General features: G+C 60.1%; 177 protein-coding genes, 8 tRNA genes and 8 pseudogenes. 92 read left to right on the top strand and 101 right to left on the bottom strand.

Annotated features, from left to right (window positions below; all coding sequences use genetic code 11):
- Positions 1–282 precede the first annotated feature (282 nt).
- The 4 genes and pseudogenes from rhtA to AACY30_RS27580 all read left to right on the top strand — a co-directional run.
- Positions 283–1170, top strand: coding sequence for a threonine/homoserine exporter RhtA (rhtA, locus tag AACY30_RS19220; protein WP_339470257.1), 888 nt, complete (start codon positions 283–285; stop codon positions 1168–1170).
- Positions 1171–1334: 164 nt separating this feature from the next.
- Complete coding sequence (locus tag AACY30_RS19225) at positions 1335–1616, top strand: hypothetical protein (RefSeq protein WP_339470259.1); 282 nt, start codon at positions 1335–1337, stop codon at positions 1614–1616.
- A 110-nt stretch (positions 1617–1726) separates the two neighbouring features.
- Positions 1727–1876 (top strand): annotated as a pseudogene (locus tag AACY30_RS27575) (glucose 1-dehydrogenase); the annotation flags it as partial.
- A pseudogene (locus AACY30_RS27580) lies at positions 1828–2043 on the top strand (DsbA family protein); the annotation flags it as partial. The pseudogenes AACY30_RS27575 and AACY30_RS27580, both read left to right, overlap by 49 nt.
- A gap of 51 nt (positions 2044–2094) precedes the next feature.
- On the opposite strand, the gene AACY30_RS19235 reads toward AACY30_RS27580, so the two are convergent.
- From AACY30_RS19235 to AACY30_RS19245, 3 genes are all read right to left on the bottom strand, one after another.
- Positions 2095–3903: an aminopeptidase P family protein gene (locus AACY30_RS19235; protein ID WP_339470261.1), complete on the bottom strand. Its 1809-nt coding sequence runs from the start codon at positions 3901–3903 to the stop codon at positions 2095–2097.
- Positions 3904–3952: 49 nt separating this feature from the next.
- Positions 3953–5113 (bottom strand): cysteine desulfurase family protein, encoded by a 1161-nt coding sequence (locus AACY30_RS19240; protein WP_339540959.1) that lies wholly within the window; start codon positions 5111–5113, stop codon positions 3953–3955.
- Between the two features lie 233 nt (positions 5114–5346).
- Positions 5347–5616: a hypothetical protein gene (locus AACY30_RS19245; RefSeq protein ID WP_339540960.1), complete on the bottom strand. Its 270-nt coding sequence runs from the start codon at positions 5614–5616 to the stop codon at positions 5347–5349.
- A 398-nt stretch (positions 5617–6014) separates the two neighbouring features.
- Here AACY30_RS19245 and AACY30_RS19250 point away from each other — a divergent pair.
- From AACY30_RS19250 to AACY30_RS19260, 3 genes and pseudogenes are all read left to right on the top strand, one after another.
- Positions 6015–6356, top strand: a pseudogene (locus tag AACY30_RS19250) (NAD(P)H-dependent oxidoreductase); the annotation flags it as partial.
- A gap of 162 nt (positions 6357–6518) precedes the next feature.
- A pseudogene (locus AACY30_RS19255) lies at positions 6519–6733 on the top strand (acyl-CoA dehydrogenase family protein); the annotation flags it as partial.
- An 11-nt stretch (positions 6734–6744) separates the two neighbouring features.
- Positions 6745–7848 (top strand): sigma-54 interaction domain-containing protein, encoded by a 1104-nt coding sequence (locus tag AACY30_RS19260; protein WP_339540961.1) that lies wholly within the window; start codon positions 6745–6747, stop codon positions 7846–7848.
- Here AACY30_RS19260 and AACY30_RS19265 read toward each other — a convergent pair.
- Positions 7837–8202, bottom strand: a complete 366-nt coding sequence (locus tag AACY30_RS19265; RefSeq protein WP_339470265.1) for an antibiotic biosynthesis monooxygenase — start codon at positions 8200–8202, stop codon at positions 7837–7839. The two genes, AACY30_RS19260 and AACY30_RS19265, sit on opposite strands and share 12 nt — an antisense overlap.
- Positions 8203–8303: 101 nt before the next feature.
- Here AACY30_RS19265 and soxR point away from each other — a divergent pair, with 101 nt between their 5' ends.
- The 9 genes from soxR (at position 8304) to AACY30_RS19310 (ending at position 15153) form a co-directional block, all read left to right on the top strand.
- Positions 8304–8756 (top strand): redox-sensitive transcriptional activator SoxR, encoded by a 453-nt coding sequence (soxR, locus tag AACY30_RS19270; RefSeq protein ID WP_339470267.1) that lies wholly within the window; start codon positions 8304–8306, stop codon positions 8754–8756.
- Between the two features lie 228 nt (positions 8757–8984).
- Entirely contained in the window at positions 8985–10187 is a 1203-nt protein-coding gene (locus AACY30_RS19275; RefSeq protein ID WP_339470269.1) for a PepSY-associated TM helix domain-containing protein, read from the top strand.
- Positions 10184–10720 carry a thiamine pyrophosphate-binding protein gene (locus AACY30_RS19280; RefSeq protein WP_339414609.1) on the top strand — a complete coding sequence of 179 codons (537 nt, stop codon included), beginning with the start codon at positions 10184–10186 and terminating at the stop codon, positions 10718–10720. The genes AACY30_RS19275 and AACY30_RS19280 overlap by 4 nt, the downstream gene beginning before the upstream one ends.
- On the top strand, positions 10717–11046 hold the full coding sequence (locus tag AACY30_RS19285; protein ID WP_370467889.1) for a hypothetical protein: 330 nt from the start codon (positions 10717–10719) through the stop codon (positions 11044–11046). The genes AACY30_RS19280 and AACY30_RS19285 overlap by 4 nt, the downstream gene beginning before the upstream one ends.
- On the top strand, positions 11043–11603 hold the full coding sequence (locus AACY30_RS19290; RefSeq protein ID WP_339470272.1) for a DUF6162 family protein: 561 nt from the start codon (positions 11043–11045) through the stop codon (positions 11601–11603). The genes AACY30_RS19285 and AACY30_RS19290 overlap by 4 nt, the downstream gene beginning before the upstream one ends.
- Before the next feature lie 19 nt (positions 11604–11622).
- A complete protein-coding gene (locus AACY30_RS19295; RefSeq protein WP_339414612.1) occupies positions 11623–12555 on the top strand; it encodes a metal ABC transporter substrate-binding protein in 933 nt (310 codons plus the stop codon).
- Positions 12552–13298 (top strand): metal ABC transporter ATP-binding protein, encoded by a 747-nt coding sequence (locus tag AACY30_RS19300; protein ID WP_339540962.1) that lies wholly within the window; start codon positions 12552–12554, stop codon positions 13296–13298. The genes AACY30_RS19295 and AACY30_RS19300 overlap by 4 nt, the downstream gene beginning before the upstream one ends.
- Positions 13295–14194: a metal ABC transporter permease gene (locus AACY30_RS19305; protein ID WP_339414614.1), complete on the top strand. Its 900-nt coding sequence runs from the start codon at positions 13295–13297 to the stop codon at positions 14192–14194. The genes AACY30_RS19300 and AACY30_RS19305 overlap by 4 nt, the downstream gene beginning before the upstream one ends.
- The gene (locus AACY30_RS19310; RefSeq protein WP_339540963.1) at positions 14194–15153 is read left to right on the top strand and encodes a metal ABC transporter solute-binding protein, Zn/Mn family; all 960 of its coding nucleotides are present in this window, start codon (positions 14194–14196) and stop codon (positions 15151–15153) included. Before AACY30_RS19305 ends, AACY30_RS19310 begins: the two co-directional genes overlap by 1 nt.
- Before the next feature lie 65 nt (positions 15154–15218).
- Here the strand turns inward: AACY30_RS19310 and AACY30_RS19315 are convergent, their stop codons facing one another.
- Complete coding sequence (locus tag AACY30_RS19315) at positions 15219–15932, bottom strand: UTRA domain-containing protein (protein ID WP_339470280.1); 714 nt, start codon at positions 15930–15932, stop codon at positions 15219–15221.
- A 347-nt stretch (positions 15933–16279) separates the two neighbouring features.
- Here AACY30_RS19315 and AACY30_RS19320 point away from each other — a divergent pair, with 347 nt between their 5' ends.
- The 6 genes from AACY30_RS19320 (at position 16280) to AACY30_RS19345 (ending at position 21631) form a co-directional block, all read left to right on the top strand.
- A complete protein-coding gene (locus AACY30_RS19320) occupies positions 16280–17356 on the top strand; it encodes an ABC transporter substrate-binding protein (protein WP_339540964.1) in 1077 nt (358 codons plus the stop codon).
- Positions 17357–17535: 179 nt separating this feature from the next.
- Positions 17536–18342: an alkaline phosphatase family protein gene (locus AACY30_RS19325; protein ID WP_339457006.1), complete on the top strand. Its 807-nt coding sequence runs from the start codon at positions 17536–17538 to the stop codon at positions 18340–18342.
- Positions 18339–19175, top strand: a complete 837-nt coding sequence (locus AACY30_RS19330) for an ABC transporter permease (RefSeq protein WP_192301215.1) — start codon at positions 18339–18341, stop codon at positions 19173–19175. The genes AACY30_RS19325 and AACY30_RS19330 overlap by 4 nt, the downstream gene beginning before the upstream one ends.
- Complete coding sequence (locus tag AACY30_RS19335) at positions 19162–19962, top strand: ABC transporter permease (protein ID WP_339414619.1); 801 nt, start codon at positions 19162–19164, stop codon at positions 19960–19962. The genes AACY30_RS19330 and AACY30_RS19335 overlap by 14 nt, the downstream gene beginning before the upstream one ends.
- Positions 19959–20948, top strand: coding sequence for an ABC transporter ATP-binding protein (locus tag AACY30_RS19340; RefSeq protein WP_339540966.1), 990 nt, complete (start codon positions 19959–19961; stop codon positions 20946–20948). The genes AACY30_RS19335 and AACY30_RS19340 overlap by 4 nt, the downstream gene beginning before the upstream one ends.
- Positions 20949–20977: 29 nt before the next feature.
- Positions 20978–21631, top strand: a complete 654-nt coding sequence (locus tag AACY30_RS19345; RefSeq protein WP_339438571.1) for an HAD family hydrolase — start codon at positions 20978–20980, stop codon at positions 21629–21631.
- A gap of 130 nt (positions 21632–21761) precedes the next feature.
- On the opposite strand, the gene AACY30_RS19350 is transcribed toward AACY30_RS19345, so the two are convergent.
- Complete coding sequence (locus tag AACY30_RS19350) at positions 21762–22724, bottom strand: zinc-binding dehydrogenase (protein ID WP_339414622.1); 963 nt, start codon at positions 22722–22724, stop codon at positions 21762–21764.
- A 138-nt stretch (positions 22725–22862) separates the two neighbouring features.
- Between AACY30_RS19350 and AACY30_RS19355 the strand changes: the two genes are divergently transcribed.
- A complete protein-coding gene (locus AACY30_RS19355; protein ID WP_339540967.1) occupies positions 22863–24944 on the top strand; it encodes a carboxy terminal-processing peptidase in 2082 nt (693 codons plus the stop codon).
- Positions 24945–25062: 118 nt separating this feature from the next.
- The gene (locus AACY30_RS19360) at positions 25063–26832 is read left to right on the top strand and encodes a bifunctional diguanylate cyclase/phosphodiesterase (protein ID WP_339470288.1); all 1770 of its coding nucleotides are present in this window, start codon (positions 25063–25065) and stop codon (positions 26830–26832) included.
- Here the strand turns inward: AACY30_RS19360 and AACY30_RS19365 are convergent.
- From AACY30_RS19365 to AACY30_RS19380, 4 genes are all read right to left on the bottom strand, one after another.
- On the bottom strand, positions 26829–27200 hold the full coding sequence (locus AACY30_RS19365) for a hypothetical protein (protein ID WP_005786715.1): 372 nt from the start codon (positions 27198–27200) through the stop codon (positions 26829–26831). The two genes, AACY30_RS19360 and AACY30_RS19365, sit on opposite strands and share 4 nt — an antisense overlap.
- On the bottom strand, positions 27197–27535 hold the full coding sequence (locus AACY30_RS19370) for a helix-turn-helix domain-containing protein (protein WP_339470290.1): 339 nt from the start codon (positions 27533–27535) through the stop codon (positions 27197–27199). The genes AACY30_RS19365 and AACY30_RS19370 overlap by 4 nt, the downstream gene beginning before the upstream one ends.
- A 94-nt stretch (positions 27536–27629) precedes the next feature.
- Positions 27630–28088 carry a YkvA family protein gene (locus AACY30_RS19375; RefSeq protein WP_339414625.1) on the bottom strand — a complete coding sequence of 153 codons (459 nt, stop codon included), beginning with the start codon at positions 28086–28088 and terminating at the stop codon, positions 27630–27632.
- A 351-nt stretch (positions 28089–28439) separates the two neighbouring features.
- Positions 28440–29180, bottom strand: a complete 741-nt coding sequence (locus AACY30_RS19380) for an FKBP-type peptidyl-prolyl cis-trans isomerase (RefSeq protein ID WP_339470292.1) — start codon at positions 29178–29180, stop codon at positions 28440–28442.
- 258 nt (positions 29181–29438) lie between these two features.
- Here AACY30_RS19380 and AACY30_RS19385 point away from each other — a divergent pair, with 258 nt between their 5' ends.
- Both AACY30_RS19385 and AACY30_RS19390 read left to right on the top strand, forming a co-directional pair.
- A complete protein-coding gene (locus AACY30_RS19385) occupies positions 29439–31247 on the top strand; it encodes a di-heme-cytochrome C peroxidase (protein ID WP_339540968.1) in 1809 nt (602 codons plus the stop codon).
- Positions 31244–32410 carry a catalase family protein gene (locus AACY30_RS19390; RefSeq protein ID WP_339414628.1) on the top strand — a complete coding sequence of 389 codons (1167 nt, stop codon included), beginning with the start codon at positions 31244–31246 and terminating at the stop codon, positions 32408–32410. Before AACY30_RS19385 ends, AACY30_RS19390 begins: the two co-directional genes overlap by 4 nt.
- A gap of 235 nt (positions 32411–32645) precedes the next feature.
- On the opposite strand, the gene AACY30_RS19395 is transcribed toward AACY30_RS19390, so the two are convergent.
- The 5 genes from AACY30_RS19395 to AACY30_RS19415 all read right to left on the bottom strand — a co-directional run bounded on the left by AACY30_RS19395 (position 32646) and on the right by AACY30_RS19415 (position 37760).
- Positions 32646–33581, bottom strand: a complete 936-nt coding sequence (locus AACY30_RS19395; RefSeq protein ID WP_339470297.1) for a LysR substrate-binding domain-containing protein — start codon at positions 33579–33581, stop codon at positions 32646–32648.
- Between the two features lie 83 nt (positions 33582–33664).
- A complete protein-coding gene (locus tag AACY30_RS19400) occupies positions 33665–35674 on the bottom strand; it encodes a CocE/NonD family hydrolase (protein WP_339540969.1) in 2010 nt (669 codons plus the stop codon).
- A 27-nt stretch (positions 35675–35701) separates the two neighbouring features.
- A complete protein-coding gene (locus tag AACY30_RS19405) occupies positions 35702–37285 on the bottom strand; it encodes a BCCT family transporter (protein ID WP_339540970.1) in 1584 nt (527 codons plus the stop codon).
- A 303-nt stretch (positions 37286–37588) separates the two neighbouring features.
- A tRNA-Asp gene (locus AACY30_RS19410) sits at positions 37589–37665 on the bottom strand.
- Between the two features lie 19 nt (positions 37666–37684).
- A tRNA-Val gene (locus tag AACY30_RS19415) sits at positions 37685–37760 on the bottom strand.
- Positions 37761–37961: 201 nt separating this feature from the next.
- Between AACY30_RS19415 and AACY30_RS27585 the strand changes: the two are divergent.
- Both AACY30_RS27585 and AACY30_RS27590 read left to right on the top strand, forming a co-directional pair.
- Positions 37962–38171, top strand: a pseudogene (locus AACY30_RS27585) (sigma factor); the annotation flags it as partial.
- Positions 38172–38249: 78 nt separating this feature from the next.
- Positions 38250–38639, top strand: a pseudogene (locus AACY30_RS27590) (TonB-dependent receptor domain-containing protein); the annotation flags it as partial.
- Positions 38640–38780: 141 nt separating this feature from the next.
- On the opposite strand, the gene AACY30_RS19425 reads toward AACY30_RS27590, so the two are convergent.
- Positions 38781–38857 (bottom strand) — tRNA-Asp (locus AACY30_RS19425).
- 19 nt (positions 38858–38876) lie between these two features.
- Positions 38877–38952: transfer RNA gene (locus AACY30_RS19430), tRNA-Val, on the bottom strand.
- Between the two features lie 159 nt (positions 38953–39111).
- Here AACY30_RS19430 and rdgC point away from each other — a divergent pair.
- The 3 genes from rdgC (at position 39112) to sugE (ending at position 41585) form a co-directional block, all read left to right on the top strand.
- Positions 39112–40032, top strand: a complete 921-nt coding sequence (gene rdgC, locus AACY30_RS19435) for a recombination-associated protein RdgC (RefSeq protein ID WP_034103031.1) — start codon at positions 39112–39114, stop codon at positions 40030–40032.
- A 166-nt stretch (positions 40033–40198) separates the two neighbouring features.
- Positions 40199–41164: a bile acid:sodium symporter family protein gene (locus AACY30_RS19440; RefSeq protein WP_339470301.1), complete on the top strand. Its 966-nt coding sequence runs from the start codon at positions 40199–40201 to the stop codon at positions 41162–41164.
- A gap of 106 nt (positions 41165–41270) precedes the next feature.
- Positions 41271–41585 carry a quaternary ammonium compound efflux SMR transporter SugE gene (gene sugE, locus AACY30_RS19445; protein ID WP_010211634.1) on the top strand — a complete coding sequence of 105 codons (315 nt, stop codon included), beginning with the start codon at positions 41271–41273 and terminating at the stop codon, positions 41583–41585.
- A gap of 123 nt (positions 41586–41708) precedes the next feature.
- On the opposite strand, the gene AACY30_RS19450 is transcribed toward sugE, so the two are convergent.
- The 4 genes from AACY30_RS19450 to AACY30_RS19465 form a co-directional block, all read right to left on the bottom strand.
- Entirely contained in the window at positions 41709–43583 is a 1875-nt protein-coding gene (locus AACY30_RS19450) for an MFS transporter (RefSeq protein WP_339540972.1), read from the bottom strand.
- 58 nt (positions 43584–43641) lie between these two features.
- Entirely contained in the window at positions 43642–44790 is a 1149-nt protein-coding gene (locus tag AACY30_RS19455) for a TDT family transporter (RefSeq protein WP_339436688.1), read from the bottom strand.
- Between the two features lie 106 nt (positions 44791–44896).
- The gene (locus tag AACY30_RS19460) at positions 44897–45208 is read right to left on the bottom strand and encodes a cupin domain-containing protein (RefSeq protein WP_339470304.1); all 312 of its coding nucleotides are present in this window, start codon (positions 45206–45208) and stop codon (positions 44897–44899) included.
- Between the two features lie 43 nt (positions 45209–45251).
- Positions 45252–46445, bottom strand: coding sequence for an MFS transporter (locus AACY30_RS19465; RefSeq protein ID WP_339470305.1), 1194 nt, complete (start codon positions 46443–46445; stop codon positions 45252–45254).
- A 91-nt stretch (positions 46446–46536) separates the two neighbouring features.
- On the opposite strand from AACY30_RS19465, the gene AACY30_RS19470 reads away from it, so the two are divergent.
- Complete coding sequence (locus AACY30_RS19470; RefSeq protein ID WP_339470306.1) at positions 46537–47076, top strand: TetR/AcrR family transcriptional regulator; 540 nt, start codon at positions 46537–46539, stop codon at positions 47074–47076.
- Between the two features lie 69 nt (positions 47077–47145).
- Here the strand turns inward: AACY30_RS19470 and AACY30_RS19475 are convergent, their stop codons facing one another.
- The 4 genes from AACY30_RS19475 to AACY30_RS19490 form a co-directional block, all read right to left on the bottom strand.
- On the bottom strand, positions 47146–47925 hold the full coding sequence (locus AACY30_RS19475) for an ABC transporter permease (protein ID WP_339470308.1): 780 nt from the start codon (positions 47923–47925) through the stop codon (positions 47146–47148).
- Entirely contained in the window at positions 47922–48854 is a 933-nt protein-coding gene (locus AACY30_RS19480; protein WP_339540973.1) for an ABC transporter ATP-binding protein, read from the bottom strand. The genes AACY30_RS19475 and AACY30_RS19480 overlap by 4 nt, the downstream gene beginning before the upstream one ends.
- 136 nt (positions 48855–48990) lie before the next feature.
- On the bottom strand, positions 48991–49608 hold the full coding sequence (locus AACY30_RS19485) for a glutathione S-transferase family protein (protein ID WP_339470311.1): 618 nt from the start codon (positions 49606–49608) through the stop codon (positions 48991–48993).
- Between the two features lie 57 nt (positions 49609–49665).
- Positions 49666–50325, bottom strand: coding sequence for a transglutaminase-like domain-containing protein (locus tag AACY30_RS19490; protein ID WP_339470313.1), 660 nt, complete (start codon positions 50323–50325; stop codon positions 49666–49668).
- A 158-nt stretch (positions 50326–50483) separates the two neighbouring features.
- Between AACY30_RS19490 and AACY30_RS19495 the strand changes: the two genes are divergently transcribed.
- Together AACY30_RS19495 and AACY30_RS19500 are read left to right on the top strand one after the other, a co-directional pair.
- The gene (locus AACY30_RS19495; protein WP_339540974.1) at positions 50484–52931 is read left to right on the top strand and encodes an acyl-CoA dehydrogenase; all 2448 of its coding nucleotides are present in this window, start codon (positions 50484–50486) and stop codon (positions 52929–52931) included.
- 75 nt (positions 52932–53006) lie between these two features.
- A complete protein-coding gene (locus AACY30_RS19500) occupies positions 53007–53414 on the top strand; it encodes a PA2817 family protein (protein ID WP_339470314.1) in 408 nt (135 codons plus the stop codon).
- 91 nt (positions 53415–53505) lie between these two features.
- Here the strand turns inward: AACY30_RS19500 and AACY30_RS19505 are convergent, their stop codons facing one another.
- A complete protein-coding gene (locus AACY30_RS19505; protein WP_339470316.1) occupies positions 53506–54438 on the bottom strand; it encodes a LysR family transcriptional regulator in 933 nt (310 codons plus the stop codon).
- An 89-nt stretch (positions 54439–54527) separates the two neighbouring features.
- Here AACY30_RS19505 and AACY30_RS19510 point away from each other — a divergent pair, with 89 nt between their 5' ends.
- Together AACY30_RS19510 and AACY30_RS19515 are read left to right on the top strand one after the other, a co-directional pair.
- A complete protein-coding gene (locus AACY30_RS19510) occupies positions 54528–55154 on the top strand; it encodes an alanyl-tRNA editing protein (protein ID WP_339470317.1) in 627 nt (208 codons plus the stop codon).
- A 227-nt stretch (positions 55155–55381) separates the two neighbouring features.
- A complete protein-coding gene (locus tag AACY30_RS19515) occupies positions 55382–57121 on the top strand; it encodes a dipeptidase (RefSeq protein WP_339470318.1) in 1740 nt (579 codons plus the stop codon).
- A 306-nt stretch (positions 57122–57427) separates the two neighbouring features.
- Here the strand turns inward: AACY30_RS19515 and AACY30_RS19520 are convergent.
- The 4 genes from AACY30_RS19520 to AACY30_RS19535 all read right to left on the bottom strand — a co-directional run bounded on the left by AACY30_RS19520 (position 57428) and on the right by AACY30_RS19535 (position 57842).
- Positions 57428–57503, bottom strand: a tRNA-Gly gene (locus AACY30_RS19520).
- A 3-nt stretch (positions 57504–57506) separates the two neighbouring features.
- Positions 57507–57582, bottom strand: a tRNA-Glu gene (locus AACY30_RS19525).
- Positions 57583–57686: 104 nt separating this feature from the next.
- A tRNA-Gly gene (locus AACY30_RS19530) sits at positions 57687–57762 on the bottom strand.
- Positions 57763–57766: 4 nt separating this feature from the next.
- Positions 57767–57842, bottom strand: a tRNA-Glu gene (locus tag AACY30_RS19535).
- Between the two features lie 359 nt (positions 57843–58201).
- On the opposite strand from AACY30_RS19535, the gene AACY30_RS19540 reads away from it, so the two are divergent.
- Positions 58202–58972, top strand: a complete 771-nt coding sequence (locus AACY30_RS19540) for a hypothetical protein (protein WP_339470319.1) — start codon at positions 58202–58204, stop codon at positions 58970–58972.
- A 117-nt stretch (positions 58973–59089) separates the two neighbouring features.
- Positions 59090–59902, top strand: coding sequence for an alpha/beta fold hydrolase (locus AACY30_RS19545; RefSeq protein ID WP_339470320.1), 813 nt, complete (start codon positions 59090–59092; stop codon positions 59900–59902).
- A 36-nt stretch (positions 59903–59938) separates the two neighbouring features.
- On the opposite strand, the gene AACY30_RS27595 is transcribed toward AACY30_RS19545, so the two are convergent.
- The 4 genes and pseudogenes from AACY30_RS27595 to AACY30_RS19560 all read right to left on the bottom strand — a co-directional run bounded on the left by AACY30_RS27595 (position 59939) and on the right by AACY30_RS19560 (position 64399).
- On the bottom strand, positions 59939–60820 hold the full coding sequence (locus tag AACY30_RS27595) for a methyl-accepting chemotaxis protein (RefSeq protein WP_445261446.1): 882 nt from the start codon (positions 60818–60820) through the stop codon (positions 59939–59941).
- Positions 60800–61906, bottom strand: a pseudogene (locus AACY30_RS27600) (HAMP domain-containing protein); the annotation flags it as partial. The pseudogene AACY30_RS27600 and the gene AACY30_RS27595, both read right to left, overlap by 21 nt.
- Positions 61907–62020: 114 nt before the next feature.
- The gene (locus AACY30_RS19555) at positions 62021–63433 is read right to left on the bottom strand and encodes an aminotransferase-like domain-containing protein (protein ID WP_339470323.1); all 1413 of its coding nucleotides are present in this window, start codon (positions 63431–63433) and stop codon (positions 62021–62023) included.
- 204 nt (positions 63434–63637) lie between these two features.
- On the bottom strand, positions 63638–64399 hold the full coding sequence (locus AACY30_RS19560) for an SDR family oxidoreductase (protein ID WP_339470324.1): 762 nt from the start codon (positions 64397–64399) through the stop codon (positions 63638–63640).
- 240 nt (positions 64400–64639) lie between these two features.
- Here AACY30_RS19560 and AACY30_RS19565 point away from each other — a divergent pair, with 240 nt between their 5' ends.
- Positions 64640–65647: an NADP-dependent oxidoreductase gene (locus tag AACY30_RS19565; RefSeq protein ID WP_339540976.1), complete on the top strand. Its 1008-nt coding sequence runs from the start codon at positions 64640–64642 to the stop codon at positions 65645–65647.
- Between the two features lie 86 nt (positions 65648–65733).
- On the opposite strand, the gene pyrF is transcribed toward AACY30_RS19565, so the two are convergent.
- Complete coding sequence (pyrF, locus tag AACY30_RS19570) at positions 65734–66432, bottom strand: orotidine-5'-phosphate decarboxylase (protein ID WP_339414653.1); 699 nt, start codon at positions 66430–66432, stop codon at positions 65734–65736.
- A gap of 259 nt (positions 66433–66691) precedes the next feature.
- On the opposite strand from pyrF, the gene AACY30_RS19575 reads away from it, so the two are divergent.
- Positions 66692–67456, top strand: coding sequence for a response regulator (locus tag AACY30_RS19575; RefSeq protein ID WP_339470326.1), 765 nt, complete (start codon positions 66692–66694; stop codon positions 67454–67456).
- On the top strand, positions 67456–68493 hold the full coding sequence (locus tag AACY30_RS19580; RefSeq protein ID WP_339540977.1) for a sensor histidine kinase: 1038 nt from the start codon (positions 67456–67458) through the stop codon (positions 68491–68493). Before AACY30_RS19575 ends, AACY30_RS19580 begins: the two co-directional genes overlap by 1 nt.
- A 38-nt stretch (positions 68494–68531) precedes the next feature.
- Here the strand turns inward: AACY30_RS19580 and AACY30_RS19585 are convergent, their stop codons facing one another.
- From AACY30_RS19585 to AACY30_RS19625, 9 genes are all read right to left on the bottom strand, one after another.
- A complete protein-coding gene (locus tag AACY30_RS19585) occupies positions 68532–69593 on the bottom strand; it encodes an AI-2E family transporter (protein ID WP_339470328.1) in 1062 nt (353 codons plus the stop codon).
- A 71-nt stretch (positions 69594–69664) separates the two neighbouring features.
- Positions 69665–70483 (bottom strand): DUF4892 domain-containing protein, encoded by an 819-nt coding sequence (locus AACY30_RS19590; protein WP_339470329.1) that lies wholly within the window; start codon positions 70481–70483, stop codon positions 69665–69667.
- Positions 70484–70585: 102 nt separating this feature from the next.
- The gene (locus AACY30_RS19595; protein WP_339414658.1) at positions 70586–71440 is read right to left on the bottom strand and encodes an alpha/beta hydrolase; all 855 of its coding nucleotides are present in this window, start codon (positions 71438–71440) and stop codon (positions 70586–70588) included.
- Positions 71437–72240, bottom strand: a complete 804-nt coding sequence (locus AACY30_RS19600) for an alpha/beta fold hydrolase (RefSeq protein ID WP_339540978.1) — start codon at positions 72238–72240, stop codon at positions 71437–71439. Before AACY30_RS19600 ends, AACY30_RS19595 begins: the two co-directional genes overlap by 4 nt.
- Positions 72241–72337: 97 nt before the next feature.
- On the bottom strand, positions 72338–72781 hold the full coding sequence (locus tag AACY30_RS19605) for a hotdog fold thioesterase (protein WP_339470331.1): 444 nt from the start codon (positions 72779–72781) through the stop codon (positions 72338–72340).
- Between the two features lie 30 nt (positions 72782–72811).
- Positions 72812–74461, bottom strand: coding sequence for an AMP-binding protein (locus AACY30_RS19610; RefSeq protein WP_339540979.1), 1650 nt, complete (start codon positions 74459–74461; stop codon positions 72812–72814).
- An 85-nt stretch (positions 74462–74546) separates the two neighbouring features.
- Positions 74547–74996: a phosphohistidine phosphatase SixA gene (gene sixA / locus AACY30_RS19615; RefSeq protein ID WP_339540980.1), complete on the bottom strand. Its 450-nt coding sequence runs from the start codon at positions 74994–74996 to the stop codon at positions 74547–74549.
- On the bottom strand, positions 74993–75340 hold the full coding sequence (locus AACY30_RS19620; RefSeq protein ID WP_339414664.1) for a DUF4389 domain-containing protein: 348 nt from the start codon (positions 75338–75340) through the stop codon (positions 74993–74995). Before AACY30_RS19620 ends, sixA begins: the two co-directional genes overlap by 4 nt.
- Before the next feature lie 10 nt (positions 75341–75350).
- Entirely contained in the window at positions 75351–76376 is a 1026-nt protein-coding gene (locus AACY30_RS19625) for an NAD(P)H-dependent glycerol-3-phosphate dehydrogenase (RefSeq protein ID WP_049709214.1), read from the bottom strand.
- Positions 76377–76570: 194 nt separating this feature from the next.
- Here AACY30_RS19625 and AACY30_RS19630 point away from each other — a divergent pair, with 194 nt between their 5' ends.
- The 5 genes from AACY30_RS19630 (at position 76571) to fabB (ending at position 83517) form a co-directional block, all read left to right on the top strand.
- The gene (locus AACY30_RS19630; RefSeq protein ID WP_339470335.1) at positions 76571–78691 is read left to right on the top strand and encodes a TonB-dependent receptor plug domain-containing protein; all 2121 of its coding nucleotides are present in this window, start codon (positions 76571–76573) and stop codon (positions 78689–78691) included.
- A gap of 1 nt (position 78692) precedes the next feature.
- Positions 78693–79622 (top strand): ABC transporter substrate-binding protein, encoded by a 930-nt coding sequence (locus tag AACY30_RS19635; protein ID WP_339540981.1) that lies wholly within the window; start codon positions 78693–78695, stop codon positions 79620–79622.
- A complete protein-coding gene (locus tag AACY30_RS19640) occupies positions 79619–81520 on the top strand; it encodes an ATP-binding protein (RefSeq protein WP_339470337.1) in 1902 nt (633 codons plus the stop codon). The genes AACY30_RS19635 and AACY30_RS19640 overlap by 4 nt, the downstream gene beginning before the upstream one ends.
- 249 nt (positions 81521–81769) lie before the next feature.
- Entirely contained in the window at positions 81770–82285 is a 516-nt protein-coding gene (gene fabA / locus AACY30_RS19645) for a 3-hydroxyacyl-[acyl-carrier-protein] dehydratase FabA (RefSeq protein WP_003210552.1), read from the top strand.
- 11 nt (positions 82286–82296) lie between these two features.
- Positions 82297–83517 carry a beta-ketoacyl-ACP synthase I gene (gene fabB / locus AACY30_RS19650; RefSeq protein WP_012723103.1) on the top strand — a complete coding sequence of 407 codons (1221 nt, stop codon included), beginning with the start codon at positions 82297–82299 and terminating at the stop codon, positions 83515–83517.
- Between the two features lie 78 nt (positions 83518–83595).
- Here fabB and AACY30_RS19655 read toward each other — a convergent pair.
- A pseudogene (locus AACY30_RS19655) lies at positions 83596–84074 on the bottom strand (HAMP domain-containing protein); the annotation flags it as partial.
- Positions 84075–84248: 174 nt separating this feature from the next.
- On the bottom strand, positions 84249–85271 hold the full coding sequence (locus AACY30_RS19660) for an amidohydrolase family protein (RefSeq protein WP_339540982.1): 1023 nt from the start codon (positions 85269–85271) through the stop codon (positions 84249–84251).
- 139 nt (positions 85272–85410) lie between these two features.
- On the opposite strand from AACY30_RS19660, the gene AACY30_RS19665 reads away from it, so the two are divergent.
- Entirely contained in the window at positions 85411–85827 is a 417-nt protein-coding gene (locus tag AACY30_RS19665) for an OsmC family protein (protein WP_314567716.1), read from the top strand.
- Between the two features lie 64 nt (positions 85828–85891).
- Positions 85892–86758, top strand: coding sequence for a pirin family protein (locus AACY30_RS19670; protein ID WP_339470340.1), 867 nt, complete (start codon positions 85892–85894; stop codon positions 86756–86758).
- A 107-nt stretch (positions 86759–86865) separates the two neighbouring features.
- On the opposite strand, the gene AACY30_RS19675 is transcribed toward AACY30_RS19670, so the two are convergent.
- The 4 genes from AACY30_RS19675 to AACY30_RS19690 all read right to left on the bottom strand — a co-directional run bounded on the left by AACY30_RS19675 (position 86866) and on the right by AACY30_RS19690 (position 90581).
- Positions 86866–87594 carry a dienelactone hydrolase family protein gene (locus tag AACY30_RS19675; RefSeq protein ID WP_339470341.1) on the bottom strand — a complete coding sequence of 243 codons (729 nt, stop codon included), beginning with the start codon at positions 87592–87594 and terminating at the stop codon, positions 86866–86868.
- A 67-nt stretch (positions 87595–87661) separates the two neighbouring features.
- Positions 87662–89566: a molecular chaperone HtpG gene (gene htpG, locus AACY30_RS19680; RefSeq protein ID WP_339470343.1), complete on the bottom strand. Its 1905-nt coding sequence runs from the start codon at positions 89564–89566 to the stop codon at positions 87662–87664.
- A 104-nt stretch (positions 89567–89670) separates the two neighbouring features.
- The gene (locus tag AACY30_RS19685; RefSeq protein ID WP_339470345.1) at positions 89671–90108 is read right to left on the bottom strand and encodes a PaaI family thioesterase; all 438 of its coding nucleotides are present in this window, start codon (positions 90106–90108) and stop codon (positions 89671–89673) included.
- Entirely contained in the window at positions 90105–90581 is a 477-nt protein-coding gene (locus AACY30_RS19690; RefSeq protein ID WP_339470347.1) for a PaaI family thioesterase, read from the bottom strand. The genes AACY30_RS19685 and AACY30_RS19690 overlap by 4 nt, the downstream gene beginning before the upstream one ends.
- A gap of 157 nt (positions 90582–90738) precedes the next feature.
- Here AACY30_RS19690 and AACY30_RS19695 point away from each other — a divergent pair, with 157 nt between their 5' ends.
- Positions 90739–90990, top strand: a complete 252-nt coding sequence (locus tag AACY30_RS19695) for a hypothetical protein (protein ID WP_090407089.1) — start codon at positions 90739–90741, stop codon at positions 90988–90990.
- Between the two features lie 134 nt (positions 90991–91124).
- Positions 91125–92462 carry an IS4 family transposase gene (locus AACY30_RS19700; protein WP_339540983.1) on the top strand — a complete coding sequence of 446 codons (1338 nt, stop codon included), beginning with the start codon at positions 91125–91127 and terminating at the stop codon, positions 92460–92462.
- A gap of 60 nt (positions 92463–92522) precedes the next feature.
- On the opposite strand, the gene AACY30_RS19705 is transcribed toward AACY30_RS19700, so the two are convergent.
- The 11 genes from AACY30_RS19705 to sdhC form a co-directional block, all read right to left on the bottom strand.
- Positions 92523–93260 carry a DUF599 domain-containing protein gene (locus AACY30_RS19705; protein ID WP_339414676.1) on the bottom strand — a complete coding sequence of 246 codons (738 nt, stop codon included), beginning with the start codon at positions 93258–93260 and terminating at the stop codon, positions 92523–92525.
- A 171-nt stretch (positions 93261–93431) separates the two neighbouring features.
- Positions 93432–94745 carry a branched-chain amino acid transport system II carrier protein gene (gene brnQ, locus AACY30_RS19710; RefSeq protein WP_339540984.1) on the bottom strand — a complete coding sequence of 438 codons (1314 nt, stop codon included), beginning with the start codon at positions 94743–94745 and terminating at the stop codon, positions 93432–93434.
- Between the two features lie 373 nt (positions 94746–95118).
- The gene (sucD, locus tag AACY30_RS19715) at positions 95119–96000 is read right to left on the bottom strand and encodes a succinate--CoA ligase subunit alpha (RefSeq protein WP_065872666.1); all 882 of its coding nucleotides are present in this window, start codon (positions 95998–96000) and stop codon (positions 95119–95121) included.
- On the bottom strand, positions 96000–97166 hold the full coding sequence (gene sucC, locus AACY30_RS19720; RefSeq protein WP_060754516.1) for an ADP-forming succinate--CoA ligase subunit beta: 1167 nt from the start codon (positions 97164–97166) through the stop codon (positions 96000–96002). Before sucC ends, sucD begins: the two co-directional genes overlap by 1 nt.
- Positions 97167–97370: 204 nt before the next feature.
- Positions 97371–98807 carry a dihydrolipoyl dehydrogenase gene (lpdA, locus tag AACY30_RS19725; RefSeq protein WP_339414678.1) on the bottom strand — a complete coding sequence of 479 codons (1437 nt, stop codon included), beginning with the start codon at positions 98805–98807 and terminating at the stop codon, positions 97371–97373.
- Between the two features lie 108 nt (positions 98808–98915).
- The gene (odhB, locus tag AACY30_RS19730; protein ID WP_339540985.1) at positions 98916–100154 is read right to left on the bottom strand and encodes a 2-oxoglutarate dehydrogenase complex dihydrolipoyllysine-residue succinyltransferase; all 1239 of its coding nucleotides are present in this window, start codon (positions 100152–100154) and stop codon (positions 98916–98918) included.
- 44 nt (positions 100155–100198) lie between these two features.
- Positions 100199–103030, bottom strand: a complete 2832-nt coding sequence (locus AACY30_RS19735; protein WP_339470349.1) for a 2-oxoglutarate dehydrogenase E1 component — start codon at positions 103028–103030, stop codon at positions 100199–100201.
- Between the two features lie 263 nt (positions 103031–103293).
- On the bottom strand, positions 103294–103998 hold the full coding sequence (locus AACY30_RS19740) for a succinate dehydrogenase iron-sulfur subunit (protein ID WP_003172807.1): 705 nt from the start codon (positions 103996–103998) through the stop codon (positions 103294–103296).
- A gap of 11 nt (positions 103999–104009) precedes the next feature.
- Entirely contained in the window at positions 104010–105782 is a 1773-nt protein-coding gene (gene sdhA / locus AACY30_RS19745; RefSeq protein WP_065872671.1) for a succinate dehydrogenase flavoprotein subunit, read from the bottom strand.
- A gap of 3 nt (positions 105783–105785) precedes the next feature.
- Positions 105786–106154, bottom strand: coding sequence for a succinate dehydrogenase, hydrophobic membrane anchor protein (gene sdhD, locus AACY30_RS19750; RefSeq protein WP_003172805.1), 369 nt, complete (start codon positions 106152–106154; stop codon positions 105786–105788).
- Positions 106148–106522, bottom strand: a complete 375-nt coding sequence (gene sdhC / locus AACY30_RS19755) for a succinate dehydrogenase, cytochrome b556 subunit (protein ID WP_339470350.1) — start codon at positions 106520–106522, stop codon at positions 106148–106150. The genes sdhD and sdhC overlap by 7 nt, the downstream gene beginning before the upstream one ends.
- A gap of 364 nt (positions 106523–106886) precedes the next feature.
- Here sdhC and gltA point away from each other — a divergent pair, with 364 nt between their 5' ends.
- Positions 106887–108176 carry a citrate synthase gene (gene gltA, locus AACY30_RS19760; protein ID WP_339470351.1) on the top strand — a complete coding sequence of 430 codons (1290 nt, stop codon included), beginning with the start codon at positions 106887–106889 and terminating at the stop codon, positions 108174–108176.
- Positions 108177–108348: 172 nt separating this feature from the next.
- On the opposite strand, the gene AACY30_RS19765 is transcribed toward gltA, so the two are convergent.
- From AACY30_RS19765 to AACY30_RS19775, 3 genes are all read right to left on the bottom strand, one after another.
- Entirely contained in the window at positions 108349–110007 is a 1659-nt protein-coding gene (locus AACY30_RS19765) for a cation acetate symporter (RefSeq protein WP_339540986.1), read from the bottom strand.
- Positions 110004–110315: a DUF485 domain-containing protein gene (locus tag AACY30_RS19770; protein ID WP_339414684.1), complete on the bottom strand. Its 312-nt coding sequence runs from the start codon at positions 110313–110315 to the stop codon at positions 110004–110006. The genes AACY30_RS19765 and AACY30_RS19770 overlap by 4 nt, the downstream gene beginning before the upstream one ends.
- Before the next feature lie 217 nt (positions 110316–110532).
- The gene (locus AACY30_RS19775) at positions 110533–111384 is read right to left on the bottom strand and encodes a glycine betaine ABC transporter substrate-binding protein (protein WP_339470354.1); all 852 of its coding nucleotides are present in this window, start codon (positions 111382–111384) and stop codon (positions 110533–110535) included.
- Between the two features lie 331 nt (positions 111385–111715).
- Between AACY30_RS19775 and AACY30_RS19780 the strand changes: the two genes are divergently transcribed.
- Positions 111716–113269, top strand: coding sequence for a glycoside hydrolase family 17 protein (locus tag AACY30_RS19780; RefSeq protein WP_339470356.1), 1554 nt, complete (start codon positions 111716–111718; stop codon positions 113267–113269).
- Between the two features lie 112 nt (positions 113270–113381).
- Here the strand turns inward: AACY30_RS19780 and AACY30_RS19785 are convergent, their stop codons facing one another.
- Positions 113382–113750 (bottom strand): hypothetical protein, encoded by a 369-nt coding sequence (locus AACY30_RS19785; RefSeq protein ID WP_339470357.1) that lies wholly within the window; start codon positions 113748–113750, stop codon positions 113382–113384.
- Positions 113751–113985: 235 nt separating this feature from the next.
- On the opposite strand from AACY30_RS19785, the gene AACY30_RS19790 reads away from it, so the two are divergent.
- Both AACY30_RS19790 and AACY30_RS19795 read left to right on the top strand, forming a co-directional pair.
- Entirely contained in the window at positions 113986–115284 is a 1299-nt protein-coding gene (locus tag AACY30_RS19790; protein ID WP_339470358.1) for a serine/threonine protein kinase, read from the top strand.
- The gene (locus tag AACY30_RS19795; protein ID WP_339470359.1) at positions 115277–116065 is read left to right on the top strand and encodes an MlaA family lipoprotein; all 789 of its coding nucleotides are present in this window, start codon (positions 115277–115279) and stop codon (positions 116063–116065) included. Before AACY30_RS19790 ends, AACY30_RS19795 begins: the two co-directional genes overlap by 8 nt.
- Positions 116066–116120: 55 nt before the next feature.
- Here the strand turns inward: AACY30_RS19795 and AACY30_RS19800 are convergent, their stop codons facing one another.
- The gene (locus AACY30_RS19800) at positions 116121–117035 is read right to left on the bottom strand and encodes a DUF808 domain-containing protein (RefSeq protein WP_339540987.1); all 915 of its coding nucleotides are present in this window, start codon (positions 117033–117035) and stop codon (positions 116121–116123) included.
- 134 nt (positions 117036–117169) lie between these two features.
- Here AACY30_RS19800 and AACY30_RS19805 point away from each other — a divergent pair, with 134 nt between their 5' ends.
- Both AACY30_RS19805 and AACY30_RS19810 read left to right on the top strand, forming a co-directional pair.
- On the top strand, positions 117170–117775 hold the full coding sequence (locus AACY30_RS19805) for a TetR/AcrR family transcriptional regulator (protein WP_339414691.1): 606 nt from the start codon (positions 117170–117172) through the stop codon (positions 117773–117775).
- Between the two features lie 221 nt (positions 117776–117996).
- A complete protein-coding gene (locus AACY30_RS19810) occupies positions 117997–118455 on the top strand; it encodes an REP-associated tyrosine transposase (RefSeq protein ID WP_339470361.1) in 459 nt (152 codons plus the stop codon).
- A gap of 132 nt (positions 118456–118587) precedes the next feature.
- On the opposite strand, the gene AACY30_RS19815 is transcribed toward AACY30_RS19810, so the two are convergent.
- The gene (locus tag AACY30_RS19815; protein ID WP_339427792.1) at positions 118588–119028 is read right to left on the bottom strand and encodes a GlcG/HbpS family heme-binding protein; all 441 of its coding nucleotides are present in this window, start codon (positions 119026–119028) and stop codon (positions 118588–118590) included.
- A gap of 267 nt (positions 119029–119295) precedes the next feature.
- Here AACY30_RS19815 and gcl point away from each other — a divergent pair, with 267 nt between their 5' ends.
- From gcl to AACY30_RS19855, 8 genes are all read left to right on the top strand, one after another.
- Complete coding sequence (gene gcl, locus AACY30_RS19820) at positions 119296–121071, top strand: glyoxylate carboligase (RefSeq protein ID WP_339470363.1); 1776 nt, start codon at positions 119296–119298, stop codon at positions 121069–121071.
- A gap of 10 nt (positions 121072–121081) precedes the next feature.
- The gene (hyi, locus tag AACY30_RS19825; protein ID WP_339470364.1) at positions 121082–121864 is read left to right on the top strand and encodes a hydroxypyruvate isomerase; all 783 of its coding nucleotides are present in this window, start codon (positions 121082–121084) and stop codon (positions 121862–121864) included.
- Between the two features lie 172 nt (positions 121865–122036).
- Positions 122037–122927, top strand: a complete 891-nt coding sequence (locus AACY30_RS19830) for a 2-hydroxy-3-oxopropionate reductase (RefSeq protein WP_339470366.1) — start codon at positions 122037–122039, stop codon at positions 122925–122927.
- Between the two features lie 84 nt (positions 122928–123011).
- Positions 123012–124292: a glycerate kinase type-2 family protein gene (locus AACY30_RS19835; protein WP_339470367.1), complete on the top strand. Its 1281-nt coding sequence runs from the start codon at positions 123012–123014 to the stop codon at positions 124290–124292.
- Positions 124282–125697, top strand: a complete 1416-nt coding sequence (gene pyk / locus AACY30_RS19840; RefSeq protein WP_339470368.1) for a pyruvate kinase — start codon at positions 124282–124284, stop codon at positions 125695–125697. The genes AACY30_RS19835 and pyk overlap by 11 nt, the downstream gene beginning before the upstream one ends.
- Positions 125698–125737: 40 nt before the next feature.
- Positions 125738–126613, top strand: coding sequence for an urea transporter (locus tag AACY30_RS19845; protein WP_339540988.1), 876 nt, complete (start codon positions 125738–125740; stop codon positions 126611–126613).
- Positions 126614–126644: 31 nt separating this feature from the next.
- Positions 126645–127469 (top strand): ion transporter, encoded by an 825-nt coding sequence (locus AACY30_RS19850; protein ID WP_339470370.1) that lies wholly within the window; start codon positions 126645–126647, stop codon positions 127467–127469.
- Between the two features lie 105 nt (positions 127470–127574).
- The gene (locus tag AACY30_RS19855; RefSeq protein WP_339414700.1) at positions 127575–128579 is read left to right on the top strand and encodes a sulfate ABC transporter substrate-binding protein; all 1005 of its coding nucleotides are present in this window, start codon (positions 127575–127577) and stop codon (positions 128577–128579) included.
- 39 nt (positions 128580–128618) lie between these two features.
- Here the strand turns inward: AACY30_RS19855 and AACY30_RS19860 are convergent, their stop codons facing one another.
- Positions 128619–129986: a hypothetical protein gene (locus AACY30_RS19860; protein ID WP_339540989.1), complete on the bottom strand. Its 1368-nt coding sequence runs from the start codon at positions 129984–129986 to the stop codon at positions 128619–128621.
- Between the two features lie 125 nt (positions 129987–130111).
- Positions 130112–130726 (bottom strand): DUF5666 domain-containing protein, encoded by a 615-nt coding sequence (locus tag AACY30_RS19865; protein ID WP_339436670.1) that lies wholly within the window; start codon positions 130724–130726, stop codon positions 130112–130114.
- A 175-nt stretch (positions 130727–130901) separates the two neighbouring features.
- Between AACY30_RS19865 and AACY30_RS19870 the strand changes: the two genes are divergently transcribed.
- Positions 130902–132098, top strand: a complete 1197-nt coding sequence (locus tag AACY30_RS19870; protein WP_339540990.1) for an MFS transporter — start codon at positions 130902–130904, stop codon at positions 132096–132098.
- 9 nt (positions 132099–132107) lie between these two features.
- Here AACY30_RS19870 and AACY30_RS19875 read toward each other — a convergent pair whose 3' ends face one another.
- The 4 genes from AACY30_RS19875 to AACY30_RS19890 form a co-directional block, all read right to left on the bottom strand.
- On the bottom strand, positions 132108–133610 hold the full coding sequence (locus tag AACY30_RS19875) for a M10 family metallopeptidase C-terminal domain-containing protein (RefSeq protein WP_339470373.1): 1503 nt from the start codon (positions 133608–133610) through the stop codon (positions 132108–132110).
- Positions 133611–133915: 305 nt separating this feature from the next.
- Entirely contained in the window at positions 133916–134320 is a 405-nt protein-coding gene (locus AACY30_RS19880) for a type II toxin-antitoxin system HicB family antitoxin (RefSeq protein ID WP_339540991.1), read from the bottom strand.
- An 11-nt stretch (positions 134321–134331) separates the two neighbouring features.
- Complete coding sequence (locus tag AACY30_RS19885; RefSeq protein WP_339541009.1) at positions 134332–134520, bottom strand: type II toxin-antitoxin system HicA family toxin; 189 nt, start codon at positions 134518–134520, stop codon at positions 134332–134334.
- A gap of 110 nt (positions 134521–134630) precedes the next feature.
- The gene (locus tag AACY30_RS19890) at positions 134631–135752 is read right to left on the bottom strand and encodes a cytochrome P450 (RefSeq protein WP_339540992.1); all 1122 of its coding nucleotides are present in this window, start codon (positions 135750–135752) and stop codon (positions 134631–134633) included.
- A 74-nt stretch (positions 135753–135826) separates the two neighbouring features.
- Here AACY30_RS19890 and AACY30_RS19895 point away from each other — a divergent pair, with 74 nt between their 5' ends.
- Positions 135827–136513: an ArsR/SmtB family transcription factor gene (locus AACY30_RS19895; protein ID WP_339470376.1), complete on the top strand. Its 687-nt coding sequence runs from the start codon at positions 135827–135829 to the stop codon at positions 136511–136513.
- A 71-nt stretch (positions 136514–136584) separates the two neighbouring features.
- On the opposite strand, the gene phnN is transcribed toward AACY30_RS19895, so the two are convergent.
- Positions 136585–137157, bottom strand: a complete 573-nt coding sequence (phnN, locus tag AACY30_RS19900) for a phosphonate metabolism protein/1,5-bisphosphokinase (PRPP-forming) PhnN (protein WP_339470378.1) — start codon at positions 137155–137157, stop codon at positions 136585–136587.
- Between the two features lie 396 nt (positions 137158–137553).
- Between phnN and AACY30_RS19905 the strand changes: the two genes are divergently transcribed.
- Entirely contained in the window at positions 137554–137703 is a 150-nt protein-coding gene (locus tag AACY30_RS19905) for a DUF6124 family protein (protein ID WP_339470381.1), read from the top strand.
- Between the two features lie 175 nt (positions 137704–137878).
- Here the strand turns inward: AACY30_RS19905 and AACY30_RS19910 are convergent, their stop codons facing one another.
- From AACY30_RS19910 to ccmA, 10 genes are all read right to left on the bottom strand, one after another.
- Positions 137879–138274 (bottom strand): hypothetical protein, encoded by a 396-nt coding sequence (locus tag AACY30_RS19910; protein ID WP_339470383.1) that lies wholly within the window; start codon positions 138272–138274, stop codon positions 137879–137881.
- A gap of 16 nt (positions 138275–138290) precedes the next feature.
- The gene (ccmI, locus tag AACY30_RS19915; protein WP_339540993.1) at positions 138291–139478 is read right to left on the bottom strand and encodes a c-type cytochrome biogenesis protein CcmI; all 1188 of its coding nucleotides are present in this window, start codon (positions 139476–139478) and stop codon (positions 138291–138293) included.
- Complete coding sequence (locus AACY30_RS19920; protein WP_043050428.1) at positions 139471–139944, bottom strand: cytochrome c-type biogenesis protein; 474 nt, start codon at positions 139942–139944, stop codon at positions 139471–139473. The genes ccmI and AACY30_RS19920 overlap by 8 nt, the downstream gene beginning before the upstream one ends.
- The gene (locus tag AACY30_RS19925) at positions 139941–140477 is read right to left on the bottom strand and encodes a DsbE family thiol:disulfide interchange protein (protein ID WP_339414715.1); all 537 of its coding nucleotides are present in this window, start codon (positions 140475–140477) and stop codon (positions 139941–139943) included. Before AACY30_RS19925 ends, AACY30_RS19920 begins: the two co-directional genes overlap by 4 nt.
- Positions 140474–142462: a heme lyase CcmF/NrfE family subunit gene (locus tag AACY30_RS19930; protein ID WP_339540994.1), complete on the bottom strand. Its 1989-nt coding sequence runs from the start codon at positions 142460–142462 to the stop codon at positions 140474–140476. Before AACY30_RS19930 ends, AACY30_RS19925 begins: the two co-directional genes overlap by 4 nt.
- 3 nt (positions 142463–142465) lie before the next feature.
- Entirely contained in the window at positions 142466–142921 is a 456-nt protein-coding gene (gene ccmE, locus AACY30_RS19935) for a cytochrome c maturation protein CcmE (RefSeq protein ID WP_065872700.1), read from the bottom strand.
- A complete protein-coding gene (gene ccmD, locus AACY30_RS19940) occupies positions 142918–143094 on the bottom strand; it encodes a heme exporter protein CcmD (RefSeq protein ID WP_049709263.1) in 177 nt (58 codons plus the stop codon). Before ccmD ends, ccmE begins: the two co-directional genes overlap by 4 nt.
- Positions 143091–143846, bottom strand: a complete 756-nt coding sequence (locus tag AACY30_RS19945; RefSeq protein ID WP_339540995.1) for a heme ABC transporter permease — start codon at positions 143844–143846, stop codon at positions 143091–143093. Before AACY30_RS19945 ends, ccmD begins: the two co-directional genes overlap by 4 nt.
- An 86-nt stretch (positions 143847–143932) precedes the next feature.
- The gene (ccmB, locus tag AACY30_RS19950) at positions 143933–144601 is read right to left on the bottom strand and encodes a heme exporter protein CcmB (protein WP_339414719.1); all 669 of its coding nucleotides are present in this window, start codon (positions 144599–144601) and stop codon (positions 143933–143935) included.
- Positions 144598–145233: a cytochrome c biogenesis heme-transporting ATPase CcmA gene (gene ccmA / locus AACY30_RS19955; protein WP_339540996.1), complete on the bottom strand. Its 636-nt coding sequence runs from the start codon at positions 145231–145233 to the stop codon at positions 144598–144600. Before ccmA ends, ccmB begins: the two co-directional genes overlap by 4 nt.
- Positions 145234–145433: 200 nt before the next feature.
- Between ccmA and fliK the strand changes: the two genes are divergently transcribed.
- On the top strand, positions 145434–147011 hold the full coding sequence (gene fliK, locus AACY30_RS19960) for a flagellar hook-length control protein FliK (RefSeq protein ID WP_339540997.1): 1578 nt from the start codon (positions 145434–145436) through the stop codon (positions 147009–147011).
- The gene (locus AACY30_RS19965) at positions 147008–147337 is read left to right on the top strand and encodes an EscU/YscU/HrcU family type III secretion system export apparatus switch protein (protein WP_033901402.1); all 330 of its coding nucleotides are present in this window, start codon (positions 147008–147010) and stop codon (positions 147335–147337) included. The genes fliK and AACY30_RS19965 overlap by 4 nt, the downstream gene beginning before the upstream one ends.
- Before the next feature lie 42 nt (positions 147338–147379).
- On the opposite strand, the gene AACY30_RS19970 is transcribed toward AACY30_RS19965, so the two are convergent.
- Together AACY30_RS19970 and moaB are read right to left on the bottom strand one after the other, a co-directional pair.
- Positions 147380–148606: a molybdopterin molybdotransferase MoeA gene (locus AACY30_RS19970; protein ID WP_339540998.1), complete on the bottom strand. Its 1227-nt coding sequence runs from the start codon at positions 148604–148606 to the stop codon at positions 147380–147382.
- Complete coding sequence (gene moaB / locus AACY30_RS19975; protein ID WP_049709269.1) at positions 148590–149129, bottom strand: molybdenum cofactor biosynthesis protein B; 540 nt, start codon at positions 149127–149129, stop codon at positions 148590–148592. Before moaB ends, AACY30_RS19970 begins: the two co-directional genes overlap by 17 nt.
- 76 nt (positions 149130–149205) lie before the next feature.
- Here moaB and mobA point away from each other — a divergent pair, with 76 nt between their 5' ends.
- Positions 149206–149808 (top strand): molybdenum cofactor guanylyltransferase MobA, encoded by a 603-nt coding sequence (gene mobA, locus AACY30_RS19980; protein WP_339470394.1) that lies wholly within the window; start codon positions 149206–149208, stop codon positions 149806–149808.
- A 79-nt stretch (positions 149809–149887) separates the two neighbouring features.
- Positions 149888–150109, top strand: a complete 222-nt coding sequence (locus AACY30_RS19985) for a YgdI/YgdR family lipoprotein (RefSeq protein ID WP_010211805.1) — start codon at positions 149888–149890, stop codon at positions 150107–150109.
- A 55-nt stretch (positions 150110–150164) separates the two neighbouring features.
- Here AACY30_RS19985 and AACY30_RS19990 read toward each other — a convergent pair whose 3' ends face one another.
- From AACY30_RS19990 to AACY30_RS20000, 3 genes are all read right to left on the bottom strand, one after another.
- Positions 150165–151055 (bottom strand): pseudouridine synthase, encoded by an 891-nt coding sequence (locus AACY30_RS19990; protein ID WP_339540999.1) that lies wholly within the window; start codon positions 151053–151055, stop codon positions 150165–150167.
- A 72-nt stretch (positions 151056–151127) separates the two neighbouring features.
- The gene (locus tag AACY30_RS19995) at positions 151128–151463 is read right to left on the bottom strand and encodes a transcriptional regulator (RefSeq protein WP_339541000.1); all 336 of its coding nucleotides are present in this window, start codon (positions 151461–151463) and stop codon (positions 151128–151130) included.
- Between the two features lie 74 nt (positions 151464–151537).
- Positions 151538–151774: a glutaredoxin family protein gene (locus tag AACY30_RS20000; RefSeq protein ID WP_339470399.1), complete on the bottom strand. Its 237-nt coding sequence runs from the start codon at positions 151772–151774 to the stop codon at positions 151538–151540.
- 149 nt (positions 151775–151923) lie between these two features.
- Between AACY30_RS20000 and AACY30_RS20005 the strand changes: the two genes are divergently transcribed.
- Positions 151924–153660, top strand: a complete 1737-nt coding sequence (locus AACY30_RS20005; RefSeq protein ID WP_339541001.1) for a cation:proton antiporter — start codon at positions 151924–151926, stop codon at positions 153658–153660.
- Here AACY30_RS20005 and AACY30_RS20010 read toward each other — a convergent pair.
- Positions 153647–154855, bottom strand: a complete 1209-nt coding sequence (locus AACY30_RS20010) for an ammonium transporter (RefSeq protein ID WP_339470401.1) — start codon at positions 154853–154855, stop codon at positions 153647–153649. The two genes, AACY30_RS20005 and AACY30_RS20010, sit on opposite strands and share 14 nt — an antisense overlap.
- A 360-nt stretch (positions 154856–155215) precedes the next feature.
- Here AACY30_RS20010 and AACY30_RS20015 point away from each other — a divergent pair, with 360 nt between their 5' ends.
- From AACY30_RS20015 to AACY30_RS20050, 8 genes are all read left to right on the top strand, one after another.
- Complete coding sequence (locus tag AACY30_RS20015) at positions 155216–155530, top strand: DUF883 family protein (RefSeq protein ID WP_012723021.1); 315 nt, start codon at positions 155216–155218, stop codon at positions 155528–155530.
- A gap of 2 nt (positions 155531–155532) precedes the next feature.
- Positions 155533–155916, top strand: a complete 384-nt coding sequence (locus AACY30_RS20020; RefSeq protein ID WP_339470403.1) for a phage holin family protein — start codon at positions 155533–155535, stop codon at positions 155914–155916.
- Positions 155913–156248: a hypothetical protein gene (locus AACY30_RS20025; protein ID WP_339436660.1), complete on the top strand. Its 336-nt coding sequence runs from the start codon at positions 155913–155915 to the stop codon at positions 156246–156248. The genes AACY30_RS20020 and AACY30_RS20025 overlap by 4 nt, the downstream gene beginning before the upstream one ends.
- 93 nt (positions 156249–156341) lie before the next feature.
- Positions 156342–157505, top strand: coding sequence for an EAL domain-containing protein (locus AACY30_RS20030; RefSeq protein WP_339541002.1), 1164 nt, complete (start codon positions 156342–156344; stop codon positions 157503–157505).
- 71 nt (positions 157506–157576) lie between these two features.
- Positions 157577–158908, top strand: coding sequence for a deoxyguanosinetriphosphate triphosphohydrolase (locus tag AACY30_RS20035; protein ID WP_339541003.1), 1332 nt, complete (start codon positions 157577–157579; stop codon positions 158906–158908).
- A gap of 171 nt (positions 158909–159079) precedes the next feature.
- The gene (locus tag AACY30_RS20040; RefSeq protein ID WP_339470408.1) at positions 159080–159481 is read left to right on the top strand and encodes a response regulator; all 402 of its coding nucleotides are present in this window, start codon (positions 159080–159082) and stop codon (positions 159479–159481) included.
- Positions 159482–159730: 249 nt separating this feature from the next.
- Positions 159731–160357, top strand: a complete 627-nt coding sequence (locus tag AACY30_RS20045) for a response regulator transcription factor (protein ID WP_339470409.1) — start codon at positions 159731–159733, stop codon at positions 160355–160357.
- 8 nt (positions 160358–160365) lie between these two features.
- Positions 160366–164022, top strand: a complete 3657-nt coding sequence (locus tag AACY30_RS20050; RefSeq protein ID WP_339470410.1) for a transporter substrate-binding domain-containing protein — start codon at positions 160366–160368, stop codon at positions 164020–164022.
- On the opposite strand, the gene AACY30_RS20055 is transcribed toward AACY30_RS20050, so the two are convergent.
- Complete coding sequence (locus AACY30_RS20055) at positions 164023–164505, bottom strand: GAF domain-containing protein (protein ID WP_339470411.1); 483 nt, start codon at positions 164503–164505, stop codon at positions 164023–164025. It abuts the gene before it with no gap.
- On the bottom strand, positions 164502–165392 hold the full coding sequence (locus tag AACY30_RS20060) for an ATP-binding protein (RefSeq protein ID WP_049709281.1): 891 nt from the start codon (positions 165390–165392) through the stop codon (positions 164502–164504). The genes AACY30_RS20055 and AACY30_RS20060 overlap by 4 nt, the downstream gene beginning before the upstream one ends.
- A 162-nt stretch (positions 165393–165554) precedes the next feature.
- Between AACY30_RS20060 and AACY30_RS20065 the strand changes: the two genes are divergently transcribed.
- The gene (locus AACY30_RS20065; protein ID WP_339541004.1) at positions 165555–167864 is read left to right on the top strand and encodes a hybrid sensor histidine kinase/response regulator; all 2310 of its coding nucleotides are present in this window, start codon (positions 165555–165557) and stop codon (positions 167862–167864) included.
- Here AACY30_RS20065 and AACY30_RS20070 read toward each other — a convergent pair.
- The 3 genes from AACY30_RS20070 to msrB form a co-directional block, all read right to left on the bottom strand.
- Positions 167818–168297: a MarR family winged helix-turn-helix transcriptional regulator gene (locus AACY30_RS20070; protein ID WP_339470414.1), complete on the bottom strand. Its 480-nt coding sequence runs from the start codon at positions 168295–168297 to the stop codon at positions 167818–167820. The genes AACY30_RS20065 and AACY30_RS20070 overlap by 47 nt on opposite strands.
- Complete coding sequence (locus tag AACY30_RS20075) at positions 168294–168779, bottom strand: glutathione peroxidase (RefSeq protein WP_339541005.1); 486 nt, start codon at positions 168777–168779, stop codon at positions 168294–168296. Before AACY30_RS20075 ends, AACY30_RS20070 begins: the two co-directional genes overlap by 4 nt.
- A gap of 139 nt (positions 168780–168918) precedes the next feature.
- A complete protein-coding gene (msrB, locus tag AACY30_RS20080; protein ID WP_017849410.1) occupies positions 168919–169311 on the bottom strand; it encodes a peptide-methionine (R)-S-oxide reductase MsrB in 393 nt (130 codons plus the stop codon).
- Between the two features lie 201 nt (positions 169312–169512).
- On the opposite strand from msrB, the gene AACY30_RS20085 reads away from it, so the two are divergent.
- Positions 169513–170724, top strand: coding sequence for a pyridoxal phosphate-dependent aminotransferase (locus AACY30_RS20085; protein WP_339470418.1), 1212 nt, complete (start codon positions 169513–169515; stop codon positions 170722–170724).
- Between the two features lie 304 nt (positions 170725–171028).
- Entirely contained in the window at positions 171029–171916 is an 888-nt protein-coding gene (htpX, locus tag AACY30_RS20090) for a protease HtpX (RefSeq protein WP_339470419.1), read from the top strand.
- A 159-nt stretch (positions 171917–172075) separates the two neighbouring features.
- Here htpX and AACY30_RS20095 read toward each other — a convergent pair whose 3' ends face one another.
- On the bottom strand, positions 172076–172732 hold the full coding sequence (locus AACY30_RS20095) for a thiopurine S-methyltransferase (RefSeq protein ID WP_339470421.1): 657 nt from the start codon (positions 172730–172732) through the stop codon (positions 172076–172078).
- A gap of 105 nt (positions 172733–172837) precedes the next feature.
- Between AACY30_RS20095 and AACY30_RS20100 the strand changes: the two genes are divergently transcribed.
- Positions 172838–173605, top strand: coding sequence for a DODA-type extradiol aromatic ring-opening family dioxygenase (locus AACY30_RS20100; protein ID WP_339470422.1), 768 nt, complete (start codon positions 172838–172840; stop codon positions 173603–173605).
- Positions 173606–173744: 139 nt separating this feature from the next.
- On the opposite strand, the gene AACY30_RS20105 is transcribed toward AACY30_RS20100, so the two are convergent.
- The gene (locus tag AACY30_RS20105) at positions 173745–175418 is read right to left on the bottom strand and encodes a DEAD/DEAH box helicase (protein WP_053255160.1); all 1674 of its coding nucleotides are present in this window, start codon (positions 175416–175418) and stop codon (positions 173745–173747) included.
- Positions 175419–175841: 423 nt separating this feature from the next.
- Between AACY30_RS20105 and AACY30_RS20110 the strand changes: the two genes are divergently transcribed.
- The gene (locus AACY30_RS20110) at positions 175842–176633 is read left to right on the top strand and encodes a crotonase/enoyl-CoA hydratase family protein (RefSeq protein ID WP_339541006.1); all 792 of its coding nucleotides are present in this window, start codon (positions 175842–175844) and stop codon (positions 176631–176633) included.
- Between the two features lie 150 nt (positions 176634–176783).
- On the opposite strand, the gene AACY30_RS20115 is transcribed toward AACY30_RS20110, so the two are convergent.
- Complete coding sequence (locus tag AACY30_RS20115) at positions 176784–177539, bottom strand: spermidine synthase (protein ID WP_339470424.1); 756 nt, start codon at positions 177537–177539, stop codon at positions 176784–176786.
- Positions 177540–177662: 123 nt separating this feature from the next.
- Here AACY30_RS20115 and AACY30_RS20120 point away from each other — a divergent pair, with 123 nt between their 5' ends.
- On the top strand, positions 177663–179009 hold the full coding sequence (locus AACY30_RS20120) for a class II 3-deoxy-7-phosphoheptulonate synthase (protein ID WP_339414762.1): 1347 nt from the start codon (positions 177663–177665) through the stop codon (positions 179007–179009).
- A gap of 49 nt (positions 179010–179058) precedes the next feature.
- Here the strand turns inward: AACY30_RS20120 and AACY30_RS20125 are convergent, their stop codons facing one another.
- Positions 179059–180288 carry a winged helix-turn-helix domain-containing protein gene (locus AACY30_RS20125; protein WP_339470427.1) on the bottom strand — a complete coding sequence of 410 codons (1230 nt, stop codon included), beginning with the start codon at positions 180286–180288 and terminating at the stop codon, positions 179059–179061.
- A 45-nt stretch (positions 180289–180333) separates the two neighbouring features.
- Complete coding sequence (locus tag AACY30_RS20130; RefSeq protein ID WP_339427785.1) at positions 180334–180540, bottom strand: DUF1127 domain-containing protein; 207 nt, start codon at positions 180538–180540, stop codon at positions 180334–180336.
- A gap of 70 nt (positions 180541–180610) precedes the next feature.
- Here AACY30_RS20130 and AACY30_RS20135 point away from each other — a divergent pair, with 70 nt between their 5' ends.
- Positions 180611–181492 (top strand): LysR substrate-binding domain-containing protein, encoded by an 882-nt coding sequence (locus AACY30_RS20135; protein WP_339470428.1) that lies wholly within the window; start codon positions 180611–180613, stop codon positions 181490–181492.
- On the opposite strand, the gene AACY30_RS20140 is transcribed toward AACY30_RS20135, so the two are convergent.
- On the bottom strand, positions 181482–182231 hold the full coding sequence (locus tag AACY30_RS20140; protein WP_339470430.1) for a sulfite exporter TauE/SafE family protein: 750 nt from the start codon (positions 182229–182231) through the stop codon (positions 181482–181484). The two genes, AACY30_RS20135 and AACY30_RS20140, sit on opposite strands and share 11 nt — an antisense overlap.
- A 109-nt stretch (positions 182232–182340) precedes the next feature.
- On the opposite strand from AACY30_RS20140, the gene AACY30_RS20145 reads away from it, so the two are divergent.
- The 5 genes from AACY30_RS20145 to AACY30_RS20165 all read left to right on the top strand — a co-directional run.
- The gene (locus AACY30_RS20145) at positions 182341–183291 is read left to right on the top strand and encodes a LysR family transcriptional regulator (protein ID WP_049709297.1); all 951 of its coding nucleotides are present in this window, start codon (positions 182341–182343) and stop codon (positions 183289–183291) included.
- An 80-nt stretch (positions 183292–183371) separates the two neighbouring features.
- Complete coding sequence (locus tag AACY30_RS20150; protein ID WP_339470432.1) at positions 183372–183824, top strand: MarR family winged helix-turn-helix transcriptional regulator; 453 nt, start codon at positions 183372–183374, stop codon at positions 183822–183824.
- A 262-nt stretch (positions 183825–184086) separates the two neighbouring features.
- A complete protein-coding gene (locus tag AACY30_RS20155) occupies positions 184087–184506 on the top strand; it encodes an organic hydroperoxide resistance protein (RefSeq protein WP_339541007.1) in 420 nt (139 codons plus the stop codon).
- A gap of 27 nt (positions 184507–184533) precedes the next feature.
- Positions 184534–185550, top strand: a complete 1017-nt coding sequence (locus AACY30_RS20160; protein WP_339541008.1) for an alpha/beta hydrolase — start codon at positions 184534–184536, stop codon at positions 185548–185550.
- Positions 185551–185669: 119 nt separating this feature from the next.
- Positions 185670–185827: transposase domain-containing protein (locus AACY30_RS20165; protein ID WP_339541010.1), on the top strand; the 158-nt coding region annotated here is incomplete at its 3' end.

The following is a 185827-nucleotide window of genomic DNA, read 5'->3' on the forward strand; positions in this document are numbered from 1 at the left end:
GGGCTTCGATGAACTGAAGCAACTCGCTGTCGAATCCCGCATAACTCTTTGTTTACCAAGGAGTTTTCCGTTTCGACTGCGCCGGAAGTGGGGCGAATTATAGACTTCCAGAATCTGCCGTCAACCCTTAATTTGGTTTTTCTATCAAAGAGGCTGAAAACCTCAAAACCCGCGCTCTGTAAGTGGCCTACCAGGATAATTGAGCAATATATTGCTCAACCTCCAACAGTTAAGCATCATAGCGCCGACGCCTCTCTTAATATGACCTCGGACGTACACCCAATGAATACCTCCCCCCGCAGCCTGGCCTCGACATTGTTCCCTGTCGGCCTGTTGCTGATCGCCATGGCTTCCATACAGTCCGGCGCCTCGCTGGCCAAGAGCATGTTCCCTATCGTCGGCGCACAAGGCACTACGACTCTGCGTCTGATTTTCGCCAGTGTGATCATGCTACTTCTATTGCGTCCTTGGCGCGCCAAACTGACGGCCAAATCCCTGCGCACGGTGATCGTCTACGGAATGGCACTCGGCGGCATGAACTTCCTCTTCTATATGTCCTTGCGCAGCGTGCCCCTGGGTATTGCGGTGGCCCTGGAATTCACCGGGCCGCTTGCCGTGGCGATCTACGCCTCGCGTCGAGCGGTGGACTTTCTGTGGATAGCCCTCGCGATCACCGGCCTGCTTCTATTAATCCCAATGGGTGACGCCAGCAGCGGCATCGACTTGTTAGGCGCAGGCTACGCCTTGGGAGCTGGGGTCTGCTGGGCGCTCTACATTCTGTATGGCCAGAAAGCCGGTAATGACAACGGCGTACAAACCGCCGCCCTCGGCGTGATGATTGCCGCATTGTTTGTCGCACCGATCGGCATCGTCCATGCAGGCAGCGCGTTACTGACTCCCGCACTGATCCCGGTCGCCATCGGTGTCGCTATCCTGTCCACCGCCCTGCCCTACACCCTGGAAATGGTCGCACTGACGCGCCTCCCCGCCCGCACCTTCGGCACCCTCATGAGCATCGAACCGGCGTTTGGCGCGCTCTCTGGCCTGTTCTTCCTGCACGAGCACCTGTCCTTGGCGCAGTGGCTGGCAATTACTTGCATCATTCTGGCCTCCGTAGGTGCCACGGTAACGATGCGCAGCGAGTCAAAGCCATTGGTTCCGGCGGATTGAAACCTGTTTGAATGTAGCTCTGGCATTTAGCGCGCATTTAGGCCATGTTTAAGCCGTAAACGAATGTCTTTCATGGAGAATTTCGACAAGGACAGCGCGAACGCGACACCCGAGAGCAAGTAGAGCAAGCTTCACTCTTTGCGAGGCGGCTATTAAGGATAGGAATGAAGCGAATTTTGATACTGTTAATGGTCATGGCCATTGCTGGCTGCGCCGCGACCACCAAGACAGAAGTAAAACGTGGCAAAAAAGGGCTGCATATCAACTGTTCCGGCCTGTCTTCTTCCTGGGACCAGTGCTACACCAGTGCTACCAACGCCTGCGGCGCCAAGGGCTACCGGGTAATCGCAAAGTCCGGTGACAATTCCGAGGAGCCAGGGGACTACCCCTTCGGCCTCAACCCTGCCGGCTACGCCAGCCGCAGCATGATCGTCATCTGTAAGTAATCGCTTGAGCAGTCACCTCCTGGCTGCTCACATCTAATTCCCGGCACAAACCGACCCTTTACACAGCTGCGTCTAAACGCCTGCTCGACATTCGAGCCAAGGAAGTTCCCATGACGCACAACAAGAAAATCGTCTTGGTAGTAGGCGCCGGAGATGCAACCGGCGGCGCCATTGCCAAACGCTTCGCCCGCGAAGGCTACGCTGCCAGTATGACCCCGAGGTCTTGGATGCCGTGCTTGCCGAGCACGGTTTCGATCCAGAAAACGTCCTGGCCCTGGCAAACGACGAAGCTGTAAAGGCGGCCCTCAAGGACAACACCGAACAGGCCGTTAACCGCGGCGCGTTCGGTGCACCCTGCATGTTTGAAGACAGCCAGCTGTTCTTCGGTCAGGACCGTTTGGAGTGTGTGCGCGAAGCCCTGAGTTAGATGTCGACAATATAGCCGGCGCCCTGATCAAGGCGCCGGAACGGCAAGTGATCAGATAGCCGCCGTACGCACCCGCAGCCATTCAAGCGCGGCGCCACTGAGCAATGGGCTTAAGCGCTCACGCACTTCGGCGTGGTAAGCGTTGAACCACTCACGCTCGTCCGCCGTCAGCAGCGACGGTTCCAGACAGCGCGTGTCGATCGGGCACAAGGTCAGGGTTTCAAACTTGAGGAATTCGCCGAACTCGGTCTTGCCCGCTTCGCGGTTCAACACCAGGTTCTCGATACGCACGCCCCAACGCCCCGGACGGTAAGTGCCTGGCTCAATTGAGGTGATCATCCCCGGCTGCATCGCCGTTTGCGGAGCAGTCGCAGCCTGGTAGGCAATCACTTGCGGACCTTCATGCACGTTGAGGAAATAGCCTACACCGTGCCCGGTACCGTGGCCGTAGTCCACGCCTTCGGCCCAGATCGGCGCGCGAGCAATGGCGTCCAGCAGCGGTGACAAGATGCCTTTTGGGAAATGCGCACGGGACAACGCAATCACACCTTTGAGCACACGGGTGCAGTCACGTTTCTGCTCTTCACTCGGCGTACCGATAGGCACCATCCGGGTGATATCCGTGGTTCCACCCAGGTACTGGCCACCCGAATCAATCAGCAACAGGCCATCGCCTTCGATCAGCGCGTGCTCCTCTTCAGTGGCGTGGTAGTGCGGCATCGCACCGTTGGCATTGTACGCGGCGATGGTGTTGAAACTCAGCGACACATAACCCGGGCGACGGGCGCGCGCAGCGGTCAGGTGTTCGTCGATGGTCAGTTCGGTTATGCGCTCACGGCCCAGCGCACTGTCCAGCCAGGCGAAGAATTCGCACAAGGCCGCGCCGTCCTGCTCCATGGCTTGGCGAATGTGCTCCGCGTCGGCCAGGCTTTTGCGGGATTTGGCCAATGTGGTCGGGTTGAGTCCTTCGACCAGCTTGACACCGGTATCAAGGTTTTCCAGCAAGCCGGCGGTGACGCGCGCTGGGTCGACCTTTAAACTGGCGCCCGCCGGCACCGCGCGCAACGCCTCTGCCACTTCGCTGTAATCGCGCAGTGTCACGCCATCCTGCTCCAACACTGCCCGCAACTCGGCATCGACTTTGCTCAATGCCACAAACAGCGTGGCCTGCTGTTGATTGATCAACGCAAAGGACACAAACACCGGATTGAACGAAACATCACCACCGCGCAAATTGAACAGCCAAGCAATGTCATCCAGGGTGGCGATGAAATGCCAGTCGGCGCCCTTCTCTTTTAAGCTGGCGCGCAGTGCCGCGAGTTTTTCGCCACGGCTGACGGTGGCTTGCGGTGGCAGGTGTTGATAGATCGGTTGGTTCGGCAGCGCCGGGCGGTCTTTCCAGACCTCACTCAGCAGGTCGATATCAGTACGCAGCTGTGCACCGCGCTCCGCCAATTTTCCGCCCAGGGTACGTGCCGAGGCCACGGCCATCACCGCACCATCCACCGCCACCACACCATCTTCCGGCGTTTGCTCGGCCAACCACTCCAGCGGGCCAGGTTGGCCCGGTTGCAGCTTCACCAATTCGATGCCGCTGCCCTTGAGTTCCTTGGTGGCCTGCTCCCAGTAACGGCTGTCGGCCCACACACCGGCGAAATCCGCAGTGACAATCAGCGTTCCCACCGAGCCATGAAACCCCGATAACCATTGCCGCCCCTGCCAGTAACCCGGCAAGTACTCGGACAAGTGTGGGTCGGCCGACGGCACCAGCAAGGCATGAATGCCCTCGCGGCTCATCAGTTCACGTGTATGCGCCAGGCGCTGGGTAACCGTTCCATGGGTCAAAGGCTGCGTACTCATTGTGTCTCCTGCTAACCACGAATAATTATTATGTGTTGCGATAGGTGAATCAGACCGCCCAGAACGCCGGCTCGCAGGCCAGGGCAGCCTTGATCAATTGCACCGCCTGGTCGATATCCTGCTCGGTGGTAAACCGGCCCAGGCTCAAGCGAATGGTACGGCCAGCACTGCGAGCATCATGGCCCAGCGCCAACAACACATGGGACGGTGCATTGCTCGCCGAATTGCAGGCCGAGGTCGCAGAAAATGCGATCCCCGCACTCAGCGCAGCGGAGTTGAATTCGCCTTCACTGAACGTGAGGCTCAGGGTGTGGGGAATACGTTGTGTAGCGCTGCCATTCAGGCGCACGCCCGCCACCGATGCCAACTGATCCAGCAAGCGCTGGCGCAAGGCGACGATCACTGCTTTTTCCTCTGCAAAAGACGCCGCCGCCAGGGCGAACGCAGTGCCCATGCCGGCGATCTGGTGAGTTGCCAGGGTGCCGGAGCGCAGGCCGCCTTCGTGCCCACCGCCGTGAATCTGCGCCAAGACTTTCTGCTGCGCCCGCGGCCCGACATATAAAGCGCCGATACCTTTGGGGCCATACAGCTTGTGGGCGGAAAACGACATCAGGTCCACCGGCCACTGCGACAGGTCGATCGCCACCTTACCCGCGCCTTGCGCCGCATCCACATGCAACAGCGCGCCATGCTCATGCACGCGAGCGCCGATGGCCGGGATATCGTTGAGGGTGCCCAGTTCGTTATTGACCAGCATCAGCGACACGAGGAAGGTGTCTTCGCGCAACGCTTCGCTGACCGCTTCGGCACTGATCAACCCATCCGCGTCCGGCACCAGGTAGGTCACGGCCACGCCGGCTTCCTGCAACTGCCGTGCGGTATCCAGCGTGGCCTTGTGTTCGATCTGGCTGGTGATGATATGCCCGCCCGCCACACCCCGCGCCTGGGCCACGCCCTTGATCGCCAAGTTGTTGGACTCAGTGGCGCCAGACGTCCAGACGATTTGCTCGGAATGGGCACCGACCAGTTCGGCCACTTGGCGACGCGCCTGTTCAACCGCTTGCCGGGCCGCTTGGCCGAACGCATGGGAACTGGACGCAGGGTTACCGAAGTTGGCATTGAAGCCCAGACACTCGACCATCACCTGGATGACTCGCTCATCTACCGGGGTAGTGGCGGCGTAGTCGAAATACAACGGACGTTTATTCATGACGTTAAAAACTCGCAGAGCAGGTTCCCGAGAGCAGCGTCTCAGGGGCAACGACCGGAACAGAGGTCGTCAGGTTTAACCGATCGGATGCCATTAAAGAAGGACCACTTTATGAAAATGTGCGTAGGAAGGCTCCTGAAATTCAGCTTAACAGGCTGAAGTGGAGCCATGGCAAACAAAAAGCCCGAGGTTCCTTAAAGGAAGCCTCGGGCTTTTTGCCGCTGAGCGCAGGCTCAACTGGGACGACCATGCAGGGTCACGCTGCGTTCGGCGTTCATTTCACCCTGGCGATCAAAGCCGAAAGGTTTCTTTGGTTGACCGATCAATGCGGCGCGCTGCTGTTGATACTCATCAAACGAAAAACCACGACGGCTCAACGCTTCCAGGGACAACTCTTTGGTTTCTTCCGCTGTGTAAGGACGCAATTCCGGCGAAGGATGGGTCGCACATCCGGCGAGGACAGAGCTGACAATCAATAAGCAAACAGCGAGGAATCGGTTCATGGCGGTGGCCCTGCAGAGGAGGTTTCGAGTCAATGAACACAGGCTACTCCCGCCCTCGCACGGTGAAAAATCACCTCCCGTGATAGTTGCTATCAACCGCCAAGGCACCTCTGATAGCGATGCCTTAATATTTCTTTATGATCTATAAATATAGAAATACATTCATTTACGGAATAAATACAACCCCCTATAAATGTCGCTACGCCTCATCGGCACTGTTGCTTATGCAACTGCTGCCCAGGCAACAGCCGATCAACAAATCACCCGTCAGACAACAGCAGCATTTTCAGCAGTGAGCCTGCAACCCACGCCAATCAGGGCCTGAACCCGTTGGTACAGCTCCTGCTCAACCGGTGTACTCCACCTGCGACAAACCACTGTTGAAAAAGGAACTGTTCATGACCCGTCCCCTGAATGTCGTTGCCCTCTACGGCGGAACCTGGCGCCCGTCTCGTACCCTCGTGCTGACTCAAGCCGTACTGGCTGAACTGGCCACCTTGCTGCCGATCCAGACCACCCTGATCGAACTAGGTGACATTGCGCGGCCGTTGGGCGGTGCTCTGTCGCGTGATGAACTGCCCGCTGAAGTCGAATCCCAACTGTTGGCCATCGAACAAGCCGAGCGGCTGATCGTCGCCCCGCCGGTCTATCGCGGTTCGTACCCAGGCTTGCTCAAGCACCTGTTTGATCTGGTCGGCCTCAACGCCTTGATCAACACAACGGTATTGCTGGCTGCCACGGCATGTGATCGTGCACGAGAGCGAAGAGGACGCCTGGAACGCCGCCGACAAGTTGATCGAGCCCATCAGCGACGAAGGCCTGAGTGCAATGAAGGCTAAATAGACATTGAGGAACACCGTTTGATAGCCAAACCCCACAGCGTCCTGCCTTCCCCTTTGCACACCGCCAAAGTAGCCGCCACCCGCCAGGGCCTGGAACTCTGCAGCCGCCTGTTCAAAGTCACCGGCGCGCGCTCCACCCACGCTTCGCTGCGCCTGGACCGTCACTGGCGCACCCTGCGCGCGCAAACCCTGCACGACCCGATGGACTACGAGCTCCATGAACTGGGGATTGGGCATTGAACCAGTCCCTGCCGATTCCAACGTTCTATTCCTAAGAGAGGTGCCCATGCAGCTTTTGACCTTACCGCCCTCGCCCGCCCTTGCGACGTCGATCCGCGCCACGGCACAGGTCTTCGAAGACCCGAAATCCCAGGCGCTGCTCGACCACATCCAGCAAGTGGCGCCCAGCGAAGCCAGCGTGCTGATCATCGGCGAGACCGGCACCGGTAAAGAGTTGGTGGCGCGTCACATCCATAACCTCAGCGCGCGGCGTAACCGGCCGTTCGTGGCGGTGAACTGTGGGGCGTTCTCCGAATCTTTGGTGGAAGCCGAACTGTTTGGTCATGAAAAAGGCGCCTTTACCGGCGCCCTCAGTGCCAAGGCAGGCTGGTTTGAGGAGGCCGACGGCGGCACCTTGTTCCTCGATGAGATCGGCGATTTGCCGATGGCGATCCAAGTCAAGCTGCTGCGCGTCCTACAAGAGCGCGAAGTGGTTCGCCTGGGTTCGCGCAAGAGCATTGCGATTGATGTGCGGGTGCTTGCCGCGACCAACGTGCAACTGGAAAAAGCCATCAACGCCGGGCATTTCCGCGAAGACCTCTACTACCGTCTCGACGTGGTCAGCCTGGAACTCAGCCCGCTGCGTGACCGTCCAGGCGATATCCTGCCGCTCACCCGGCACTTCATCGAAGCCTACAGCCAGCGCCTTGGCTATGGCCCGATCACCATCAGCCGCGAAGCCGAGCACAAACTCAAAAGCTACAGCTGGCCGGGCAATATCCGCGAACTGGAGAACGTGATTCACCACACCCTGTTGATCTGCCGCAACGGCCTGATCGAACGCGACGATTTGCGCCTGTCGAACCTGCGCATCGAGCGCCAGGACGACAGCCAGCACGGCACCGACAACAGCGCCGAAGCATTGCTGGCGCGTGCGTTCCAAAAACTGTTCGAAGTACAGGCCGGGGCCCTGCATGAAAAGGTTGAAGACGCCCTGCTCCGCGCCGCCTACCGTTTCAGCCATTACAACCAGGTGCACACCGCCCATCTGTTGGGCCTGAGCCGCAACGTCACGCGCAGCCGCTTGATCAAGATCGGCGAGTTGGCGGTCAACAAACGCCGCCCCGGCGAGAACGTGCAAGGCGAGCGCATGCTGCACTTATCCATTTAGGCGGCAGTGCAGCGCGTTGTCATGGCTGCGCTCAAAACTGCGCAGCACCTGGAACGAACCAAAGGTCACGGCGGTCGCCTGGTGGGCGCGAATCAGCGTCCAGAAATCTTCCTCACCGTGCTCAAAGCACTTGAATGCCGCCTCGCCGTCTTCACGCGTACGCCATTGCAGATAATTCAACACCCGCCGCCCATCATCGCTGACCTGCACGCTTGCGTTGATGAAACCACCATGGCCTTGGGCCAGACGCTCACTCTGGGTGCTCAAGGCTGCCACCAGGGCGAATTGTTTCTGGGGCTCGATCTGAAACTCGATCAACTGAGTGAAACTGCGATTTTTCTCTGATACCTGCATGAACACTCCCCTTTCTCTGTAGGCAGAATCTTGTGATTCGATGCCACGCAGGGTAAAACCTCTAGTTAAGTCAAGGTCAAGCGGAGTTTGGGGATTTTTGCATGATGACTAAAGAACTCACCGTCGGCCAGTTGGCTGCGCGCAGCGGTGTGGCCGTCACGGCCCTGCACTTCTACGAGGCCAAGGGGCTGATCAAGAGCAATCGCACCGCGGGCAACCAACGCCGTTATCCACGGGATGTGTTGCGGCGCGTGGTGGTGATCAAGATCGCCCAGCGCCTGGGGATTCCGCTGGCAACCATTGGTGACGCGTTGCAAACCTTGCCGGATGGACGCACGCCCAACGCTCAGGATTGGGAGCGGTTGTCGGCGCTGTGGCGGGAGGACCTGGATGAGCGCATCAATAAGCTGATGCTGCTGCGGGACAAGCTCAGTGGTTGTATTGGCTGTGGGTGCCTGTCGATGGAAGCGTGCCCGTTGCGTAATCGGGATGATCAGCTCGGTGAGCGCGGGCCGGGGGCGCAGTTGCTGGAGCCCACCACACAACAACGCTGAAGTGATAACACAGCGCCCACATTTGGATAGAGGTGTGTCAGGGGTTGGCTTGCAGGTGCAGGCGTTCGAACGGCTGAATGTGAACCTGAAACATTTTCTTTCATATCTGGGTTAGGGATTTCTCATTCTCATCCGTCTTAACTTAGATACAGCCTGTCGCGTCAGCAAAAGCTACGACTGGCCTTTTCTGGGCCTTTACTGCCCCCTCCAACCAAGACCCTCATTCACATGTCGAAGAAGTCACGCTCCAAACTCTGGTTTCTCGTGCATAGCTGGCTGGCATTGCCCATCTGGTTTTTTGTACTGATCGTCTGCGTCACCGGCACCCTGGCGGTGGTCAGCCAGGAGATCGTCTGGCTGGCCAACCCGGATATCCGTGCGAGCAAGCCGACGGACGACGCCGAGCCACTGAGCTACGACCAAGTGATCGCCGCGATCAAGCGCGAAGAGCCCCAGGTGTTCGTCCAGTCGATCAGCCGGCCCGACGAATCCCATTTCGCCCTCAGCGTCGACCTCAGCTACCCCGACGGGCGTTCCGTGGAGGTTTACGTCAACCCTTACACCGGAGCGATCCAGGGCATCGGCCCGTCCTTCAACTTTCAGCAATTCACACGCGCCCTGCACGGCTGGTGGCTGGTGCCGTTTACCAATGGCTACAGCTGGGGCTGGTATTTGGTGTCGGCGCTCGGCATCCCGCTGCTGGCGTCGCTGGTCACCGGATTGGTGGTGTACAAGAAGTTCTGGAAGGGTTTCCTGCGCCCGACCCTGCGCGTGCGCCATGGCGCGCGGATATTCTGGGGGGATTTCCACCGCTTGAGCGGTATCTGGTCAATCTGGTTTATCGCAGTGATTTCTGTCACCGGGATCTGGTTCTTGATCCGGGCGATCCTGGGCGACAACCAGATTTCGATTTCCACCGAACCCGTCATCCCAGTAATCGCCCGGGAGAAAGTGCCGATGTCGGCGCCAGGCGTGCCAGCGCCGATGATCCCGGTAGACGAGGCGATCAAGATCGCCACCCAGCGTATTCCTGGCCTGGAGCCGAGCTTCATCAGCCTGCCGCTCAATGCCTACAGCCACCTGCAGATTGGCGGGCGGGGCTGGTACCCACTGATGTTCCAGACCGCGCAAATCAACCCGTATGACGGCGAAGTCGCTGCGGCGCATTTGCTGTCCGACCGTTCAAAGCTGGAGTTCGTCACCGAATCCATGCGCCCGCTGCACACCGGCGACTTTGGCGGGCTGTGGATCAAACTGATCTGGGCGTTCTTCGGCCTGGTCATGAGCATGATGGTGTTGAGCGGCCTGCTGATCTGGACCAAGCGCACCGCCCTGGCCACCCTCAATGCGCTCAAGCGTGAAGCCAAGACCCCGCGCAAGCCTGTTTCCATCCCGGCCAGGCAGGCTGAAACCTCGCAGGCCCAAACATGAGCAAGGTCGCTACCGCAAAGCCATCGCCGCTGCGAGCCTTCTGGCTGAAATGGCGTTTCCACATCAATGTGCTGTTGTTGCTCGTGCCCCTGGGCTTCATGCCCAAGTACTTCGCCGACGCGGCGCTGTTTCGCGGCGACACCGGCATCGGCGAGCGCGTGGCCGGTGAAGTGCAGGTCGGGCCCTGGAGCCTGACCCTCGCCGAATTTCGTAATGAAGGCCCGCGCCCAGACCCGGCCGGCCCGATGAAGTTTTTCAACGCTGCCCTGTGCGCCACCTGCGCCGACCAAGTCAAGGCCACCTACCTGCGTATCGGTAAGCCGCGCAGCCTGAGGGCCGCCGGGGTGATCTTCTTCGGTACGCCGTACCGCATGGGCGCTGCCCTGCCGATCCCGGAACGCACACCAGCCGACGCCGAACTGTGGGTCACCATGGAAGGCTGGGACGGCGCTATGCACCAGGGTTCCATCCCGTTGAACCAGGCCTCGCCTGCCACCATTGCCTGGCTGAACAAGCAAGGAGTTAAACCATGACTTTGATGCGCCTGACCCGCGCCTGTGCCGTCCTATTGGCGTGCGCCGGTTTCAGTACGGTCACCCTGGCCCACAACCCGATGTGCGAGTGCAAGGAAATTCCCGGCGAGCAGGTCCAGTGCAAAGGCGGTTTCTCTGACGGTAGCGGCGCGCCTGGCGTGACCCTGGACGTGATCGGCTATGACGAAACCATCCTGGTGCCCGGCAAGCTTGGCGAAGACTCGACCCTGACCTTCAAGAAGCCGTCCGCCGAGTTCTATGTGCTGTTTGATGCAGGCCCGGGCCACGTGGTGGAAATCGACCAAGCGGATATCCAGCCGCAATGAGTACCACACAGGTTGTACGCCCCGCCGGTGCCGGTCACGAAACCCTCTACGTGCTGCTGTTGTGCCTGATCATCCTTGCGGTGGCCGGCACGGTGGTGGCCCTGCACGGTGAAACCCAGGAAGTCGCGGCCGTGCCCAGCCACCAGTTGGACGCACGTCGCGACCTGAGCGCCGCCGAGCAAGGCATCTACGCCGACCTGCGAGTGACCCTGGATGAGATCCAGCTGTTGCAGCAGGAGCAAAGCGCGCTTCCCACACCGGCGTATCTGGCCGAAGAAGGCTTCGCGCCGTTTGCCCAGGACGCCAGCTCGGTCAGCCGTGGCGATCATCGCTGGCAGTTGCTGGAACCCTCGGCCTACCTGGGGTTGAGCCAAGTGCCCGGCACCAGCGGCTCGCTGCTCATGCGCGTGCACGGTGCCGAACCGGATATCTGGCTCAACCGGCAAGCCAACCTCGCCGCCCCTTCCGACCTCACTGACCAGGCGCTGATCGCGGCCGGCTGGCAGCAGGTGGTCGCGCAATTCGATGCCGGCGTCACACGCCAGCACCGTCACTGAACGAGAAGACCGATTGCCCATGTCTATTTCATCTCCCCTGTTGCGCCTGTTGCTGGTTGGCCTGTTCAGCCTGATGCTCGCCCCCCTGGCCAATGCACTCTCTAACCCAGAGCCGGCTAAACGCCTGCGTATCGGCATCACGCTTCACCCTTACTACAGCTACGTGGCCAATATCGTCGGCGACAAGGCCCAGGTGGTGCCGCTGATTCCGGCCGGTTTCAACCCGCATGCCTACGAGCCGCGCGCCGAGGACATCAAGCGCATCGGCACCCTGGACGTGATCGTGCTCAACGGCGTCGGCCATGATGATTTCGCCGACCGCATGATCGCCACCAGCGAGCGCCCGGATATTCCAGTGATCGAAGCCAACGCCAATGTGCCGCTGCTGGCCGCCACCGGGAATGCTGCGCGCGGTGCGGGCAAGGTGGTCAACCCGCACACCTTCCTGTCGATCAGCGCATCGATTGCCCAGGTCAACAACATCGCCCGCGAGCTGGGCAAGCTCGACCCGGACAACGCCAAGACCTACACCCAGAACGCCCGCGCCTACGGCAAGCGCCTGCGCCAGATGCGCGCCGATGCCCTGGCCAAGTTGACCAGCGCGCCCAACCCGGACCTGCGCGTGGCCACCGTGCACGCGGCCTACGACTACCTGCTGCGCGAATTCGGCCTGGAAGTCACCGCCGTGGTCGAACCGGCCCACGGCATTGAGCCAAGCCCCAGCCAGTTGAAGAAAACCATTGATGAACTACGCGCCCTGGACGTGAAGGTAATCTTCTCGGAGATGGACTTCCCGTCCACCTACGTCGACACCATCCAGCGTGAGTCCGGGGTCAAGCTGTACCCGCTGTCGCATATTTCCTACGGCGAATACAGCGCTGAAAAGTACGAAGTGGAAATGACCGGCAACCTCAACACCGTGGTCCGCGCAATCCAGGAGTCCGGGTCATGACCGCGGCGCAGCAACTCAATGCGGTCAGCGTCGGTCCGACGCTGGCGTTCGACAAGGTGTCACTGACCTTGGGTCGCACTGTGATCCTTGATGACGTGAGTTTTCAGGTACAGCCGGGCAGCATCCATGCGCTGGTCGGCCCCAACGGCGGTGGCAAAAGCTCGCTGATCAAGACCCTGCTGGGGCAAACGCCGCATCAGGGACGGCTGAGTCTGCATTGGCCGACCACGCCCGGCACCACCGGCTATGTGCCTCAGGCCCTGGAGTTCGACCGTGGTTTGCCGATGACCGTTGATGATTTCATGGCGGCCATGTGTCAACGGCGCCCTGCATTTCTTGGCCTGTCAAAACATTACACCGGCGCGATGGGTGATGCGCTCGAGCGCGTTGGCATGCAGGACAAACGCAAGCGGCGCATGGGTGCCCTGTCCGGCGGTGAACGCCAGCGCGTGTTGTTGGCCCAGGGATTGATCCCGGCGCCGCAACTGCTGGTACTGGATGAACCGATGTCGGCGCTCGACGAAGCCGGAATCCAAGTGTTCGAACGCCTGCTGAGTGACTGGCGTCTGGCAGGGATCACCGTACTGTGGATCGAGCATGACCTGGAAGCCGTGGGCCGCCTGGCCGACCGCGTCACAGGCCTGAACCGCCGCGTGCTGTTCGACGCCACGCCCAAAGAGGCGCTGACCCCGGATCGCCTGCTGACCCTGTTCTCCACCCACCCTCGGAGCCCGGCGCAATGAGTTATGAAGCCTTTCGCTTGATGGTCCAGGGCTGGGCCTCTTCCGGTTATCTGCCGGAGGCGCTGGCCTACGGGTTTGTGGTCAACGCACTGCTCGCCGGTCTGCTGATCGGCCCAGTGCTGGGTGGTTTGGGCACGCTGGTGGTGGTCAAGCGCTTCGCGTTTTTCTCCGAAGCGGTCGGCCATGCCGCGCTGACCGGCGTGGCCGTGGGCATTCTGCTGGGCGAACCCTACACCGGGCCCTATGGCAGCCTGTTCGGCTACTGCCTGCTGTTCGGCATTCTGCTCAACTACCTGCGCAACCGAACCGGCCTGGCGCCGGACACCTTGATCGGTGTGTTCCTGTCGGTGTCACTGGCATTGGGTGCGAGCCTGTTGCTGATCCTGGCCGGCAAGATCAACGTGCATATTCTGGAGAACGTGCTGTTCGGCTCGGTGCTGACGGTCAATGGCAATGACTTGCTGGTGCTGGCGATTGTCGGCTCGTTGGTGATGGCCCTGGCCTTGCCGCTGTACAACCGCATCATGCTGGCCAGCTTTAACCCGCAACTGGCGGCAGTGCGCGGGGTGGCGGTGAAGACCCTGGATTACTTGTTCGTGATTCTGGTGACACTGATCACCGTCGCGGCGGTGAAGGTCATCGGCGCGATCCTGGTAGGCGCGCTGTTGGTGATTCCGGCCGCAGCGGCGCGCCTGCTGAGCCAGTCGCTCAAGGGGTTCTTCTGGGTCTCGGTGGTGATTGCCACCGTCAGCACACTGTGCGGGATCCTGCTGCCGATCATCTTCGACCTGCCGATCCCATCCGGCGCCGCGATCATTCTGGTTGCCGGTATCGCCTTCGCCCTGGCCGCCATCGCGCGCGGCACGGTGCCCAGCCTCAAAGGGAATTTTGGATAATGCGTCCTGTCGTTCGTCCATTGGCCCTGGCCATCGCTTATTTGATCAGCACTTCGGCACTGGCTGTCGACGGTGCAGAACCCAAGACCCTCAAAATCCATCCCGGACTGGGTCATGCCGCACTGAGCAAGGCCAAGTCTGTACAACCGGTGAAGGTCCTTGCCTCGCTGCCGATCACCTACGGCCTGGCCGAGGTGCTGCTCAAAGGCACCAATGTGCAGTTGGAGCGCGCCGCCCCGGCCAACCTGCCCGGTTCGCGGCAGGTGTCCTACTTCACCGGTCGTGGCGCGCCGGCATTGAGCGCGTTGGCGCTGGACGCCGACGCCACTATTGGCCTGCGCTCGCTGTGGGCCGATGACCCGCTGTACCCAGTGGCGCGCCGCAGCAATATCCGCATCGTCGAAGTCGACGCCGCCCGCCCGGTGGACGGCGGCTTGCCGGGCATCGCCGTGCAGCCTGGCGTCACCGATGGCTTGAACAGCCAGCCATGGCAGTCGAGTAACAATATGGGGCGCATGGCCGATGTATTGGCCGCGGACCTGAGCCGCCTGGCCCCCGACGCCAAGCCGACGATCGACGCCAACCTTGCCGCCCTCAAGCAGCGCCTGCTCAAACTCAGCGCCGACAGCGAAGCGCGGCTGGCCAAGGCGGATAACCTCAGCGTGGTCAGCCTTAGCGACCACTTTGCGTATCTGGTCAGCAGTTTGAACCTGGAAGTGCTCAGCACCGATGCCCGCCCAGACGCCGACTGGACGCCTGAGGCGTTGCAGAAACTCAGCGCCGAGTTGAAGGACAACGATGTCGCGGTGGTGCTGCATCATCGTCAGCCGAGTGAAGCGGTGAGGGCCGCTGTTGCGGCGGGGGGAGCGGGATTGTTGGTCCTGAATGTCGACGGTGCAGAGCCGGTGACGGAGTTGGAGACCAATGTGGATCAGGTGATCACGGCACTCACCCCCTGACGACGCACCGATCGGTCATGCCTGGCACGGTTCAACTGTGGTGTGTCATTCAGCACGGTGCGCGGCTACACAACATCCACGCCGACGTGGATGGCATCATGCCGCCAGAACTCCAGGTCGCAGTCGATCAGCCTGTGGTGCTGGTCATAATTGACCCGGGCTATCCGCAAGCCCGGGCTGCCGACCGACACGCGCAACGCAGCGGCAGCCTCTACCGGCAGTGACGTCGGCACGATCTCGAAACGCACCCGACCATAGTGCAAGTCGTACTTGCGCGCATACAGTTCGGTCATCGACTGGTTCAGGTCGCAGTCCAGAATGCCCGGAAAATACTGCGGGTTCAGGTAGTGCTCCACATACAACACCAAACGTCCATCAATCCGCCGGCCCCGGCAGATCTGGATCACGCGGGACAACGCCGGCAACTGCAACCACGCACACACCGCCGCCGACGCCGGTTGCAGCCGTGCAGAGATCACTTCAGTGGAGGCCACTCGCCCCTGGTCGCTGACCATGGCGTGAAAGTGGCTGCGCTGCATCAGGTTGTAGGCCAGCCGTGGCGGCGAGACAAACCAGCCGCGACGTTCCTCACGATAGATCTGCCCTTGGGCCTCCAGTTGTAACAAGGCTTCCCGCACGGTAATCCGGGTGGTACCAAACAACTCGCTGAGCTTGCGTTCGGCGGGCAGTTTGCTTGCAGGCGGCAGCAGGCCATGGTCGATCTGCTCTTGCAGCGCCAGGCCGATGGATGTCACCGCCTTGATTGCCTCATCACGCATCAACGTTACCTATCTGGACTAGACCAGCACCGATCAGGTGCACAAACCGCTTCTTAATTGGGCTTGCGCTGCTGCGTGCCAGCCTAGGCATTACAGATGACCGACAGATGACAGGCCGCGTCGATCCCGCGCAGCACACCCTGCAATACATCGGCCAAGTCCAACCGTAGCGGGCACTTGGACGTGGTCTACGCTAAGCCTGCGCGCTGCGACATCCGCGCTTTGAAAACGACATCGACATGAAACTGTCATCCATCGCGTCTAGATTGGCTCAGGTATTGCTCTGACCTAGACCAACAACACCGTAGAAAAAACCGCCGCGTTGAAAACGCCCAAAGGAGCTTCGGATGAAACAGCTTTTCCTGGCATCACTGTTAGGCTCGACCATTGCCATGTGCACCGCCGCCATGGCCGCTGATACCGATCTAAAAACTCTGGAAGCCGCCGCGAAAGCGGAAGGCGCCGTCAACAGCGTCGGCATGCCCGATGACTGGGCCAACTGGAAAGGCACCTGGGAAGACCTGGCCAAGACCTACGGCCTCAAGCACATCGACACCGACATGAGCTCGGCCCAGGAAATCGCCAAGTTCAAGGCCGAAAAAGACAACGCCAGTGCCGATATCGGCGACGTGGGCGCGGCCTTCGGCCCGATTGCGGTGAAGCAGGAAGTCACCCAGCCGTATAAACCGTCCACCTGGGCCCAGATTCCAGATTGGGCGAAAGACAAAGACGGTCACTGGGCCCTGGCCTACACCGGCACCATCGCGTTTATCGTCAACAAAAAGCTGCTGCACGGTTCCGAGGTGCCTACCAGTTGGGCCGACCTACAGACCGGCAAATACAAAGTGTCCGTCGGTGACGTAAGCACCGCGGCCCAGGCCTCCAACGCGGTACTCGCCGCCGCCATCGCCAACAAAGGCGACGAGAAGAACATCGGCCCAGGCCTGCAATTTTTCACCAAAATAGCCCAGCAAGGCCGTCTCGGCCTCTCCAACCCGACCATCGCCACCATGGAAAAAGGCGAAGTCGAAGTGGGTATCGTCTGGGACTTCAACGGCCTCAGCTACAAGGCCAAGATGGCCAACCCGGATGACTACGTGGTGCTGATCCCATCGGACGGTTCGGTTAAATCCGGCTACACCACCATCATCAACAAATACGCCAAGCACCCGAACGCCGCCAAGCTGACTCGCGAATACATCTTCAGCGATGCCGGCCAGCTCAACCTGGCGAAAGGCAACGCACGTCCGATCCGCGCGGAAACCGACCTGAAACTGCCAGCCGATATCGCCAAGAACCTGATCCCGGGCGAGCAGTACACCAAGGCCAACCCACAGCCGATCAAGGACGCGGATGCTTGGGAAGCGACTTCCAAGAAGCTGCCTCAGCTGTGGAACGAGCAGGTCATCGTAGAGATGAAGTAATCAGGCTCCCGGCTTGAAATGCAGTCAGTGTGGGAGCTGGCTTGCCTGCGATAGCGGTCTGACATTCAACATCTGTGTCGATTGATGCACCGCCATCGCAGGCAAGCCAGCTCCCACATTTTGACCCGGTTGCGCCAGAGAAATTGAGTCAAGCCTACTGTTGCGGAGCGCCAGCCCCCATGAAGCACAATGTCATCCTTGTGGTGCTCGACGGCCTGAACTTCGAGGTTGCCCGGCACGCCATGGGGCACTTGCAGGCCTATGTCGGCGCAGGACGCGCAGCCCTCTACAAACTGGAATGTGAACTGCCCGCCCTGTCCCGCCCGTTATATGAATGCATCCTCAGCGGCGTGCCTCCGATCCAGAGCGGCATCGTGCACAACAATGTCTCGCGCCTGTCCACCCAGCGCAGCATTTTCCATTACGCCACCGACGCAGGCCTTACCACTGCGGCGGCGGCCTACCACTGGGTCAGCGAGTTGTATAACCGCACGCCCTTTATTGCCGCCCGCGACCGTCATACCGACGACAAGGCGCTGGCGATCCAGCACGGGCATTTCTACTGGAATGACCACTACCCGGATTCCCACTTGTTCGCCGACGCCGAAAGCCTGCGCCTCAAACACACGCCGAATTTTTTGGTGGTTCACCCGATGAACATCGACGACGCCGGCCACAAGCACGGCCTCGACACCGCGCAATACCGCAACAGCGCACGCTCGGCCGACATCATCCTGGCTGATTACCTGCAAGCCTGGCTCGACGCCGGCTACCAGGTCCTGGTGACCGCCGACCACGGCATGAACAACGACCGCTCCCATAACGGCCTGTTGCCCGAAGAACGCGAAGTACCACTGTTTGTGCTCGGCGATGCGTTCAGCCTGGACACCACTGCCACGCCGAAACAAACCGACCTCTGCGGCACCGTCTGCGAACTGCTCGGCGTGCCCCACGACAAACCTGTATGCCGGGAGCTGTTGAAATGACCCGTGGCAAATGGCTGGCACTGCTGTGCCTGGTGCCTTTCGCACTGTTCTTTATCGTGTTCGAGATTGCCCCGCTCGTCTGGGTACTGATCAACAGCCTGCAGACCGAAGAAGCCGGCTGGGGCATGGAAAACTTCGTACGCATCTTCAGCTCGAAGTTCTACCTGCAAGCCATTCAGTTCAGCCTGGAGATCAGCTTCTACTCCAGCATTTTCGGGATCATCATCGCCACGCTGGGCAGCTACTCGTTGCGCCGGGTGGATTCGCCGCTGCGCAATTTCGTCACCGCCTTCGCCAACATGACCAGCAACTTCGCCGGCGTGCCACTGGCGTTCGCGTTCATCATCCTGCTGGGCTTCAACGGCAGCATCACCATCATGCTCAAGCAGGCGGGGATCATTCAGGACTTCAACCTGTATTCCAAAACCGGGTTGATCATCCTCTATACCTACTTCCAGATTCCGCTCGGCGTGTTGCTGCTGTACCCGGCCTTCGACGCGCTGCGCGAAGACTGGCGTGAGTCGGCCGCCTTGCTCGGCGCGAATGGCTGGCAGTTCTGGCGGCATATCGGCCTGCCGGTGCTCACCCCTGCCCTGCTCGGTACGTTCGTGATTCTGCTGGCGAATGCCTTGGGCGCCTACGCCACTGTCTACGCATTGACTACCGGCAACTTCAACGTGCTGCCGATCCGCATCGCGGGCCTGGTGTCCGGCGATGTGTCCCTCGACCCGAACATGGCCAGCGCCCTGGCCGTGGTGCTGGTGGCACTGATGACCGTGGTCACCGTGGTCCATCAACTGCTGCTCAAGAGGAGCTACCATGTCTCGCGCTGAAGCCGGCCCGGCCTCCCTCTACCATCGGGTAGTGGTGTGGTTGTTATTTGCGATCCTGGTGTTGCCGCTGGTGGGCACTTTTGTCTACTCCATTGCCAGCAGTTGGTCGGCGACCATTCTGCCCGCCGGTTTTACCCTGAAATGGTACGTGCAGCTGTGGAGCGACCCGCGCTTCTTGATAGCCTTTGGGCAATCGCTGCTCGTGTGCGTGGGGGCGCTGATCCTGTCGGTGGTGCTGATTCTGCCGCTGCTGTTCGTGGTGCATTACCACTTCCCCAAGCTTGATGCGCTGATGAACATCCTCATCCTGCTGCCCTTTGCGGTGCCGCCGGTGGTGTCGTCGGTGGGCTTGCTACAACTTTATGGCTCCGGGCCGCTGGCAATGGTCGGTACTCCGTGGATCCTGATCGGCTGCTACTTCACCGTAGCCTTGCCGTTCATGTACCGGGCGATCACCAACAACTTGCAAGCCATCAACCTGCGCGACCTGATGGACGCTTCACAATTACTCGGCGCCAGCACCTGGCAGGCCGCGATCTTTGTGGTGCTGCCGAATTTGCGCAAAGGCCTGATGGTCGCGCTGTTGCTGTCGTTTTCGTTCCTGTTCGGTGAGTTTGTGTTTGCCAACATCCTGGTGGGCACCCGCTACGAAACCCTGCAGGTGTACCTGAACAACATGCGCAACACCAGCGGCCACTTCACCAGTGCCGTCGTGATTTCCTATTTCTTCTTTGTGCTGGTGCTGACCTGGGCCGCCAACATCTTGAACAAGGACAAAAGCCAATGAGCTTCGTCAGCGTCCAACACCTGCAAAAAGGCTACGCCGGCACCCCGGTGTTCAGTGATATCAACTGCGAGATCGCCAAGGGTGAGTTCGTCACCCTGCTCGGCCCGTCCGGTTGCGGCAAGTCCACGCTGCTGCGCTGCATCGCCGGCCTGACCTCGGTGGACAGAGGGAAAATTCTGCTGGATGGGCAGAACATCGTCCCGCTGAGCCCGCAGAAACGAAACATCGGCATGGTGTTCCAGAGCTATGCGTTGTTCCCCAACATGACCGTGGAACAAAACGTCGCCTTCGGCCTGCGCATGCAAAAGGTCAACGCCGACGACAGCCATAAGCGCGTGCAGGAAGTGCTGCAGCTGGTGGAGCTCAAGGACCTCGCCGGCCGCTACCCGCACCAGATGTCCGGCGGCCAGTGCCAGCGCGTAGCGCTCGCACGTTCCCTGGTTACCCGCCCGCGCCTGCTGCTGCTGGATGAGCCACTGTCGGCGTTGGATGCACGCATTCGCAAGCACCTGCGCGAACAAATCCGCCAGATCCAGCGCGAGCTGGGGTTGACCACGATCTTCGTGACCCATGACCAGGAAGAAGCCCTGACCATGTCCGACCGCATCTTCCTGATGAACCAGGGCAAGATCGTGCAAAGCGGGGATGCCGAAACCCTCTACACAGCACCCGTCGACGTGTTCGCCGCAGGTTTCATCGGCAACTACAACCTGCTGGACGCCGACAAGGCCACGCAACTGCTGCAACGTCCTTTCAACAGCCGCATCGCGATTCGCCCGGAGGCCATCGAGCTCAGCCGCACGGGCGAGCTGGATGCCCTGGTGCGCAGCCACAGCCTGCTGGGCAACGTGATTCGCTACCGCATCGAAGCGCGCGGCGTGGAATTGGTGGTGGACGTGCTCAACCGCTCGGCCGACGATCTGCACGCTGACGGGCAACGCCTGGCACTTACCATCGACCCAAGCGCCCTGTGTGAAGTAGCCTGATGCAACGTTTTATTGAGAGAGCATGACCGATGGCATTGGTAATTTTTGATCTGGACGACACGTTGATCCATGGCGACTGCGCCACCCTGTGGAGCGAGCAGATGGGCCGCCTGGGCTGGGTCGACCCTGAGTCGTTCATGCGCAAGAACAATGAACTGATGGACGCCTACAGCCAGGGCAAGTTGTTGATGGAAGACTTCATGGACTTCAGCCTGGAGCCGATGATCGGCCGCACGCCGGAGGAAATCGAGCATCTGGTGGAGCCGTGGGTCGAGGACGTGATCGAACCGTTGATCTACAGCGACGCCACCAAGACCATCGCGCGCCACCGTGCGAATGGCGACCGGATTCTAGTGATCTCCGCATCGGGCACGCATCTGGTTACGCCGATTGCGGCGCGGATCGGCATTGATGACGTGTTGGGGATCAACCTTGACGTCAGCCATGGCGTGTACAGCGGACGGACGGTGGGTGTGCTGACGTATCGCGAGGGCAAGATCACCCGACTGATGGAGTGGCTTGAGCAGGAAGGCGAATCGCTGGAAGGCGCGTACTTCTATTCGGACTCGCGCAATGATTTGCCATTGCTGCTGAAGGTGGATCATCCGCAGGTGGTGAACCCGGATCCGGTGTTGCGTTCCCACGCGGAACAAGCTGGCTGGCCGATCCACCACTGGACCTGATTCAACAGAGATCAAAATGTGGGAGCGGGCTTGCTCGCGAAGGCGGTGTGTCAGATGAAACATTCTTCACAGATACCCCGCCTTCGCGAGCAAGCCCGCTCCCACGTTTGGACTGCACTCCAAATTGAGATCAGTTCAACGTTTCATCAATCACCACCACCAACTTCCCGGAAATCTGATTCGTCGCCAACTCGGCAAACGCCGCCTCGGCATCCCCGATCGGGAAGGTCTTGGCCAGTTGCGGGCTCAACCGCCCTTCAACAAACAACGGCCAAACATGCTGGCTCAAATCACTGAACAGGTCCGCCTTGAACTGATCACTGCGGCTTCGCAGGGTCGAGCCCAACAGTTGAATACGCTTGCCGAGCACCTGCGCCAAGTCCAACTGCGCGTCGCGCCCGCCCATCAATCCGATCAACACCCAGCGCCCATCCAGCGCCAGCAGCTTGAGGTCCAGGGCTGCATAGCTGCCACCGACCGGGTCGAGGATCACATCGAACGGCCCGAAATCCCGCAGGCCTTCGATCCCGTCAGTACGCACCACGCCGCCTTGGGCGCCCAATGCCTCACAGTAGGCCAAGCGTTCCGCCGAGCCGACGCTGACCCAGCACGGGCTGCCAAACGCCTTGCACAGCTGGATCGCCGCCGAGCCCACGCCACTGGCGCCGGCATGCAACAACACTTTCTCGCCCGGCTTGAGGCTGGCCAGTTGGAACAGATTGAGCCACGCCGTGCTGTACACCTCAGGCAACGCCGCCGCTTCGATCAGCGACAAGCCCTCCGGGACAGGCAGCACATGCCGCGCGTCCACCACCACCTCTTCGGCCATGCCACCCCCGGCCAGCAGCGCGCAAACGCGGTCGCCGACTTGCCAGGATGAACCCGCCCCCACTTCGCTGATCACCCCGGAACACTCCAGGCCCAGCACGTGGCTGGCGCCCGGCGGGGGCGGATAAAGCCCTGCGCGCTGCAATAAATCCGCGCGATTGAGGCCCGCTGCCGCCACGCGAATGCGAACTTGGCCTACATCGCAGGTAGGACTGGCTTCTTCCAACCACTCCACATGACCGTCAACGCCTTGCAATGCTTTCACAGTGCCTCCATAGTGAGCCTGGACTGAGCCCGTAGCTGTATCGCCGGGCTTTTTGCATTATGCGACCGGACCATATGGAACCGGCTCCCTCAAAGACGGCCTAATATGCGTTATCAATTGCCCCCGCGTCGAATCAGCATGAAGCATTTGTTCCCCAGCACCGCCCTCGCTCTTTTCATTGGTCTCGGCTTCGCGTCGATGTCGACCAATACGTTCGCAGCCAACAGCTGGGACAAACTTCAGCCGGATCGCGATGAGGTGATTGCAAGCCTTAACGTCGTCGAGTTGCTCAAGCGTCATCACTACAGCAAGCCGCCTCTGGACGACGCTCGTTCGGTGATCATCTATGAGAGCTACCTCAAGCTGCTGGATCCGTCGCGCAGCTACTTCCTGGCCAGCGATATCGCCGAGTTCGACAAGTGGAAGACGCAGTTCGACGACTTCCTCAAGAGCGGCGACCTGCAGCCCAGTTTCACCATCTACAAGCGTTACCTGGACCGCGTCAAAGCGCGTCTGGACTTCGCCCTGGGTGAGTTGAACAAAGGCGTCGACAAGCTCGACTTCACCCAGAAGGAAACCCTTCTGGTAGACCGCAAGGACGCCCCTTGGCTGACCAGCACCGCCGCGCTCGACGACCTGTGGCGCAAACGCGTCAAGGACGAAGTGCTGCGTTTGAAGATCGCAGGCAAAGAACCAAAGGCGATTCAAGAGCTGTTGACCAAGCGCTACAAGAATCAATTGGCGCGTCTGGACCAGACCCGTGCCGAAGATATCTTCCAGGCCTACATCAACACGTTCGCGATGTCCTACGACCCGCACACCAATTATCTGTCGCCAGATAACGCCGAAAATTTCGATATCAACATGAGTCTGTCGCTGGAGGGCATCGGTGCCGTCCTGCAAAGCGACAATGACCAGGTCAAGATCGTGCGTCTGGTGCCGGCAGGTCCGGCAGACAAGACCAAGCAGGTCGCCCCGGCTGACAAGATCATCGGTGTGGCCCAGGGCGACAAAGAGATGGTCGATGTGGTCGGCTGGCGCCTCGACGAAGTGGTCAAGCTGATCCGTGGGCCGAAAGGCAGCGTGGTGCGCCTGGAAGTGATTCCGCACACCAATGCACCAAACGACCAGACCAGCAAGATCGTGTCGATCACCCGTGAAGCGGTGAAGCTCGAAGACCAGGCCGTGCAGAAGAAAGTCCTCAACCTCAAGCAGGATGGCAAGGACTACAAGCTGGGCGTGATTGAAATCCCGGCCTTCTACCTGGACTTCAAGGCCTTCCGTGCTGGCGATCCGGACTACAAGTCCACCACCCGCGACGTTAAGAAAATCCTGACCGAGCTGCAGAAGGAAAAAGTCGACGGCGTGGTCATCGACCTGCGCAACAACGGCGGCGGCTCCCTGCAAGAAGCCACCGAGCTGACCAGCCTGTTTATCGACAAGGGCCCGACTGTGTTGGTACGCAACGCTGACGGCCGTGTCGACGTGCTCGAAGACGAGAACCCAGGCGCGTTCTACAAAGGCCCGATGGCGCTGCTGGTCAACCGCCTCTCGGCGTCGGCCTCGGAGATTTTCGCCGGCGCCATGCAGGACTACCACCGCGCCTTGATCATCGGCGGCCAGACCTTCGGCAAAGGCACCGTGCAGACCATCCAGCCGCTGAACCATGGCGAACTGAAGCTGACGCTGGCCAAGTTCTACCGGGTTTCCGGGCAGAGCACCCAGCATCAGGGCGTACTGCCGGACATCGATTTCCCGTCGATCATCGACACCAAGGAAATCGGCGAAAGCGCCTTGCCGGAAGCCATGCCGTGGGACACTATCCGTCCAGCGATCAAGCCGGCGTTGGATCCGTTCAAGCCGTTCCTGGCGCAGTTGAAGGCTGACCACGACACCCGCTCCGCCAAGGATGCCGAGTTCGTGTTCATCCGCGACAAGCTGGGCCTGGCCAAGAAGCTGATGGAAGAAAAAACCGTCAGCCTCAACGAAGTGGACCGTCGCGCGCAGCACTCCGACATCGAGAACAAGCAGCTTGTACTGGAAAACATCCGCCGCAAGGCCAAGGGTGAAGATCCACTCAAGGAGCTGAAGAAAGAAGACGAAGATGCGCTGCCAGCCGAGGCTGACAAAACCAAGCCGGAAGATGACGCCTACCTGGCCGAGACTGGCAGGATCCTGCTGGACTACCTGAAGATCACCAAGCAGGTGGCCAAACAGTAAACGATGGCGATTTAATGTGATCGCTCCTCGGAGTGTCATCATATAGACATCATTCTGTCGTGAAATGAAGGACCGCAGGTTTTCAGCCTGCGGTCTTTTTTTTTCGATCGAGATCGCCATGACCATGACAGAACAGCTGAATGCACTGGGCTCTATCCTGGCTCAAGGCAGTGTGCACAGCCTGTTCCAACCGATCATCAGCCTGTCCGAACGGCGCATCCTCGGCTACGAAGCCCTCAGTCGCGGCCCGTCCAACAGCCCGCTGCACTCCCCCGTCGCCCTGTTCTCGATTGCCAGCCAGGCCGGGCGCCTCAGCGAACTGGAGATCGCGTGCCGCGAAAGTGCCTGCCGGCGCTTCAGCGAGCAGAAGTTACCGGGCAAGCTGTTCCTCAACGTATCGCCACAATCGCTGATGGAAACCGCGCACCAACCGGGACGCACCTTGCAACTGCTGCATGACTTCGGCATCCCACCGAGCCAGGTGGTGATCGAACTCACTGAGCAAACCCCCACCAACGATATCGACCTGCTGCAGACTGCCTTGCACCACTACCGCAACATGGGTTTCTCGATTGCCCTGGATGACTTGGGCGCTGGGTATTCCAGCCTGCGGCTGTGGTCGGAGTTGCGCCCGGATTACGTGAAGATCGACCGGCACTTCATCGACGGCATTCATCAGGATGCGCTCAAGCGCGAGTTTGTCGGTTCCATCCTGCAAATCGCCAGGGCTTCGCGCGCCCAAGTGATCGCCGAAGGCATCGAGCTGCCCGAGGAGCTGGCGGTGCTGACGGAGATGGGCGTCGACCTGGTCCAAGGCTACCTGCTCTGCCGCCCGCAGGAACAACCGCCGCAGGAAGCACGGCTGATGTTACCCAAGCCCGACAGTGCCAACGTGGCACTGAACGATGAAGCCAGTGACCTCAGCGCCTTGCTCAGTGAACAACCGGCGGTAGACCAGGACACCGCCACCGCCCAAGTGCTCGAAGCGTTTCGCCGCCAGGCCAACCTCAATTCACTGGCCGTACTGGATGGGCGCGGGCACCCGATCGGCATCGTCCATCGGCATTCGCTGTCAGATGCGCTGCTCAAGCCGTTCGCCACCGACCTGTTTGCGCGCAAGCCCATCAGCCGCTTGATGAGTACCGACTTTCTGGCGGTGGAGCTGAGTCAGTCCCTGCAACAGGTCAGTCGCTTGCTCACCAGCCGCGCACGGCAACGCATCGAAGAAGACTTCATTATTACGCTCAATGGCGACTACTTGGGCCTGGGCCGAGTGATCGACGTACTCAAGCTGATCACCGAGCTGAAAATCCAGCAAGCGCGCTACGCCAACCCACTCACCCTATTACCGGGCAACGTGCCGATCCAGCAATGCCTCACGCGCTTGCTGCAACAACAGCGCGAATCGGTGATCTGCTACGTGGATATCGACAGTTTCAAGCCGTTCAACGATATCTACGGCTACGGGCGCGGGGATGAGGTGTTGTTGTGCCTGGCGCAGTGCTTGAACGACCGCGTAGACCCTAGCCGCGACTTTGTCGGGCACATCGGTGGCGATGACTTTTTATTGGTACTGGGCCCACAGGACTGGCGCAAGCGACTCAATCAACTGCTGGATGACTTCCACACCCAATGCCGGCGCTTCTACCGCGCTGAACACCTTGATGCCGGCTGTTTCGTGGCACTGAACCGCCAGGGCGTGCGTCAGGAATTTGCGCTGCTGTCGCTGTCCATCGGTGTCGTGCATTTGTATCCACAGGCCTGTGGACAACTCGATGCCAGTCAGTTGGCGGAGCTGGCGTCGCAAGCCAAACATCACGCCAAGAATATCGCCGGCTACAGCATCCATGTGATCGACAGCATGGACACCTTGTCCCCGGCGCTCTAGGCCTCGGCAGACTCCGGGTACTCGTATTCGAATACCCGCACCACTTCCGAGGCGTGCCAGGAGGCCGCGGCCACGCCGTCGGATGGCCCGCTGAATCGCCCCAGGCGCTCCACACATTCAAAGAAACCGGTACGCGGCAGGCGGCTGGCGCCCTGGCTGATCACCAGCGAGCTGCGCAACGGCTGCTCGGCCTTGGCGTCCAGCGCGGCCAAGTGTTCCAGGGCGGCGGCCAGGGTTTGCATGGCCGGCGTGGGGAACTGCAAGCGCTCCAGCAACGCGCGGTAAGTCAGCAGATGGCGCTGGCGGCGCGCCTGGTCCAGTTCATTGAGTAACCCATCCCAGTGTTGACGACTGATACGTAGGCTCAAGATTCATCCCTCCAACCTGCAACGCCCAATTCCCAGGCCAGGCTGCGACGGATCGCGGCATCCGGCTGGCGCTCACCACTTTCAATCAATCCGAGATACGAGGGGCTGATACCCACGGTGCGGGCCAGGGTCTCGACCGCCAGGCCCTTGGCTTCGCGCAGGTCGCGCAAGTCTGCGAGCGGGCGCAGATCCTGCTCGGGAGCGGCTTGGGCAGTAGAAGAAGGAGGTGGCGAAGGTTGTTGCTGACCGGCAGCTTTTAGCAGCGCCTGATACTGATCCCATGGCAACACCGCGTATTCGGGTTCGCCATTCCGTGAAATTATCTGAATATCCATGACTGCCCCGTAGGATAACAACACTTACTGAGTAAGCTCTTTCCTTAGGAGTGTAATCCTAACAGCCACAAAGGTCGCAGGGGGATATGCCGTGTCATCCGTTTTTTTGCGGGTTTTCCTTGGCCAACAGGGCTGGCGTCGCTGGCAGACGCTCAACCACGGCGAGCTTTTCCGGACGCTGGGCGTCACGCCAGGCGCGAAAAGCGCTCAGTTCGCCGTCCAGTGTCTTCATGACCCATGCCAGCACGGCGATATCGTCGAGCATGCCGAACATGGGGATAAAGTCCGGGATCGCGTCAATCGGGCTCAGGAAATACATCAGCCCTGCGACCACTGAAATCAGCGCCTTGGGACTGATTGCGCGGTACTCGCCACGCCAGTAGGCCAGGCACAGGGCCTGGAGCAACTTGAAGTCATCCTTGAGCTTGCCCAGGCGATTGCCCTGGCTGGAGCCTTTGGCGGCGACAGCGAACAACAGCGTCGGTAAACGCCCACGACCCAGCAGGCGTGCGGCAATGGGCAGGAAACGGGTGAAATTGAAAGGTGGTTTCATCTGTCACTCCAGTTCCAGGCAACATAAAAGGTTATCCACACAAATTGTGGATAACCTTGTGAACAGAGCCTGTTTTATCGGCTGAAAGCCACGACTTACAAGGCTTTCAGTCAGATCGGGCGTTTTTTGCGCACATTAAAAAAACCCAACATTTCATTGACTTAGTGTTGCTGTGCGGCTAGCCATGCTCGGGTTTTATATCAGACTGTTGCCAGGTGTGGACGTTCGTTTGGATTTGCACAGCCTGTGGACATGGGCCCGCTCGCTACAAGATCGTGTAGATACCCGAAATGCAGCCCCCGGAAACAACAACGCCCCGTCGAGACGGGGCGTTGTGTGTTCAGGCGCCTATTACTTCTTGGCGGCTGGTGCTGCAGGGGCTGCAGGGGCTTCAGCCTTGGCTGGGTCCTTGATGCCCAGCAGTTCCAGATCGAATACCAGCACGGAGTTGGCTGGAATCGCCGGGCTCGGGCTCTGGGCGCCGTAGGCCAGGTCGGACGGGATGTACAGCTCGACCTTCTCGCCAACGTGCATCAGTTGCAGGCCTTCGACCCAACCTGGGATCACGCCGCTGACTGGCAGGTCAATCGGGCTACCGCGATCCACGGAGCTGTCAAAGGTAGTGCCGTTGGTGAGCTTGCCGGTGTAGTGCACAGTCACCACGTCAGTCGGCTTAGGCTGTGCACCATCGGCTTTCTTGATGATCTTGTACTGCAGACCGGAAGCGGTGGTGACGACGCCGTCTTTCTTGGCGTTGTCTTCAAGGAATTTCTTGCCGGCGGTTGCCGACTCTTCACTCATCTTGGTCATGCGTTCTTCAGCACGCTTTTGCAGTGCGGCAAACGCTTCAACCAGCTCGTCGTCTTTGAGCTTCTGCTCTTTTTTGCCGACGGCATCTTCGATGCCTTGGGCTACTGCTTTGGAATCCAGGTCATCCATGCCTTCCTGGGCAAGGCTCTTGCCCATGTTCAGGCCGATGCCATAGGAAGCTTTCTGCGCCGGGGTTTTCAGCTCTACGCTGGTCTGCGAATCACAACCCGCAAGTACCAGGCTAACCAGGGCCACCGCCGCCGCCAACCGATGCTGTTTCATGCTATTTCCTTGTTCATGCGCCAAAAGGGCATTCGAATAAAGTCGCGAGCTTATCAGGCGGCCACGACCAATGGCTACCGGCATGTGAGCAGGAAACTTCTGATAAGTTCACGTGTTTAAAAGCATTTTCATTCATGATGGGGCCCCGCGAAGGATCGTGGGACCGCCTACTACCACGCTCATGGCCACTTGCCGCACTTGTGGCGTAGTGGCATAACAACACGACTCCTCGACAAGACCGAGACAAGGATAGCCATCTTGCGCATTTTTTCCCGTGTATTACTGCTGATATTCACCCTTCTGGTCCTAGTACTTGCCGTGGTGCTCTATTACATCGTCAACCCCAAGCTGCCGGAATACGTGCCCGTGGAGCAGGTGCACTATCAGGACCAATGGAGTGCCGCCGACCGCCAGACCTATTACTTCACGCCCCAGGGCACTCAAGTAAAAGGCCTGCACTACGACTGGTTCACCGCCCTGGAACTGCCGTTTTCCGAGCGCCGTTTTGCCACGCCGGGTTACCTCGCGCGCTTCGGTTTCCTGGTCGATCCCAAACAGCTGCCGACCGCGCAAAACCCCGGCAATTTGCCGGTAGGTTTCGCCCGACACAAGAACGCCGGCAGCAACGTCGAGTACCTGGATATCACCTGTGCCGCCTGCCACACCGGCGAGCTGCACTTCAAAAACCAGGCGCTACGCGTCGACGGCGGTTCCGCCCAGCACGTGCTGCCATCCAGTGTGCCAACCTTGCGCGGCGGCAGTTTCGGCCAAGCCCTGGTCGCCAGCCTTGCGGCTACCTACTACAACCCATGGAAGTTCGAGCGCTTCGCCCGCCAGGTGCTGGGAGATCGCTATGACGCTGAGCACAAACAACTGCGCGAGGACTTCAAGCAGTCCCTGAACAAGTTTCTCAAAGTGGCCTGGAACGACACTCACCGTGGTCTCTACCCCACCGAAGAAGGCCCCGGCCGCACGGACGCCTTTGGCCGTATCGCCAACGCCAGCTTTGGCGACGCGATTTCCCCGGACAATTATCGCGTTGCCAATGCACCAGTGGACTACCCACAACTCTGGGATATCTGGACATTCGACTGGGTGCAATGGAACGGCTCGGCCCAGCAACCCATGGCGCGCAATATCGGTGAAGCCCTGGGCGTAGGCGCGACCCTGACCTTTTTCGACGCCGCCGGCCAGCCGCTCCAGGGCGATGCGCGCTACCCGTCCAGCGTCCGCGTGCGCGACCTCAACCTGATCGAAGAAACCCTGCAACGCCTCAAGCCACCGACCTGGCCAGAGGACCTGTTCGGCGCCGTCGACAAACCCCTCGCCGCCCAAGGCCGCACACTGTTCGCCGAGCACTGCGCCGGCTGCCACGTGCCCAACGTCACCCAGGAAAACGGGCGCCCGGTGCAGCAGCTTAAAATGCTGCCCGTGGACTACATCGGTACCGACCCCGGCGCCGCCAGCAACATTGCCGACCAACGCTACGACCTCAGCGCCCTGCAATGGGACCCCGCGGAACTGGCCACGCTGAACGTCGAACTGCACCCCGCGCCGACCGAGCCACTGGACCTGAAAAAAATGTCCGTGGCCAAGGGTCTGGCTTATGTCACCGCCTTCGTCGAAGAGCATGCCTACCGTGCGGCCGGCGTGACCCCGGCCGAGCGCCCGCGCCTGGACGGTTACGGCCTGCCCATCGGCGTACGCGAGTTGCGCGCCTACAAGGCGCGGCCACTGGCTGGTGTCTGGGCGACGCCGCCGTTCCTGCATAACGGTTCGGTGCCGACGATCTACCAGTTGCTCTCGCCCCAGGACGAGCGCAGCACCACCTTCTATAAGGGCACTTTCGACTACGACCCGCGCCATCTCGGTTTTAAAACCGGCGCGTTCAAGAATGCCTTCCTGTTCGATACCAAAATCACCGGCAACCACAACAGCGGCCACGAATTCCGTGCCGGCAGTCGTGGCAATGGCGTGATCGGCCGTGGCCTGCTACCGCAGGAACGCTGGGCGCTGCTGGAATACCTCAAAGTGCTGGGCGGCCCGCTGGAGCAACAACTGCCATGATGATTCGATCCCCCTACGACCGACCTTCCCTGCTCGGCCGCCTCTGGCTGCGCATCGGCGCATTTCTCGGCAAAACCTTGCTGTGGCTGGTGGGCCTCGGCCTACTCGGTTGGCTGGCGGCGACCGCCTGGTACGCCTGGCAACACAGCGGCCCGGTGTCACCAAATGAGCAAATCCCAGCGGGCGAAGCGGCGATGACCCAAGGCATCATCCAGACGGCGGTGCGCATCGTCGACCAACACCGTGAAGGCACGCGCTACCTGCGTGATGCCCACGCCAAGGCCCACGGTTGCGTGAAAGCCGAAGTCAGCGTGCTCGCCGATCTCGACCCGGCACTGCGCCAGGGCGTGTTCGCCGAACCGGGCAAGACCTGGCAGGCGATGATGCGGTTGTCCAACGGCAACGCTTACCCGCAGTTCGACAGCATCCGTGATGCCCGGGGCATGGCGCTCAAGTTACTGGATGTGCCGGGCAAGCAGCTGCTGGCCGACCAGCAGACGCGCACGGAACAAGACTTCGTGATGTTCAGTCACCCGAACTTCTTTGTCAGCGATGTGGCGGAGTACGCGCAGAACATCGGCGCGCAGGCGGACGGCAAGAAGGTGCTGGCGTTCTTCCCCAAGGCCGACCCGCGTAGCTGGCAAGTGCGTCACTTATTCATCGCCCTGGCGACACTCGCACCCGCACCGGCCAGCCCGACGCAGACTACGTACTTTTCAGTTTCGCCCTACAAGTTCGGCACGGCCAACGCCAAATTCCGCGTCGCGCCCGACCCGCAAAACTGCCCGGAGTATCAACTGCCGAAACAAAACCAGGACCTGCCAAATTTCCTACGCAGCGCCTTGAGCCAGCAGCTGTCCACCGACCGCGTGCCGGCGTGTTTCGTGCTGCAGATCCAGCGCCAGAACCCGCAGAAATTCATGCCGATCGAAGACACCAGCATCGAATGGAAAGAAAGCGATGCGCCTTATGAAACCGTGGCGAAGGTGCATATCCCGGCGCAGGATTTCGACACGCCCGAGCAGAACCTGGCGTGCGACAACCAGTCCTTCAACCCCTGGTTCGGCGTAGCGGAGCACCGCCCCATCGGCGGTATCAACCGTTTGCGCAAAGCCGTGTATGAAGCGGTCAGCGATTACCGCCACAGCCGCAACGCGCCATAAAGAATGCGTAACAATGGACCCTACGGTGTAAGGATTGCGTCGGGTCTATTGAGCCATTTTCACCCCGCCTCTACCGTGAGCACCTACCCCATCACCCGCAGGAAATCACCGTGGAAGGCTCAACCCTCGGCATGATCGTACTCACCCTGATCGCCGTGTTCGGCACCGCGTCTTTTTGCTTCGAACGCCTGGCGACGCGCCAGATCAAAAACAAAAAACCAGTCAGCACTGACCTTCAGTCAGGGAGCCCAGCCTCTGCGGTACGGGCCCGCAACCACTGACGAAAACTGCGCACCGCCGCGGGTGGATTGCGGTGATGCGGCTGCATCAGGTGCAAGCGACCGCGACTGTGCATGCTGTGGGGCAAGGCCATTTGCAGGCGCCCGGAGTCGAGGTCGCTTTCCAGCAAGCGCTTCCACCCCAGGGCGACGCCGTGGCCCATCACCGCCGATTGCATCAACAGTTGATAGCTGTTGGTGCGCAAGGCATGGCGCGGCGAGTAGTAATCGGCGCCCGCATCAGCAAACCAGTCGGCCCAAGTCAGCCAGTCGTGGTGATGGTCTTCCACGATCAGCAAGGTGTGAGCGTGCAACAGGTGATGCAGGTCGCGAATCGGGCCGTGACGCTCAAGGTAACCGGGGCTGCACACGGCGATGACCTGCTCGCTGTCGAACACCGGCGACAGCTCAAGGCCGTGGGGCGCGGCCAGTTCATCCAAGTGATAGAACAAGCCCAGGTCATATTCGCTGACATCCAGATGGCTGGGGCTTTCGCTGCACAGGATGCGGATATCCAGGTCCGGGTGGTCGCGCTGGAACTGCGGCAACAGACCGGCCAGCCAGATAGAGCTGATGGTGGGCGTACTGGCCAGGGTCAACTGGCGATCGGCACCGCGCCTGCGCAACTCGGCGGACTCGCGGTCAAGCTCGCGCAACAGGCGTTGGACAGTTCGAAAATAACGCACCCCGGCGGGTGTCAGGCTCAAGCCCTGGGCCAGCCGATAAAACAGCGGGCGGGCCAGGTCTTCTTCGAGGCGTTTGACCTGGCGGCTGACCGCGCTCTGGGTCAGGTTCAATTCATGGGCGGCCTGGGTAAAGCTCAAATGGCGGGCCGCCGCTTCAAAGGTCTGCAAGCAATTGAGGGGAGGAAGATCGACGTTACGGCGCGACATGAGCAAGTCCATTGGCAATGACGGGCCCAGGTTACCCCAGGCCCGCAGAGATCACGTTGGCGAGCATCCTGCCAGTTGCCTGCTCAGAGTGCGACCCTGGCCACGCGCTTACTCCATTGCCGACGGTGTTCCAACTGGCCGTTTTCCCAGGCGGTCTGCTCCGCTTCGATGTAGAACCACTCGGCGTCGGCGTGCACGCTCAATTGGCTTTCCACCTCCACGGCCCACTGGTCGCGGCCGACTCGGTAGCGCCATTCGATATCGGCCCTCGTCGACAGCGGATCCCAGGGCAAAGTGCGGTATTGCTCAGTGCAACGCTGGTCCACCGACAAGCCGTGGTCGGTAAACCGCACTGAACCCAAGTCATCTTCGATTTTCACGGAGACTTCGCCACTGCCCACGTCTTCGATCAAGGTGCGTTTCGGCGCAGCGGCGCGTAGGACGTCCATCGCCACCGGCGTAGCCGACTGCGGCGCTTCGAACGGGCAGTCCACCGCCTCGCCTTTGAATATCGGCAGTTGCAGGCTTTGCAGACTCGGCAGCAACGTCAGAGTGGTCAGCTCACGGCTCGGCCACAGTAACGGGAAACTCGCGGTACTAAGGGCAAGACGCAAACGGTAGCCGACGGGCAGGCGCATGCCGATGTGGTCGAGGTTTAACTGCACGTCCATGGGCTCACCGGGGACTACAGGTGTTACCTGGGAAAAATCCTCACGCAGTGTGAGATTGAGTACACCGTAACTGATCTGCGTGACTTGCCCGTCCGGCGCTATCGCATTCAGCCGGGCGACCAATTGACCACAGGCGGTGTCACTTGCCAGGCGCAACTTAAGACGTGCATCGCCGAGCAACGACAGCGGCTCGGTCAGCACCTGGGAGTCGAAGCACAGCGAGTGGGCGTCATCACGACGTTGATCCGTCGGTCCATCGGGGCCAAACCAGATGGCGCAGTATTCGCCTTGGTGCAGGCCGGTGGTCAGCGGCGAGCAGATGCTGCGCGGCGCCGCCAACGGCAGTGAGCCTGCACTCAGGCCCTGTTCGCCGAGGCTGAAATCCGCCCATTGCACCTGCGGATCCGGCCAGCCGGAGGTCTGCACCCAGATCCCCGGCCGCTCGGCATAACTGCCCTTCGGCGGCAGAATATCCTGTAGGTAAAAGGTGCAAGACGCGTCATCCATTACCCCGTTATTGATGCCCTTGAGCCAATGATCCCACCAGCGCTTGGCCTCTTGCAGGAAGCCGATGGCCGGGTTGGGCACGGCGAAATGCGGGTACTTGTGGATCCAAGGTCCGATCATGGCTTTCTTCGGGCCTGGTAGGTTTTGCATCAGACGCGAAACGGTGTTGCGGTAGGCATCGCCCCAGCCACCCACCGCATACACGGCCGCCTTGATCTTCGAATAGTCCTCGCACACCGAGCCATGGCGCCAATAGTCATCGCGGGTCTGGTGTTGCAGCCAGGTTTGCGCCAGCAACGGCATGGCGTCCAGGCGTTGGTGCCAGAGGTGTTTCCAGTCGTCGCCCACCAGCAAAGGATCCGGCACCGCGGCGCTGAAGTTGAGCATGGTGGCGGCCCAGCCGAAGTTCTCCATCAACAGATTGCCGCCCTTGTAATGGATGTCGTCGGCAAAGCGATCATCGGTGGAGCACAGGGTAATGATCGCCTTCAACGCCTCGGGCTGGCGTGCCGCGACTTGCAGCCCATTGAAGCCGCCCCAGGAGATGCCCATCATGCCGACATTACCGTCGCACCAGGGTTGATGGCACAGCCAGTCGATCACTTCGAGTGCGTCTTCCTGTTCCTGCAGCAGGTATTCATCGGCCATCAAACCTTGGGATTCACCGTTGCCCCGCATATCCACCCGCACACATACATAGCCCTGCCCCGCCATCCACGGGTGGGTCAGCGCATCGCGTACGGCAGTGCCGTCGCGTTTGCGGTACGGCAGGTATTCCAGGATCGCCGGGAAGGTTTGCAGGCCGGCGACTTCCGGTAACCAGATGCGGGCGGCCAGTTGGGTGCCGTCCTTCAAGGGGATCAGGCAGTGCTCGATTTCGCGCACGGTGTAAGCAAATTCAGTGACGATTTCCATCAGTAACTCCTACAGCGGTTCAATCGATCAGCGGGCGAAATCCGGCACCGGGCTGGCGCCACGCGATTGCGTTTCGGGGGTCCGCTGAAGGCGTTTCACATCCAGCAACGCGGGATTTTTCAACCAGAAAATCAGCGAGGTACTGGCCAACAACACCAGGATCATCCCGGGCAAACCGCCGAGGTTGGAGAGCATCTTCACCCCGTCGATGCCCACAAACGCGACCATGACCCACGACACCGTGCCGATAATCAGGCCCCAGACGATCTTCAGCAGCGGGTTGCCGTCGAGATCGGAGTCCGCGGTCACGCCTTTGCTGCACAGGTTGGCGATCACATCGGTGCTGGAGTCCGCCGCCGTGACAAACGAGATGAACGCTACTAACAGCAGGAACGCGATCATCAGGCCGCTGGCCGGCAATTGCTGGAACATCTGGTACAGCACGTGCTCCACGCCCTGCTCGTTCAGCACACGGTTGAGGCTGCCGTCGCCGAGGGCATCGAAGTACAGGCTGGTGCCGGAGAAAATGCAGATCCATATCGCCGTGAACAGCGCCGGGTAGAGCATGTTGATATGGATGAATTCGCGCATGGTATAGCCACGGCCGATCTTGCCAAGGAACAGCGCGCTCACCGGCGCCCAGGCAAACCACACCGACCAGTAGAACACCGTCCAGCTCTGCGGCCAGGTGTCGCCACTCGCGGCACCAGTGAACAGGCTGCGGCTGAAGAAGGTGTCGAGGTACACGCCGATGGACTCGACGCCGAGGCTGAACATGTACAAGGTCGGCCCGCACAGCAGCACAAACAATCCCAGCCCCAGCATGATCCAGGTGTTGAACGAGGACAGCATCACAATGCCTTTCTGCAGGCCGCTGGCGGCCGAGGCGACAAAGGTGATGACGATGATCGCAACGATGATGGCCAGGCGGAACGGCGTGGTTTCACCGCCGATATATTGGGCCAGGCCACCGGCCAGGGTCAGCGCGCCAGTGCCCAGGGATGAGGCCATGCCCGCCACCAGGGCGAACATCGCCAGGGTGTCGATCAGCCCGGCGTAGCGCTTGACCCGCGCTGCGCCCAGCAGCGGCTCGAGCATGGCGCCAATGGAGAAGTTGCTGCGACGGTTATAGAACACCAGCGCAAACACCAGCGAGGGCACCAGGTAAATGGCGTAGGGGGTGATGGTCCAGTGCAGGAACATCGTCGACATGGCAAAGGTCTTCGCCGCCGAACTGCCCGCTTCGATCGGCAGGCTGGTGGGTGGGCCATACAGGTGATAGAGGGGTTCGGCGGTGGTCCAGAACAGCACGCCCACTGCGAGCGTGGTGCACAGCGCCACCATGAACCAGCGCCATTTGCTCAGCAATGGCTGGGCGTCTTCGCCGCCGATACGCACCTTGCCCAACGCGGAGAAGTAGACGATCGCCGTCAGCACCACCATGGCAAACGAGCCGGCGCTGAACAGCCATGAGAAGTTTTTCAGGATTAGGTTATTGAGCTGTTTGCTGATCGCCAGGAAGGCATTCAGGTCGACGTAGCTGGCGATCACCGCCGCCAGCAGGATCAGGAACGTTGGCCAGAACACCAACGGACGCAGTGGATACTTCATAGAGAGCCATTCCCCTTGCAGACTATTCTTATCTTAGAGAGCGGGCACTGCAGCATCCTGCTGCCGTGACTCGCCTGGAAGTCTTCGCGTGGCTATAGATAACCGTTTAAGCGGCCAGGGGCGCAATCAACCAATCTGCATAGGGGTATTCCCCCACGTCATGGCGCACCAGCACAGTTCAGGGCGAACATGCAGTGCACAACGGCGAAGCGTAAGGCGGATAAATCGCAGACGAAAAAAAGCCCGCTCAATGAGCGGGCTTCTTGTGGTGACCTGGCGTTCAGCGTTCCAGGTGACCGAATATGGCGCAGCGGACGGGACTCGAACCCGCGACCCCCGGCGTGACAGGCCGGTATTCTAACCGACTGAACTACCGCTGCGCGTAACACTTGAAGCGAATGGTGGGTGATGACGGGATCGAACCGCCGACATTCTGCTTGTAAGGCAGACGCTCTCCCAGCTGAGCTAATCACCCTTCACTTTCGGTGTGGGCGGCATCATACACCAAAAATTCGCAATGTCTTGATTTAAATGCACTTTATTTTTGATTTTTTCCAGAGCCCGGCGAAACCCCGTAAAAACGGGCTTTTGCTCGCGCAAATACGAGTCTATTGGGTTTGCCGGGCGCTTAACCGCACAATTAAAAATTGTTCTCAATAACGCCTGAGCCGCGCTTATGTCTGTGGGTGAACCACCCTTCCAAAGGGAAATCACCCAGCTCTGCAGCGAGCATCATGGCTGGCTGCTCACCTGGCTGCGGCGCACGCTCGGCTGCCGCCAAAATGCCGCTGACCTGGCGCAGGACACGTTCGCACGCATCCTGAACGCGCGCGAATCCTTAGCAGGCATTCGCGACCCCCGGGCCTACTTGAGCACGACGGCCAGCCGCGTGGTCACCTACCAGGTCACGGGCTATAACCCCAACTACCGCGAGTCCGGACGATTCGTGCCTTACATCGGCACAGTTCAGGCCGGCTACACCCACAAGGTCGTGCGCGACGACAAGGACGTGAATATCTCCACCTTCGAGCCCGAAGATCAGGTCAAGCTGTTCACCACCTACAAACTCAAGGGCAACCTCGACAAGTTGACGGTAGGCGGTGGTGTGCGCTGGCAAAGCGTGGGCTGGCAGGACATCTATAACTCTCCCCATGGCGGCGATGAAGAGTTCTCCCAGGACGCCTATTGGCTGGTCGACCTGCTGACCCAATATCAGGTCAGCAAAAACCTGTCAGCGACGCTGAACGTCAACAATATCTTCGACAAGTCTTACTACACCAACATCGGCTTCTATGACTCCGCCGCTTACGGTGAGCCACGCAATTTCATGGTGACCACACGCTGGGATTTCTGATCCCCCAATAAAAAACGCCGCCGATCATCGGAAATGATCGGCGGCGTTTTTTTGTTTTTGCAAAGCCCAGACAGCAAAAAGCCCGCTCAATGAGCGGGCTTCCTGTGGTACCTGGCGTTCAGCGTTCCAGATAACCGAATATGGCGCAGCGGACGGGACTCGAACCCGCGACCCCCGGCGTGACAGGCCGGTATTCTAACCGACTGAACTACCGCTGCGCGTAACACATGAAGCGAATGGTGGGTGATGACGGGATCGAACCGCCGACATTCTGCTTGTAAGGCAGACGCTCTCCCAGCTGAGCTAATCACCCTTCGTTTCGGTGTGGCGCGCATTCTACGGAGCGGCCCTAGGTCTGGCAAGCACTTTCTTAAATCTTTTTTTTGATAGCTTCCAATGGCTTAGGCAGGGTTGGCCTGGGACGCTATCAAGAGAATAATGCCCCCCTTTGTATAAAGGAGAGACTCGCCCCATGTGGTTCAAGAACCTGCTTATCTATCGCCTGACCCAAGATCTGCCTGTTGATGCCGAGGCGTTGGAAGCGGCCATGGCCACCAAACTGGCGCGCCCTTGTGCCAGCCAGGAGTTGACCACTTACGGTTTCGTCGCGCCTTTTGGTAAAGGTGAAGACGCTCCCCTGGTTCACGTCAGCGGTGACTTCCTGCTGATCGCCGCGCGCAAGGAAGAACGCATCCTGCCGGGCAGCGTGGTGCGTGACGCACTGAAAGAGAAAGTCGAAGAGATCGAGGCCGAGCAAATGCGCAAGGTCTATAAGAAGGAACGCGACCAGATCAAGGATGAAATCATCCAGGCCTTCCTGCCGCGTGCCTTTATTCGTCGCTCGTCGACTTTCGCCGCCATCGCGCCCAAACAGGGCCTGATCCTGGTCAACTCGGCCAGCCCCAAGCGCGCCGAAGACTTGTTGTCCACACTGCGTGAAGTGATCGGCACCCTGCCGGTTCGCCCGCTGACGGTAAAAACCGCACCAACCGCGATCATGACCGACTGGGTCACCACCCAGAAGCCGGCGGATGACTTCTTCGTGCTCGACGAATGCGAACTGCGCGACACCCATGAAGACGGCGGCATTGTGCGCTGCAAGCGCCAGGACCTGACCGGTGAAGAGATCCAGCTGCACCTGACCACCGGCAAAGTCGTGACCCAACTGTCGCTGGCCTGGCAAGACAAGCTCTCCTTCATGCTCGACGACAAGATGACGGTCAAGCGCCTGAAGTTCGAAGACCTGCTGCAAGACCAGGCGGAACAGGACGGCGGTGAAGAAGCCCTGGGCCAACTGGATGCGAGTTTTACCCTGATGATGCTGACGTTTGGTGACTTCATCCCTGCGCTGGTCGAAGCACTCGGCGGTGAAGAGACCCCACAGGGTATCTAAAAGCTAATTAGATCTTATGTGGGCACGGTCAGTGTGGGAGCCGGGCTTGCCCGCGATGCAGGCACCTCGGTCTTCAGTTGAATCGAGTTGATGCTATCGCAGGCAAGCCAGCTCCCACATTTGATCGAGTTGCCACCTCCAGCGCTCTAATAACAAGGACACCCCCATGCGCGCACTCGCCGTCTTGAGCCGCTTCGTTGGCAATACCTTCGCCTACTGGGTGTTGATTTTCGCCGTCGCCGCCTTCCTCGAACCCGGCTGGTTCATCGGCCTGAAAAGCGCCATCGTCCCGTTGCTGGGTCTGGTGATGTTCGGCATGGGGTTGACCCTCAAGATTGATGACTTCGCCGAAGTCGCCCGCCATCCGTGGCGCGTGGCATTGGGCGTGGTCGCACACTTCGTCATCATGCCGGGCGTGGCCTGGTTGCTGTGCCAGGCCTTCCACCTGCCGCCGGAAATTGCCGTTGGCGTGATCCTGGTCGGCTGCTGCCCAAGCGGCACCGCCTCCAACGTGATGACCTGGCTGGCCCGCGGCGACCTGGCGCTGTCGGTCGCCATCGCCGCCGTCACCACCCTTCTCGCCCCGCTGTTTACGCCGGCGTTGATCTGGTTGCTGGCGTCGGCCTGGCTGCCAGTGTCGTTCATGGAGTTGTTCTGGTCGATCCTGCAAGTGGTGCTGCTGCCGATCGTGCTCGGCGTACTGGCGCAGCGCGTGCTCGGTGATCGGGTACGCCACGCGGTGGATGTGTTGCCACTGGTATCGGTGGTGAGCATCGTGATCATCGTCGCGGCGGTGGTTGCCGCCAGCCAGGCGAAGATCGCCGAGTCGGGCCTGTTGATCATGGTCGTGGTGATGCTGCACAACAGCTTCGGTTACTTGCTGGGCTACTTCACTGGCCGCGTGTTCAAGTTGCCATTGGCGCAGCGCAAGTCGCTGGCGCTGGAAGTGGGCATGCAGAACTCCGGGCTGGGTGCCGCATTGGCCAGCGCGCATTTCTCGCCCTTGGCGGCGGTGCCGAGTGCGTTGTTCAGCGTCTGGCACAATATTTCCGGGGCGTTGCTCTCGACTTACTTGCGCCGCATGAGCGAGAAGGAAGACCGTCGCGCCTTGGAGAACACGCCGCAAACTTGATCAGTCGATCACTTTTGGGCACTCTTACGAGCTTCGCGGGGACGACCCCGTGACGCTTTCAAGCGCCTAATCCGGGGACGACCCCACCTAGCGTTAGGAGGTCATCATGTCCTGGATCATTCTGTTTTTTGCGGGCCTGTTTGAAGTTGGCTGGGCCGTCGGCCTGAAATACACCGACGGTTTCAGCAAGCCGCTGCCCACTGCCCTGACGATTGCCGCCATGGCCGTAAGCCTTGGCCTGCTGGGGCTGGCGATGAAGGAACTGCCCCTGGGCACCGCCTACGCGATCTGGACCGGAGTCGGTGCCGTGGGCACCGTGATCGCCGGGATTATCCTGTTTGGGGAATCCATGGCGCTGTTCCGGTTGGCCAGTGTCGCATTGATCATTTGCGGGCTTATTGGCCTGAAGATCAGTACCTAAGCCACTACCGCTATCGCAGCGATGCGGCGACCCGACAAGCCCACTCCCGCATTTGGATTTGTAGATACGCTCAGATGTGGGAGCTGGCTTGCCTGCGATGAGGGCCTTGAAGCCAGTAAAAAACTACCTGACACTGCCCCGCAACACCCCCACCCTTTCCTGCAACTGCGCAGGCGTCGCGGCCTCTACCGTCACCGGCTCACCCGCCACCAACACCACCCGCGACCAGATCCGATGAAACAACCCTTTGTTCGGATCGCGGCTGAAAAAACTCCCCCACAACCCCTGCAACGCCATCGGAATCACCGGCACCTGCGTCTCCTCCAGGATGCGCGTCACGCCACCGCGAAACTCGTTCATCTCGCCATCGGCGGTCAACTTGCCCTCCGGGAAAATGCACACCAACTCCCCGTCCTTCAGATACTGCGCAATCCGCGTGAAGGCCTTTTCATAGATTTGGATGTCTTCGTGACGCCCGGCAATCGGAATCGCCCCGGCCGTGCGGAAGATAAAGTTCAGCACCGGCAAGCGGTAGATCTTGTAGTACATGACAAAGCGAATCGGCCGACGCACCGCGCCGCCGATCAGCAGCGCATCGACAAATGAAACGTGGTTGCACACCAGCAGCGCCGCGCCTTCGTCCGGGATCGCTTCCAGGTTGCGATGCTCCACGCGGTACATGGAATGGCTGAGCAGCCAGATCATGAAACGCATGGTGAACTCGGGAACGATCTTGAAGATGTAGGTGTTAACCGCGATGTTGAGCAGCGACACCACCAGGAACAATTCGGGAATCGACAGCTTGGCCACGCTCAGCAACAGGATCGACACAATCGCCGAGACCACCATGAACAGTGCGTTAAGAATGTTGTTGGCAGCGATGACCCGCGCACGCTCGTTCTCGGCGGTGCGCGACTGGATCAACGCGTACAGCGGCACGATATAGAAGCCGCCGAACACGCCCAGGCCGAGGATATCGAACAACACCCACCAGGCTTGGCCGTAACTGAGCACCGCGAGCCAATCGTTGGCCTGCACGTTCTGCGGGAAGCCGCCGGAATGCCACCACAGCAACAGGCCGAACACGGTCAGGCCGAATGAGCCGAACGGCACCAGGCCGATTTCCACCTTACGCCCGGAGAGTTTTTCGCAAAGCATCGAGCCGAGGGCGATCCCCACAGAGAACACCGTGAGGATCAACGTGACCACGGTTTCGTCGCCGTACAGCCATTCCTTGGCGTACGCAGGGATCTGCGTCAGGTAAATCGCGCCAACAAACCAGAACCACGAGTTACCCACGATTGAGCGCGAAACGGCCGGCGTCTGCCCCAGTCCCAGGCGCAAGGTGGCCCAGGATTCACTGAAAATGTTCCAGTTCAGGCGCAACGCTGGGGTCGACGCCGCCGCCCGCGGAATACTGCGGCTGGCCAGGTAACCCAATACCGCCACACCGACGATCGCCACGGCTACCACCGGTGCGTAATGGGTGGACGACATCATTATTCCAGCGCCGATGGTACCGGCCAGGATCGCCAGGAACGTGCCCATTTCCACCAGGCCGTTGCCACCTACCAGCTCATCGTCGTGCAGGGCCTGGGGCATGATCGAGTATTTCACCGGACCGAACAGCGCCGAGTGGGTGCCCATGGCAAACAGCGCCAGCAGCATCAATTCCAGGTGGTTGGTCAGGAAGCCCGTCGCGCCCACGGCCATGATCACAATCTCGCCGATCTTGATCGCGCGGATCAATGCGTCCTTGTTGAACTTCTCGCCAAACTGCCCGGCCAGCGCCGAAAACAGGAAGAACGGCAGGATGAACAGCAAGGCACAGAGGTTGACCCAAATGGACCGGTCACCGTCGATGGTGAGCTTGTAGAGAATGGCCAGGATCAGCGATTGCTTGAAGATGTTGTCGTTGAAGGCACCCAGCAACTGGGTGATGAAAAACGGCAGGAAACGCCGTGTGCGCAGCAAGGTGAATTGCGAGGGGTGGCTCATCGTCCGTGTTCCTGCGTGGCCTGTTATCGATTCAGGCCACGACTTTACCTAATCCGGCTTACTTATTCGCTAGTCCTGCAATGCATGGCGAAACAAAAAGCTCACCTTTATAGGCGCCCTGCACCGTGCGTTTAGCGACGATCAGCCACATCAGCGTCAACGCCACCACCAACAGACAGCCGAACACACTGAAGAACCCCAGGTGCAGCAGGCTCGCCAGCTTCAGTGTGGACAAGGCGTAAACCCCCAAGGGGAAAGTGAAGCCCCACCAACCCAGGTTGAACGGGATACCGGCGCGCAGGTAACGCAGGGTAATCAGTACGGCGATCAGCATCCACCAAAGGCCAAAGCCCCACAGTGTAATGCCCGCCACCAGCCCGAGGCCGTTAGCCATTTCACCGACACCCGGCAAGCCATTGGCCGCGAAGATCGCCGGCGCATCTCCCCCCAGCAACAACATGCCCAAGGCACCGGTGCCGATGGGGCCTAGCGCCAGCCAGCTCGACGCGGCCATATTGGCGTGGGGCAATTTATGCAGGGCCATGCGCAGCATCAGGATGGTCAGGATGCTGAACGCCACCGGCAGGGAAAACGCCCACAGCACGTAGCTGGTCACCAGCATCACCAGTTGCGAATGGGCGTCCGCCAGGTGCGGGGCCAGCAGGCCGCCGCTGGCGGCGGCGACTTCGGCGGCAACCACGGGCAGCAGCCAAACGGCCGTCATCTGGTCGATGCTGTGTTCCTGGCGGGTGAACATCATGAACGGGATAAGCACGCCGCAGGCCAAGGCCATCGCGACATCCAGCCACCACAGCGCTTCAGCCAGCGGGATCACGTCGCTGCCCCAACGCGGCAGGCCGAACAGCAGCAAGCCATTGAGAATGGTCGCGAGCCCCATGGGGATAGTGCCGAAGAACATCGACACCGTGGAGTGCCCGAAAATCCGCCGCGCCTCGTGGAAAAACATCACCCAGCGGGCTGCGTACAACACGCTGAACAACACGAACAGGCCGACGGTGAACAACCACAGCGCTTCGGCGATGGCGTACAAACCTGGCAGGTTGACCGGCAACTGCGCCAGCGCCAGCGCCAGCACGCCCGTGCCCATGGTCGCGGCAAACCAGTTGGGGGTGAACTGGCGAATCACTTCCCGAGGACGGGTCAGGTGACTGAAGGGTTTGTAACTGATGGTATTCGAGCAGGTCATGATGGCAATCCTCTTCCTCGCATGAGGTTGAGACCATGATAGAACCCGATCGAATATCTATATAACGGGTAATATCTCTATCTGTTATCTACGTTGTAGATATAGCCTAAATGCTGCCTTCGCACTCAATCACCAGAATACGCGCCGGGCCTTGGGGATGGGCCACATGCTCGGTGCCGACACTGGCATAGAAGATATCCCCTACGCCCAACTCCGCCACCTGTTCGAAGCCGTTGTCGCGGTAGTGCATCTGCACCCGGCCATCCAGCACCACGAACACTTCCTCGCCGTCATTGATGTGCCAGCGATACGGCTGGTCAGTCCAGTGCAAGCGCGTGGTGATGCCGTTCATATTGGCGATATCCAACGCCTCCCAGGCGCGGCTGCCGGTGAAGTCCTTGCTGCGGATGATCTTCATGCTTGAATCTCGATCGGGCGATACGAGAGGCGATTATTACCTATCAGCCGCGTGTCGTCGCCTTGGCGCGCGCCGAATCCTGCAACAGCAGCCCGACCAGTGCGCCGAGGGACAGCAGTATGAGTACCGCGCCGTAACCATCGGTGGTGACGATCAAACCAAAGCTGCGAATCAGGTTGCCCGCCAGCAAAGACGGCAGGCAGAACGCCAGGTAACTCAGCACATAAAACGCCGACATCAAACCCGCACGCTCATGGGACAAGGCCAGCGGCACCACACTGCGCAGGGCACCGAGGAAGCCTGCGCCAAAACCACTGCCGGCGATCAGGGTGGCGATAAAAAACAACGCCAGGCTGGCGCTGTGCACGGCCGTGAGGATCAGCGCCACACCGACTGCCAGCAAGCCGGCCCCAAGGCGTAGCACTTTGTCGGCCGGTCGATTGCGCAGCGTGAAGATCATCAATGCGCCGCTCAAGGTCAACACCGCCACCAGGCCGCCGCCGATCAGGTTGGAGGTCGAACCGGTGGCGGCCCGTACGAGTGACGGCGCCAGGGACAGGTAGAATCCGCCCATCGCCCACACCGCCACATCCACCGGCAGCGACAACCACAAGGCCCGGCGCGCTTGCGGCGGTACATGTAAGGTCGGACACAGCGAAGCCAGTGCGCCGGGGATACGGCTGACGGTTTCCGGCAGGCGCCATACGTACACGGCCTGCAACAGCATCAGCACGAACAGCGTGCAGTAGATCAACTGGGTCGGCAGCGGCGCGAATTCCACCAGCAGACTGCTGCCCATTGCACCGCACGCCATGCCCAGCAGCGGCGCCACGCTGTTGACCAGTGGACCTTGCTGGCGATCCGTGTCGAGCAGTGCCGCGCCCAGCACGGCAGTGGCCATGCCCGTAGCAAAGCCCTGCAGCGTACGTGCGGCGATCAACCAGGCCACGCTGCCTTCATTGATAAACAGCAGCATCGCCAGCATGTTAAGGATCAATGCAGCGAAGATCACCGGCTTGCGTCCCAGGTGATCCGATAGTGAGCCGACGGTCAGCAGCGCCGCCAGGAGACTCAGCGCATAGACACCAAAGATCAGCGTGAGCATGCCTGCGGAAAAATGCAGGCCTTCCTGATACAGGTGGTACAACGGCGTCGGCGCACTGGAGGCGGCAAGAAACGTCAGCAAGGTGATCGCAAGGAACACCAGGCTGTAACGCTGAGAAATAGGGTTGGACATGCGCACACTCCGCTAAAGCTAATATTTTGCTTTTATGGAGTGTGCTACCAGGCTGGGCTTAAAGCAAATTCTTTGTGTTAAGGTTTTACACATGGCGATAAAAGAAGGCCTCCGCCCGGGGGGCCGCAGTGCCCGGGTACAAGAATCCGTCCATTCAGCCGTGCGTGAACTGCTCGAAGCCCATGAGCGCTCCAGCGTCACTGTGCCGATGATCGCTGCGCGCGCGGGGGTGACGCCGTCGACCATCTACCGGCGTTGGGGCGACCTTTCTGTGTTGCTGGCGGATGTGGCGTTGGCACGGATGCGCCCGGACAGCGAGCCGGCGAACACCGGCAGCCTGCGCGGCGATTTGCAGGCCTGGGCCGAGCAGTATCTGGATGAGATGAGTTCTGAGCCTGGGCGGAACATGATGCGTGATGTGCAGTGCATGATTACGCCAGGCTACTGCGTGAGCATCCTGAGCGGGCAGTTTCAGGCGATTGTCGATCGCTATCCGGACAGCAGCCCGCCGAGCGTGGATCACCTAATCAACCTGCTGGCGGCGCCAACGGTGTTTCGTATTCTATTCTCGACCGCGCCGCTGACGGTTGAACAGCTGCATAGGCTGATCGAACTGGCACTGAAGGTCTGAAGCCCTTGCACAAAACCAAATATGGGAGCGGGCCCGCCCCCACATTTTTGACCGCGTTTAGGTCAGCGCTTACGTACGCATCCCGCGCCCGCTCACTAGCAGCTTCGCGCAGCCCATATACAGCACCACGGTCGCCACCAACATGAACGTAATCGCCACGCTGATCTTGATATCCGACACACCCAAAATACCGTAGCGGAAAGCGTTGACCATGTGCAGCACCGGGTTGGCCAGCGATACGGTCTGCCAAAACGGCGGCAGCAAGGTGATCGAGTAGAACACGCCACCGAGGTAAGTCAGCGGCGTCAGCACGAAGGTCGGAATGATCGAAATATCATCGAAGTTGCGTGCAAACACGGCGTTGATGAAACCCAGCAGCGAGAAGATCGTCGCCGTCAGAACCACCACCAGAATGGTGACCCCGAGGTGATGCACTTGCAGGTGGGTGAAGAACAGCGACAACAACGTCACGATCACGCCGACCATCAGGCCACGCAGCACACCACCGGCGGTGTAGCCGATCAGGATGGTGTGTGGCGACACCGGCGACACCATCAATTCTTCAATCGAGCGCTGGAACTTGCTGCCGAAGAAACTGGAGACCACGTTGCCGTAGGAGTTGGTGATCACCGACATCATGATCAGGCCCGGCACGATGTATTCCATGTAGGTGAAACCACCCATGTCACCGATCTGCCGGCCGATCAGATTACCGAAGATCACGAAGTACAGGACCATGGTGATCGCCGGCGGCAGCAAGGTCTGCGGCCAGATCCGGGTAAAGCGCTTCACTTCGCGATAGACGATGGTTTGCAGCGCGACGAGGTTGGGTTGCAGTTCGGAACTCATACCGCCACCTTCGCCAGATTTTTCTCCACCAGGGACACGAACAACTCCTCAAGGCGATTGGTTTTATTACGCAGGCTCAGCACTTCGATGTTCTGGGTCGCCAACTGCGTAAACAGCGCGGTGATGCCCATGGCTTTGTCCACCTGCACTTCCAGGGTGTGGCTGTCCAGCAGACGACTTGGGTAGCCCATCAGTTGCGGCGCCACCGACAGGTGATTTTTCAGGTCGAGCAAAAAGGTTTCCACGTGCAACTGGCCCAGCAGGTTACGCATGCTGGTGTTCTCGACGATGGTGCCATGGTCGATGATGCCGATGTTGCGGCACAGCTGCTCAGCCTCCTCCAGGTAGTGGGTGGTGAGGATGATAGTGATGCCTTTCTCGTTAAGCTCGGTGAGGAATGTCCACATCGAACGACGCAGCTCGATATCCACGCCAGCAGTGGGCTCATCAAGGATGAGAAGACGCGGCTCATGCACCAGCGCGCGGGCGATCATCAGGCGGCGTTTCATGCCACCAGACAGCGAGCGCGAGGGCACATCGCGCTTGTCCCACAGGCCCAGTTGGGTCAGGTATTGCTCGGCGCGCTCCTTGGCGATTTTCGCCGGGATGCCGTAGTAGCCCGCCTGGGTCACGACGATATCGAAGGTCTTTTCAAACTGGTTGAAGTTGAATTCCTGGGGCACCACGCCGATGGAACGCTTGAGCGCGGCCGGGGATTTGTCCAGGTCATGGCCGAAGATATTCACCGAGCCGCTGGTCTTGTTAACCAGGGTCGAGAGGATGCCGATGGTGGTGGATTTGCCGGCGCCGTTGGGGCCGAGCAAGGCGAAGAAGTCACCTTCGGCAACGTCCAGATCGATACCACTCAGGGCCTGGAAACCGTTGCCGTAGGTTTTGGTTAGCTGCCGGATGGACAGAGCGGAACTCATATCGGGATACGCACCAAAAGAAGGGAATAGAAAGAGTAGATGAGGGCGCAGCGCAGGTAGTTCAACCCACGATGCATGGCGGGCATGGTGCTTGCCCGCGCGGCACAAGTACAGTCACCTGTATTAATAGTCAGTATTAAGTCAACGCGGTCATGACCGCTTTGCGGTAGGCCGGCCGTTTTTGCAGGCGCTGGTACCAGGCCTCTAGATGGGGCATTTCAGGCCGTTCGATGGGCATTTCAAACCAGGCGTAGATGAAACTTCCCAAGGGGATATCGCCCATGCCGATCTCATTGCCCGACAGATACGGCTGCGCGGCGAGCGCCTCGTCAACGGTCTTGAGCACATCGATACAGGTTTGGCGCCCGGCGTGGATGCTGTCCCAGTTCTGTTTTTCGGCCGGGGTGCGCAGCACGCCCCAGAACACGATCTTGAAGGGTTCGGCGAAAGTGGAAGTGGTCCAGTCCATCCACTTCTCCGCGTTGGCGCGGGCTTTCAAGTCACTCGGGTACCAGTTGGACGCCTGTTTGGCGCAGAGGTAGCGCACGATGGTGTTGGATTCCCACAGCACAAAGTCGCCGTCTTCGATCATCGGCACCCGACCGTTGGGGTTCAACGCTCGGTATTGCGGTGTGTCGACTACACCAAAAGCGCCGCCCGCATCGATTGCCTCATAGCCCAGGCCGAGCTCCTCGGCGCACCACAGCGCTTTCCTGACGTTTGATGAATTTTTACGCCCCCAGATTTTCAGCATGACCGCGCCTTCATTGTTGATGAACATGGCTGGATGAACGCAGCAGCATACGCCGGTTCAGGCGCGGCTCAAATCGCTGTGCATATCGCCAAGCAGGGGCGGCATATCCTCGGCAAACAGGTGCGGGTAACACCGCTGGATATGGGCGAAAAAAAACGCCTCGGGTACGTCAGGGAATTGCCCATGGTCGACCACGTACTCCATTGAACGCTGGCCCTGGCGGTTGAAAGCGTGGAAAACGCTGTCGTTGATCCCGTCAAAATCCAGCGGCGGCACGTCGAACACATCGCACAGTTGCCTGTTGAACGCGGGCGTGGCTTTGACCCAGCGATCATTTAGGTAAAGCTCGGTATAACCGTGCATGGCAAACACGTCACTTTTGAGCAAGGCGAGCAGGCGCGGGGTCGACAAGTGATTGCGCACGTCCGCCAGGCCGATGCGCGCCGGGATACCGCAGTGGCGGGCACAGGCCGCGAGCAACGTGGCCTTGGGCACGCAGTAGCTTTCGCCGGTGGACAGGGCGAAGCTGGCACTTAATGTGTCAGGATCGCGACTGAAGGTGTAGGGGTTGTAGCGAATCGCCTCACGCACGGCGTAGTAAAGGCTGACTGCCTGGTCACTTAAATTCGCACGAGTTCCGCGATGTTTTTCGGCGAACTCCACCACCGCAGGGTGGTCACTATCGATGAAGCGGCTGGAACTCAGGTACGTATCCATGAGTGTTATCTCCGAAGGAAGCCTGGAGTCTAACCACAGGCCTGCGGTGGAGTTAACGACGAATCGGCCAAATCTCGTTACACCCTGATCACCCCGCTTGCTCGGATGCCGACTAAGCTCCCTGGTGGTTTCGCCCCTGGTTTCACGGAGGATTGAATATGCTGTTGTTGTGGATACTGGTGCTGGTGGTCGGCATTGCCTACCTCGCACACCGCCGCGTCGCCCCCCTGCCCGCTCTGGGCGTGGTCGCCGTGTACTTGCTGGCGATGGGCGCCTGGAGCCACGCACCGGGTTGGCTGCTACTGATCTTCTGGGTGTTGATCGCGGTTGTGGCCGCGCCGCTGTTGCTACCCGATCTGCGCCGCCAATACTTCACCAAGCCGCTGTTCAGCTGGTTCCAGAAAGTCCTGCCGCCGATGTCCGAAACCGAGCGCGACGCCATCGAAGCCGGCACGGTGTGGTGGGACGGCGAGCTGTTCAGTGGTCGCCCTGACTGGGACAAGTTGCTGGCCTATCCCAAGGTCCAACTGACCGAAGAAGAACAGGCGTTTATCGACGGCCCGACCGAAGAACTCTGCGCCATGGTCAGCGATTGGGAAATCGGCCAGGCCATGGACTTGCCGCCGGCTGCCTGGGAACACATCAAGACCCACGGCTTTTTCGCGCTGATCATTCCCAAGGAATATGGCGGCAAGGGCTTCTCGGCTTATGCCCACTCCCAAGTCGCGATGAAACTCGCCACCCGCAGCGGCGACCTTGCGTCCACCGTGATGGTGCCCAACTCCCTCGGCCCGGCCGAACTGCTGCTGCACTACGGCACCGACGAACAACGTAACCATTACCTGCCGCGCCTGGCCCGTGGCGATGACATCCCTTGCTTTGCGTTGACCGGCCCGCTGGCGGGTTCCGACGCTGGCGCCATGCCCGACACCGGCGTGATCTGCAAGGGTGAATGGGAAGGCAAGGAAACCCTCGGCCTGCGCTTGAACTGGGAAAAACGCTACATCACCCTCGGCCCGGTCGCGACCCTGCTGGGCTTGGCCTTCAAGGCCCATGACCCAGAGCACCTGCTGGGTGAAGAAGAAGACCTGGGCATCAGCCTGGCGCTGATCCCGACCGACACCCCCGGCGTGGAAATCGGCCGCCGCCACCTCCCCCTCGGGGCCGCCTTCATGAACGGCCCCAACTCCGGCAAGGATGTGTTCATTCCCCTGGAGTACCTCATCGGCGGCCAGGAAATGCTCGGCAAGGGCTGGATGATGCTGATGAACTGCCTGTCGGTGGGCCGTTCGATTTCACTGCCCGCCGTCGGGACCGGCGCCGCCAAGTTCACCAGTCTGGTGACCGGCCAATATGCGCAGGTGCGCGAACAGTTCAACGTGCCATTGTCGGCCTTCGAAGGTATCCAGGAAGCCCTGGCCCGCATCGGTGGCAACGCCTGGCTGATGGACAGCGCGCGCATGCTGACCGCTAATGCCGTGGACCTGGGGGAGAAACCTTCGGTACTGTCGGCGATCCTCAAGTACCACCTCACCGAACGTGGCCGCGAGTGCATCAGCCACGCCATGGACGTGCACGGTGGCAAGGGCATCATCATGGGCCCGAACAATTACCTGGGCCGCAGCTGGCAAGGCGCGCCGATCTTCATCACCGTGGAAGGCGCGAACATCCTCTCGCGCAACCTGATGATCTTCGGCCAAGGCGCCATCCGTTGCCATCCGTTCGTGCTCAAGGAAATGGCCCTGGCCGGTCGCGAAGACCATGACCAGGCGCTGAAGGAATTCGACAGCCTGCTGATGCAACATATCGGTTTCGCCGTGAGCAACGCCGCCAGCACCCTGGTGCTGAACCTCGGCGTAGGTCATTTCGAGAAAGCGCCGGGCAACCGTTTGAGCCAGGGGTATTTCCGCGCATTGAACCGTCAGGCTGCCGCGTTCGCGCTGCTGGCCGACCTGAGCATGATGCTGCTGGGTGGCGAGTTGAAGCGCCGCGAACGCCTGTCGGCACGCCTGGGTGATGTACTGAGCCATATGTACCTGGCCTCGGCCGCACTCAAGCGTTATCACGACCTCGATTCACCGGATCATCTGCAACCGCTGTTCACCTGGGCCATGGAAGAGAGCCTCGGCGAGTCGGAGCGGGCATTGGATGAACTGCTGAGCAACTTCCCGAACAGGGTCCTGGGCTGCCTGCTGCGGGTGATCGTGTTCCCGTTCGGCCGTCGCCATACCGGTCCGTCCGATGCACTGGATGCCGAAGTGGCCGCAGTAATCGGCCGTGCCAAAGGCGACCCAACCCTGGAAGAACTGCTCGCTGGCTGCTACCGCCCGCAATCGGCGGAAGACCCAGTGGGTGCCCTGCAGCATGCCTACGACCTGCTCGGCGCGAGCCATCCACTGCAGAAAAAACTGCACACCGCGTTAAAAAGCGGCCAGGTCAAACCGGCTGCCGGGGAACATGCCATCGACGCGGCGCTGCACGCCGGGGTATTGCAACCGGCCGAGGCGCAATCTTTGCGTGATGCCGAAGCGGCACGGCGCAAGGTCATCGACGTGGATGATTTCAGCAAGGAAGAGCTGACCCAGGCCGAGGGTAAAGTCCGCTGACCCCAGCGGTCATATAAATACGGGCGTGAGAGCTATATACTCTCGCGCCCGTTTTTGCTTTAGAGGACTTATCTCGTGTCCAACATCGTTGCCGATCATCTCGTCTTGCTCGACCACTTGCGCAGCATCCTGGTTGCCGTCGGCGAAGCCGATCAGGTGCCCGAGGAAAGCCATACGCTTTTTCTGGAGCGTTTTGACGAATTGCGCGCCCAGCTGCCGATTGATCCGATCGAAAGCCAGTACCTGGGCCAGGACCTGATGAGCCAAGTCATCCTGCGCTACCCACAAATTGCCCACTTGGTGCCGCGCGACCTGCTGTGGTTCTTTGGCGGTGACTGCCTGCACTTTATGCCAGACGAAGAACTGGACCTGTACCAGGCCCTGGAAGAACGTCGCTTCGAAGCCGAACAAAACGACGAGCCGTTCGACTGGAACCGCGAAAAACAGCTGCTGGCCATGCCGCAAGACCAGAGCAAGCACTGATTCCTGTGGGAGCTGGCTTGCCTGCGATGCAGGCAACTCGGTCTGCAGTTGAGCCGAGGTGATGCCATCGCAGGCTAGCCAGCTCCCACATCTACCGACGACGCAGTGTCGGCTCCTTTGCCATACACTCCACCAGATAATCGATAAACACCCGCAACTTCGGTGGCAGATACCGCGTGGGTGAATGCAGCAACCACGCCTCGCCATGATAGGACGCAATAAAGTCCCACCCCGCCAACACCTGCACCAACCGCCCCTCTTCCAAGGCATGGCGCGCCGTGAAATACGGCAAGCTGCCAATCCCTACATGCTGCAACACCGCATCCAAGCGCACACCGGTATGGTTCGCCGCATAACGCCCGCGCACGGCAACCGTCACTGCCTTGCCGGCCTGGCGGAGTCTCCAGCGAGAATCCCCCGGCGTTTCCCCCAGATAGATGCAACTGTGCTCCAACAAATCATGAGGGTGGCCCGGCGTACCGTGCTCGTCCAGGTACTGCGGTGTCGCGCACAACAAATGCTCGATAGGCAGTAACTGCCGGCCCACCAACCCCGGCGGCGGGCTGTCGGTGATGCGAATACTCAAGTCGATATTGTCATCAATCAGGTCCACCGGCCGGTCCTCGAGGATCAACTGCACATCTACCTTGGGATAACGCCGCAGGAACTCCGGCATGTGCGGGTGCACCACAAACCGCCCCACCGCCTTGGGCACGCTGACCCGCACCAGCCCTTCGGCTTCATGGGTGAACTGGCCGCTGATCTCCATCACCGAACGCGCCGCGCTGACCATTTCCTGGCAGCGCTTGAACACCTCTTCCCCACCCTCGCTCAAGCGCAATTTGCGTGTGGTACGTTGCAGCAACCGAGTCGCCAGGGCTCTCTCCAGGCGCGAGATGCTGCGGCTCACCGAGGAGGGTGAAGCGCCCATCTGCCGAGCGGCTTCGGAGAAGCTGCCGGCCTCCACCACATTGACGAAAATCGCCATTTCGCCCAGCAGCGGCAAAGGTAGATTGATGCTCATGGTGCACAGGTCCATTGACGATTTGGCGGATTATCACCCATTTGCGCACTATTTATACTGTCGGTAGAACCCTGATACGGATGTAGATAATGACCGAGCGCCTGTTTTTCACCCACGACCACCTGACTGCCGAGCTTGAAGTACTGGGTTGCACCCCGCACGAGGACCAGTTTGCAGTCATCCTGCACTCGACCATTTTTCACCCCCAGGGCGGCGGACAACCCTTCGATACCGGCTGGCTCGGTGACAGCACTGTACTGCGCGTCACCCAGGAAGCCGATCGCGTAGTGCACTACGTCGACCGGCCACTGGAACCGGGCCCGATCACCGCGCGGGTCGATGAACAACGCCGCGCGCTGCACACCCGGCTGCATTCCGCCGGGCACTTGATCGGCAACGTGGGCGAGACCTTGGGTTGGATCCCGATCAAGGCCCATCACTGGCCAGGCGAAGGCAAGATCACCTTTATCCGTGGTGAAACTGCGCAGGTCATGGAGGCCGCGGCGATTCAACAGCAGGTCAACCAATGGATCGCTGCGGACTCCCCACGCCATATGAGCCTCAAAGACGGCACTCGCGAAGTCGGCTTCGGCGAATTACCCGCGTATGCCTGCGGCGGTACTCATGTGCAGACATTGAGCGAGTTGGGCCAGGTGACCATCCTGGCCGTGTCGGAGAAAAAGGGCGCGCTCTGCGTTCGCTACGAAATCGACTGAGAAGACGCCTATATTCCGCAAGTGCGCGTGCAACTGCAAATAGCCCAGGCACGTCGGTTAGCCGGTCAATTCGCGTCGTCGTTGACGACCATTGCCGGCAAGCCTGCTTCTACAGGTCCGTTCGACCCCCTCGCCCATGGAAAAAGGAGGTGGTAGTGTGTGGAAATATTTCTGACACTTCGATCAGAAATCTTCTACTGACTACCAGCAAAGGAATGCGTCCCTCCATGCACTTTCCACTCAAGCAACTGGCGGCTGCCACCCTGTTCGCGGCGAGCCTATCGGCCATCTCTGGCCCAGCTTTCGCCACTATCACCCCCGACCAAAGCACGGCGATTCTCAAGAGTTTCAGCGAAACCTCCGTCACTGATTTTCGTGGTTTCCTCGGTGCCCTGGGCAACGGCGACCTTGGCAAGACCAGCGATGTGGGCCCGGCGATCAATGCCTTTCTCGACAACAAAACCCTGAGCGCCGACCAGCAGAACGAAATCAATCGGCTGCTGGGCATCTATACGCGGGTGAAGTACGGCAAGGCCGCCACCGAAACCCTGCGCGAACTAGTGGAAATTCCGACCTTCAATGTGGACGGTCTACCGCAGTATAAAAATCCGGAATTCATCAAGATCGCCGGCAAGATCCAAGACCTCGCCAAGGCCTTCAACCTGAATTTCCGCAATATCGACAATCGTGTGTACGAAATTTCTCTGGAAGGCAGCGGCGATGAGGTGGTCGGCATCCATGCCCACGCCGATGTGGTACCGGTAACGCCGGAAAACTGGGTGCTGAAAGACGGCACCAAGCTAGATCCGTTCAAGGTCACGCTGATCGGCGACCGCATGTACGGCCGTGGCACCGAGGATGACAAAAACGCCATTGTGGTAGCCCTGTATGCCATGAAGGTCATCAAGGAAGAGAAGCTGGCGCTGGCGCGTAACTTCAAGCTGCTGGTGGACACCACCGAAGAAACCTCCGGCGACGCAATTCCGTATTACTTTGAAAAGAACCCGACGCCGCAATACAACCTCGCGCTGGATGGCGGCTACCCGGTGGTGATTGCCGAGAAAGGCTACGGCACGGTGATGGCAACCTTCCCGCGTCGCAAGCCTGAAGGCAAAGGCGCGGAAATCATCTCGATGACCGGCGGCATGGCGACTAACCAAATCCCGTCGGCTTCGGTTGCAACGTTTGTCAGCGACAAACCTGCCGAATTGGCCGCCAGCCTGCAAAAGGCCGGCACTGAATATGCCAAGCGTAACGGCGGTGATTTCGAGGTCGCCACCAAGGTCGACGGTAAAGACGTCAAGCTGACAGTCACTGGTGTTTCGGCTCACTCGTCCGAGCCGGAGTCCGGCATCAACCCGGTATCGCGCATGCTGGAACTGATCCACAGCATCGACGGCAAAATCGCACTCAAGCACAACCACATTACCGATGCCGCACGTTATGCGTCTGACAACTGGGGCCTGGACTACCTCGGCGGCAAGCTGGGCGTGGGCTTCTCTGACGAATTCATGGGGCCGCTGACCACCTCGCTGACCTTTGTTGGCCTGGATGACAAAGCCTTCAAACTGGCGGTGAACCTGCGTGTGCCGAAGGGCAAATCCCCGGAGAAACTCAAGGCAGAAATCGCCGAAAAGTTGAGCGCCTGGGACAGGAAAACCAAGGTTGACGTGGACTTTACCTACTCGGTGGCCGAACCGATGTTCCGCAACCCGGAAGGTGAATGGGTGAAAGCACTCTTGGCAGTGGCCAGCGAAAATCTCGGCATGGAGCACAAGTTCGGTACCTCGGCCGGCGCAACGTCCGTGCACGAACTGCCGAACGGCGTGCAATTCGGCCTGGCGCGGCCGGAAGTAAAGTACACCGGGCACACCGACAATGAGTTCAAGACCGTCGACCAGTTCTTGCTGGACTTGCAGATTGTCACAGAAATGATGGCCCGTATCGGGCAGTTGCCGAAGCTCTGACCCTCGCCGGACCCGTCAACCTGGCGGGTCCTTTTGGCGCTGACCTAGCGGTTCGGTCAGTTACCACGCTGAATCCTCTTGCGTACCCTGCCCTCTGACTCTGTCGGACGAATCGGGATGTCTCTGCTCAACGCTGTAGAACGTGCCTGTACACGCCTGGCTCCCTTTGGGTGGCGCGACCTGTTGCTGCTCCATGGCCTGGATATCGTGGTGGACGCCACCGGGCGGCCTGGCTGCACACTCAGGAATAAAAAATCGACACACACAAAAACGCCGATCATCTCTGACCGGCGTTTTCGTTGAATATGGAGCGGGAAACGAGACTCGAACTCGCGACCCCGACCTTGGCAAGGTCGTGCTCTACCAACTGAGCTATTCCCGCAAATGGCGTCCCCTAGGGGACTCGAACCCCTGTTACCGCCGTGAAAGGGCGGTGTCCTAGGCCACTAGACGAAGGGGACACGCTACTGAAATACATGGTGTGTATTTCAGTGCCCAGAGATTAAATCCGAAGATCATGCCCTGGTTTCACTCAGTGTCGCCCGAGAGCAACACTGCTTAAATTTGGAGCGGGAAACGAGACTCGAACTCGCGACCCCGACCTTGGCAAGGTCGTGCTCTACCAACTGAGCTATTCCCGCATATTGGCGTCCCCTAGGGGACTCGAACCCCTGTTACCGCCGTGAAAGGGCGGTGTCCTAGGCCACTAGACGAAGGGGACACACGTACAATATTCACTCCCTACCGCGTTTCGCTGTGTGCTTTACGCTGTAAGTGGCGCGCATTCTATGGATGGATTGAAAGGTCGTCAACCCCCAAGGATAAATTTATTTAAATCAATGACTTCGCCCTGCTTTCCGGACTTGTGCAGGCGTTATGCGTGTTCGGGCTTTGGCGCCTATATTCTGGCGCCCGACAAGACGCTATAGTTCACTCCGGAAAATGATGGCAATGTGCATCCATGCAGGGAACGCCTATCTATATAGAAGCAAACTACCTGGGCAACTGGTCGATCAGTTCTATCCGCCGGAACGCCCAGTCACTACACTCCACTGTAAACCCTATAAAGAGGTCACACCGGTGACACCACTCATGATCACCCTGTTGGTAATAGCCGTTATCGCCATACTGATTGCCATTGGCTATATGAACCACGTGGTGGAAAACAACAAGCTGGAAAAGAAACGTAGCGAAATCGAACTCAATGATCGGCTGCGCCGCTGCGGTGAAATCACCGAGACCTTTCCTGGCCAGTTGATGACCCCGGCGCTCAAACTGTTGCTGACCCGACTGGAGCTCAACGTTAACCAGCGGCTGTTGAACCTCAACAAGACCAGCGCACCGATCAAGGCCCGCATCGCCGAGCTGAATGCGCTGGTGGCTCAGGGTGAATCGATCCCGGTGAGCAACCCGCCCGCGCCGATCCAGACCGAAGCCAAGGCCAAGGACGTGCGTTTCCTGCTTGAAGCCCTGCACGGCCAGGTCACCCGCGCTGCTCAGGACGGCTTCCTGTCGACCAACGAGGCCAAGCACTGGATCAAGGAAATCCGCCATATCCTGGTGTTGCTGCATATCGAGTTCTTCAACAACCTCGGCCAGCACGCTTTGCAGCAAAGCCAGCCGGGCCAGGCGCGCCTGGCATTCGAACGTGGCGTGCAGTACCTGCGCAAACAACCGGAGCCGGCGATCTACAGCGCACAGCTGCAACAACTGGAAGCCCAACTGGTCCGCGCCAACTCCACGGTACTGACCAACAGCAAGCCTGCCCAAGACGAGGTCAACGAATTGACCGAAGGCCTCAAAGTGGTCGACGCCGACGCGGAATGGAAGAAAAAAGCCATCTACGACTGATTGGCCCCTCTCCATGTGGCGAACGCTGTTCGCCACATGCCATCACTTTGCATCTATCCCCCGCCCCTCGACTAGCGTAAAAAAGTGCCCCTCACTCCGTGAAGTCAGAGGCCTGCTATGCCTGTCGCCGTCATTGATGGACAACCGCTGCACTACGTCGACCAGGGCTGCGGCCCCGTCGTCCTGCTGGGCTCAAGCTACCTGTGGGACCGCGACATGTGGTCGCCGCAGGTCGAAGCCCTGTCGCAACAGTACCGCGTGATCGTGCCCGAGCTGTGGGGCCATGGCGAGTCCGGCCCGCTGCCGGCGCAAACCCATTCCCTCGACGACCTCGCACGCCAGGCCCTGGCCCTGCTGGACCAGTTGGACATTTCACACATCAACCTGGTGGGTCTCTCGGTCGGTGGCATGTGGGGTGCGCGGCTGGCGTTGCTCGCACCCGAGCGGGTCAACAGCCTGGTGCTGATGGACACCTACCTCGGCGCCGAGCCCGAGGCCACGCGCCAGTACTATTTCTCGCTGTTCAAGATGATCGAAGACGCCGGCGCCATCCCCGAACCTTTGCTGGATGTTATTACTCCGATCTTCTTCCGCCCAGGCATCGATCGCGAATCAGCGCTGTACCAGGATTTCCGCAAGCAATTGCAGGGTTACTCCAAAGAGCGCCTGCTGCGCAGCATCGTGCCCCTGGGCCGGTTGATCTTCAGTCGCGAGGATGTGCTGGCGCAGTTGCCACGCCTGGAGGCCAACACTACGTTGGTAATGTGTGGCGAACAGGACAAACCGCGCCCTCCCGCCGAGTCCGAGGAGATGGCCGGTCTGATCGGCTGCAGCCTGATCCTGATTCCGCAGGCCGGCCATATCAGTGCGAGGGAACATCCGGACTTCGTCAACGAAGCGCTGCTGACCTTCCTGGCCAACCACGCCTGACCGCCCTACCCTGTGATCGCAGCCAACACGCTGCGATCACAGGCGAAAATGCCCCACCATGCCCTTGAGCTCCGCCCCCAACTGCGCCAGTTGAATACTCGACGCAGCGTTGCCCTGCATGCTCAGCGCCGACTGATCCGCACTGGCACGGATACTGGTGACGCTGCGGTTGATCTCTTCGGCCACCGAGCTTTGTTCCTCGGCCGCAGCGGCAATCTGCTGGTTCATCTGCTGGATCAACGACACCGCCGCCGCGATGCTGCCCAGGGCGCTTTCGGTTTCCAGCGCATCGCTCACTGCCAGCTTCACCAGCTCGCCGCTTTGCTGGATCTGCTGCACGGACGACTGCGCCGCACTGCGCAAGGTACTGACCAACCGCTCGATTTCTTCCGTGGATTGCTGGGTGCGCTGGGCCAACGCGCGCACCTCATCGGCGACCACCGCAAACCCCCGCCCCTGTTCGCCCGCGCGGGCGGCTTCGATGGCGGCGTTAAGGGCCAGCAGGTTGGTCTGTTCAGCCACGCTTTTGATGACGCTCAACACGGTGCCTATATGCTGGATCTCTGCGCTCAGGCTCTCGATGCTGGTGCTGGCACTGGTGCTGGAGGTGGCCAGTAATTCGATGCGCTGCAGGCTTTGGCGCACCACCCGTTGGCCACTGTCGACTTTGTCATCCGCCGTCTGCGCGGCTTGCGCGGCCTCTTCGGCATTGCGCGCCACGTCGTGCACGGTGGCGGTCATCTGGTTCATCGCCGTGGCAACCTGTTCGGTTTCTTCTTTTTGGCTGCTGACTTCGATATTGGTCTGCTCGGTGACGCTGGACAATGAATGCGCCGAGCTGGCCAGTTGTTCGATACCGGCTTGCAGGCCGCTGACCATTTGGCTCAAGCCACTGCCCATCTGCTGCATCGCCTGCATCAACTGGCCGATTTCATCGCGACGACTGACGTCCATGCGCCCGCTCAAGTCGCCGGCGGCGATCTGCTGGGCCACGGCGATCACACTGCGCAGCGGCGCGACGATCAATCGGGTTATCACCCACGCCGCAATCAAACCTACCAGCAGTGCCAGGGCCGAAGAACCGATGATCAGCCCTGCGCTTTTCTTTAACTGCGCCTGCATCGACTGATCTTCGGCGCTGTAAGCCTGGTTGACCCGGCTGACCACTTGCTCCGCCCGATCATGCAACTGTTTGTAGACCACTTTCTCCTGCGCCAGCAGGCCGGTGTATTCGCCGAGCTTTTCAGTGAACGCGGCAATATGCCCGGAGACTTCGTTGAGCACGGTCTGGTAGCCCGAGTCCTTTACCGAGGTCTTCAGTTGCTCAACCTGCGCCAGGGCCTGGTTGGCCTGCTCGATCTTGCCCTGCTCGGTGTCTTCCTCGCTCACTTTGCGGCTCTGATCCAGACGCACATGGGCTTCGTTCATGGCTTGCAACATCAAGCGTGAGACTTGGCTGACCTGTCCCGCCTGCTCGATAAACTCAGCGCCCTCCTTGCCCTGGCTTTCCTTCAGGCCATAGGCACCGTCATCTGCCAGCCCGGCCTGCAAGACGTCTAGGTTGTTCGCCACGCTGGACACCGACCAACTGGCCATTTCCAGGGCCAAGTCCTTGGTCTGGGTCAATTCGACAAACTCATCGAATGCCTTGCGGTATTGCGCCAAGGCTTGCTCGACATCGGTCATCACCGGCACGTTGGCGGGCGATTGAGCCTTGAGGCTGGCCGCGAGCGCTGCCAGGGTATCGACACTTTCATGCAGGGCATCGACGGCCTTGGGGTCGGCATGCAATGCGTAGTCCTGCTCGATCAGGCGCACCTTGAGCAGGCCGCTATTGAGCGAAGACATGGCCTTGAGGCCTTCGAAACGCTGTCCAACGGATTGCAGGGACCACACGCCGATGGCCGCGACCAACGCGGTCAGCAGCAATACCAGCATGAAGCCCAAGCCCAGTTTCTTTGCCATACCGAGGTTGGCGAAATGTCGTTGCACGGCCGAAATCATTGCACTTGGATCCTCTTGCAATGGCAGATGCCATAAAGCCCGGTTAACTCAGGCGAGATTCGCAACCACAAGGCATTGAACACAAGGCGTTGGCGCCACAATAATGGCAAAAAGCTACACGCTCGTCGTTTTCAGGATGGTCGAGGTCGATCTGGCAGGCCCCATGGCGCGGAACAACGCCAAGGCTCGTTGATCGGCCGCATAGGCCACATTGATGCGCAGCCAGTCGCTGGGTTCGCCGGTTGGACTGAACAGCGCCCCCGGCGATAACAGGACACCGAACCGCCGGGCACACCCCTGCACTCGTGACCGATCCCCCACCCCTGGCCGTGCCCACAGGAACATACCGCCAGCGGGTTTGGCAAACACCTCCCACTCCTCGTCCTCCAGTACCTGCAACGTAGCGGCCATTTGCGCACGCAGTCGCTTGCGCAGGCGCTGCACACACTTGCGATAGGTGCCATTAGCCAGCAGCGTGGCCACCACCGCCTCGGCAAATCGCGAGGTGCCAAACCCGGTCATGGTCTTGAGGCTGGCCAGTTGCGCGATAATCACCGTGCTGGCACTGAGATACCCCACGCGCAGGGCACTGCTCAGGGTCTTGGAAAAGCTCGCGACATAGATCACACGGTCATCATGGGGAAACGCCGACAGCCGCGTGCAAGTGGCAGGTTGCAGGTCGCCTAAAACATCCTCTTCAATGATCAGGAAGTTCTCGCGGTGCGCCAGTTCCAGCAAACGTTCAGCCACTGTGCGGCTCAGGCTGGTGCCGGTGGGGTTGTGATACAGGCTGTTGATGAACAGGCACTTGGGCCGATGCCGCTGCAGCAATGCTTCCAGCGCCGAAAGGTCCGGGCCTCCTTGGGTGCGCGGCACTTGCAGCAGTTGCACGCCGTGGAAAGCCAGCTGCCGATAGAGGTTGCCGTACCCCGGCGTTTCGACCACCACGCAATCGCCAGCCTTGAGCAACGTGCGGATCAGCAAGTCCTGTGCATGGCTGGCGCCTGCCGTGGTGAGAATGCGGTCAAGGTGGGTGGCAATGTGAACCTGGGTCAGTCGCTTGAGCAGCTGTTCGCGCAGCGCCAGCAAACCCAATGGGGTGCTGTAGTTGAACAGACCGGCGGTGTCGGTACGCGTGACTTCACGAATCGCATAGCTGATGTCATCGCTTTCGCGCCAGGCATCCGGCAACCAGCCGCAGCCCAGTTTCAGCTCACCCATTGGGTTATCGACGAACGGCCCCCATTCCCGCTCTGCACCTTCGTACCATTGGCCCTCATGCAAGCCGGACGGCTGCGCGACCACAAACCCCGAGCCGTGCTTCGACACCAGTACGCCCTGGGCGACCATCCGCTCGAACGCCTCGATCACGCTGGACTGGCTGAGCAGGTTATCGAGGGCCACCTGTCGAATGGACGGCAAGCGTGTGCCGGGGCTCGCCCCACTGTTGCGAATCCACTGCGCCACTGCGCTGATGATTTGCTGCACCACCGGTACAAGGGCTTGTCGATCGATCCCTAAATCCATGCGCCACTCACTTCAACTGTCTGTTATTCAACCCAGAACAGTTAAGCACAGAAGCCCCTCACAACCCGTCGCCAAATTTTATTAAAGTATTGATTTTATTACGTTATTTACCTAATGATACACATTCTGACAGGGCCCAGTGCCAGCTATGGAAACGCCCCACAACCCTCCCAAACCTTTTCGAATGGCGGGCGACGCGAGGTCCTAGATAGCCGTAGCACCACCGTCCACCGCCAAGGCCTGGCCAGTGGTAAAGGCAGCGCCATCGCTACAGAGGTAGAGCACCGCACTCGCGATCTCCTCGACCTTGCCAATGCGCCCGACCGGATGCATGGCGGCGGCAAATTCGGCTTTGCGTGGGTCGGCTTCATAGGCACGCCGGAACATATCGGTATCGATCACCGCCGGGCAGACCGCATTGACGCGAATTTTCTTCTTCGCATACTCGATGGCAGCCGATTTGGTCAGGCCGATCACCGCATGCTTGGAAGCGGCGTAAATGCTCATCTTGGGCGCCGCGCCCAAACCCGCTACCGACGCCGTGTTGACGATTGCCCCGCCACCTTGGGCCAGCAGTAGCGGCACCTGGTACTTCATGCACAGCCACACGCCTTTGACGTTGACGCCCATGATCGCGTCGAACTCATCCAGGCTGCCGTCGGCCAACTTGCCTTTCTCGATCTCGATTCCGGCGTTATTGAAGGCATAGTCCAGGCGGCCATAGGCGGTGATGGTCTGGGCCATCAATTGCTGCACATCGGCCTCCAGCGTGACGTTGCAGCGTACAAACAGCGCTTCCCCACCCGCCTGGTGGATCAAGGCGACGGTGCCCTCGCCGCCCGCTGCATCCAGGTCGGCAACCACGACCTTCAAGCCTTCGGCGGCGAATGCGAGCGCAGTGGCGCGACCAATACCGGCGGCGGCACCGGTTACCAGGGCGACTTGACCGGAAAACGTCATGCTCATGGAGGATGTCCTGAAGAGTGTGTTGTGGGAAATCTAGCCGTGGCCCGAGTCTAGCCAACGCCACGCCGGACGCGTCAGCACTATCAAAAGGCCGGTTAAGGCTGCATGGATCGCAGTGATAACAGACATAGGCTGACTATCAGCAATGCCTATCGACAAGCATTCGCGCATTGGGTGAACCTTGCTCCATGGCCGATCAAGGTCTATCACTTCAGGTTCATTTCCAGAAGAGTCCCTGCCATGACCGCCCAGACCAACCGCCAATTCCTGCTCGCCAAGCGCCCGGTCGGCGCGGCGACCCGGGACACCTTCACCTACCAGGAAGTGCCGGTGGGCACACCCCAGGATGGGCAGGTGCTGGTGCGCAACGAATACCTGTCCCTCGACCCGGCCATGCGCGGCTGGATGAATGAAGGCAAGTCCTACATTCCGCCGGTCGGCATCGGTGAAGTGATGCGTGCGCTGGGTGTGGGAAAAGTGATTGCGTCCAACAACCCGAAATTTGCGGTCGGGGACTACGTCAACGGTGCCTTGGGTGTGCAGGATTACTTCCTGGGCGAGCCGCGTGGTTTCTACAAGGTTGATCCAAAACTCGCGCCTTTGCCGCGCTACCTGTCTGCCCTGGGCATGACCGGCATGACTGCCTACTTCGCGTTGCTGGACACCGGCGCACCCAAGGCAGGCGAAACCGTAGTGATCTCCGGCGCGGCCGGCGCCGTGGGCAGCATTGCCGGGCAGATCGCCAAGCTCAAAGGCTGCCGCGTGGTAGGCATTGCCGGCGGTGCAGACAAGTGCACGTTCCTGGTGGATGAACTGGGCTTCGACGCCGCCATCGATTACAAAAGCGAAGACGTGCCCGCCGCGCTCAAGCGCGAATGCCCCAAGGGCGTGGATGTGTATTTCGATAACGTCGGCGGCGATATTCTCGACGCCGTCCTCAGCCGCCTGGCACTGAAGGCGCGCGTGGTGATTTGCGGTGCCATCAGCCAATACAACAACAAGGAAGCCGTGAAGGGCCCGGCCAACTACCTGTCATTGCTGGTCAATCGCGCGCGTATGGAAGGTTTTGTGGTGATGGATCACGCGGCGAACTTTGCCGCGGCCGGGCAGGAAATGGCCGGCTGGATGGCGCAGGGCAAGCTCAAGAGCAAGGAAGATATCGTGGAGGGGCTGGAGACGTTCCCGGAGACGTTGATGAAGCTGTTCAACGGGGAGAACTTTGGCAAACTGGTACTCAAGGTCAACTGACACACCTTGGATCTAATTGTGGGAGCAGCGGTGCGACGATTCGACTTGCTCGCTCCCACATCTATGTTTTCAGGTTCGACCTGATATCAGGCGATCTCGGCAACTACCGCCGCCAGCGCCTTCGCCGGATCCGCCGCCTGGCTGATCGGGCGGCCAATCACCAGGTAATCCGAACCCGCATCCAGTGCCTGACGCGGGGTCAGGATACGGCGCTGGTCATCCTGGGCGCTGCCCGCCGGACGAATCCCCGGAGTCACCAGTTGCAGCGACGGGTGCGCGGTTTTCAGCGCCTGGGCTTCCAGCGCCGAACACACCAGGCCATCGAGGCCGGCTTTCTGCGCCAGGGCGGCCAGGCGCAGGACTTGCTCCTGGGGCTCGATGTCCAGGCCAATACCGGCCAGGTCTTCACGCTCCATGCTGGTGAGCACAGTGACGCCGATCAGCAGCGGTTTAGGACCGCTGCGCTGTTCCAGCACTTCACGGCAGGCGGCCATCATGCGCAGGCCGCCGGAGCAGTGCACGTTGACCATCCACACGCCCATTTCGGCGGCAGCCTTGACCGCCATGGCGGTGGTGTTCGGGATGTCGTGGAATTTCAGGTCGAGGAACACCTCGAAGCCTTTATCACGCAGGGTGCCGACGATGTCCGCGGCGCAGCTGGTGAACAGTTCCTTGCCGACTTTGACGCGGCAAAGCTTCGGATCCAACTGGTCAGCCAGCTTCAGTGCGGCGTCACGAGTGGGGTAATCCAGGGCGACGATGATAGGAGTCTGGCAGACGGGCATTGGAATGGGCTCTCAGGCAAGTCGAAATCGGCGCGGATTGTAGCGCAAGCAGCGCCTTTGCGGGATCCGATGATCGGTAAATACTGACCAAGCGCCGTCAGGCGGGCATTTCTGGAAATTATTTCAAAACTGATACATTCACGACATGCCCACAATACGCCCTACGGCTAGCCTCGCCTGCACGACCCACCGACCAGCACTTCCAGCCATGGGGCTGGGCGCCTATGCTGACCGCAACGACCAGGCAGATGATTGCATTATGCATACCCCTTCCGTCTTTATGAACGACGAGCAAAAAGCCGCGGTGATCGCCGACGACAAGCGCTGGAACACCCGTGCGCTGATCGTTGACGACGATGTGCCGATCCGCGAACTGCTGATCGACTACCTGGCCCGCTTCGGCATTCTCGCCACGGGCGTCACCGACGGCACCGCGATGCGCCAAGCCATGCAAGCCGAAACCTTTGACGTGGTGGTGCTCGACCTGATGCTGCCCGGCGAGGACGGCCTCTCGCTGTGCCGCTGGCTGCGCGCGGAATCGGACATCCCGATCCTGATGCTCACCGCCCGCTGCGAACCCACCGACCGCATTATCGGCCTGGAACTGGGCGCCGATGACTACATGTCCAAGCCGTTCGAGCCGCGCGAACTGGTAGCGCGCATCCAGACCATCCTGCGCCGCGTGCGTGACGACCGTACTGAACAGCGCACGAATATCCGCTTCGACAACTGGCGCCTGAACAGTGTGCTGCGCCAACTGGTGGCCGACGATGGTTTGGTGGTGCCGCTGTCCAACGCGGAATTCCGCTTGCTGTGGGTGTTTATCGAGCGCCCGCGACGCGTACTGAGCCGCGAGCAGTTGCTGGATGCAGCCCGTGGCCGATCAATTGAAGCCTTTGATCGCAGCATCGACTTGCTGGTATCGCGCCTGCGGCAGAAACTCGGGGATGATCCCAAGGCACCGCAGTTGATCAAGACCGTGCGTGGCGAAGGCTACCTGTTCGACGCGCGAGATATCGGCTGATGCGTGCGCCCTTCAACACGCTGTTTGGTCGGCTGTTTGGCGTGTTGCTCGTGGCGATTGTGCTGGCCCACGCGCTGGCGTTCTTCTGGTTCCACCATTACGGCCAACCGCCGCCGCCACCGCCTGAGCGGTTTATCGAGCAACCGGACCGAACAAGGGTACCGGAGCGCAAAGAGCACCACCGCCCCTGGTTTGGCGGCCCGGTGGTGCCCCTGACGTTTCAATTTGTCTCACTGATTATCGCCGCCTGGTACGGGGCCAAGCTGTTGAGCAGACCGATTCAACGCCTCAGCGAGGCGGCCGAGCGTTTAAGCCTGGACCTTGACAGCCCGCCGCTGGAAGAGTCCGGGCCGCTGGAAGCGCGGCAGGCGGCATCGACCTTCAACCTGATGCAAAAACGCATCCGCGAACAGGTCAGCCAACGCGCGCGCATGCTCGGTGCGGTCTCCCATGACCTGCGCACCCCACTGTCACGCCTCAAGCTGCGCCTGGAACAGATCGAAGATACGCGGCTGCAGGGCCAGATGCGCCAGGACTTGGACGACATGATCGGCATGCTCGACGCCACCCTGAGCTACCTGCACGAACAACGCACCAGCGAAACCCGGCATTGGCTGGACGTGCAAGCGCTGGTGGAGTCGATGAGCGAAAACGCCCAGGACCAGGGTTCGGATGTGCAATTCGCCGGCACCTGCGCGCCGTTGCAAGTACAGCCGATGGCCTTGCGTTCGTGCCTGAATAACCTGATCGACAACGCCTTGCGTTATGCCGGCTCGGCACGCATCGAGCTGACGGACAGTCGCGAGGCACTGGTCATCCGCGTCATCGATCATGGCCCCGGCATCGCCGCCGAAAAGCGTGAAGCGGTGTTCGAGCCGTTCTACCGGCTGGAAGGCTCACGCAACCGCAACTCCGGCGGCGTCGGCCTGGGCATGACGATTTCCAAGGAAGCGGCGGAACGCCTCGGCGGTCGCCTGAACCTGGAGGAAACCCCAAGTGGTGGACTGACTGCCGTGATGTGGTTGCCCAGGGCCTGAGGGCCAGCACCACTCCCACATTAGGCCTCATACAACCGTTACAGCGGCTTATCTTCCAGACGCGCCTGAGCCTGGGTCGCACTCCAATCCGTCAACAGGCTGTAGGCCACCGCCAGCAAGGTCGGGCCGATAAACAGGCCGATAAAACCAAAGGCAATCAAGCCACCGAACACGCCGAGCAGCACAATGACCAGCGGCAGGTTGCCGCCCCGACTGATCAGGTAGGGCTTGAGCACGTTGTCCACGCCGCTGATGATGAACGTGCCCCATACACCGAGGAACACCGCATAGGTGTAATCGCCTTTCCAGGCCAGCCAGGCCGTGGCAGGGATCCACACCAGCGGCGGGCCCATGGGGATCAGGCTGAGCAGGAAGGTGACGACGCCCAGCACCAGCGCGCCCGGTACGCCGGCGATCAGGAAGCCGATAAGTGCCAGCACCGCCTGGGCGGCGGCGGTGCCGATCACGCCGTTGACCACCCGTTGTACGGTGCCAGCCACCAGTTCGATGTAGTAGCCCGCGCGTTCGCCGATCAAGCGTTCCAATAAACGGTGGACGAACATCGCCAAGCGCGGCCCGTCTCGATAGAAAAAGAACACGAACACCAGGCTCAACGTCAGTTCAAGAATGCCCCCGCCGATCTGCGCACTGCGTGCCAGCAACCAATTGCCAACCTGCCCCAGGTACGGCTTGATGCTGACCATCATGGCCGCGCCTTGTTGGTCGATGCTGTCCCAGGTTGCCACCAGCCGCTCGCCAACAAAGGGAATGGAACCGAGCCAGGTGGGCGCCGCCGGCAAGCCGTCGACCTGGATATTCTTGATCAACGCCACCGCGTCGCGCACATGGTCCGCGAGGTTGAAGCCCAGCCACACCAGCGGCACCGCCACCAGCAACATCCAGCCCAGCGTCAGGATGGAGGCCGCCAAAGACTCCCGGCCGCCGAGCGAACGCGTGAGCAGGACCATCAGTGGCCAACTGGCAAACGCCAGCACCGCGCCCCAGAACAGCGCCGACCAGAACGGTGCCATCACCCATAGACTGGCACCAAACAGCACCAGCAGCAGGATTTGCACCAGTAGGCGATCGTTATTGAGCATGGGGTATCTCTAGAAGAAGGCTTAGGAAGACAGCTTAGGCGAACGAAGCGGGTCCGTTCGCCTGGTCACGCCTAGCGTATCAGATGCACGTGCAGGCCTTTGGCATCACCGGCGCCGGTTTCCAGGCGAGCAGCGCGCACGCCTTTGTCGATCAGGCCCTGGCGCCACGCTTCGGCGCTCGGCCCGGTCAAACTGACGCGCAACGTGGTGTCGAGGTTCAACCCACGGGAAATCAAGGTCAGCCAGGTGGTGTCGGGGGCGCCGGCGAGCGCGGGGAAGTCCAGCTCTCCGGTGCTCTTCAGCTCGCGCGACAGGGTCGCCGAGGTCGGCAATAGATGGCCCAATGGCGCGCTGGCGTCCAATTGCTCCACATGCAGATAGGCGCGGCGATTGCCCCGGGTGATGCCATAGAGCGCGACCAGGGAGTTGGCCTGTGGCTCGGCCAGACGCAGCAACACGTATTCCTGCTGGCTGTCGGCGCCGACCAACTTGGCGTTGCCGAAAATCTCATTGGCCCACAGGCTGCTTTCACCACAATCGCGGGCATTGCACCAGAATAACAACTGCGCGCCCTTTTCCTGTAACGCTTCACGCGTCGCGGTAAACGCGGCGCTGGAGCTGTGTTCGGCGGGCAACTCATAGGTGATGGCGGTGGCTTGGCCGCGCGCGATGGCCTGGTCTTCATAGCGCAACTGGCCGCTGATCTTGCGGATCGCGCCCATGGGGTAGATGCGTTCTTTTTCTTCAGCGGGCCGGTAATCGACAATTTGCGAATCGACCTGGCGGGCCACGGCGGGCAGGTCCTGGCTACCCGGTAGGTCGGCGGCGAATACCAACGGGCTAAGCAGGCTTAAGCCCAAGACGCGGATACATCCGTTACGCACGCTCATAAGATCAACGAGCCCTGGCCATCGTTGGTCATAGCGATGTTGAAGTTGTTCATGGTTGACTCCTTTTCAATCCGCCCAGCCTCGGCAGTTGACCGCCCCAAGTCAAGGCGCTCGGAAGAACCGATTGAAACAGTCTGCAACAAGGAGCGCCCCGGACTCATCATTCAGGTGCAAATGATGGCCACCGGGCAGCGTGGTCACGGTAAAGGGTAGCTGGGAAAGCAATTCGGGATGTTTCGCCAGCATGCCGTCGGCAGCGACCACTAACTGCGTAGGGCACCTTACGCGCCGCACGAAGGCCATGGCTTGTTCGTCGGTCAGGCGCATCGGCGAAGCCAGGGTCAGGCGGCTATCGGTACGCCAGGTGTAACCACCCGGCACCGGCATCAAACCGCGCTGGGCCAGCAGTTCTGCGGCTTCGCGACTGACCGCTACCACGCCTTTCATGCGCGCTTCGACGGCGCTATCCAGGGTGTTATAGACCGGCTTGCGCTTGTCCTGCAGGTTCAATTGCGCTTGCAACGCCATGCCCAGCCGCTCGGCGGCGTTCTCACCGTTGGCCGTCGGCGGGATCACGCCGTCGATCAATCCCAGGTGCGTTACGCGCTCCGGCAACGCACCGGCGAGCACCAGAGACACGATAGCGCCGAGAGAGTGACCAAGTAATGCAAAACGTTTCCACCCGAGTTGCTCGGCGACTTGCAGCACGTCATAGACGTAATCCCACAAGGCATAACCGGCGCCTGTAGGACGATGCGCCGAATGCCCGTGCCCGGCCATATCCAGCGCAACGACGCGCAAACCCTGAAGTTTCGGGGCCAGTCGCGCAAAGCTGTTGGCGTTGTCCAGCCAGCCATGCAGCGCGATCACCGGCACACCGTCCTCGGGGCCGAACAGGTGGGCCGCCAGTTCGATATGCGGCAGGCTCAGGCGGACGTCCTCGACGGGTGTGCTCATGCGCAACTACGCTCGCGCGTGTCCCAGCGGGAAAACAGGTTCTTGATCAAGGTCGCGGTGTCTTGGGGGCGCTCAAGGGGGAACATATGGCCGCCGGGCATGGTGAGCATTTCACCCATGGGCAGACGTCCGACGCCGCTGGCGTGGTGACGCATCACTACGCGGCTCTGTCGGCCGCGCACCACCGCCAGCGGCACCTTCAATTGGCGCACCTGGCCCGGGCTGGTGTGCGGCACGCCACGGTAGATGCTGATTTCGGTGGCTGGGTCAAAGCGCAGGCGCAGGCGATCACCCACCTGATACAAGCCATGTTGCAGGTAAGCGTCGAAGCATTCCGGGTCAAAGCCACGGAACAAGGTCTTGCCGGCGAAGTAACTGCGCGCAGCCTCTAGGTCGGTAAATTCCTCGCGACGGCCCAGGGTGCGTCCAGCCGGGGTCAGGCGGTCGATGAAACCCAAGCGCTTGGCCGCGCGAATTACCCAGCGGTCGGCGCGGGTCAGCACCGGCGAATCGAGCATCACCACACCGCGATACAACTGCGGGCAACGCATGGCCGCGTGCAGATGCAACACGCCGCCCAAGGAATGGCCCACGCCCCACACCGGTTCCGGCTGCTGCTCAAGGTGGTGGATCAACTCGTCCACCAGATTCTGCCAATTATCATCCACCGGAAACCTGGCGTCATGACCGTGCTGCGGCAGATGAGCCACCGTGTATTCCGGGGCCAGGGCGGCAAACAGCTTGCCGTAGGTGGCCGAAGGGAAGCCATTGGCGTGGGCAAAAAACACATGCTGCGACATACCGGATCCATCTACAAAAACAGAGACTGATTGTCACCATGCCTGGCCGGCACAGCAATGACTGTAACTGCCAGGAATGATGACACTCACGCCACGCCTATCGCACCGGTGGGTTCTCGCCCAGCGGTACCACCGCCATGGTCAGGCGCGAGATGCAACTGGCCTTGCCATCGTCGCTGGTCAAGCGGATGTCCCACACCTGAGTAGTGCGGCCGATGTGAATCGCGCGCGCCACGGCAGTCACCCGCCCGCTGCGCACACCACGCAGGTGGTTGGCGTTGACCTCAAGGCCGACGCAATAGAACTTGGCGGGATCAATACACAGGTAGGCGGCCGTCGAGCCGACGGTTTCTGCCAACACCACCGACGCACCACCGTGCAGCAAGCCGTAGGGTTGATGGGTGCGATGATCGACCACCATGCTGGCGGTCAGGGACTCGTCGTCCACGCTGTCGAAGCGAATATCCAGCAGCTCACCGATGGTGTTTTTCTGCATGGCATTGAGTTGTTCGATATTCGGCTGGGTACGCCACAGGCTCATACAGGTGTCCTTCTTGGTTTTATGATGGGCCTAATCCTGCCACAGAACCGATTCGGAACGCTCGCTCCACGCCTGCAATTGTGCACCGTAGGTCGATTCGATCACGTTGCGCTTGATCTTCAGGGTCGGGGTCAGAAAGCCGTTTTCCACCGCCCAGTTTTCGTTGACCACCACCAGTTGACGCAAATGCTCATGCTTGTCCAAGGCGCCGTTGACCTGTTCCAACAGGCGCTCAAGGCTGCTGCGCAGCACTTGCCGGTCCTGGCTCCCCGCCGACAGCACACACAGGCCGATTGGCGCAGCCAGGCCGTCGCCCACTACGCACACCTGCTCGATGCGCGAGTGTTCGGCCAGGCGGTTTTCGATCGGCGCCGGGGCCACGTATTTGCCTTTGCTGGTCTTGAAGATTTCCTTGAGCCGCCCGGTCAGGCGCAAACGGCCATCGGCATCCTGCTCGCCCTTGTCGCCGGTACGCAAGAACCCATCGGCGGTGAGGGTCTCGCAGGTTTTCTGTGGGTCCTTGAAGTAGCCGAGCATGGTCGCACCGCTACGCACCTGCACTTCGCCCGAGGGGTCGATGCGCACTTCAACACCGGGGCACGGCAGGCCAATCCAGCCGAGGATCTGCTGGCCGGGACGACACACATGGGAGTAGCCGCAGCTCTCGGTCATGCCATACACCTCGAGCACATCCAGGCCCAGGCGTTGGTACCAGCGCAGCAGCGCCTCGGGCACGGGCGCCGCGCCGGACAGTGCGATGCGCAACGCGTCCAGGCCCAGGCCGGCAAGTACCTTGTGGCCTACGCGTTTGCCGATAAAGGGCAGGCGCAGCAAGGTATCGAGGCGCTTTTGCGGGATCTTGGCGTAGACGCCCATCTGGAATTTGCTCCAGATCCGCGGCACGCCAAACAGTGCGGTCGGACGTGCCCTACGCAGATCGGTCAGAAAAGTCTCCAGGCTTTCTGCGAAATAAACCGTTTGCCCGGTGTAAATCGACGCCATCTCCACAAACATCCGCTCCGCCACGTGGCACAACGGCAGGTAGGACAACAGCCGGTCGCCCTCCCCCAGCCCAAATAACTCGGCGCCGCGGGTGGCGGCAAACCCCAAGGCGCCAAAGCTGTGCATCACGCCTTTGGGCAGGCCGGTGGTGCCGGAGGTATAGATGATGGTGGCCAGGTCCGAAGCGGCAGGCTGGGGGTCGTCATGAATCGACGGGCAGGCTTGCAGGTCGGCCCAACTGAAATCGAACGCGCCCGACGGGCACAGTGGCAGGCTGATGGTCGGCACACCCGCCGGCACACCGGGTGCCATGGCGGGCCAATCGTCGAGCTTGCCGATAAACACCAGTGCCGCCTCGGAATGGCTGAGCACATGGGCAACGGAGTCGGCGGTGAGGTTGGGGTACAGCGGCACAGAGACGTGCCCGGCCATCCAGATCGCCAAGTCGGCAATGATCCAGTGCGCGCAGTTTTTCGAGATCAGGGCAATGTGCGAGCCCTGGGGCAATTCGCGAGCACGCAGCCACTGCGCGGCGCAACGGGCCTGGTGGCCGACATCGCCCCAACTGAGGCGTTGCACCTCGCTGCCGCCAACGGGCTGGACCAGAAAGGTCTGACGCGGGTGGCGCGCTTCACGTTCAAAGAAGACCTGCAACGGCAAACGAAAAGCGACAGGCATGGGACGCGCTCCTTTGTGGTCCGACGATAGCCAACCAAGCACTTGCTTGGTTGAATATATAGCACACACAAAGCAGCGATATAGCCTACGGGTGTTTCACACCGACCAGGCTCATAAGCCCCGCCAGCGGGAAATCCCCCTCCAGTTCCGCCAGGCTGGCGGTGTGCATCGGCTGCGGCTGACGCTGGTGACCATGCTGCAGAAAGCTGATCAGGCTGCCCACCAACGGCTGGTGGCTGACCAGCAGCACGTTGTCATCGGTGTCGAGCTTTTCCAGCACCTGCAAAGGATTGCCCTCCGGCGTCAGCCACGCAACCGTGCGAATATCCGGCTCGAAACCCAAGGCCTCACGCACCAGGTGCGCGGTCTGCTGCGCCCGCACATAGGGGCTGGCGATGATGGCGCTGAGGGGTTGGCCAATCAGGTGCGCAGCACTGCGCAACACTTCGGCGCGCCCGTGTTCAGTGAGGTTGCGCTGAGCGTCGGAGGGGGCATGGGCTTCTGCTTCCCCGTGACGCAAAATCCACAACTTCACAGCTTTGGCTCCTCATCACGCACCGGGTGCGGCGCTGGCGGCACACTGTGGGCGGCTTCGCCCTCGGGTGCGCGCGGGGTCGGCCAGTCGGCGAACGGCCATGGTTTCTGTTCGGAGTGGAAGCTGCCGAAACGGCCGATCTGCGCCAGGAACTGGCTGAGGCTGTCGCCGAAGTTCATCAGGCCCAGGTTCGGTGCGCCATAGATCAAGCGGTAGATCAACTGCACCACCACCAGCGCGCCGAGCAGGAACTGCGCCACCTGCCACACCAGGGCAAACACCAGCATCCACAGGATTCGCAGGCCAATGGATTCGTACTTGGGCGCTGCTTTTGGATCGTTCATGACGCGTTCCTCAGTTGAAACCACTGGTGGAAATAAAGTCGACATCGGTTTTCGGCTCGGCGCGCATCAGCAGCTCGATGACCTGGTCCAAGGTGCGCCCTTCAAACAGGATAGCGTGCAGCCCGGCGACCAGCGGCATATACACGCCGGCCTCCTGGGCCTTGGCCTTGAGCACCTTGAGGGTGTTGACGCCTTCGGCCACTTCACCCAGGCGCGTGACCGCGTCATCCAGGCTCAAGCCCTGGCCGAGGGCGAAACCCACCTGGTAGTTGCGGCTTTTCGGCGAGGAGCAGGTGACGATCAAGTCGCCCACACCCGCCAGCCCCAGGAAGGTCATCGGGTTGGCGCCCTGATTCACGGCAAAACGGGTCATCTCGGCCAAGGCGCGGGTGATCAGCATGCTCTTGGTGTTTTCGCCCATGCCCAGCGCCACGGCCATGCCGGCGATGATCGCATAGACGTTTTTCAGCGCACCGCCCAGTTCGACGCCAAAGCGGTCGTTGCTGGCATAGACGCGGAAGGTCCGGCCATGGAGCACGGCCTGGACGCGCTCGCAGAGCGCTTCGTCTTCACTGGCGACCACGGTGGCGGTCAGCGCATGCTCGGCCACTTCCCGCGCCAGGTTCGGCCCGGACAGCACGCCAATGCGCGCCTGAGGAGCGATTTCTTCAAGGATTTCACTCATCAGCTTGAAGGTCTGCGCCTCGATGCCTTTAGTCAGGCTGACCAGCAGCTTGCCCGCCAGGCGTTCGGCGTGAGGCGCCAACACCGAACGCAGTGCGCTGGACGGCAGCGCGACAAAGCACAGGTCGCAGGCTGTGAGGGTTTCCAGCAGGTCGGTGACAGGCTCGACCGCCGGATGAATCTTGATGCCTTTGAGGTAACGCGGATTTTCCCGGTTAACCCGAATGGCCTCGGCCTGTTCCGGATCGCGCATCCACTGGCGCACAGCGTGACCGTTTTCGGCCAGCAAATTTGCCACGGCGGTACCAAAACTTCCGCCTCCCAGGACCGCGATAGGGCGCTGTTCAGTCATATGCAATCCGTTAATCCATACCAGTGGCGATGGCGCATTATACGGGCCGACCCGCTTGCGGCCAGCCCCCGTATCAATTCATGCGTTTGCCGGAAAATGGCAAATTTACATGAAGTAATTACAAGTCCGACGACTGGCAAAAGGCCCCACCTCAGTTAACATGGGCGGCTATCCGCAATTATCAAGGCCGTGCCGTGTATTTGGGCCCTCCTCCTCGTCTACCTCTGTGGCTGATGCTGCTGTGCAGCGCGCCGGTCATGGCCGATGACCTGTTCCTCGACAGCCAGCCCCTGCCCCAAGTGTTGACCGCCACGCGCCTCAAGCAATCGGCCGCCGCCGTGCCTGGCAGTATGACCGTGATCGACAGCCAGCTGATCAAGGCCAGTGGCGCGCGGGATATCAGTGAACTGCTGCGGCTGGTACCAGGGATGATGGTCGGCTACACCACCGGCAACCAGGCGACGGTGAACTACCATGGCACCAGTGCCAGCGATGCGCGGCGCATGCAGGTGCTGATAGACGGCCGCTCGGTGTATCGCGCGGGCCTGGCCACCGTGGACTGGAGCGACATTCCGGTCGCCATGGAAGATATTGAGCGCATCGAAGTGTTCCGCGGCCCCAACACCGTCAGCTACGGCGCCAATGCCTTGATGGCGGTCGTCAACATCCTCACGCGCTCGCCGGCCAACAGCCATGGCTCGCGGGTCAAGGTGGTGCGTGGCGCACGCGGCATCAACGACTTCTATGCCAGCCAGGGCGCAGGCTGGGAAACCGGCGACTTGCGCTTGTCCCTCTCCGGGCAACAGGACGACGGCTTCGACAGCGACGCTGCCGGCGCCGACCGCCGTGACGGCCGCCGCCTCAACCGCTTCAGCCTGGCGATCAGCCAGACGCTGAACACCCAACAGAGCATCGACGTGCAGTTGGATGCAAAGGAAGGCACCAACCAACGACCTTATACCTACACTCCAGTGTTTGCCGGGATTACCGAAGGCGGTAACAATTCCGACGTCACAGCCAAAGACTACGCGGGTTCCCTGCGCTGGAATTTTGATTTCAACCCTGACCACAGCCTGTATATCCAGGGCTCGGCCCAACAGTGGGATCGCCGGCAAATCTGGAAAGCCTGTGATGCCAAGGTCTCGTTCAGCCCGGAGCTGACCCAGTTATGGCAGTTGAACCCCAATTATGCCGAACGGCTGGCCCGGCACATGGACACCTACAGCCAAGGCAGTGCGCCACCGGGCAGCCCCGCCGAGCAAGCCCTGGCCGACCAGGTGCTGGACCAATGGCGTAACGGCGCCAACCAGAGCGTGTGCGGTGACATCGACCAAAGCACTCGCGAAAGCCGCTATGACCTGGAGATTCAGGACACTCTCAGCCTGTCCGACAGCCTGCGCCTGGTCAGCGGCATGAACTACCGCTACGACCGCGCCGACTCCGACACCTATTTCAACGGCACTCTGGACGACAGCACCTGGCGTCTGTTCGGCCAGTTGGAATGGCGCGCCAGCGAGCATTGGCTGCTGCAAGGCGGCGCGATGTACGAAGACACGCACCTGAGCGGCAACTCGCTGACGCCACGGGTGGCCGTCAACTACCTGATCAACCCGCGCCACGGCCTGCGGGCGGTGTATTCCGAAGCGATCCGCTCGCCGGACATGTTCGAGAACAATGTCAACTGGAGCTATCGCGTCACCAACCTCGGCTCCCCGGCCTATGGGCAGACCACCGGGCAATACTTCGTAAAGACCCGGGGCCCGGGCAACCTCGATAAAGAGATGATGAAATCGAGGGAACTAGGGTACAACGGCTTTTTTGCCGACATCGGGCTGAACATGGACGTGAAACTGTTCTACGACGAGATCACCAACATGATCAGCTCGCCGCTGCGCAATAACCAATACATTGCCAGCAACGCCAACAGCTCTCGGTTTACCGGTGCTGAATCCCAGTTCGACTGGCGCGTGAGCAACGCCGACCGCCTGCGGCTGACCTATGCTTACGTCGATGCCACCAGCAGTAACCCGCGTGATAAAGCACAAACCGCGCGTAACAGTGGCTCCGCCGGCTGGTTGCGTGAATGGGGTCAGGGCTGGTCGAGCGCGCTGTTCTACTATGGCGACGACGCACTCAACGGCTATCGCTTCGAACGGGCCGACCTGCGGGTGGCCAAGCGCATTGCCTTGGGCAAAGCCAATGTGGAGCTGGCCGGCATGCTGCAACAACGCCTCGACAACCAGCCCACCACCTGGGCCGATAACAATTATGACAGTCGCCACGTGCTCTACTTCAGCGCGGAGTTAGAGTTCTGACATGGGCGACTCGTCACGGATGACCCGTTCTTTTATCAATACGCTCTGTCGACGCGCTGCGCTGCTCGGTTGCCTGCTGTTTGCCGCTCCTGCCTGGAGCGCCGATATCCTGCTGACCGCCGCCGAAGACGGCGCGGGCGTGCAGGCCTTTGCCCAGGCGCTGGCCCAACAACGCCCCGAAGACCACGTCACTTTCACCGCCCTCAAGGATTTACCGGCTCCCAGCCACCTGCCGGCCAACACGCGCCTGATCCTGCTCGACCTGCCCGGCCTCGACTGGCGCCTGCAGGACACCCTGGGCCCGCCGACCCTGGTGCTGCGCATCAGTCGGGTGCAAGCCCACCAGCGCCTGGGCACAACGCAGCACCCACGCATCAGCCTGTTGTGGAGCGACCCGCCGCTGGAGCGCCAATTGAGCCTGATCACCGGCATCCTTCCCCAAGCACGGCGCATCGGCGTGCTCTATGGCACCGAAAGTGAATTTCTCCTGCCCGAATTGCGCCAGCACGCCACGCCCTTGGGCCTGGAAATCGTGCCGCAGCGCTGGGACAACATTAATGACAGTCGGCCGCTACAAACCCTGTTCAGAAAAAGTGACGTGTTGCTCGGCCTCGACGACCCGCAGTTGTACAACCCGAAAACCGCGAAGAACCTGTTGCTGAGCAGCTATGCCCAGCAATTGCCGCTGGTGGGCCCAAATGCGGGCTTTGTGCGGGCCGGCAGCCTGGCCAGCACCTACAGCGACCAGGACGACTGGCTGCGCGTGCTCGACCGCCTGCTCGACCATCCGCCAGCCCATTGGCCGAGTTCGCTGTATCCGGAACACTTCAAAGTCGTGGGCAACCCGCAAGTCGCGCGCTCACTGGGGATCGAACAGGTGGACGAAGCCAGCGTTGCCACGCGATTGGCCGAAGGAGAAAAACGCCCATGACCTTGCGTCGCCGTTGGGATATCAACACCCGTACCCAGCTCATCACCCTGGGCCCGGCACTGTTGCTGACGTTGCTGTTGATCAGCTTCTTTACCTTCGTGCGTATCCAGGACCTGCGCCAGGAACTGGACCACACCGGCCAATTGATCGCGAACCAACTGGCGCCCGCCACCGAATACGGGGTGATTTCCGGCAACAATGATGTGCTTGATAGCCTGTTGCGCGCGACGCTGGCCACGCCCCATGTGCGCTTCCTGGAGATCCAGGACAGCAGCGAGAACATTCTGGTGTACGTCGAGCAACCTTCAGAGAACCACGACCGTTCGCTGTCGGTAAAAGTGTTCCAGGCGCCGATTCGCCTGCAACACATCCAGTTGGGCAATGACTTCTTCCAGGACACCCTCAACGAACCCAAGGCACCGCGTGCGGACTACCTGGGCCGGGTGATCGTCGGCATGTCCAACGACGCGTTCAGCCAGCGCCAGCAGGAGATCCTGTTGAAGGCCGGCATCCTGGCGCTGTTCGCCCTGTTGTTCACCTTCCTGCTCGCACGGCGCCTGGCCGCCAGCCTGTCACAACCGATCAGCGCCATGGGCAATGCGGTGAAGGCCATCCAGCAAGGGGACTACAAGACGCCGCTGCCGATCGTGGATGACTCGGAGCTCGGCGACCTGTCGCGGCATATCAATAACCTCGCCGAAGGGCTCAACCAGGCCAGTCGCGAACAACAGCAGGCCATGGCCCAGTTGATCCAGACCCGCGAAGAAGCCGAGCGCGCCAACAACGCCAAGTCGGATTTCCTGGCGATGATGAGTCATGAGCTGCGCACGCCCATGAACGGTGTGCTGGGCATGTTGCAGCTGCTGGAAACCACCGAGATGACCGAGGAGCAGACCGAGTACGCGGCGCTGGCTTGCGAGTCCACCGAGCATTTGCTCAAGGTCATCAATGACATCCTCGACTTCTCGCGGATCGAACGCGCCGCGCTGGAGTTGGAGCACATTCCGTTCAACCTCGCGGACCTGATCAACAACTGCGCCCAGGCCTTCCAGCACAGCGCGCAGCAGCGTGGGTTGGCGCTGCAGCTGTCGATCCCGCAAGGAATGGACGCCTTGCGCGTGCAGGGCGACCCGACGCGGATCCGCCAAATCCTGGTGAACCTGATCGGCAACGCACTGAAGTTTACCGAGCACGGCGCGGTCAGCGTTGAACCCCAGTGGCAGACCCTCGACCATGAACTGATGTGGTTCACCTGTACCGTGCGTGACAGTGGCATCGGAATTTCCACCGAGCGCCTGGAGTTGATGTTCGATGCATTCCAGCAAGCCGACAGTTCCATTTCAAGACGTTACGGCGGCACCGGCCTGGGACTGCCCATCGCCCGTACCCTCGCTGAACGCATGGGCGGCACCCTGCGCGCCCAGAGCGAAGAAGGCCGTGGTTCGTTGTTCACCCTGGAAATTCCCCTGGCCATTGATCAGCAAAGCTTGCCGACCATCGCTACCGACGCCGACGGCAAAGGCAGCGCCGGCGATGGCCGCCATGTCCTGCTGGTGGAAGATAACCCAGTCAACCGCACCGTGGTCGAAGCCATGCTGCGCAGCCTGGGTTTCGCAGTGAGCATTGCCACCGACGGCGCCGAGGCGATCCGTAGCGCCGAAAGCCTGATTTTCACGGCGATCCTGATGGATTGCCGGCTGCCGCTGATCGATGGCTACGAAGCCACCCGGCAGATTCGCCAATTGCCGGGGTGCGCTGACCTGCCGATCATCGCCCTGACCGCCAACGCCTTGCAGGGTGACCGTGAAGCCTGTCTTGCAGCCGGAATGAACGATTACCTGGCCAAGCCGTTCAAACGCACGGATTTGCAGCAAATCCTGCAACGTTGGGTGCAATAGCGCCGCGCCATCAGCCAACTCCGACTGGCGTGAAAGGCGAAAGTGCGGCAGTCTTAGGCACCCGAACGGGCCCATAAACAGACCCGGTTTAAAATTTCAGTGAACAAGTGTACATTCAGTGCCTTGCCGCTGTGACTTTCACTACAACGCAATAGTCTATGTGTAGGCTGCCGACATGAGGCATGAACGCTTCATTCGGTTCGGGAAGATTTGCCCTACCCTGCCGCATGGGATTATTGAGGAGCTCGCATGACCAAACAAAACGCCTTTACTCGGGAAGACCTGCTGCGCTGCAGTCGCGGTGAGCTGTTCGGCCCAGGTAACGCGCAACTGCCCGCCCCGAACATGCTGATGGTGGATCGCATCACCCATATCAGCGAAGAAGGTGGCAAGTACGGCAAAGGTGAATTGGTCGCCGAGCTGGATATCACCCCGGACCTGTGGTTCTTCGCCTGCCATTTCGAAGGTGACCCGGTGATGCCAGGCTGCCTGGGCCTTGACGCCATGTGGCAACTGGTTGGCTTCTATCTGGGCTGGCAAGGCCTGCCGGGTCGCGGTCGCGCCCTGGGGTCAGGCGAAGTGAAATTCTTTGGCCAGGTCTTGCCGACCGCCAAGAAAGTCACCTACAACATTCAAATCAAGCGCGTCCTCAAGGGCAAGCTGAACCTAGCTATCGCTGACGGTTCGGTGACTGTCGACGGTCGCGAGATCTATACTGCCGAAGGCCTTCGAGTCGGCGTATTCACTTCCACTGACAACTTTTAAGGGTTATCCGCATGCGCCGCGTCGTTATCACTGGTCTGGGCATCGTTTCTTGCCTGGGCAATGACAAAGAGACCGTCACCGCTAACCTGCGTGCAAGTCGCCCTGGCATCCGCTTCAACCCGGAATATGCCGAAATGGGTCTGCGTAGCCAGGTTTCCGGCTCCATCGACCTGCCCCTCGAAGAACTGATCGATCGCAAGATCTATCGCTTCGTCGGCCACGCAGCCGCCTACGCCTACCTGGCGATGAAAGACGCGATCGCCGACTCCGGCCTGAGCGAAGACCAGGTATCCAACGTACGCACCGGCCTGATCGCTGGCTCCGGCGGCGCATCGACCCTCAACCAGATGGAAGCGCTGGACATCCTGCGCGAAAAAGGCGTGAAGCGCGTCGGCCCGTACCGTGTTACGCGGACCATGGGCAGTACCGTTTCGGCCTGCCTGGCCACGCCATTTGCAATCAAGGGCGTGAACTACTCGATCTCCTCCGCCTGCGCCACCAGTGCTCACTGCATCGGGACTGCCGTTGAGCAGATCCAGCTGGGCAAGCAGGACATCGTGTTCGCCGGCGGCGGTGAAGAAGAGCATTGGAGCCAATCGTTCCTGTTCGACGCCATGGGTGCACTGTCCACCCAGTACAACGAAACCCCGGAAAAGGCCTCCCGCGCCTACGACGCCAAGCGTGACGGTTTCGTCATTGCCGGCGGTGGTGGCATGGTGGTGGTCGAGGAGCTGGAACACGCTCTGGCCCGTGGTGCCAAGATCTACGCGGAAATCGTTGGCTACGGCGCGACGTCCGATGGCTACGACATGGTTGCACCAAGCGGTGAAGGCGCCATCCGTTGCATGCAGATGGCAATGTCTACCGTTGACACCCCAATCGACTACCTGAATACCCACGGCACGTCGACTCCGGTCGGTGACGCCAAGGAAATGGAAGGCGTGCGGGCGGTTTTCGGCGACAAGGCCCCGGCCATCAGCTCTACCAAGAGCCTGTCCGGTCACTCCCTGGGCGCCGCTGGCGTTCACGAAGCGATCTACTGCCTGCTGATGATGGAAGGCAACTTCATGGCCGGCTCGGCCAACATCGACGAGATTGATCCGGTTGTGGCTGATATGCCAATCCTGACCAAGACAGTTGAAAACGCCAAGATCGACACCGTGATGAGCAACAGCTTCGGCTTTGGTGGCACTAACGCTACCCTGGTGCTGAAACGCTGGCAGGGTAAATAAACCCCGCAGGTTGATCATATGAAAAGCCCCGACTGGTTCGGGGCTTTTTTGTGGGTCACTGAATTTGAGATCGTGCTGCTACACAGAAAACCGCGCCACCATCGAATTCAAATCCACCGCCAACCGCGACAACTCCTGGCTCGCCGCACTCGCCTGATTCGCCACCTCGATGTCTGATACGCCAGATCGCGAACGTTCATCAAATTGCGATCCACTTCCCGCGCCACTGCCGCCTGTTGCTCAGACGCACTGGCAATCACCAGGTTACGCTCATTGATGAGGGTAAACGCCGAGGCAATTTCCTCCAGCGCCGTGCCCGCCGAGGTCACACAGCTGAGTTCTTCAGAGGCCGACGCCAACTGGTTGGAAGACGCGGAGATACGCCGGATGGTCTCGCTCAAGTTCTCCTGCATGCCCTTGAGCGCCTGCTGCAAGCGCGCCGGCTCGTCGCGGCCACTCACGCCGACCTCACCGGTCAAGTCCCCGCTGGCCACGCCCTGGGCGACTTTCAACGACTACGCCAACGGCAGCACGATACTGCGTGTCAGCAAAACCGCCCAGGGCAAACACCATCAACGCCAACACACCAAAACCCAATCCTGCACGCGGGGCGATATTCAGACGTCTGATACTCATGCCTTGGCTCCTTCCAAACGCGCTGCATCCATTTGCAGCTGGCTCCTGAAAGGAATCGGCCCATTACGGCGATTGCGCAGGACCACAACGCGATATCAACGTGCTCCGCCATCGCGGCTCGCTTTAGGCAAGACGGCAAGAAAGTTGTCACGCGCGACTTTTTTGGCAACCTCCTCAGGCAACGCATCTAGAAAAGGGTCAAAGCGGCGCATTTCCTTACCCAGATTGTTGAAACGCCCGACTACATCCGAGCCCACCATAAACCGATCTGGAAAGCGCCTCACCAGCGCTACCCACTCCGAGCGTGGCTGACCTGCGTCGTCCAGTAGATACGGCGTGAGCATGCTCCAGGACAAGTCGATATACAGGTTGGGGTAGGCCTCCAGCATGCGGCTCAACGCGGGCAACAAAAAGTCCATCTGCACCTGATGCCGCTGGATTTCCTTGCTGGTGCCGGCATGGGCCCAGATAAAGCGGGTGTGCGGATGGTTGCGCAGCGGCTCCTCGACCTCGGCGAGATACAGCGGGTTACGCTCGCGTTTGGAGGTGATATTGGAGTGCAGCATCACCGGCAGGTCGTTTTCCGCGGCGAGGTGATAGATGCGTGTCATGGCTTCGTTATTCGCGCGCGGTGTGTCACCCGCCGTGATGGCTGTGAGGTCGTCATGGCGCGTGAAGACTTCGCCGATGCCCTGCCAAAGCCCTGGGTTGAGGTCGAGCATGCGCTGGATATGGGCGTCCGAATTCTTGTCATTGGGATTGAAGCCGGACAGGAACGGATGAAAGTGCTGGCGCTGCTCTGGGGTCAGTTTGTTGACGGCTGCCGCGACGATCACGTCGGTGGCGCTGTACCAATAGGCATCGGCGTCATCACCGGCGTAGTAGCGTGGGCGTTTGGGCTCGTCTTCGTGCCATTTCTTCGCGACCGGTATGCCGGAAATCATCACATGCTCAATGCGGTTGTCGGCCATCGCCTTGAGCAGCTTGTCCATGCCCGCGGTTTCCTGGAAGAAATCCACGTAATGCAGGTGCGCGTCGCTGTAGGCATAGTCGCGAGCCTGCACGGCAAGGCTACTGGCGGCGAGCCACAAGGCAAGGGTCAGGCGAGTCCAGGGCACGGTAAAACCTCGATTAGGGCTGATACGGGTAGACCTTGCGCGCCATGCCAGGTTCATCCAGCAAAAAACGCGGAACACCGAAGTGCCCGCATGCTCTATAACTGCATGACCTTCATCCTGCCACCCTGTGAGGTTTGCCATGCCTGTTACCGTGAATACCCTGAACCAGGACAACTTTCGCCATAGCGTCAATATCAACAACCATGAGTTGTTTACTGACCTGCCCAAAAGCCTGGGCGGCGACGATTCGGCGCCCTCCCCCCATGACTACTTCGACGCGGCACTGGCGTCGTGCAAGGCCTTGACCGTCAGGCTTTATGCCCAGAAAAAAGACATCCCGCTGACCGGCGTGACCGTGGAAGTCACCCACGACGCCACCGAAGAGCAAAAGGGCAAATACAAACTCAACGTCAAGCTGACGCTAAAGGGCGTACTTACCGACGAACAACGCGATGAGCTACATCGCGTGGCTGATCGCTGCCCGGTGCACAAGTTGATGACTACCGCCGAGGTCAGCATCGAGACCCAATTGTCGGAAGGCGCCTTCAGCCAATAGCGGCAACATCCTACCGAGCGGGTTATGCTCAGAAGCATCCAACCCGCTCAGACTGGGATGCACCATGACCACCCTCACCGTGATCCGCCCTCGCCCCGAAGATGTCGAAGGCCAACCGATCCTGCGCCCTTTGCCGTCGCGAGAATGCCGCAGCGTTGGGCCTTTTGTGTTTTTCGACCATATGCTGCTCACCCGCTACACGCCGGGCGATGGCATGAACATCCGCCAGCACCCGCATATCGGGCTGTCGACCCTCACTTATCTGTTCAACGGTGCACTGCAGCATAAGGACAGCCTGGGCTCGGACCAAGTGGTGCAAGCCGGCGATGTCAGCTGGATGACTGCCGGTAGTGCGATTGCCCACGTCGAGCGCACGCCAGAGGCGCTCAAGGCCAGCGGTTTCAGCCTGCATGGGCTGCAAGTCTGGCTGGCATCACCAAAGGACCACGAAACGGGGCCGGGGCATTACAGCCATCACCCGGCAGCGAGCTTGCCGGTGAGTGACAACCTCGGCGTGCAGATCCGCCTGATTGCGGGTGATGGGTTCTGCCTCAAGTCGCCGGTGCCGGTGCTATCGCCCACGCTGTATGCAGAGGTGCGCATGCAACCCGCCACGACGCTGCTGATTCCTGATGAGCATGAGGAACGCGCGGTGTATGTGCTGGAGGGTGAAGCGCAGTTGGATGGTGAGGTGTTGGAGGTGCACAGCCTGGTAGTGTTGCCGACCGGGCAGGAAATGACGTTGTGTGCCGAGAGTGACTGCCATCTGGTGGTATTTGGCGGCGCGGCGCTGGATGGGCCACGGCGGATCAATTGGAATTTTGTGGCGAGTGACCCCTCAAGAATCGAACAGGCGCGGCAGCGCTGGGCGGCTGGGGATTGGCCGACGGTGCCGGGTGAGTCTGAAAGAATTGAGTTGCCGGTGAGATAGCATTCGCGAGCAAGCCCGCACACATTCGACCGCGTTTACCCTGTAGGAATGCGCTCGAATGTGGGAGCGGGCTTGCTCGCGATGAGGCCCGAACAAGCGCTAGGGATTTAGCCCTTGAACACTTCATCCAACAAGTTATGCATCGACTGAAAGGCCCGCGCAGCGGTCTTCGCGTCGTACATCATCGTGCCCGGCACATTCGCATGCGGGTCAGTGAAGGAATGTACCGCGCCGCCGTAGCTCAGCAACTGCCAATCCACACCCGCCGCGTTCATTTCATCTTCAAACGCCGGCAGTTGCTCTTTCGGCACCAACGGGTCGCAAGCACCGTGCAGCACCAGCACTGAACCCTTGATGTTCTTCGCATCCGCCGGATTCGGCGTGTCGAGGGTGCCGTGGAACGATACCGCAGCCTTCAACGGCGCACCGGTGCGCGCCAGCTCCAGGGAGCAGCAACCGCCAAAGCAGAACCCAAAGGTTGCCAACCTGGAGGTATCAACCTTCGCTTCGGCCTGGCCTTGCAACTGCTCGAAGGCCGCCTGCATACGCTGGGTCAGCAACGGGCGGTCATTCTTCAACGGCATCATCGCTGCGCCGGCTTCATCGCCATTCGACGGACGCACGGTTTGCCCGTACAGGTCGGCGATGAGCACCACGTAGCCCTTGCTGGCCACGCTTTTGGCGATCTCTTCGGCACCCGCACTCACACCCATCCAGTTCGGCGCCATCAGCAGGCCCGGCAACGGGCCTTTGTGGCTGGCATCGAACGCCAGGCGGCTTTCATAAGACTGGCCATCAATCTGATAGACCACGGAACGCACAGTGACTTGGCTCATCATTTACTCCAGTTGAGATGCACTAGAACGAAAAAACCCGCCGAGGCGGGTTTTCTCTACAACGGTGTCAAACCGACAGTTCAACCAACAGCTTGTTCAGGCGGCGCACATAGGCGGCCGGGTCTTTCAGGCTGTCGCCAGCAGCCAGGGCCGCTTGGTCGAAGAGGATGTGCGACAGGTCGCCAAAACGCTCTTCGTTCTGCTCGGCGTCGAGCTTCCCGATCAGCGGGTGAGCCGGGTTGAATTCGAAGATCGGCTTGGAATCCGGAACCTTTTGCCCGCTGGCTTCGAGGATCTGACGCATCTGCATGCCCAGGTCCGCTTCGCCGATGGCCAGGATCGCCGGGGAATCGGTCAGACGGTGGGAAACCCGCACTTCGCTGACAGCCTCGCCCAGGGACGCCTTGATCCGCTCAACCAGGCCTTCTTTGGCCTTGGCGACTTCTTCGGCTTCTTTCTTCTCTTCTTCGGAGTCCAGGTTACCCAGGTCCAGGTCACCACGGGCCACGTCGACAAAGGACTTGCCGTCGAAGTCGCTGAGGTAGCTCATCAGCCACTCATCGATACGGTCGGTCAGCAGCAGCACTTCGATGCCTTTCTTGCGGAAGACTTCCAGGTGCGGGCTGTTCTTGACCTGAGCGTAGGTTTCGCCGGTCAGGTAGTAGATCTTGTCCTGACCATCCTTGGCACGTGCCAGGTACTCGGCCAGCGACACAACTTGCTCGCCGCCCTCTTCATGAGTCGATGCAAAACGCAGCAGGCCGGCGATTTTTTCCTTGTTGGCGAAATCTTCAGCAGGGCCTTCTTTCATGACCTGGCCGAAGTTTTTCCAGAAGCCTTTGTATTGCTCAGGCTCGTTCTTCGCCAGTTTTTCCAGCATGTCGAGCACGCGCTTGGTCAGCGCCGACTTCATGGAGTCGATGATCGGGTCTTTCTGCAGGATTTCACGCGACACGTTCAGCGACAGGTCGTTGGAGTCGACCACGCCTTTGATAAAGCGCAGGTACAGCGGCAGGAAGGATTCCGCCTGGTCCATCACGAACACGCGCTGCACGTAGAGCTTGAGGCCCTTCGGCGCTTCACGCTGGTACAGGTCGAACGGAGCACGGGCCGGCACGTAGAGCAGCGAGCTGTATTCCAGCTTGCCTTCGACCTTGTTGTGGCTCCAGCTCAGCGGGTTTTCGTAGTCGTGACCGATGTGCTTGTAGAACTCCTGGTATTCCTCGTCCTTGATCTCGGTACGCGGACGGGTCCACAGCGCGCTGGCGCGGTTGACCACTTCCCATTCCTGGGCCGGCGCTTCTTCGCCTTCGGCAGCAGCCTGTTCTTTAGGCAGTTCGATGGGCAAAGCGATGTGGTCGGAGTACTTCTTGATAATGTTGCGCAGGCGCCAGCCATCGGCAAACTCGTCTTCACCGTCTTTGAGGTGCAGCACGATACACGTGCCACGGTCGGCCTTATCGATGGTAGCGATTTCGAACTCGCCCTCACCTTTGGATGACCAGTGCACGCCTTCACCGGCGGCAAGGCCGGCACGGCGACTGAACACTTCAACTTTATCGGCAACGATAAAGGCCGAGTAGAAGCCCACACCGAACTGGCCGATCAGGTGCGAATCTTTTTTCTGGTCGCCCGACAGATTCTTCATGAAATCAGCGGTACCGGATTTGGCGATGGTACCCAAGTGGGTAATCGCGTCTTCACGGCTCATGCCGATGCCGTTGTCTTCGAGGGTGACGGTCTTGGCGTCCTTGTCGAAGCTCACACGGATTTTCAGTTCGGCGCCACCTTCAAGCAACTCCGGCTTGGACAGGGCTTCGAAACGTAATTTGTCGACAGCGTCAGAGGCGTTCGAGATCAATTCGCGAAGGAAGATTTCCTTGTTGGAATACAGCGAATGGATCATGAGGTGCAGCAGTTGCTTCACCTCGGTCTGGAAGCCCAGGGTTTCCTTTTGAGTTTCCACACTCATGGTCATCAAACTCCAATTGGATGGTAGTGGCCGCGCCCTTGAGGGTTGGCGGCGGGTTGTCATCAAAGTTGGGGGCTAAGACCAGGATTTCAAGGGCAGCTCTGTTACTCGATTTTGAAATGCGCACGAGCGGTGGCGATGGGCTCGGCCGCGATGCTTTGCCAGGCGGTGATCGCCACGTTTGCCACTCGTCGGCCTTGGCGCCACACCTGGCATTTGGCGTAAGTGTCGCGAAATTGCCCGGCGCGCAGGTAATCCAGGGAAAAATCGATGATTTTCGGGATGCCTGGCGTACCGGTAAACACCAGTAGGTGCAGCGCCGCCGACAGTTCCATAAAGCCCGCTATCACCCCACCGTGCAGCGCCGGCAATATCGGGTTACCAATATTGTCCTTGTTGGCCGGCAGCCGAAACAGCAATTCATCTCCAAGCCGGGTGCATTCGATGCCGATCAGTTTGGCGTAAGGGATCAGGTTGAGCAGCGCCTCGTAATCGCCGCGCGCATGGGCCTGCTCCAGGCGGGTCTTGAAACGGTGCGTCATGCCTGTTCTCCCTTGAGCGTACTGCCCAGCCCTTGCGTGCCTTTGAGGCGCTTGCCCATGCGCATGAACGTACCCACCACATGGGCGATGGGTTGTTGAGCGTCATCCTGATAGGCGAAGCCACGGGTGAAGATCACGTCGGTGGTCACTCGATAGCATTGGGCGAACCCATACACCGGTTTATGTGGCGCGGCGGGATGCATGTAATCGACCCGCAGGTCGAGGGTCGGGCACACCTCGAACTCCGGCAATACACACAGGGTGGCCATGCCGCAGGCCGTGTCCATCAAGGAGGTCAGCGCGCCGCCGTGGATCACGCCGGTAGTGGGGTTTCCTACCAGATGCGCGGCGTAGGGCATGACAAGTGTGACGCCCTGCGCGTCGGCATGATGGGCGGTAATGCCCAACACCTGACAATGGCGCAAGGCCGATACAAAGCGTGTCGCACGCGCTAGCAGGGGATTTTCGGTCATCGTGTCTGGACTCTTATTTGTATGGATTCGCAATATCGGTGGCGCGTATGGAAGTTCCTAGGTGACTGTTTTTATATATCTTCGTAACAAAAGGAACTAATGCTGAACCGCCATGCTCGAAAGGCCAGTAGATATCTTCAATAAGGAGAAACACCCAATGCGCAAGACTTTAGCTATTTCCATGATGCTGGCCGCTGCCCTCGGTCTCGCTGCCTGCGACAAGAAATCCGAAGACAAAGCCCAAGACGCCGCAGCACATTCCGAGCAAGCTCAGAAAGACATGGCGAAGGCTCAGGATAAAGTGAACGACGCCGCGAAAGAAAATGCCGATGCTGCCAAAGCTCAGGCTGAATCTAACGACGCCGCCGCAAAAGAAGCAGCACCTGCTACCCCTGCCACCGGTTCTTGAGACCGCGGCTTGAAATAGCTTTGCTGCAAGAAGAAAGCCCGCTTAGATAGCGCAATGCTGTTCACTTAAGGATTGTTGACTAATCCTCAAGCAGCCGGAAAATCCGGAGTCTGATAAGGACTCCGGATTTTTTTATGCCTGTTGCCCAGGATTTAAGTGCTGTTCTAGATTTTGCTGAGCGGCCGCTCTCACGCCTTGAGGTGTTCGCCGATCATATTCCTGATGAGTGGATAACAGCAGCGGCCACGCTGGCTGATAAAGCGACGATCCGACGTCGCCGTCTGCCTTCGGACATGGTGCTTTGGCTGGTAATCGGGATGGCCCTTTTCAGGGGCGAGCCGGTCATTGAAGTCGCTCGTCGATTGAATATCTGCGCCGACGGACTTGCCAACGAGGTGCTCCTGGCCAAAAGCGCGCTGTCCCAGGCTCGCCAACGTCTGGGCAAGCAACCCATCGCCTGGCTGTTTCAGCAGTGCGCCAACGCCTGGGGATATGAGCGCTACCCACAAGACGACTGGCATGGGCTCCAGGTGTTTGCAGTTGATGGCGCCTTATTTCGAACACCGGAAACATCTGCCTTGCGAGAGCATTTCGGCTCTGGCAATACCTCTTCCGAACGTCAAACCCCATACCCGGTATTGCGCCTTGTTGCACTGATGAATGCCCGCTCGCACATCATTGCCAATGCGGCCATCAGCCCTTATCGAAAGGGCGAGATCCCACTGGCGAGGGATTTCGTTGAGGCCATACCCAACGATTCGGTGACGCTGCTGGATAAAGGCTTTTTCAGTGCGGACCTGTTACTGAGCATCCAAAGTCCTGAGCAAAACCGTCATTGGATGATCCCGGAACGCAAGGGCACGGTCCGTACGGAAATTGAGTGCTACGGCGATGGGGACTACCTGGTGCAGATGAAGGTCTCGCCACAGGCGCGTAAAAAGAACCCGGTTCTGCCTGAGTACTGGCAGGTGCGAGCCGTCAGCTATGAGGTCGAAGGCAAGGAAAAAACCGTCTTCACCTCGCTGCCCGCTTCACGCTTTAGCGCTGAGCAGGTCGCTACTCTTTATCATGAACGATGGGAGATCGAGCTGGGTTTTCGGGATATCAAAAGCTCAATGCAGGACAACGCATTGACCCTTCGCAGCAAGACCGTAGAGCTGGTGTATCAGGAGCTGTGGGGACTGTTGCTGGCGTACAACGTAGTGCGACGCGAGGCCAGCCAGGCAGCTGTTGCGCACAACCGAGCCCCCAGCGAGGTGAGCTTCAAGTTTGCCTGTCAGCATATCGCTAGCCATTTGGTGGTGATGGCTGGCGCCGTATCGCCATCACATACGCCAAGACGCCTGGAAGAGCTTCGCGGCAGCATAGGTGTGCTCTTCATAACAAAACGCCCCAGGCCAGCAAGGCCCAGGGCGGTGAAGATGTCAAAAACCCGGTATCCGATTAACCGCAATGCTGCTCCGCTTAAGTGAACAGCATTGCGCTTAGATAGCGGGCTTTCTTTTGTCTGGCATTTAGAGTTGACGGTTTAACTAAATCGTCTCTTTAACCACTTCCGGCAACGGCGTATCGGTCTGCGTATACACCATCACTTGCAGTACGTCGGAATGAAACTCCCGGCGATACAACACCAGCACCACTCCACTGCTCATCAACATGAACAACCAGGGGCTGACAAACCACGCGAGCATGGTCATGCCGAAGTAATAAGCGCGCAGACCAAAGTTGAACTGGTTGGCGGCCATGGAGATCACCCGTGCCGCGCGCAGGGCAAATGCGTTGCGCTCCTGCTCCGACACGTGCCGCTCGCCGATCATCGGTGCCGAGCCCACCAGCACCGCCGCGAAGTTGTATTGGCGCATGCACCAGCTGAACGTGAAAAACGCATAGACGAATACCAGCGCCAGGCATAGCAGCTTGATCTCTGACATGCCTTGGGAGGCCTGCTGCACCATGGGGATGTCCGCCAACAGCGACACCGCGCGCTCCGAGGCGCCGAGCACGGTGAGAATACCGGCCAGGATAATCAAGGTACTGGAGGCGAAGAACGAGGCGTTGCGTTCCAGGTTGCCGATCACACTGGCATCGGCGATGCGGTTGTCGCGCAACAGCATGCGGCGCATCCAGTCTTCGCGATACAGATGCAGCACGCTGGCGAGGCACGCGGTGTCCCGGGCTTTCCAGGTGGCATAGCGGGTGTACCCTCCCCAGCAGAGGACGAACCAGAGGGCGGCAAGCAGGTGGATCTGATTGGTTTCGACGAACGACATGTGGATCCTGTTGCACGGTGGTGTGGATGTTAACGCAGTCTAAAATGTGGGGGCGGGCTTGCTCGCTCCCATATTTACTGCGCTCCAACTTTAGAAGGTTGTTGTCTCATAAGCATAAAAAATGCCCCGTATCGATTGATACGGGGCATTTCAGTACTGCGAGAACGTAGGTTATGCGATTGCTTCGCTGCGCTTACCGAGCATGCGGTCAACCACCACCGCAACCCCCAGGGTCATCACCGAAGGCACCAGCCACGCCAGGCCCTGCTCGCTCAACGGCAAATTTGCAAACTGCGACGGCAACCAACCCGCCAGACCCGCCCCCTTGAGCGCGTCGATGCAGCCAAAGATGAACGACACCAACATCACCGGTCCAACGATACGGCCCTGCTCCTGCCAGAAGTCTTTGCAGAAGCTCAGCGCAACCAGCACGATGCACGGCGGATAGATCGCGGTGAGTACCGGGATCGAGAAGGCAATCAGCTTGGTCAGGCCCAGGTTGGACACGAACAGCGAGAACAGCGCCAGGATCACCACCAGGGTCTTGTAGGAGAGCGGCAAGACGCGGCTGAAGTACTCGGCGCAGGCACAGGTGAGGCCAACAGCCGTGACCAGGCACGCCAGGGAGATCAGCACAGCCAGGAAGCCGCTGCCCAGGGAACCAAACGTGTGTTGCACATAGGCGTGTAATACGGCGGCGCCATTGGCAGCACCGGCGGCGACTTCATGGCTGCCCGAACCAAGGCGGAACAGGCTGACATACACCAGCGCCAAGCCCACACCGGCGATCAAGCCGGCGATGATTGCGTAGCGGGTGATCAGCTTTGGCGACTCCAGGCCACGGGAGCGAATGGCGTTGACGATCACGATGCCGAACACCAGGGCGCCCAGGGTATCCATGGTCAGGTAGCCATTGATGAAGCCTTGTGAGAACGGCGCAGCCACGTATTCCGGGGTAGCGACACCCACGTCACCGGCCGGCAAGGCAAACGCGGCGATGCCGAGGATGGCCAAGGCAATGATCTTCAGCGGTGCGAGGAATCGACCCACGGTGTCCAGCAGTCGGCCTGGGTACAGGGAGACAAAGAACACCACCAGGAAATACACCGAACTGTAGAGGAACAGCGCCAACGGGCTTTCGCCGGTCAGCGGTGCCAGGCCCACCTCAAAGGATACGGTCGCGGTACGCGGCGTGGCGAACAGCGGCCCTACCGCCAGATACGCCGCCGCCGCCAGCAGGCCACCGGCAATCTTGCCGATCGGGCTGCTCAACGCGTCCATACCGCCGCCAACCTTGGCCAGCGCGATCACGGTGACCACCGGCAAACCCACCGCGGTGATCAAAAAGCCCAGCGCTGCCATCCAAACGTGAGGCCCGGACTGCAAACCCACAATAGGCGGGAAGATGATGTTGCCGGCGCCCACGAACAGGGCAAAGGTCATAAAACCCAGCGCCAGGATGTCCTGGCCTTTCAACACTTTCATTTGAGGAAATACCACACTACTGAATCGGAATTTAGAGAGGGATTCCCTATGGATGAGGGAAATACTGCCGGCCCTTATGGGAGCCGACCGGTCTAGCGCGCGGCTTCCTTTTGGGATGCGGGCGCATAAAGAGGCGGCTAGGGTACAGAATTGGGCTGACAAACGCACTGTTGCGGGGCGGACTGTCCGATAAGCGACAGTTCCATGTCGCATTCTCGTAAGAGCAGCAACAAGTGGCAAGCTTCAAGCGGCAAGAAGCACCGCATGCTTCTCTCTTACCGCTTAAAGCTTGCCGCTTATAGCTGCCTTTAAACGCACAAAGGCCACCCGAAGGTGGCCTTTGTGTGGGTAAAGCGTCAGCTAAGCGCGAGGCTTATTTGACAGCCCAACCCGTCAGCTCGGACAAAGCCTTGCCGATGTCTGCCAGCGAACGCACGGTTTTAACGCCTGCGTCTTCCAGGGCTGCAAACTTCTCGTCTGCAGTGCCCTTGCCGCCAGAGATGATTGCGCCAGCATGGCCCATGCGCTTGCCAGCAGGGGCAGTCACACCAGCGATGTAGGAAACAACCGGCTTGGTCACGTGTGCCTTGATGTAGGCAGCCGCTTCTTCTTCAGCCGAACCGCCGATCTCACCGATCATGACGATCGCTTCGGTCTTCGGGTCTTCCTGGAACAGCTTCAGGATGTCGATGAAGTTGGAGCCTGGGATCGGGTCACCGCCGATGCCGACGCAAGTCGACTGACCGAAACCGGCGTCAGTGGTCTGCTTAACAGCTTCGTAGGTCAGGGTGCCGGAACGGGAAACGATACCGACTTTGCCTGGCAAGTGAATGTGACCTGGCATGATGCCGATCTTGCATTCGCCTGGGGTGATCACGCCTGGGCAGTTAGGGCCGATCAGGGTAACACCCAGCTCGTCGCACTTAACTTTAGCGTCCAGCATGTCCAGGGTAGGAATGCCTTCGGTGATGCAAACGATCAGCTTGATGCCGCCGAAGGCTGCTTCCAGGATGGAGTCCTTGCAGAAAGGAGCTGGAACGTAGATCACGCTGGCGGTAGCGCCAGTGGTTTCTACAGCTTCTTTCACGGTGTTGAACACTGGCAAACCCAGGTGCTCGGTACCGCCTTTACCAGGAGTAACGCCACCCACCATCTTGGTGCCGTATTCGATGGCTTGCTGGGTATGGAAACTACCTTGCGAACCGGTAATACCCTGGCAGATAACTTTGGTGTCTTTATTGATCAGGACGCTCATTATTTGCCCTCCGCAGCTTTGACAACTTGTTGAGCAGCGTCGGTCAGGCTGGTAGCCGCGATGATGTTCAAACCGCTTTCTGCCAGTACTTTAGCGCCCAGTTCAGCGTTGTTACCTTCAAGGCGAACAACAACCGGGATTTTAACGCCGACTTCTTTCACTGCACCGATGATGCCTTCGGCAATCATGTCGCAACGAACGATGCCGCCGAAGATATTGACCAGTACTGCAGCGACGTTGGCGTCGGACAGGATGATCTTGAAGGCTTCGGTCACGCGTTCTTTGGTGGCACCACCGCCTACGTCGAGGAAGTTGGCTGGTTTGCCGCCATGCAGGTTGACGATGTCCATGGTACCCATGGCCAGGCCAGCACCGTTGACCATGCAACCGATGTTACCTTCCAGCGCTACGTAGTTCAGTTCGAACTTGGCAGCGTGCGCTTCGCGCGGATCGTCTTGCGACGGATCGTGGAAAGTCTTCAGCTTAGGCTGACGGTACATGGCGTTGGCGTCGATGTTGATCTTGGCGTCCAGGCAGTGCAGATCGCCGTCAGCCTTGATCACCAGCGGGTTCACTTCCAGCAGGGCCAGATCGTGATCCTGGAACAGTTTGGCCAGACCCACAAAGATCTTGGCGAACTGGGCAACTTGCTTGCCTTCCAGGCCCAGCTGGAATGCCAACTCGCGACCTTGGAATGGCTGAGCGCCAACCAGTGGATCGATAGTGGCTTTCAGAATTTTTTCTGGGGTTTCGTGAGCGATTTTCTCGATGTCCACGCCACCTTCGGTGGAAGCCATGAACACGATGCGACGGCTCGAACGGTCAACGACAGCGCCCAGGTACAGCTCTTTAGCGATATCAGTGCACGATTCAACCAGGATCTTGGTGACTGGCTGGCCATTGGCATCAGTCTGGTAAGTCACCAGACGCTTGCCCAGCCACTGCTGTGCGAAGGCTTTGGCGTCTTCTTTGCTGCGAACCAGCTTAACGCCGCCCGCTTTACCGCGACCACCAGCGTGGACCTGGGCTTTGACAACCCACTCGGTGCCGCCGATTTTGTCGCACGCTTCCGCTGCTGCTTCCGGGGTGTCTACTGCGTAGCCCTTGGATACTGGCAGGCCGTATTCAGCGAACAGCTGCTTACCCTGATACTCGTGAAGATTCATGCTTTTTACCGTCTTCGTTAGGTACTGCGCATTCGGCGCTGCGCTCATTATGAGTGCCGCGCCACCTGTGACTGCTGCTTGCGCAACTTGCGGGGCTCAGGGCCCGTAAAGCTGCGCAAGACTGCGTCCAGCGGATATTCCGCGGTGAGTCTTGCGCGCAAGGCTCACGACGGGCAACTCCGCCGTGGTTTCTTATTATCTCGCTTAGCGCTTCTTGCGGTTGGCGATGTGGATGGCGCCGCCATTCACCGCCAACGCTGCTTCGTGCAACGCTTCGGACAGGGTCGGATGGGAGAAGACCATCATGCCCAGGTCCTCGGCACTGGTGCCGAATTCCATACCGATCGCGCCTTGCTGAACCAGTTCTGCAGCGCTTGGGCCAATCACGTGGACGCCCAATACGCGGTCAGTCTTGGCATCAGCGATGACTTTGACAAAACCACCGGTGTCGTTGGCTGCCATGGCACGGCCAGAAGCAGCAAACGGGAAGGTGCCGACGTTAACTTCAACGCCTTCAGCTTTCAACTGCTGTTCGTTCTTGCCGACCCATGCAATTTCCGGGTGGGTGTAGATAACCGATGGGACCAGGTCGTAGTTCATCTGGGTCTTGTGACCCTTGATGCGCTCGACAACCATAATGCCTTCTTCGGAAGCCTTGTGCGCGAGCATCATGCCGCGAACCACGTCACCGATGGCGTACACGCCAGGCACGGTGGTAGCGCAGTGATCGTCAACGTGGATGAAGCCACGTTCGTCGATGTTCACGCCGCTGTCAGCTGCCAGCAGGTCAGTGGTCACTGGACGGCGACCAACGGCTACGATCAGCTTGTCGAATGTGATGGTCTGCTCGCCTTCTTTATCGGTGTAGGTCACAACGACTTCTTCGCCGTTGACCTTGGAACCGGTAACACGGGCGCCCAGCTTGATGTCCAGACCTTGCTTGGTCAGGGTTTTCAGGGCTTCTTTGGACACCGCGGTGTCGGCAGCCAGCAGGAACGTGTCCAGAGCTTCCAGCACGGTGACGTCGGACCCCAAACGGGACCATACCGAACCCAGTTCCAGGCCGATCACGCCAGCGCCGATCACGCCAAGACGCTTAGGAATCGATTGGAACTCCAGGGCGCCGGTCGAATCAACGATCACGTTCTGGTCAACTGGAGCAGGTGGGATGTCGATTGGGCGCGAACCTGGGGCCAGGATCACGTTCTCGGCTTCGATGACTTCAACCGAGCCGTCTGGCTTGGTGATTTCAACTTTCTTGCCGGCCAGCAACTTGCCGTGACCTTGCAGGGAAGTCACGCCGTTGGCCTTGAACAAGGTGGCAACGCCGGAAGTCAGGCCTTTAACGATGTTGGCTTTACGGCCGATCATCGCTGGCACGTCCATGGTCACGCCAGCGTGGTTAATGCCGTGGATCGCGAAACCGTCTTGGGCTTCGTGGAATTTCCAGGAGCTGTCCAGCAGCGCCTTGGAAGGAATGCAACCAACGTTCAGGCAAGTACCGCCCAATGCCAGTTTGCCTTCCTTGTCGGTGTATTTTTCGATGCAAGCAGTCGAGAGGCCCAGTTGTGCGGCCTTGATGGCGGCAACATAGCCGCCAGGACCTGCACCAATCACTACAACGTCAAATTTCTGTGTCATAAAAAGGTTCCCTTTTTAGCTGCAAGCTACAAGCTGCACGCCGCAAGTTGAAAGCACCGTTCGCCGCTTTGGGCTTGGCGCTTTCAGCTTGCGACTTGCAGCTGCTTTTTAGATATCCAGAAGCAGACGAGCTGGGTCTTCCAGCAGGTTTTTGATGGTCACCAGGAAAGTCACGGCTTCTTTACCATCGATCAGGCGGTGATCGTAAGACAGTGCCAGGTACATCATCGGGCGGATCACGACTTGGCCGTTGATGGCCATCGGACGCTGGATGATGTTGTGCATGCCCAGGATTGCGGCTTGTGGCGGGTTGACGATCGGCGTCGACATCATCGAACCGAAGGTACCACCGTTAGTGATGGTGAACGTACCGCCGGTCATCTCGTCGATGGTCAGCTTGCCGTCACGGGCTTTCTTGCCGAAGCCTGCGATGCCGCCTTCGATTTCAGCCAGGCTCATCAGCTCGGCGTTACGCAGTACTGGAACTACCAGGCCACGGTCGCTGGACACGGCAACGCCGATGTCTGCATAGCCGTGGTAAACGATGTCGGTACCATCGATCGAAGCGTTGACTGCCGGGTAGCGTTTCAGCGCTTCAGTAGCCGCTTTCACGAAGAACGACATGAAGCCAAGGCGCACGCCGTTGTGGGACTTCTCGAACAGATCCTTGTACTTCGAACGCAGGGCCATGACTTCGGTCATGTCGACTTCGTTGAAGGTAGTCAGCATCGCCATGTTCGACTGTGCTTCAACCAGACGCTTGGCCACGGTGGCCCGTACGCGGGTCATCGGTACGCGCTTCTCGGTGCGGTCGCCAGCGGCGAACACAGGCGCAGCGGCAGCCGGGGCAGCTGCCTTGGCAGGTGCGGCGGCTGGAGCGTTTTTCTTGGCTTCAACTGCAGCCACCACGTCTTCCTTGGTCACACGGCCGTCTTTGCCGGTGCCTTTGATGGACGACAGGTTGATGCCGTTTTCTTCAGCCAGCTGACGGGCAGCCGGTGCAGCGATGGGATCTTCGCCACCTGCAGCCGGAGCAGCAGCGGGAGCCGAAGCAGCAGCCGGTGCAGCGGCAGCAGGAGCAGCGGCAGCAGGAGCAGCGGCAGCAGCGCTGCCCTCTTCGATCGAGCCCAGCACCTGGTTCGACAGAACGGTAGCGCCTTCTTCGGCAACGATTGCACCCAGTACGCCGTCAGCTTCGGCCAACACTTCCAGAACGACTTTGTCGGTCTCGATGTCGACGATCAGGTCGTCACGCTTTACAGCGTCGCCTGGTTTCTTGTGCCAGGTGGCAACGGTGCCATCGGCAACCGATTCCGGGAATGACGGGGCTTTGATTTCGATAGCCATTATCTGTGGGTCCTTAAAATTCGGTTTCAGTCAGCGCGAAGGCGTTAAACAGTGAAAGCATCTTGCAGCAGTTTTTCCTGCTGCTCGGCGTGCATCGACGCATAACCACACGCGGGTGCAGCAGAAGCGTCACGACCGGCATATTCCAGGCCCAGGGCCTGCTTATGGTTACCGATGCTGCGACGCAAATGATGCTGGCTGCTGTACCAAGCGCCCTGGTTCATCGGTTCTTCCTGGCACCACACAACATTAGTGAGGTTGGTGTAAGGCGCGATGGCCTCCATCAGGTCGTCTTCCGGGAACGGGTAAAGCTGCTCGATACGCACGATGGCGATGTCTTCGCGGCCTTCGGCACGGCGTTTTTCCAGCAGGTCGTAGTAGACCTTGCCGCTGCACAGGACCAGGCGAGTCACTTTCGCCGCGTCCAGCGTATCGATCTCTGGAATAACGGTCTGGAACGAACCATCCGCCAGATCTTCCAGGGTCGAGATGGCCAATTTATGACGCAGCAGCGACTTCGGTGTCAGTACCACCAGCGGCTTGCGCAGCGGGCGGATCACCTGGCGACGCAGCAAGTGGTAGATCTGGGCCGGGGTAGTCGGCACGCACACCTGGATGTTGTGCTCGGCGCACAGCTGCAGGTAACGCTCCAGACGGGCCGAGGAGTGCTCCGGACCCTGACCTTCATAACCGTGTGGCAGCAGCATGGTCAGACCGCACAGACGGCCCCACTTGTGCTCGCCGCTGGTGATGAACTGGTCGATAACCACCTGGGCACCGTTGGCGAAGTCGCCGAACTGGGCTTCCCAGATCACCAGCGCCTGCGGCATGGTGGTCGAGTAACCGTATTCGAACGCCAGTACCGCTTCTTCGGACAGGAACGAATCGTACAGGTCGAAACGTGGCTGGCCAGCGTACAGGTTCTGCAACGGGATATAGGTGCCCGCGTCTTTCTGGTTGTGCAGCACAGCATGACGGTGCGAGAACGTACCACGGCCGATGTCCTGGCCAGTCATGCGGATAGGGTGACCTTCGAACGCCAGGGTCGCGTACGCCATGGTTTCGGCGTAACCCCAGTTGATCGGCAGGCCGCCGGCTTGCATCTTCTGACGGTCTTCGTAGATCTTCGCAACCTGGCGCTGAACCACGAAACCTTCCGGGATTTCCAGCAGCTTGGCGGACAACTCCTGCAAGGTCTTCAGATCGAACGACGTATCGTGACGCGCAGTCCAGGCGTGGCCCAGGTACGGACGCCAGTCAACGAACAACTCTTTGTTCGGCTCTTTAACCAGGCTTTTTACAACATGCAGACCATTGTCCAGCGCGTTGCGGTATTCATCGACTTTCGCCTGAACACGCGCATCGTCAACCACGCCGGCCTTGGTCAGGCTTTCGGCGTACAGCTCACGGGTAGTGCGCTGCTTGGTGATCTGCTGATACATCAACGGCTGAGTACCGCTTGGCTCGTCCGCTTCGTTGTGACCGCGACGGCGGTAGCAAACCAGGTCGATCACCACATCGCGCTTGAACTGCATGCGGTAATCAATGGCCAACTGGGTCACAAACAGCACAGCTTCCGGATCATCGCCATTCACATGGAGGATCGGCGCCTGGATCATCTTGGCAACGTCGGTCGCGTACTCGGTAGAGCGCGCGTCCAGCGGGTTGCTGATGGTGAAGCCAACCTGGTTGTTGATGACGATGTGAACGGTACCGCCGGTCTTGAAGCCGCGGGTCTGCGACATCTGGAACGTTTCCAGGACCACGCCTTGACCGGCGAAAGCCGCGTCACCGTGGATGGAAATCGGCAGAACCTTTTCACCGGTGGTGTCATTACGACGATCCTGGCGAGCACGGACCGAACCCTCGACCACTGGAGAAACAATTTCCAGGTGGGATGGGTTGAAGGCCATGGCCAGGTGAACTTCACCGCCGGTGGTCATCACGTTGGACGAGAAGCCCTGGTGGTATTTAACGTCACCGGAACCCAGCTCAACCTTCTTCTTGCCTTCGAACTCGTCGAACAGCTCACGCGGGTTCTTGCCGAAGGTGTTGACCAACACGTTCAAGCGACCACGGTGAGCCATGCCGATCACGATTTCCTTGGTGCCGTAGGAACCGGAACGCTGGATCAACTCGTCGAGCATCGGGATCAGGCTTTCGCCGCCTTCCAGACCGAAACGCTTGGTGCCCGGGTATTTGGTACCCAGGTACTTTTCCAGGCCTTCGGCAGCGGTTACGCGCTCGAGCAGATGGCTGCGGACATCGTCAGACAGCACTGGACGACCACGCACACCTTCCAGACGGTGCTGGAACCAGTGGCGTTGCTCGGAATCGGTGATGTGCGTGAACTCAGCGCCAATGGTGCGGCAATATGTCTGCTGCAACGCTTCGTGAATTTCGCGTAGGCTCGCTTCCTCTTTGCCGATGAACAGGTCGCCGGCACGGAAGGTCGTATCAAGATCGGCATTGGTCAAGCCGTAATGATTGATCGACAGGTCAGCAGGTGCAGGACGCTTCCAGAGCCCCAGCGGATCAAGCTGGGCCGCCTGGTGGCCACGCATCCGGTAGGCCTGGATCAGTCGCAACACCTCAACTTGCTTCTTCTCGTGCTCACTGCTCACGCTGCCGGCGGAAACCGGTTGGGCGCGGCGCTGGTTCTTTGCCAGCAGCACAAACTGATCGCGAATCGTGGCGTGCGATACATCGGTGGCAGCGTTGCCGTCTGAAGACAACGTCTGAAATTTGGTGCGCCATTCTTCTGGCACAGCGTTAGGGTCGTGCAGGTAGAGCTCATAAAGCTCTTCCACATAGGCAGCGTTACCACCTGAAAGATAGCCGCTGTTCCACATGCGCTGCATCACGCTTTCTTGCATGCTTGGTCACCCTCGATTTGGGGACACCACCGGCGAAAACACCGAGTTTGCTTGCAAAAGGCCAAGTGCAGCGACCAAAACAAGCCACTTAGGATCACGCTGATAGTTCGGGTACCAACCCGAATGCCCCTGCTTGTCTCATTTCTTCAAAATAAGAGCCGCGGCTTTGTAAGTCGCTGCTCAAGTTAAAACTACGGCGCCGGTTGAAGCCTGCGCCGTAGCATTTACGGGCACAACGGTCCTGCTTTTACGAAAAACGTCGCTTACACGCCGCTCTGCAGCAGCATGTTACGGATGTGACCAATGGCCTTAGTCGGGTTCAGGCCTTTGGGACATACGTTGACGCAGTTCATGATCCCGCGGCAGCGGAATACGCTGAACGGGTCATCCAGCGAAGCCAGACGCTCGGACGTCTTGGTGTCACGGCTGTCTGCCAGGAAGCGGTACGCTTGCAGCAGGGCAGCTGGACCCAGGAACTTGTCCGGGTTCCACCAGAAGGACGGGCACGACGTCGAGCAGCAAGCGCACAGGATGCACTCGTACAGACCGTCGAGCTTCTCGCGCTCTTCCGGGGACTGCAGACGCTCGATGGCCGGAGCCGGCGTGTCGTTCTGCAGGAACGGCTTAACTTTCTCGTATTGCTTGTAGAAGATGCTCATATCCACGACCAGGTCACGGATAACCGGCAAACCTGGCAGCGGACGAACGATCAGCTTGTTGCCTTTAACCACGGCAGACAGCGGCGTGATGCACGCCAGGCCGTTTTTGCCGTTGATGTTCATGCCGTCGGAACCGCACACACCTTCACGGCAAGAGCGACGATACGAGAAACCTTCGTCCTGCTCTTTGATCAGCGCCAGTACATCCAGCACCATCAGGTCTTTACCACCGGTATCAACCTGGAACTCCTGCATGAACGGCGCAGCGTCCTGATCAGGGTTGTAGCGATAAACACTGACTTTCAACATGGCAGCCACCCTTAGTAAGTCCGAATCTTCGGTTCAAACGTCGGTACCGTCTTCGGCGAGAAGTTCACGGCACGCTTGGTTACGCGCTTGTCACCCGGGAAGTATAGGGTGTGGCACAACCAGTTTTCGTCATCGCGATCTTCAAAGTCTTCACGCGCATGAGCACCACGGGATTCTTTACGAACCTCGGCGGCGATCGCAGTCGCTTCAGCCACTTCCAGCAGGTTTTGCAGCTCAAGGGCTTCGATACGAGCGGTGTTGAACGCCTGGCTCTTATCGTTGATCTTGACGTTGGCGATGCGCACGCGCAGATCAGCCAGCTGGGCAATACCCTTCTGCATGTATTCGCCGGTACGGAATACACCGAAGTAGTTCTGCATGCAGCTTTGCAGCTCGCGACGCAGGGTAGCTACGTCTTCGCCATCCGTGCGCGAGTTCAGCGCATTCAGACGGGCCAGGGCTGCTTCGATGTTGGCGTCGGTCGCGTCATCGTATTCGATGCCGTCGGTCAGCGCTTTTTCGAGGTGCAGGCCGGCAGCACGACCGAATACCACCAGATCGAGCAGCGAGTTGCCGCCCAGACGGTTGGCACCGTGTACCGATACGCACGCCACTTCGCCTACGGCGAACAGACCATGAATGATCTCGTCCACGCCTTCAGCGTTCTGGGTGATCGCCTGGCCATGAATGTTGGTCGGCACGCCGCCCATCATATAGTGGCAGGTTGGAACAACCGGAACCGGTGCAACGACCGGGTCAACGTGTGCGAAGGTCTTGGACAGCTCGCAGATGCCTGGCAGACGGCTGTGCAGCACTTCTTCGCCCAGGTGATCGAGCTTGAGCAGTACGTGGTCGCCGTTCGGGCCACAGCCGTTGCCGGCGATGATCTCTTTAACCATCGAACGGGCTACAACGTCACGGCCAGCAAGGTCTTTCGCGTTCGGCGCATAACGTTCCATGAAACGCTCGCCGTGCTTGTTGATCAGGTAACCACCTTCACCACGGCAACCTTCTGTAACCAGTACACCGGCACCGGCGATGCCGGTCGGGTGGAACTGCCACATTTCGATGTCTTGCACTGGCACGCCGGCACGCAGTGCCATGCCAACGCCGTCACCGGTGTTGATCAGGGCATTGGTGGTCGAAGCGTAGATGCGGCCTGCACCGCCCGTCGCCAGAACAGTAGCCTTGGCGCGGATATAGGTGGTTTCACCGGTTTCGATGCAAATGGCGATCACGCCGACGAATGCGCCGTCGGCGTTCTTCACCAGGTCAACCGCGTAGTATTCGTTCAGGAACGTAGTGCCGGCTTTCAGGTTGCCCTGATAAAGCGTGTGCAGCAGCGCGTGACCGGTACGGTCGGACGCGGCGCAAGTACGGGCAGCCTGCCCGCCTTTACCGTAATCCTTCGACTGGCCACCGAATGGACGCTGGTAGATACGGCCTTGCTCGGTACGGGAGAACGGCAGACCCATGTGGTCCAGCTCGAACACCGCGGCCGGGCCTTCCTGACACATATATTCGATAGCGTCCTGGTCACCGATATAGTCGGAACCCTTGACGGTATCGTACATGTGCCAGCGCCAGTCATCGTTCGGGTCGGCGGAGGCGATGGCGCAGGTGATGCCACCCTGGGCCGATACGGTGTGGGAACGGGTCGGGAACACCTTGGTGATCACGGCAGTCTTGTGACCGCCCTGTGCCAGCTGCAGCGCAGCGCGCATGCCAGCACCGCCGCCACCAATAATGATGGCGTCGAATGAAATAGTTGGAATGTTAGCCATGAATCAGATACCCCAAAGAATCTGCACACCCCAGACGAAGTAAGCGAACATCGCGACGCCGCATACTGCCTGGAAGAGGAAACGTACTGCGGTCGCGGACTTACCCAGTGCCATTGGCGTCAGGTAGTCGGTCGCGATGGTCCACATGCCAACCCAGGCATGAGCACCCAGGGCAACAAGGGCCAGCAGACTGAAGATTCGCATCGCATTGTGGGAAAACAGGCCGTGCCATTGCTCATAGCCGATGCCCGGATTTGCGACGAGGTATCCGATCAGGAAAATGAAATAAGCCGCGAGAACAACCGCAGACACACGTTGTGCCATCCAGTCATAGAGGCCCGAACGCGATAGGTTCGTAACGCTGGTTACCATATCCAAACTCCTGCCAGAACGATCAGCACCACGGAAATGGCGATGATGATTTTCGAGCCCAGGCGGCCGCCTTCCAGCGTCTCACCGATGCCCATGTCCATGATCAAGTGGCGCACACCGGCTACCAGGTGATACAGCAGAGCGGACAAGAGGCCCCATGCTACGAACTTGGCCAGCGGGCTGGTCAAGCATGCCTTCACCTCGGCGTAATCTTCCTCGGAACCCAGGGATTTGCTCAATGCATAAAGCATGATGCCCAAGCCCAGGAACAGGATGATGCCGGAAACACGGTGCAGGAACGACGTAACGCCGGTGATGGGGAGTTTGATGGTCCTTAGGTCTAGGTTTACAGGTCGTTGGCTATTCACGGCTTTTTTTCACACTTAAGAGCCCCTAACAATCAGGGCAAAGTTGTCGGGGAGTGCACTGGTCAGGTAAGCACCACCCAGGGAGTGCGACCCCCAATGAAAGCAAGCCCAAAAGCCCTTGGCGGTCGGTGGCCGAGTATAGACAGTTAGGTTACTAATGACAACGCGCTCACCTCACCCTAATAGCGGATTGCGCTGGCGGGGTAAAAGGCGTAAACGGCAGTCAATTTCGAGGAAAAAGTACGGTTAAAGCCTTCTGGGGCAAGACTTTAGGCAAATTGACATCTGAATTTATCTCACTATAGTGGTGCGGGCCCTGCGTGGGGGGTCTGTCTGATGATTTGAAGCATAAATAGGAGGCCACATGGCTGACAAAAAAGCGCAGTTGATCATCGAGGGCGCAGCCCCCGTCGAGCTGCCCATTTTAACCGGCACCGTTGGTCCCGATGTTATCGACGTACGGGGCCTGACGGCCACGGGCCGTTTCACTTTCGACCCAGGCTTCATGTCGACCGCTTCTTGCGAGTCGAAGATCACCTATATCGACGGCGATAATGGCATTCTGCTTCACCGCGGCTACCCGATTGAACAACTGGCTGAGAAGTCGGACTACCTGGAAACCTGCTACCTGCTGCTAAACGGCGAATTGCCAACAGCCGAGCAAAAAGCCCAGTTCGTCAGCACCGTGAAGAACCACACCATGGTTCACGAGCAGTTGAAGACCTTCTTCAACGGCTTCCGTCGCGACGCCCACCCGATGGCCGTCATGTGCGGCGTGGTCGGCGCCCTGTCGGCCTTCTATCATGACTCCCTCGACATCAATAACCCGCAGCATCGCGAAATCTCCGCGATCCGCCTGGTTGCCAAGATGCCGACCCTGGCCGCAATGGTTTACAAGTACTCCATGGGCCAACCCATGATGTACCCGCGCAACGACCTGACGTACGCGGAAAACTTCCTGCACATGATGTTCAACACGCCGTGCGAGATCAAACCGATCAGCCCCGTGCTGGCCGCCGCGATGGACAAGATTTTTATCCTTCACGCCGACCACGAACAGAACGCCTCGACTTCTACCGTACGTCTGGCAGGTTCTTCGGGTGCCAACCCGTTCGCCTGTATCGCCGCCGGTATCGCTGCACTGTGGGGCCCAGCCCACGGCGGTGCGAACGAAGCCGTGTTGGCCATGCTCGATGAAATCGGCGACGTCTCGAACATCGACACATTCATCGCCAAGGCCAAGGACAAGAACGACCCGTTCAAGCTGATGGGCTTCGGTCACCGGGTCTACAAGAACCGCGACCCGCGCGCCACCGTCATGAAACAGACCTGCGACGAAGTGTTGAAGGAACTGGGCATCAAGAACGATCCGCAACTCGAACTGGCCATGCGCCTGGAAGAGATCGCCCTGACCGACCCCTACTTCATCGAACGCTCGCTGTACCCGAACGTCGACTTCTACTCGGGGATCATCCTCAAGGCGATCGGCATTCCAACCAGCATGTTCACCGTGATCTTCGCCCTGGCGCGGACCGTGGGCTGGATCTCCCACTGGAAAGAAATGCTCTCCAGCCCGTACAAGATTGGCCGCCCGCGCCAGCTGTACACCGGCTACGAGTCGCGTGACATCACCAAGCTGGAAGATCGGCACTAAATTCCAGCCAAATAAAACGGCCTCTTAATGAGGCCGTTTTTTTTGGCTGGAATTTAGTGAGCTGCAAGCTTCAAGCGATTAGTTACAAGCAAAAAAATACCCCTGCATCTCTACAGGGGTATTTCTCTACACAGCACTGCTTTTAACTTGCAGCTTGTAGCTTAAAGCTGCTTCAGTGCTGTACTGCCCCACTCGCCCCCAGGCCAGTTTGCGAACGCACAAACTGCGGGAAGTACAGCGCACGCTCTTTCTCTGCCGCCGCCGACTTGTCGGTGATGGAGAAGAACCAGATCCCGACGAACGCAATGATCATCGAGAACAGCGCCGGATACTCGTACGGGAAGATGGCTTTTTCATGGTGCAGGATCGAGACCCAGATGGTCGGGCCCAGCACCATCAGACCAACCGCACTGATCAAGCCCAGCCAGCCGCCAATCATCGCGCCACGGGTGGTGAGGTTTTTCCAGTACATGGAAAGCAGCAACACCGGGAAGTTACAGCTGGCCGCAATCGAGAACGCCAGGCCGACCATGAACGCAATGTTCTGGCTTTCGAACAGGATACCCAGGCCGATAGCCAAAACGCCCAAGGCGATGGTGGTGATCTTCGATACGCGAATCTCATCCTTGTCGTTGGCCTTGCCTTTCTTGATCACGCTGGCGTACAGGTCATGGGACACCGCCGAAGCACCGGCCAGGGTCAAACCGGCAACCACTGCGAGGATGGTGGCGAACGCCACGGCCGAGATGAAGCCCAGGAAGATACTGCCACCCACCGCATTGGCCAGGTGCACCGCCGCCATGTTGTTACCACCCAACAAGGCGCCTGCCGCGTCTTTGAACGCCGGGTTGGTGCTGACCAGCAGGATCGCGCCAAAGCCAATGATAAAGGTCAGGATGTAGAAGTAGCCAATGAAACCGGTGGCATACAGCACGCTCTTACGCGCTTCCTTTGCGTCGCTTACGGTGAAGAAGCGCATCAGGATGTGCGGCAGGCCAGCGGTACCGAACATCAGTGCCAGGCCCAGGGAGAATGCCGAAATCGGGTCTTTGACCAGGCCGCCGGGGCTCATGATCGCTTCACCTTTAGGGTGAACCTTGATCGCCTCGGAGAACAGGGCGTTGAAGTCGAAGTTGACGTGCTTCATCACCATCAGCGCCATGAACGAGGCACCGGACAGCAACAGCACTGCCTTGATGATCTGCACCCAAGTGGTCGCCAGCATGCCGCCGAACAGCACGTACATGCACATCAAGATACCCACCAGGATGACCGCTACGTGGTAGTCCAGGCCAAACAGCAGTTGGATCAACTTACCCGCGCCAACCATCTGCGCGATCAGGTAGAACGCCACCACTACCAGGGAGCCACACGCCGACAGGCTGCGGATCTGGGCTTGCCCGAGGCGGTAGGACGCCACGTCGGCAAAGGTGTACTTGCCAAGGTTACGCAGGCGCTCGGCGATCAGGAACAGAATAATCGGCCAGCCCACCAGGAAGCCGATCGAGTAGATGAGGCCGTCATAACCGGAGGAATAGACCAGCGCGGAAATCCCCAGGAAGGACGCCGCCGACATATAGTCACCGGCAATCGCCAGGCCGTTTTGGAAACCGGTAATCTTACCGCCAGCCGCGTAGTAGTCGGCTGCCGAATTGTTACGTTTGGACGCCCAGTAGGTGATGCACAAGGTGGCACCGACAAACGCGACAAACATCACGATGGCGGAGATGTTCAGCGGTTGCTTTTGCACTTCACCGGTCAATGCCTCCGCCGCCCAAACGGCCGGAGCAAAGAGCGAAGCGCCGAATACTGCCAGTAGACGCCGGATCATTGCGCAGCCTCCTTGAGAATCGCATTGTTCAGGTCGTCAAACTCGCCGTTGGCCCGCCGCACATAGATGCCGGTCAGGACAAAAGCCGACACAATCAGCCCGACACCCAAGGGAATGCCCCAGGTAATCGACGAGCCGGGGCTGAGTTTTGCCCCCAGCACGTGTGGCCCGTAGGCGATCAACAGGATGAAACCGGAGTAAAGCCCTAGCATGATCGCCGAGAGAATCCAGGCGAACCGTTCCCTTTTTCTCACCAGCTCCTTGAAACGCGGGCTGTTTTGAATCGAGAGGTAAATGCTGTCGTTCATTGTTTTTATCCTCGCAGCACAGCTTTTTTATTATTGGAACGTATCCACTGTATGCGGCTGCACAAAGGGTTCCAGACGACCTTAGTATTAGAACGACATGAGTGTTATCGCCAGTTTTGCACTGACTGAATTGACAGTCTTTGGCCCAGAAACGACAAAGCCCGCCTGACGACAACGCCAGACGGGCCTGCAAGGTGCTATCTAGACACTTCGGGTTTTATTTACCAACCCACTCGGCGACACGCTCAGGGTGCTTGGCGACCCAATCCTTGGCCGCCACATCAGGCTTGGCACCGTCTTGTATTGCCAGCATGACTTCGCCGATTTCGTCCTTGGAAGCCCACTGGAATTTCTTCAGGAAGGCTGCGACTTGCGGCGCTTTCTTCTCCAGGCCCTTGCTGCCGATGCTGTTGACGGTTTCAGCAGCACCATAAATCCCTTTTGGATCGTCCAGGAAACGCAGTTTCCACTTGGCGAACATCCAGTGTGGCACCCAACCGGTAACCACAATGGATTCCTGCTTGTCTTCGGCACGGGCCAGCTCGGCGATCATCGCCGCGCCCGAACTGGCTTGTAGCTTATAGTCGAGGCCATATTGCTTGATGGCTTCGTCGGTCTTGAGCATCACACCTGAACCTGCGTCAATGCCGACGATTTTGTTGTTGAAGGTGGTGTCAGTCTTGAGGTCTTCGATGGACTTGGCCTTGACGTACTCCGGCACGATCAAGCCGATCTTAGCGTCCTTGAAGTTGGGGCCGTAGTCGACCACCTTGCCCTTGTTCTTGGCCCAATACTCACCGTGGGTGACCGGTAGCCAGGCAGAAAGCATGGCGTCGAGCTTACCGGTGGCAACAGCCTGCCACATGATCCCGGTGGCGACCGCTTGCAGTTTCACGTCATAGCCGAGCTTTTGCTTGATCACCTCTGCCGCCACGTGGGTGGTGGCAACGCTGTCAGACCAGCCATCTACGTAGCCGATGCTCAGGGTTTTGCTGTCGGCGCTGGCCAGTGTGCAGCTCATCGCAACTGCCAAAGTGGCAGCTGCGCCCAAGAGTCGTCGCATCTTCATTGTGCTTCCCCGAAAGTGCTGCGCCCAGCGGATGCCGAGCGACGTCAACCTGTTGTTCTGTGGTGACCGCACCCCCTTCATGCGCATCGATCCGGCTGCTGCGCCGTCAGTGGAGTGCTGACCCCTCGATCATCGACCTGACTGGACTTGGAACCTGCTCTGTCAGCGACCTTGTACAAGCAGGAAACGACATCACATCGCCAGCAGGACAGTTTGTAGAGCTTGACGCCAAAATCCCGCCCGAACTTTGCATGTCAAAATTGTGCTGCCCCACTGGCACGCGCCAAATCCGGGTAAGATGCGCGCCTTTGCTCTTCCAGATAAGCTGACCATGCCCGCGAATGCCCGCTTCCCTGCCCTGCCCTATTTCTTCGCCTTGCTCCTCGGCCTGTTGGCCCTGATCGGTTACTGGTATGGCCTCGGCCGGCCCGTGGTGTTACCCGATGTCGCCAGTGCCACGCACAAGATACAGTGCGCGTCGTACACGCCGTTCGACAAAGACCAATCGCCGTTTGACCAGCCGTTCAAACTGCGCCCGGAACGCATGGACGCCGACCTGGCCCTGCTGGCCACCCGCTTTGAATGCATTCGCACCTACTCCATGACCGGCCTGGAAGCCTTGCCGGACATGGCGCGCAAGCATGGGCTGAAGGTGATGGCCGGCGCCTGGGTCAGCAGCGATCCGGTGGCGACCGAAAAGGAAATCGACCAGTTGATCGCCTCGGCCAACGCCAGCCCGGATGTCGTGACGTCGGTGATCGTCGGCAACGAAGCCCTGCTGCGCAAGGAAGTCACCGCCACGCAACTGGTAAAGCTGATCCATAAAGTCAAAAGCCAGGTCAAGCAGCCGGTGACTTATGCGGATGTGTGGGAGTTCTGGCTGCAACACCCGGAAATAGCTCCGGCGGTGGATTTCCTGACGATTCACCTGTTGCCGTACTGGGAAGATGACCCCTCCGGCATCGACCAGGCCCTCAAGCACGTGGGCGATGTGCGCCAGACCTTTGGCAACAAGTTTGCGCCCAAGGACATCCTGATCGGTGAAACCGGCTGGCCCAGTGAAGGCCGCCAGCGCGAAACCGCGGTGCCAAGCCGGGTCAACGAAGCCAAGTTCATGCGCGGCTTTGTGGCCATGGCTGAGGCCAATGGCTGGCGTTACAACCTGATCGAAGCGTTTGACCAGCCCTGGAAGCGCGCCAGCGAAGGCGCCGTGGGGGGTTACTGGGGCCTGTTCGATGCTGATCGCCAGGACAAGGGTATCCTCGCCGGGCCGGTGACCAATGTGCCGTACTGGTCACTGTGGCTGGGAGTGGGTGGGATTATCCTGCTGGGCACCTTGGCGCTGGGTGGGCGTGTACGCAGCACGCGCGCCGCCATTGCCCTGCCGCTGCTGGGTGCAGTCGCCGCCTGCTCCATCGGCACCTGGGCTGAGCTGAGCCGGGTGACCGCACGCTTCAGTGATGAATGGGTGTGGGCAGGTTTGCTGATGGTGTTGAACCTGTCGGTGCTGGCGCACGCCGCGCTGGCTTTGAGCGCGCGCGAAGGCTGGCGTGAGCGGGCGTTCAACTGGCTGGAGCAGCGTGCAGGCTGGCTGGTGGCGATTGCCGGGTTTGCCGGCGCAGTGATGATGTTGGCGTTGGTGTTTGACCCGCGTTATCGCAGCTTCCCGAGTGCGGCGCTGGTGCTGCCTGCTCTGGTGTACCTGGTACGTCCGGTGACGGGGCCGCGTCGGGAGATCGCGCTGCTGGCTTTTATCATCGGTGCCGGCATTGCGCCGCAGTTGTACCGTGAAGGGTTGTTGAACCAGCAGGCTTGGGGTTGGGCGGTGGCCAGCCTGCTCATGGTTGTGGCTTTGTGGCGTTGCTTGCGGGTGCGTAAGGCTTAACAGCGCTTTCGCGAGCAAGTCGAAGCGTAGAACCGCCGCTCGCATATTTGACCGAGTACATCCCTTGGAATGCGGTCGAATGTGTGTGGGGCTTGCTCGCGAAGAGGCTCTATCAAGCAGCCCGAGGCTTCCTGACCAAACGCAACCCCGCAATCACCACCGCAAACACCGCAAACGCCGTGTTGTACAACGCCAGCGCCGGCAAACCGAACACCATCCCCAGCACTGCAAACCCCCATCCCGCACGACCCGGCACGAAAAACGCCAGTACCGACGTAACCAACGCCGCCCAGCCGAGTACCTTGAAGTGAATCATCAACCCCAGGTTCGAACGCAGCTGACACTCCCAGCGGCTGGCTTCATCGGCGCAGATGCCAACCCACCGGCCATCTTCCATAAAGCCGTAACGCGCGCCATAACTGGCGGCCAGCCATAACGGCAAGGCAATAAGCAGCAAAATCAGCGGCAAACGATGAGACATGAGGTACTCCGATAGGCAAAAACGGCGCTCAGCTTAATGCTCCGACGGCCGTTAGCAAGGTATACGCGCAGATAACTGTTCACCAATGGGCGGCAAAGTGTATCTTCTCGCTACTATTACCCCGATTCCGACGTTATTTTCCGACTTTTCGTGCCGAGAGCTGGCACTTCGGTGGCAACGCGGTGGTCATAGCCTGCGAACTTTATTAAGCACGTTTCCTCCTAGGGATTAAGTCATGCTCCGTTCCTTGCGCTGTGCTGCCTTGCTGGGCAGCCTTTTTTTGAGTGCGTCAGCACTGGCCGTCGACATCGATCAGGCCACCTATGGCTACCCTTTGACGAATCCGTTCGAGGCGACCATCGCCACTACCCCGCCTGACCTTCGGCCGAAATTGCCGAGCGATGACGAGATCAACCAGTCCGACTACACCCTGAACATGCGCCCCGAGCGCGAGTTCAGCCTGCCGGACAACTTCTGGGCGGTGAAGAAACTCACCTACCGCATCGCCAAGCAGGATCGCGCCGCGCCGTTGATCTTTCTGATCGCGGGCACCGGTGCGCGTTTTGACAGCAGCATCAACGAATACCTGAAAAAACTGTATTACCAAGCCGGCTACCACGTGGTGCAACTGTCGTCGCCGACCAGCTTCGACTTCATCAGCGCCGCCTCGCGCTTCGCCACGCCGGGGATCACCCAGGAAGACGCCGAAGATATGTACCGGGTGATGCAGGCCGTACGGGCACAAAACGCTTCGCTGCCGGTCACCGACTTCTACCTCACCGGCTACAGCCTCGGCGCACTGGATGCGGCGTTTGTCAGCAAACTCGACGAGACCCGCCGCAGCTTCAACTTCAAGAAAGTCTTGCTGTTGAACCCGCCAGTCAACCTCTACACGTCGATCACCAACCTCGACAAGCTGGTACAGACCGAGGTCAAGGGCATCAACAACTCCACCACTTTCTATGAGTTGGTGTTGAACAAGCTGACCCGCTACTTCCAGCAAAAGGGCTACCTCGATCTGAATGACGCCCTGCTCTACGACTTCCAGAACTCCAAGCAGCACCTGACCAACGAACAGATGGCCATGCTGATCGGCACCTCGTTCCGCTTCTCGGCGGCCGACATTGCCTTTACCTCGGACCTGATCAACCGCCGCGGCCTGATCATCCCGCCGAAATACCCGATCACCGAAGGCACCAGCCTTACGCCGTTCCTCAAGCGTGCGCTGCAATGCGACTTCGATTGCTACCTCACAGAACAAGTCATCCCGATGTGGCGCGCGCGCTCGGACGGCGGCAGCCTGTTGCAACTGGTCGACCAGGTCAGCCTGTACGCCCTCAAGGACTACCTGCACACCAACCCGAAGATTGCCGTCATGCACAATGCCGACGACGTGATCCTCGGCCCTGGCGACCTCGGTTTCCTGCGCGAAACCTTCGGCGATCGCTTGACCGTCTACCCGCTGGGCGGCCATTGCGGCAACCTCAATTACCGCGTCAACGCCGACGCCATGCTGGAGTTCTTCCGTGGCTAAATATCTTCTGCTGCTTGCCGCCTTGATGTGCGCAGGCGTGGCCAATGCCGACAACAGCAAGGCTCACGAACCCACCGTGGTTGACTCAGACGGCTTCAAGGAGCCGCTGACCAAGCTCAAGTTCAACCCCGGCCTGGACCAGCGTGAATTCGAGCGATCAACGCTCACCGCGCTCAACGTCTACGACCCGCTGGAAGCGTGGAACCGTCGCGTGTACCACTTCAACTATCGCTTCGACCAATGGGTATTCCTGCCGGTGGTCGACGGTTACCGCTACGTCACCCCAAGTTTCCTGCGCACCGGCGTGAGCAACTTCTTCAACAACCTGGGCGACGTGCCGAACCTGTTAAACAGCCTGCTGCAGCTCAAGGGCCACCGCTCCCTGGAGACCACTGGGCGCCTGCTGGTCAACACCACCCTCGGCATCGCCGGCCTGTGGGACCCTGCTACCGCCATGGGCCTGCCGCGCCAGAGCGAAGACTTCGGCCAGACCCTGGGCTTCTACGGCGTGCCTGGCGGCGCGTACCTGGTACTGCCGGTCTTCGGCCCGTCAAACCTGCGCGACACCGGTGGTTTGCTGGTCGACTACACCGCCGAAACCCAGATCAACTTCCTCAATGTGGCTGAAGTCAGCTCCAACCATCCGGAACTCTGGGCACTGCGTGCGGTGGACAGGCGTTATCAGACCAGCTTCCGGTACGGTCAGATGAACTCCCCGTTTGAGTATGAGAAAGTGCGGTACATCTATACGGAATCGCGCAAGCTGCAGATTGCTGAGTAATTAGCGCCATAAAAAAAGGCCATTCGATTGAATGGCCTTTTTTATTGCTATTGGATCAAGCCTTCGCGGTTTTCCAGAGCTTACCCACTACGCTGACCACCGCCAGCACCACCGCCCCCGCAACAATCCCCGCCACGCCATTCAGCAGCGTCGGCACCAACCAGGCCACGCTACCTGCCCCCTGGCTGAGCGTCTCGATCCCGTGATGCACCACGGGTACACCATGGGTGAGAATCCCACCACCGACCAGGAACATTGCTGCCGTGCCGATAACCGACAGGCTCTTCATCATGTAAGGCGCTGCGCGCAGGATGACACCACCGATACTGCGCGCCACCTGGCCAGGTTTCTGGGTGAGCCACAGGCCCAGGTCATCCAGCTTGACGATGCCGGCCACCAGCCCGTAGACGCCCACCGTCATGACGATGGCAATGCCCGACATCACAACCACCTGCTGCATCAGTGGGGCGTCTGCCACGGTGCCAAGGGTGATGGCGATGATTTCGGCGGAGAGGATGAAGTCGGTGCGGATTGCGCCCTTGATCTTGTCCTTTTCAAAGGCCACCAGGTCGGTCGCCGGGTCGCCAACAGCTTCGACCAACTGGGCGTGTTCAGCTTGATCTTCATCCTTACTGTGCAGGAACTTGTGCGCGAGCTTCTCAAAGCCTTCGAAACACAGGTAGGCACCGCCAAGCATCAACAAAGGCGTCACCGCCCAAGGCGCAAATGCGCTGATCAATAGTGCGGTGGGCACCAGGATCAATTTATTGATAAACGAGCCCTTGGCCACCGCCCACACCACGGGGATTTCCCGCTCGGCCCGCACCCCGGAGACCTGCTGGGCGTTGAGTGCCAGGTCGTCACCCAGCACGCCGGCAGTCTTCTTCGCCGCCATTTTTGTCATCAGGGCAACGTCATCGAGTACGGCGGCGATATCGTCGATCAACACCAACAAGCTGCTTCCTGCCATGAATCGGACTTCCGTAAGAGTGAGATGGCGCGAGCATAACGCGGCGCAAAGCGTTGCAGGCACATTGTTGAGGCTCGCGGATGGCCGGTGCTACCATGCGCAACCGCCTGTACTGGCAAGGAAACCTCTGGTTTATGAGCACCATTCGCGAGCGCAACAAAGAAAAGATCCTGCGGGCGGCCAGCGAGGAGTTTGCCGACAAAGGCTTCGCCGCGACCAAAACCAGCGACATCGCCGCCAAGGCCGGGCTGCCCAAGCCCAACGTGTATTACTACTTCAAGTCCAAGGACAACCTCTACCGCGAGGTGCTCGAAAGCATTATCGAGCCGATCCTGGCGGCTTCCACGCCGTTCAATCCGGAAGGCGAGCCTTCGGTGGTGCTGAGCAACTACATCCGTTCGAAGATCCGCATTTCCCGCGACCTGCCATTTGCCTCGAAGGTCTTCGCCAGCGAAATCATGCACGGCGCGCCGCACTTGAGCGCTGATCAGGTCGAACAGCTCAACGCCCAGGCCAAGCACAATATCGCGTGCCTCCAGAGCTGGGTGGATCGTGGCCTGATCGCGGCGATCGACCCCCATCACTTGATGTTCAGCATCTGGGCGGCGACGCAGACGTATGCGGATTTTGACTGGCAGATCTCGGCGGTGACCGGGAAGGCCAAGTTGGATGAGGCCGATTATGAGGCGGCGGCGTTGACGATTATTCGGTTGGTGTTGAAGGGGTGTGAGTTGGACTGAGAGACCGGGGGGGGGCCGATCGCAGGCAAGCCAGCTCCCACACTACTCTGCGGCGTACACATAATGTATGAACACCGCAAAACCACTGTGGGAGCGGCGGCGCGACGATTCGACTTGCCCGCGATAGCGGCCTCCCAGACACATCCTGCCAAAAGCCTGCCATTCAGCATCAGCCACCTGGGTCTAGCCTCTCAGAACCCCCACTGAAGAGAGGCCATGGAATGCCTGATCTCCCCGCTTCAAAGCGTCTGCGCATTGGTCGTTATGACGAACCCAACCGTATCTACCTACTAACCAGTAACACCCTCGATCGCGAACCCATTTTCCGGGACTTCAAGCTTGGTCGGTTGGTGGTTCAACAATTCAGAATTGCTCAAAACCAAGGTCTGGCGACATCCCTGGCCTGGGTCGTCATGCCTGATCATTTCCACTGGCTTATCTCGCTGGAAAAGGGCTCCCTTGCCGACGTGATGCGCCAAGTAAAGTCCAAAAGCACGCGTGTCGTAAATGCGGTTGCTGGCCGCCAAGGTCGCCTCTGGCAACCCGGTTTTCACGACCATGCCCTGCGCCGTGAAGAAAGCCTTGAAGGCATAGCCCACTACATCGTGGCCAACCCTCTGCGAGCGGGTCTAGTGAAGAAGTTCGGGGACTACCCGCTGTGGGATGCCATTTGGCTTTGACTTGATACCGAGTCGCCCGCATCGCGGGAAAGCCCGCCCACAGGGTTCGATGGTGTTCAAACAATCTGTGCCAAACACCCTTCAGTGTGGGAGCGGGCTTGCCCGCGATGAGGCCGACAGATTACCCAATATTTAAGCAGACACCCCCGCATCCGCCATCAAACCCACCCCCTCAATCGCCGTAATCGCACACTGCTCATCAATATCCGATGTATCCCCGCTGATCCCGATCGCCCCCAGCACTATGCCTTCCTGACTTCGAATCAACACACCCCCCGGCGCCGGCACCACGCTGCCTTGCCCCAGGCTGTTCAATGCCGCGATAAACGCTGGCCGTTGTTGCGCATCCAGCGCCAGCAGCCGTGAGCCCTTGCCCAGGGCAATCGCGCCCCAGGCTTTGCCGATGGCGATCTGCGGGCGCAGCAGGCTGGCGCCGTCTTCGCGTTGCAAAGTGACCAGATGGCCGCCGCTGTCGAGTACTGCGATGGTCAGGGGCGCCGCCACAATCGTGCGCCCTGCGCTGAGGGCCTGGCTGGCCAGTTGGGTGGCGAGTTTCAAGGTTAAAGCGCTCATGGTGCCGTCCTTCTTTTGTTATTGGGAAAGCGGTGGAGGTCTGAGAGATCAGATGCTCGACCAAACAAATAGAACACAATGACATGAATTTCTGTATACAATATTTTCAAACAAATTCGCCATTCGTCGATAAAACTTGCTTTTAAGGCTATCCGACGCACAGACAGGCCAGAAAATAAAATGCATTGACCTGCGCAGTCGGCCGTGAATACACTTCAAGCAGAAACCACTTGTATACAATTACAAAAAGCAAGAGGCACCAAAACCATGAGCAAAATGAGAGCAATCGAAGCCGCCGTTCTGGTGATGCGCCGTGAAGGCGTGGACACCGCCTTCGGCATCCCAGGCGCCGCGATCAATCCGCTGTACTCGGCCTTGCAGAAGGTGGGTGGCATCGATCACGTCCTTGCTCGCCACGTTGAAGGCGCCTCGCACATGGCGGAGGGGTACACCCGCACCAAGGCCGGCAATATCGGCGTGTGCATCGGCACCTCGGGCCCGGCGGGCACGGACATGGTCACCGGCCTCTACAGCGCCTGGGCTGACTCGATCCCGATCCTGTGCATCACCGGCCAAGCACCCCGCGCCCGTATGCACAAGGAAGATTTCCAGGCCGTCGACATCACCAGCATCGTCAAGCCAGTGACCAAATGGGCGACCATGGTGATGGAGCCCGGCCAAGTGCCCTACGCGTTCCAGAAAGCCTTCTACGAAATGCGCTCCGGCCGCCCAGGCCCGGTGCTGATCGACCTGCCGTTCGACGTGCAGATGGCCGAGATCGAATTCGATATCGATGCCTACCAACCGTTGCCACTGGCCAAGCCACGGGCAACCCGCATCCAGGTCGAAAAAGCCCTGGCCTTGCTGGACCAGGCCGAACGCCCACTGCTGGTCAGCGGTGGCGGCGTGATCAATGCCGACGCCAGCGAGCTGCTTGTTGAATTTGCTGAGTTGACGGGTATCCCTGTGATCCCGACGCTGATGGGCTGGGGCACCCTCCCGGACGATCACCCGCAGATGGTCGGCATGGTCGGCCTGCAAACCTCCCACCGCTATGGCAACGCGACGCTGCTCAAATCGGACGTGGTGCTGGGCATCGGTAACCGTTGGGCCAACCGCCACACCGGTTCGGTGGAGGTCTACACCGAAGGCCGCACATTCATTCACGTCGACATTGAGCCGACGCAGATTGGCCGCGTGTTCACCCCAGACCTGGGCATCGTTTCCGACGCTGGCTCGGCACTGACGATGTTCATTGAAGTGGCCCGCGAGTGGAAAGCCGCCGGCAAGCTCAAGGATCGCAGCGCCTGGTTGAATGACTGCCAGCAGCGCAAAGCCACCCTGCACCGAAAGACCCACTTCGACAACGTGCCGGTCAAGCCGCAACGGGTGTACGAAGAGATGAACCAGGTGTTCGGCAAAGACACGTGCTACGTGAGCACCATCGGCCTGTCGCAGATTGCCGGCGCGCAATTCCTGCATGTGTACAAGCCACGCCACTGGATCAACTGCGGCCAGGCCGGCCCGTTGGGCTGGACCATTCCGGCGGCGCTCGGCGTGGTCAAGGCTGACCCGACGCGCAAAGTGGTGGCGCTGTCCGGCGACTACGACTTCCAGTTCATGATCGAAGAACTAGCCGTGGGCGCGCAGTTCAAGCTGCCGTACATCCACGTGGTAGTGAACAACTCCTACCTGGGCCTGATCCGCCAGGCCCAGCGCGGGTTTGAAATGGACTACTGCGTGCAGTTGTCCTTCGACAACCTCAACGCGCCACAGCTCAACGGTTATGGCGTGGACCACGTGGCCGTCGCCGAAGGCCTGGGTTGCAAGGCACTGCGTGTGTTCGAGCCAAGCCAGATCGCGCCTGCTTTGCGCCGCGCCGAGCAAATGATCGAAGAATTCAAGGTCCCGGTCATCGTTGAGATTATTCTGGAGCGCGTGACCAATATTTCCATGGGCACCGAGATCAACGCCGTTAACGAATTCGAAGATCTGGCACTGGTCGGCAATGATGCGCCGACTGCCATTTCCCTGCTCGATTAAGGAGAACCTTATGCCGCGTTTCGCCGCCAACCTGTCCATGCTGTTTACCGAACAGGACTTCCTTGCTCGCTTTAAAGCGGCCGCCGATGCTGGCTTCGAAGGTGTCGAGTACCTGTTCCCCTACGAATTCAGCTCCGCTGAAATCAAGGCGCAACTCGACGCCCATAACCTGGCCCAAGTGCTGTTCAACCTGCCGGCCGGCGACTGGGCCAAGGGCGAACGCGGCCTGGCGTGCCACCCGGACCGGGTCGAGGAGTTCCGTGCGGGCGTCAAGCTGGCCATCGCCTATGCCGAGGTGCTGGGCAATACCCAGATCAACTGCCTGGCGGGCATTCGGCCACAAGGCGTGGATGATGAAACCCTGGAAAAAACCTTTGTCGCCAACCTCAAGTACGCCGCCGACAAGCTGCAAGCGGTGGGCATCAAGCTGGTGATGGAAGCGATCAACACCCGCGACATACCGGGTTTCTACCTGAACAACACGGCGCAGGCCCTGTCGATTCGCGAGCAAGTGGGCAGCGCCAACCTGTTCCTGCAATACGACATCTACCACATGCAAATCATGGAAGGCGACCTGGCCCGCACCATGGCCGCGTACCTGGGTGAGATCAACCACATCCAGCTGGCGGACAACCCTGGGCGCAATGAGCCGGGGACTGGGGAGATCAACTACCGCTTTCTGTTCGAACATTTGGATCGGATTGGGTACCAGGGGTGGGTTGGCTGTGAGTACAAGCCGTTGACCACCACCGAGGCGGGCTTGGGCTGGCTGAAGACCCACAACGCGATCTAACAGACACAAAACTAAACAATGTGGGAGCTGGCTTGCCTGCGATAGCGGCGTATCAGGCAATCAGTCTGTAACTGAACGATCGCCATCGCAGGCAAGCCAGCTCCCACAGTAGATCTTCGGTGCTTGGCAGACCGAGCTGGGCCTGCCTATCGAATAACAAGAGGATTTTCTCATGGCTAAAATCGGATTTATCGGCACCGGCATCATGGGCCAACCCATGGCCGCCAACCTGCAAAAAGCAGGTCATCAACTGTTCCTGTCCGAGCACCACGGCAAGGCTGCGCAAGCACTCGTCGACGCCGGCGCCGTGGCCCTGGCCAACCCTCAGCAAGTGGCGCAGGAAGCCGAGTTCATCATCGTGATGGTGCCCGATACCCCGCAGGTCGACGACGTACTGTTCCGCGCCGACGGCGTGGCCGCAGGCCTGTCGCCCAACAAGGTGGTGATCGACATGAGTTCGATCTCTCCCACGGCGACCAAGGCTTTCGCGTCCAAGATCAACGCAACTGGCGCGCAGTACCTCGACGCGCCGGTGTCCGGTGGTGAAGTCGGCGCCAAGGCCGGCACCCTGAGCATCATGATCGGTGGCGAGCCACAGACCTTCGAACGCGCCTTGCCGTTGTTCCAGGCCATGGGCAAGAACATCACCCTGGTGGGTGGCAATGGCGATGGACAGACCGCCAAGGTCGCCAACCAGATCATCGTCGCGCTGAACATCCAGGCGGTGGCCGAAGCGCTGCTGTTCGCCGCCAAGAACGGCGCCGACCCGGCCAAAGTGCGTGAAGCGCTGATGGGTGGCTTTGCGTCATCGAAGATCCTTGAAGTGCATGGCGAACGCATGATCAAGGGCACCTTTGATCCGGGCTTCCGCATCAATCTGCACCAGAAGGACCTCAACCTGGCGCTGGCCGGTGCCAAGGAGTTGGGGATCAACCTGCCGAACACGGCTGGCACGCAGCAGGTGTTCAGTACCTGCGCTGCGATTGGCGGCGGTAACTGGGACCATTCGGCGCTGATCAAGGGCCTGGAGCATATGGCGAATTTTTCGATTCGCGATAAATAACCCACATCGCTCCCACATTTGATCGCGTTCCAATGCTCGAATTTGCTGAAACTCTAATAACAAGAATCCCCCGGGAGCCCGCTTATGTCGGTCGATCCGCAACACCTGCTTCGCCAGCTGTTCGCCACAGCTATCGACGCCGCCCACCCTCGGCACGTCCTTGAACCCTACCTGCCCACCGACCGCAGCGGCCGTGTGATCGTGATCGGCGCCGGCAAGGCTGCCGCCGCCATGGCCCTCGTGGTCGAGAACTGCTGGCAGGGCGAAGTCACCGGCCTTGTGGTCACCCGCTACGGTCACGGCGCGCCGTGCAAGAACATCGAAGTGGTCGAAGCCGCCCACCCTGTGCCCGATGCGGCCGGTCTGGCGGTAGCCAAGCGCGTGCTTGAATTGATCAGCAACCTGTCCGAAGACGACCACGTGATCTTCCTGCTGTCCGGCGGCGGCTCGGCGTTGCTGGCCCTGCCCGCCGAAGGCATCACCCTGGCCGACAAGCAGGCCATCAACAAAGCCCTGCTCAAATCCGGCGCGACCATTGGCGAGATGAACTGCGTGCGCAAGCACCTCTCGGCCATCAAGGGCGGCCGACTGGCGAAAGCGGCATGGCCCGCGACGGTCTACACCTACGCGATTTCCGATGTGCCGGGTGACCAGGCCACGGTGATCGCCTCCGGCCCCACGGTCGGTGACCCCAGCACGTCGCAGCAAGCCCTGACAATCCTCAAGCGCTACAACATCGACGCCCCGGCCTCGGTGCGCAGTTGGTTGCAGAACCCAGCCTCGGAAACCGTCAAGCCCGGTGACCCGGTGCTCGCCCGCAGCCATTTCCAGTTGATCGCACGCCCGCAGCAATCACTCGAAGCGGTCGCGGTGAAAGTCCGCCAAGCCGGTTTCAGCCCGTTGATCCTTGGCGACCTCGAAGGCGAAGCGCGGGACGTGGCCAAGGTGCACGCCGGTATCGCCCGGCAGATCGTGCAGCACGGCCAGCCACTGGCAGCGCCGTGCGTGATCCTGTCCGGCGGCGAAACCACCGTCACCGTGCGCGGCAATGGCCGTGGCGGGCGCAACGCGGAATTCCTGTTGAGTCTTACCGACAACCTCAAAGGCCTGCCCGGTGTGTACGCCTTGGCGGGTGACACCGATGGCATTGACGGTTCTGAAGACAACGCCGGCGCCCTGATGACCCCGTGCAGCTATGCCCGCGCCGAAGCCCTCGGCCTGTCAGCCAGCGACGAGCTGGACAACAACAATGGCTACGGCTACTTCGCCGCCCTCGACGGTTTAATCATCACTGAGCCGACGCGCACCAACGTCAACGACTTGCGCGCCATCCTGATTCTTGAGACTGCCAACCATGACGCCTGACAAGAAGGTCAAAATCCTCGCCACCCTGGGCCCGGCCACCGACGGTATCGATGACATCCGCGAGCTGGTGGAAGCCGGGGTGAATATCTTCCGGCTCAATTTCAGCCACGGCGATCACGCCGACCACGCCCAGCGCTTCCAGTGGATTCGCCAAGTCGAACGCCAGTTGAATTACCCGCTGGGCATCCTCATGGACCTGCAAGGGCCGAAGCTGCGGGTCGGGCGTTTTGCCGAGGGCAAGGTGCAACTAGTGCGCGGCCAGGCCTTGCGCCTGGACCTGGACCCGACGCCGGGTGATCAGTGCCGGGTCAACCTGCCCCACCCGGAAATCATCGCGGCGCTGGAACCGGGCATGGACCTGCTGCTGGACGACGGCAAGCTGCGTCTGCGGGTGATCACCAAACATACCGACGCCATCGACACCACAGTGCTGAATGGCGGCGAATTGTCTGATCGTAAAGGTGTCAACGTCCCACAAGCCTTGTTGGAGCTCAGCCCACTGACCGCCAAGGATCGGTGCGATTTGAGCTTCGGCCTGGAGCTGGGCGTGGACTGGGTGGCGCTGTCATTCGTGCAACGCCCGGAAGACATCCGCGAAGCCCGCGAGTTGATCGGCGACAAGGCCTTTCTGATGGCGAAGATCGAGAAGCCGTCCGCCGTGCAACGCTTGAGGGAGATCGCCGAACTCAGCGACGCGATCATGGTGGCCAGAGGCGACCTCGGCGTGGAGGTGCCGGCAGAAAGCGTGCCGCAGATCCAGAAAGACATCATCAGCACCTGCCGCCAACTGGGTAAACCGGTGGTGGTGGCCACACAGATGCTTGAATCCATGCGCTTCTCCCCGGCGCCAACCCGTGCCGAGGTAACGGACGTCGCCAATGCCGTAGCCGAAGGGGCGGACGCCGTAATGCTGTCGGCCGAAACCGCGTCCGGCGAGTACCCGCTGGACGCCGTGCAGATGATGAGTAAGATCATCCGCCAAGTGGAAAACGGCCCGGACTACCAAACCCAACTGGATGTCAGCCGGCCCAAGGCGGATGCCACGGTGTCGGACGCCATCAGTTGCGCGATCCGCCGCATCAGCAGCATCCTGCCGGTGGCGGTGCTGGTGAACTACAGCGAGTCCGGCAGCTCCAGCTTGCGCGCGGCGCGGGAACGGCCGGTGGCGCCGATCCTCAACCTCACGCCGAACCTGTCCACGGCGCGGCGGTTGAGCGTGGCGTGGGGCGTGCATTCGGTGGTGAATGATCGGCTGCGCCAAGTGGATGAGGTGTGTTCCACGGCGCTGGAGATTGCCCAGGCGCAGGGCATGGCGCAGCGCGGAGATACCTTGGTGATTACGGCGGGGGTGCCGTTTGGGCAGCCGGGGTCGACGAACTCGTTGCGTATAGAGATGTTGATTTAGCGTCTGTAAGGGGGCAACTCGGTCTAACTGACTTAACCAAATGCACAACCAAACCTGCCCAGACTGGGCCGAAGCCCTGCTCAACGGTTTCAGCCAGATCTTCCTGCAGCGCCAGCCGCTGTGTGGCCTGCTGTGCCTGCTGGCCATCCTGATCGGCGCGCCGGCCTTGTTCGGCGGGGCGTTGCTGGGTGGTGTGGCGGGATTACTCACGGCTCAGCGCCGCGGCTATCCCAAGGCTGAGCGCCAGGCCGGCCTTTATAGCTACAACGGCGTGTTGCTGGGCGTGTTGATCAGCCATGACTTCGCCTCGTCGGCCTTGTTGCCGCCGCTGATCCTGGCGTGCGGTGGCTTGAGTGCGATCCTGACCCGGCAATGGTTGAAGCGCGCCAGCCAGCCCGATGACTTGCCCGCATATACCGCGCCTTTTGTGGTACTGGGTTGGCTGCTATTGGGCACGGTCCAGGAGAGTACGTTTACCCTGAGCGAACCCGACACATTGAACATCCTCACGGCACCTTTTATCGGGCTCGCCCAAATCATGCTGCTGGACCAACCCATCGCAGGAGGCCTGATTGCGCTGGGCCTGTGGCTGGCCAACCGCCGCGCCGCCGTGTGGGCCTTGATTGGCGCCAGTGTCGGCGTGCTGATTGCGCTTTGGCTGGGCGAACACGCCAACGCCCTCCTCAGCCTGCACAGCTACAACCCTGCGTTGGCAGCGCTGGCGCTGAGCCAAGTGCGCCGCCAACCCTGGCTGCCGCTGCTCGGCATCGTGCTGGCGATCCTCCTCACGCCGGGCTTTGCTGCCCTGCACCTGCCCACATTGACCGCGCCCTTCATCCTTGCTTGCTGGCTGGTGCGCGCAGGCAGTCGCGTGCTGCGCAAACCCCGCATGGACAGTCCCTTCGAATCACCCTAGGCTTGCCCAATATCAGTTTCAGGCGGGATTTATGGACAGCAACAACGATTGGCGCCAACGGCTCTACGTCATAATTTTTCAAAGTGACACCAAGGCCGGGCGGCTTTTTGACGGCATTCTGCTGCTGGTCATCCTCGCCAGCCTGGTGATCGTGATGCTCGACAGCATCGACCAGATCCACCAGAACTACGCTGACGTGCTGGCCTATATCGAGTGGGGGTTTACCCTCATCTTCCTGATCGAGTACGGGCTGCGGCTGTATTGCTCGCCCAAACCGTTGCGCTATGCCTTCAGCTTTTATGGGCTGGTGGACCTGCTGGCCATCGTGCCCGGCATCCTCGCGCTGTATTACAGCGACGCGCAGTACCTGCTGATCATCCGCATCATCCGGATGCTGCGGATTTTCCGCGTGTTCAAGCTCAGCCCGTACCTCAAGCAGGCCAATTACTTGATGGCGGCGCTGCGCGGCAGCAAGCAGAAGATCGTGGTGTTCCTGGTGAGCGTGTGCACGCTGGTCACGGTATTCGGCACCTTGATGTATGTGATCGAAGGTCCGGAACACGGCTTTACCAGCATTCCCAAGGGTATCTACTGGGCCATCGTGACGCTGACCACCGTGGGCTTTGGCGATATCGTGCCGACGACGCCGCTGGGCCAGGTGATTTCGTCGCTGGTGATGATCACCGGTTATTCGATCATCGCCGTGCCTACCGGTATTTTCACCGCCGAACTGGCGAGTGCCATGCGCGGCGAACAGCTGCAGACCGACTGCCCGGTGTGCAAGAAAGACAGCCATGAGCCCAACGCCGCGTTCTGCTCGCGGTGTGGGAGTCATCTTTTTCGTAAAGTGGAATAAGTAAAGTGCGTTTTAATCTTTAAACGTCTATGCGACGCCAGCTATAGTCACTTGCAAAATGCCCTCACGCACACAGCAACCTTCTCGAACAACAAGGAATGAGCAGTGAAAAAACTCGTTAGCGCCTCTCTTCTGGCCGCCGGTCTTGTCCTGGCGGGCGCCGCACAGGCTGCCCCGGTCACACTGCTCAACGTCTCCTACGACGTGATGCGCGATTTCTACAAGGACTACAACGCCGCCTTTCAGAAACATTGGGAAGCCGAGCACCCAAACGACAAGCTGACCCTGCAGATGTCCTTCGGCGGTTCCAGCAAACAAGCGCGCTCGGTCATCGACGGCCTGCCGGCTGACGTAATCACCATGAACATGGCCACCGACATCAACGCCCTGGCAGACAACGGCAAATGGGTGCCGGACAACTGGGTCACCCGCCTGCCGAACAACAGCGCACCGTTCACCTCCGCCACTGTATTCATCGTGCGCAAAGGCAACCCGAAAGCCCTGAAAGACTGGCCGGATCTGCTCAAGGACGGCGTGCAAGTGATCGTGCCCAACCCGAAAACATCGGGTAACGGCCGCTACACCTATCTGTCGGCCTGGGGTTATGTGCTGAAAAACGGCGGTGATGAAGAGAAGGCCAAGGCCTTCGTCGGCAAACTGTTCAAACAGGCGCCTGTGCTGGACACCGGGGGCCGTGCTGCTACCACGACCTTCATGACCAACCAGATCGGCGACGTGCTGGTGACCTTCGAGAACGAAGCTGAAATGATCGCCCGTGAATTCGGTCGTGATCAGTTCGAAGTGATCTACCCAAGCGTCTCTGCCGAAGCTGAGCCGCCGGTGTCGGTGGTCGACAAGGTGGTCGAGAAGAAAGGCACCCGCGTGGCTGCCGAAGACTACTTGAAGTACCTGTGGTCGCCGGAGGGCCAGGAAATCGCGGCGAACAATTACCTGCGCCCACGTGATCCGAAAGTGCTGGCCAAATACACCGACCGCTTCCCGACAGTTGACTTCCTGTCGGTGGAGAAGACCTTTGGTGACTGGCGCACCGTGCAGAAGACTCACTTTAATGATGGTGGGGTGTTTGACCAGATATATTCCGGTCAATAAGCCCTGGCTCAAAAGCCCCTGATTTCAGGGGCTTTTGCTTTATGCAGGGATACACCACACACCCTCACTGCCTGTACCCTTCCTGGGAAACGGCGCATCGACTTCAAACCCAGCCCCCTTCAACCGCAGTCGCCCGGACGGACCATTTGGGAACTCACTCGCGGCGATGGGCACCACCACAAAGCCACTCTTCTCACCGCAGGCCTCGCTGACGGCCAGTGCTACCGTGGCACGATCAAACGTGACACGACCTTTTGATGGTGAGAACTGTGCCGAGAAATCCACGAGCATCTCGTCGGGCGCCTCTTCAACCTGATAGCTGCCGCTCATGCTGATAGACCCGGCCACAGCGCTCATGGGGACCATGAGGCGTACCGTGTCGGGGTGCTTCAACTGTGCAATGACAGGATCAATGACCTGCGCCAGGTGCCGATTGCGCTCGCTAATCTCCTCGGCGATCCGTCGATTCAGCGCTGCATCCGGCACATCGACGCTCTGCCTCACGTTCGCCAGCAAACGTTGGACGGGAGTTTGCCCCTCGATGATTGACTGCCACCCATTGGCGTCCAGACGGTCCAGGATATAAATGGCCAATGCGCCCAACGCGTAGCTTTCGCCATCCAGAGACAAGGCTGCAGCGCTCGGGAAGCGTGCCATCACGCCTTGCGCCCAGGCCTCAGGCTCATCTGCAGCAACACTCGCAAAAGTCCGAGCAAGCCCTTCTATGTATTCGGCGGTGCCTTCGAGAATGTCGTAGTAGCGAATTTCCTGAGCCTCCAGGGCAAACTCGGTCTGCCAACGGTCATGCCAATAGCGCGCCTTGCCCAACGCCTGGGGATCACCTTGCAGCGACGCATGTAAGGCGTTGATCACGTGTTGCCGGTACTGCCTGGGCTGGGCCTGAAGAGGATAGCGCCCGGCGCGCGAGCCCGAAATCAATTGCCAACCGGCCTGGCCAAAGAAATGAAAGGCTTCATGGGTTGCCAGTGCAAACAATGCTGGTACTGCGCCGGGGTTGTTGAGTATGTTGCGCGCTTCAACCTCCGGCAAGGTTTGACCCAGGCCCATATAGACGGTGGGTTGCCCTTCCCACAGCAGTTCCTTGAAGGATTTGTAATCCGACGAAAAACCAAGCGCGTGTACAGGTCCCGCCGCAATCGCCCGATAACCGTTTGCATCGATCAACCAGGCCGAAACGCCGTCGTACACCAGAATCTGCGCTTGGGCATAAAATCCGGTCTGGCCTTTCAGGCGCTCCATTGTCGCCAGCCTCGGCCAGGCGGATGCGGTAGCCGCGGCCATCCGCTCGACGTAAACCGTGTGAGTGATCGTTTCGAGCTGTTTTTCAGCGGCGACTGTGATGACCGGTATGAGCAGGCAAAGCATCAACATCTGGATAATCCGCATAGTGAGGTTCCTGTCTTGATTCAGCCTGCGAGCGTGCATGCGTCGAATCTACGACAGGCAGCCCCTGCGGCCTTGCCAGACAAGTCCTGTAACTGCGTCGGAACCAGCCTATATGAAAAAGCCAACTACATAGGGGGTGTTACGCCATCTTTGCCGGCCGAGATGGCCTGGGCAGTGACCGTCCCATCCGCCCCCTGCGCCGCAAACAACACCACCTTCACCCCCGCCTTGAGCAAGCTGCGATCGCCTGCTTCCAGGTTGACGATCGGCACACCCTCCGGCACCACGATCTTCTTCTCGCCGCCTTTGTACTTCACGGTCAGGGTACGGCCGTTGCTGACCACCAAGTCGCCAACGGTACCGTTGGTCATGCTGCTGCCTTCTTTCAAATCAAACGCGCGGTGCCCGTCGCCCGTACCGGCCATGGCCGGTGGGAACACATGCACTTCAAGCGCAGTCAACGTGCCATCAGCATTGGGCATGGCCGCCGAACCGATGTAACTGCCAGGCTTGATCTCGTCGATCCTGGCCAGGGTGACGGCGCGTACCTGAGTGGCCTGTGTCAAATGCACCGTGACGTCTTCGCCGCTGTTGACCTTGACGTGCATCGTATCGCCGTCTATGGCGGTGATGGCGCCGCGCACGCCCACGCGCGGGGCCTCGGCAGCCTGGGCCAGCCCTACGGCCATAGCGGCGGCCAGCGTGGAAGCCAGGAGCATCTTGTTCAACGTGATCTTCATCGCAATGGATTTCCTGTTTCGGCGGTTGTTTCTGAATGTATCATTCCCCTTCGCACAGAAAGTTAACGATTCACTCATCATTACCGAGCATGAGTGTTATCACTGCCACCAGCCTACCCAGGCTACGGTGTTGTCTTTAGGCTCGCTCCACTTCCTTCGCTGTTATGAGAACACCATGAACGCTACTTCCCACGCTACAAGCACCATGACCCGGAGCATGGTGATGCTGTTTGCGTTTTGCTGCGGCGCCATCGTCGCCAACATCTACTACGCGCAACCGATCATCGAACTGATCGCGCCGGACATCGGCCTCACGCCTGCCATGGCCAGCCTGATCGTATCGCTGACGCAAATCGGCTACGCCCTTGGCTTGTTTTTCCTGGTGCCCCTGGGCGACCTGCTGGAAAACCGCAAGCTGATGATCGCCACTACCCTGCTCGCTATCGCCAGCCTGCTGGGGGCAGCGTACACCGAACAACCCAACCTGTTTTTGCTGGTGTCGCTGCTGATCGGCTTCAGTTCGGTGTCGGTGCAGATCCTGATCCCGCTGGCCGCGCACCTGGCGCCCGCCGAGTCCCGTGGCCGTGTAGTCGGCAGCATCATGGGTGGCCTGTTGCTGGGTATCCTGCTGGCCCGACCGGTGTCCAGCGTGGTCGCGGATCACTTTGGCTGGCGCGCAATGTTCATGGCGGCGGCCGCGTTGATGGCATTTATCAGCGTGGTGCTGATGCTGACCATTCCTAAACGTCAGCCGGATCACTCCGCCAGCTATGGCCAATTGCTGGGTTCTTTGGGCACCTTGCTGCGTCAGCAACCGGTACTGCGCCAACGGGCGTTCTACCAGGGCTGCATGTTCGCCACCTTCAGCCTGTTCTGGACCGCCGCCCCACTGGAGCTGGCACGCAACCACGGCCTGAGCCAAAGTCAAATCGCGCTGTTTGCCTTGGTCGGTGCCCTGGGTGCCATCGCCGCGCCTATCGCAGGTCGCCTGGCCGACGCCGGCCATACCCACCGTGCTTCGTTGCTGGCCATGCTGTTTGCCGCGCTGAGCTTCCTGCCAGCCTTCGTACATCCGTTGTACAGCGTCATCGGCCTGGCCGTGACCGGCGTGGTCCTGGACTTCTGCGTGCAGATGAACATGGTGCTTGGCCAACGCGCCATCTACGCCCTCGACGCCAACAGCCGCACCCGACTGAACGCGCTGTACATGACCAGCATCTTCATCGGCGGCGCCTTCGGCTCGGCGATTGCCAGCAGCGTGTATGAACACGGCGGCTGGCTGGGCGTGATGCTGGTGGGCAGCGCGTTTGCGCTGCTGGCGCTGTTGCGGTTCCTCAGCGCTTCGCGTCAGGCCACGGCCGCCACCGCTTGAGTGACGGATTTAAGGCTGGTTTTTCCCCGCGGATGCCTGGCCGGACGGCGACCTTATCAGGCTTATCAACTGCGCGAAAAACGCTAACAGGGTGATGGCAAACATTTGGATCAAGCCTGAGGCGCCTTCCAGTGTCTTATCCTGCAACGAGGTGGGTGCAGGGGCAGGCGTCGGCGTAGGTAAAGGCTGGACTTTAGGTGTCTCGCCGCCCCCCTGCACGTCGCCTGACTTGATCTCCCCTTTGCTCTTGACTACCAGGTCCGCGTTGCCCGTGCCTTTCAGGTCAATAGCCAGGCTTGAGAGGCCCGTACTGGGGTCATGCTTGAGCATCGCCTCACCCGCTCGCCCGGTGAACCGGTCAGTAAAAACCAGCCCCCCCACACCCGCGTCCTTCATGGCGCCCGAAACGTCGATCTTATCGGTGCCGCTGGTGAAGTCCTCGATCATGTCTGGGTCGGATGGCGTGGAGTCGCCGGCCTTGTCGTAGACAAAGGTGTCTGCGCCGCCACCGCCTCTCAGGGTGTCGCCCTTCCCACCCCCCTTGAGCCGATTACCGGCTTCATTCCCCGATATCGTGTCCCCGCCAGAGCCGCCAATCGCGTGTTCAATCGTGCAGCCCTTGGCAATGGACACATTGCCCTTCAACCCACCTATGTCAGAAAACGATTCGGCATTCAGGTTGATGTTCTGGTCCTGGGAAAAACCGGAGAAATCCAGCGTGTCGACACCACCACCGTCCCAGACACAGAACACGGGTTTGTCCGTGGCCCTATTGAGACTCATCGCCTCCCGCTCGGTATTGGAATTGAAGCCATAGGTGGTGTCGGTGTTACGGGCTTGGTGGTTGGCCCCGTACAAGCGTTGCGCCGCCGCGATATCGTCCATCATCGGCGCAGAGGGGTTCTGCCCCTTGAAGTCGTGCCCCTTCTGATTCTTCTCCGACCAATAACTCATCACCGTGCGCGCCTTTGTGTCCTCGGCGTAGACCGCGCCGTTCTGGTAATTGGAGCCACCACCGTTGTAGTTCCCCGGATGGTGCAGGCCAATGGCGTGGCCCACCTCATGGATCGCAGTGACCGAAAAGTGACTGCCCAATGCCGGTGACCCGCTCTCTCTAAGCGTGCCGATCGTGGCAGATGTGTTGGAAGTGGAGCGACCGGGAAATGTGGCAACCCCGCGATCACCGCGAGGGTTATTGCGGATATTGAGCGTGCCGTCCGAGTTGCCTGACTGCTCACGAAAATTAATATTGGCTACGTCCTGCCAGGACTGCACCGCCTGGCGGACGCGTTGCTGCTGTGGTTTAGTGAAACTGTTGTCCACCGTGTAATTCACGTCGACCTTCGAGTCGCCATTACGGTCATGAAATCGCAGGTTGTCCCGCGTGATGTGTTTGGCTGCCTGGTCCGTGGCGTAAGACGGCTTGCTTCCAGCCCCCGCACCAAACGGGCCGGGGTCCGATACCGGCAGGTTGTGAAGAGGAATAACTCTACGCAGTTCATAATTATTCATTGTGCGGCGCCTTTGGTTTGAATAAATAGGGCCGGTCAACGGATCGTCGGCCAACCACTCCAGAGGTAAATTCGCACGTTGAAAAATCTGATACCAACGCAGTTTTGATTCTAACCGCAACACCTGTAAGCCCCGAAACACAAGGCGATACACCCAGAAATTCCTTTGCAATTTAAACACTCAACAACACAAATGCCTGGGCGATATCGAGTTGTTTTTGCAAGAGAAAAACAAAATCTAAATAACCAATGCTTGCTCAAGTACGCCGTTTTTCCAGCGCTCAGGACACATCCATTAACCCTTCCTCAGGACCGCACCAGCTTCTCAAGCGCAGCATCTGCCAGGAAGGAAGAACGACTCTTGACCTTATGCTCACGCACATACCGGTCGATGCGCTGGATGACATAACCTGGCAAAGTCACATTGACCTTTTCGGTCTTGCCCAGATAGGGCGAGATGTCCAACTCCAACATCCCCCAGCCCATTCCGACGTAGTCGTCGTGCGCGTGATAGTTGGCCACCGACGTTGGCATCGGTATCGGCCCGCCCTCTGCGGCGATCTCCTGCAACAGGATGTGCGCCACTTCCACAGCGGCGTTGTAGGCCTCTTCAAAACGGTCCCCGGCGGTGACTGCACCTGGAATATCGGGGATCTGGATACCGGTGGCGGTAAAGTCATCGCCCCATTCGATACAGATTGGGTATTGCATGAATGCTCTCCTTAAAACTGAAACAAGCCTGCGCGTTTCCTGATGCTTGTGACGGTGCCCAGCGGCAGGTCCTTTTTCGGATGAGGTACTGGAATCGTGTACGGGTTATAGCGATGGGTAAAAATAGGATGACTGCCCGTGACCCGATCCAACACCAAACCTGCCTCTTGCAGTTCCTTGATCAATAACCGGCTTTGCACTTCAGCCTCGTTGGCTTGGCCTGAATAAATAACCCTAGAGTTATCTTTACTCAAGCACAAAATACGGAAGGCTGACTGGCGGTTGTTTTGCGGGATGTTGAAAGCCAGCTTTACGAGCTAACCGGCGCGGCGTTGAACCTGGGGATACGGCCATTGAGGGACGGCCAGTAGCCTTGCTGGCAAGCGTGCTCGAGCACGGCCGGCTGACGACGCAGCAATTGCACAATGGCCTGCGCGGCAATAGTCAGCGCGAGCGTCTGGCCTGGGCACTGGTGGCGCCCCAAGCCAAAACTGAACAGCCGTCGCTGCGGGCGTTCAAGCACAAAGCTATCGGGCTGCGAATGTGCATCGCTGTCGCGGTTGGCGGACGCCAACAGGACTAAAACAGTGTCCCCCGCCTCCAGTACCCAACGGCCAATCGTGCAGCGCCGTGCCACGAATCGCCGCGTGTTCTGCACGGGCGAGTCGAAGCGCGCCACTTCTTGCACCAGTGCGATCGCCAGTGTGGGCTCACGCTTAACCCGTTCAACCAAGTCAGGTCGTCGCGAAAGTAACACCAGCGAATTACCAATCAGGCCAGCGGTTGCTTCACAGGTCTGCGACAACAACCCAATCAGGTTGGCAGACATCACCTCGGCGTCTTTCCAATCGCCCGCGCGGATAGATGACAACAACACCGTTTGCTCAAGCACCCCGCTGAACATCTGCCGCAGCTGTGATGCCCCGGCATCGGCGCTGCGCAGTTGGGCTTCGTTGCTCAACGGCGACAGGCAGGCCACGAAGTTCCGCGTCAGGCCGGCAACGATCTGCAACTGCTCATCAGGCAAGCCCAGCAGACGTGCAGCCACCGATACCGGCAAGGTGAACATCCACGCATCCAGATTGTTCACGCCGGCACTGAGCTGCTCCACGTCGAGGGCTATACGTTGCGCATCCAAAGCAGCCAATGCAGGCTCCATCACCGCTCTCGGGCAGCGATGGGCCACGCCTTCATTCATGCGCATCAGCCGAGCAAATACCTGGCCCGCCACTCGTTGTGCAATCGCGGCCGGAACCGGCTCATCCAGCGGGCGTACGCAGCAGTCAGGATGCGCCAAAACGGCCTCGACCGTCTTCGCGCAACTGGCTATCCACAGCCCGAGGTCGGCATCGAACAGCAGGCCGGCATTGCGCCGCAAGCGAGCGTAGTAATCATAAGGGTCAGCATGGGTCGCAGCTTGCAGCGGTGTCATTCGGCACGTCCTGTTCTAAAAGAATCGGTACTATCAGCCACCCCGCACGGTAACGATTCGCTCAGGAACGAAATATGAACGGCCACGACCCTGACGCCGCCCTCTCGCAAATCGCCGGCGCGATTGCAGAACCTGCGCGTACGAAAATGCTCTGCGCGTTGATGGACGGCCATGCGCGCACCAGCACCGAAATGGCGGTGATCGCTGAAGTGAGTACCTCCACCGCCAGCGCCCACTTGGCCAGGCTCAAGGACCAGGGCCTGATCATGTTGCACACCCAGGGGCGCCACCGTTACTACAGCCTGACAGGCCCGCACATCGCCCAGGCCATCGAAGGGTTGATGGTCATCAGCCGCCACAGCGCCAACGCCTTTGTGCCGAGCACACCCACCCGCTTGCAGTTCGCGCGCACCTGTTACGACCACATGGCCGGCACGCTGGCGGTGCAGCTACATGACCATTTCATCGCAGCGGGCTGGCTGATTGGCGAGGGTACTTACCAGCTCAGCCTGACAGGTGAAAAAGCCATGATCGACCTCGGGGTGGATGTCGTCGCACTGCGTTCACAGCGCCGGCATTTTGCCTGTGCCTGCCTGGACTGGAGCATGCGCCGTCCGCATTTGGCGGGAGCATTGGGTGCGGCATTGCTCCAAAGCGTGATCCGCCGGGAATGGGTGACACAGGACCTGGATACCCGGGCACTCGGCTTGACGCCCAAGGGACGAAAGGCACTGGCTAGCCGATTCGGAATAGAAACCTGAATGTAGTGAGCGGGCTGTCGGGTCACTACCAGCGATGTATCCGCAACATCTTCGCTGGCAAGCCAGCTCGGTCATGCGCATGCCGAATGGCCATGATCCAGGCAGCACAGCAAGCGCTCGACCGTATGCTCCAACGGGCCGGAGTTATCCAGCACGAACAACCCTGAGCCATTGCCGGCAATCAGTTCGGCAGTGAATTGCGCATTGCGCGCCAGGCGCGCTTCGATATCTGCCAGAGCTTCACGCCCCCGCGCGACCAACCGCTGGCGCAATATGGCTTGATCAACCGTCAGCAGCAACACCAGCAAGGTGGGATAGCGCTCACGGGTTTGCGCCAAGTGAGCACGGGAGCCGTTGACCAGTACGTCTTCGCCTGCGGCCAGCCAGTCGTCGATCTCCTTGGGAATGCCATAGCACAACCCATTCGCCTGCCAACTCAACGCAAACGCGCCCGCCGCTTCCAGCGCTGCAAATTGCGCCGGGCTAACACCTTTCGCGGCCTCGCCCACCGCTTCCGCCGAACGGGTGATGACGCGGCGCACGATGCGGCAACCGCGCTCGACCAAACGCGGTCGTGCGGCATCCAACAGGCTGTCCTTGCCCGAACCCGATGGTCCGATGAGATAGATCAACCTGCCTGCCATCAACACACCCTCTTTGCTGGTCGCCGGTCCCCGGTCAGTGGGCCGGCGGCGGCCACCTTACCCGAGTGCGACCCGTTCGCCATCTGGTATTTCGTTGTTATGACAGTAGCGCACTAGATGGAAGCGCTGAGCCATCGCTAGGACCTGCCCTACACAGATTTCGGGTTGCGTCCGATCAACCTCGCCGCTTCTCTTCGCTGGGCGCTGCAAAATCAGCGAACGGGTGTGGTAGCGAGATGGAGGGGCTCATTCATAGGAGCTTCGCCATGAAAAAAGTCACGCCTAACCCCGCGCCATCCACTTCGGGTGCCCCCCACCAAAAAAACACCCCCCAACGTAATCTTCACCGTCCGCCCCGGCCTCAGCACCGAAGCTGCTCTGAGTAATGCCAGCGAGGTGCTTGAATCGGCGACTGTCTGTGCGTACGACTGCGCCGAGCATCTGGAGGGCTCGGGCCGTAAACAGGTGTTGGCGGTGGTGCAGATGATCGAGATCGCGCAGTTATTGGTGGACGAGGCGCTGAATCGGGAGTGTCCCGTGGCCTGACGGCCTGAAATGATTGTTCCCATGCTCTGCGTGGGAATGCCGCCTGGGACGCTCTGCGTCCTTAAGTTGGCGTAGGGCTTGAGCCTTGCGCGAGGTGACGCAGAGCGTCACGGGATGCGTTACCACGCGGAGCGTGGGAGCGATCAAAAAAAGGCGACCCGAAGGTCGCCTGTTGTCATTGCGCGTAGTGCTTGCTCAACCCCGGCGGCACGCCCTGCACGTCGGTCTCTTCCCACGGCCCGTTCGGGCTGATGGAGCGGCTCCAGCCGTTGCTCCAGCGGTAATACGTGCGCTGGCGGTAGAAGGTGTCGGGTTGCTCTTCCAGCACATACACCTGCATCTTGCCGTCCCAGTGGCTGGCGGCGCCTGGAGGTGGTGCGAAGGTTGGCGATTGGGTTGGCACTGGCTTCGGCGGCGGGGTCACCGGACCGGAGGGTTTGGTGCCTGGCTGGGTAGACGGGCCCGACGGTGGGATGGTCGGGCCGGTAGGCGCAGGAGGTGGCCGGTGGACCGCACAAGCGCTCAGGCCCAATACCAGGCTGAGCAGGGTGATGCGTGCGAGTGCGGTCATAGGCGTTTCCTCAAGTTTACTTATCCGGACTGTCGATGGTCAGATGCTGCAGCGCAGTGGTGCTGCTGCCCAGGGCTTGGCTGCGGCCGATCCACTCGCCAGCGGTCGGAAGACCTGCCCGGGATATGCGCGCAACCAGTTGGACTTCAGGGAAGTTCGACAGTTTCAACTGCGGCATCATCGCGTCGGCATCGCCCAGTTCGACGGTGATCGGCAGTTCGGCGACGGTGACGCGCTTGGCTGCCAACGGTGCCGGCGGACCTTTCACGGCGCGGGCGAAGATGAATACGCTGTCGGTTGGCAGCGCCTTGGCCTTCACCTCGGCGGACACGTCCACCCGGACTTTCATCACGGATTTTTGAGGGGCGACGGTGCCGCCGCTCTCTTTCAGCTTCTCGGCCGCACGGTCGATGCCGCCTTGCAGCGCCGCACGGGAATTGTCTCCCGGCGGCAGTTGCGCCAGCAGACGGTTCCAGTAATCGATCGCTTCCTGATAACGCTGGCCTTCAAACGCCGCGATACCCAGCAGGCCAAGGCTGGTGACTTCCTTCGGGTCAAGCTTCAACGCTTCGTCAGTTAGCGCCTGGACCTTCGGCGACCACTGTTTATTGTCGGCAAAGTACTGGGCCTGCGCCCACTGCCCGAGCAGTTCCGGCTGGCGGCCAGCCAACGCCACAGTGCGTTCGAAGACTTTGGCTGCATCGGCCGAGCGGTCCTGGGCCATATAGGCGCGACCGAGGAAGTACAAGCCTTGCGCAGAGTCCGGCTGGGCGGCGGCGGCGCGTTCCAGGCGCTGGGTCATGTCTTCCATGGACACCGGCGGCTGGGAGAATTCGCGGGTCAGTTCGACCTTGTCGCTCGCGCCGTAATGCAGGTACAGCGCAACGCCCAGGACAGGCACCAAAAAGGCCGCCAGAAATGGCAGCGGTTTGCCCAAACGCGATTCACGAGGCTTTTCCACGCCTTCGGTGTCAGCCAGCAGTTCGCGAGCAGCCTCGGCACGGCCGCTGTCGAGTTGCGCGGCATTCAGCACGCCTTCGTCCTGCTGCACTTGCAGCTCGGCGACGCGTTCCTGATACAGCGCCACGTTCAGCGCGGTGCGGTCCTCTTCACGCTGGGCACGGCGGCCACGCAACACAGGGATCAACAGGAAACTCAGGGCAATCAGTAGCAGCAAGCCGGCTGCGAGCCAGAAATCAATCATCAGTCTTGGTGTCCAGCAATTGGTCGAGACGTTTACGCTCTTCAGGGGACAGCGCGTCGGAACCATCGGTAGGCGCGGCGCGGCGGCGGCGCACGATCACGGCCATCACCACCACGCCGGCCAGCAACAGCCCGGCGGGGCCGAACCAGAGCAACGCGGTCTTGCCGGTAAGGGCCGGTTTGTAGCGCACGAAATCACCGTAGCGGTCGACCATGAAGTCGATGATCTGCTGGTCATCCTTGCCCTCCCCCAGCATGCGGAAGATCTCTCTGCGCAGGTCGGTGGCGATGGGCGCGTTGGAATCGGCGATGTCCTGGTTCTGGCATTTGGGGCAGCGCAGTTCCTTGGTGAGGTCGCGGAAACGCTCACGCTCGGCGTCGTTGGCGAATTCGTAGGTGTCGATGGCGGCGTGGGCCACGCCAGCCAATCCCAGCGCCAGAACAGCGGCGGCTAACAAGCGCTTCATGGCTTGGCCTCATCGACCAGCGCCTGGTACTTGGCGGCCAATTGTTCGCGCCAGACCACCTCATCGATCACACCCACGTATTTGTCGCGGATCACGCCCTTGGCATCGATGAAGAAGGTTTCCGGGGCACCGTACACGCCAAGGTTCAGGCCGAGGTTGCCGTCTTCATCACGGATATCCAACTGGTACGGGTTGTGGAACTCGGCCAGCCACTTCAAGGCCGCTGCGTTGTCGTCCTTGTAGTTGATGCCGTAGATCACCACGCCCTTCTCGGCCAGAGTGTTCAGCACCGGGTGTTCGACGCGGCACGAGATGCACCAGGTGCCCCACACGTTGACCAATGCCGGTTTGCCCAGCAGGTCGGCCTGGGTCAGGGTCTTGTCGCCCTGCACCGTCGGCAGGCTGAACGCGGGGAACGGTTTGCCGATCATTGCCGAGGGCAACTCGGCCGGGTCCAGGTACAAGCCGCGGTAAAGGAACACCGCCACCACCAAAAACAAAGCCAGCGGCACAACCATCAACCAACGCTTCATACCGCCGCTCCTTGCAGGCCGAGCGCTTCACGCACCCGGCTCTTGACCTTGACCCGATAACGCCGGTCCAGCGCGGCAAGCAAACCACCGAAACCGGTGAGCAAACCGCCGAACCAGATCCAGCGCACGAACGGTTTCACATGCACGCGCACCGCCCAGGCCCCCTCCCCCAGCGGTTCACCCAGTGCCACATAGAGGTCGCGGGTGAAACCGGCGTCGATCCCGGCTTCGGTCATCATCGAACTCTGCACGGTGTACAGGCGTTTTTCCGGGTGCAGCACGGCGATTTCCTTGCCGTTGCGGACGACGCGCACGGTGCCTTTGTCTGACGTGAAGTTCGGGCCTTCAAAGTGCTTGGCGCCTTCGAAGATGAAGTGGTAACCGGCCAGGTCCATCGACTCACCGGGCGCCAGGCGCAGGTCGCGCTCAGCGCTGTTCTGGCTGGAAAGCACCACGCCCAGGGCGCAGACGGCGATACCGATGTGGGCGATCTGCATGCCCCAGTAGCTGCGGGTGAGCGTCGGCAAGCCTTTGAGCAGGCCCTTGTGGCGGGTCTTGTCGAAGATGTCACGCACGCCGGCCAGCAATACCCAGGCAGCGAGCAGGAAGGTCGCGAGCACTGCCCAGTTGAAGTCGCCATAAGCGAAGCCGGCGATCACCGCCAAGGCCACGCTGCCGAGCAACACTGGCATCAGCATGCCGGCCAGCCATTTCACCGGTGTGTCTTTCCAGCGCACCAGCATGCCTACCGCCATCACCACCATCAACAGGCCCATCAAAGGGATAAACAGCGCGTTGAAGTACGGCGGGCCGACCGACAGTTTGGCGCCACTGAGGGCATCCAGCACCAGCGGATACAGAGTGCCGAGCAGGATCATCGACGCGGCCACCACCAGCACCAGGTTATTACCCAGCAGCAGCGTTTCCCGCGACCACAGGTTGAAGCCTACCTGGCTCTTGACCACCGGGGCGCGCAGGGCGAACAGCGTGAGTGAGCCGCCCACCACAAACAGTAGGAAGATCAGGATGAACACGCCGCGCTCCGGGTCGGACGCAAACGCGTGCACCGACGTCAGCACGCCCGAACGCACAAGGAATGTGCCGAGCAGGCTGAGGGAAAACGCCGCGATGGCCAGCAACACGGTCCAGCTCTTGAACACGCCACGCTTTTCGGTAACGGCCAGCGAGTGAATCAATGCCGTGCCGACCAGCCATGGCATGAAGGAGGCGTTTTCCACCGGGTCCCAGAACCACCAGCCGCCCCAGCCAAGTTCGTAGTAAGCCCACCACGAACCGAGGGTGATGCCGATGCCGAGAAACGCCCAGGCGACGATGGTCCACGGCCGCGACCAGCGCGCCCAGGCTGCATCGAGACGCCCGCCCAGCAAGGCGGCAATGGCGAAGGCGAAGGACACGGAGAAACCCACGTAACCCATGTAAAGCATTGGCGGGTGCACGATCAGGCCGATGTCTTGCAGCAGCGGGTTGAGGTCATGCCCGTCCACCGGGATCTGCGGCAAGATGCGCGTGAAGGGGTTGGAGGTCATGATCAGGAACAGCAGGAAACCGATGCTGATCATGCCCATCACCGCCAGCACCCGCGCCAGCATCACTTGCGGCAGTTGGCGCGAGAACACCGACACGGCGAAGGTCCAGCCGCCGAGGATCAACGCCCACAGCAGCAACGAACCTTCGTGGGCGCCCCACACGGCGCTGAATTTGTAGTACCACGGCAGCGCGCTGTTGGAGTTATTGGCGACATAGGCGACGGAAAAGTCGTCGGTCATGAAGGCGTAGGTCAAGCAGCCAAACGCGAACAGCAGGAACGCGAACTGGCCCCAGGCGGCCGGCTGCGCCAGGCTCATCCACAGGCGGTCACCGCGCCAGGCGCCAAGCAATGGCACCACCGCCTGGACGATGGCAAAGCACAGGGCGAGGATCATCGCCAACTGACCCAGTTCCGGAATAAACAGTGCGGACGTCATGGCTCAGCCCTCCTTGGCAGGCATTGGCGCGGACTGGCCGCTGTCTTTCAACGCTTTGGTGACTTCTGGCGGCATGTATTTTTCGTCGTGTTTGGCCAGCACTTCATCGGCCACCACCACGCCGTCGGCGTTGAGCTTGCCCAGGGCGACAATGCCCTGGCCTTCGCGGAACAGGTCCGGGAGGATACCGCGGTAGGTGATGGTCACGGATTTGCTGAAGTCGGTGACCACGAAGGTCACGTCCAGGGAATCGCCGGAACGCTTCAAGGAACCCTTCTCCACCATGCCGCCAGCACGGATGCGCGTATCGACAGGCGCTTCACCGTTGGCAATCTGGGTCGGGGTGTAGAACAGGTTGATGTTCTGCTGCAGAGCGCTCAAGGCCAGGGCCACGGCAATGCCGACGCCAGCGAGGATGGCAAGGATGATCAACAGACGCTTTCTACGCAGCGGATTCACTTTTCGGTCTCCCGGCGCAAACGACGCGCCTCTTGTTGCAGGTAACGCTTGCGGGCCAGGATCGGCGCGGCGACGTTGAGGGCCAGCACTGCCAGGCAGATGCCATAGGCCGTCCAGACGTACAGGCCGTGGTGGCCCATGGCGATAAACTCGCTGAAAGAAGCAAAACTCATCCACGCGCTCCCAGGCTGCTTTGCACTTCGTCCTTGACCCAACGGGTGCGGGCTTCACGCTTGAGCACTGCTAGGCGCATGCGCATCAGCAGCACGGCGCCGAAGAAACAGTAGAACCCCAGCACCATCAGCAGCAGCGGCGCCCACATTTGCACAGGCATCGCCGGTTTTTCGGTGAGGGTGAAGGTGGCGCCCTGGTGCAGGGTGTTCCACCACTCCACCGAGTATTTGATGATCGGGATGTTGATCACACCAACAATCGCCAACACCGCGCAGGCCTTGGCGGCGCTGTCACGATTGCTGATCGCATTGCCCAAGGCAATCAGACCGAAGTACAGGAACAGCAAAATCAGCATGGACGTTAGTCGCGCATCCCACACCCACCACGAACCCCAGGTCGGCTTGCCCCAGATCGCGCCGGTGACCAGCGCCACGGCGGTCATCCACCCGCCGATGGGGGCAGCGCATTGCAGCGCGACGTCTGCGAGCTTCATCTTCCACACCAGGCCGACGATGCCGCACACCGCCAGCATCATGTAGCAGGACTGAGCCAGCATCGCGGCGGGAACGTGGATATAGATGATGCGAAAGCTGTTGCCTTGCTGATAGTCCGGCGGCGCGAAGGCCAGGCCCCAGACCAGGCCGATGCCGATCAGCAACACGGCGGCGATGCTCAACCACGGCAGCAGCTTGCCGCTGATGCCATAGAACCATTTGGGCGAGCCGAGCTTATGAAACCAGGTCCAGTTCATTGCTGTTTCCATCACGGTTGCTTCTTGTCGTGGCAAGAAGCGTAGGGTCTTTACTGACTGAACGTATAGCGTTCAGTCAGACCTCATTATTCGCCAACGCTAATCTTCAGGCCGGCCGCTATAGCAAAAGGTGTCAGGGTTACCGCCAGGGCGGTCAGGCTACCCAGCCACAAGAGGTAACCGGTCGCCGGCATGCCCATGAGCGCGGCTTGCAACGCACCGCTGCCCAGGATCAGTACCGGGATATACAAAGGCAGAATCAACAAGGCCAGCAACAGGCCGCCGCGCTTCAAACCCACGGTCAACGCCGCGCCCACCGCCCCCAGCAAACTGAGGACCGGTGTACCGAGCAGCAGGCTCAGGAGCAGGATCGGCAGGCATTCGGTGGGCAGGCCCAGCATCATCGCCAGCAGCGGCGAGAGCAAGACAAGCGCCAGGCCGGAAAAAGCCCAGTGTGCCAGTACCTTGGCCAGTACCAGAAGTGGCAAGGGGTGCGACGAAAGGACCCACTGTTCCAGGGAACCGTCTTCGAAATCACTGCGAAACAGTCCGTCCAGCGAGAGCAGGACGGATAAAAGTGCGGCGACCCACACCAGTCCAGGGGACAAGGTTTGCAACAGTTTAATCTCGGGGCCGACCGCCAACGGGAACAACGCGATGACAATGGCGAAGAATACCAGCGGGTTGGCCAACTCGGCCGGGCGACGACACAGCAGCCGCGCTTCGCGGGCAACCAGCAGGGCGAATACGCTCATGCCGACCACCGCCCCAGGTCCAGGTCACGGTAACCGGCGGGCATACGCGTGAGGGTATGGTGAGTGGTGAGGATGACCAGACCGCCCCGCTCGCAGTGCTGGGCCAGGTGTCCTTCCAACTGGGCGACGCCTTGCTTGTCGAGGGCGGTGAACGGCTCATCGAGGATCCACAACGGCGGGCCGGGCAGGTACAAACGCGCCAGGGCGACGCGGCGCTGTTGACCAGCGGACAGGGTGTGGCAGGGCACGTCTTCGAAACCCTTGAGACCCACAGCAGCCAGAGCCTGCCAAATGGCATCGCGCGAAGCAGGGTGATGCAGGGCGCTGAGCCAACTGAGGTTTTCTTCGGCGGTGAGCACGTCCTTGATGCCGGCGGCGTGGCCGATCCAGATCAGGTTGCGTGCCAGTTCGGTGCGTTGTTCGTTGAGGGGCTTGCCGTTGAGGCGTACCTCGCCGGCCGTCGGCTGCATCAGCCCGGCCAGCAGGCGCAGCAAACTGGTCTTGCCGCTGCCGTTGGGGCCACTGATCTGCACCATGTCGCCGCCCACCAGCCGCAGTTCGAGGTGCTCGAACAGCAGGCGCAGGTCGCGTTCACAGGAGAGCGCTACGGCTTCAAGAAGAGGGCTGGTCAAAAGATCGCGGGCCTTTACGGTTCAAGTCGGCGGTGCAGCGGCCGTTAAAGAGAAATGCACAATAACGGCTTCGGCGACCGATTTTAGAGAGCTGGATCAAATAGTTGTGAGGTTTTTAGCGCTCTCTTTGCAGACGGGCGGCATTATACATGTGATGCCCGACTCTAAAGAGGGCAATTTCCCCAGAGACGACGCGCGCGATGACCGGTGAGATCAACCTTCCTACGCTTCCACCTGCTACTGCGGCCGGGCCCAGCCCTGCGCCTGCGACCGGTGAATTGCTGAAACTGCTGGAGCCGCAGATCGGCCTGATCGACCCAGGGAAAACCGCAAACGCTGAAGTGATCGCCTTGAAACAAGGCGGCGACGCCTTTCAGTTGCTACTCAAATTGACCTTGGAAGGTGGCCGTCAGACCCTGGTGCAAGCCAGCAGCACCCAACCCTTGCCGCTGGGCAGCAATGTCGCGGTGAGCCAGACGCCCGCCGGCAACCTGACCCTCAGCCTGCAGCAGGCCTTGAGCGCGAATGTCGCCGCCCTCACCCGCATCGATACCCACCAGACGCCAGTGGGCACGCTGTTGCAGGCCAAGGTGCTGACCACCCAAATGCTGCCCCAAGGCACGGCGCAACCAGCGATTTACCGCTCACTGGTGACCGTGCTCAACAGCGCACTGACGGGCGCCACCCTGACCGTGGAAAGCCCGCAGCCGCTGCGTGTCGGCAGCCTGCTCAGTGCCGTGGTGCAGAACACGCAGACCTTGAGCTTTGTGCCCTTGAGCGGGCTCAAGGATCAGTTGGCCGTCACGCAGCAACTGTCGACCCAACGAAGTCGCCAAGGCTCGCTGGATGCGGTGTTCACTGCGCTGCAAAACCTGCCGCGCGGCGACAGCACCTCCGCCGACCTGCGCGCCGCCGCCGATCGTTTGCTGGCCGCCTTGCCGGATTTGGCCCAGGTCAGCAACCCCAAGGTACTCGCGCAAGTCATCCAGAACAGCGGGGCGTTTCTTGAAGCCAAGCTGCTCGCCGGGCAAAACCCGCAAATTCCCCCGTTGGACATGAAAGGTGCCTTGCTGCGCCTGGTCGCGGACTTGTTGCCCGCCCTGCCCGCCAGCACCAACCTGAATGCCATCCTCGCCGCCAATACCCTGGCCCAGGTGCTGCCCAACTTTGTACGCAGCCCGCTGAACACCCTCGGCCAGGTCAGCGCCCGACAGCTACCCGCTGGCTTCCCGCTGCCCGAACGCCTGATGGCCAAGCTGGAAGGCGAAGGCGACCTGGAAAACCTGCTGCGCCTGGCCGCCGGGGCGATTTCACGGTTGCAGAGCCATCAGCTGTCGAGCCTGGAGCAGACCGGCACCACCGCCGACGGTCGCCTGCAAACCACGTGGCAGTTGGAAATCCCTATGCGCACCCTGCAGGACATCGTGCCCTTGCAGGTCAAGTTCCAACGCGAAGAACCGGCGCCGGACAAAGACCAGCCCGAACGCAAAGACAAGAAGGACGCCAAACAGATGCTCTGGCGCGTCGAGTTGGCCTTCGATATGGAGCCACTGGGGCCGTTGCAGGTCCAGGCGCAATTGAGCCAGGGCAAACTGTCCAGCCAGCTGTGGGCGACCCGGCCATTCACCGCCAGCCTGATCGAAAGCCACTTGAGCAACCTGCGCGAACGCCTGGTGACCTCGGGCCTCAACGTCGGTGACCTCGATTGCCACCTCGGCACCCCGCCGCGCGGGCCCAAAACTGGACTGGAACAACGCTGGGTGGATGAGACCGCATGAAAAACCCTACGCCACCGCGCCAAGCGATTGCCCTGAAGTACGACGGCCAGCAAGCACCTACCCTGACGGCCAAGGGCGATGATGCCCTGGCCGAAGCGATCCTGAAGTTGGCGCGTGAAAATGAAGTGCCCATCTATGAAAACGCCGAGCTGGTGAAGCTGCTGGCGCGGATGGAGCTGGGAGACAGCATTCCGGAGGAGTTGTACCGCACAATTGCCGAGATCATTGCGTTTGCATGGACGTTGAAGGGCAAGTTTCCGGTGGGGTATGACCCGCATGCCGCGCCAGTGGAACGCGACGTGACCGAACGCGGGGATGACTACTGAGTTCTCCCGGACACACACAGCTCCCACATTGGCTCTGTATTGTCAGTTCAGGACTTCGCTGAGCGGGATGAAATTGACCCGGTCACCCACCTCCAGCGTCGTGCCTTCCAACACCTCCACAAACCCTTCTGCCCACGCCGCACTGCGCAGTACGCCCGAGCTCTGGTTACGGTAGATGATTGCCTTGCCCTGCTCGATGCGTCCGCGCAGGTATTCGCGACGGTTGCCCGGTTTGGGCCAGGTGAACCCCACCGGCACTTCAAAGCGCAGCGGCTCCACATCCGCCACACCTTGGCGGCGCAGCAAATAAGGGCGCGCCAGCAGTGCGAAAGTCACCAACGTCGAGGCCGGGTTACCCGGCAAGCCGATCACCGGCACGCCTCGGAAGTGGCCGAAGGTCAGCGGCTTGCCTGGCTTGATCGCGAGTTTCCACAGCGCCAGCTCACCCTCTTCACGCAGGGCAATGCCGAGGAAATCCGCCTCGCCTACCGACACACCGCCGGTCGACAGGATCAAGTCGACATTGCCCAAATCGGCCAGGCGAGTGCGAGTCAGGTTTAGATCATCGGGCAGGATGCCAGCGTCGATCACTTCGCACCCCATGCGCGCCAGCCATGAGCAGAGCACGCGCCGGTTGCTGTTGTAGATCTGCCCCGGCCCGAGCGGCAAGCCCGGCTCGATCAATTCATCGCCGGTGGACAACACCGCCACGCGCGGTCGGCGTACGACTTCCAGGCAATCACGGCCGAGGGAAGCGGCCAGCCCCAGTTCAATCGGGCCCAGGCGCGTGCCGGCCGTTAACACAAGCTCGCCTACGGTGGTTTCCTGGCCTTGGGGGCGGATGTTCTGATCGATGTGCAGGGCTTCGGTGAAGCTCACGCGCTCGTCGGCGTGGACCACAGCGTTCTCTTGCATTTCCACACAGTCAGCACCTTCGGGAACCGGCGCGCCGGTGAAGATCCGCGCGCAAGTACCGGTGGCCAGGGGCTGTGGCGCCTGACCGGCGAAGATGCGCTGGCTCACGACCAACGGTTCCCCGGTCCAGTCCGCCAAGCGCACGGCGTAGCCGTCCATGGCGCTGTTCGGCCAAGGCGGCAGGTCGAGCGTAGAGATCAGGTCTTGGGCCAATACACGGCCATCGCAGTCAGCCAGGGGCAGCGTTTCCTGCTCGCGGATCGGCGCGGCTTCGGCCATCGCCAGCAGTTGTTGCAATGCCTCTTCCACCGGCATCAGGGCGCCGGTCTTGCCAGGCTTACCCACGGGATTCACAAGGCTCGGCCTGCTTCAGGTGCGGCACGAAGTTGCACGGGCGATGACGGTTGTCCAACTGCTCGGCGAGGATGCCATCCCAACCGGTACGCACCGCATTGGTGGAACCCGGCAGGCAGCACACCAGGGTGCCATTGGCCAAGCCTGCCAATGCGCGGGACTGCACGGTAGAAGTGCCGATATCAGCCACGGAAATCTGGCGGAACAGTTCGCCAAATCCGTCGACCTGTTTATCGAGCAGGCAACTGACGGCCTCAGGCGTGCTGTCACGGCCGGTGAAGCCGGTGCCGCCGGTGATCAACACCACTTGCACCACGTCTTCGGCGATCCAGTGGGCGACTTGGGCGCGGATTTTGTAAAGGTCGTCCTTAAGCAGCACGCGCTCGGCCAGGTGATGGCCTGCGGCGGTGAGACGGTCGACGAAGACCTGGCCCGAGGTGTCGGTGTCCAGGGTGCGGGTGTCACTGACGGTCAGTACAGCGATATTCAGGGGTACGAAGGGCGCATCTGCCTTGGCGTTCATGGCACGGTCCGGTTGTCGAAGGAACAGCCCGATGTTATATCACAGCCCCCCCTTTTGCTGCCGCTGCGGAACCGCCATGCCTATCGACTCATCCCCCCTGCCGTGTTCGGTCCTGCTGCTATCCGGTGGGCGCGGGCAGCGCATGGGCGGCCAGGACAAAGGCCTGTTGGATTGGCGCGGCCAGCCCTTGATCGCGCATCTACAGAGCCTGGTTCGACCGCTCACGGATGACCTGATCATCTCGTGCAACCGCAACCCGCAACACTACGCCGCCTATGCCGACCAACTGGTGAATGACGACAGCCCGGACTTTCCCGGTCCGCTCGCCGGTATCCGTGCGGGACTCGCCGCCGCGCGCCACGCGCACCTGCTGATATTGCCGTGCGATGTACCGCATATTGACGCGCGATTGCTCGCCGACCTGCGGCAGACAGCGCGGCACAACCCGCTGCTGCCGGTGATGGTGCGCCATGGTGAATTCTGGGAACCCTTGATCTGCATCATCCCTACCCACCTGCAAACCGAGGTAGAACAGGCATGGCGTGCGGGTGAACGCAGCCCACGCAAGATCTTCCTGCAACTGGGTGGCGTGGGACTGGAGTGCCCGGCGGATGACCCGCGACTGGCCAACCTTAATACGCCCGAGCTGTTACAGACGCGGCCGGGCATGTCAGAATGAACCTCGCATCAGGAACTTTGTCGGCGCCGCACGCGTCACAAGGTCAGCAATTAAAAAGTATTCTCTCGGAGACAATCTCATGACTCAACGGACCATCGCCGCTCTCATGCTTGCACTGGGCCTCGCCACCCTCGCCGGTTGCGCTTCGCCGACAGTGATCACCCTGAATGACGGTCGCGAAATCCAGGCCGTCGACACCCCGAAATACAATGAAGATTCGGGTTTCTACGAATTCGAACAACTTGACGGCAAGCGCACCCGCATCAACAAAGATCAGGTTCGCACCGTTAAAGACCTGTAAGTCTTACCGTTTGCTACAAGGCCCGCCTCGCGCGGGCCTTGTCGTTTCCGAGGGGTTACCAGTCGAGGGTGATCTGGCTGCGAAAGCGGCGCTCTACGCCTGTGACCGGGTCGATAAAACGCACGCCCTGTGCCAGCAGCTTGAGTGGGTTGGCGTAGTCGTCCACCGCGTCCTTGATCACGTCCGGGTAGAACGGGTCGTTACAGATACTCGCGCCAAGCGCCGTCATATGCACGCGCAGCTGGTGCTTCTTGCCGGTCACGGGAAACAGGCCGTAGCGCCATAGATCGCCATGCTTTTCGCGCACTTCCATAGCCGTTTCAGTGTTGGCGGCGCCGGGCCCCTCCTGCATACGAAAGAACGGTTCGCCATCGACCAGACGGCTTTTATGCACCCTGGGGAACGTCAGCTCAGGCAAGGCCGGTGCGATGGCCTCGTAGAATTTATCGATCTTGCGCGTGGGAAACAGTTGTTGATACGCGGAGCGGCTGGCCGGGTTGGCCGAGAACAGCACCAACCCCGCCGTATGTCGATCGATGCGATGCAAGGGCACCAGCGACGGATTGTCGAGGCGGCGAATCAGGCGCCGCAGCAGGGTTTGCTCGACATATTCACCGGCCGGGGTCACGGGCAGGAAATGGGGTTTGTCTACCACCACCAGGTGCTCGTCGGCATACAGGATGGTTTCCTGTACGGGGATGATTTTCTCGTTGGGCACTTCGCGGAAGTAATAGATGCACAGGCCTTCCTTGTAGGCCAGGTCCTGGCTGATCGGGCTGCCGTTGATATCCAATACACGGCCGCGGGCGATGCGGTCCAGCCAATGTTCACGGCCGATCGCCGGGAAGTGTTCGCACAGGCAATCCAGCACCGTCGCCCAAGGGCCAGGTGGCAAGTACAACGTACTGGCTTGATGCTCGGAGGCGATAAAAACAGAAGTGGACATGCAGATGCTCGAGCCTTGGGAAAACCGGCAGGCATTATCCCGCATTGCGCGGGATTGAGCCTAGGGCGAATCTCAGGCCTTGACCAACGCTGCCCGCAGAACCTTCGAGGCACTGGCGGCGTCGGTGAATTCCTTGAGCCAGCGCAGCACGTCCACCGCTTCCCAGCGGCCCGGGTCGTACAACGCGTACAACAAGCCCTGGTAACCCACCACATCCAGCTGCTTGTGATAACCGGCGCGCTGGAACAGCGCCTCGATCTCGGCGAAGCAAGTATTGAAATGCACTTTATTAAACGGCGTCTTGCCTTCCGTGACCAGGCCGTCAAGGCGCAGCTCGTTCACCGCGTCGCGCACGACGTCGGCGGACATGCGATTGACGCTGCTTTTCAGTTGTTCAACATTCACCACGGGCGTTCCCTCTATTCAATCGCTGTACAAACATACAGTAACGTAATAATCGGAAACCTGCCATCGCATAACACTCAGCGAAGGAAGGCGACAACCTGTTGTGCGTCGAATGGCCAATCCAGTTCCGCCCCGGTGTCTACCCGGCGAAGCACCGGGATCCGCAGGCCGTAGGCTTCGGTCAGGTCTTCGGGGTCGGTGATATCCACCAGTTCCACCAGCAACCCGTGTTCGACGAGCGGCATGATTTCGGCTTCGGCGATTTCACAAAGATGGCAACCCAGGGTGCCGAATAACTGGCATTCAGGAAGCATGGCAATGGACCTGGTCAGAAAACAGGCCATCATTCTAAGCCCGGTTACGGCCTCTCGCCCACCCTCACTAAAACCCTGACCCAGGTCACCATGGCGTATAACTGATTCAGCGATTCTTGCGGCTTTTTGCCTGCCCCCTAGCAACGGAGATGCGTGTGTTTGCCAACCTGCTGATCATTTTGGCCTCGTCCCTGGTGGTGATTGCTCTGTTTCGCCGGTTGCGATTGCCGCCCGTGCTGGGCTATTTGTGCGTCGGCCTGGCCGTGGGGCCCACCGCGCTGGACTGGGTGAATGACAGTGAGGACCTGCCCGACCTCGCCGAACTCGGTGTGGTGTTCCTGCTGTTCTCCCTGGGCCTGGAGTTTTCCCTGACCAGGATGCTCGCCCTGCGCCGCGTGGTATTTGGCCTGGGCAGTTTGCAGGTGCTGGGTTGCGCAGTACTGCTGGGCGGATTATTGATGGCCTTTGGTGTGGCGCCGGGGATCGCCCTGTTGCTGGGGGCTGGGCTGGCGTTGTCATCCACGGCGATCGTCAGCAAGGAGCTGACCAGCCTTGGTGAAATCTTCAGCAGCCACGGCCAGAACGCGATTGGCGTGTTGCTGTTTCAGGACGTAGTGGCAGTGTTGCTGCTGACCTTGGTGCCGGTGTTTGCCGGCACCGGCGAGCAAGCCTGGTACCTGGCGCTGCCGCTGACACTCGGCAAAACCGTGTTCTTGTTTGTCGGCCTGCTGCTCGCCAGCCGTTGGTTATTGCCGCGTTTGTTCCGCGAGGTCGCCGCGTCCCATTCGGCGGAGCTGTTTGTGCTGCTGGCGCTGGTGATTGTGTTGCTGACGGCCTGGCTCACCCACCTGCTTGGGCTCTCCCCAGCGCTGGGTGCGTTCCTCGCCGGCATGCTGCTAGGGGAAAGCCACTACCGCCATCAGATCGAGGCGGATATCCGCCCGTTTCGCGACATCCTGCTGGGGCTGTTTTTCGTCAGCATCGGCATGCTTATCGACCTGCAACTGTTCGTCAGCCATAGCCTGCTGATCCTCGGCCTGACCCTGGCACTGATGGTGGTCAAAGGCTGTGTGGTCGCCGCGCTGGTCAAGCTGCGTGGCAGCGACAGTGAAACTGCCTGGCGCAGTGGCCTGGCCCTGGCCCAGGGTGGCGAGTTCTGTTTTGCGTTGATGGCACAGATGCAGCAAAGCCGTCTGATCCCGGATGAATTCAACGGCCTGCTGCTCGCTGCCACGTTCTGTTCGATGTTGCTGACGCCGCTGCTCTTGCGCGCCGCACCACGCATTGCCCTGCGCCTGCACCGCAAGCCCAACCAGCAAGTGCAGTTGGAAGAAATCACCGCGCTGAACGCCGAGTTGCGCGGGCACGCGGTGATTTGCGGGTATGGCCGGGTTGGCCAATCCATCGGACGTTTCCTGCGCAATGAGCAACAGGCCTTTATCGCCCTGGATGACGACCCGGAACGAGTCCAGGAAGCCAACACCGAAGACAGCAGCGTGCATTACGGCGATTGCCGGCGTGGCGCCCTGCTCAGTGCAGTCGGCCTGGAGCGTGCACGGTTGGTGGTGATTGCGGTGGACAACAGCGACGTTGCCTTGGTGGTGTTGAAAGAAGCGCGCCGGATCAACCCCGACGTGCCGATCCTGGTGCGCACCCGCGATGACAGCCAACTGGCTGAACTGAAAGCCGCGGGCGCCAATGAAGTGGTGCCCGAGCTGTTGGAGTCGAGCCTGATGCTCGCCTCCCATGCCTTGATCCTGCTAGGCCTGTCGGACCAACAGGTACAGGCGCGTGTCGATGAAGTGCGGCAGAACCGCTATCACCTGCTGCACGGTTTCTACTCGCACCCGAACAACGCAGAAGAGGCGCCGATCAATCCTGACTGACCGCGCCGATCTTGTGGATCGACAGGTCCGCACCGTAGTACTCTTCTTCCTGGCTCAGGCGCAGTCCGGTCACGCGCTTGATCACGCCGTACACCAACAGGCCGCCGGCCAGCGCCACCAGCACACCGAGGGTGGTGCCGATCAACTGGCTGATCAGGCTGACACCCCCCAGTCCACCGAGGGCGGTCTGGCCGAAAATGCCACAAGCGATGCCGCCCCATACGCCGCAGAGGCCGTGCAACGGCCACACACCCAGCACGTCGTCGATCTTCCAGCGATCCTGGGCCGCGATGAAGAACCACACGAACACACCTCCGGCGACTGCCCCCGTGACCAGCGCGCCCACCGGGTGCATCAGGTCGGAGCCCGCGCAGATCGCCACCAGCCCGGCCAATGGACCGTTATGCAGGAAGCCTGGGTCATTGCGCCCGATGATCAGGGCAGCAACGGTGCCGCCGACCATGGCCATCAGCGAATTGACTGCCACCAGGCCACTGACGCCGTTGAGGGTTTGCGCGCTCATCACGTTGAAGCCAAACCAACCGACGATCAAAATCCACGAGCCCAACGCCAGGAACGGAATGCTCGACGGCGCAAACGCTACCAGGCGCCCGTCGCGGTAGCGCCCATTGCGCGGGCCAAGCAACAACACCGCCGCCAGCGCCAGCCATCCGCCCATAGCGTGCACCACCACGGAACCGGCAAAGTCGTGGAAGCTGGCGCCAAAGGTCGCGAGCAGCCAAGCCTGCAGGCCGAAATTGCCGTTCCACACCATGCCTTCGAAAAACGGGTAGATAAACGCCACGATCAACGCCGTTGCGCAGAGCTGCGGAGCAAACCGCGCACGCTCGGCGATACCGCCGGAAATAATCGCCGGGATCGCCGCCGCGAAGGTCAGCAGGAAAAAGAACTTCACCAACCCATAACCATGATCGGCACTGATCACAGCGGCCGGTTGCATGAAGCTCACACCGTAGGAGATCCAATAGCCTATAAAGAAATAGGCCAGCGTGGAAATGGCGAAGTCGCTGAGGATCTTCGACAAGGCGTTGACCTGGTTTTTCTGGCGCACGGTGCCCACTTCCAGGAACGCGAAGCCGGCGTGCATGGCCAGCACCATGACCGCACCGATCAGGATAAACAGGGTATTGGAACTATGGACGAGGGTGTCCACTGCACTTTGCACATTTTCCATGAAGCTTGGCAGGCCTGTAATAAAGGCAAAAAGCACCAAAGCGGTTCAAGCCAGGGTTGCGCGCACTAAATTGGCACCACCGGCCCCACCCCTCTACAGAGGATGTGAACCGCTTTAGCGCAGCGATCAACACAACAGGCCGTTGCCGACAGGGTTTTTCCGCGGGTTTCAGTTATTTAGGGTAAGGTTTTTCAAGGCATTGCCTAAGGCCGCCCGGATTCAGCGCAAGCCCCGGGGCCTTCGCACCAAGGCAAAGCAAAAGCTGTACCAGACAATTGCACTGAACCTTCACCGATGCCGGTGACTCGAAACCACTACGTATCGAACCGACGTACAGATCAGCCAATCACGGAGATAACCATGGCCAGAAGAACTGCAAAGACTGCTCAAGAAATATTGATGGCGGATTTTCAAACCTTGGTGACTGACACCGAACGGTTGCTGGATGACACCAAGGTGCTTGCGGGTGACCAGGCCGATGAGCTGCGCGCGAAGATTCATGACACGCTGCTGCAGGCCCGCGAAACCCTTAAACAGACCGAAGACTCCTTGCGCGAACGTGGCCAGGCGGCCGTCACCGCCACTGAAGATTACGTGCAGGCCAACCCTTGGCAGTCGGTAGGCATTGCCGCCGGCGTGGGCTTTCTGATCGGCCTGTTGGCCACAAGGCGCTAATCATGTCTATCGGGGAAACTGGCGCGTCCACGGGCACTACCTCAAGACGTTTGGGCGCGGCCGTGTTGGGCTTGCTGCACAGCCACGTCGAATTGTTTGGCATTGAATTGCAGGAACAGAAGGCCCGCACTGTCAGCCTGCTGCTATTTGCCGGCCTGGCGCTGGTGTTTGCGCTGCTGTTGCTGGTTGGGCTGTCGACCTTGGTGATGATCCTGGTGTGGGACACCGGCTACCGCCTGACCGGGATCATCTGCCTGTGCGTGTTCTACACGCTGGCCGCAGTGTTCTGCGGGGTGCGCTTGAAAGCGGCGGTGTTCGATGAGTCCACACCGTTCCACGCCACCCTCGAAGAGCTGGCCAATGACCGGGAGCGCCTGCTGCCATGACTCAACTACCAACAAACACCTCACGCCGGGAAATGCGCAAGGCGTTGATTCGCCTGCGCATGGAAATGCACCGCCAGGAGATTCGACACGAATCCCAGCAATTGATGTCGCCCTTGAACAAGGTGCGCAACCTGGGCCAGAACGTTCAGGACGGCCTGGGCATCAAGCACGCGCCGCTGTGGGGCGTCGCCGCCGTGACGCTGATGGGCTTCTTTACCGGTAAGGGCGCCAAGGGCGGCGGTATCGGCAGCCTGACGCGCATGGTGCGCCTGGGCGCCGGCTTGATCCCGCTGATCAAACTGGCCATGCAGGGTTCATCGCGCAAAGGTTGAGCCTCGCTGGCTGCATTCTTGCTAACAGAATCGGCCCGGCCCTCGTTTTCGAGGGCCGGGCCTTTTTTTCGCCACCTCGCTTAAGGAGGCCCCGTGATCGACGGGCAACCGCTCGCCTGCTTCCAGCCGTTTATCGACACCGCCACCGGCCGCATCGCCGGCGTTGAGGCCCTGGGCCGTCTGCGCCAGGCTGACGGCCGCTTGCAGTCCGTGGGCCCGCTGTTCGCCGACCCACGCACGCCGGGCGTGACCTTGCGCCGTCTCGACCGGCAGATCCGTGACAATGCACTGAGCCGCTTGCACGAAGCCCCCGAAGATTGGTTCCTGAGCTTGAACATCTCGCCGCGCTGGATCAATCGCCTGCGCCCGGGCCAAGCCTTGCCGAGCCTGAAGCAGATCCACAGCCATGGCGTCGACCCGCGACGCATCGTGTTCGAGATCACCGAACTGGGCGGCGACATCCAGCGCCTGGCCGACGTGGTGGTGCGTTATCGCGAGGCCGGCGCGCGCATTGCCATCGATGACTTTGGCGCTGGCTATTCGCAGCTCGACCGGGTGCTGGCATTGCAGCCGGATATTCTCAAGCTGGACATGCGCCTGTTCCAGGCCGCCGCCCGCGGCGGCCCGAGCAGCGAAGTGGTCAGGGCATTGGCGCAAATGGCGGAGAAGACCGGCTGCTGGATCATCGCCGAAGGCGTGGAAACCGAGGCGCAGTTAAGCTTCGCCCTGGAGTGTGGTTCTCGCTATGTGCAGGGCTATCTGTTTGCCCAAGCGCAGTTGGACTGGTTCGCCGCCGACGCCTTTGTCTCGCGCTTCGCCCAATTGCGCACAGCGTATGTCCAACAAAAGCTCGCAGAGCGTGGGCGCATCATGCAATTGCGCCAGCAATTGGCCGAGCTGATGAACATCCTGCAAACCTGGGCGCAGGCCCAGGCGCCGCTGAGCCAGTTGCCGCAACTGCCGGCCTTTCCCTGGCTGCTGCGCTTCTACCAGTGCGACCGGCATGGCACCCAGCTGACCCCCAACTTCGAGTGGCGCCAGGACGCCTGGCAGGCCGACAGTCGCTACCTGGGCCACAACTGGTCGTGGCGCCCGTACTTCTATCACCTGCTGGCCGAGGGTTGGGAGGAGCGGCGCCTGACCCTGTCTTCGACCTACCGCGACGCGACCACCAATCAGTATTGCCTCACTGCCGGACAATTCTTCGATAACGGTCAGCGTTTGCTGTTAATCGATATCGAGGCGGCCGGGCTGTAGATTTTCGCTTGCCCAGGCCGCGCTGAACCGGGAAGCTGAGAGGGTCATTCACCGTACGGAGAGTACCCGCCTTGGATTGGCCCACCCTGCTGACTCGCGAACGTCTTGGCAAACCGCTGCACAGCCCGGAAGAACTGGGGCGTAGCCCGTTTCACAAAGACCACGACCGTATTATCTTCTCCGGCGCCTTTCGCCGCCTGGGCCGCAAGACCCAGGTGCACCCGGTCTCCAGCAACGACCACATCCATACACGCCTGACCCACTCCCTGGAAGTGAGCTGTGTGGGCCGCTCCCTCGGCATGCGCGTCGGAGAAACCTTGCGCAGCGCCCTGCCCGACTGGTGCGAGCCGAGCGACCTGGGCATGGTGGTGCAATCGGCCTGCCTGGCCCACGACATCGGCAACCCGCCATTCGGGCATTCCGGCGAAGACGCCATCCGCCACTGGTTCCAGCAGGCCGCAGGGCGCGGCTGGCTGGACGACATGAGCAGCGCCGAACGCAATGACTTCCTCAACTTCGAGGGCAACGCGCAGGGCTTTCGTGTGCTCACCCAACTGGAATACCACCAGTTCGACGGCGGCACGCGGCTGACCTACGCGACCCTGGGCACGTACCTGAAGTACCCCTGGACCGCCCGGCACGCGGATTCGCTGGGCTACAAGAAACACAAGTTCGGCTGCTACCAGAGCGAGCTGCCGATCCTCGAGCAGATCGCCCACAAGCTCGGCCTGCCGCAACTCGAGGATCAGCGCTGGGCCCGGCATCCGCTGGTGTATCTGATGGAGGCGGCGGACGACATTTGCTACGCCTTGATCGACTTGGAAGACGGCCTGGAAATGGAGTTGCTGGAGTACACCGAAGTCGAGTCGCTGCTGCTGGACCTGGTGGGCGATGACCTGCCACAGACCTATCGCCAACTCGGCGCCCAGGACTCCCGTCGACGCAAGTTGGCAATCCTGCGTGGCAAGGCCATCGAGCATTTGACCAACGCGGCGGCACGAGCCTTCGTGGAACAGCAAGACGCTTTGTTGGCCGGCACCCTGCCCGGGGATCTGGTGGAGCATATGCACGGCCCGGCCAAACGCTGCGTCCTGGATGCCAAAGACATGGCGCGCAAGAAGATCTTTCAGGACAAGCGCAAGACCCTGCATGAAATCGGCGCCTACACCACCCTGGAGATTCTCCTGAACGCCTTCTGCGGTGCCGCGCTTGAGCAGCATGGCGGGCGCACGCCGTCGTTCAAGAACCGGCGCATTCTCGACTTGCTCGGCAACAACGCGCCGAACCCCGAGTGGCCGTTGCACGCGTCGTTCCTACGCATGATCGACTTTATCGCGGGCATGACCGACAGCTATGCCACCGAGATGGCGCGGGAAATGACCGGACGCTCCAGCCCTCAATAACGAACACGATCACGTCGCCTGTTTCCTGAAAGGAATCTGCCTACAAAGGGAACAGAGCGGCCTGATCGAATTCGCACAACCACCCGATGAATAATCACGCACGCTCCCGGCGACCCTGGCGATCTGTTCCTACGCGCCCCCATCGACGCTTGACTCACCGCGTGGCCCCCAATGCCCAATTACCCACTTCGTATCCTGCTGGTGGAGGATCACCCTTTTCAACTTCTCGCCACCCAATGCCTGCTCAGAAGCTTCGGCTTCGCACGGCTCACGCCAGCCGAAAACGCCGAGCAGGCAATCTGTTTGATGTCACAGGCCGAGGAGCCTTTCGACATTCTCCTCTGTGACCAATGCTTGCCTGACCTGCCAGGACTCGAACTGATTGAAATCGCCAGCCGCCGGCGCTTTACCACGACCGCCATCCTGCTGAGCGGATTGCCCGTGGCGGAACTCGCCAGCCTGATATCCCAAGCGGCGGATCGTGGCCTGCCACTGCTCGGCTATTTATCAAAGCCGCTGAACAAGAATGAACTTGCGCACTTGCTGTGCCCTTTACTCAAGTTACAGATGTAGGAATTAAACATCATGGACTGACGAGAATCGCCGACACCGCACCCGTTAAATCCATGACAGCAACATTTAGCTCACTCACTTCCACAGCACTGACATATCGTTTCACAACGCCTTAGCAGCCGGTAGGCACTTACCTTTTATAACGTAGGACTTTTCCTGTTTTACATCTAGTTCTCCCTCGGCTTATGCTCCTCCCTCCTCTTCTGAGCTAATGTGCCCGCTTTATATGCACTTGCATGGAATGTGATCATGAACTCAGTTTTTATTATCGATGACCACCCCGTTATACGGCTTGCCATCCGAATGTTACTGGAACACGAAGGTTACAAAGTGGTGGGTGAAACGGATAACGGCTGCGACGCCATACAAATGGTCCGAGAATGCCTGCCTGACCTGATTATCCTGGACATCAGCATTCCCAAGCTGGATGGGCTGGAAGTGCTCTGCCGCTTCAACGCGATGAACACGGCGATGAAGACCCTGATCCTGACAGCCCAGTCCCCCACCCTGTTCGCCACACGCTGCATGCGCTCGGGCGCCGATGGTTACGTGTGCAAGGAAGGCGATTTGAGTGAGTTGCTGAGCGCCATTCGCGCGGTGTTGTCCGGCTACAACTATTTCCCGAGCCAGGCACTGAACAGCAATGGTGTAGACGGCGGGGACTCCCAGGAACTCGAATTGTTCAAGACCGTCAATGATCGCGAACTAATGGTCTTGCAACTTTTTGCACAAGGCCGCACCAACAAGGAAATCGCCAAAGGTATGTTTCTGAGTAATAAAACAGTAAGCACTTATAAAAAGCGCCTGATGCAGAAACTTCAAGCCAAATCCTTGGTAGAACTTATCGAGATGGCAAAACGAAACGCGCTAGTGTGAGAAAGCGGATGCCCAGGCGTATAAAGGACTATCTGATTACATTGAGTGCCGGCTTGTGCTTCAGCACCGTCGTGCTCGCGAACCACCCAGCGGACCCGGAACACTTCACCTTGTTGAGCCGTGCAGGCTCGGTTCAACTGGAAACCCACCTGAACAAGGCCCAACGCCAATGGCTGGAAAACAAGCGCGAGTTGGTGCTGGGCACCGCCTCCCCTGATTATCCACCCTTCGACCTCACGTCCAGCGGCCGCGACTACGAGGGACTCACCGCCGATTACGCCGGCCTGCTGGCCAAGGCACTGGCCCTGCCGATGAAAGTCTTGCGCTACCCCTCCCGAGAAGCGGCGATCCGCGCCCTTGAAACGGGGGAAATCGACTTGCTGGGATCGTCCAATGGCTTTGAGGCGGCAAATCCGAACCTCACGCTGTCTGAACCCTATGCAGTGGACCAGCCGGTACTGGTCACCCGTGAAGGCGAGACCCGCAGCCTCAAGGATGGCCTGGCCGGGATGCGCTTGGCTTTGGTCTACCACTACCTGCCACTGGGCGAAGTAGAAAAGCTTTACCCGCAGGCGAGCATCCGCGTCTATCCCTCTTATCAAAATGCCTTGAATGCGGTGGCATTCGACCAAGCGGACGTGTTTCTCGGCGATACCATTTCCACCCATTACATGATCAACAAGGGCTACCTGAAGAATATCCGCATGGCCAATTTCGGCAAGCACGAGGCCTATGGGTTCAGCTTTGCCATCCCCCAGCAGCAGCGCACCTTCTTAAGTATCGTCGATGCGGTAATGACAGCCGTGCCTACCGCTGAACGCGAAGCGATCGCCAAGCGCTGGAGCGCCGGCAGCGACATCCTGCTGACCGACGAGAAACTGCAACTGACTCAACGTGAGGAGCGTTGGTTGAAGGACCACCCGGTGGTCAAAGTGGCAGTGAACGAAACCTTCGCGCCCTTGACGTTCTTCGATGCCGACGGCAATTTTCGTGGCATTACCGCCGATTTGCTGGAGTTGGTTCGCCTGCGCACCGGACTGCGTTTCGACATTCAGCGCGGGCGTGACGTGAATGCGATGATCGAACAGGTGGCCGCCGGCAAGGTCGATATCATCGGCGCAATCGTGCCCAGCGCTGAACGGGAAGCGCAACTGAACTTCAGCCGACCTTACCTGGAAAACTCCTACGTACTGCTGACACGTAAAGAGCCCGATGCGCCCTCGAGCCTGGAGCAGATGGCCGGCAAGCGCTTGGCGATCACCCCGGGCAACCCTCTGGAACCCGTCCTGCGCCGCGACTTTCCACAGATCCAACTGGTACAAGCCAGCGATACTTTCAAGGCCTCCGAAATGCTGGTCCAAGGGCACGTGGAAGGTGCGGTGAACTCTCTAGTGGTCGCCAACTATTTCCTGTCGTCCCAGGTGTTCCAGGACAAACTGCAGATCAGCACCACTATCGGCACCTTTCCAGCCACGTTTGCCCTGGCCACAGCGCGCAGTGCCACCGAACTCAGCTCGATTCTCGACAAGGCCTTGCTAAGCATTGCCCCGGATGAACTGGGGGTCAACAGTCGCTGGCGAGGCTACACCTCCGCCTCCGATAGCTACTGGCGCAACTATCACCAACTGATCGCACGCATCATTATCGGTACCGGGCTTTTGCTGTTGGTTTCCCTGTGCTGGAACGCCTACATGCGTCGCCAGATCAAACACCGCAAGATGGCCGAACGCGCGCTCAGTGACCAGTTCGAGTTCATGCGCGCGCTCGTCAATGAAACCCCGCATCCGATCTACGTGCGAGACCGTAAAGGCCTGCTGCAGACCTGCAATGACAGCTACCTGCAGGTCTTCGGCGTCAAGCGCGAGGATGTGATCGGCAAAAGCGCCATCCAGATGAGCGAGGCCCTTCAAACCGACGCGGTTCAATATCACGCCGATTACCAGCGGGTGATGGCCGAAGGCAACCCGCTGATCCTTGATCGCACCCTGTATATCCGCGGAAAAAAACTGACGATCTACCACTGGATCCTGCCATACCGCGACTCTACCGCAGAGGTGCAGGGCATCATTGGTGGCTGGATTGACATCAGCGAGCGGCGCCAATTGTTCGACGAAATCCGTGCCGCCAAAGAGCGCGCCGACGAAGCCAACCGGGCCAAGAGCACATTCCTCGCCACCATGAGCCATGAAATCCGCACACCGATGAACGCGGTGATCGGCATGCTCGAACTGACCCTCAAGCGCGCCGACCAAGGCCACCTTGATCGCCCGGCGATCGAAGTGGCGTACAACTCGGCCAAGGACCTGCTGGAACTGATCGGCGATATACTCGACATCGCGCGCATCGAATCCGGCCGCCTCAGCCTGGCGCCGGAGCGCGTGAACCTGCGAGAAGTGATCGAGTCGGTGGTGCGTGTGTTCGACGGCCTGGCCCGCCAGAAAACCCTCAGCCTGTCCCTTGAGTTCAAGCCCAACCTGGATGACACCGATGTGTTGATCGACCCGCTGCGGTTCAAGCAGGTACTGTCCAACCTCGTCAGCAACGCGATCAAGTTCACCGAGCGCGGCCAGGTCAAAATCAAGGTTGAGGTATTGCCCACAGCACTGGCGCAGCAAGTCGAGATGAAACTGGTGGTCGAGGATACCGGGATAGGCATCAGCCGGGATGACCAGTTACGCCTTTTCGAACCCTTTGCCCAGGCCGACAATTCCGGGCTGCTCGCCAGGAGCGGTGCAGGCCTTGGGCTGGTGATCTGCCGCAGCCTGTGTGAAATGATGGGCGGGCAACTGAGCCTGAGCAGCGTGCCCATGGTGGGCACTCAGGTGCATGTCAGCTTGAACATGACGCGCCTGCAGCCGGAACAGGCAACGGTCGAACCGAAACCCGAAGCCCCTGCGACCGCGCCAGTGCTCAATGTGCTGGTGGTGGACGATCATCCCGCCAACCGCTTGCTGATGTGCCAGCAACTGGGTTACCTGGGACACCAGTTCACCGCCGCCCAAAACGGCGCCACCGGTTTCCAGGCCTGGCGCCAGGAACGCTTCGACCTGATCATCGCCGACTGCAACATGCCCATCATGAATGGCTACGAGCTGAGTCGCTCGATCCGGGAATACGAACAGCGTGAGCAACTCGCGCCGTGCGTGGTACTGGGTTTTACCGCCAATGCCCAGCCCGAAGAGAAGCAACGCTGCGCCGAAGCCGGTATGAACGATTGCCTGTTCAAACCGATCAGCCTGACGGCATTGGAGCGGCAACTGGCGAAGATCGCCCCTCAACACAGCGACCTGCACCTGGACCTCGGCAACTTCGAGGCCCTGACCGGCGGCGATCCACAGTTGAGCTGGCGTTTGCTGGAGGAACTGTTGAGCAGCAGCCGACATGATCGTCAGGAACTAACTGCGCTGATTAGTGCACATGCCTCGCTCCTGGAAATCATTGAGCAGGCTCACAAAATCAAAGGTGCTGCCCGCATTGTTCAGGCGACCCCCTTGGCCAGGCAGTGCGAAACCCTTGAACAAGCCTGTGCCCGCGGTGATGACTGGGCGTTGATTGAAGCCAGTGCGAAAGCCTTGGAAAAGCTCATGCTGGAACTGGAGAGGTTGCTGCAAATGCAGCTTCAAGAACTCGATGCCAGCAAGGGGCGGCTACCGCCCCTTACGTGATCAGCAGTTGGTCAAGCGCAGGAAAATTGCTGCCAGCTGTTCAATGCCCGCCTGGTCCTGAGGGGTAAAACGCGCCAACGACGGGCTATCGAGGTCAAGGACGCCGATCAATTTGCCGTCCTTGACCAGGGGTACCACCAGCTCGCTGTTCGATGCGCTGTCACAGGCGATATGCCCAGGGAACGCATGCACATCCTCCACCCGCTGGGTCTGCCGCGTCGCCGCCGCCGCACCGCACACCCCGCGGCCGAACGGTATGCGCACGCAGGCGATCTGGCCCTGGAACGGGCCAAGTACCAGTTCTTCGTCACGGTTAAGGTAAAAACCGGCCCAGTTCAAATCGTCCAGCTGGTTGAACAGGAAGGCAGAAAACTGCGCACTGTTGGCGATGAAATCTCGCTCATCGGCCAGCAACGACGCCAGTTGCGCGCAGAGCATGGCATAGCCATCAAGGCCAGTACCGGCGCTTTGTAAATCAATCATGGTTGACGTTCCAGTAATTTGAGGCCGACCCAGTAACGAGCGAATTGGTACGCGCAACGACCGTTGCGGTTGCCGCGTCCGGTAGCCCAGCGTACCGCAAGAATGTCTAGCGCTTCATCGCGCTGCCACTGCAAACCGGCCTTGCTCGCCAGTTCGCCGATCCAGTGCTCCACGACATCCAGGAAGTGTTCCTGGGTAAATGGGTAAAACGAAAGCCACAAGCCAAAACGGTCGGACAAGGCGATCTTGTCTTCCACCGCTTCGCTTGGGTGCAACTCACCATCCACGCGTTTCCAGTTGTCATTGTCGCTCTGGTTTTCCGGCACCAAGTGACGGCGGTTGGAAGTGGCGTACAGCAGCACGTTTTCCGGGGCCTGTTCGAGGGAGCCGTCGAGCACGCTTTTCAGCACACGGTAATCGCCTTCGCCTGCCTCGAATGACAGGTCGTCGCAGAACAGGATAAAACGCTGCGGCAGCTTGAGCAGTTGCTCGACCACCCGCGGCAGGTCGGCCAGATGGTCGCGTTCGATCTCGATCAGGCGCAAACCGGCCTTGGCGTGCTGCGCCAGCAATGCGCGCACCATTGACGATTTACCCGTGCCACGCGAGCCCCATAGCAGCGCATGATTGGCGGGCAGGCCATCGATGAATTGTTGGGTGTTGCGCGCCAGCGTTTCACGTTGCTTGTCGACACCGATCAGGTCCGACAGGCGCATGTCCAGGCTCACGTCCAACGGCAACAGGAAACCACTGCGGCCTTCGCGCTGCCAGCGGGCAGCCAGGCACTGGTTCCAATCGATGGTTTGGCGTGGTGCGGGCAATAAGGGTTCGAGGCGGGCGAGCACTGCATCGGCCCGCTCAAGAAAGGCACTCAATCGAGAATCCACAATTATTCCTCTGGCAAGTTCTTGCAAAAGATGGCGTATTGGCAGCCCTGCGGCAGACCGCACAAGGCTGCGTAAAAACGATTCATGCCGGGTAAGCCAAAGCCTGTGGATGTTCAGCTATGCTTGCCGGGCGAAGGGAAACGTAAAGTGGTTCAACACTCGATGGATATCAAGTTCGCCCACCGCTTGTCTTATAAACAAGCCAGATTGACTGTGCTGGTCGGTTTCGTGTTGGGAACCTTACTCAGCCTGATCCAAATCGGCATTGATTATGCCAGCGAAGACGCATCCATCAACCGTGAAATTCGCTCGCTGATCGAAATCAGCCACAACCCCGCGTCACGCATCGCCTACAACATCGACGCCGAATTGGCTCAGGAACTGACCCTGGGCCTGCTGCACTCCCCCGCCATCATCCATGCCCAGTTGATCGACAATAATGGCGTGGTACTGGCGGATGTAGACCGGCCGCGTAAAGAAAACACCTACCGCCCCCTCAGCGATTTTCTGTTTGGTGCCAACCGCCAGTTTGAAGATCAGCTGTTCCTGAACCCTATGCCCAACGAGTCCCTCGGCGTGCTACGTCTGGACGTGGACACTTATGCCTTTGGCAGCCGCTTCCTGCGCCGTGCCGAGATCACCCTGCTCAACGGGTTTACCCGCAGCCTGCTGCTGACCGGCATCCTGCTGGGTCTGTTCTACGTCATGTTGACCCAGCCACTGGTGCGCATTATTCGCGAGCTGAGCAACCGCAGACAGGCACGCCTGGATTGCCCGCCGGGCCATGAACACGACGAAATCGGCGTACTGGTGAATGTTGCCAACCAACAATTCGAAAACATGGAGACGGAGATCCAGCAACGCCGCCACGCGGAAGATCGACTGACCGAATACCTGGGGCAATTGGAGGACATTGTCTCCGCGCGCACCCTGGAGCTCAAGGCCAGCAACCAGCGGCTGAGCCAGTCCAACGACGAATTGGAGGCGGCGAAGATGCATGCATTGGGCATGGCCCAGGCGCGTGCGGCGTTCCTGGCCAACATGAGCCATGAAATTCGCACCCCGCTCAACGGCCTGCTGGGGATGATCGCACTGTCGCTGGACAGCCCGCTCAACGCCGAACAGCGTCAGCAACTGTCTATCGCCCATGACTCGGGCAAAGTGCTGGTGGAGTTGCTCAACGATATCCTCGACCTGTCCAAGTTCGATGCTGGCCAACTGGAGCTGGAACGCATCCCTTTCGACCTCGGCTCGCTGGTGGAGGACACCGCTAACCTGCTGTCACAAAACGCGGCGCCGAGTGTGGAACTGACCTGCCTGATCGACCCGCAGTTTCCCGCCCAGGTGCTGGGCGACCCGACCCGTGTGCGGCAAATCGTCAGTAACCTGCTGTCCAACGCCTTGAAGTTCACGCGCTTCGGCCGGGTCGATGTGCGCCTCAGCGCGCTGGATGGCCGAGTGCGCATCGAGGTCTGTGATACCGGCATCGGCATTGCGCAGGAAGCCCAGGTAAAGATTTTCCAACCGTTCACCCAGGCCGGAGCCGGTATCACACGCCAGTTTGGCGGCACGGGTCTCGGCTTGGCGTTGACGCACAACCTGTGCGAAGCGATGCAAGGCCGACTGAGCATCAGCTCGGAGGTCGGCTTCGGCAGCCAGTTCTGCGCCGACCTGCCGTTGCCGATCCATTTGCCCGCCGTTCAACAGGTGCCGCTCAAGGGTGAGGTGATCGCCATTACCAGTGCCGGCAGCGGCCTGACGGAACTGCTGACCACCCTCCTGCCCCACTGGGGGCTGACACCCCACTGCTACCCGCGTGATGAGGATTTAAGCGGGCAAACGCCGGACTTGCTGATCACCGACTGCCCCGAATGCTTATTCCGCCTGCGGCCTTCCATCACCGCGCCGATCCTGCTGGTGACCGCCTATGGCAATTTCATGCCCAGCGAAGAAGTCGCGGCACTGGGGCCGTTGCAACAACAGGCGCGCCCGCTGAGCCGCAATGCGTTGTATCAAATCCTGGAACGTAACTTGCGCAGCGATAACCAACTCATCCTTGATCCCATCCAGATGGAAGCCGTGCCCCTGGCACGCCGGGCGCGCATCCTGCTGGTGGAGGACAACGCGGTCAACCAACTGGTCGCCAAAGGCATGCTCAACAAACTGGGGTGTGAAGTGATCGTGGCCGCACACGGTGGGGAGGCGCTCAAGTTTCTTGAAGAACAACACTTCGACATGGTGTTGATGGACTGCAATATGCCGGTGATGGACGGTTACGAAGCCAGCCGGCAGATTCGTCGCAGCGGCCGCTGGCCGGACCTGCCAATCGTCGCGTTGACCGCCAACGCCCTGTCCGAAGAGCGCGAGCGTTGCCGGGCCGCGGGCATGAATGACTACCTGGCCAAGCCGTTTCGGCGCGAGGAACTCAGCGGTTTGCTGGACTTGTGGGTGCCGAAGACGACAAGTCTCTGACCTGCAGCAGCAACTGGTCCAAGCCGTCGCGCAAGGCATCGGCCTGGTTCAGGTCGATGCCGCTGTCGCACAGCAGCCGAGTCTTGAGCGCATGGGCCTGGACGCGCAACTGCACACCGCTTTCGCTGAGGCTCAGGTGCACTTCCCGCTCATCCTTGGCGCTGCGCTGGCGCTTGACCCACGTAAGGTGCTCAAGGCGCTTGAGCAACGGCGTCAGCGTGCCCGAATCCAGCATCAAGCGCTCGCCCAACGCCTTGACCGTGGGTTGCGCGGGGGCTGTGTCGTGCCATTCCCACAACACCAGCATCACCAGGTATTGCGGGTAGGTCAGGCCCAGTTGATCCAGCATCGGCTTGTAGGCGCGGGTCACCGCCCTGGACGCGGCATAGAGCTTGAAACACAGCTGGTTATCGAGGGCCAGGGATACACTCATTTGAGCAGGGCTTCGATCTCTTGAGTCAGGTCCTGCGGCTTGGTGGTCGGGGCAAAACGCTTGACTACCTGGCCTTCACGACCGATGAGGAACTTGGTGAAGTTCCACTTGATGCCTTTGGAGCCGAGCAGGCCCGGCGCCTGTTGTTTCAGTTGCACGAACAGCGGGTGGGCATCGCTGCCGTTCACGTCGATTTTCTTGAACAGCGGGAAGCTGACGCCGAAATTCAGCTCGCAGAATTCGGAGATCGCCCCTTCGTTACCCGGTTCCTGCTTGCCGAACTGGTTGCAAGGGAAACCCAATACCACCAGCCCCTGGTCCTTGTACTGCTGCCAGAGTTGCTCCAGTCCCTTGTACTGCGGGGTAAAGCCACACTTGCTGGCGGTGTTCACCACCAGGATGGCCTTGCCGGAAAAATCGGCCAAGGTCTTTTGCTCACCTTTGATGGTGGTGCAAGGGATGCTCAGCAGGTTGTCATTCATGGCAGTGCCTTGATAAGGGGGAGAGAGGGATAAACATAGTAGGCAATTCAATTGCGTGCAATTTGATTGACCGCATTGATATCCCATTATCACCTCCCCCTGTAGGAGCCAGGCTTGCCGGACGCCTACAGAGGTTTTATCAACGCGGGACGAGGTCCAGGCACACCGAATTGATGCAATAACGCAGGCCAGTCGGCGGCGGACCGTCGGGGAATACATGGCCCAGGTGGGCATCGCATTTGGCGCAGGTGACTTCGGTGCGGATCATGCCGTGGCTGACGTCACGGATTTCGATCATCGCGCTGTCGGCAATCGGCGCGTAGAAACTGGGCCAGCCGCAGCCGGAATCAAACTTGGTGGTCGAATCGAACAGCGGCTCGTTGCAGCAGATGCAGTGGTACACACCGTCCGTCTTGGTGGCGTTGTACTTGCCGCTGAAAGGTCGCTCGGTACCCTTGAGACGACATACGTTGTACTGCTCGGGGTCGAGCATGGCTTTCCATTCATCAATGGTCTTCTGCAGCTTTTCCATCGGTACACCTCGGCAACTGAAAAAGCCTGATCTGTGTCTTTTCCGTAGATCAGGCGGCACGTATGATTGCGCCTCTTCAAAACGCCAGTCTGGCACCCGCGCTACCGGCATTCAAACGTATTTATGGGGGCGGCCCCGCGGGATTCACAGTACGGTAGTGTCCACACCGTCTGGATCGTTCATTTTCAGGATCACATCGCCATGCAGGTCAGCAAATCGAACAAGCTCGCCAACGTCTGCTATGACATTCGCGGCCCAGTGCTCAAGCACGCCAAACGCCTGGAAGAGGAAGGCCATCGCATCCTCAAGCTGAACATTGGCAACCCGGCGCCCTTTGGTTTCGAAGCGCCGGACGAGATCCTCCAGGACGTGATCCGCAACCTGCCCACCGCCCAGGGCTACAGCGACTCCAAAGGCCTGTTCAGCGCGCGTAAAGCGGTGATGCAGTACTACCAGCAAAAGCAGGTCGAAGGTGTTGGCATCGAAGACATCTACCTGGGCAATGGCGTGTCCGAGCTGATCGTGATGTCCATGCAGGCCCTACTCAACAATGGCGACGAAGTGCTGGTGCCGGCGCCGGACTACCCGCTGTGGACCGCCGCCGTGACCCTGTCCGGTGGCCACCCGGTGCACTACCTGTGTGACGAAGGCGCAGACTGGTTTCCGGACCTGGCCGACATCAAGGCCAAGATCACCCCAAACACCAAGGCCCTGGTGATCATCAACCCGAACAACCCGACCGGCGCCGTGTATTCCAAGGAGGTGTTGCTGGGCATGCTCGAACTGGCGCGCCAGCACAATCTGGTGGTGTTCTCCGACGAGATCTACGACAAGATCCTCTACGACGACGCCGTGCACATCTGCACCGCGTCGCTGGCGCCAGACCTGCTGTGCCTGACCTTCAACGGCCTGTCCAAGTCCTACCGCGTGGCGGGGTTTCGCTCCGGCTGGATCGCCATCTCCGGCCCCAAGCACAACGCGCAAAGTTACATCGAAGGTATCGACATACTGGCCAACATGCGCCTGTGTGCCAACGTGCCCAGCCAGCACGCGATCCAGACCGCGCTGGGCGGCTACCAGAGCATCAACGACCTGATCTTGCCCCAAGGTCGCCTTCTGGAACAGCGTAATCGCACCTGGGAACTGCTCAACGCAATCCCGGGCGTGAGCTGCGTGAAACCCATGGGCGCGCTGTACGCCTTCCCGCGCATCGACCCGAAGGTGTGCCCGATTCTCAACGACGAGAAGTTTGTGCTCGATCTGCTGCTCTCGGAAAAACTGCTGGTGGTGCAAGGCACGGCGTTCAACTGGCCGTGGCCGGATCACTTCCGCGTGGTGACATTGCCGCGTGTGGATGACCTGGAGATGGCCATTGGTCGCATCGGTAGCTTCCTCAAGTCCTATCGCCAGTAACGGAAACGGCGCTGTACGATCGACAATCGGTCGTACAGCGAGTATCTGGCAACACTTCTCTGCCCCTTCTCCGTTCCAGCCGTTTGCTGGCGCAGCAAAAGCTATCTCCCCCCTATATTTACTGGGCTGGAAGGTATGGGTGAGCCGATCAAGGCGGCTTTTTCGCGTCGGAAAATCCCTTCAAGGCTCTACATTCAGGCTGTAGGACACAGTTTGAAATAGTCGCTCGGTTGAATCACCCCATGCCGCACCTTATATACCCCGCAGTACGCGACATATTAAGCATGAGGAGAACTCTACAACCATGATGCGCATCCTGCTGTTCTTGGCCACTAACCTTGCGGTCGTGCTGATTGCCAGCATTACCTTGAGCCTTTTCGGCTTCAATGGGTTCATGGCGGCCAACGGGGTTGACCTGAACCTCAATCAGCTGCTGGTTTTCTGTGCGGTCTTTGGTTTTGCCGGCTCGCTGTTCTCGCTGTTCATCTCCAAGTGGATGGCGAAAATGAGCACCAGCACCCAGGTGATCACCCAGCCACGTACCCGGCATGAGCAATGGTTGCTGCAGACCGTCGAGCAATTGTCCCGCGAAGCCGGCATCAAGATGCCCGAGGTCGGGATCTTCCCGGCCTATGAAGCCAACGCATTTGCCACCGGCTGGAACAAGAACGACGCACTCGTTGCGGTCAGCCAGGGCATGCTGGAACGCTTCTCGTACGATGAAGTGAAGGCGGTGCTGGCCCACGAGATCGGCCACGTGGCCAACGGTGACATGGTCACCCTGGCGCTGGTCCAAGGCGTGGTGAACACCTTCGTGATGTTCTTCGCGCGGATCATCGGCAACTTTGTCGACAAGGTGATCTTCAAGAACGAAGAAGGCCGCGGTATTGCCTACTTCGTGGCAACCATCTTCGCCGAAATCGTGCTGGGCTTCCTGGCCAGCGCGATCACCATGTGGTTCTCGCGCAAACGGGAATTCCGCGCAGACGAAGCCGGTGCCCGCCTGGCGGGTACCGGGGCGATGATCGCAGCGCTGCAACACCTGCGCTCCGAACAGGGCCTGCCGGTGCATATGCCGGACAGCCTGACGGCCTTTGGTATCAACGGTGGCATCAAGCAGGGCATGGCTCGCCTGTTCATGAGCCACCCGCCACTGGAAGAGCGTATCGACGCACTGCGTCGTCGGGGCTGATAGCTCGGTAGTGACACCGAAAGGGGCGATCTGATCGCCCCTTTTTCGTGGGTGCGTCTTTGACCATCGCGGCATAGGTATCTACACCTCTAGAGCGAGCCTCTGCTACGCGATATCACATTTAGAATGTGTAGATACCGATGGCCATCGCTAGCAGGGTCAGCACCTGATCATTTGATACCCACGCTCTTCCAGCCGCGTAACGCCGTCCTGCACGAACTTCCAGCTCTCGCCCAGAATGTCTTGCTCTTCCAGTACCTTCAGGGCCCAGTCCGCGCCAAACAGCACCTTCACCTCCTCATCCGTCACCGCAAACGGCGGGCCGGCTTTTTGCGTCTGGTCGTAATCGAGGGTGATCAGCAGCCCCTGGCAACCCGGCCGCAAAAGCGTATTCAGGTGCTCGGCATACTGCGCACGCATCAGCGGCGGCAAGGCGATCAGCGCGGCACGGTCATACAGCGCCGTGCAATCGGCCAGCGCTTCGGCGCCCAGCGCGAAGAAATCGCCGCACCACACTTCGATCAAATCAGCCTGATACACCTTGAACATGCCCCGCTGGGTGATGCGCGGTGTCAGATTCTGCCCAGTGAAGAAGGCTTCCACCGCCTGCTCCGACAGCTCCACGCCCAGCACCCGAAACCCCAGGCTGGCCAGCCACATCAGGTCCAGGCTTTTGCCACACAATGGCACCAGCACTTTGGCGCCCTTGGCGAGTGCCAACTGCGGCCAGTGCCGTTGCAGGTAAGGATTGACCTCGGGCAAATGAAAGCCGATCTGATTGCGCGCCCAGCGCGCCCGCCAAAACTCAGGCTCCATGGATATGCCCCCAAAAATTCGATCAAATGGTGCTAAAACTTATATTAGATTTAGATCAATGATCTGATTAAAGATGGGCCCATGTTAACGCTCAGGACCCCCCTTATGTTCCCCAGCCTGTTTATCTCCCACGGTTCGCCCATGCTCGCCCTGCAACCCGGCGCCAGCGGCCCGGCGCTCCAGCGACTCGCCGCTGAGATGCCACGGCCGAAAGCAATCGTGGTGGTGTCGGCGCATTGGGAGAGCCATGAGCTCATGGTCAGCGGCAACGCCGCGCCTGACACCTGGCACGACTTTGGTGGCTTCCCCCGCGAATTGTTTGCCGTGCAATACCCCGCGCCGGGCGATCCGCAGTTGGCCGGCGAGATAGTCGAGCGGCTGCACGCCGATGGTTTGAATGCACGCCTAGACGACCAACGCCCGTTCGACCACGGCACTTGGGTGCCGCTCTCGCTGATGTACCCGGCGGCAGACATTCCAGTGGTGCAGGTTTCCCTGCCCAGCCGCATGGGCCCTGCTCTGCAGACACGGGTCGGGCATGCGCTTGCCAGCCTGCGCGACAGAGGTGTGCTATTGATCGGCTCGGGCAGCATCACCCATAACCTGGGCGAACTGGACTGGCACGCGGGGCCTGAGAGCATTGAGCCCTGGGCGCGGGATTTCCGGGACTGGGTGGTGGACAAGCTGGCGGCCAACGATGAGAACGCGCTGCACGACTATCGCCGTCAGGCACCGCATGCGGTACGTAGCCATCCAAGCGATGAGCATTTGTTGCCGCTGTACTTTGCACGTGGCGCCGGTGGCGATTTCAGCGTGGCGCACCAGGGGTTCACCATGGGCGCCCTCGGCATGGACATCTACCGCTTCGGCTGACAGACATCTAAATGTGGGGAGCGGGCTCGCTCGCTCCCACATTAACTTGGATACAGATCCAAAACCTCAAATGCCAGACAAAAAAATCCCCGAACCAGTCGGGGATTTTTTATGTGCGATCAATCAGCCCAGAGGCGGATCAATCTTCGCGGTAGCGACGCAGCTTCAACTGCTTACCGGCAACGCGAGTGTCTTTCAGCTTGGCCAGCAGTTTTTCCAGACCATCTTCCGGCAGCTCCACCAGGGAGAAGCTGTCACGGACCTGGATCCGACCGATGGCTTCACGTGCCAGGCCACCCTCGTTGAGGATAGCGCCGAGCAGGTTCTTGGCAGCGATACCGTCACGCGCGCCCAGCGCGGTACGGCAACGAGCACGGCCTTCAGCCAATGGAACCGGAGCGCGACGCTCACGATCACCACGGTCTGGACGGTCGCCAGTACGCTCTGGACGATCACCGCGTGGCGCGTTGTTCGGCACCAGTGGGCGTTCTTTCTCGATGGCTGCCAGGGTCAATGCTTGACCGTTGGTCGCTTTACGCAGCAGGGCTGCAGCCAGGGCACGTGGGGTGCAACCGATATCGGCGGTCAGGCGGTCAAGCAATTCGCCGTGGGTCGATTCAGCGTCAGCCACCAGCGGCGACAGGCTGTTGGTCAGTTTCTTGATGCGAGCATCCAGAACGGCCTGGGCATCCGGCAGGCGGACTTCAGCGACTTTCTGACCGGTAACACGCTCGATCACTTGCAGCATGCGGCGCTCACGTGGAGTCACCAGCAGCAGTGCACGACCTTCGCGACCGGCACGGCCAGTACGGCCGATACGGTGAACGTAGGACTCTGGGTCGTACGGCATGTCAACGTTGAACACGTGGGTGATACGTGGAACGTCGAGACCACGTGCAGCAACGTCGGTCGCCACAACGATGTCCAGACGGCCATCCTTGAGGGAGTCGATCACGCGCTCACGTTGGTTCTGAGCGATGTCACCGTTCAGCGCAGCGGCTTTGTAGCCTTTGGCTTCCAGGGCACTGGCCAGGTCAAGGGTCGCTTGCTTGGTGCGCACGAACATGATCAGGGCGTCGAAGTCTTCGACTTCCAGCAGACTCAATACAGCCGAGGTCTTCTGGTCAGCGTGAACCAACAGGTGAGCCTGTTCGATCGCGGTAACGGTCTGAGTCTTGGTCTGGATCTTCACGTGTTGCGGATCGCGCAGGTGGCGTTCGGCAATGGCACGGATCGACTGTGGCAGGGTAGCCGAGAACAGGACGGTCTGACGGGTTGGTGGCAGCGCCTTGAAGATGACTTCCAGGTCATCCATGAAGCCCAGCTTCAACATTTCGTCAGCTTCGTCGAGAACCAGGTGGTTCACGGTCGACAGGACTTTCTCGTCGCGACGCAGGTGGTCGCACAGACGGCCCGGGGTGGCGACAACGATCTGTGCGCCGTTACGGATTGCTTTCAGTTGCGGGCCCATCGGCGCGCCGCCGTAAACAGCCACAACGGTAACGCCTGGCATTTGCTTGGCGTAGGTTTCAAAAGCGGTTGCTACTTGCAGCGCCAACTCACGAGTTGGCGCCAGGATCAGGGCTTGCGGTTCGCGCTTGGCAGGATCGATGCAGTGCAGGATAGGCAGGGCGAACGCGGCGGTTTTACCAGTACCGGTTTGCGCCTGGCCAATCATGTCCTGGCCGGCCATGATGATCGGGATCGATTGCTGCTGAATCGCCGAAGGTTCTTCGTAGCCGGTCGCGATGACGGCAGCGAGAATGTTCGGGTTAAGATTAAAAGCGGCGAAGCCGCCGGTTTCCTGGGTCATGGGTCTGCCTCTAAGTGCATCCGCAAAGACCCATGCTCCAAAGCTGCGCATGCCGTGTTGAGACTCAAGAGTCGCCCTGGCTGCTTTGTCGGCGGGGATTTGCGAAAACGAATGAATGAAAAAGATTCGTCAAGGAAGAGTCCGCTGTGCGGACGTGCAGCCGAAGCTGACTTCGGGGAATTGCGCTACCTAAACGCGGCCCGGTTAAAGGCCGGCGCGCACTATACCGGAAATAGCTGAAAAAGGGAGCTTTTTTTATCGTAAAGCACTGATAAACCGCGCTGCGTCACAGTCTTTGCAGATAACACGCGTTAGGTCTATTTTTCAAAGGCCCGGCCCTGTTGGTCACAACGCTTAAACGGTTCACCCAACCCTTCCGACCCTTTGGTCTGAAACCCTTCCCCGCGCCCGAGGGCACACCCGATGAATCAAGCCAGCAGCAGCCGCGTCAGCCGAGAACTGCGGGGCCATGTCCTGCTGTTGGGCCTGGACCGGGTAGCCAAACGCAACGCTTTCGACCTGGACCTGCTCAACGAACTGAGCCTGGCATATGGTGAATTTGATCGAAATGCCGATGCGCGGGTGGCGGTGGTATTTGCCCATGGTGATCACTTCACTGCCGGGCTGGACCTGGCCAATGTCAGCGCGGTGATGGCCGTCGGTTGGCAACCACCGCTGGGGGGCTGCGATCCCTGGGGCGTGTTTGCCGGCCCACGTGTGAGCAAACCGGTGATCGTCGCGGCCCAGGGCTACTGCCTGACCATCGGTATCGAGCTGATGCTGGCGGCGGACATCAACCTGTGCGCGAGCAATACGCGCTTTGCGCAGATGGAAGTGCAGCGCGGTATCTTTCCGTTTGGCGGCGCGACGCTGCGCTTTCATCAGGTCGCTGGCTGGGGCAATGCGATGCGCTGGCTGCTGACCGGCGATGAATTCGACGCCCATGACGCGCTGCGCTTGGGTTTGGTGCAGGAAGTAATGGCCAGCGAAGATTTGTTGCCGCGCGCCGTCGAACTGGCTAACCGTATCGCGCGGCAGGCACCGCTGGGTGTGCAGGCCACGTTGATGTCGGCACGGCTGGCGCATATGGAAGGCGAAGCCGTCGCGGCAGCGGCTTTGCCGCCTGTGGTGGATAAATTGCTTAACAGCGAGGATGCCAAGGAAGGTGTACGGGCGATGATTGAGAAGCGGCCGGGGGTGTTCAAGGGTATATGAATAACCTGAATTAGCCGTCGACAGTGATGGCCTCTTCGCGAGCAAGCCCGCTCCCACATTTTGACTGCGTGCATCCTGTAGGAATGCGGTCGAATGTGGGAGCGGCGGTTCGACGCTTCGACTTGCTTGCGAAAGCGTCAGAACAGGCGACTAGGTTGCCGGCCGAATCGCCTTGATCAGCGACTGCAACGAATAGCCCAACCGCGGTGCCAGCGCTTCAGCACGAGCCGAAAGCGCGCCAAGGTCCAGTTCCTGATCCAGCTCCGAAGGCACCAACAGAATCACATTCCCCTCCTTCACCGGCAGTTCCCAGTAATGCCGGTGATACAACCCGCGCAACAACGCCGCACCCAACGGTTTGCCATCGTCGGTGGCCCATTGGTTGATCACCAGCCAGCCGCCGGGGTTGAGTTTTTTCTGGCAGCTTTCCAGGAAGGTCCAGGCCAGGTGCCCGACGCCGGGGCCGACGTCGGTGTAGAGGTCGACAAAAATCAGGTCGGCCGACTCAGCCGTGTCGAGCAATTGCAGCGCGTCGCCGACGCGGATATACAGCCGTGGGTCATCGTCCAGCCCCAGGTATTCGATGGCCAGGCGAGGCACGTCGGGACGCAACTCGATGGCCTCCACGTCTTCCAGCGGCAGGAACTTAAGGCACGCCTGGGTCAGCGTACCGGCGCCCAGGCCGAGGAACAGTGCGCTTTCCGGCTGCTCATGGCACAACGCGCCGATCAGCATCGCGCGGGTGTAGTCGTACTCCAGCCAGCTCGGGTCAGCCGTGAACACGCAGCTTTGCTCGATGGCATCGCCGAACTCGAGAAAACGGTAATCGGCCACTTCGAGCACACGGATCATGCCGAAATCATCATGGACTTCGGCGAGCAGGCGCTCGACACGCTCCTCGGTCATCATTACTCCTAAAGGGTTTGCTGCACGGCAAAGGCGTGATTGTCGGCCAACCGGCGGCAACAGGTCACGCACTAATTGCTGATAACATTGGCGCCCGACCGTCAATCAACAATCGAGTGCATGATGAGCCAACCCTGGAGCCCCGACAGCTGGCGCGCCCTGCCGATCCAGCAACAACCCCAGTACCCGGACGCTGCGCACCTGCTGCACGTGGAGCAGAGCCTGGCCAGCTACCCGCCGCTGGTGTTTGCCGGGGAAGCCCGCGAGTTGCGTCGCCAGTTTGCCGAAGTGACCCAGGGACGCGCGTTCCTGCTGCAAGGTGGCGACTGCGCCGAGAGCTTTGCCGAATTCTCCGCCGCGAAAATCCGCGACACCTTCAAGGTGTTGCTGCAGATGGCCATTGTGATGACCTTCGCCGCCGGCTGCCCGGTGGTCAAAGTCGGGCGCATGGCCGGCCAGTTCGCCAAGCCGCGTTCGGCCAACGACGAGACCATCGACGGCATCACCCTGCCCGCCTATCGCGGCGATATCGTCAACGGCATCGGTTTCGATGAAAAAAGCCGCGTGCCGGACCCGGACCGCTTGTTGCAGTCCTATCACCAGTCCACCGCCACCCTCAACCTGTTGCGCGCGTTTGCCCAAGGCGGGTTTGCCGACCTGCACCAGGTGCACAAGTGGAACCTGGACTTCATCGCCAACTCCGCCCTGGCCGAGAAGTACAGCCAACTGGCCGACCGCATCGATGAAACCCTGGCCTTCATGCGCGCCTGCGGCATGGACAGCTCGCCGCAACTGCGCGAAACCAGCTTCTTCACCGCCCACGAAGCGCTGCTGCTCAACTACGAACAAGCCTTCGTGCGCCGTGACAGCCTGACCAACGACTACTACGACTGCTCGGCGCACATGCTGTGGATCGGCGACCGTACGCGCCAGTTGGACGGTGCCCACGTCGAATTCCTGCGCGGGGTGAACAACCCGATCGGCGTCAAGGTCGGGCCGAGCATGAACCCGGATGACTTGATCCGCTTGATCGACATCCTCAACCCGGACAACGACCCCGGCCGTCTCAACCTGATCGCGCGCATGGGCGCCGGCAAGGTCGGCGACCACCTGCCAGGCCTGATTCGTGCGGTGCAGCGCGAGGGCAAGCAGGTGCTATGGAGCTCCGATCCGATGCATGGCAACACCATCAAGGCCAGCAGCGGCTACAAGACCCGCGACTTTGCGCAGATCCTGGGCGAGGTGAAGGATTTCTTCCAGGTGCACCAGGCCGAGGGGACGTATGCCGGCGGGATTCATATCGAAATGACCGGGCAGAACGTCACCGAATGCATCGGCGGCGCGCGGCCGATTACTGAAGATGGTTTGTCGGACCGCTATCACACCCATTGCGACCCGCGGATGAATGCCGATCAGTCGCTGGAGTTGGCGTTTTTGATTGCCGAGACCTTGAAGCAGGTCAAGCGCTGAGATTTAAGTTGCCTTTAGGGCGCCATCGGGGACAAGCCCCGATAGCGCCCTAAAGCACAACATCCAAGCTGATCATTGCAACGCTTAACCGGTCGGCACTCGGCCTTTGGCAATTGAGCAGCACCTGCTCCAACCCCAGCCAATCAGCCATCTGCCGCAGATTCAGCGCCAGCGCCAACATCCCCTCCTCATCAAGCCCCGGCTCTTCCTCATGCACCGCATGCACCGCCAAACGCCCATTGGCGCGTTCGGCGCGCAAGTCGATGCGCGCGGCGATCCGCTCGTTGTGCAAAAACGGCAGCACGTAATAGCCGTAGACGCGTTTGTCCTGTGGCGTGTAGATCTCCAAGCGGTAACGGAAATCAAACAAGCGCTCGGTGCGGCTGCGTTCCCAGATCAACGAATCGAATGGCGACAGCAATGCGCTGGCCGCGGCTTTGCGCGGCACTTTGGGTTCGGGCAGGCAGTACGCCGGCTGTTTCCAGCCTTGCACCTGGCAGGTCAGCAATTGGCCGTCCTCGACCAATTCGGCAAGGCGATTGCGGCTGTCGGCAGGGTCCAGGCGAAAATAATCGCGCAGGTCTTTTTCCGTACCCACACCTAACGCTGTCGCACTGTGCAACAACAAGCCGCGCTGGGCTTCAGTTTCAGTCACAGAGGCTTGAAGCATCTCGCGGGGGATCACCCGTTCCGGCAAATCATAGAGCCGCTCAAACCCACGCCGCCCTGCGACAGTCACGAGGCCAGCAGCAAACAGCCATTCCAGCGCGTGTTTTTCATCACTCCAATCCCACCACGGGCCCGCGCGCTCTTCGCGGGTCGACAGGCTGCCGGCACCCAGTGCACCCTGTTGTTCAACGGTCTGCAAAACACGCTGGATGGTGGCCTGCTGCTCCCGACCAAAACGCGCCATCTGTGAATAGATACCCTGCCCCTGCTGCGCCCGCACCATGCGCCAACGCATCAACGGGTAAAGCGCCAGCGGCAATAGTGACGCCTCATGCCCCCAGTATTCGAACAACGAACGCCGCCGGCCCTGGCTCCAGGCCGCCTGTTCAAGGAGCAAAGGGGAGTAATTGCCCAATCGGGAAAACAGCGGCAGGTAATGCGAGCGCACCACGGCGTTCACCGAGTCGATCTGCAACACGCCGAGGCGTTCAATCATCCGGTTGAGCTGCGCAGCCTTAATCAGCGCAGGCGCCTGGCGCCCGGAAAAACCCTGGGCCGCCAGCGCCATGCGTCGAGCTTGCTTGAGTGAAAAAGACAGGTCGGCGGGCATGGGGTTCTCCGTGTGGGCGCGCCACCTACCCTACTGCATCCGCGATCATTTTCGCAGCGGGTCTTGCCAGAAATTCAGGTGTCGCTCCTGCTCTACGTCGCGGCGATTGAGCCCGATATCCTTGAGCGCCTCATCGCTCAAGGTTGCCAGCATCTGCCGCTCCGCGTGGACCACCTGCCAACGGGCGATCTTGTGAAACAGCCCGAAAAATGGACGTTTGACTAGCAATACAAAACCTCTTTGACCTTTCATCTTCTCGCCCTCCCGTGGGGATGGCGCAAGTGTGTGCCCGGGCTTATGATCAATCCAACGAATGTTTCTTATGCAATACATCTCAGAGATTGATCATTTGTCCAGCTTCCCAAGCATCGACACAGAAGTGCTGCGCACCTTCGTCGCCATCGCCGACCAGGGCGGTTTTACCCGCGCCGGGGAATTGGTCAACCGCACTCAATCGGCGGTGAGCATGCAGATGAAGCGCCTGGAAGAAGACGTGTTGCAGCGCAAGCTGTTCGAACGTGATGGTCGCCAGGTACGGCTCACACCCGAAGGCCAGGTGTTGCTGGGGTATGCGCGGCGCATCCTGAAACTGCACAGCGAAGTGTTCAACACCCTGCGTGAGCCGCACATGGTGGGGTTGGTGCGCATCGGCACGCCAGATGACTACGTGATGCGTTTCCTGCCTGGGATTCTGAAGCAGTTTTCCAAGGCCTATCCGCTGATCCAGATCGAGATGCACTGCGAATCCTCACCGGTGCTAATGCAGCGGCGGGATTTGGCGTTGACCGTTGTCAGCCGCGAGCCAGGCAATGAAATCGGTGAGCTGTTGCGCACAGAACGCATGGTCTGGGCGGCAGCGCCATGCTTTTGCACGGACGAGCATGAAGCCCTGCCACTGGCGATGTCCGGTGCCGATTGTCTCTACACCCAGTGGGCGCGGTCGGCATTGGAGGCGGCCGGGCGCGATTATCGCCTGGCCTATCACAGCTCCAACGTGGCGGCGATCCAGGCGGTGGTCAACGCCGGCCTGGCGGTGATGGTCAGCATGGAAAGCCTGGTGACTGACGACCTGCGCGTGCTTGGCAAGGACGAGGGCCTGCCACCTCTACCCTCGATGAACCTGCACTTGTTGCGCAACCCACAGATGAATTCGCCCATGACCGAATGCCTGGCGGACTACATCCTCGAAGGTTTCAGACTTTAAAGGTCAGCATCACCGCGCACACCACCAGGAAGCCACAGAACAAGCCGCGCAACACACGCTCCGGCAGCGCATGCGCCACCTTCACCCCCCAACTGATACTGAGCAAACCGCCGACGGCCAACGGCACGCCGATCATCCAGTCCACTTCCTGGTGCCAGGCGTAGGTCACCAGCGTTACGCCGGTGCTGGGCAGCGCCAAGGCCAGCGACAATCCTTGCGCGATCACTTGGCTGGTGCCAAACACGCTGGTGAGTACCGGCGTGGCGACCACCGCGCCCCCCACGCCAAACAAACCGCCCATAGAGCCGGACGCCGCACCCAATACGCCCAGCCAGGGCCAGGAGTAACGCATCTGCGCGCTCGGGGGTGCGTTGCGGGTGAACATGCGCAGCAGATTATAGGCCGCCAGCACCCCCAGAAAGACGATAAAGCCGATGCGCATCGCCCCCGCATCCAGGCCCACCGCCCAGATCGAACCGAGCCAGGCAAAACTGAAACCCATGATCCCCAACGGCAGCGCATGCCGCAGTTCGATGCGGTTACGTTGGTGATAGCGCCACAGCGCAAGCATCACGTTGGGCACCACCATCACCAGCGCCGTACCCTGGGCCAGTTGTTGATCCAGGCCGAACAATACACCCAGCACCGGGATCGCAATCAGCCCGCCACCAATGCCAAACAGGCCACCCACCGTGCCGAGGGCTGCGCCCAAGATCAAATACATCACTACATCCAACACTGCGCGTTACTCCTCAATCCCATGCCTTGCATGCTACGCAGTCGGCTATGGCGTGGAAACGCACAGCAACGCACAATGGCTGTGCCAATCTCGCATAAGCGTTTGTGTAATGAACCCGAATACCTTGACCGATCAGCTTGGCCTGTTTCTCGATGTACTGGAGACCGGCAGCTTTTCCGCCGCCGCACGTCGCCACCCGCTGACGCCCTCAGCGGTGGCACGGCGCATCGACAGCCTGGAAAGCTCAGTGGGCAGCCGCCTGTTCCAGCGCAGCACCCACGCGGTGGTGCCGACCCCGGCAGGCCTGGCATTTGCCGAGCGGGCGCGACGGATTGTCAGCGAGTTGCAATTGGCGCGCGCCGAAGCGGTGTCCCTCAGCCATGCGCCGGAAGGCTTGATTCGCGTGGATGCGCCGGCAGCGTTTGGGCGACGGCATCTGGCACCGGTGATTGCAGATTTTCTCAATGTGTATCCGGGGCTGGACGTGCACCTGCATTTGATCGACAGCTTTGTGGATATGCAGGGCGCGCACCTGGGCAAGGTCGATCTGGTGCTGCGCGCCGGGCATATCGTCGACACCCGGCTGATTGCCACGCCCCTGGCAAGCATCGTACGCATCGCCTGCGCCAGCCCGGCCTATCTGAAAAGCCGTGGCACGCCGCTGCATCCTCGCGAGCTAAGCGAACACGACGGGCTGGACTGGGATGGCTTGGCGCCGATGTTCGCCTGGCGCTTTGAGCTGGATGGGCGCCGCGCGACCTATCGCCCGCAGCGCATCCGCATGAGCGCCAACAACGCTGAAGCCTTGCTGTCCGGCGCGCTGGCGGGGCTGGGGATTGCCCATCTGCCCACATGGCTCGCCAGTGAGTACCTGGTGCGCGGAGAGCTGTTACCGTTGTTTTGCGAAAACGGCCTGCCCAGCCCCGAGACCACCGGGATCTATGCGCTGCGCCTGGAGCAGCAACCCAATGCACGTAGCCGTTTGTTGCTGGAATACCTCAAAACCCGTTTCAGCCCAGTGCCGCCCTGGGATCTGGCATTGCAAAGCGGCTTGGTCTGACCGCCCGGACGGAATTATCTGGCGCATTAAAGAATTGCACGCTAGATTCCAGCCAAGACACGCTTTTTCGAGGCCCCGCCATGAGCAAAAACCCTGATCCGTGCGAATCGCTGCTGCTGGACAACCAGTTGTGCTTCGCCCTGCACTCCACCTCGCTGCTGATGACCAAGGTCTACAAGCCGTTGTTGCAGGCCCTGGGCCTGACCTACCCGCAATACCTGGCGATGATGGTGCTGTGGGAACAGGATGGTTTGACCGTCGGCGAAATCAGCAGCCGCTTGCTGACCGATCCGGGCTCCCTCACCCCGCTGCTCAAGCGCCTGGAGGTCGAAGGCCTGCTCAGCCGAACACGCAGTCGTGAAGATGAGCGCGTGGTGGTGGTGGAATTGACAGACGCCGGCCGGGCGTTACAGGACAAGGCCATGGGGATACCTCAGTGCATTCTGGGCGCCAGCGGCTTGGAATTGGACCAGTTGCGCAAGCTACAAGGCGACTTGATTGCGTTGCGTGCCAACCTGCAAGCCAGCCTCTAACGCGGTAGACCCGCCATCAAAAATCTAAAATGTGGGAGCGAGCTTGCTCGCGAAGGCGGTATGTCAGTCGATTGATTCAGTGACTGATCCACCGCTATCGCAGGCAAGCCAGCTCCCACATTTCGTTTGTGGCGCCAGAAAACGACGCATTGCGAACTTTTTTATAAATTTATCTTGCGCACTAAACATTAGCGCTATATATTCACCTCACCAACTACTTAGCGCGCAAACATTTAGCGCTACAAGCCAAGAGGAAAACACCATGCAAACGCTCTACACCGCAGTAGCCACCGCCACCGGCGGCCGTGATGGTCGTGCTGTTTCCAACGACAACATCCTCGACGTCAAACTCTCCACGCCCAAAGAACTCGGCGGTGCCGGTGGCCAAGCCACTAACCCTGAACAACTGTTCGCTGCCGGCTACTCGGCCTGCTTTATCGGTGCGCTGAAATTCGTCGCCAGCCAGACCAAACGCAAGATCCCGGATGATGCCTCGATCACTGCCCACGTCGGCATTGGCCAGATCCCCGGTGGTTTCGGCCTGGATATCGACCTGCACATCAGCCTGCCGGGCCTGGCCCTGGACGATGCGCAAAGCCTGGTCGACGCGGCTCACCAAGTCTGCCCGTACTCCAACGCCACCCGTGGCAACGTCGATGTGCGCCTGCACGTGACCGTCTAATGACCTTGGCCGCCCCTGGAGAAAGACATGAACACAATGGGTAAAACGCTCACCGGAACCCTGCTCGCCCTGTCCATCACCCACGCCTTTGCTGCGACGGGTGATGTGGAACACAACACCCAGGCCTTCCTGGATGCCTTGAACGCCGGCACCGGTAAACCGATAGAGCAACTGACGCCAAAGGACGCCCGTGCCGTACTCACTGGCGCCCAGGCCGGTGTCAAGCTGACCTTGCCCACCGCGGATGTGAGCCAGAAGACCATTCAGGTCGATGGAAAGCCGCTGGACCTGACCATCGTGCGTCCGGCCGGGGTCAAGGGCACATTGCCGGTATTCATGTTCTTCCACGGTGGCGGCTGGGTGCTGGGGGATTACCCGACCCACGAACGCCTGGTGAGGGGTTTGGTGGCGGGCTCGGGTGCGGTGGCGGTGTTCGTCAACTACACGCCTTCGCCGGAAGCGCATTATCCGGTGGCGATCAACCAGGCCTACGGCGCCACTAAATGGGTGGCCGAGCACGGCAAAGAGATCAATGTCGATGGCAAGCGCCTGGCGGTAGCCGGCAACAGTGTCGGCGGCAATATGGCGGCCGTGGTCAGCCTGATGGCCAAGGACAAGGGCACGCCGGCGATCACATTCCAGCTACTGCTGTGGCCGGTGACCGACGCCAGCTTCGACACGGGGTCCTACAACGAGTACGCCGAAGGGCACTTCCTCACCCGCAACATGATGAAGTGGTTCTGGGACAACTACACCACCGACGCCAACCAACGCGCCGAGATCTATGCCTCGCCGCTGCGGGCCACCACTGCTCAGCTCGAAGGCTTGCCGCCCGCGCTGATCCAGACGGCCGGCGCCGATGTGCTGCGTGATGAAGGCGAGGCCTATGCCCGCAAGTTGGACCAGGCAGGTGTGCCGGTAACCGCCGTGCGCTACAACGGCATGATCCACGACTACGGTTTGCTCAATGTGGTCAGCCAGGTGCCAGCGGTGCGTTCAGCCCTGCTGCAAGCGTCGGACGAACTGAAGCAACACCTGAAGTAATCAATACGACGCGCACGAAAAAGCCCGACACAAGGTCGTAATGCTGTTCACTTAAGCATTTGAGCTCACGTCGAAGCTCCTAGAAAATCCGATGCCAGATATCTGGCATCGGATTTTTTATGTCTGTTCAGCAGCACCTGCTCGACCTCGGCGACCTTTTCAACTTTTCTGACCTGAGTACCTTCACTCAAAATATCCCCGTTGAGTGGGTGGCATCTGCGTTGGATCTCTCCAGTCAGGCAACCATCAGGCGCCGTCGTTTGCCTGCCGATCAAGT

Source organism: Pseudomonas sp. RA_5y_Pfl1_P24 (genome assembly GCF_963970945.1).
In the GTDB taxonomy this organism is placed as follows: domain Bacteria; phylum Pseudomonadota; class Gammaproteobacteria; order Pseudomonadales; family Pseudomonadaceae; genus Aquipseudomonas; species Aquipseudomonas tritici.

Excerpts from the sequence above, each read along its gene's own strand:
- AACY30_RS19330 (WP_192301215.1), top strand. The coding sequence starts at position 18,339 with ATGACCCGTGGCAAATGGCTGGCACTGCTGTGCCTGGTGCCTTTCGCA.
- msrB (WP_017849410.1), bottom strand. The coding sequence starts at position 169,311 with ATGGAAAAGCTGCAGAAGACCATTGATGAATGGAAAGCCATGCTCGAC.
- AACY30_RS20075 (WP_339541005.1), bottom strand. The coding sequence starts at position 168,779 with ATGAATGACAACCTGCTGAGCATCCCTTGCACCACCATCAAAGGTGAG.
- sucC (WP_060754516.1), bottom strand. The coding sequence starts at position 97,166 with ATGAATCTTCACGAGTATCAGGGTAAGCAGCTGTTCGCTGAATACGGC.
- fliK (WP_339540997.1), top strand. The coding sequence starts at position 145,434 with ATGACCGGTGAGATCAACCTTCCTACGCTTCCACCTGCTACTGCGGCC.
- phnN (WP_339470378.1), bottom strand. The coding sequence starts at position 137,157 with ATGGCAGGCAGGTTGATCTATCTCATCGGACCATCGGGTTCGGGCAAG.
- ccmB (WP_339414719.1), bottom strand. The coding sequence starts at position 144,601 with ATGAGCGTATTCGCCCTGCTGGTTGCCCGCGAAGCGCGGCTGCTGTGT.
- AACY30_RS19605 (WP_339470331.1), bottom strand. The coding sequence starts at position 72,781 with ATGAGCCTGTGGCGTACCCAGCCGAATATCGAACAACTCAATGCCATG.
- sucD (WP_065872666.1), bottom strand. The coding sequence starts at position 96,000 with ATGAGCGTCCTGATCAATAAAGACACCAAAGTTATCTGCCAGGGTATT.
- AACY30_RS19265 (WP_339470265.1), bottom strand. The coding sequence starts at position 8,202 with ATGCAGGTATCAGAGAAAAATCGCAGTTTCACTCAGTTGATCGAGTTT.
- sdhA (WP_065872671.1), bottom strand. The coding sequence starts at position 105,782 with ATGGCTAACATTCCAACTATTTCATTCGACGCCATCATTATTGGTGGC.
- AACY30_RS19370 (WP_339470290.1), bottom strand. The coding sequence starts at position 27,535 with ATGGATATTCAGATAATTTCACGGAATGGCGAACCCGAATACGCGGTG.
- AACY30_RS20155 (WP_339541007.1), top strand. The coding sequence starts at position 184,087 with ATGCAAACGCTCTACACCGCAGTAGCCACCGCCACCGGCGGCCGTGAT.
- AACY30_RS20010 (WP_339470401.1), bottom strand. The coding sequence starts at position 154,855 with ATGGAAAATGTGCAAAGTGCAGTGGACACCCTCGTCCATAGTTCCAAT.
- AACY30_RS19470 (WP_339470306.1), top strand. The coding sequence starts at position 46,537 with ATGGCGATAAAAGAAGGCCTCCGCCCGGGGGGCCGCAGTGCCCGGGTA.
- AACY30_RS19600 (WP_339540978.1), bottom strand. The coding sequence starts at position 72,240 with ATGTCGCAGCATGTGTTTTTTGCCCACGCCAATGGCTTCCCTTCGGCC.
- AACY30_RS19440 (WP_339470301.1), top strand. The coding sequence starts at position 40,199 with ATGCGCGCACTCGCCGTCTTGAGCCGCTTCGTTGGCAATACCTTCGCC.
- AACY30_RS19675 (WP_339470341.1), bottom strand. The coding sequence starts at position 87,594 with ATGAGCCAAGTCACTGTGCGTTCCGTGGTCTATCAGATTGATGGCCAG.
- AACY30_RS20105 (WP_053255160.1), bottom strand. The coding sequence starts at position 175,418 with ATGACCCAGGAAACCGGCGGCTTCGCCGCTTTTAATCTTAACCCGAAC.
- AACY30_RS19775 (WP_339470354.1), bottom strand. The coding sequence starts at position 111,384 with ATGAAGATGCGACGACTCTTGGGCGCAGCTGCCACTTTGGCAGTTGCG.
- AACY30_RS19735 (WP_339470349.1), bottom strand. The coding sequence starts at position 103,030 with ATGCAAGAAAGCGTGATGCAGCGCATGTGGAACAGCGGCTATCTTTCA.
- AACY30_RS20135 (WP_339470428.1), top strand. The coding sequence starts at position 180,611 with ATGCAATACATCTCAGAGATTGATCATTTGTCCAGCTTCCCAAGCATC.
- AACY30_RS19555 (WP_339470323.1), bottom strand. The coding sequence starts at position 63,433 with ATGGATTTAGGGATCGATCGACAAGCCCTTGTACCGGTGGTGCAGCAA.
- AACY30_RS19315 (WP_339470280.1), bottom strand. The coding sequence starts at position 15,932 with ATGCGTGATGAGGCAATCAAGGCGGTGACATCCATCGGCCTGGCGCTG.
- soxR (WP_339470267.1), top strand. The coding sequence starts at position 8,304 with ATGATGACTAAAGAACTCACCGTCGGCCAGTTGGCTGCGCGCAGCGGT.
- AACY30_RS19890 (WP_339540992.1), bottom strand. The coding sequence starts at position 135,752 with ATGACACCGCTGCAAGCTGCGACCCATGCTGACCCTTATGATTACTAC.
- AACY30_RS19295 (WP_339414612.1), top strand. The coding sequence starts at position 11,623 with ATGTCTATTTCATCTCCCCTGTTGCGCCTGTTGCTGGTTGGCCTGTTC.
- AACY30_RS19845 (WP_339540988.1), top strand. The coding sequence starts at position 125,738 with ATGCACAACCAAACCTGCCCAGACTGGGCCGAAGCCCTGCTCAACGGT.
- AACY30_RS19400 (WP_339540969.1), bottom strand. The coding sequence starts at position 35,674 with ATGGAAATCGTCACTGAATTTGCTTACACCGTGCGCGAAATCGAGCAC.
- AACY30_RS20045 (WP_339470409.1), top strand. The coding sequence starts at position 159,731 with ATGAACTCAGTTTTTATTATCGATGACCACCCCGTTATACGGCTTGCC.
- gcl (WP_339470363.1), top strand. The coding sequence starts at position 119,296 with ATGAGCAAAATGAGAGCAATCGAAGCCGCCGTTCTGGTGATGCGCCGT.
- AACY30_RS20000 (WP_339470399.1), bottom strand. The coding sequence starts at position 151,774 with ATGCTTCCTGAATGCCAGTTATTCGGCACCCTGGGTTGCCATCTTTGT.
- AACY30_RS20050 (WP_339470410.1), top strand. The coding sequence starts at position 160,366 with ATGCCCAGGCGTATAAAGGACTATCTGATTACATTGAGTGCCGGCTTG.
- AACY30_RS19515 (WP_339470318.1), top strand. The coding sequence starts at position 55,382 with ATGCACTTTCCACTCAAGCAACTGGCGGCTGCCACCCTGTTCGCGGCG.
- AACY30_RS19465 (WP_339470305.1), bottom strand. The coding sequence starts at position 46,445 with ATGTCCAACCCTATTTCTCAGCGTTACAGCCTGGTGTTCCTTGCGATC.
- AACY30_RS19770 (WP_339414684.1), bottom strand. The coding sequence starts at position 110,315 with ATGAACGACAGCATTTACCTCTCGATTCAAAACAGCCCGCGTTTCAAG.
- AACY30_RS19610 (WP_339540979.1), bottom strand. The coding sequence starts at position 74,461 with ATGCCTGTCGCTTTTCGTTTGCCGTTGCAGGTCTTCTTTGAACGTGAA.
- AACY30_RS19685 (WP_339470345.1), bottom strand. The coding sequence starts at position 90,108 with ATGACGCACCGTTTCAAGACCCGCCTGGAGCAGGCCCATGCGCGCGGC.
- moaB (WP_049709269.1), bottom strand. The coding sequence starts at position 149,129 with ATGAACGCCAAGGCAGATGCGCCCTTCGTACCCCTGAATATCGCTGTA.
- AACY30_RS19765 (WP_339540986.1), bottom strand. The coding sequence starts at position 110,007 with ATGATCCGGCGTCTACTGGCAGTATTCGGCGCTTCGCTCTTTGCTCCG.
- AACY30_RS19560 (WP_339470324.1), bottom strand. The coding sequence starts at position 64,399 with ATGAGCATGACGTTTTCCGGTCAAGTCGCCCTGGTAACCGGTGCCGCC.
- AACY30_RS19815 (WP_339427792.1), bottom strand. The coding sequence starts at position 119,028 with ATGAGCGCTTTAACCTTGAAACTCGCCACCCAACTGGCCAGCCAGGCC.
- AACY30_RS19810 (WP_339470361.1), top strand. The coding sequence starts at position 117,997 with ATGCCTGATCTCCCCGCTTCAAAGCGTCTGCGCATTGGTCGTTATGAC.
- AACY30_RS20020 (WP_339470403.1), top strand. The coding sequence starts at position 155,533 with ATGTCTATCGGGGAAACTGGCGCGTCCACGGGCACTACCTCAAGACGT.
- AACY30_RS19290 (WP_339470272.1), top strand. The coding sequence starts at position 11,043 with ATGAGTACCACACAGGTTGTACGCCCCGCCGGTGCCGGTCACGAAACC.
- AACY30_RS20100 (WP_339470422.1), top strand. The coding sequence starts at position 172,838 with ATGTTCCCCAGCCTGTTTATCTCCCACGGTTCGCCCATGCTCGCCCTG.
- AACY30_RS20065 (WP_339541004.1), top strand. The coding sequence starts at position 165,555 with ATGGATATCAAGTTCGCCCACCGCTTGTCTTATAAACAAGCCAGATTG.
- AACY30_RS19375 (WP_339414625.1), bottom strand. The coding sequence starts at position 28,088 with ATGAAACCACCTTTCAATTTCACCCGTTTCCTGCCCATTGCCGCACGC.
- AACY30_RS19490 (WP_339470313.1), bottom strand. The coding sequence starts at position 50,325 with ATGGATACGTACCTGAGTTCCAGCCGCTTCATCGATAGTGACCACCCT.
- AACY30_RS19705 (WP_339414676.1), bottom strand. The coding sequence starts at position 93,260 with ATGTCGTTCGTCGAAACCAATCAGATCCACCTGCTTGCCGCCCTCTGG.
- AACY30_RS20125 (WP_339470427.1), bottom strand. The coding sequence starts at position 180,288 with ATGCCCGCCGACCTGTCTTTTTCACTCAAGCAAGCTCGACGCATGGCG.
- AACY30_RS19455 (WP_339436688.1), bottom strand. The coding sequence starts at position 44,790 with ATGACCTGCTCGAATACCATCAGTTACAAACCCTTCAGTCACCTGACC.
- AACY30_RS19635 (WP_339540981.1), top strand. The coding sequence starts at position 78,693 with ATGGGCGACTCGTCACGGATGACCCGTTCTTTTATCAATACGCTCTGT.
- AACY30_RS19990 (WP_339540999.1), bottom strand. The coding sequence starts at position 151,055 with ATGTCCACTTCTGTTTTTATCGCCTCCGAGCATCAAGCCAGTACGTTG.
- AACY30_RS19695 (WP_090407089.1), top strand. The coding sequence starts at position 90,739 with ATGCGCAAGACTTTAGCTATTTCCATGATGCTGGCCGCTGCCCTCGGT.
- sdhD (WP_003172805.1), bottom strand. The coding sequence starts at position 106,154 with ATGGTAACCAGCGTTACGAACCTATCGCGTTCGGGCCTCTATGACTGG.
- AACY30_RS19785 (WP_339470357.1), bottom strand. The coding sequence starts at position 113,750 with ATGTCTCATCGTTTGCCGCTGATTTTGCTGCTTATTGCCTTGCCGTTA.
- AACY30_RS19325 (WP_339457006.1), top strand. The coding sequence starts at position 17,536 with ATGAAGCACAATGTCATCCTTGTGGTGCTCGACGGCCTGAACTTCGAG.
- AACY30_RS20120 (WP_339414762.1), top strand. The coding sequence starts at position 177,663 with ATGAGCCAACCCTGGAGCCCCGACAGCTGGCGCGCCCTGCCGATCCAG.
- AACY30_RS19670 (WP_339470340.1), top strand. The coding sequence starts at position 85,892 with ATGACCACCCTCACCGTGATCCGCCCTCGCCCCGAAGATGTCGAAGGC.
- AACY30_RS19285 (WP_370467889.1), top strand. The coding sequence starts at position 10,717 with ATGACTTTGATGCGCCTGACCCGCGCCTGTGCCGTCCTATTGGCGTGC.
- AACY30_RS19355 (WP_339540967.1), top strand. The coding sequence starts at position 22,863 with ATGAAGCATTTGTTCCCCAGCACCGCCCTCGCTCTTTTCATTGGTCTC.
- AACY30_RS19930 (WP_339540994.1), bottom strand. The coding sequence starts at position 142,462 with ATGACGTCCGCACTGTTTATTCCGGAACTGGGTCAGTTGGCGATGATC.
- ccmI (WP_339540993.1), bottom strand. The coding sequence starts at position 139,478 with ATGATTGATTTCTGGCTCGCAGCCGGCTTGCTGCTACTGATTGCCCTG.
- AACY30_RS19245 (WP_339540960.1), bottom strand. The coding sequence starts at position 5,616 with ATGAACCGATTCCTCGCTGTTTGCTTATTGATTGTCAGCTCTGTCCTC.
- AACY30_RS20095 (WP_339470421.1), bottom strand. The coding sequence starts at position 172,732 with ATGGAGCCTGAGTTTTGGCGGGCGCGCTGGGCGCGCAATCAGATCGGC.
- AACY30_RS20115 (WP_339470424.1), bottom strand. The coding sequence starts at position 177,539 with ATGACCGAGGAGCGTGTCGAGCGCCTGCTCGCCGAAGTCCATGATGAT.
- pyrF (WP_339414653.1), bottom strand. The coding sequence starts at position 66,432 with ATGCCCGTCTGCCAGACTCCTATCATCGTCGCCCTGGATTACCCCACT.
- AACY30_RS19395 (WP_339470297.1), bottom strand. The coding sequence starts at position 33,581 with ATGTCGCGCCGTAACGTCGATCTTCCTCCCCTCAATTGCTTGCAGACC.
- AACY30_RS19275 (WP_339470269.1), top strand. The coding sequence starts at position 8,985 with ATGTCGAAGAAGTCACGCTCCAAACTCTGGTTTCTCGTGCATAGCTGG.
- AACY30_RS19510 (WP_339470317.1), top strand. The coding sequence starts at position 54,528 with ATGACCGAGCGCCTGTTTTTCACCCACGACCACCTGACTGCCGAGCTT.
- AACY30_RS19595 (WP_339414658.1), bottom strand. The coding sequence starts at position 71,440 with ATGAGCACACCCGTCGAGGACGTCCGCCTGAGCCTGCCGCATATCGAA.
- AACY30_RS20025 (WP_339436660.1), top strand. The coding sequence starts at position 155,913 with ATGACTCAACTACCAACAAACACCTCACGCCGGGAAATGCGCAAGGCG.
- htpX (WP_339470419.1), top strand. The coding sequence starts at position 171,029 with ATGATGCGCATCCTGCTGTTCTTGGCCACTAACCTTGCGGTCGTGCTG.
- AACY30_RS19450 (WP_339540972.1), bottom strand. The coding sequence starts at position 43,583 with ATGAGCCACCCCTCGCAATTCACCTTGCTGCGCACACGGCGTTTCCTG.
- AACY30_RS19565 (WP_339540976.1), top strand. The coding sequence starts at position 64,640 with ATGACCGCCCAGACCAACCGCCAATTCCTGCTCGCCAAGCGCCCGGTC.
- AACY30_RS20015 (WP_012723021.1), top strand. The coding sequence starts at position 155,216 with ATGGCCAGAAGAACTGCAAAGACTGCTCAAGAAATATTGATGGCGGAT.
- AACY30_RS19575 (WP_339470326.1), top strand. The coding sequence starts at position 66,692 with ATGCATACCCCTTCCGTCTTTATGAACGACGAGCAAAAAGCCGCGGTG.
- AACY30_RS19835 (WP_339470367.1), top strand. The coding sequence starts at position 123,012 with ATGTCGGTCGATCCGCAACACCTGCTTCGCCAGCTGTTCGCCACAGCT.
- rdgC (WP_034103031.1), top strand. The coding sequence starts at position 39,112 with ATGTGGTTCAAGAACCTGCTTATCTATCGCCTGACCCAAGATCTGCCT.
- AACY30_RS19640 (WP_339470337.1), top strand. The coding sequence starts at position 79,619 with ATGACCTTGCGTCGCCGTTGGGATATCAACACCCGTACCCAGCTCATC.
- AACY30_RS20055 (WP_339470411.1), bottom strand. The coding sequence starts at position 164,505 with ATGATTGATTTACAAAGCGCCGGTACTGGCCTTGATGGCTATGCCATG.
- htpG (WP_339470343.1), bottom strand. The coding sequence starts at position 89,566 with ATGAGTGTGGAAACTCAAAAGGAAACCCTGGGCTTCCAGACCGAGGTG.
- AACY30_RS19800 (WP_339540987.1), bottom strand. The coding sequence starts at position 117,035 with ATGGCAGGAAGCAGCTTGTTGGTGTTGATCGACGATATCGCCGCCGTA.
- AACY30_RS20130 (WP_339427785.1), bottom strand. The coding sequence starts at position 180,540 with ATGAAAGGTCAAAGAGGTTTTGTATTGCTAGTCAAACGTCCATTTTTC.
- AACY30_RS19360 (WP_339470288.1), top strand. The coding sequence starts at position 25,063 with ATGACCATGACAGAACAGCTGAATGCACTGGGCTCTATCCTGGCTCAA.
- AACY30_RS19625 (WP_049709214.1), bottom strand. The coding sequence starts at position 76,376 with ATGACTGAACAGCGCCCTATCGCGGTCCTGGGAGGCGGAAGTTTTGGT.
- AACY30_RS19790 (WP_339470358.1), top strand. The coding sequence starts at position 113,986 with ATGCTCCGTTCCTTGCGCTGTGCTGCCTTGCTGGGCAGCCTTTTTTTG.
- AACY30_RS19225 (WP_339470259.1), top strand. The coding sequence starts at position 1,335 with ATGAAGCGAATTTTGATACTGTTAATGGTCATGGCCATTGCTGGCTGC.
- AACY30_RS19880 (WP_339540991.1), bottom strand. The coding sequence starts at position 134,320 with ATGCAATACCCAATCTGTATCGAATGGGGCGATGACTTTACCGCCACC.
- AACY30_RS19240 (WP_339540959.1), bottom strand. The coding sequence starts at position 5,113 with ATGAATAAACGTCCGTTGTATTTCGACTACGCCGCCACTACCCCGGTA.
- AACY30_RS19280 (WP_339414609.1), top strand. The coding sequence starts at position 10,184 with ATGAGCAAGGTCGCTACCGCAAAGCCATCGCCGCTGCGAGCCTTCTGG.
- AACY30_RS19485 (WP_339470311.1), bottom strand. The coding sequence starts at position 49,608 with ATGCTGAAAATCTGGGGGCGTAAAAATTCATCAAACGTCAGGAAAGCG.
- sugE (WP_010211634.1), top strand. The coding sequence starts at position 41,271 with ATGTCCTGGATCATTCTGTTTTTTGCGGGCCTGTTTGAAGTTGGCTGG.
- AACY30_RS19870 (WP_339540990.1), top strand. The coding sequence starts at position 130,902 with ATGAACGCTACTTCCCACGCTACAAGCACCATGACCCGGAGCATGGTG.
- lpdA (WP_339414678.1), bottom strand. The coding sequence starts at position 98,807 with ATGACACAGAAATTTGACGTTGTAGTGATTGGTGCAGGTCCTGGCGGC.
- AACY30_RS19910 (WP_339470383.1), bottom strand. The coding sequence starts at position 138,274 with ATGACCGCACTCGCACGCATCACCCTGCTCAGCCTGGTATTGGGCCTG.
- AACY30_RS19305 (WP_339414614.1), top strand. The coding sequence starts at position 13,295 with ATGAGTTATGAAGCCTTTCGCTTGATGGTCCAGGGCTGGGCCTCTTCC.
- AACY30_RS19780 (WP_339470356.1), top strand. The coding sequence starts at position 111,716 with ATGCCCGCGAATGCCCGCTTCCCTGCCCTGCCCTATTTCTTCGCCTTG.
- fabB (WP_012723103.1), top strand. The coding sequence starts at position 82,297 with ATGCGCCGCGTCGTTATCACTGGTCTGGGCATCGTTTCTTGCCTGGGC.
- mobA (WP_339470394.1), top strand. The coding sequence starts at position 149,206 with ATGCCTATCGACTCATCCCCCCTGCCGTGTTCGGTCCTGCTGCTATCC.
- gltA (WP_339470351.1), top strand. The coding sequence starts at position 106,887 with ATGGCTGACAAAAAAGCGCAGTTGATCATCGAGGGCGCAGCCCCCGTC.
- AACY30_RS19700 (WP_339540983.1), top strand. The coding sequence starts at position 91,125 with ATGCCTGTTGCCCAGGATTTAAGTGCTGTTCTAGATTTTGCTGAGCGG.
- AACY30_RS19830 (WP_339470366.1), top strand. The coding sequence starts at position 122,037 with ATGGCTAAAATCGGATTTATCGGCACCGGCATCATGGGCCAACCCATG.
- AACY30_RS19985 (WP_010211805.1), top strand. The coding sequence starts at position 149,888 with ATGACTCAACGGACCATCGCCGCTCTCATGCTTGCACTGGGCCTCGCC.
- AACY30_RS19260 (WP_339540961.1), top strand. The coding sequence starts at position 6,745 with ATGCAGCTTTTGACCTTACCGCCCTCGCCCGCCCTTGCGACGTCGATC.
- AACY30_RS20040 (WP_339470408.1), top strand. The coding sequence starts at position 159,080 with ATGCCCAATTACCCACTTCGTATCCTGCTGGTGGAGGATCACCCTTTT.
- AACY30_RS20110 (WP_339541006.1), top strand. The coding sequence starts at position 175,842 with ATGAATCAAGCCAGCAGCAGCCGCGTCAGCCGAGAACTGCGGGGCCAT.
- AACY30_RS19495 (WP_339540974.1), top strand. The coding sequence starts at position 50,484 with ATGCTGTTGTTGTGGATACTGGTGCTGGTGGTCGGCATTGCCTACCTC.
- pyk (WP_339470368.1), top strand. The coding sequence starts at position 124,282 with ATGACGCCTGACAAGAAGGTCAAAATCCTCGCCACCCTGGGCCCGGCC.
- AACY30_RS19925 (WP_339414715.1), bottom strand. The coding sequence starts at position 140,477 with ATGAAGCGTTGGTTGATGGTTGTGCCGCTGGCTTTGTTTTTGGTGGTG.
- ccmD (WP_049709263.1), bottom strand. The coding sequence starts at position 143,094 with ATGAGTTTTGCTTCTTTCAGCGAGTTTATCGCCATGGGCCACCACGGC.
- AACY30_RS19805 (WP_339414691.1), top strand. The coding sequence starts at position 117,170 with ATGAGCACCATTCGCGAGCGCAACAAAGAAAAGATCCTGCGGGCGGCC.
- hyi (WP_339470364.1), top strand. The coding sequence starts at position 121,082 with ATGCCGCGTTTCGCCGCCAACCTGTCCATGCTGTTTACCGAACAGGAC.
- AACY30_RS19665 (WP_314567716.1), top strand. The coding sequence starts at position 85,411 with ATGCCTGTTACCGTGAATACCCTGAACCAGGACAACTTTCGCCATAGC.
- brnQ (WP_339540984.1), bottom strand. The coding sequence starts at position 94,745 with ATGAAAGTGTTGAAAGGCCAGGACATCCTGGCGCTGGGTTTTATGACC.
- AACY30_RS19920 (WP_043050428.1), bottom strand. The coding sequence starts at position 139,944 with ATGAAGCGCTTGTTAGCCGCCGCTGTTCTGGCGCTGGGATTGGCTGGC.
- AACY30_RS19620 (WP_339414664.1), bottom strand. The coding sequence starts at position 75,340 with ATGAACGATCCAAAAGCAGCGCCCAAGTACGAATCCATTGGCCTGCGA.
- AACY30_RS19320 (WP_339540964.1), top strand. The coding sequence starts at position 16,280 with ATGAAACAGCTTTTCCTGGCATCACTGTTAGGCTCGACCATTGCCATG.
- AACY30_RS19740 (WP_003172807.1), bottom strand. The coding sequence starts at position 103,998 with ATGTTGAAAGTCAGTGTTTATCGCTACAACCCTGATCAGGACGCTGCG.
- AACY30_RS19545 (WP_339470320.1), top strand. The coding sequence starts at position 59,090 with ATGCCTGTCGCCGTCATTGATGGACAACCGCTGCACTACGTCGACCAG.
- AACY30_RS19875 (WP_339470373.1), bottom strand. The coding sequence starts at position 133,610 with ATGAATAATTATGAACTGCGTAGAGTTATTCCTCTTCACAACCTGCCG.
- AACY30_RS20005 (WP_339541001.1), top strand. The coding sequence starts at position 151,924 with ATGCGTGTGTTTGCCAACCTGCTGATCATTTTGGCCTCGTCCCTGGTG.
- AACY30_RS19475 (WP_339470308.1), bottom strand. The coding sequence starts at position 47,925 with ATGAGTTCCGAACTGCAACCCAACCTCGTCGCGCTGCAAACCATCGTC.
- AACY30_RS19505 (WP_339470316.1), bottom strand. The coding sequence starts at position 54,438 with ATGAGCATCAATCTACCTTTGCCGCTGCTGGGCGAAATGGCGATTTTC.
- AACY30_RS19380 (WP_339470292.1), bottom strand. The coding sequence starts at position 29,180 with ATGAAACAGCATCGGTTGGCGGCGGCGGTGGCCCTGGTTAGCCTGGTA.
- AACY30_RS19965 (WP_033901402.1), top strand. The coding sequence starts at position 147,008 with ATGAAAAACCCTACGCCACCGCGCCAAGCGATTGCCCTGAAGTACGAC.
- AACY30_RS19865 (WP_339436670.1), bottom strand. The coding sequence starts at position 130,726 with ATGAAGATCACGTTGAACAAGATGCTCCTGGCTTCCACGCTGGCCGCC.
- AACY30_RS20085 (WP_339470418.1), top strand. The coding sequence starts at position 169,513 with ATGCAGGTCAGCAAATCGAACAAGCTCGCCAACGTCTGCTATGACATT.
- AACY30_RS19590 (WP_339470329.1), bottom strand. The coding sequence starts at position 70,483 with ATGAGCGTGCGTAACGGATGTATCCGCGTCTTGGGCTTAAGCCTGCTT.
- AACY30_RS19390 (WP_339414628.1), top strand. The coding sequence starts at position 31,244 with ATGATGATTCGATCCCCCTACGACCGACCTTCCCTGCTCGGCCGCCTC.
- odhB (WP_339540985.1), bottom strand. The coding sequence starts at position 100,154 with ATGGCTATCGAAATCAAAGCCCCGTCATTCCCGGAATCGGTTGCCGAT.
- AACY30_RS19460 (WP_339470304.1), bottom strand. The coding sequence starts at position 45,208 with ATGAAGATCATCCGCAGCAAGGACTTCACCGGCAGCCGCGCCTGGGAG.
- AACY30_RS19405 (WP_339540970.1), bottom strand. The coding sequence starts at position 37,285 with ATGAAGTATCCACTGCGTCCGTTGGTGTTCTGGCCAACGTTCCTGATC.
- AACY30_RS19895 (WP_339470376.1), top strand. The coding sequence starts at position 135,827 with ATGAACGGCCACGACCCTGACGCCGCCCTCTCGCAAATCGCCGGCGCG.
- AACY30_RS19945 (WP_339540995.1), bottom strand. The coding sequence starts at position 143,846 with ATGAACTGGACCTGGTTTCATAAGCTCGGCTCGCCCAAATGGTTCTAT.
- fabA (WP_003210552.1), top strand. The coding sequence starts at position 81,770 with ATGACCAAACAAAACGCCTTTACTCGGGAAGACCTGCTGCGCTGCAGT.
- AACY30_RS19300 (WP_339540962.1), top strand. The coding sequence starts at position 12,552 with ATGACCGCGGCGCAGCAACTCAATGCGGTCAGCGTCGGTCCGACGCTG.
- AACY30_RS19850 (WP_339470370.1), top strand. The coding sequence starts at position 126,645 with ATGGACAGCAACAACGATTGGCGCCAACGGCTCTACGTCATAATTTTT.
- AACY30_RS19690 (WP_339470347.1), bottom strand. The coding sequence starts at position 90,581 with ATGACCGAAAATCCCCTGCTAGCGCGTGCGACACGCTTTGTATCGGCC.
- AACY30_RS19235 (WP_339470261.1), bottom strand. The coding sequence starts at position 3,903 with ATGAGTACGCAGCCTTTGACCCATGGAACGGTTACCCAGCGCCTGGCG.
- AACY30_RS20160 (WP_339541008.1), top strand. The coding sequence starts at position 184,534 with ATGAACACAATGGGTAAAACGCTCACCGGAACCCTGCTCGCCCTGTCC.
- AACY30_RS27595 (WP_445261446.1), bottom strand. The coding sequence starts at position 60,820 with ATGCAGGCGATGCAGCAGATGGGCAGTGGCTTGAGCCAAATGGTCAGC.
- AACY30_RS20150 (WP_339470432.1), top strand. The coding sequence starts at position 183,372 with ATGAGCAAAAACCCTGATCCGTGCGAATCGCTGCTGCTGGACAACCAG.
- AACY30_RS19860 (WP_339540989.1), bottom strand. The coding sequence starts at position 129,986 with ATGCGGATTATCCAGATGTTGATGCTTTGCCTGCTCATACCGGTCATC.
- AACY30_RS19335 (WP_339414619.1), top strand. The coding sequence starts at position 19,162 with ATGTCTCGCGCTGAAGCCGGCCCGGCCTCCCTCTACCATCGGGTAGTG.
- AACY30_RS19310 (WP_339540963.1), top strand. The coding sequence starts at position 14,194 with ATGCGTCCTGTCGTTCGTCCATTGGCCCTGGCCATCGCTTATTTGATC.
- AACY30_RS19580 (WP_339540977.1), top strand. The coding sequence starts at position 67,456 with ATGCGTGCGCCCTTCAACACGCTGTTTGGTCGGCTGTTTGGCGTGTTG.
- AACY30_RS19585 (WP_339470328.1), bottom strand. The coding sequence starts at position 69,593 with ATGCTCAATAACGATCGCCTACTGGTGCAAATCCTGCTGCTGGTGCTG.
- AACY30_RS20070 (WP_339470414.1), bottom strand. The coding sequence starts at position 168,297 with ATGAGTGTATCCCTGGCCCTCGATAACCAGCTGTGTTTCAAGCTCTAT.
- AACY30_RS19480 (WP_339540973.1), bottom strand. The coding sequence starts at position 48,854 with ATGAGTTCCGCTCTGTCCATCCGGCAGCTAACCAAAACCTACGGCAAC.
- AACY30_RS19340 (WP_339540966.1), top strand. The coding sequence starts at position 19,959 with ATGAGCTTCGTCAGCGTCCAACACCTGCAAAAAGGCTACGCCGGCACC.
- AACY30_RS20145 (WP_049709297.1), top strand. The coding sequence starts at position 182,341 with ATGAACCCGAATACCTTGACCGATCAGCTTGGCCTGTTTCTCGATGTA.
- rhtA (WP_339470257.1), top strand. The coding sequence starts at position 283 with ATGAATACCTCCCCCCGCAGCCTGGCCTCGACATTGTTCCCTGTCGGC.
- AACY30_RS19345 (WP_339438571.1), top strand. The coding sequence starts at position 20,978 with ATGGCATTGGTAATTTTTGATCTGGACGACACGTTGATCCATGGCGAC.